Source organism: Streptomyces sp. T12 (genome assembly GCF_028736035.1).
GTDB lineage: Bacteria > Actinomycetota > Actinomycetes > Streptomycetales > Streptomycetaceae > Streptomyces.
This window is the reverse complement of sequence record NZ_CP117866.1, coordinates 7,915,001-8,145,686: the sequence shown is the minus strand read 5'-3', so window position 1 is coordinate 8,145,686 and position 230,686 is coordinate 7,915,001. Positions and strand designations below refer to the sequence as shown.

General features: G+C 69.4%; 191 protein-coding genes, 1 tRNA gene, 2 rRNA genes, 5 pseudogenes and 1 riboswitch (1 of these 200 only partly in view). Of the genes and pseudogenes, 72 read left to right on the top strand and 127 right to left on the bottom strand.

Annotated elements, in window-relative coordinates:
• On the bottom strand, window positions 1–950 hold the 5' portion of the coding sequence (locus PBV52_RS36635) for a carbohydrate kinase (RefSeq protein WP_274244475.1). It extends 13 nt beyond the left edge of the window; the window shows 950 of its 963 coding nt (coding positions 1–950); its start codon is at window positions 948–950; its stop codon lies beyond the left edge, outside the window.
• A gap of 225 nt (window positions 951–1,175) precedes the next feature.
• On the opposite strand from PBV52_RS36635, the gene PBV52_RS36630 reads away from it, so the two are divergent.
• The 4 genes from PBV52_RS36630 to PBV52_RS36615 all read left to right on the top strand — a co-directional run bounded on the left by PBV52_RS36630 (window position 1,176) and on the right by PBV52_RS36615 (window position 5,328).
• On the top strand, window positions 1,176–2,192 hold the full coding sequence (locus PBV52_RS36630) for a sugar ABC transporter substrate-binding protein (RefSeq protein ID WP_274244473.1): 1,017 nt from the start codon (window positions 1,176–1,178) through the stop codon (window positions 2,190–2,192).
• Between the two features lie 181 nt (window positions 2,193–2,373).
• Window positions 2,374–3,387 (top strand): ABC transporter permease, encoded by a 1,014-nt coding sequence (locus PBV52_RS36625; RefSeq protein ID WP_274244471.1) that lies wholly within the window; start codon window positions 2,374–2,376, stop codon window positions 3,385–3,387.
• A complete protein-coding gene (locus PBV52_RS36620) occupies window positions 3,384–4,220 on the top strand; it encodes an ATP-binding cassette domain-containing protein (protein WP_274244469.1) in 837 nt (278 codons plus the stop codon). The genes PBV52_RS36625 and PBV52_RS36620 overlap by 4 nt, the downstream gene beginning before the upstream one ends.
• A 76-nt stretch (window positions 4,221–4,296) precedes the next feature.
• On the top strand, window positions 4,297–5,328 hold the full coding sequence (locus PBV52_RS36615; RefSeq protein WP_274244467.1) for a LacI family DNA-binding transcriptional regulator: 1,032 nt from the start codon (window positions 4,297–4,299) through the stop codon (window positions 5,326–5,328).
• A 139-nt stretch (window positions 5,329–5,467) separates the two neighbouring features.
• Here PBV52_RS36615 and PBV52_RS36610 read toward each other — a convergent pair whose 3' ends face one another.
• Window positions 5,468–6,637, bottom strand: coding sequence for an acyl-CoA dehydrogenase family protein (locus PBV52_RS36610; RefSeq protein WP_274244465.1), 1,170 nt, complete (start codon window positions 6,635–6,637; stop codon window positions 5,468–5,470).
• A 43-nt stretch (window positions 6,638–6,680) separates the two neighbouring features.
• On the bottom strand, window positions 6,681–7,889 hold the full coding sequence (locus PBV52_RS36605) for a CaiB/BaiF CoA-transferase family protein (protein WP_274244463.1): 1,209 nt from the start codon (window positions 7,887–7,889) through the stop codon (window positions 6,681–6,683).
• Between the two features lie 131 nt (window positions 7,890–8,020).
• Between PBV52_RS36605 and PBV52_RS36600 the strand changes: the two genes are divergently transcribed.
• From PBV52_RS36600 to PBV52_RS36560, 9 genes and pseudogenes are all read left to right on the top strand, one after another.
• Entirely contained in the window at window positions 8,021–8,974 is a 954-nt protein-coding gene (locus PBV52_RS36600) for a LysR family transcriptional regulator (protein WP_274244462.1), read from the top strand.
• 78 nt (window positions 8,975–9,052) lie between these two features.
• A complete protein-coding gene (locus PBV52_RS36595) occupies window positions 9,053–9,493 on the top strand; it encodes an alpha/beta fold hydrolase (protein WP_373921951.1) in 441 nt (146 codons plus the stop codon).
• Between the two features lie 144 nt (window positions 9,494–9,637).
• Window positions 9,638–10,174, top strand: a complete 537-nt coding sequence (locus tag PBV52_RS36590) for a thiamine pyrophosphate-binding protein (RefSeq protein ID WP_274244460.1) — start codon at window positions 9,638–9,640, stop codon at window positions 10,172–10,174.
• Window positions 10,174–10,779 (top strand): thiamine pyrophosphate-dependent enzyme, encoded by a 606-nt coding sequence (locus PBV52_RS36585; protein ID WP_274244458.1) that lies wholly within the window; start codon window positions 10,174–10,176, stop codon window positions 10,777–10,779. Before PBV52_RS36590 ends, PBV52_RS36585 begins: the two co-directional genes overlap by 1 nt.
• 26 nt (window positions 10,780–10,805) lie before the next feature.
• A pseudogene (locus PBV52_RS36580) lies at window positions 10,806–10,964 on the top strand (aldehyde dehydrogenase); the annotation flags it as partial.
• 127 nt (window positions 10,965–11,091) lie between these two features.
• Window positions 11,092–12,204 carry an aldehyde dehydrogenase family protein gene (locus PBV52_RS36575; protein ID WP_274244456.1) on the top strand — a complete coding sequence of 371 codons (1,113 nt, stop codon included), beginning with the start codon at window positions 11,092–11,094 and terminating at the stop codon, window positions 12,202–12,204.
• A gap of 97 nt (window positions 12,205–12,301) precedes the next feature.
• Window positions 12,302–13,675, top strand: coding sequence for an MFS transporter (locus PBV52_RS36570; RefSeq protein WP_274244454.1), 1,374 nt, complete (start codon window positions 12,302–12,304; stop codon window positions 13,673–13,675).
• A gap of 83 nt (window positions 13,676–13,758) precedes the next feature.
• Window positions 13,759–14,628: a hypothetical protein gene (locus tag PBV52_RS36565; RefSeq protein WP_274244451.1), complete on the top strand. Its 870-nt coding sequence runs from the start codon at window positions 13,759–13,761 to the stop codon at window positions 14,626–14,628.
• The gene (locus PBV52_RS36560) at window positions 14,625–15,476 is read left to right on the top strand and encodes a CoA ester lyase (protein ID WP_274244450.1); all 852 of its coding nucleotides are present in this window, start codon (window positions 14,625–14,627) and stop codon (window positions 15,474–15,476) included. The genes PBV52_RS36565 and PBV52_RS36560 overlap by 4 nt, the downstream gene beginning before the upstream one ends.
• Before the next feature lie 27 nt (window positions 15,477–15,503).
• Here PBV52_RS36560 and PBV52_RS36555 read toward each other — a convergent pair whose 3' ends face one another.
• From PBV52_RS36555 to PBV52_RS36535, 5 genes are read right to left on the bottom strand one after another with little or no spacing between them, the layout of a single operon-like run.
• On the bottom strand, window positions 15,504–16,325 hold the full coding sequence (locus tag PBV52_RS36555; RefSeq protein WP_274244448.1) for an alpha/beta fold hydrolase: 822 nt from the start codon (window positions 16,323–16,325) through the stop codon (window positions 15,504–15,506).
• Window positions 16,322–17,503, bottom strand: a complete 1,182-nt coding sequence (locus PBV52_RS36550; protein WP_274244446.1) for an aminotransferase class I/II-fold pyridoxal phosphate-dependent enzyme — start codon at window positions 17,501–17,503, stop codon at window positions 16,322–16,324. Before PBV52_RS36550 ends, PBV52_RS36555 begins: the two co-directional genes overlap by 4 nt.
• Before the next feature lie 8 nt (window positions 17,504–17,511).
• Window positions 17,512–18,150: an RraA family protein gene (locus tag PBV52_RS36545; protein ID WP_274244444.1), complete on the bottom strand. Its 639-nt coding sequence runs from the start codon at window positions 18,148–18,150 to the stop codon at window positions 17,512–17,514.
• Entirely contained in the window at window positions 18,147–18,812 is a 666-nt protein-coding gene (locus tag PBV52_RS36540) for an RraA family protein (protein ID WP_274244442.1), read from the bottom strand. The genes PBV52_RS36545 and PBV52_RS36540 overlap by 4 nt, the downstream gene beginning before the upstream one ends.
• Window positions 18,809–19,474: an RraA family protein gene (locus PBV52_RS36535; protein WP_274244440.1), complete on the bottom strand. Its 666-nt coding sequence runs from the start codon at window positions 19,472–19,474 to the stop codon at window positions 18,809–18,811. Before PBV52_RS36535 ends, PBV52_RS36540 begins: the two co-directional genes overlap by 4 nt.
• A gap of 74 nt (window positions 19,475–19,548) precedes the next feature.
• Here PBV52_RS36535 and PBV52_RS36530 point away from each other — a divergent pair, with 74 nt between their 5' ends.
• The 4 genes from PBV52_RS36530 (at window position 19,549) to PBV52_RS36515 (ending at window position 23,616) form a co-directional block, all read left to right on the top strand.
• Window positions 19,549–20,463, top strand: a complete 915-nt coding sequence (locus tag PBV52_RS36530; RefSeq protein ID WP_274244438.1) for a LysR substrate-binding domain-containing protein — start codon at window positions 19,549–19,551, stop codon at window positions 20,461–20,463.
• A 514-nt stretch (window positions 20,464–20,977) separates the two neighbouring features.
• The gene (locus PBV52_RS36525) at window positions 20,978–21,370 is read left to right on the top strand and encodes a hypothetical protein (RefSeq protein ID WP_274244436.1); all 393 of its coding nucleotides are present in this window, start codon (window positions 20,978–20,980) and stop codon (window positions 21,368–21,370) included.
• 5 nt (window positions 21,371–21,375) lie between these two features.
• Complete coding sequence (locus PBV52_RS36520; RefSeq protein ID WP_274244434.1) at window positions 21,376–22,044, top strand: nucleotidyl transferase AbiEii/AbiGii toxin family protein; 669 nt, start codon at window positions 21,376–21,378, stop codon at window positions 22,042–22,044.
• 120 nt (window positions 22,045–22,164) lie between these two features.
• Complete coding sequence (locus tag PBV52_RS36515; RefSeq protein ID WP_274244432.1) at window positions 22,165–23,616, top strand: hypothetical protein; 1,452 nt, start codon at window positions 22,165–22,167, stop codon at window positions 23,614–23,616.
• A 48-nt stretch (window positions 23,617–23,664) separates the two neighbouring features.
• On the opposite strand, the gene PBV52_RS36510 is transcribed toward PBV52_RS36515, so the two are convergent.
• From PBV52_RS36510 to PBV52_RS36495, 4 genes are all read right to left on the bottom strand, one after another.
• Window positions 23,665–24,753, bottom strand: coding sequence for a site-specific integrase (locus PBV52_RS36510; RefSeq protein WP_274244430.1), 1,089 nt, complete (start codon window positions 24,751–24,753; stop codon window positions 23,665–23,667).
• A gap of 66 nt (window positions 24,754–24,819) precedes the next feature.
• Window positions 24,820–25,026: a helix-turn-helix domain-containing protein gene (locus tag PBV52_RS36505; RefSeq protein ID WP_274244428.1), complete on the bottom strand. Its 207-nt coding sequence runs from the start codon at window positions 25,024–25,026 to the stop codon at window positions 24,820–24,822.
• Between the two features lie 222 nt (window positions 25,027–25,248).
• A complete protein-coding gene (locus PBV52_RS36500) occupies window positions 25,249–25,752 on the bottom strand; it encodes a tyrosine-type recombinase/integrase (RefSeq protein ID WP_274244426.1) in 504 nt (167 codons plus the stop codon).
• Window positions 25,753–26,611: 859 nt separating this feature from the next.
• Window positions 26,612–27,001 carry a hypothetical protein gene (locus PBV52_RS36495; protein ID WP_274244423.1) on the bottom strand — a complete coding sequence of 130 codons (390 nt, stop codon included), beginning with the start codon at window positions 26,999–27,001 and terminating at the stop codon, window positions 26,612–26,614.
• A 277-nt stretch (window positions 27,002–27,278) separates the two neighbouring features.
• Between PBV52_RS36495 and PBV52_RS36490 the strand changes: the two are divergent.
• Window positions 27,279–27,576: pseudogene (locus PBV52_RS36490) on the top strand (type 1 glutamine amidotransferase domain-containing protein); the annotation flags it as partial.
• Window positions 27,577–27,599: 23 nt separating this feature from the next.
• On the opposite strand, the gene PBV52_RS36485 reads toward PBV52_RS36490, so the two are convergent.
• The 11 genes from PBV52_RS36485 to PBV52_RS36435 form a co-directional block, all read right to left on the bottom strand.
• Entirely contained in the window at window positions 27,600–28,409 is an 810-nt protein-coding gene (locus PBV52_RS36485; RefSeq protein WP_274244421.1) for a D-isomer specific 2-hydroxyacid dehydrogenase family protein, read from the bottom strand.
• A 136-nt stretch (window positions 28,410–28,545) separates the two neighbouring features.
• Window positions 28,546–30,000: a Gfo/Idh/MocA family protein gene (locus tag PBV52_RS36480; RefSeq protein ID WP_274244418.1), complete on the bottom strand. Its 1,455-nt coding sequence runs from the start codon at window positions 29,998–30,000 to the stop codon at window positions 28,546–28,548.
• Between the two features lie 51 nt (window positions 30,001–30,051).
• Window positions 30,052–30,825: an alpha/beta fold hydrolase gene (locus PBV52_RS36475; protein WP_274244416.1), complete on the bottom strand. Its 774-nt coding sequence runs from the start codon at window positions 30,823–30,825 to the stop codon at window positions 30,052–30,054.
• Between the two features lie 43 nt (window positions 30,826–30,868).
• Window positions 30,869–31,654 carry a class I SAM-dependent methyltransferase gene (locus tag PBV52_RS36470; RefSeq protein WP_274244414.1) on the bottom strand — a complete coding sequence of 262 codons (786 nt, stop codon included), beginning with the start codon at window positions 31,652–31,654 and terminating at the stop codon, window positions 30,869–30,871.
• Between the two features lie 6 nt (window positions 31,655–31,660).
• Window positions 31,661–32,095, bottom strand: coding sequence for an NUDIX domain-containing protein (locus PBV52_RS36465; protein WP_274244412.1), 435 nt, complete (start codon window positions 32,093–32,095; stop codon window positions 31,661–31,663).
• A complete protein-coding gene (locus tag PBV52_RS36460; RefSeq protein WP_274244410.1) occupies window positions 32,092–33,336 on the bottom strand; it encodes a hypothetical protein in 1,245 nt (414 codons plus the stop codon). The genes PBV52_RS36465 and PBV52_RS36460 overlap by 4 nt, the downstream gene beginning before the upstream one ends.
• A 4-nt stretch (window positions 33,337–33,340) precedes the next feature.
• Entirely contained in the window at window positions 33,341–34,192 is an 852-nt protein-coding gene (locus PBV52_RS36455) for an AAA family ATPase (RefSeq protein ID WP_274244409.1), read from the bottom strand.
• Window positions 34,185–35,348: a nucleotidyltransferase family protein gene (locus PBV52_RS36450; protein WP_274244408.1), complete on the bottom strand. Its 1,164-nt coding sequence runs from the start codon at window positions 35,346–35,348 to the stop codon at window positions 34,185–34,187. Before PBV52_RS36450 ends, PBV52_RS36455 begins: the two co-directional genes overlap by 8 nt.
• Window positions 35,345–36,406 (bottom strand): Ldh family oxidoreductase, encoded by a 1,062-nt coding sequence (locus PBV52_RS36445; protein WP_274244407.1) that lies wholly within the window; start codon window positions 36,404–36,406, stop codon window positions 35,345–35,347. The genes PBV52_RS36450 and PBV52_RS36445 overlap by 4 nt, the downstream gene beginning before the upstream one ends.
• The gene (locus PBV52_RS36440; RefSeq protein WP_274244405.1) at window positions 36,400–37,275 is read right to left on the bottom strand and encodes an isocitrate lyase/phosphoenolpyruvate mutase family protein; all 876 of its coding nucleotides are present in this window, start codon (window positions 37,273–37,275) and stop codon (window positions 36,400–36,402) included. Before PBV52_RS36440 ends, PBV52_RS36445 begins: the two co-directional genes overlap by 7 nt.
• Before the next feature lie 27 nt (window positions 37,276–37,302).
• Window positions 37,303–38,334, bottom strand: a complete 1,032-nt coding sequence (locus PBV52_RS36435; protein WP_274244404.1) for a radical SAM protein — start codon at window positions 38,332–38,334, stop codon at window positions 37,303–37,305.
• A gap of 646 nt (window positions 38,335–38,980) precedes the next feature.
• Between PBV52_RS36435 and PBV52_RS36430 the strand changes: the two genes are divergently transcribed.
• From PBV52_RS36430 to PBV52_RS36405, 6 genes are read left to right on the top strand one after another with little or no spacing between them, the layout of a single operon-like run.
• Entirely contained in the window at window positions 38,981–39,625 is a 645-nt protein-coding gene (locus tag PBV52_RS36430; protein ID WP_274244403.1) for a response regulator transcription factor, read from the top strand.
• Between the two features lie 10 nt (window positions 39,626–39,635).
• Window positions 39,636–41,120: a class I adenylate-forming enzyme family protein gene (locus tag PBV52_RS36425; RefSeq protein ID WP_274244400.1), complete on the top strand. Its 1,485-nt coding sequence runs from the start codon at window positions 39,636–39,638 to the stop codon at window positions 41,118–41,120.
• Window positions 41,105–42,352 carry a type III PLP-dependent enzyme gene (locus tag PBV52_RS36420; RefSeq protein WP_274244398.1) on the top strand — a complete coding sequence of 416 codons (1,248 nt, stop codon included), beginning with the start codon at window positions 41,105–41,107 and terminating at the stop codon, window positions 42,350–42,352. The genes PBV52_RS36425 and PBV52_RS36420 overlap by 16 nt, the downstream gene beginning before the upstream one ends.
• Complete coding sequence (locus PBV52_RS36415; protein ID WP_274244396.1) at window positions 42,349–42,618, top strand: phosphopantetheine-binding protein; 270 nt, start codon at window positions 42,349–42,351, stop codon at window positions 42,616–42,618. Before PBV52_RS36420 ends, PBV52_RS36415 begins: the two co-directional genes overlap by 4 nt.
• The gene (locus PBV52_RS36410; protein ID WP_274244395.1) at window positions 42,615–43,790 is read left to right on the top strand and encodes an acyl-CoA dehydrogenase family protein; all 1,176 of its coding nucleotides are present in this window, start codon (window positions 42,615–42,617) and stop codon (window positions 43,788–43,790) included. The genes PBV52_RS36415 and PBV52_RS36410 overlap by 4 nt, the downstream gene beginning before the upstream one ends.
• A gap of 42 nt (window positions 43,791–43,832) precedes the next feature.
• Complete coding sequence (locus tag PBV52_RS36405) at window positions 43,833–45,569, top strand: carbamoyltransferase C-terminal domain-containing protein (RefSeq protein ID WP_274244393.1); 1,737 nt, start codon at window positions 43,833–43,835, stop codon at window positions 45,567–45,569.
• 4 nt (window positions 45,570–45,573) lie between these two features.
• Here PBV52_RS36405 and PBV52_RS36400 read toward each other — a convergent pair whose 3' ends face one another.
• From PBV52_RS36400 to PBV52_RS36350, 11 genes are all read right to left on the bottom strand, one after another.
• Window positions 45,574–46,542, bottom strand: coding sequence for a UDP-glucuronic acid decarboxylase family protein (locus PBV52_RS36400; protein WP_274244390.1), 969 nt, complete (start codon window positions 46,540–46,542; stop codon window positions 45,574–45,576).
• A gap of 41 nt (window positions 46,543–46,583) precedes the next feature.
• Window positions 46,584–47,687, bottom strand: coding sequence for a leucine-rich repeat domain-containing protein (locus tag PBV52_RS36395; RefSeq protein WP_274244388.1), 1,104 nt, complete (start codon window positions 47,685–47,687; stop codon window positions 46,584–46,586).
• Complete coding sequence (locus PBV52_RS36390) at window positions 47,660–48,529, bottom strand: glycosyltransferase family 2 protein (RefSeq protein ID WP_274244386.1); 870 nt, start codon at window positions 48,527–48,529, stop codon at window positions 47,660–47,662. The genes PBV52_RS36395 and PBV52_RS36390 overlap by 28 nt, the downstream gene beginning before the upstream one ends.
• A gap of 22 nt (window positions 48,530–48,551) precedes the next feature.
• Complete coding sequence (locus tag PBV52_RS36385) at window positions 48,552–49,919, bottom strand: condensation domain-containing protein (RefSeq protein ID WP_274244385.1); 1,368 nt, start codon at window positions 49,917–49,919, stop codon at window positions 48,552–48,554.
• Window positions 49,916–51,745, bottom strand: a complete 1,830-nt coding sequence (locus PBV52_RS36380; RefSeq protein WP_274244383.1) for an ABC transporter ATP-binding protein — start codon at window positions 51,743–51,745, stop codon at window positions 49,916–49,918. Before PBV52_RS36380 ends, PBV52_RS36385 begins: the two co-directional genes overlap by 4 nt.
• Window positions 51,742–53,580, bottom strand: a complete 1,839-nt coding sequence (locus PBV52_RS36375; RefSeq protein ID WP_274244382.1) for an ABC transporter ATP-binding protein — start codon at window positions 53,578–53,580, stop codon at window positions 51,742–51,744. The genes PBV52_RS36380 and PBV52_RS36375 overlap by 4 nt, the downstream gene beginning before the upstream one ends.
• Before the next feature lie 23 nt (window positions 53,581–53,603).
• Complete coding sequence (locus tag PBV52_RS36370; RefSeq protein ID WP_274244380.1) at window positions 53,604–55,220, bottom strand: AMP-binding protein; 1,617 nt, start codon at window positions 55,218–55,220, stop codon at window positions 53,604–53,606.
• Window positions 55,221–55,314: 94 nt separating this feature from the next.
• Entirely contained in the window at window positions 55,315–55,521 is a 207-nt protein-coding gene (locus PBV52_RS36365) for a hypothetical protein (protein ID WP_274244378.1), read from the bottom strand.
• Window positions 55,518–55,988 (bottom strand): transposase, encoded by a 471-nt coding sequence (locus PBV52_RS36360; RefSeq protein WP_274244375.1) that lies wholly within the window; start codon window positions 55,986–55,988, stop codon window positions 55,518–55,520. The genes PBV52_RS36365 and PBV52_RS36360 overlap by 4 nt, the downstream gene beginning before the upstream one ends.
• A 353-nt stretch (window positions 55,989–56,341) precedes the next feature.
• Complete coding sequence (locus PBV52_RS36355) at window positions 56,342–57,670, bottom strand: class I SAM-dependent RNA methyltransferase (protein WP_274244373.1); 1,329 nt, start codon at window positions 57,668–57,670, stop codon at window positions 56,342–56,344.
• 144 nt (window positions 57,671–57,814) lie between these two features.
• Window positions 57,815–59,863, bottom strand: coding sequence for an APC family permease (locus tag PBV52_RS36350; RefSeq protein WP_274244371.1), 2,049 nt, complete (start codon window positions 59,861–59,863; stop codon window positions 57,815–57,817).
• A 620-nt stretch (window positions 59,864–60,483) separates the two neighbouring features.
• Here PBV52_RS36350 and PBV52_RS36345 point away from each other — a divergent pair.
• Window positions 60,484–61,155, top strand: coding sequence for a TrkA family potassium uptake protein (locus tag PBV52_RS36345; protein WP_274244370.1), 672 nt, complete (start codon window positions 60,484–60,486; stop codon window positions 61,153–61,155).
• Window positions 61,155–61,832, top strand: coding sequence for a TrkA family potassium uptake protein (locus PBV52_RS36340; protein ID WP_128430915.1), 678 nt, complete (start codon window positions 61,155–61,157; stop codon window positions 61,830–61,832). Before PBV52_RS36345 ends, PBV52_RS36340 begins: the two co-directional genes overlap by 1 nt.
• A 111-nt stretch (window positions 61,833–61,943) precedes the next feature.
• Here the strand turns inward: PBV52_RS36340 and PBV52_RS36335 are convergent, their stop codons facing one another.
• The 8 genes from PBV52_RS36335 to PBV52_RS36300 all read right to left on the bottom strand — a co-directional run bounded on the left by PBV52_RS36335 (window position 61,944) and on the right by PBV52_RS36300 (window position 69,863).
• Window positions 61,944–62,720 carry a DUF3159 domain-containing protein gene (locus PBV52_RS36335; protein ID WP_274244367.1) on the bottom strand — a complete coding sequence of 259 codons (777 nt, stop codon included), beginning with the start codon at window positions 62,718–62,720 and terminating at the stop codon, window positions 61,944–61,946.
• A gap of 3 nt (window positions 62,721–62,723) precedes the next feature.
• Window positions 62,724–63,122: an OB-fold nucleic acid binding domain-containing protein gene (locus PBV52_RS36330; RefSeq protein WP_062703790.1), complete on the bottom strand. Its 399-nt coding sequence runs from the start codon at window positions 63,120–63,122 to the stop codon at window positions 62,724–62,726.
• Between the two features lie 77 nt (window positions 63,123–63,199).
• Entirely contained in the window at window positions 63,200–63,916 is a 717-nt protein-coding gene (locus tag PBV52_RS36325; protein ID WP_274244361.1) for a response regulator, read from the bottom strand.
• Window positions 63,910–66,486, bottom strand: a complete 2,577-nt coding sequence (locus PBV52_RS36320) for a sensor histidine kinase KdpD (protein WP_274244359.1) — start codon at window positions 66,484–66,486, stop codon at window positions 63,910–63,912. Before PBV52_RS36320 ends, PBV52_RS36325 begins: the two co-directional genes overlap by 7 nt.
• Window positions 66,487–66,626: 140 nt before the next feature.
• Window positions 66,627–67,793, bottom strand: a complete 1,167-nt coding sequence (locus PBV52_RS36315; RefSeq protein WP_274244357.1) for an alginate lyase family protein — start codon at window positions 67,791–67,793, stop codon at window positions 66,627–66,629.
• 168 nt (window positions 67,794–67,961) lie between these two features.
• The gene (locus tag PBV52_RS36310; protein ID WP_274244355.1) at window positions 67,962–68,720 is read right to left on the bottom strand and encodes a DUF3710 domain-containing protein; all 759 of its coding nucleotides are present in this window, start codon (window positions 68,718–68,720) and stop codon (window positions 67,962–67,964) included.
• 1 nt (window position 68,721) lies between these two features.
• The gene (dut, locus tag PBV52_RS36305; protein WP_274244353.1) at window positions 68,722–69,282 is read right to left on the bottom strand and encodes a dUTP diphosphatase; all 561 of its coding nucleotides are present in this window, start codon (window positions 69,280–69,282) and stop codon (window positions 68,722–68,724) included.
• Window positions 69,279–69,863 (bottom strand): PaaI family thioesterase, encoded by a 585-nt coding sequence (locus PBV52_RS36300; protein ID WP_274244352.1) that lies wholly within the window; start codon window positions 69,861–69,863, stop codon window positions 69,279–69,281. Before PBV52_RS36300 ends, dut begins: the two co-directional genes overlap by 4 nt.
• A gap of 58 nt (window positions 69,864–69,921) precedes the next feature.
• Here PBV52_RS36300 and PBV52_RS36295 point away from each other — a divergent pair, with 58 nt between their 5' ends.
• Window positions 69,922–70,383, top strand: coding sequence for a DUF3093 domain-containing protein (locus PBV52_RS36295; RefSeq protein ID WP_274244350.1), 462 nt, complete (start codon window positions 69,922–69,924; stop codon window positions 70,381–70,383).
• A gap of 78 nt (window positions 70,384–70,461) precedes the next feature.
• Here the strand turns inward: PBV52_RS36295 and PBV52_RS36290 are convergent, their stop codons facing one another.
• The 4 genes from PBV52_RS36290 to PBV52_RS36275 form a co-directional block, all read right to left on the bottom strand.
• On the bottom strand, window positions 70,462–71,385 hold the full coding sequence (locus PBV52_RS36290; RefSeq protein WP_274244348.1) for a hypothetical protein: 924 nt from the start codon (window positions 71,383–71,385) through the stop codon (window positions 70,462–70,464).
• A 13-nt stretch (window positions 71,386–71,398) separates the two neighbouring features.
• Window positions 71,399–71,695 carry a DUF4193 domain-containing protein gene (locus PBV52_RS36285; protein WP_003997302.1) on the bottom strand — a complete coding sequence of 99 codons (297 nt, stop codon included), beginning with the start codon at window positions 71,693–71,695 and terminating at the stop codon, window positions 71,399–71,401.
• 406 nt (window positions 71,696–72,101) lie between these two features.
• Window positions 72,102–73,349, bottom strand: coding sequence for a HAMP domain-containing sensor histidine kinase (locus PBV52_RS36280; RefSeq protein ID WP_274244320.1), 1,248 nt, complete (start codon window positions 73,347–73,349; stop codon window positions 72,102–72,104).
• Between the two features lie 6 nt (window positions 73,350–73,355).
• Window positions 73,356–74,009 carry a response regulator transcription factor gene (locus tag PBV52_RS36275; protein WP_007385219.1) on the bottom strand — a complete coding sequence of 218 codons (654 nt, stop codon included), beginning with the start codon at window positions 74,007–74,009 and terminating at the stop codon, window positions 73,356–73,358.
• A 417-nt stretch (window positions 74,010–74,426) separates the two neighbouring features.
• Between PBV52_RS36275 and PBV52_RS36270 the strand changes: the two genes are divergently transcribed.
• Window positions 74,427–74,600 (top strand): hypothetical protein, encoded by a 174-nt coding sequence (locus PBV52_RS36270; RefSeq protein ID WP_164904867.1) that lies wholly within the window; start codon window positions 74,427–74,429, stop codon window positions 74,598–74,600.
• A 55-nt stretch (window positions 74,601–74,655) separates the two neighbouring features.
• On the opposite strand, the gene PBV52_RS36265 is transcribed toward PBV52_RS36270, so the two are convergent.
• Window positions 74,656–75,471 (bottom strand): inositol monophosphatase family protein, encoded by an 816-nt coding sequence (locus tag PBV52_RS36265; protein ID WP_274244302.1) that lies wholly within the window; start codon window positions 75,469–75,471, stop codon window positions 74,656–74,658.
• 8 nt (window positions 75,472–75,479) lie between these two features.
• Complete coding sequence (locus PBV52_RS36260) at window positions 75,480–76,607, bottom strand: ferrochelatase (protein WP_274244300.1); 1,128 nt, start codon at window positions 76,605–76,607, stop codon at window positions 75,480–75,482.
• Window positions 76,608–76,829: 222 nt separating this feature from the next.
• Between PBV52_RS36260 and PBV52_RS36255 the strand changes: the two genes are divergently transcribed.
• The 3 genes from PBV52_RS36255 to sepH all read left to right on the top strand — a co-directional run bounded on the left by PBV52_RS36255 (window position 76,830) and on the right by sepH (window position 80,848).
• Complete coding sequence (locus tag PBV52_RS36255) at window positions 76,830–78,068, top strand: MFS transporter (protein WP_274244298.1); 1,239 nt, start codon at window positions 76,830–76,832, stop codon at window positions 78,066–78,068.
• On the top strand, window positions 78,028–79,347 hold the full coding sequence (locus PBV52_RS36250; protein WP_274244295.1) for a D-arabinono-1,4-lactone oxidase: 1,320 nt from the start codon (window positions 78,028–78,030) through the stop codon (window positions 79,345–79,347). Before PBV52_RS36255 ends, PBV52_RS36250 begins: the two co-directional genes overlap by 41 nt.
• 463 nt (window positions 79,348–79,810) lie before the next feature.
• Window positions 79,811–80,848 carry a septation protein SepH gene (sepH, locus tag PBV52_RS36245; RefSeq protein ID WP_274244273.1) on the top strand — a complete coding sequence of 346 codons (1,038 nt, stop codon included), beginning with the start codon at window positions 79,811–79,813 and terminating at the stop codon, window positions 80,846–80,848.
• A 101-nt stretch (window positions 80,849–80,949) separates the two neighbouring features.
• Here sepH and PBV52_RS36240 read toward each other — a convergent pair whose 3' ends face one another.
• A complete protein-coding gene (locus tag PBV52_RS36240) occupies window positions 80,950–81,801 on the bottom strand; it encodes a sulfurtransferase (RefSeq protein WP_274244270.1) in 852 nt (283 codons plus the stop codon).
• Between the two features lie 296 nt (window positions 81,802–82,097).
• Between PBV52_RS36240 and PBV52_RS36235 the strand changes: the two genes are divergently transcribed.
• A complete protein-coding gene (locus tag PBV52_RS36235) occupies window positions 82,098–82,901 on the top strand; it encodes a VOC family protein (protein WP_274244268.1) in 804 nt (267 codons plus the stop codon).
• A 59-nt stretch (window positions 82,902–82,960) separates the two neighbouring features.
• Here PBV52_RS36235 and PBV52_RS36230 read toward each other — a convergent pair whose 3' ends face one another.
• From PBV52_RS36230 to PBV52_RS36215, 4 genes are all read right to left on the bottom strand, one after another.
• Window positions 82,961–83,608 carry a thymidine kinase gene (locus PBV52_RS36230; RefSeq protein WP_274244266.1) on the bottom strand — a complete coding sequence of 216 codons (648 nt, stop codon included), beginning with the start codon at window positions 83,606–83,608 and terminating at the stop codon, window positions 82,961–82,963.
• Between the two features lie 71 nt (window positions 83,609–83,679).
• The gene (locus PBV52_RS36225) at window positions 83,680–84,873 is read right to left on the bottom strand and encodes an alkaline phosphatase family protein (protein WP_274244264.1); all 1,194 of its coding nucleotides are present in this window, start codon (window positions 84,871–84,873) and stop codon (window positions 83,680–83,682) included.
• A 1-nt stretch (window position 84,874) separates the two neighbouring features.
• Window positions 84,875–85,462, bottom strand: a complete 588-nt coding sequence (locus PBV52_RS36220) for a DUF5998 family protein (RefSeq protein ID WP_274244262.1) — start codon at window positions 85,460–85,462, stop codon at window positions 84,875–84,877.
• 52 nt (window positions 85,463–85,514) lie between these two features.
• Entirely contained in the window at window positions 85,515–88,364 is a 2,850-nt protein-coding gene (locus PBV52_RS36215) for a bifunctional GNAT family N-acetyltransferase/acetate--CoA ligase family protein (protein WP_274244260.1), read from the bottom strand.
• Window positions 88,365–88,542: 178 nt separating this feature from the next.
• Here PBV52_RS36215 and PBV52_RS36210 point away from each other — a divergent pair, with 178 nt between their 5' ends.
• Entirely contained in the window at window positions 88,543–88,824 is a 282-nt protein-coding gene (locus PBV52_RS36210; protein ID WP_016432192.1) for an HPr family phosphocarrier protein, read from the top strand.
• A gap of 168 nt (window positions 88,825–88,992) precedes the next feature.
• Here the strand turns inward: PBV52_RS36210 and PBV52_RS36205 are convergent, their stop codons facing one another.
• The 4 genes from PBV52_RS36205 to PBV52_RS36190 form a co-directional block, all read right to left on the bottom strand.
• Window positions 88,993–89,688, bottom strand: a complete 696-nt coding sequence (locus tag PBV52_RS36205; RefSeq protein WP_274244256.1) for a GntR family transcriptional regulator — start codon at window positions 89,686–89,688, stop codon at window positions 88,993–88,995.
• 192 nt (window positions 89,689–89,880) lie between these two features.
• Window positions 89,881–90,666, bottom strand: coding sequence for a M23 family metallopeptidase (locus tag PBV52_RS36200; RefSeq protein WP_274244254.1), 786 nt, complete (start codon window positions 90,664–90,666; stop codon window positions 89,881–89,883).
• 13 nt (window positions 90,667–90,679) lie between these two features.
• Window positions 90,680–90,842, bottom strand: a riboswitch (cyclic di-AMP (ydaO/yuaA leader).
• Between the two features lie 233 nt (window positions 90,843–91,075).
• The gene (locus tag PBV52_RS36195; protein ID WP_274244252.1) at window positions 91,076–92,464 is read right to left on the bottom strand and encodes a pitrilysin family protein; all 1,389 of its coding nucleotides are present in this window, start codon (window positions 92,462–92,464) and stop codon (window positions 91,076–91,078) included.
• Window positions 92,461–93,819, bottom strand: a complete 1,359-nt coding sequence (locus PBV52_RS36190) for a pitrilysin family protein (protein WP_274244250.1) — start codon at window positions 93,817–93,819, stop codon at window positions 92,461–92,463. Before PBV52_RS36190 ends, PBV52_RS36195 begins: the two co-directional genes overlap by 4 nt.
• A gap of 478 nt (window positions 93,820–94,297) precedes the next feature.
• On the opposite strand from PBV52_RS36190, the gene PBV52_RS36185 reads away from it, so the two are divergent.
• Entirely contained in the window at window positions 94,298–96,754 is a 2,457-nt protein-coding gene (locus PBV52_RS36185) for a DNA topoisomerase (ATP-hydrolyzing) subunit A (protein WP_274244248.1), read from the top strand.
• Here PBV52_RS36185 and PBV52_RS36180 read toward each other — a convergent pair.
• A complete protein-coding gene (locus PBV52_RS36180) occupies window positions 96,751–97,839 on the bottom strand; it encodes a GTP-binding protein (RefSeq protein WP_274244246.1) in 1,089 nt (362 codons plus the stop codon). The genes PBV52_RS36185 and PBV52_RS36180 overlap by 4 nt on opposite strands.
• Before the next feature lie 400 nt (window positions 97,840–98,239).
• Between PBV52_RS36180 and PBV52_RS36175 the strand changes: the two genes are divergently transcribed.
• Window positions 98,240–98,713 (top strand): DUF6082 family protein, encoded by a 474-nt coding sequence (locus tag PBV52_RS36175; protein ID WP_274244244.1) that lies wholly within the window; start codon window positions 98,240–98,242, stop codon window positions 98,711–98,713.
• A gap of 101 nt (window positions 98,714–98,814) precedes the next feature.
• On the top strand, window positions 98,815–99,051 hold the full coding sequence (locus PBV52_RS36170) for a hypothetical protein (RefSeq protein WP_107119957.1): 237 nt from the start codon (window positions 98,815–98,817) through the stop codon (window positions 99,049–99,051).
• A gap of 183 nt (window positions 99,052–99,234) precedes the next feature.
• On the opposite strand, the gene PBV52_RS36165 is transcribed toward PBV52_RS36170, so the two are convergent.
• Complete coding sequence (locus PBV52_RS36165) at window positions 99,235–100,401, bottom strand: citrate synthase/methylcitrate synthase (RefSeq protein ID WP_274244241.1); 1,167 nt, start codon at window positions 100,399–100,401, stop codon at window positions 99,235–99,237.
• 109 nt (window positions 100,402–100,510) lie between these two features.
• On the opposite strand from PBV52_RS36165, the gene PBV52_RS36160 reads away from it, so the two are divergent.
• The 4 genes from PBV52_RS36160 to PBV52_RS36145 all read left to right on the top strand — a co-directional run bounded on the left by PBV52_RS36160 (window position 100,511) and on the right by PBV52_RS36145 (window position 105,374).
• Entirely contained in the window at window positions 100,511–101,767 is a 1,257-nt protein-coding gene (locus PBV52_RS36160) for a citrate synthase (RefSeq protein ID WP_274244239.1), read from the top strand.
• An 81-nt stretch (window positions 101,768–101,848) separates the two neighbouring features.
• On the top strand, window positions 101,849–102,793 hold the full coding sequence (locus PBV52_RS36155; protein WP_274244238.1) for a sucrase ferredoxin: 945 nt from the start codon (window positions 101,849–101,851) through the stop codon (window positions 102,791–102,793).
• A 224-nt stretch (window positions 102,794–103,017) separates the two neighbouring features.
• The gene (locus tag PBV52_RS36150; RefSeq protein WP_274244236.1) at window positions 103,018–104,697 is read left to right on the top strand and encodes a sensor histidine kinase; all 1,680 of its coding nucleotides are present in this window, start codon (window positions 103,018–103,020) and stop codon (window positions 104,695–104,697) included.
• Window positions 104,694–105,374 carry a response regulator gene (locus PBV52_RS36145; protein ID WP_274244235.1) on the top strand — a complete coding sequence of 227 codons (681 nt, stop codon included), beginning with the start codon at window positions 104,694–104,696 and terminating at the stop codon, window positions 105,372–105,374. The genes PBV52_RS36150 and PBV52_RS36145 overlap by 4 nt, the downstream gene beginning before the upstream one ends.
• A gap of 207 nt (window positions 105,375–105,581) precedes the next feature.
• On the opposite strand, the gene PBV52_RS36140 is transcribed toward PBV52_RS36145, so the two are convergent.
• From PBV52_RS36140 to PBV52_RS36130, 3 genes are all read right to left on the bottom strand, one after another.
• Window positions 105,582–107,174 carry a cation acetate symporter gene (locus tag PBV52_RS36140; RefSeq protein WP_274244233.1) on the bottom strand — a complete coding sequence of 531 codons (1,593 nt, stop codon included), beginning with the start codon at window positions 107,172–107,174 and terminating at the stop codon, window positions 105,582–105,584.
• Window positions 107,171–107,629 carry a DUF485 domain-containing protein gene (locus PBV52_RS36135; protein WP_274244231.1) on the bottom strand — a complete coding sequence of 153 codons (459 nt, stop codon included), beginning with the start codon at window positions 107,627–107,629 and terminating at the stop codon, window positions 107,171–107,173. The genes PBV52_RS36140 and PBV52_RS36135 overlap by 4 nt, the downstream gene beginning before the upstream one ends.
• Before the next feature lie 253 nt (window positions 107,630–107,882).
• Window positions 107,883–110,006 (bottom strand): type IIA DNA topoisomerase subunit B, encoded by a 2,124-nt coding sequence (locus PBV52_RS36130; RefSeq protein ID WP_274244229.1) that lies wholly within the window; start codon window positions 110,004–110,006, stop codon window positions 107,883–107,885.
• Between the two features lie 445 nt (window positions 110,007–110,451).
• On the opposite strand from PBV52_RS36130, the gene PBV52_RS36125 reads away from it, so the two are divergent.
• Window positions 110,452–110,682, top strand: a complete 231-nt coding sequence (locus tag PBV52_RS36125; RefSeq protein ID WP_266961483.1) for a hypothetical protein — start codon at window positions 110,452–110,454, stop codon at window positions 110,680–110,682.
• A gap of 132 nt (window positions 110,683–110,814) precedes the next feature.
• Here PBV52_RS36125 and PBV52_RS36120 read toward each other — a convergent pair whose 3' ends face one another.
• From PBV52_RS36120 to PBV52_RS36090, 7 genes are all read right to left on the bottom strand, one after another.
• Window positions 110,815–111,675: a serine protease gene (locus PBV52_RS36120; RefSeq protein WP_274244224.1), complete on the bottom strand. Its 861-nt coding sequence runs from the start codon at window positions 111,673–111,675 to the stop codon at window positions 110,815–110,817.
• A gap of 131 nt (window positions 111,676–111,806) precedes the next feature.
• A complete protein-coding gene (locus PBV52_RS36115; RefSeq protein ID WP_274244223.1) occupies window positions 111,807–113,336 on the bottom strand; it encodes an RNA polymerase sigma factor in 1,530 nt (509 codons plus the stop codon).
• 428 nt (window positions 113,337–113,764) lie between these two features.
• Complete coding sequence (locus tag PBV52_RS36110; RefSeq protein ID WP_274244222.1) at window positions 113,765–114,652, bottom strand: FadR/GntR family transcriptional regulator; 888 nt, start codon at window positions 114,650–114,652, stop codon at window positions 113,765–113,767.
• A gap of 166 nt (window positions 114,653–114,818) precedes the next feature.
• Window positions 114,819–116,831 carry an ATP-binding cassette domain-containing protein gene (locus PBV52_RS36105; RefSeq protein ID WP_274244221.1) on the bottom strand — a complete coding sequence of 671 codons (2,013 nt, stop codon included), beginning with the start codon at window positions 116,829–116,831 and terminating at the stop codon, window positions 114,819–114,821.
• A gap of 184 nt (window positions 116,832–117,015) precedes the next feature.
• Window positions 117,016–117,774, bottom strand: a complete 759-nt coding sequence (locus tag PBV52_RS36100; protein ID WP_274244220.1) for an NUDIX hydrolase — start codon at window positions 117,772–117,774, stop codon at window positions 117,016–117,018.
• Between the two features lie 130 nt (window positions 117,775–117,904).
• Window positions 117,905–119,821 (bottom strand): glycogen debranching N-terminal domain-containing protein, encoded by a 1,917-nt coding sequence (locus PBV52_RS36095; RefSeq protein ID WP_274249800.1) that lies wholly within the window; start codon window positions 119,819–119,821, stop codon window positions 117,905–117,907.
• 995 nt (window positions 119,822–120,816) lie between these two features.
• A complete protein-coding gene (locus tag PBV52_RS36090) occupies window positions 120,817–122,577 on the bottom strand; it encodes a DUF4192 domain-containing protein (protein WP_274244218.1) in 1,761 nt (586 codons plus the stop codon).
• A 274-nt stretch (window positions 122,578–122,851) separates the two neighbouring features.
• Here PBV52_RS36090 and PBV52_RS36085 point away from each other — a divergent pair, with 274 nt between their 5' ends.
• Together PBV52_RS36085 and PBV52_RS36080 are read left to right on the top strand one after the other, a co-directional pair.
• Window positions 122,852–125,017 (top strand): RecQ family ATP-dependent DNA helicase, encoded by a 2,166-nt coding sequence (locus PBV52_RS36085; protein ID WP_274244216.1) that lies wholly within the window; start codon window positions 122,852–122,854, stop codon window positions 125,015–125,017.
• 379 nt (window positions 125,018–125,396) lie between these two features.
• The gene (locus tag PBV52_RS36080; protein WP_274244214.1) at window positions 125,397–126,032 is read left to right on the top strand and encodes a hypothetical protein; all 636 of its coding nucleotides are present in this window, start codon (window positions 125,397–125,399) and stop codon (window positions 126,030–126,032) included.
• 434 nt (window positions 126,033–126,466) lie between these two features.
• Here the strand turns inward: PBV52_RS36080 and PBV52_RS36075 are convergent, their stop codons facing one another.
• The 3 genes from PBV52_RS36075 to PBV52_RS36065 form a co-directional block, all read right to left on the bottom strand.
• Window positions 126,467–127,108, bottom strand: coding sequence for a hypothetical protein (locus PBV52_RS36075; protein ID WP_274244213.1), 642 nt, complete (start codon window positions 127,106–127,108; stop codon window positions 126,467–126,469).
• Window positions 127,109–127,176: 68 nt separating this feature from the next.
• A complete protein-coding gene (locus tag PBV52_RS36070) occupies window positions 127,177–127,878 on the bottom strand; it encodes a ribonuclease HII (protein WP_274244211.1) in 702 nt (233 codons plus the stop codon).
• Between the two features lie 82 nt (window positions 127,879–127,960).
• Window positions 127,961–128,584 (bottom strand): TetR/AcrR family transcriptional regulator, encoded by a 624-nt coding sequence (locus PBV52_RS36065; RefSeq protein WP_274244210.1) that lies wholly within the window; start codon window positions 128,582–128,584, stop codon window positions 127,961–127,963.
• Window positions 128,585–128,770: 186 nt separating this feature from the next.
• On the opposite strand from PBV52_RS36065, the gene PBV52_RS36060 reads away from it, so the two are divergent.
• The gene (locus tag PBV52_RS36060; RefSeq protein WP_274244208.1) at window positions 128,771–130,318 is read left to right on the top strand and encodes an MFS transporter; all 1,548 of its coding nucleotides are present in this window, start codon (window positions 128,771–128,773) and stop codon (window positions 130,316–130,318) included.
• Window positions 130,319–130,683: 365 nt separating this feature from the next.
• Here the strand turns inward: PBV52_RS36060 and PBV52_RS36055 are convergent, their stop codons facing one another.
• The 3 genes from PBV52_RS36055 to PBV52_RS36045 form a co-directional block, all read right to left on the bottom strand.
• The gene (locus tag PBV52_RS36055; RefSeq protein ID WP_274244207.1) at window positions 130,684–131,589 is read right to left on the bottom strand and encodes an ADP-ribosylglycohydrolase family protein; all 906 of its coding nucleotides are present in this window, start codon (window positions 131,587–131,589) and stop codon (window positions 130,684–130,686) included.
• A 12-nt stretch (window positions 131,590–131,601) separates the two neighbouring features.
• The gene (locus PBV52_RS36050; protein WP_274244205.1) at window positions 131,602–132,261 is read right to left on the bottom strand and encodes a histidine phosphatase family protein; all 660 of its coding nucleotides are present in this window, start codon (window positions 132,259–132,261) and stop codon (window positions 131,602–131,604) included.
• Between the two features lie 119 nt (window positions 132,262–132,380).
• The gene (locus PBV52_RS36045; RefSeq protein ID WP_274244203.1) at window positions 132,381–132,986 is read right to left on the bottom strand and encodes a YdbC family protein; all 606 of its coding nucleotides are present in this window, start codon (window positions 132,984–132,986) and stop codon (window positions 132,381–132,383) included.
• A 156-nt stretch (window positions 132,987–133,142) separates the two neighbouring features.
• On the opposite strand from PBV52_RS36045, the gene PBV52_RS36040 reads away from it, so the two are divergent.
• Window positions 133,143–133,676, top strand: coding sequence for a TerD family protein (locus PBV52_RS36040; RefSeq protein ID WP_274244201.1), 534 nt, complete (start codon window positions 133,143–133,145; stop codon window positions 133,674–133,676).
• 125 nt (window positions 133,677–133,801) lie between these two features.
• On the opposite strand, the gene PBV52_RS36035 is transcribed toward PBV52_RS36040, so the two are convergent.
• Together PBV52_RS36035 and nrdR are read right to left on the bottom strand one after the other, a co-directional pair.
• A complete protein-coding gene (locus tag PBV52_RS36035; protein WP_274244198.1) occupies window positions 133,802–136,702 on the bottom strand; it encodes a vitamin B12-dependent ribonucleotide reductase in 2,901 nt (966 codons plus the stop codon).
• Window positions 136,703–136,864: 162 nt separating this feature from the next.
• Window positions 136,865–137,434 carry a transcriptional regulator NrdR gene (gene nrdR / locus PBV52_RS36030; protein ID WP_274244197.1) on the bottom strand — a complete coding sequence of 190 codons (570 nt, stop codon included), beginning with the start codon at window positions 137,432–137,434 and terminating at the stop codon, window positions 136,865–136,867.
• Between the two features lie 564 nt (window positions 137,435–137,998).
• Here nrdR and lexA point away from each other — a divergent pair.
• Complete coding sequence (gene lexA / locus PBV52_RS36025) at window positions 137,999–138,775, top strand: transcriptional repressor LexA (RefSeq protein WP_128430851.1); 777 nt, start codon at window positions 137,999–138,001, stop codon at window positions 138,773–138,775.
• A 172-nt stretch (window positions 138,776–138,947) separates the two neighbouring features.
• Here lexA and PBV52_RS36020 read toward each other — a convergent pair whose 3' ends face one another.
• The 9 genes and pseudogenes from PBV52_RS36020 to PBV52_RS35985 all read right to left on the bottom strand — a co-directional run bounded on the left by PBV52_RS36020 (window position 138,948) and on the right by PBV52_RS35985 (window position 151,025).
• On the bottom strand, window positions 138,948–140,933 hold the full coding sequence (locus PBV52_RS36020) for an ATP-dependent DNA helicase (protein ID WP_274244195.1): 1,986 nt from the start codon (window positions 140,931–140,933) through the stop codon (window positions 138,948–138,950).
• 536 nt (window positions 140,934–141,469) lie between these two features.
• Window positions 141,470–142,294: a GNAT family N-acetyltransferase gene (locus tag PBV52_RS36015; RefSeq protein ID WP_274244193.1), complete on the bottom strand. Its 825-nt coding sequence runs from the start codon at window positions 142,292–142,294 to the stop codon at window positions 141,470–141,472.
• A gap of 158 nt (window positions 142,295–142,452) precedes the next feature.
• On the bottom strand, window positions 142,453–144,351 hold the full coding sequence (locus PBV52_RS36010; RefSeq protein WP_373921948.1) for an IucA/IucC family siderophore biosynthesis protein: 1,899 nt from the start codon (window positions 144,349–144,351) through the stop codon (window positions 142,453–142,455).
• 925 nt (window positions 144,352–145,276) lie between these two features.
• A complete protein-coding gene (locus PBV52_RS36005) occupies window positions 145,277–146,920 on the bottom strand; it encodes a diaminobutyrate--2-oxoglutarate transaminase family protein (protein WP_274244192.1) in 1,644 nt (547 codons plus the stop codon).
• Between the two features lie 579 nt (window positions 146,921–147,499).
• Window positions 147,500–147,730, bottom strand: a complete 231-nt coding sequence (locus tag PBV52_RS36000; protein WP_274244191.1) for a hypothetical protein — start codon at window positions 147,728–147,730, stop codon at window positions 147,500–147,502.
• Between the two features lie 471 nt (window positions 147,731–148,201).
• Window positions 148,202–148,711 carry an AMP-binding protein gene (locus tag PBV52_RS35995; protein WP_274244188.1) on the bottom strand — a complete coding sequence of 170 codons (510 nt, stop codon included), beginning with the start codon at window positions 148,709–148,711 and terminating at the stop codon, window positions 148,202–148,204.
• A 37-nt stretch (window positions 148,712–148,748) separates the two neighbouring features.
• Window positions 148,749–149,311: pseudogene (locus PBV52_RS51890) on the bottom strand (AMP-binding protein); the annotation flags it as partial.
• A 60-nt stretch (window positions 149,312–149,371) separates the two neighbouring features.
• Window positions 149,372–149,664, bottom strand: a pseudogene (locus PBV52_RS51885) (AMP-binding protein); the annotation flags it as partial.
• A 203-nt stretch (window positions 149,665–149,867) separates the two neighbouring features.
• Window positions 149,868–151,025, bottom strand: coding sequence for a serine hydrolase (locus PBV52_RS35985; protein WP_274244185.1), 1,158 nt, complete (start codon window positions 151,023–151,025; stop codon window positions 149,868–149,870).
• A gap of 121 nt (window positions 151,026–151,146) precedes the next feature.
• Between PBV52_RS35985 and PBV52_RS35980 the strand changes: the two genes are divergently transcribed.
• Window positions 151,147–151,746 (top strand): TetR/AcrR family transcriptional regulator, encoded by a 600-nt coding sequence (locus PBV52_RS35980; RefSeq protein ID WP_274244183.1) that lies wholly within the window; start codon window positions 151,147–151,149, stop codon window positions 151,744–151,746.
• 129 nt (window positions 151,747–151,875) lie between these two features.
• Here the strand turns inward: PBV52_RS35980 and PBV52_RS35975 are convergent, their stop codons facing one another.
• Complete coding sequence (locus PBV52_RS35975; RefSeq protein ID WP_274244180.1) at window positions 151,876–152,748, bottom strand: SDR family NAD(P)-dependent oxidoreductase; 873 nt, start codon at window positions 152,746–152,748, stop codon at window positions 151,876–151,878.
• Window positions 152,749–152,929: 181 nt separating this feature from the next.
• On the opposite strand from PBV52_RS35975, the gene PBV52_RS35970 reads away from it, so the two are divergent.
• From PBV52_RS35970 to PBV52_RS35960, 3 genes are all read left to right on the top strand, one after another.
• On the top strand, window positions 152,930–153,616 hold the full coding sequence (locus PBV52_RS35970) for a response regulator transcription factor (protein WP_274244178.1): 687 nt from the start codon (window positions 152,930–152,932) through the stop codon (window positions 153,614–153,616).
• 267 nt (window positions 153,617–153,883) lie between these two features.
• A complete protein-coding gene (locus PBV52_RS35965) occupies window positions 153,884–155,104 on the top strand; it encodes a serine protease (RefSeq protein ID WP_274244161.1) in 1,221 nt (406 codons plus the stop codon).
• A gap of 304 nt (window positions 155,105–155,408) precedes the next feature.
• On the top strand, window positions 155,409–156,617 hold the full coding sequence (locus PBV52_RS35960) for a serine protease (protein WP_274244159.1): 1,209 nt from the start codon (window positions 155,409–155,411) through the stop codon (window positions 156,615–156,617).
• A 157-nt stretch (window positions 156,618–156,774) separates the two neighbouring features.
• Here PBV52_RS35960 and hflX read toward each other — a convergent pair whose 3' ends face one another.
• The 6 genes from hflX to miaA all read right to left on the bottom strand — a co-directional run bounded on the left by hflX (window position 156,775) and on the right by miaA (window position 165,382).
• Entirely contained in the window at window positions 156,775–158,268 is a 1,494-nt protein-coding gene (gene hflX / locus PBV52_RS35955; RefSeq protein WP_274244157.1) for a GTPase HflX, read from the bottom strand.
• A 169-nt stretch (window positions 158,269–158,437) separates the two neighbouring features.
• Window positions 158,438–160,078 carry a M1 family metallopeptidase gene (locus tag PBV52_RS35950; protein ID WP_274244155.1) on the bottom strand — a complete coding sequence of 547 codons (1,641 nt, stop codon included), beginning with the start codon at window positions 160,076–160,078 and terminating at the stop codon, window positions 158,438–158,440.
• Between the two features lie 261 nt (window positions 160,079–160,339).
• Window positions 160,340–162,532 (bottom strand): bifunctional (p)ppGpp synthetase/guanosine-3',5'-bis(diphosphate) 3'-pyrophosphohydrolase, encoded by a 2,193-nt coding sequence (locus PBV52_RS35945; RefSeq protein ID WP_274244153.1) that lies wholly within the window; start codon window positions 162,530–162,532, stop codon window positions 160,340–160,342.
• Between the two features lie 299 nt (window positions 162,533–162,831).
• Window positions 162,832–163,701, bottom strand: a complete 870-nt coding sequence (gene dapF / locus PBV52_RS35940; protein WP_274244152.1) for a diaminopimelate epimerase — start codon at window positions 163,699–163,701, stop codon at window positions 162,832–162,834.
• A 130-nt stretch (window positions 163,702–163,831) separates the two neighbouring features.
• Complete coding sequence (locus PBV52_RS35935) at window positions 163,832–164,335, bottom strand: hypothetical protein (protein WP_274249796.1); 504 nt, start codon at window positions 164,333–164,335, stop codon at window positions 163,832–163,834.
• Between the two features lie 108 nt (window positions 164,336–164,443).
• A complete protein-coding gene (gene miaA / locus PBV52_RS35930; RefSeq protein WP_274244150.1) occupies window positions 164,444–165,382 on the bottom strand; it encodes a tRNA (adenosine(37)-N6)-dimethylallyltransferase MiaA in 939 nt (312 codons plus the stop codon).
• Window positions 165,383–165,564: 182 nt separating this feature from the next.
• Between miaA and PBV52_RS35925 the strand changes: the two genes are divergently transcribed.
• Both PBV52_RS35925 and PBV52_RS35920 read left to right on the top strand, forming a co-directional pair.
• Window positions 165,565–165,846: a hypothetical protein gene (locus PBV52_RS35925; RefSeq protein ID WP_274244148.1), complete on the top strand. Its 282-nt coding sequence runs from the start codon at window positions 165,565–165,567 to the stop codon at window positions 165,844–165,846.
• 24 nt (window positions 165,847–165,870) lie between these two features.
• Complete coding sequence (locus tag PBV52_RS35920) at window positions 165,871–166,140, top strand: antitoxin (protein ID WP_274244146.1); 270 nt, start codon at window positions 165,871–165,873, stop codon at window positions 166,138–166,140.
• A 75-nt stretch (window positions 166,141–166,215) separates the two neighbouring features.
• Here the strand turns inward: PBV52_RS35920 and PBV52_RS35915 are convergent, their stop codons facing one another.
• The 3 genes from PBV52_RS35915 to PBV52_RS35905 form a co-directional block, all read right to left on the bottom strand.
• Complete coding sequence (locus PBV52_RS35915; RefSeq protein ID WP_274244144.1) at window positions 166,216–166,944, bottom strand: class III extradiol dioxygenase subunit B-like domain-containing protein; 729 nt, start codon at window positions 166,942–166,944, stop codon at window positions 166,216–166,218.
• A gap of 218 nt (window positions 166,945–167,162) precedes the next feature.
• On the bottom strand, window positions 167,163–168,677 hold the full coding sequence (gene miaB / locus PBV52_RS35910) for a tRNA (N6-isopentenyl adenosine(37)-C2)-methylthiotransferase MiaB (protein WP_274244143.1): 1,515 nt from the start codon (window positions 168,675–168,677) through the stop codon (window positions 167,163–167,165).
• Window positions 168,678–168,745: 68 nt separating this feature from the next.
• The gene (locus PBV52_RS35905) at window positions 168,746–169,222 is read right to left on the bottom strand and encodes a MarR family winged helix-turn-helix transcriptional regulator (protein ID WP_274244141.1); all 477 of its coding nucleotides are present in this window, start codon (window positions 169,220–169,222) and stop codon (window positions 168,746–168,748) included.
• 192 nt (window positions 169,223–169,414) lie between these two features.
• Between PBV52_RS35905 and ribA the strand changes: the two genes are divergently transcribed.
• The 3 genes from ribA to PBV52_RS35890 are packed head-to-tail and all read left to right on the top strand — an operon-like array spanning window position 169,415 to window position 171,368.
• Window positions 169,415–170,047, top strand: coding sequence for a GTP cyclohydrolase II (ribA, locus tag PBV52_RS35900; RefSeq protein WP_274244139.1), 633 nt, complete (start codon window positions 169,415–169,417; stop codon window positions 170,045–170,047).
• A 26-nt stretch (window positions 170,048–170,073) separates the two neighbouring features.
• A complete protein-coding gene (locus tag PBV52_RS35895; RefSeq protein WP_274244137.1) occupies window positions 170,074–170,370 on the top strand; it encodes a DUF2218 domain-containing protein in 297 nt (98 codons plus the stop codon).
• A 50-nt stretch (window positions 170,371–170,420) separates the two neighbouring features.
• Complete coding sequence (locus tag PBV52_RS35890) at window positions 170,421–171,368, top strand: NADP-dependent oxidoreductase (protein ID WP_274244135.1); 948 nt, start codon at window positions 170,421–170,423, stop codon at window positions 171,366–171,368.
• A 60-nt stretch (window positions 171,369–171,428) separates the two neighbouring features.
• Here PBV52_RS35890 and PBV52_RS35885 read toward each other — a convergent pair whose 3' ends face one another.
• Entirely contained in the window at window positions 171,429–171,833 is a 405-nt protein-coding gene (locus PBV52_RS35885) for a MazG nucleotide pyrophosphohydrolase domain-containing protein (protein WP_274244134.1), read from the bottom strand.
• Window positions 171,834–171,996: 163 nt separating this feature from the next.
• Between PBV52_RS35885 and PBV52_RS35880 the strand changes: the two genes are divergently transcribed.
• The gene (locus tag PBV52_RS35880) at window positions 171,997–172,992 is read left to right on the top strand and encodes a TAXI family TRAP transporter solute-binding subunit (RefSeq protein WP_274244132.1); all 996 of its coding nucleotides are present in this window, start codon (window positions 171,997–171,999) and stop codon (window positions 172,990–172,992) included.
• 69 nt (window positions 172,993–173,061) lie between these two features.
• On the opposite strand, the gene PBV52_RS35875 is transcribed toward PBV52_RS35880, so the two are convergent.
• The gene (locus PBV52_RS35875; RefSeq protein ID WP_274244130.1) at window positions 173,062–174,453 is read right to left on the bottom strand and encodes a HAMP domain-containing sensor histidine kinase; all 1,392 of its coding nucleotides are present in this window, start codon (window positions 174,451–174,453) and stop codon (window positions 173,062–173,064) included.
• Between the two features lie 9 nt (window positions 174,454–174,462).
• Window positions 174,463–175,149: a response regulator transcription factor gene (locus PBV52_RS35870; protein WP_274244128.1), complete on the bottom strand. Its 687-nt coding sequence runs from the start codon at window positions 175,147–175,149 to the stop codon at window positions 174,463–174,465.
• Window positions 175,150–175,437: 288 nt separating this feature from the next.
• On the opposite strand from PBV52_RS35870, the gene PBV52_RS35865 reads away from it, so the two are divergent.
• From PBV52_RS35865 to PBV52_RS35845, 5 genes are all read left to right on the top strand, one after another.
• The gene (locus PBV52_RS35865) at window positions 175,438–176,214 is read left to right on the top strand and encodes an amino acid ABC transporter ATP-binding protein (protein ID WP_128430829.1); all 777 of its coding nucleotides are present in this window, start codon (window positions 175,438–175,440) and stop codon (window positions 176,212–176,214) included.
• A 108-nt stretch (window positions 176,215–176,322) separates the two neighbouring features.
• The gene (locus tag PBV52_RS35860) at window positions 176,323–177,168 is read left to right on the top strand and encodes a glutamate ABC transporter substrate-binding protein (RefSeq protein ID WP_274244125.1); all 846 of its coding nucleotides are present in this window, start codon (window positions 176,323–176,325) and stop codon (window positions 177,166–177,168) included.
• Between the two features lie 96 nt (window positions 177,169–177,264).
• Window positions 177,265–177,939: an amino acid ABC transporter permease gene (locus tag PBV52_RS35855; RefSeq protein WP_274244123.1), complete on the top strand. Its 675-nt coding sequence runs from the start codon at window positions 177,265–177,267 to the stop codon at window positions 177,937–177,939.
• Window positions 177,936–178,844 carry an amino acid ABC transporter permease gene (locus PBV52_RS35850; RefSeq protein WP_274244121.1) on the top strand — a complete coding sequence of 303 codons (909 nt, stop codon included), beginning with the start codon at window positions 177,936–177,938 and terminating at the stop codon, window positions 178,842–178,844. Before PBV52_RS35855 ends, PBV52_RS35850 begins: the two co-directional genes overlap by 4 nt.
• Before the next feature lie 203 nt (window positions 178,845–179,047).
• On the top strand, window positions 179,048–180,745 hold the full coding sequence (locus PBV52_RS35845; RefSeq protein WP_274244118.1) for an FAD-dependent monooxygenase: 1,698 nt from the start codon (window positions 179,048–179,050) through the stop codon (window positions 180,743–180,745).
• Between the two features lie 133 nt (window positions 180,746–180,878).
• Here the strand turns inward: PBV52_RS35845 and PBV52_RS35840 are convergent, their stop codons facing one another.
• Window positions 180,879–182,099 carry a transposase gene (locus PBV52_RS35840; protein ID WP_274244117.1) on the bottom strand — a complete coding sequence of 407 codons (1,221 nt, stop codon included), beginning with the start codon at window positions 182,097–182,099 and terminating at the stop codon, window positions 180,879–180,881.
• A 17-nt stretch (window positions 182,100–182,116) separates the two neighbouring features.
• On the opposite strand from PBV52_RS35840, the gene PBV52_RS51460 reads away from it, so the two are divergent.
• The 4 genes from PBV52_RS51460 to PBV52_RS35825 all read left to right on the top strand — a co-directional run bounded on the left by PBV52_RS51460 (window position 182,117) and on the right by PBV52_RS35825 (window position 183,695).
• On the top strand, window positions 182,117–182,320 hold the full coding sequence (locus tag PBV52_RS51460; protein ID WP_306801457.1) for an Arc family DNA-binding protein: 204 nt from the start codon (window positions 182,117–182,119) through the stop codon (window positions 182,318–182,320).
• Between the two features lie 96 nt (window positions 182,321–182,416).
• Entirely contained in the window at window positions 182,417–182,503 is an 87-nt protein-coding gene (locus PBV52_RS51880; protein ID WP_313960178.1) for a putative leader peptide, read from the top strand.
• A 107-nt stretch (window positions 182,504–182,610) separates the two neighbouring features.
• Window positions 182,611–183,183, top strand: coding sequence for a cysteine dioxygenase (locus tag PBV52_RS35830; protein WP_274244115.1), 573 nt, complete (start codon window positions 182,611–182,613; stop codon window positions 183,181–183,183).
• A 68-nt stretch (window positions 183,184–183,251) separates the two neighbouring features.
• Window positions 183,252–183,695 carry a rhodanese-like domain-containing protein gene (locus PBV52_RS35825; protein ID WP_274249794.1) on the top strand — a complete coding sequence of 148 codons (444 nt, stop codon included), beginning with the start codon at window positions 183,252–183,254 and terminating at the stop codon, window positions 183,693–183,695.
• Window positions 183,696–183,999: 304 nt separating this feature from the next.
• Here PBV52_RS35825 and recX read toward each other — a convergent pair whose 3' ends face one another.
• The 4 genes from recX to PBV52_RS35805 all read right to left on the bottom strand — a co-directional run bounded on the left by recX (window position 184,000) and on the right by PBV52_RS35805 (window position 188,320).
• On the bottom strand, window positions 184,000–184,980 hold the full coding sequence (gene recX, locus PBV52_RS35820) for a recombination regulator RecX (protein WP_274244113.1): 981 nt from the start codon (window positions 184,978–184,980) through the stop codon (window positions 184,000–184,002).
• A 3-nt stretch (window positions 184,981–184,983) separates the two neighbouring features.
• A complete protein-coding gene (gene recA, locus PBV52_RS35815; protein WP_274244111.1) occupies window positions 184,984–186,111 on the bottom strand; it encodes a recombinase RecA in 1,128 nt (375 codons plus the stop codon).
• Window positions 186,112–186,793: 682 nt separating this feature from the next.
• Window positions 186,794–188,065 carry an AI-2E family transporter gene (locus PBV52_RS35810; protein ID WP_274244109.1) on the bottom strand — a complete coding sequence of 424 codons (1,272 nt, stop codon included), beginning with the start codon at window positions 188,063–188,065 and terminating at the stop codon, window positions 186,794–186,796.
• Window positions 188,066–188,125: 60 nt separating this feature from the next.
• Complete coding sequence (locus PBV52_RS35805; RefSeq protein WP_128430821.1) at window positions 188,126–188,320, bottom strand: DUF3046 domain-containing protein; 195 nt, start codon at window positions 188,318–188,320, stop codon at window positions 188,126–188,128.
• Between the two features lie 826 nt (window positions 188,321–189,146).
• Here PBV52_RS35805 and PBV52_RS35800 point away from each other — a divergent pair.
• Window positions 189,147–190,079, top strand: coding sequence for a helix-turn-helix transcriptional regulator (locus tag PBV52_RS35800; RefSeq protein WP_274244107.1), 933 nt, complete (start codon window positions 189,147–189,149; stop codon window positions 190,077–190,079).
• Between the two features lie 21 nt (window positions 190,080–190,100).
• Here the strand turns inward: PBV52_RS35800 and PBV52_RS35795 are convergent, their stop codons facing one another.
• The 7 genes from PBV52_RS35795 to PBV52_RS35765 form a co-directional block, all read right to left on the bottom strand.
• Window positions 190,101–192,053 carry an ABC transporter ATP-binding protein gene (locus tag PBV52_RS35795; protein ID WP_274244106.1) on the bottom strand — a complete coding sequence of 651 codons (1,953 nt, stop codon included), beginning with the start codon at window positions 192,051–192,053 and terminating at the stop codon, window positions 190,101–190,103.
• Between the two features lie 3 nt (window positions 192,054–192,056).
• Window positions 192,057–194,315, bottom strand: coding sequence for a S9 family peptidase (locus PBV52_RS35790; RefSeq protein WP_274244105.1), 2,259 nt, complete (start codon window positions 194,313–194,315; stop codon window positions 192,057–192,059).
• Window positions 194,305–195,096, bottom strand: a complete 792-nt coding sequence (locus tag PBV52_RS35785) for a hypothetical protein (protein WP_274244104.1) — start codon at window positions 195,094–195,096, stop codon at window positions 194,305–194,307. Before PBV52_RS35785 ends, PBV52_RS35790 begins: the two co-directional genes overlap by 11 nt.
• Before the next feature lie 6 nt (window positions 195,097–195,102).
• Complete coding sequence (adfB, locus tag PBV52_RS35780) at window positions 195,103–195,360, bottom strand: actinodefensin-associated protein B (protein WP_128430743.1); 258 nt, start codon at window positions 195,358–195,360, stop codon at window positions 195,103–195,105.
• 5 nt (window positions 195,361–195,365) lie between these two features.
• Window positions 195,366–196,820 (bottom strand): hypothetical protein, encoded by a 1,455-nt coding sequence (locus PBV52_RS35775; protein ID WP_274244102.1) that lies wholly within the window; start codon window positions 196,818–196,820, stop codon window positions 195,366–195,368.
• On the bottom strand, window positions 196,814–197,038 hold the full coding sequence (locus tag PBV52_RS51455; RefSeq protein WP_306801456.1) for a hypothetical protein: 225 nt from the start codon (window positions 197,036–197,038) through the stop codon (window positions 196,814–196,816). The genes PBV52_RS35775 and PBV52_RS51455 overlap by 7 nt, the downstream gene beginning before the upstream one ends.
• Window positions 197,039–197,340: 302 nt before the next feature.
• Window positions 197,341–197,517 (bottom strand): hypothetical protein, encoded by a 177-nt coding sequence (locus tag PBV52_RS35765; protein WP_274244098.1) that lies wholly within the window; start codon window positions 197,515–197,517, stop codon window positions 197,341–197,343.
• A gap of 385 nt (window positions 197,518–197,902) precedes the next feature.
• Between PBV52_RS35765 and PBV52_RS35760 the strand changes: the two genes are divergently transcribed.
• Together PBV52_RS35760 and PBV52_RS35755 are read left to right on the top strand one after the other, a co-directional pair.
• On the top strand, window positions 197,903–198,331 hold the full coding sequence (locus PBV52_RS35760; protein WP_274244096.1) for a hypothetical protein: 429 nt from the start codon (window positions 197,903–197,905) through the stop codon (window positions 198,329–198,331).
• A gap of 305 nt (window positions 198,332–198,636) precedes the next feature.
• Entirely contained in the window at window positions 198,637–199,581 is a 945-nt protein-coding gene (locus tag PBV52_RS35755; RefSeq protein WP_274244094.1) for a hypothetical protein, read from the top strand.
• 6 nt (window positions 199,582–199,587) lie between these two features.
• Here the strand turns inward: PBV52_RS35755 and PBV52_RS35750 are convergent, their stop codons facing one another.
• The 3 genes and pseudogenes from PBV52_RS35750 to PBV52_RS35740 form a co-directional block, all read right to left on the bottom strand.
• On the bottom strand, window positions 199,588–199,896 hold the full coding sequence (locus PBV52_RS35750) for an AzlD domain-containing protein (RefSeq protein WP_274244092.1): 309 nt from the start codon (window positions 199,894–199,896) through the stop codon (window positions 199,588–199,590).
• Complete coding sequence (locus PBV52_RS35745) at window positions 199,893–200,624, bottom strand: AzlC family ABC transporter permease (protein ID WP_373921947.1); 732 nt, start codon at window positions 200,622–200,624, stop codon at window positions 199,893–199,895. The genes PBV52_RS35750 and PBV52_RS35745 overlap by 4 nt, the downstream gene beginning before the upstream one ends.
• A pseudogene (locus PBV52_RS35740) lies at window positions 200,531–201,486 on the bottom strand (AraC family transcriptional regulator); the annotation flags it as partial. The pseudogene PBV52_RS35740 and the gene PBV52_RS35745, both read right to left, overlap by 94 nt.
• A 259-nt stretch (window positions 201,487–201,745) precedes the next feature.
• On the opposite strand from PBV52_RS35740, the gene PBV52_RS35735 reads away from it, so the two are divergent.
• From PBV52_RS35735 to PBV52_RS35725, 3 genes are all read left to right on the top strand, one after another.
• Window positions 201,746–206,746 (top strand): ATP-dependent helicase, encoded by a 5,001-nt coding sequence (locus PBV52_RS35735; RefSeq protein WP_274244091.1) that lies wholly within the window; start codon window positions 201,746–201,748, stop codon window positions 206,744–206,746.
• A 262-nt stretch (window positions 206,747–207,008) separates the two neighbouring features.
• A complete protein-coding gene (locus tag PBV52_RS35730) occupies window positions 207,009–207,914 on the top strand; it encodes an Fpg/Nei family DNA glycosylase (protein WP_274244089.1) in 906 nt (301 codons plus the stop codon).
• A gap of 32 nt (window positions 207,915–207,946) precedes the next feature.
• Entirely contained in the window at window positions 207,947–208,711 is a 765-nt protein-coding gene (locus tag PBV52_RS35725; protein ID WP_274244087.1) for an SDR family NAD(P)-dependent oxidoreductase, read from the top strand.
• Here the strand turns inward: PBV52_RS35725 and PBV52_RS35720 are convergent.
• The 9 genes from PBV52_RS35720 to PBV52_RS35680 form a co-directional block, all read right to left on the bottom strand.
• Window positions 208,659–208,937, bottom strand: a complete 279-nt coding sequence (locus tag PBV52_RS35720) for a hypothetical protein (protein WP_274244086.1) — start codon at window positions 208,935–208,937, stop codon at window positions 208,659–208,661. The two genes, PBV52_RS35725 and PBV52_RS35720, sit on opposite strands and share 53 nt — an antisense overlap.
• Window positions 208,938–209,213: 276 nt before the next feature.
• Window positions 209,214–209,594 carry a helix-turn-helix domain-containing protein gene (locus PBV52_RS35715; RefSeq protein WP_019756312.1) on the bottom strand — a complete coding sequence of 127 codons (381 nt, stop codon included), beginning with the start codon at window positions 209,592–209,594 and terminating at the stop codon, window positions 209,214–209,216.
• 109 nt (window positions 209,595–209,703) lie between these two features.
• Window positions 209,704–210,249 (bottom strand): CinA family protein, encoded by a 546-nt coding sequence (locus PBV52_RS35710; protein ID WP_274244082.1) that lies wholly within the window; start codon window positions 210,247–210,249, stop codon window positions 209,704–209,706.
• Window positions 210,246–211,028, bottom strand: a complete 783-nt coding sequence (pgsA, locus tag PBV52_RS35705) for a CDP-diacylglycerol--glycerol-3-phosphate 3-phosphatidyltransferase (protein WP_274244080.1) — start codon at window positions 211,026–211,028, stop codon at window positions 210,246–210,248. Before pgsA ends, PBV52_RS35710 begins: the two co-directional genes overlap by 4 nt.
• Window positions 211,025–212,506: a 30S ribosomal protein S12 methylthiotransferase RimO gene (gene rimO, locus PBV52_RS35700; protein WP_274244078.1), complete on the bottom strand. Its 1,482-nt coding sequence runs from the start codon at window positions 212,504–212,506 to the stop codon at window positions 211,025–211,027. Before rimO ends, pgsA begins: the two co-directional genes overlap by 4 nt.
• Window positions 212,507–212,599: 93 nt before the next feature.
• The gene (locus tag PBV52_RS35695; RefSeq protein ID WP_274244077.1) at window positions 212,600–213,430 is read right to left on the bottom strand and encodes a RodZ domain-containing protein; all 831 of its coding nucleotides are present in this window, start codon (window positions 213,428–213,430) and stop codon (window positions 212,600–212,602) included.
• 281 nt (window positions 213,431–213,711) lie between these two features.
• Window positions 213,712–216,453, bottom strand: coding sequence for a DNA translocase FtsK (locus PBV52_RS35690; protein ID WP_274244076.1), 2,742 nt, complete (start codon window positions 216,451–216,453; stop codon window positions 213,712–213,714).
• 161 nt (window positions 216,454–216,614) lie between these two features.
• The gene (locus tag PBV52_RS35685) at window positions 216,615–217,295 is read right to left on the bottom strand and encodes a two-component system response regulator (RefSeq protein WP_274244075.1); all 681 of its coding nucleotides are present in this window, start codon (window positions 217,293–217,295) and stop codon (window positions 216,615–216,617) included.
• Window positions 217,296–217,539: 244 nt separating this feature from the next.
• Window positions 217,540–223,014: a HAMP domain-containing protein gene (locus tag PBV52_RS35680; protein WP_274244072.1), complete on the bottom strand. Its 5,475-nt coding sequence runs from the start codon at window positions 223,012–223,014 to the stop codon at window positions 217,540–217,542.
• Window positions 223,015–223,391: 377 nt separating this feature from the next.
• On the opposite strand from PBV52_RS35680, the gene PBV52_RS35675 reads away from it, so the two are divergent.
• Complete coding sequence (locus PBV52_RS35675; protein WP_274244070.1) at window positions 223,392–226,142, top strand: SpoIIE family protein phosphatase; 2,751 nt, start codon at window positions 223,392–223,394, stop codon at window positions 226,140–226,142.
• 61 nt (window positions 226,143–226,203) lie between these two features.
• On the opposite strand, the gene PBV52_RS35670 is transcribed toward PBV52_RS35675, so the two are convergent.
• The 4 genes from PBV52_RS35670 to PBV52_RS35655 all read right to left on the bottom strand — a co-directional run bounded on the left by PBV52_RS35670 (window position 226,204) and on the right by PBV52_RS35655 (window position 230,455).
• Window positions 226,204–226,276, bottom strand: a tRNA-Thr gene (locus tag PBV52_RS35670).
• 77 nt (window positions 226,277–226,353) lie between these two features.
• Window positions 226,354–227,016, bottom strand: coding sequence for a DegT/DnrJ/EryC1/StrS family aminotransferase (locus PBV52_RS35665; RefSeq protein ID WP_274244068.1), 663 nt, complete (start codon window positions 227,014–227,016; stop codon window positions 226,354–226,356).
• Between the two features lie 114 nt (window positions 227,017–227,130).
• Window positions 227,131–227,247, bottom strand: a 5S ribosomal RNA gene (gene rrf / locus PBV52_RS35660).
• A gap of 88 nt (window positions 227,248–227,335) precedes the next feature.
• Window positions 227,336–230,455, bottom strand: a 23S ribosomal RNA gene (locus tag PBV52_RS35655).
• Window positions 230,456–230,686: the final 231 nt, after the last annotated feature.

The window sequence follows — 230,686 nt, the reverse complement described above, 5'->3', positions numbered from 1 at the left end:
GCCGTGGCCAGCTGCTCCAACTGGCTCTGCCACGGGGGGTTGGGGCCGGCAACCGAGCAGGTCAGGGCCGCGACCCGGGCGGCGAACCGGCAGGCTTCCGCGACGTCGTCGAGACGGATTTCCGTCAGCCGGCCACCGAGCAGTCCGCGGACGCCGAGGTGGTGCAGCAGCCCCGCCGTGAAGGAGTCCCCCGCTCCGACCGTGTCGACGACGTTCGTCGGCACGGCAGGCACCTCGACCCGTTCGCCGTCGAGCGAGGCCAGGGCGCCGTCGGCGCCACGTGTGATCACCACGAGCCGCGCTCCGGCCGCGTGCCAGAGGTCGCACGCCTCCTCGGGCGACGTGCCCGGCAGCAGCAGTTCCAGGTCGTCCTCGCTCAGCCGGAGCACGTCCGCGAGGGCGCACCAGTGCGCCAGCCGGGCGCGGTAGACGTCGGGGTGCACCAGCAGCGGCCGGACATTGGGGTCGATGCTGATGGTCGCGTGCGGGGCGGCCGCCGCCAGGAAGTCCTCCACCACCGCGGCCCCCGGTTCCTGCACCAGGGCCAGGGATCCGGTGTGCACGCAGGCGGTTTCGGACAGGTCCACCCGCGCCAGTTCCTGTGCCGTCCACTGCCAGTCCGCCGTGTTCTGCGCATGGAAGGAGAACGCGGCCTGCCCCTGGGCGTCCAGCTCCGCCACGGCCAGCGTGCTGGGCTCCGCGGCCGGGACGGCGCTCGACAGGTCCACCCCGGATGTCTCCAGGTGGGCACGGAACAGGCGGCCGAACACATCGCCCGACAACCGCGCGAGGAAGCGGGCCGGGGTGCCGAGGCGGGCCAGTGACACCGCCGTATTCGCAGGTCCGCCGCCGGGCAGCACACGCAGGGCGAGTTCGTTCGAGGTGCTGGCGGGATCGACGAACGCGTCCGCGACGCACTCTCCCAGGACGGTGATCTGGCGCGGGCTCATGGGCTGCTCTTCTCTGCGAACGTACGGGCAAAAAAGCGGGCACGAAACGGGCGGCCGCAGGGGACGTTGCGGACTTGTGACGCGTGCAAGGCATTGACGTTTCCGGGAGCCGGAGTCCATCATCCTCGCCATGCAGTGTCAACGATGACATAAGTCAACGATGACACCCGGGCGGCATGCTCTGACACCCACCCCGTGCCGCTCGCCACACCTCAGGAGTCGAACATGCCTCGCACCACTCGTCTGTCCTCCTCCCTCCTCAGAGCGGCCGCCGTCACGGGCGTCGCGGCCCTCACCCTGACGGCCTGCGGATCCGGCTCCGGTTCGGACTCCACGGGCTCCGGTTCGGGCAGCGTCAAGGTCGGTCTGATCACCAAGACCGACACCAACCCGTTCTTCGTGAAGATGAAGGAGGGCGCGGAGAAGGCCGCCAAGGAGAACGGCGCCGAACTGTCCACCGCCGCAGGCAAGTTCGACGGGGACAACGCCGGGCAGGTCACCGCCCTCGAGAACATGGTCGCCGCCGGCGTGAAGGGCATCCTGATCACCCCGAGCGACTCCAAGGCCATCGTGCCCGCGATCGAGAAGGCCAAGGCCAAGGGTGTTCTGGTCATCGCCCTGGACACCCCGACCGACCCGGAGAGCGCGGTCGACGCCCTCTTCGCCACCGACAACCTCAAGGCGGGCGAGCTGATCGGCGAGTACGCCAAGGCCGCCATGAAGGGCAAGACGGCGAAGATAGCCGCCCTCGACCTCGCGCCGGGCGTCTCCGTCGGCGTCCAGCGGCACGACGGCTTCCTGAAGGGCTTCGGCGCCACCGAGAAGGATGTCGCCTGCGCCCAGGACACCGGCGGCGACCAGGCCAAGGGCCAGACCGCCATGGAGAACTGCCTCCAGAAGGAACCCGGCATCAACGTCGTCTACACGATCAACGAACCGGCCGCCCTGGGCGCGTACACCGCGCTGAAGGCCAAGGGCCGGGAGAAGGACGTGCTGATCGTCTCCGTCGACGGCGGCTGCACCGGCACCCAGGCGGTCAAGGACGGCAAGATCGCCGCGACGTCCCAGCAGTACCCGCTGAAGATGGCCGCCGAGGGTGTCAAGGCCGTCGTGGCGTACGCCAAGGACGGCAAGAAGGCGTCCGGTTACACGGACACGGGCGTCACCCTGATCACCGACAAGGCGCAGGACGGGGTCACGTCCAAGGACACCGCCTACGGCCTGGAGAACTGCTGGGGCTGAGCCGCCCCCGACGACCGTACGTTCGCCGCCTCCCCCTTAAGCGGGGCGGCCGCCCCCTCCTCCCCGACCGTGGGGACGGCCGCCTCGTGCCCTTGTCCTCCGACTTCTTCGATTCCTCCGGTTCCTCCCACGAGGACGGACGGGGACGGACAAGGACTCTGTCTTCCGACAAGGACTCCGCATGACCGCCACGTCCACGCCTCCGAGCACGTCCTCGCCGTATGCCGAGCTCAAAGCGCCGACCACGGCCCGCAGACTGCTCACGGCACCCACCACCGGCCCGCTGGCCGCCCTCCTCCTGGCCTGCGCCTTCTTCTCCTTCTCGACCGACCAGTTCCTCACGGGCGGCAACTTCTCGCTGATCGTGCAGCAGGTCATGGTCGTCGGCACCCTCGCCATCGGCCAGACCCTGATCATCCTCACGGCGGGCATCGACCTGTCGTGCGGTGCCGTCATGGCCTTCGGCAGCATCATGATCGCCAAGATGGCCGCCGAGGGCTCCATGCCCCCGCTCGTCGCCATCGCCGTGGGCATCGCCGTCTGCGGCGGATTCGGTCTGCTCAACGGGCTGTTGGTGCAGAAGATCCCGCTGCCGCCGTTCATCGTCACCCTCGGCATGCTCAACGTGGCGTTCGCGCTGACCCACATCTACTCCGAGGAGCAGACGGTCACCAACCTGCCGGGCCCGCTGACGGCGCTCGGGGAGACGTTCCCGCTCGGCCACACCGACATCACCTACGGCTCCCTGGTCACCATCGGCCTGTTCCTCCTCCTCGCCTACGCGCTGAGCAGCACCGGTTGGGGCCGGCACGTCTACGCGCTGGGCAACAGCCAGGAAGCGGCGCGGCTGAACGGCATCCGCACCTCCCGCCTGACCATCGGCGTCTACACCGTGGCGGGTCTCCTCTACGGCCTCGCCGCCCTGCTGCTCATCTCCCGCACCGGAGTCGGCGACCCGCAGGCCGGCCAGACCGACAACCTCGACAGCATCACCGCCGTGGTCCTCGGCGGCACCAGCCTCTTCGGCGGACGCGGTTCGGTGCTTGGCACCTTCATCGGCGTCCTCATCGTCGGTGTCTTCCGCAACGGCCTGCAGCTGATGGGCGTCGCCTCCATCTACCAGACCCTGATCACCGGCGTCCTGGTGATCCTCGCGGTGACCGTCGACCAGATCTCCCGGAAGAAGGCCCGATGAGCGCCACGACCTCCCCCACCCCTGTCCTTCAGGCCCGCGGTCTGGTCAAGCGCTACGGCCACGTCACCGCCATCGACGGCGCCGACTTCGACCTGATGCCCGGCGAGGTCCTCGCCGTCATCGGAGACAACGGAGCGGGCAAGACCAGCCTGATCAAGGCCCTCACCGGTGCGGTGGTCCCGGACGAGGGCGAGATACGCCTCAACGGCAAGCCGATCCAGTTCTCCGGGCCGCAGAGTGCCCGTGCCCACGGCATCGAGACGGTCTATCAGGACCTCGCCGTGGCCGCGTCCATGGACATCGCCTCGAACATGTTCCTCGGGCGCGAGCTGCGCCGCCCCGGTGTCCTCGGCAGTGTCTTCCGCATGCTCGACAAGAAGCGCATGCGTCAGGAGGCCGCCGAGCACATGGCGGACCTGAAGATCGGTCTGCGCTCGCTGACGCAGGCGGTCGAGACGCTCTCCGGCGGACAGCGGCAGGCCGTCGCGGTGGCCCGTTCCGTCGCCTGGGCGCGCAGTGTCGTCGTCATGGACGAGCCCACCGCCGCGCTCGGCGTCAAGGAGTCGGGGCAGGTTCTGGACCTCATCCGCCGAGTCCGGGACAAGGGCATGCCGGTGGTCCTGATCAGCCACAACATGCCGCACGTCTTCGAGATCGCCGACCGGATCCACGTCCACCGGCTGGGCCGGCGCGCCGCCGTGATCAAGCCGTCCGACTACTCCATGGCGGAGGTCGTGGCCATCATGACCGGCGCACTCACCGTCGATGCGGCCGGAGGTACTGTCGTGGCGGATTCCGAGGCGGCGAAGGCCGCGGGAGTCCAGGCCAACTGACGACAGGACCGCAGCACTCACAGGTTCCGGCCGAGGCCGCGGCCGGGACCGACGAGCACAGGAGACCGTTTCCTCCATGGCAGCGAACCGCCGCCCGACCATGGCAGACGTCGCCCGAGAAGTGGGCGTCAGCGCCAAGACCGTCTCCCGGGTTCTCAACGAGGACGGATACGCCTCGGAACAGACCAGGGAGCAGGTTCTCGCCGCCGTTGCCAAGCTCGGCTTCCAGCCGAACCTCATGGCCCGCAACATCCGGGTCGGAGGACCCGACACCACGATCGGACTGGTCATCCCCGACCTGGCCAACCCGTTCTTCGGAGCCGTGGCCAGGAGCATCGAGGACACGGTCCGCGACCGTGGCCTGACCTTGCTCGTGGGCTCCTCCGCGGACGATCCCGACCGCGAGCGCTCGTTGACGGACAAGTTCCTCGCCCGCCGCGTCAGCATCCTCATGGTCGTGCCGTCCGTCGGCGCCGACCACTGCCACCTCAAGGCCCACCGCACCGCGGGACTGCCCGTGGTCTTCATCGACCGCCCCGGCGCGGGCCTGGCCACGGACAGCGTCGTCAGCTCCAACCGGGACGGCTCCCACGAGGGCGTCGCCCACCTGATCGCCCACGGACACCGGCGCATCGGCTTCATCGGCGACCTGCCCACCAAGCTCTACACCCGCCGCGAACGCCTCGCCGGCTACCGCGCCGCCCTGCAGGAAGCCGACATTCCCTACGATCGCTCACTGGTCGTCAGCGCACACGACCAACAGGGGGCCGAGGCCGCGACCTCGAAGCTGCTCGACCTGGCCGATGCCCCCACGGCCCTGTACGCCGGCAACAACATCATGGCCCTGGGAATAGTCGCCCAACTCGCCCGCAGCAAGCGCAAGGACGTCGCCGTCGTCGCCTTCGACGACGTCTCGCTCGCCGAGGCCCTCGAACCGGCCCTGACCGTCGTCGCCCAGGACCCCGGGGAAATCGGCAGAACAGCAGCGACGGCCGCCCTCGCCCGCTTGGACGGCGACCGATCTCGGGCACGGACCATCACGGTCCCCACCCGCCTGATCGTCCGAGGCTCGGGCGAGCAGCCTGTGCTCGGCGCGCGGGAGGCATGAGCGGGTCGCCTCCGTACCATTCGAGACGAGGGTGGGTAGTGGTGGATCCAACACGCAGTGGCCGGGTGGGTGTCCGCTGCTTCTCCCTCCGCCCTGACCCGGCTCTGGAGCGGCCACTGCTCAGGACGGGCACCGCTCCTCATGCGTCCAGACCACCGCGCTTGACGAGCTGGCTCGCGATGACGTTCCGCTGGATCTCGTTCGTGCCCTCGCCGACGATCATCAGCGGGGCGTCACGGAAGTAGCGTTCGACGTCGAACTCGGTGGAGTAGCCGTAACCGCCGTGGACGCGCACAGCGTTGAGGGCGATCTGCATGGCGGTCTCGGAGGCGAACAGCTTCGCCATCCCCGCCTCCATGTCCACCCGACGGCCGGCATCCGCCTCCCGGGCCGCGTACAGGGTGAGCTGACGGGCCGCAGTCAGTGAAGTGGCCATGTCCGCCAGGTAGTTGCCGACCGACTGGTGCTTCCAGATCGGCTTGCCGAACGACTCCCGCTCCTGGGCGTAGGCGAGGGAGTCCTCGAACGCCGCCCGGCCGACGCCGAGCGCGCGGGCGGCGACCTGGAGGCGTCCGGTCTCCAGGCCCTTCATCATCTGCGCGAAGCCCTTCCCCTCCCCACCGCCGAGTACGGCGTCGGCCGGGGCCCGGTAGTCCTCGAAGGACAGCTCGCAGCTCTCCACTCCCTTGTAGCCGAGCTTGGGCAGGTCGCGGGAGACGGTGAGACCGGGACCGTGTTCGACCAGCAGGATCGAGATGCCCCGGTGGGCGGGGACGGCGTCCGGATCCGTCTTGCACAGCAGGGCGATCAGGCCGGACCGGCGGGAGTTGGTGATCCAGGTCTTCGCCCCGTCGACCACGTATCCGCGATCGCCGTCCTTGCGGGCGACCGTGCGCATGGCCTGCAGGTCCGAGCCGCCGCCCGGCTCGGTCAGGGCCATGGTCGCGCGGATCTCGCCGGTGGCCATCTTCGGCAGGTACCGGCGCTTCTGCTCCTCCGTGCCGAAGTGCAGCAGCAGCTTGGCGACCACGGTGTGGCCGCCCATCGCGCCGGCCAGGCTCATCCAGCCGCGGGCCAGTTCCTCGGTGATCAGGACATAGCACGGGGTGGAGACCGGGGTGCCGCCGTATTCCTCGGGGACGGCGAGGCCGAAGACGCCGAGCCGCTTCATCTGCTCGATCAGAGCCTCGGGGTAGGTGTTCGCGTGCTCCAGTTCCCGGACGACCGGTTTCACCTCCTTGTCGACGAAGTCGCGCACCGTATGGACGATGAACTGCTCGTCCTCGGACAGGATGTCGAGGGTGCTCATGGGGCGAGGCTCCTTGCTGAACTAGCGGGTGGCGAAGGGCTGTTCAGATGACGCGTTCGGCCCTCAGGCTGTCGATGTCGGCCGTGCTGTACCCCAGCTCGGCCAGGATCGTCTCGGTGTGCTCGCCGACCGCGGGGACGGGATCCATGCGCGGAGCGAGGCCGGCCAGGTCCGCCGGCGGCAGCAGCGCCTCCACCGTGGCTCCGCCGGCGATCCGTACGTCCCGTCGGCGGTTCCGGCTGCTGAGCACCGGGTGGTCAAGGAACGCCGCCACGTCGTTCACCCCCGCGTTGGCGATGCCCGCCTCATCCAGCAGTTTCATCACCTCATCACTGTTCAGCTCGTCGAAGCGCTCGGCCACGATCGCGTTCAGCTCCTCACGATGGGCCACTCGGGCGGATCCGGTGGCGAAGCGTGGATCTGCGACGAGCCTCGGCAGGCCGAGGAACCGACCGCACAGGGCGGCCCATTCGCGCTCGTTCTGGATGGAGAACAGCACGTCCTTGCCGTCGGCGGCGGTGTAGGCGCCGTACGGGGCGATGGTGGCGTGCTGGGTGCCGAGGCGCGGGGGCTGGGTGCCGCCGAAGCGGGTGTAGTAGGCGGGCTGGCTGACCCACTCGGCCAGTGCCTCGAACAGCGAGACCTCCACGGCACGGGCGACGCCGGTGGTGGCGCGGGTGAACAGGGCGGTGAGGATGCCGGAGTAGGCATACATGCCTGCGGCGATGTCGGCGATCGATACGCCGACACGGGCGGAGCCGTGCTCGTTGCCGGTGAGCGAGACGAGGCCGGTCTGGCACTGCACCAGCAGGTCGTATGCCTTGCGGTCGGCCCACGGGCCGCTGGAGCCGTAGCCCGAGAGGGAACACGGAATGAGAGAGGGAAAGCGTTCGGCGAGCGCATCGGCGCCCAGGCCCATTCGTGCGGCCGCACCGGGGGCAAGGTTCTGCACGAACACGTCCGCGTCTGCGAGGAGTTGTTCCAGGACGGCCCTTCCCGCCTCCGACTTCAGGTCGAGCGTGACGGACTCCTTGGACCGGTTGAGCCACACGAAGTAACTGGACTCGCCGTGCACCGTGGTGTCGTAGCGTCGGGCGAAGTCACCTCCGCCCGGCCGCTCCACCTTGATGACCCGGGCGCCGAGGTCGGCCAGCTGGCGGGTGGCGAAGGGGGCGGCCACCGCCTGCTCGACGCTGACGACGGTGACGCCGGCCAGCGGCAGCGCTTCGGACGCTTCGGGGAGCTCGGTCATGGGCGACCTCCAGGAGGATGCGGGTCCCGTGCCGGGGCTACCATCATGGATGGTCATGGTGATGTCAGTGAAATAGCAATGCGTGATACCCCCATGCTCGCTCCGGATGGCGGTGGAAGGAAGGCCCCCTTTTGGACATCAAGCAGCTCAAGGCGATCGTCACGGTCGCCGAGGTGGGCAGCGTCACGCGTGCCGCGGAGCTGCTGCATCTGGTGCAGCCCGCGGTGACCCGGCAGATCCGCACCCTGGAACAGGAACTCGGCGTCGACCTCTTCGAGCGGACCGGGACGGGCATGCGGCCCACCGAGGCGGGCGCGATCATGGTCGACCGTGCCCGGCGGGCCCTGAACGAGCTGGAGCGGGCCCGTGCCGAGGTGCAACCGGCCCCGGGCGAGGTGTCCGGCATCGTCACCGTCGGCCTGTTGGAAAGCACCAGCGACCTGCTCTCCGAGCCGCTGGTGACCGCCGTCGCCCGCAGCCATCCCGGCGTCGAACTTCGCCTGATGACCGCCTACTCGGGGCACCTCCAGCAGTGGCTCGACGACGGCGACCTGGATCTGACCCTGCTCTACAACCTGGACAGCACGCCCTCGCTCAACGCCCACCCGCTGGTGCGCGAGCGTCTGTGGGCGGTCGCTCCGCCGTCGGCCGGCCTGCGCGCCGACCGTCCGGTGCCGTTCGCGGAGGCGGCGGGGCATCCGCTCGTCATGCCCGCCTCGGGGCATGCGCTGCGCCGGCTGATCGACGCGGCGGCGGTGCGCGCCGGCTCCGCCCTGGACGTCGTCGTGCAGACCAACTCCATGCGGGTGCAGAAGCAGCTCGTCCGGGCGGGGCACGGCTGGACGGTGCTGCCCGGCGTCGGCATCGCCGAGGATGTCGCGCACGGCGACCTGAGTGCCGCACCGCTGAGCGAGCCCGACGTGTGGCGCTCGGTCGTCCTCGGCACTCCGCGGTCCGGGCGCACCCCGCCCGCCGTGGAGGTCGTCGCGCGTGAGCTGGTCCGCAGGGTCAACTCGGCGGTGGCCCAGGGCAGATGGCCGTCCGCCCGGATCCAGGGCACCGACGTTGCCGCCGAGGACGAGTGACGCGCAGTACCCCGAGGACACCATCGCCGGAGCCCCCGTGAACGACACCGGCCCTCAGCTCACCGCCATCGCCCGCGGATGTCGAGCGGGCCGACGTGTACGGCACCTCCATGGGCGGCCGGGTCGCTGGGGGTACCTACTCTGGGGGAGGATCGCCGCCCACCATCCGGACCGCGTGCGGCGACTCGTCCTGGGCTACCCTCCCCCGGCGGCCCGCACGCCGTCGAGCGCGACAGGTCCGTACGACGGGCCCTGGCCCAGCCGGACCCGGAGGCCGCCCGGCTGGCGCTGACCGACCTCACGTACTCCCCCGGCCTGGCCCCCCTCATCACCGCGCCCACCTTGATCCCGCACGGTGACCAGGACCGGCTCACTCCGCTGGACAACCTCCCCCTGCTCGCCACCCGTATCCCCGACGCCCGGACGCATCTGTTCCCGGGCGCCCGCCACGCCTGCTTCGAGGAGTGCCGCGCGGAGGCCGGTCCGCTCGTCGAGACGTTCCTCAACGAACGGTCGTAGCCGAACCACAGGTCATCGGGGCCTGCGGCTCCCTGCTATGCGAGCGAGGCATGCGGGTATCACGTCTTTCTATTGTCCAACCTCATCCATCAGCACCCATGATGTGTGGCACCTTGAGCCGACCGATCAGCGGAGTCGCTACGGATGAGCCAGACACATGCCCCGGCACCCTCCTGGCAGGAGGACGTGTTCACCGCGCTCAAGAAGCGCGGAGTCCAGCAGATCGCCTACGTCCCGGACTCCGGGCACGCCCACACCATCCGTGAGGCCCGACGCGACCCCGCCATCCATGACGTGGTGCTGACCACCGAGGAGGAGGGTGTCGCCGTGGTCAGCGGGGCATGGCTGGGCGGTCAGCGGGCGGTGCTGCTGATGCAGAGCAGTGGCGTCGGCAACTGCGTCAACATGTTCTCCCTGCTGCAGATGGCCTGGTTCCCCTTCCTCACGCTGGTGACGATGCGCGGCGAGTACGCCGAGTTCAATCCGTGGCAGGGCCCCATGGGCCGCACCACCCAGCAGGCCCTGGAACTCATGGGCATCACCGTCCTGCGGGCCGACGACCCCGAGGACGTCGAGGAGACCGTCGAGGCGGCGTTGGACTCGGTGTTCGAGGCCGGTGAGCGCGTCGCCGTGCTCCTCGGACAGAAGCTGATCGGCCGCAAGAAGTGGGAGCGCGACTGATGACCGCACTGATGACCACCCCTCTCCCCCGCCTCGACCGGCGCCGCTTCGTCGCCGACCTGATCGGCCGCCTTCCCGAGGACGCCCTGATCGTCACCGGCCTCGGCTCGCCCAGCTACGACGTCTTCGCCGCCGGTGACCGGCCCGGCACCTTCTACCTCTGGGGCGCGATGGGCGCCGCCGCCCCGCTCGCCCTCGGCCTGGCCCTGGCCCAGCCGGACCGCCCGGTCGTCGCCATCACCGGGGACGGAGAACACCTCATGGGCATCGGCACCTTGGCCACGATCGGCGCCCAGCTCCCGCCCAACCTCACGGTCGTGGTGCTGGACAACGCCCACTTCGGCGAAACCGGCATGCAGCCCAGCCACACCGGCCTGGGCACCGACCTCGTCGCCGTCGCCCAGGGCTTCGGCATCCGCGACACCCTGCGGATCACCGACCTCGACCAGACGGACGACCTCGCCACACGTATCAAGGCGCGCGCGGCGACGACGTACGCACAGGTGCTGATCACCACCGACGAGCCGCCGCGCGCCCTGCCGCCCCGCGACGGCGTCGCCAACAAGAACTCCTTCCGCGCCGCACTCGGCCTGAGCACCTTCTAGCCGACCTAGCCGACGGGACTCCCCCCATGCAGCGCTACGAGATGTTCATCGACGGGGAGAGCCGCAAGCCCGGCGCGGGCGAATGGTTCCCCACCGACAACCCCTACCTGGGCACCCCATGGGCCGAGATCGCCAAGGGCACCGCGGAAGACGTCGACGACGCCGTCCGAGCCGCCCACCGCGCCCTGCACAGCGGACCCTGGGCCGAACTCACCGCCGGCGCCCGCGGCTCGCTGCTCCGACTGCTACGTCCCCCAGTGGTTCCACTACTACGGCGGGCTCGCCGACAAGGTCGAGGGCACCGTCCCCCCGTTGGACAAGAAGGGCTACTTCGCCTACACGAAGAAGGAGCCCGTCGGGGTCGTCGCGGTCATCACGCCCTGGCTGCATTCAATGTGCGGCTACCGCCGCGTGGCCCCGCTGTTGCTGCTGGCCTGGAAGATCGCCCCGGCGCTCGCGGCCGGCTGCACGGTGGTGATCAAACCGTCGGAGTTCACCTTCGCCTCCACCGTCGAACTGGTCCGGCTCCTCCACGAGGCGGGGCTGCCGCCCAGTGTGGTCAACGTCGTCACCGGCTTCGGCCAGGACGTCGGATCCGCCCTCGTCGAGCACCCCCTCGTCCGCAAGATCACGTTCACCGGCTCGGACGCCACCGGCCGCCGCATCAACCAGGCCGCCGCGCGCGACTTCAAGCACGTCAGCCTCGAACTCGGCGGCAAGTCACCCAACATCGTCTTCGCCGACGCCGACCTGGACGCCGCCGTCAACGGCGCCGTCTCCGGCATCTTCGCCGCCACCGGACAGACCTGCATCGCCGGCTCCCGGCTCCTGGTGCAGCAGAGCGTGCACGACGAGGTCGTGGGCCGCCTGGTCGACCTCGCGCGCACCGCCCGGATGGGCGACCCCATGGACGAGGCCACCCAGGTGGGACCCATCACCACCGCGGCCCAGTACGCCAAGGTCCTCGACTACATCGACATCGCGCAGCGGGAAGGCGCCCGGCTCGCCCTCGGCGGCAAGGCCGCGGACGTCGGAGGCCGGTTCGTCGAACCGACCGTCTTCACCGGCGTGCGCAACAGCATGCGCATCGCCCAGGAGGAGGTCTTCGGTCCCGTCCTCGCGGTCATCCCCTTCCACGACGAGGAGGAGGCCGTCGCGCTCGCCAACGACAGCCGCTACGGCCTCGGCGCCGGCGTCTGGACCGGCGACATCGGCCGCGCCTTCCGCATGGCCGACCGCATCCGCTCCGGCACCGTCTGGGTCAACACCTACCGCGCGGTCAGCTACCTGACGCCCTTCGGCGGCTTCAAGGACTCCGGCATCGGCCGCGAGAACGGCATCGGCGCCATCACGGCGTACCTGGAGGACAAGAGCGTCTGGATCAACACCGGCGCGGCCACCGGCAATCCGTTCGTCCTGCGCTGAAAGGCCCCCCAAGGCCCCCAAGGACCCCGCAAGGCTCCACAAGGACCACAGGACCCCACAAGGACATCTCCCGGCGACACGAGCAACGGAGCTTCCCATGTCGCAGTCCGGCACCCCCGTCCCCGCACCGACCCGGGTCACCGCCAACGTCGTACGCGGCTGTCTGGGCAACCTCGTCGAGTGGTACGACTGGTTCGTCTACGCCACCTTCAGCGTCTACTTCGCGTCCGTGTTCTTCCCCAAGGGCAACCAGACGGCCCAACTCCTGTCCACAGCAGTCGTCTTCGCCGTCGGCTTCCTGATGCGCCCGCTCGGCGGCTGGCTGCTCGGCGCGTACGCCGACCGCTTCGGCCGCCGCCGGGCACTGACCCTGTCGGTCACGCTCATGAGCATCGGCTCACTGACCATCGCGTTCACCCCCTCCCACGACACCATCGGTCTCTGGGCACCGGCCCTCCTGGTGCTGGCGAGGCTCACCCAAGGGCTGTCCGTCGGCGGCGAGTTCGGCTCCAGCGCCTCCTACCTCGCCGAGATCGCCCCGCCCGGCCGACGGGGCTTCTACTCCAGCTTCCAGTACGTGTCCATCGTGCTCGGCCAGCTCGCCGCGCTGCTCGTGATGATCGTGCTGCAGAACCTGCTGACCGAGGACCAGCTGCAGAGCTGGGGCTGGCGTATCCCCTTCGCGATCGGCGCTGTCGCCGGCCTAATCGTGATGTACCTGCGCCGGACCATGGAGGAGTCGCGGCACTTCCAGGAGGAGCAGGCGAGAGCCGCCGTACAGGATCCGGTCGTCAAGGAGCGCAAGGGGCTGCGGGCCCTGTTCGCCGAGTACCCGCGCCAGTTGATCGCCGTCTTCGGGCTGGCCATCGGCGGCACCGTCGCCTTCTACACGTACACCACATACCTGCAGAAGTACCTGGTGAACACCGCGGGCATCCCCAAGTCGACGGTCTCCGTCATCGGCTTCGCCGCGCTGTTCGTCTACATGTTGCTCCAGCCGGTGACCGGCCATCTGTCCGACCGCGTCGGACGACGCCCGGTGATGTTCGTCTTCTCCGTCGGCGGCATGCTGCTCACCGTCCCGATCATGACCTTCCTCGGCCATACCGCCAATCCGTGGATCGCCTTCCTGCTGATGACGATCGCCCTCACCTTCGTGAGCGGCTACTCGGCCCTGGCCGCCATCATCAAGGCGGAGATGTTCCCCACCAAGGTCCGGGCCCTGGGCGTCGGCCTCCCGCACGCCCTGGTCACCGCAACCTTCGGCGGGATGACGGAACCCATCGCGCTGGGCCTCAAGAACAGCGGCCACGAAAGGGGCTTCTTCTGGTACGTCACCGGGTGCATCGCACTGACCTTCCTGGCCACCCTCCTCGTACCCGAGCCGTCCCGCACGTCGCTCCTGGAGGCCGCCGAGGCTCCCGAGACCCCTGCTTCCCGTACCCGACCGAAGGCAGCACCGCTCACCTGACCACGGCCCAGCCGCACGCAGGACCACCAGGACAGAAGGCCAGACGGCCAGAAGGCCAGACGCACAAGAAGGACAGACGGACGATGCACCCTACCCCACCCCCGCTCAGCACCTACGTGGAGTCGTGGACTCCCGGGCCGGTCAAGGACGAGGACCCGCTGGGCGTCGGCCCGGCGGCGGCCCTGTCGGCAGTCCTGAACCTGCCCGACCCCAGCCCGAAGGCCGGCGAGCCGCTCCCCCCGCTGTGGCAGTGGCTCTACTTCCTGAACTGGCCCGCCGGGCGGGAACTCGGCGCCGACGGCCACCCGTCGAACGGCCACTTCCTGCCGCCGCTCCCCCACCGGCAGCGCATGTGGGCCGGCGGCCGCTGCGAGATCACCGAGCCGCTCCGCCTCGGCGAACCCGCCGAACGAGTCAGCTCCCTCGGTTCCGTGACCGCCAAGCGGGGGCGCACCGGGGAGATGCTGTTCGTCACCGAGCGCCGCGAGTTCCGCCAGCACGGCCGGACGTGCCTCGTCGAGGAGCAGGACATCGTCTACCGGTCCGGACGCAGTGCCGGACAACACCCGGCCGCCGTCGACGAGTCCGCCCACCCCCACCCCGACGAGCCGTGGCAGCTTCCCCTACGCCCCGACCCTGCGCTGCTCTTCCGCTTCAGCGCCCTCACCGCGAACGCCCACCGCATCCACTACGACGCCCTGTACTGCCGGGAGGAGGAGGGCTATCCCGGAGTCGTAGTCCACGGCCCCCTGCTGGCTCTGCTCATGCTGGAACTCGCCCGCCGCCACGCCCCCGACCGACGGGTGCGCTCCCTGTCGTACCGGCTGCGTCGGCCGGTGTTCGCCGGCGAACACCTCGTGGCCTGCGGTACGCCCCGCGGCGACCGCGCCGAACTGCGCATCGCCACCCATCGGGAGGAACGGCACGCCGCGGCGGAGGTGACCTTCGCGTGACCCCGACCCCTTCCGCTCGCAGCCTCCTCTTCGTGCCGGGACACCGACCCGACCGCTTCGACAAGGCCGCCTCCTCCGGCGCCGACGTGGTGATCATCGACCTTGAGGACGCAGTCGCCGCCGAGGACAAGGACCGCGCCCGCGACAACGCCGCGGCCTGGCTCGCCCTGGGCAACCGCGCGATCGTACGGATCAACGCGCCCGGGACCCCGTGGTCCGAGGCCGACCTGCGCGTGGCGGCCGACCACGGCTGCCCGGTCATGGTGCCCAAGGCAGAGGACTCCGCCGTACTGGCCGACCTGGCCGCCCGGACGGCCGGCCGATGCGACCTCGTCCCACTCGTCGAGACCGCACTCGGCGTGGAACGGGCGCGCGAGGTGTGCGCCGCACCGGGCGTCACCCGTGCCGCCTTCGGCAACGTCGACCTCGCCGCCCAGCTCGGCGTCGCCCACGACGACCACACGGCGCTTGCCCACGCCCGCTCCAGACTGGTCGTCGCCTCGGCCGCAGCGGGCATCTGCCCGCCCATCGACGGCGTCACCACCGCCGTACGGGACATGGACACGCTCTCCGCCGACATCGCCCAAGCCCGACGGCTGGGCTTCACCGGCAAACTCTGCATCCACCCGCGCCAACTCCCCCGAGTGGCCGAGGGGTTCGCGCCCTCGGCCGAGGAAGTGCGGTGGGCGCGCGCGGTCCTCGACGCCGGGGACTCGGTCACCACGGTCGCCGGGCACATGGTCGACAAGCCGGTGCTGGAACGCGCACGACGCGTCCTGGCACTGGCCCACGGTCCGTGCGGGTCGCACGGACCGCACGGACCGCACGGACCGCACACCGCAACCTGACAGCGGCCGGCCGACAGGCTCGTGTCGTCAGGTTCCGGCGTCGGCGCGTGAGACGAGGTCAGCGATGCGGGCCCACATCTCCGGCGCGTTGGAGTACATCGGGAAATGCGCACAGTGGCTGATCTCGGCGAGCTCGACACCGCCTTCGGCCAGCGCCGGGAGATAGGACAGCGAGTTGTTCTGCTCCCCGTACATGAACATCTTCGGCGCGGGGAGGCCGAGGAAACGGTCGAGCAGCTTGCCGTGGTCGGAGAGGTCGACCATGGACTCGAAGATCGCCCTGACCGCTCCGGCCCGGACCTTGTGGGGGAGGCTCGACGCGTACAGGGCGCCGCCGTAGAAGCGTGACCCGCCGACGCGTTCGGCGAACCGGGCGAGGAACTCGTCGGGATCGTCGTGGGCGTGGGTGACGATCTGGCGGCTGAGGAAGCAGTCCTCGGGTGCGACGTTGCCTTCGATGTTGGTGAAGCTCGCGACCCTGCCGGGGTCACCGTCGGCGAGCAGGAGTGCGGTCAGGCCGCCCATCGAGTGCCCGACGATGTGGAACCGGTCGATCTGCCGCGCCTTGAGGACCTGTTCGGCGACGGAGACGAGGAAGGGGATGGAGACGGCGCCGAGGTCGGAGCAGGTGCTGGCGCCGCAGCCGGGTGCGTCGTAGGCCAGTACGGGGCGGTCGGCGAGCTGTGCCTGCTGGACGACGTCCGCGTAGTCCTCCTTCGTCGAGCCGAAGCCGTGGAGGAACACCAGGGGCGTGCCGGTGCCACCGCGGTGGAGGCCGGACACCTCGACGCGGGTACCGCCGACGGTGAGCGGGAGCGTGAAGCGTTCGAGTTTCCTGACGGCGCTCATCGGGCCTCCTCCAACTGGTGTACGACCGGCTCGTGCTCCGTGGGCCCGAGGGCGGTCCGCAGTCGTTCGATCGCGGTGATCAGTGTGTCGTCGTCGACGGCGAAGCACACCCGGATGCGTCCGGGGGCGTTGAACGCCTCGCCGGGTACGACCGCGAGATGGGCGGTGTCGAGGAGCCACGCGGCGAGGTCGGCGCTGGTGGTCCAGCCGCGGTCGCTCAGGAGCCGGCTGACGTCGGGGAAGGCGAACATGCCGCCGTCGGGCAACGGGCAGTCGATGCCGTCGATGTCGTTCAGCGCGTCCACGAGCAGCGCGCGCCGGCGCCGGTAGTCGCGGGCGGCCTCGACGGGCGTGCCGGTGTCGCCCAGGGCGGCGAGGGCGGCCCGCTGGTTGACCGTCGGGACGTGGGTGATGGTGCGGGACACGTGCAGCCGCGCCGAGGCGATGACCTCCGGCGGCGCCGCGAGCCAGCCGACGCGCCAGCCGGTCATGGCGTGTTCCTTGGACACTCCGCCCACGACGACGGTACGGGGGCGCAGTTGTGGAGACACGCTGAGGATCGACCGGTAGGTGCCGGTGTAGTCGAACGCCCGGTAGATGTCGTCGCTGACGACCCAGATGCCGTGCCGCTCGGCCCAGTCGGCGATCTGCCGCAAGTGGGACTCGGGATGGACGGCGCCGGTGGGGTTGCCGGGGCTGGAGAGGATCACCGCCCGGGTGCGCGGGGTACGGCAGCGGTCGAGGGCCTCGGCCTGGACACGGAACTCGTCGTCGGTGGCGACCTGGGCGGGGACGCCGCCGGCCGCGGTGACGACCTCGGCGTGCCCGGGCCAGCCGGGCGCGGCGACCAGGACCTCGTCGCCGGTGTCGATCAGGGCCTGGGTGGCGAGGAAGAGGGCGTGCTTCGCTCCGAGGGCGATCTGAACGTCGTCCTCGCTCCAGGGGAGTTGGGTGTCGCCTGCGAGGGCGGTGGCGACGAGCGCGCGCAGGGCGGGGTCGCCCTGGGCCGTTCCGTAGTGGTGGGTGGCGGGGTCACGGACGGCGGCCACGGCGGCCTCCACGACCGCGGCGCTGGTGGCCGCCTGGGGTTCGCCGGCGGCGAGGGTGATGATGTCCGCGCCCTGGGCCCGTAGCGCTTCGGCCTTGGCGGCCACGGCGAAGATCGGGTTGTCCGTCATAGGGGTCGTCACCGCCCGGCGGCTTCGAAGTTGTTGTACAGGTCGAGTGTGCTGTGGCCTTCCCGCAGTCTCTGCATGAGTTCGTTCTCGTGGGCGACGCGCGCGTCGGCGCGGTCCAGGATCCGGTCGGTGTCGGACGCGGGAAGCGCCACGACTCCGTCGATGTCCCCGACGACGAGGTCACCGGTGTGGACCGTGACCCCACCGACGTCGACGGGGCGCCCGAGAACGCCGCGGAAGTCCTTGCGGGTGCCGAGGATGGCGTTGTTGCGCGAGAAGACCGGGAAGCCGAGCGCCTTGATCTCGTCGGCGTCGCGGACGCCGCCGTCGATGAGCAGGCCCGCGATGTCCCGGTGCTGGGCGGCCACCGTGAGGATCTCGCCCCAGTGACCGAAGGGGGCGCCGCCGAGGTCGGCGACCAGGACGGACCCGGGCGGGGCCTGCAGTACGGCGTGGTGCAGGGCGAGGTTGTCGCCGCCTGCGCCCTGCACGGTGAACGCCGGGCCGCACAGCCGGGCACCGGCCCACAGCGGTCGGATCTCCGGGGACAGCGCCACGGGGAGTCCGGACGCCTCGGACAGGGTCGCGCTGGAGTGGCCGCGGGCGAGGTCGCTCGCGACGCGGTCGTTGGTGACGCAGTCGTTCACGAGGGGTCCTTCCGAGTCTGGAGCGAGTGGTAGCCGTGCCGCGCTCGCGCCTCGGCGAGCGTGGCGCCGCCGCGGACGGCCTCGACGATGGCCTCCTCGACGCGGTCGATACGGCGGGCGACGTCCGCGACCTCGTCCCAGCGGGCGGCCGGGACCACGACGGCGCCGTCGTCATCCGCGACGAGGATGTCGCCGGGGTGGATGAGCACGCCGTCGATGGTGAGGGGCGTCTGGATCGCGGCCACGCGGACGCGGTCCTTGCCGGTGCGCATGAACCGGGAGACCGACCAGATCGGGTAACCGGCGGCGCAGGCGACGGCGACGTCGCGGCAGGTGCCGTTGATGACCGTGCCCGCGATGCCGCGCGCGTGGGCGGTCTGGCTCATGATGCCGCCCCACACCGTGCAGTCGGTGCGGCCGGCGTTGTCGATCAGGATCACCGCGCCGGCGGGGACGTCGTCGAGGAAGTCGCCCACCGTGCCGCCGGTCTCGTCGACCGGCTCGTAGGTCACGGTGAAGACCGGCCCGATGGTCCGCTGGCCCTGACGCAGAGCGCCGATGCCGTGGAGGGATCCGGGGAGTCCGAGCGAGTCGAGGGCGTCGGAGACCGACGCGGTGGACGGATCGGTGGCGAGGTTCGCGGTGGCGGTGGGGTCACTCATCGAGCCGACTCCTTCTCTCCGGCGAGGCGGGCGTCGTGCATGGCGTGCGACAGCGGCACGCCCGCGCGGACCTCGTCCGCGACGGCCCGCTCCCGGGCGACGATCGCTGTGGCGATCTCGGCCACTTCCTCGGCCCGGTCCCGCGGGACGACGACGAGACCGGTCTCGTCGGCGAGGACGACGTCGCCCTGCTCGACCGTGAGCCCGGCGACGCCGACCGGCTCGCCGGTGGAGCGCTGCTGCAACCTGCCCCGCGCCGTGGCCGGGATCGACCCCCGCGAGAACACCGGGAAACCCAGCTCGCGAGCCTCCGCCACGTCGCGGCACACGCCGTCGGCGACGACACCGCGAACCCCGCGCCGGGACGCGCCCAGGCTCAGGATGCCGCCCCAGCACGACACGTCGGTGCGGCCCTGGTTGTCGACGACGATCACGCTCTGGTCGTCCGCGCTCTCGACGGCCGTAGTGGCGATGTGGGCTCCGGCCGGCCCTTCGGTTCGCGCTTCGAGCCCCACCGTGACAGCGAATCCCACGACGGCTGCGGGACCCCACACCGGGCTGATGCCGCCGACTCCGCAGGGAAGCCCGAGCTGGTCGAGCGCGTCGCTGACAGCGGCGGAGTCGAGCGCCGCGAAACGATCCAGGAGAGAGGAGTTGCTCATGGCTTCCACTTCAACAGCCCGCAGATATATTCGGAAGGTCTGATTTCCTCTCTCAGTAAGAGGCTGCGCGAATCATGGTCGAGATCCGACAGGCCCGGTACTTCGTCGCCGTCGCCGAAGAACTCCACTTCGGCCGTGCGGCCAGGCGGCTGCAGATGTCCCAGCCGCCGCTCTCCCAGGCGATCAAGCAGCTGGAACAGCAGCTCGGCTGTGAACTCCTGCACCGCACCCAGCGGTCGGTCGCCCTCAGCCCCGCCGGAACCGTGTTCCTGGACCACTGCCGCGCCCTGATCCGGCACGCCGAGGAAGCCGAAACCGCCGCCCGCCAGGCCGCCACCGGGCGCGGCGGACGACTGAGCCTGGGCGCCGTCGCCTCGGCCTTCTCCTGGCCCCTGCCGCGGGTGCTGGAGCGGTTCCACGCGGCCCTGCCGGACGTCGAGATCCGCACCCAGGAGATCGACACCCACGAGGCCGCGGCAGGGCTCCTCGACCGCTCGCTCGACTGGGCGATCGTGCGCCAGACCGCCCCCGTACGCGGCACCACGGCGACCTCGCTCTTCGCCGACCGGTTCGTCGCCGCCCTGCCGCTCCGACACCCCACCGCCGCAGCCACCGGACCGCTGGACCTGGCGGACCTCGCGGGCGCTCCGTGGGTATGGCTGCACCGCCACATCTCGCCCGACTACCACGACGCCATGGCGACCCTGTGCCGAGCCGCCGGTTTCAGCCCCGTCCCGACCCACTGGGCACGGTCGGTGACCTCACAGATCGCCATGGTCGAATGCGGCCTCGGCGTCACCGTCGTTCCCGCCGCGGCGGCGTCCGCGACACACCCCGCCGTCCGCTTCAGACCCCTCCGTCACGCGACGGCGACCATCGAACTCACCGCCATGACGAGATCCACCCCCGGTGCGCTGGCCGAACGCCTCACCGCCATAGCGACCCAACTGACCACGACCACAGCGCAGGCACCGCCACCGCACAGCTGACTGCGAACGAGTCGAGGACGAGAATTCCACCGGGCATGACCAACGGGTCAATACGCCTGACAGCCCGTCAGAATCAGCGTCGGGTGAGCGTCGAAATGACTTCTCACCGCCCCCGCGAAGACTGAGGCAGCGGATCCCCCATCCCACACGCCGTCCACAGAACCGCAGGTCAGAGGCGTTCGTCAGAAGCCGCGTACGCCAGAGAAAACCCAGGTCAAAGGCTCTTCGCAGCGGGTTCGAGGATCGCCACGCACTCCACATGATGAGTCATCGGAAAGATGTCGGCCTGAGTGAGTCGTGGAAAAGGCCAGGTCAGAGGCGCTTTCTCGGCTCGCTGCGCAGCGTGAGGGCGCCCAGAGCGTCAAACGAGCGTCACGGCCGACAGCCCGTCCCGCCTACTAGGGCAGACCGAGCTGCCACGACCAGCTCCCCCAGCAGGCTCCGTCCCGCTCACTCCAGACGCCAGCTCGCTCATCATGACCCACGCCACCTCTCCGGCCGCCATAATGGACTCATGCCCTCCAGCCCACAGCACCCCGCACCCACGCCGAGCGATTTCCCGGGCGCGGTCGCCGAGGACCTCGCGCTCTACCGGGAGAAGTTCCGGCGGCGTCTGCCGGAGTCGCTGGACGAGTTGCACGGCCCGACCCAGGGGATCGTGGATCTGCCGCTGCACATGGCCTGGTCCGGGATGACCTCGTACGACCTGGGCAAGCCGCGCCAGCGCATGGGCCTGTACCGCACCGTCCTGCACGAGGGCCTGCGTGATGACCTGCCCCGGTACCTCAACCGGGACCTGCTCCTCCAGCTGTGGCCGGTACTGCGCACCCTCGTCGGCCGCACCGTGCGCACCGTCTGGGAAGACGCCTTCCCCCAGCTCGCCTCCCGCACCCGGGCAGCCGCGTGACAGACATGCCGGAGCTGCACACGCGGCTCCTGGCGGATGTGATCGCGCTCGGCTCCTCGTATCCGCTGGTTCTCACCGGCGGGTATGCCGTGCGGGCGCACCACCTCGTGAACCGTCCGAGTCAGGACCTCGATGTCGCCACCGAGAACCCGGCACCCATGGCCGACATCGCGGCCACACTCCGCAGCGGCCTCGAAGCCCGTGGCTGGAAGGTACGGGCGCTGGAGACCGCCCCGCTGTCCGCCCGCTTCACCGTGACTGACCCAGCCACTGGGCAAGAGTGCGAGGTCGACATCCTCAAGGAGATCTTCTGGCGGCCGGTCGCCCAGAGCCCGTACGGGCCCGTCCTCGCGGAGGAGGATGTGATCGGGACCAAGGTCCGCGCCCTCGCCGACCGCGGAGCGCCCCGTGATCTGATCGACGTGTTCGCGGCCTCCCGCCGCTGGTCCAATGCCGAGCTGGAGGAGTTCGGCCGCCGCCACGCCCGTGGCCGCTTCGAGCACGAGGATCTGCAGGCGAATCTCTCGGGCGCCGAGTGGATCGACGACGAAGCCTTCGCCGCCTATGGCCTCGATGACGCCACCATCACCGCGCTCCGCGTTTGGGCTGTGGAGTGGGCCGACGGCCTCGCGACCCGGCTCCTGGAAGAGGCCGATGATCCGGACATCGACTGATCATGTCCGGACCCTCACACGGCTCTAGCCACCCAAACGGGCTATGAAACCCGCAGCACCCTGCCGCTGCCGCCTATCGTGATGCTCCTCCCTGCAGTGAGCCGAGCGGAGTCCTGGGCCGTGAAGTACGCATTGTCGGAGAGGCAAGCCGCGATGCTGCGAGAGATCGCGTCTGCTTCTGAGGCCGTGGTTCTCCCGCCCAAGGCCATCCATACCGCTGCGGCGCTTGAGAAGCGCGGATTGATCAAGAGAACGTGGCGCAGCAGCGGGCTACCCGTCGCGGTCGTCACGGCGGACGGCCGCTACTACCTCAAGTACGGCAAGCACCCTCGCGAGGTACAGGCAGCAAAGGAACGGCTGGCAGAGGACGCCGACGAAGCTGCTCGTGCCCCTGCCGACGGAGTCGAGCTGATCTCCCAGCTGCGCTCCGCCTCGGGGAAGATCACAGTCCCGGATCCTGCTCCTCAGACGAGGGGGCGGTGGCGGGCTGCCTACTACGACGCGCTGCACCACGGTCACGTGCCGGAGGGGCACAAGCTGCGCTGGTCCGGTCGGCGGCGAGGCGACTGCGTCTTCGCGCTGGTCGACGAGGAAGCCGAAAAGGCGGCCCAGTCTCCACCGGTGCCGATTGTCGGCGTACCCGAGAGCGTGGTCCGCCCTCATCGTCTGGTCCGCGCGACACGCAAGGCTCTCGGCAGGTCCCGGACCGTAGTCGACACCCGGGGCAAGCCCGAGGTCATCCCCCTGTACCTGTCACGTCCGCTGGTCGACCGCGCTCTGCGCATCATGCACGCGCTCCTGACCGAAGCCGAGAACCGCGGCCATGCCGTGGAAACCCGGACCGATATCGACCATGAGAAGGCTGTACATACGCTGGCCATCGTCGTCCACGGCCGGGCCTTCCCCCTCGTCCTCACCGAGCGGACGGCCAAGGTCCCGCACGAACCAACTCCCCAGGAGATCCGCCGGCAGCCACGCAGCCCCTGGACGCAGCCACCCACGTACGACGAGAAGTTCGACGGGCGTCTGGCGATCGGCGCACCGGTCGGAAGCCGGTATGAGCATGCGTACTCGTACAGCGATGGCGCCCGATGGACCTTGGAGTCGCGGCTGGGGCGCCTGCTGCAGAAGCTCGAGCACCTGGCGGCAGAGGCCGAGCGCCAACAGCGAGAGAAGGAGCTCCGCGAGGCCGAGCAGCGGCACCGCTGGTACGCAGCCGTTGCGCAGGCACGCGAGCAGCAGGTCGAGCGGCACCGGGCGAAGGTCCTGACCGAGCAAGTGAGGGCGTGGCAGCAGGCTCTGGAGATCCGCTCCTTCTGCCACGCTGCCCGGGCACGAGTCGGCGACGCACCGATTCCGGCGGACGAGGTGGAATGGCTGGAGTGGGCCGAAGGCTACGCGGCGCGAACTAACCCGCTTGGCTCGACACTGCGTACACCGCCAAATCCCCCAGCCAGTCGTGAGGCGCTGCACGAACTGCTGAAGGACAACCTGCGCACGTACCCTTGGCCGTTCGACGCCCAGGATCGCTGGATCCTTCCTACGGAAGATCCAGCCGACCAGCGCCTGTGACCCGCAAACGACTCCGCCCTGTCCGTTGAGGACAGGGCGGAGGAACGTTCATGCGGCGATGGTCAACGGAACGTCGAGACGTTCCCAGGCTCCGAGGACGGCCTTGTGCGCGTCCGGTTGCAAGTGCGCGTAGCGCTGGGTGGTCTGGAAGCTCTCGTGGCCGAGGAGGTGCTGGACCTCGTAGAGCGAGACTCCCTTCTGGACCAGCCACGAGGCGCAGGTGTGGCGCATGGAGTGCGGTGGATAGTGCGGGACGAGCTGCTGCTCGCCGTCGGAGTCGAAGTAGTGGGCACCTTCGACGGTGGGCCACCAGGTCTGGCGGCGCCAGTTGCTGTCGGCGAGGAGGCGTCCGGCACGGCCCTTGGTGATGGTGGTGAACACCACGGCGTCCCGGTCGAGCCGGTGGATATGGCGTTCGAGTGCCTCCATGACGTGGGGCGGGAGGGGGACCTCCCGGCGGCTCTTGGAGCTCTTCGGGTACTCCTTGATACCGCTCTTGGTGTTGACCTCCACCACGAACAGGCGCGAGCGACGTGTGTCGATGCGGTGGCGATGCAGGCCAGAGAGTTCTCCCCAGCGCAGTCCGGTGTAGAAGCCGAGCAGGCACATCGTCCGCCACGCGGCGGGGAGTTCGTCCAGGATGCTCTGCGCCTGGTCGAGCGTGAACCACTGCGGCGGCTTGACCGCGATCTGGGGCAGGTCGATGCTGCGGCACGGGGTCACCGCCAAGACGTCGTCGTCGACGGCCGCGCGCATTATAGAGGACGTCAGGTTGTAGGCCCGCTTGATCGCCGCGGCCCCCGCACCCTTCTCGACCAGGGTCCGGATCCAGCTCTGGACGTCCATACGAGTGATGGCCCGCATCTCCCAGTCCGCCCAGCAGGGCATGACATGGTTCTTGATGCTGGAGGCGTCGCCTCGCAGCGTGTGGGGCTCAACGATGCGGGCGTTCCACCACCGGTCGTGCCACTCGCGGAACGACATTTCACCGGCCCGCGGATCGCGCATACCTCCACGGGCGAACTGGGTCTCCATCTCGGTGCCCCAGGCGCGCGCCTGCGACTTGAGGGGGAAGGATTCACTGAACCGGTCTCCTGCCCGGTTGCGTACGGTCGCCTGCCACTTGCCGGACTTCAACTTGCGCAGGTACGCGGTACTACTCCTTTGTTCGGGAACGTGGAGGGCTGAGCTGACGGCGAGGGGTCAGCGGCGGGTCTGCGGGGCAGCGACCGACCTGCTGGTGATGAACTCCTCCAGCCCAGCAGCGGGGACACGGACACGAGAGCGGCCCGCTCCGGTGCGCAGGTCGACCACCGGCAGTTCCCCGGCGGCGATGAACCGATAGACGGTGCGCCGGTCCACGTCCAAAGCGGCGGCGACGGCAGGAATGGACAGCAAACGGGCAGGCATGAGTGAGTCCTTGAGATGAGGGTGAGAAGGTCAATCGGCAAATCGGTTCAGCCGGGACATCAGGCGGGCCAGGACGAAGGTCAACCAGCCCCGTCAGGGCAGTGGGACCACATCACGGAGAATCATCACGTGACAACGTCCTTGATGTGCAGACCGCTGAAGTTCAAGAGTCGATGGCGGAAGCCCGCGCTCTGATCGTCGACCAGAGCGCGGGGCGCGAAATCACCGCTTGAGCGAGTCCGGAAGCGCCATGACCTCGGCCAGGTGACCCCAGTCGAGGTCGACGTCCTCCAGGCGGAACCGATGCGGGTAGCGCAGCGCAAGCCAGCTCGCGCTCACGCCGGCCCACTCGGCGACGCCCCACGCAGGAACACCCGCCTTGAGCCATGCATCCAGGCAGGAATCCCGCAGACTGGTGACGCGTTCCCCCAAACCTGCTGTCACCTCGTCCGGGGTCAGCACCGCCTCACGGGCCTGCTTCCACACCCGCCGGTACAGCGACGACGACAACTCCCCGCCGTGCTCACCGGGGAACAGCAAATCGCCGGGCTTCAGGCTGGCCTCGTCGATCCACTCCTGAAGCACACCGGCGAGTTCCGGAGTGACAGGGACCTTCCGCTCTTCGTCGGCGCGGACGAGCAACTCACCGAACTCCCCTTCCGGGAGCGTGGCGTCGTCCACTCGAAGCGCGGCTGCCTCGCTGGGGAGCAGGGCCGCACCTGCCATCGAGGCGAGGAAAGGAAACACCGCCCCCGACGCCTCGGGGGATTGCTGAACCCATCCCAGCAGGGAACGGATGTGCTCCACGGAGAGCAGGGAATGTTCATCTATTGCAGTATGCGACAAGGTACTTGGCTCCTCACACAAGGCGGCGGGACGCGGCGACGTCCCCGTGGTGATTCAATAGTCCAGAGAAGCGCCGGTTTCGCTAACCGGCGATCGTCGTATATATTCCGCCCACCCCTTCACCAGAAGCACCCACATGGATGGGCAGAGAGGGCGCCATATCACGGCTCTCCCCGAGGACCGCTCTAGGTTGACTTCCTTCGCCGCTGTATTCCAGTCCGTGTCGGCCTCAATGTGTCTGCCGTCGGCGAAGCAACTCACCCCCCCCCGGAATCACAGGGGCGCGCGCCCTTCCAACCACCGGGCACTCGCCTGCGGCTCGGCCTGGACGTCCGAAAGCGGTAGAACAGAGCAGGCGCCTTCTAAACGCCTGCTCTCATCGGCGTCGGCCAGCTGGAACCGATAATTTGTCCCGCCACACTCCGCCGTTGGATTCCTACACTGCCAGCGAACTGCAAATGGCTCTCAATTATCGGCCATCAGTTGCTCCACCATCACTTCCTTGAGATGCGGGAACAGCCTCTCGACCAGGCCCTCACACGTCCACCAGCATCCCGCAGCGTGACCGTGTGTCACCGGCGCACGGAAGCATGATCACCTTCACGGAATTCACGCCAGGACCCGCTGAGCGACGTCACAGCCACCTCGATCCGCACGACTTCGACGAAGAGTTGACAGTCATCCAGGGAGCACGCCAGTTCGTGCGGAGACCGGATGAATGCATGCACCCGGCAATTCCCTATGCCGTCGACCAGGCTGTAGGGGGGTATCGCTCGTGAAGAGCCCGTGTGCGTGCGTCCTGCACGAGGCGGTCAGGTGAGGAGCGGCCGTCGAAGAAGAAGACCAGCGAAGTCGTGTTGTAGTAGTTCTGGGGGACGTCGATCATCGGATCGTGCGACTTTCCTTCCCCCGCCGGCCACCAGTCGTTGAGGCCGAGGCGTCTAAGACTGTCGCCGATGAGGAGGAAGATCATGTCGCGGTTTTCCTGGGAGCGGGAGTAGTCCCACCACTGTCCGCGTGTGGCCGCAGGTGGGCTGTCGTACGGGGGCGCCGTTGGGGTCCGGCGGGAGCACGCGGCCAAGGTCGCCCGCACGGACTTCGCCGATCCACTGGTCGTGCTGGTACTCATGGTTGATGAGCGCGGATAGCAAGTGGGTCGCCACGATGGTGCGTTGTACGGGGGAGGCCGACCCGGCCGACGGCGATGTCACCCATGCGGGCAGCACGCGTTCGGCGATGCTGGCACGAAAGTCGGTGAGCCGTCGAAACGGGGGGCAGGGCGCCGCGGAACCGCTCGGGGCTCGCCGAGTCCATCGGGGCGTCCAACTCCGGGTCCGGGCTGGGCTGGGCTGGGCTGGGCTGGGCCACGGTGAGGTTGCGGACCATGAAGTGCGCGCCGCTGGACGCTGGCGGACGGCACCAAGCACCCGACCGGTTTCTGGGCCGAAGAGGCAGTCGCCCCGTACCAGGTGTTCACGGCCGCCGGCCACCAGCACCGTAGCCACCCCCGGCGGGGTCGTCCCGACCATGGACAAGTCCAGCCTCGCTCCCGAGTTCAACGGCGGCCAGGAAGGCGCCGAGGAGATGGCCGCCAGCCTCGATGTCATCGGCGAACTGCGGCACCCGATCGCGCTTGAGGACGTGAAGCTGGACGACTACGACGCCGTCTTCTTTCAGCAACGCCGAGGAGACCCAGCAGGCCACGTCTTCGGGTGGGTAAGCCGCACCTACGTGGCCGAGTACAGAACGCCGATCACGGCCTCGCACGCCTCCTTCCACAACCGTTGTGCCGCTCCGCGTGTCTTGCCTGCTATGTGGGGCGTGAGCAGCAGGTTGGGCGCCGAGCGCAGCGGTGAGTCGGCGGGCAGTGGCTCACGCTCGAAGACATCGAGTCCGGCCGCCCGAAGTCGCCCACGCTCCAGATGGGCGCACAGGGCCGTCTCGTCGACCAGACGGCCCTGTGCCGTGTTAATGAGAATCGCGTCGCGTCTCATCGCGGCCAGTTGTTCCTCACCCAAGCGCCAGGTGCCTTCCCGGTCTCTCAGGTGGAGGGAGACAATCGTGGATCGTGCCAGCAGTTCACTCAACGGCACGTGGTCGCCGTAGCGCCCGGCCGCTCCAGCGCAACAGTCCTGCGGGGAGCGTCTAGCGGCGTGGAGGATCAGCGGACCGTAGGGGGTCAGGAGGTTGGTCACCGCCTTGCCGACGCGGCCGAGACCAACGAGGCCAACGGTCTCGTCGCCCAGCGTGCCGGTCGCGTGGTTGAGAGATTCGATGGCCTTAACGTCTCCACCTCGCAGTGCCTGTTCCACGTCGATCGCTCTGCGGACCAGCATGAGCATCATCAGAACGGAGAACTCCGCCGTCTCAGCGATAGAGCGGCCCGGCGTGCCCCCTCGGACCGCCACGCCCCTTAGCTGAAGGGCGGCGTACTCCGACGCGTAGCTGCACGGCGTTCGGGTGACCCGTACCCATGCCTTCAGCCTTGCGAGGCTGTGGACGAAATCTCCGTCAGCTCCTGGGCCGTCGATGATCACGCCTGTCGCCAGGCGCCTGATGTCTCGGGGCACGGAAGCCGGGTCGGGCCAGAAGGACACCGTCATCTGATGGGGCCACAGGGCTTCTCTCACCACTTCGCGAGCTGTGTCGCTCGGGGCGCCGATCACGAGCAGTTCAGACATTGGCGTTGCCCCACCGCACTGATTCCGGTTCCTGGGTCAGCGTAGGTGTCCGCATCGGAAACGTGGCCATGGGCGCGAGGCCGCGACGGCGGCGGAACATGCTCTCGTGCGCAGCTGTCAGCAGCCGTATGGACAGTCCGTGAGTGTCCAGCGCGCTGGCGTGACCAGTTCCGGCTATCCACTGGTGGAAGGCCTGGCGGCGACTGCGTTCGGTGAGGGATTCGTCGCGGTGGCCGGCCGGGTTCGGCGGACGCGTCAGCACGTGTTCGGAGTAGGGCTCCCCACCGATCAGCTTGCTGTTGCGCAGTACCCGGATGACGAATCGTGCAGGCGCGAGGCCATCCGGATCCGCGTCGCCGGACCAGGAACGGTAGTCCTCGGTGTGCAGAGTCAGGAGGTGTCCCATGTGAATGGTGAGCCGTTCCTGAGAGTGGCGGCCGTTGCTCTTGTACGTGTCCTCCGGGAGGTCTCGCCAGGCTCGGGTGCTAAGCGCCGTCTCCATCACCTGGATATTGCCCATGGTGATCACGCGGTCGTTCCGTCTGGCCGAGAAAGCGATGTTCACATCCGTCTCACCGCACGACCGCGCGAAACGACGACCGGCAGAGCTGAAGGGCGCCTGCATGGATTGCCCCAGACCTAACCTGCTGTACACGGCTTCGGGTACCTGCTCCAGGAAGTCGTCGGGCGTGGTGTGCTGGGTGAGTACCTCTACGCTGTCCGCCCAGTCGTCGCGGAGAGCGTTCTCGTTGACGGACAGCAGCCAGGCAGCCAGGTCGACCACGTGGTAGCCCCCGTGCAGAAGGGCGCCGAAACCGTACTTGTACGGGTGGTTCTCACGACTGCGGAACTCATCGGGGAAGTTCCAATAGCCGTTGGCGTGGTAGGCGTTGATGAAGGTGATGGGTATGCCGAATTCCGCGGCCACCTCATGCAGGACGCGGCGTGCGATGAGGTATCCATCGTGGGAGCGACGGGTCACCATGACAGTGGCGGTGGCAGCAGATTTCGCGAAGAGGTCCCTGACTGATTCGAATGCGTTGGTCAGCGCTCGGGCGGACTCTGGGGAGAAGTCCATGTCGGTGGCGGTCAGTGGTTTGTCCACCAGGACATCGACCCCTTCCACCGCGCCCCATTCCAGATAGGGGAGGTGGTTGCGGGGGTCGGTGGAGATGATCAGTCCGTCGCAGCCGTGCTGGGCCTTGACTCTGCTCAGGTTCGCCAGTGCTTCGGCTTGCGCGAGCGCATCGGTCGCACGTACACCCACGAAGTGGGCGGCGGGGATGCCGGCGTCGCTCAGAACTTGTGCGGTGTGTGCTCGTCGTTTTTCGAGTTCCACCACGGCGACCAGTCGCACCTCCTGCCGACGTACGAGGTCTGCCAGCAGATGTAGGTAATGGTGCCGTGCGTGGAAGCCCAGCCCTACGAGGACGATCTTTCGCGGCATGTCAGGCGGCCACCTTTCCTGTCCGGGAGTGGAAGTACGTGTGCACGCGTGTCAGGCGCTGCTGATCGCCCGATGCACGGACTCGGCGAACGTCTGCGGAGCGTCATGCATCATCATGTGACCGGCTCCCCGCACGATGAGAACGGCCACTCCCGAAGCACGTAGTGTCTCAGCCGCTAGATCGGGCAGGCTGTGTTCGCCGACGAGGTAGGCACGCGGCAGGGGAAGTTCCTGGAGAACATGGCGCAGGTCCTCACGCGTGCCGCGCACGAGTCCAACGGCGGACCGGTGAACGGCGAGGGGTGAGGCTGCCTGGAAGGCAGGTAACGCCTCAAGATCCGTGACATTACGGCTGTTTCCGAGTCGCGCCGCGATCATGGCGTGCCCGCGGCGCACGTAGTCGTGTTCCGAGAGTGTGGCGATCCGTCCACTCAGTTTGCCGCCACCTGTGAGGCAGGGCTCGGCGAGGACCAGGCGGGACACCAGGTCAGGCCGCTTCCGAGCCAGTGCCACCGTGACGGCGCCCCCCATGCTGTGAGCTACCACCTCGCAATCGGAAAGGTGCAGTTCGTCCAGTACTCGCTCGACTACTTCCGCGTGGTCGTCGACCGTGTATCCGAAGCTTTCCGGTCGGTCGCTGAAACCGAAACCGAGGAGATCGACCAGAATGGTTCGATGGCCAGCGAGGAGAGGATGAGCCGCGAGGGAGAAGAAGTCCACCGCCGCGGAGCCCAGGCCGTGCACGTACACGCGAGCGGGACGCACACCAGGCACATCGACCCAACGGACCCGGGCTTGGTGCTCGGCCAGCAACAGATAGTGCATGGAGCGCCCTCCTCACTGTCAACGTGCAGCGGTCTCCGGAACGCTAGGAGCAGACGAACAGCCCTCCTCGGCAGGTGATGCGGAAGCTGCCGGCGCGCGCGACCTCGGCCCGCACGCGGTCGGTCAGCGCGGCGATGACGCGTCGCGTCGTCCTCTCGTCATGCCCTGGCAGCGGGAGATAGGAGTGGAAGTACTCCATCACGGGTCGGGAGCTGGGAACGGTGATGGTGGAGTCCAGGCGCAGAAGTTCGGTGTGCGAGAAGTACCGTGGCAGCGTTTCCTGTGCGTCCTCCAGAGTGAACCGTGCGCTGAACGAGAGGCTGCGGCTGGTGAGGGGCACGTCGGCGTCCTGGTGCGCCTGCTGCCAGAGCGCTTGGAGTTCGCTTTTGTCGGTGGCGGAGTTGGTCGCGATGACCGCCTTGCCACCGGGGCGGAGAATTCTCTTCAACTCAGCGATCCCAGCACCGATGTCGGGCAGGTGGTACAGCATGTGCAGGGCCAGCGTGGCGTCGGCGGACGCGTGCGGCAGCGGCAGGCGGCGGCCGTCAGCCACCACCACCGGCGGAGCGATGCTCTTGAGCATCCCCAGGGACAGATCGACACCGAGGACGTCCAGGTCGGGCCGGGCGGACCGGAGCCGATGCACATACGTCCCGTTGCCGCAGCCCACGTCGACGACCAGTCCGGTGAGGTCAGAGATTGCTTCGATGACGAGGGCGGGCAGGTCGTGGTGGGGGCTCTGCCAACGGTAGAGCCCCTGGCGCGCAGCGAACCGCCGGGGGTCCGCATAGGCGGCGGAGGTGAGGAACACGGCGTCGGTGAGCTCCATGCGCACTCATTTCGACTCGGCATATCGGATGAGCACCTCCGGTAGGCCCGGCGGATAGATCAACAGACCACCGTCCTGGAGGTCACTCACCGCGAGCCACTGGAGCGGGTGGGTCTCGCCATTGGACTCGTGGGCGCAAGCGGCGATCCTCGCCCCGGAGGGAAGATCGGCGGCGAAGATGTGCACGGTTTCGCGGTACTCCTCGCCCCGGAAGGTGAACTCGTCCACCGTGATCCCCAGGTCGTCCCAGGCCGTGATTTCGCAGCCGAGTTCCTCATGCGCCTCCCGGGTCGCCGCCTCCCTGGGTGTCTCCCCATCCTCGATCCCTCCTCCAGGCGGGATGAGAAACGTGGTCGCGGGTGGCTGTCCGTCGTACCGGACAGTGAAGAGGAAGGAGTCAGCGACTCGAAGGCAACACAACGCCTTATCACGCAGTTTCACCAGGTGGAAGGTCCCATCATCTGTGTTGATCGGGCACGGATGTCGAGCAGTGATCCATCTGAAGTCATGGTTACTTCCTTCGCTCCGCTGGGCCATTGGCCGGGTGTCACCTGTGCTACGAATGGGGCTGACCGCTGCGTCATGAGGGCGTGGGCCAGGTGATTGCGGAAGCCCGGGTCCCGTCCAACGATTCCACGGTCTTCCAGTACCACAGCGGCTGGCGGGCTGGGGAGAGCGTAGAGCCGTGAGATCCATGCCAGGGCGAAGGCGTCGAACCAGTGCGGGTCGTTTCTCCGCAACACCAGAATGGAGTGGGGTCCCACGTGGGACAGGGCCTCATGGACCGCCCCCGGTTCCCGGGGCAGATTCCGCAGATCGCATACCTGACCGGTGACCTCACCAATGGAATGGAAGGCCCCCGCCCTGTCACCAGGTAGCTGCCGGGTTTGGACGATGAACAGCTCGTCCTCAGCACCGAAGCCGAACTCCACCTCGACCAAACCACTCCCCGTGTCTCTGGTCTCCCAGATGTCGTGACAGGCTCTCAGCAGCCGGTCGCGACGCCTGCGGCCGAGCACACCGTGGTCGTCCTCCGGCGCTCGCCGGTCGAGGACTAGTTGGTGCCGTTCGGGCGGCCTTTTTGCGTCCACTTCGACGGTCACCCGGCCGACCTCCACATAGGCGGCGCCTAGGCAGGTGAAGGGTACGGCGTCCATGAAAACAATGCCCGCCTCCCGCGCGGTCCATGGGTGCCGGTCCCAGCTGTCCCAGGTCGTATACGCCTTGTAGAGCCCCGCCAGCAGGTCCGGCAGTACACGCGTGCGGTGGATGGCCATGGCCTGGTCCCGGTCGAGAAGTACCGTCGAGTTGATCCCGTACCCGGTTCCGTTGTCCCTCGTCGACTGTACGAGACTGGTGCGCAGCATGGCCGGTCGCTCGAGTCGGCGCGTGCATTCGCTGATGATCGCGTCGGCGAAGGACGGGAACGGGAGCAGCTTCCGGAGCACGCCCTCGGGCACGCTCCGCGTTCCGGGCAGCATTTCGTACTGAAGTGGCACGTCCCAGTCCACTTGGCGGTAGAACTCCCCCAGCACCGAAGCGGGTAGGACGCAGAACTGGGGGACGCGGAAGCCGCCGTGCGATGACAGGTTGTAGAGACTCAGCAGTTCTGCTGCCTTCTCGCCCACCAGGGAAGCGTCGGCTGGGCCGTTCCAGTCACAATCGATGACAAGATCGGTCAAGAGTTCACTCCGCAATCGGGGCCCCCGCTAGGGAGGATTCCAGCAACGCCTCCATGTCGACGTTCTCGTGCAGACGCGCGGCCCATCCGTCGATGGCGGAGTCGGTGTACAGGTCGCTGTACGCGAGCTCGTCGTTGGCCGGGATGATCCCGAGCGGCCGTATGCCCGACGTACGCGTCACGAGGGTCATCGTCCGGTGGAGGGCGCTCGATTCATGTGTGTTCGCCACGACGTATCCACGGACCATGGTTTGGACGTCGGCCGGCAGGCACTGGAAGGTCCCTATCAACGCGGCGGCGGCGCCTCCACCGGAGAACTCACTCACGAGAACAATGGCGGGCCGCAGTCGGCGAGCGACGGCTATGTTCGGCAAGTCCTGGTCCGCGGAGAGGACGATCGCACTGCCCGCGCCCTCGACCACGACATGGCGATGAGTGCTCACTAGGTGCTCCGCCGCGGAGTGGGCCGCCGCGACGATGTTGTCCCGCGTCCCGGGAGGCAACGACGCCAGGTCCACTGTGTCCTTGCACGGCACAGCCACGTTCGCCAGCCTCTCGCCGCGCAGGTGCAGGTCGCCCTGGCACGGGCCTGTCTGGCGTACGACGACTGGGCACTGCCGCGGGTCGGCGCCGACACGCGCGGCGAGGATGTGGTGCGGGAGGCCAAGGTCCATGGCGGGTGACTGTCTGATGTCACGATCGCGCAGCACGGTCACGGCCTTGTACGGCACGGCGTCGACGCCGTGGTTCGACAGGTACCGCAGCAGCGCGACGGACAGCAGGGTCTTCGACGAGAAGGCCCCGGTCCCCAGGAACATGGTGACGGCGGCGGGGTGCCTGAGCCTGTTCTCAGACATGGGGAATCACCGACGTGCCGCGTACCAGCCCGCCCCGATCGGTTCGGAACAGCCGTTCCAGGAAGGGAAGCTGCCATCGCTCAGTGTCGCCGTCCAGCGCTCCGTACTCGTCCAGCAGGTCGGTGCTGTCCGGGCGAAGCTCGGCGAGTCGGTCCTTGGGTACGGCGGTGGGATACAGCCACGCCACGTGTTGCAGGGCGAAGTAGACGACGGACGACGCCTGGTACTCGTATGCCTTCCGCACGACGTCCTCCCAGCCGCTAGCACGGCTCACCCGGTCGCCCATCAGGGCGATGTCGAGGAATTTGAGCAGGTGGAGGTCGGCGCCGGCCTCGATGTAGTAACGGGCCGTCGCCTCCTTGTGGAAGTGCGCGCAGAGGTCGAGCATCTGGTCGGACAGCGACAAGGTGAAGGTCTGCCTTCCGAAGAGCCGCGCTGACCGGCGCCGGGCGAGCAGGTCACCGACCGCCGAGCCGGACGTAGGGCGGTGCTGGAACACATCGAGGCAGAGATCGATGGCGAAGACGTCCACGCCCAGGCGGTTCCCCGGCTTGTGGAAGGGGAGCTCGTTGTTCACGTGCAGGCGCCAGAAGGCGCGCGTCCGGCGGTCGAACGGCTCGACGACGGTACCGGTCGCCGTGGGGTGTCCCTGAGCGTAGCCATGAGCGCGGAGTACCTGTCCCACGCCGTCGACGTCGTCGCGTCTCAGCAGGAGGTCCAGATCGTTCATGCGGCGCAGTCCCGGGTCTTTGTAGAGTCCCTCCGCAAGAGCTGGCCCCTTGCGGACTGCGTAGGGGATGCCCGAGGCGGTCAGGTCGTCAAGAACCGGCCCGAACTCCTCCCCGAGTGCTTCGTTGCGTAGCCGGTTTCCCTGGTACACGGCGGCGTAGGTGTCGAAGTGGGGGATCAGCGGCTTGCCGTCCCCGCTGTGGTGCAGGCGGTGACGGGCTATGTGATGTCCGATCAGCGGCAACACCTTGTGACGGCCCGCCTGGTCGATGAAGAAGCCCCAGTCGAAGCGTTCCCGGTGGTCGCGCAGGTGCTGTCGGCACGCTTCCACCTGTTCGGGGAGCAGCCGGAGCCAGGTCAGGGCGAGCAGCAGATCACTCTCCGGACGGGCAGTCCGTCTCTCCAGGGCGGAGACCGGGGCTCTCATGGACGTTCCCCTTCTGCCCAGAGCAGTCGAGCGGTGCCGCTGCTCAGGTACAACCCTTCCTGCCTCGCCTTTGCGATGCGCGCCTTGGCGCCGGTTCCCGGCAGGGTGAAATCCCCCGCGCCCGGGGAGTCGAGGACTTGCCTCAGGGTCTCGCCTCGCACGTAGAAGTCGCTCAGAGCCGTGGTGGCCCTCAGGTTGATCGTGAGGAAGAAGTCGGCCTTGTTGGGGAACGCGTCAGCCTTGCGTGTCCCGACCACCTGGTGAGGAGCGGGGCCGTCGACGACCGGCCCGGCGAGCATCGCGGCCAGGAGGGAGAGAAGGGCGCCCTTGTGATCGTCGCGCAGAGGCAACAGGCCACCGTCGAGGGCGGCTCGCGCATCGCGCGTGGGGAGGCCGTCGGTGTCGACCGCGGTGCCGGACGGCAGCGGTTCCCCGGCCTCCGCTCTGCGCAGCAGCTCGCTGCGTGTCATCGCGGCGGTGGAGAAATCCGCGACCACCGGACCTTGGGCGCTCGGCCAGGCGTACGCGATGGGGTTGGTGCCGAAGATCGCTTTGGTCCCTGCCATGGTGATCACCCCGGGTTCGGAGGCGCTCACCACCAGTCCGAAGGAGTCATCTCCGGCGCATCCCTCTGCCAAGGGTCCCAGGGTTCCCTGGTGTCCGCTCGCGCACAGTCCGACCACCCCGACACCGCAGGAGGCCGCCATGCTGCGGGCCTGGGCCACGGCTTCTGCGGCGGCGGGCGGCCCGAGGCCGTTGTCGCCGTTGAGGATGGCGACGGCCGACGACTTCCGTACGATGGTCCGCTTGGGTGCGGGGTTGAGCGTACCTCGGCGCAGCATCGCGATCATCTGCGGCAGCCGCTCCACCCCATGAGCGAAGTGACCTCGTAGACTTCCGTCGACCAAGTGCCGTGCGGTCAGGGCCGCGTCGTCCACTGGGACGTGGTGGGAGACCAGGACCCGGGTGGCGGCCCCCTCCACCTCCTCAGCGCTGGCGCGGACGTTCTGCTCGCCGACTCCTTCCCACCATTTGTCGTCGCACACCGCTGTCAACACGACTCCAGACGCAGCGACAACGCGTTGCCCGGGGTGGCTTCCAGCCCTTGCACATAGGCCAGCAGCCCGTCGAGTGAGGCCATGTCCGTGGGGCAGTCGGTCATCCGGTCCGCCGAGATGAGGTCCGTCAGGAATGTCCGCATCGCATGCATGGAGACCCGCATCAGCTGGTTGGCGCAGATCACGCCGGCCACACCATGTTCGCCCGCGTCACGGAACGACAGCGTGGGATAGGTCGTCGGAATCACGATGAGCGGAATACGCCGCGCCCACGCCTTGGCGAAGGCCAGCACCTCCTGCCCGTCCGTGGACTTGGAGTGCACGACGAGCGCGTCTGCCCCGGCCTCCTCATAGACGTGCGCCCGGCCCAGGACCTCGTCCATCGACTCACCCGCGATGAACCCCTCCGTGCGGGCCACGACCAGGAACTCACGGTTGCGGCGCGCACTCGTCGCGGCCTCCAGCTTCTCCGCTAAGACTTCGGGCGCTTCCAGGGGGTAAGGCTGGCCGTCGGCGAAGCTGTTCCGGCGGGGGAATGACTTGTCCTCCAGACAGATGCCGTCGACGCCCCGGCTCTCCAGCAGGCGTACCACGTGCCGGACGACGGTGACGTCCCCGAAGCCGGTGTTGCCGTCCACCAGGATGGGGAGGCAGGTTCCACGCCGTATGTCTTCAGCGCGCCGGAGCAGCGTCTCGTAAGTGACGGCCTCTCCGTCGGGGAGCGCCTTGGACGCCGATATGCAAAGACCACTCGCCCACAGGGCCACCGCGCCCGACCGCTCGGCGAGGTGTCCGGACAAGCCGTCGTAGACACCGATGAACCGGATGGGCTCATCGGCGGAGTGAAGGTGATGGCGTAGCGATGTCATGCTGCCTCCGAAGCCGGTCCCCTGCACTCAGCCACAAGCGCATTCGGACTGGGAACCGCCGCACGAGCAGCCTTTCGTGGCACTGGTCTCCACGCCCATGCCCGCGCTGACGATGTTCTGGGCAGTGCAGTTCTGGTCCTTCGCCGCGGACCTGAACTCGCTGTAGGCGAGGGGATCGCTCCACATCTCCACGAAGTCGGCGTCGCGGATGTTGCCCAGGACGTGCTGGCGGTCGTCCGGCGCGCCCACCAGGTAACTGCACGGATAGATGTCGCCGTTCGTGGACAGGTAGCCGGCCGCGTCGCCGCAGGCGCACTTGATGACGTACGCCGAGTGACCCGCTGGGAAGTCCTCCTCCAGCACATAGACCGGCTCGGGCAGGCCCAACCGCGTGGTGTTGCCGATGCTGCGGTCCAGCAGTGCCAGTTGCACGTCCCTGACCTGGTTCTTCTTCCGCAGTAGCAGTGCCTCGTTGTCCCGTGCCACTCCGGCCGCGAACATGGGCTTGGCCAGGAATGATCGTGCGTTGTACTCGCTGACCAGTTGGTACGTAGGAACCGTGTCCTGCTGGTTCTCCTCGGTGATGGTGTAGCGGGCTTCGACGGCCATACCGATGTCTCGCGCATCGCGCAGGGAGCGCAGCGCGTCCCGCATCGCGCCTTTGCGGCCCCGGAAGGCGTCCACCCGCTCCTCGTCGACACCGTCGAGGCTCAGGTGGAGGATGAGTTGATCCAGATCGGCACCGCAGACTTCCGCGATCTGGGCCATGCGCACCTGCCCCGAACCGCTGGTGTTCAGTTGCACGGTCAGACCGCGGTCGAGTGCATGGCGCAGCACGACCTTGGTGCGCGGCCACACGGGATGCAGGAGGGCCTCACCGCCGGTGATGGTGACCTTCTGTAGTTCCATCTCGTCAACGAGCCGGTCGATGAAAGAGGTGATCTCCTCCAGGGTGAGCTGACTCGACTCCAGCAGCGTGCGGTACTTGGTGCGGTTCAACTCGGGGACGTAGCAGTGCTGGCAGCGGAGATTGCAGTAATAGGAGACGGCAATGCGCATGTGGTCGATGCGTCGCTTCGTCGCGACACGAGTCGCTAACGGGCTCGCTTCTTGAGACATGGCTATGCTCCCTTCGATGGCCTTTACTGACGCCGCAGAGCCCGCGCACAGGAGAAATTAACCGCCCTGCGCGGATGCATGGAGCAGGAGAGCAGGGCGCCGAACATACAACCGCGCCCACACGGTTCCACAACAAGGAACGCTCACCACGCTAGGCGCGGAAATTCTCAAATGTCAACCATGCAAGCGCTGCCGATCCAGCCGCGACAAAGGCGTATACCAATGGAGAGCGACCAGAAATCGAAGCGCATCGACTAGCAAACCACCCATAAGCGACATCAAGCGCACCCCGTCACAGCCCCTTGCCCTGCGTCCGCATCGCCCTTAGCGTGAAGGGCGGAAGCGCTTCGACTGAGCTGAAACGCGAAGCAGCTTCCTGCCGGCCTCACCGCCGAAAAGGTTTCGATAGAACGCAGCCAGACGACCTGCAGCCGATCCATCTCTTCAGGTCATCCGGTTGCTCGCGCGATTTACTTCACCAACAGCGCGTGAGTGGAGGGAGAGGGCGACGTTCGAAGGGGAATCACACGCGCGGAAAGTATCCACCAGTACGCCTCGACCATGTGCGAGCAGCCCACTCCGCGCCGTGCTCTTTGTGGAGAACGAGCTGCTGAGGCTGGGACTGGAAGGGATGCTCCAGACATTACCAGCGGTAAATCTGCGTGATTCATGCACGTCCGTGGATGAGCTGAACCTCAGGCTGACGCACGCTCCAGTCGATGTGCTAGTCGTCTCGAGTTCCAACCGCGTCCCGCTGTCGGCAGAGATGACCAAAAGTGCCCTGTCTCCACCACGCACCCTGATGATCCTGGATGTGCGGTCCGATATGTGGCTGGATGTGACTCATTCTCCAGCGGACGGCTACCTGCTCCACGAGAATCTGACCGCCGAGTCTCTGCACCAGGCCCTGTCCCAACTGGCATCCGACCAGATGCCCATGCCACGGGGGCTCGGCAGACAGCTGTTGGACCGGGTCCGGGATAATCCGCCCGCCATCGCAGCCTCGGTGACGGTGCGCGAGCGGGACGTACTCCAGCATGTGGCCGACGGGCTGAGCAACCGGCAGATCGCCCAGAAGCTCGGCATCTCGCACCACAGCGTGAAGCGCCTGGTCAGCAGTCTGCTGTTGAAGCTGGGAGCCGCCAACCGCGCGGGTGCCGTTATGGCGGCACTTGAATTGGGCCTTCTCTCCGCCAGCGTTCCTCGATCAGCCCAGTCGTTGGACAGGTGACCACGGCCGTATGAGCAGGGCACCTCTGATCCACGAGACCATGGCCCAAGCGGCCCGCAGACGGCCCTCAGCGACCGCGGTCAGAGATGAGACCGGGGCCTGGACCTACCGACAGCTTGACCGCTTCAGCCGCTCGGTCTGCGCCTGGCTGAGCGCTCAGGGCATCCGCAGGGGAGAGCGCGTCCTGGTCCGCATTCCCAACTCACGAGCTGCGGTCGGGTTGTTATACGGGGTCATCCGGTACGGAGCCATCTGCGTCCCGGTGAACCCGGACGTGCGGCCGTACCACCTCAAATCGATACTGACGGACTGTGAACCAGCCCTGGTAATCAAAGCCAGCGACGCCGACGAGGCATCCGTTGGTGCCGACGTCCCCGCGACGGACATCGACCAACTCTCACGACACCTTCCGGAACCGCTTCCCGAGCGCGAGTCGGACAGGGCGAGGGCAACGGACATCGCCCTGCTCATGTACACCTCCGGGTCCACGTCCTCTCCCAAGGCGGTCGTCTGCCGACACGCCCAGATCGCCTTCGCTGCCTCCGTCGTCGCGGAGCGGCTGGCCTACCAGGAGGACGATGTCGTCTACTGCCGGCTTCCGTTCTCCTTCGACTACGGCCTATACCAGGTATTCCTGTGCGCGCTGGCCTCTGCGGAGCTAGCTGTGACGGGCCGTCAGCCGGAGGCGGCGGTTCTGGGGTACGCCAGCAAGTACCGCGCGACCGTGCTGCCGCTGGTGCCCACCCTGGCTCATGTCCTGGTCAGACTCGCGCGCCGAAGCTCGGTCCGGCCACCGGTTCGCCTACTGACCAACACGGGTGCCGAGTTGTCGCCCTCCACCGCGGCACAGCTCCGCGCGTTGTTCTCAGGCTCGTCTCTGGTCCTTATGTACGGCATGACAGAGTGCAAGCGAGTGACGATCGCCGAGACCGATGACGATGTGCGCCATCCGGGCAGCGTCGGTACCGCCCTGCCCGGCACCTACGTCGATGTCGTAAGCGACACTGGGGCCATACTCCCGCCCGGACAGCCCGGCCAGATCGTCGTAAGGGGACCGCACCTGATGGACGGTTACTGGCGTGCCCCCGAGGAGACGGCCCGGCGTTACGGACTGCATCCCGCCACAGGCGAGCGGTGCCTGTTCACTGGCGATGTCGGCGTGCTCGATACGGAGGGCAGACTGACCTTCCTGGGGAGGCGGGACGAGATATTCAAGCGGCACGGCGTGCGGACGAGCACCGCCGAACTGGAAGGCGCGGCACTCGACATACCCGGGGTGTCCGAGGCGGCGGTCCTCCCCCCTGGCGCCGACGGCCTAGTCCACTTGTGGGTGAGTACTACGGACTCCCCCACTGACATCCTCCGAGCCCTTGGCGAACGTCTGGAACCCGCGAAGCTTCCCGACCACTGCTGGGTCTGCGACCGACTGCCGCACACGGTGCATGGCAAGGTCGACAAACAGCGGCTTCGGAGGGGTGAGTGGACGATCGCCTGAAGGAGTACGCGAGCCGCTACGGAACGCCGCTGTACGTCTACCAGTTGCAGGACGTCAGGAAGGCGGCAGCGGCTCTGCTGCGCATCCTGCCCGCTCCTTCCGCCCTCTACTACTCGGTGAAGGCCAACCCCCACCCTCTTATCCTCCATGAGCTGACACGACTCGGGCTGAGATCTGAGGTCAGCTCCACCGGCGAGATGCGGGCCGCCTTGGCCGCGGGCCAGGGCCCGTCGAACATCCTGTACACGGGGCCGGGCAAGAGGGTAGGCGACATCCGGGCGGCGGTTAGGGCCGGGCTGCGCCATTTCTCCGTGGAGTCGGACACCGAGCGCCGGCGCTTGGCCGACGCCGCCGCCAGGGAGGGCCGGGATGTCGAGTACCTGATCAGGATCAATGCGCTCGTGGGCGCGACGGGCGCCTCAGGGTTGCGCATGTCAGGGGTGCCTTCTCAGTTCGGCATCGACTACCGCCTCGCTCACTCCAGGCCCGAGGCGTTCCAGCCCTTGGGCCCGGCCCGGCCCGTGGGCGTTCACCTCTTCCCGGCTACGAACATGGCGGACCCCGCCTCTCTCATCGACGAGTTCACCCTCAGCATCGAAACGGCGGCTGTCCTGGTAGAGAAGGTGGGGCTGGACGCGTCACTGATCGACCTCGGCGGCGGATTCGCAGCGCCGTTTGCCCAGCCAGGAGACCGTCCCGACTACCCGGGGCTGCGGACCGCCCTCGAACAACAACTGAGCCGGCGCTTCGCCGGTTGGCGTGACGGTGAGCCGACTGTGGCTTTCGAGTCGGGGCGCTATCTGGTCGCGGCCTGCGGAACTCTGCTGACCACGGTCCTGGATGTCAAGACGAGCGGCGACAGGACGTTTGTGGTCCTGGACGCGGGAACGCACGTGCTCGGCGGGATGTCAGGGCTGGGTAGGATCATGCCCCCGTCCGTGCTGCCCTGGTCACCGCCGAGTGCCGGGGAGCAGGGCGACGCGCGGTCCGTGAGCCTGGTGGGACCGTTGTGCACACCACTCGACGTGCTCAACCGGTCGGCCGTCGTGAGAGTGCCGGCGCCCGGAGATCTGCTGTGCGTTCCCAATGTGGGCGCCTATGGGCTTACCGCCAGCCTGCTGGCCTTCCTCGGACATCCGCTCGCGGCGGAAATCGTTGTCGACGGGAACACGGTGGTGGACGCCCGCAGATTGGAACTGTGTGAGACACGCTTAGGAGGTCGCGGCACATGACGGATTCAGCGCCCTGGGACTCGACGTTCGAGCGTCTGCTGCGTCCCTTCCTACGCTCGTTCCCGGAGGAGGCATCCCTACAGCCGGACCAGAACTTGACAACCGCGGGCTTGGACTCCATGGGCAGCGTGGAGCTGCTGCTGACCCTCGAGGACCATTACGCCATCCAGATCCCGGACGAGTTGTTACAGGCGAGCACCTTCGCCACTGCGGGCGCCCTCTGGAAAGTGGTCAGTGAACTGAGTGCCGGGGGGTGGCGGGGATGACAGCTGTGGATCGCTTGCCCAGCGACGTCATGACCGCTGTGCTGGCTGAGGTGCGTGCGTACGCCGCGCAGGCTGACGCGGAGGCCTCGTTTCCCGCCCGCAGCCTAAAGGTGTTGCGCGACTCGGGCCTGCTGGGGTTCCTCGTGCCCACCTCGTACGGCGGTTGGGAGCAGGATGTCCGGGCCATGGTGGTGGCAGCCCAGCAACTGGCCGGGGCCTGTCTCAGCACGGCCTCCGTGTGGGTGATGCACTGCCAGCAGGTCGACGCCCTGGTCCGGTACGCCACACCGGCGCTCAAGGAGCGGGTGCTTCCCTCCGTCGCGCGCGGCGACATCTACTTGGCGTCGGTGACCACCGAGGCCGTAAAGGGATGGAGCTTCCTCACCGCCCGCTCGCCGCTGGTCCCCCGACCGGACGGCTACCACCTGGACAGACAGGCTCCCGTGGTCAGCGGCGGGGCACACGCCGATGGTTTCCTGCTGACGATGCGGGCCTCACCACATGCCCCGGACCACGCCGTCTCACTGGTGTACGTGGGCCGCGACCAGGTGACCGTTGAACACACCCGTAACTGGAACACGCTCGGAATGCGCGGCATGGAGAACGTCGCTCTCCGACTCACCGGCACCGTGCCTGGGCACCAGGTAGTGGGAGACGCTGCGGGGTTCCACGTGGTGGCGGCCGAAAGCAGCATCCCGCTTGCTCACCTCGGTCTCTCCGCCTGCTGGCTGGGTGCCGCCCGGGAGGCGTTCGGTGCTCTCCTCCGACACCTGCGCAGCCCGCAGCGCGGCGGAGGCCCTGACATCTCGTCCGACCTGGTCCGGGAGCGGCTCGCCCGCATCCGCCTCGACCTGGAGCTGGTCCACGCGTATTTGCTGCGGGTGGCCGACGAGATCGTCGAACTGCGTGACACCGCTCGCTCCCTCAGCACAGGGGTGACGCAGATTCATGTGAATTCCCTGAAGCTGGCCGCGTCGGACCTGTGTTTCCGCGCGGTGGACCGCATGGTGGATCTCGCCGGGCTGTCCGTCGGTTACTCCACCGACTCCCCCGTGCCTCTCGAGCGACACCTGCGGGACCTGCGCTCGGCCAGCCTGAACTATGCGAACGACCGTCTGTGGACCGTCAACGGTGCACTCAGCCTCGTGGACACCGCAGTGTCCCTGGCATGACGGAAGTCGACGCTGGAAGGCCAACCCGATGGAGACCGTTACATGTACACACTCGGTGTCAATCTGAGCCACGACCGTGCCGCCTGCCTGCTAAAGGACGCACGGATCGTGGCCGCGGTGGAGGAAGAGCGGCTGGACCGGTCAAAGCACTCCGAGGGCTACCTCGTCCACGGCCACTTCGAGAGGCTGTCGAGGGCCCTGCCGATGAAGGCGATCACTTACTGCCTGGACGCGGCCCGCATCGGCATCGACGACCTCGATATGGTCGTGGGCAACCGGCCGCTGGAGGATGGCGCCCGGGAGCACCTCCGGCAAGAGCTGCCGATACGCGACAAGAGCAAGATTCACAGCCTGCCGATGCCGTCACATCACCTCGCGCACGCCTACGCCGGGTACCTCGCCTCGCCGTTCGACGAAGCCGCGGTCCTGGTCGTCGACGGCCTGGGCAGCACAGTACCGGGCGCGGGGCGCACCGAGAAGCACACCATCTTCGACGGCGAGGGGACCTCGCTGCGACGGGTGCACGCTGAGACCCTGCCGGAGGGCTGGAAGGACGTGGGGCTCGGGCTCTTCTACAGCTTCTTCTCCGCGAAGCTCGGTTTCGTCACGCCCTGGGGACACCCCGAATACGGTGACTTCGGCTGCGGCGGCTACACCGAGCCCGGCAAGACCATGGGCCTGGCACCGTACGGCCGCCCCCGTCCCGAGTGGCAGCGGCTGGTCACGGTCAAGGCCGGTGATGTGGTGGTGCGAACCGAGGACATGGAGCAGGCATGGGAGGCCTGGTCCGCCTCTCAGGGAGACGGCTACGACGCCAGGCGGAAGGGCTCCTGGCGACACCAGTTCACCAAGGACATCGCCTTCAAGGTCCAGGCCGAGACCGAGGAAGCGCTGCTGGAGCTCGCCCGGTACGCCTATGAGGTGACCGGTCGCAGCAAGCTCTGCCTCACCGGCGGGGTCGCCCTAAACTCCGTGGCCAACCAGCGCATCGTCGCCGAGGGCCCTTTCGCCGAGGTCTACCTTCTGCCACCGGGCGGTGACGCAGGCACTGCCATCGGAGCCGCTTACTACGGTTACTACGCGATCGCGGGCGGCACCGAACGACACCCTGTGCGCTCGGCTTCGACCGGCCGTGTCTACCCAGAGCAGGAGATCGAGCAGGCCGTGCAGGCGGTCGGCGGGCGGGTCGAGTCGCGCCGGGCCACGGTCGCCGAGGTCGCCGGCCTCCTGGCTCAGCACCGTGTCGTCGGTTGGTTCCAAGGCGGCTCGGAGATCGGGCCGCGGGCCCTCGGCCACCGGAGCATACTCGCCGATCCGCGTCATCCCGAGATGCGCGACTACCTGAACGAGGTCGTTAAACACCGCGAACCTTTCCGGCCGTTCGCGCCCTCGGTCCTTAGAGAGGATGCGGACGACTGGTTCGACATGCGGGGTGACAGCCCGTTCATGCTGCTCGTCCCCGATGTCCTGGAGCATCGCCGGAGGCAGGTCCCGGCCATCACCCACGTCGACGGTACGGCCCGGGTCCAGACTGTCGAGTCAGACGTCAACCCCCGCTATCACGAGCTGATTTCGCGCTTCGCCGAGCTCACTGAGGTGCCACTGGTGCTGAACACCTCGTACAACGACGCAGGTGAGCCCATCGTGGAGACCCCTGCGGACGCCGTCAGGACGTTCCTGAACACCGAACTCGATCACCTCTACATCGGCGATCTGCTGCTCACAAAGCCGGGTAGGCGGCTCCCGGACCGGCATCCGAGCCGACGGCCCTTGGCGTGAAGGGTCACAGTACGGCGGCCTTGAACCACTCGATCGTCCGCCGCAGTCCTTCCTCAAGCGACACCGTCGGTGACCAGCCGAGCAGTTCACGTGCGTAGGAGATATCAGGCTTACGGCGCACCGGATCGTCTTGCATCGCCGGGCCGTAGCTGATCTCGGTTTCCGCCTCCGAGATGTCGGCCACCAGCCGCGCCAGCTCAAGGATGGTCACCTCGGTCGGATTACCCAGGTTGATCGGGCCCGCGTGATCCGATTCGAGGGCGTGAACGAGACCGGTGACCAAGTCGTCCACATAGCAGAAGGACCGTGTCTGTGTGCCCGTGCCGTAGACCGTCAGACGCTCACCCCTGAGCGCCTGGGTGACGAAGGCCGGAACGGCACGGCCATCGTTCGTGCGCATCCGTGGACCGTACGTGTTGAAAATGCGTACGATGCCGGCGGACAGGCCGTGGTAGCGCAGGTAGGTCATAGTGGCCGACTCGCCGAAGCGCTTTCCTTCGTCGTATACGGAGCGCGGGCCCACGGGATTCACACGACCCCAGTAATTCTCCGGCTGCGGATGCACTTCCGGGTCGCCATACGTCTCACTTGTGGACGCGTACAGGAATCGCGCGCCCTTCTCCTGTGCAAAGGTGAGTGCGTTGAGCGTGCCGAGTGAGCAGGCTCTGAGCGTCTCCAGCGGAAGTCTCAGATAGTCCTGGGGGCTTGCCGGACAGGCGAGATGAGCCACTGCGGTCACAGGAGCGTGACACCAGACTTTTTCCGTGACGTCCATTTCGAGCAACGTAAAATGCGGGTCCTCAAGGCAGCGGGATAGGTTCTCCATGGAGCCGGTACTGAAATTATCCATGCACGTCACCTCGTATCCGCGTTCGAGGAGTCGCTCGCACAGATGGGAGCCGAGGAATCCCGCCCCACCGGTGACCACGATGTGACGCCTCTCCCTTCCAGGTTCGTGCTGCGCCCAGGACATGGGATCAACCTCCAGATTCTCAAATGGCGCGAGCCGTTGACTCACATAACAGGGGCGAGATCCTCCAACCGCTGACCCGCCACGTATTCAGGCACGGAATCGAAGGGGTTACCATCGACCTCCAGCTCGACCAGATTCGTGAATTCATCCAGCCAGTCAGGCAGTGTGGTCAGAGACGCGTGGGAGATCTTCAGCCACACAAGGTCGGTCAGATCAGAAAGGCGCTCGGGCAACCGTTTCAAGGGGTTGAAGCTGAGGCCGAGCCAGGTAAGACCGACGAGTCGGGAGAAACCCTCCGGGAGATCGGTGAGCTGGTTCCCGCGCAGGTCGAGCCTCGTGAGAGACGAGAGGCCCAGCAGGCATTCAGGGACTTCCGTGAGAGTGTTTTCACTGACGTCCAGACAGGTTAGCGAGTTCAGCGCACTGAAGCTCCTGGGAAGGTCTGATATCTGGTTGCCCCCGAAATCCAGGCGCCGTAGCCCACTGAGCCTGGACAACTCTTCGGGAAGCCTTCGAATCTCATTTCCGTTCACGACGAGACGCGTCAGTTCAGTCAGCTCACCGAGCCACGCGGGAAGTTCTTTCAAGTGGTTGCAACCTAGTTGGATGACCGATAGATGCGAAAGCTTTCGCAGCGCGTGAGGGGCCTCGGTCAGGCGATTGCCGTCCAAGCGGACCACCGCTAGCTCTTCGCATTCTTCGAGCCAGTCAGGGATCGCAGCCAGGCGATTTCCCTGAAGGTCGAGCGTGGTCAGGAACGGAAGACAGAAGCGGGCGGCAGTCGGGATCTCGTCTATCTGATTCGTCGCGAGATTCAGACTGACCAGATCGCGCAGTTCGATGAGCTGCCGCGGGAACTCATGGAAGTCGTTTCCGCTGAGATCGACCAGGGTCACCCGTTCCAGTTCACGGGTTGATTCCGGAAGTTGAGTCAACTGGTTCCCGCCGGCCTCTAGCCAGGTCAGCGAACTCAGCTCACCGAGCCATTCGGGTAGCGCAGTTAGAGAATTTTCACTGATATCCAGCCAGGAGAGGCCGCGTAGGCTGCGGACCGCTTCCGGAAGATGGGTCAGTCCAAGGCCGGACAGGTCAAGGACCGACGATTCCGCCGCACGCTCTATCCGCTCGCGTAGGTAAGCGTCCATGCCCACCCCTCCGATTCATCGATGATCTGGTCCCATTGGGGATGATCGGCGTAGTCACGACCGCAGTGCGCGAGGCGCAGTCCGCGATCATTGACATCGATCCTGCCCTGGTGGGCGTCGAGGTGCGCGAGGGCCGCCCGTGCTTCCCTGATCAAGGCGTAGTGCTCCACCTGCCAGCGTCCGCTGCTCAGACTTTCCACGCGTTGACGCATACGCCGCACCACCGATTCGGTCCATTTGAAGTGGTGGACCTGGATGAAACCCTGCGAGCGCGGTAATCCGCGCCCGGCCACCGTTCCGTGGTGCCCCACGAGCAGTTCAACCCGGCCACGCGCGATCCCGGTCTTCAGGGGGAGCGCCTTCGAGATTCCCGTGCTGACCGAACCGGCCAGCGGGTAGCGTGCCCACAGCGGGGTCGCGTCTATTTCCACGAGGCGTCCGCCATCTCCGACACGGTCCAAGAAGCACCCGTTCACATGGTCGGCCCCTTGGTGCTCGCACTTCTCAAGAATCTCGTGAACCGGGTGGCTGTAGACGTGGAACTCGTCGACGTCGGCGACGATGTACCAGTCGTCCGGGCGGCGACTCATGGCGTATGCCTTGAGCCGCTGGTTGAGCTTGTCACGCCATGGCCCAAAATGCGAGTGAAAGGGCTTCACGTCGTTTTCTCGACAAATATCAAGGAGACGTGTGTACTGATCGCTCAGCGGCGATTCAGCATGGCACATTATACGGAAGGACTGCACCCCCAGACTCCGGTAATGTTCGATGAAGTGAGGCAGTAGGGGAGCGTCGCGCGCTCCGACCACGCTGACCACGTGCACAGGTGACGTTCTCGCCATGAGAATGCTCCTCCTGGACCATTTACTGGATATCATCGCCGCGTGCCCCAAGAGCAGCCTCAGCCGCTTGCTCAGGGGTAATGGAGCCCTCGACGGCAGAGAGGAGAACCACCTGCACCCCTGCAAGGAGGGCTTCTATGAAGTCCGGTCTAAAGATTCGCGTATCGCCGAAGAATTTCAGTTTGTTACTGGGGCCTGACTGCATATAGGCGCCGATGCGTTCTTCCTCGTTGCCACCGTCCCATTGGAACTCGCTGGACCCAGCTCGTCGATGGAGTTCGTCCAGGGTGGCAGGTGGTACGGACCTGTCGTCCGGGCCCAGGAGAGGGTTCATGATGCAAGGTGGTGGGCCCACCGCGCTCGTCTCCATACCTACGCGCCCAACGTCGTCTGGGGAGCGCATGGCGTGTCGGTACGCCCGTACGGTTCGCGCATGAACCTCTTTGAGTAGGGAGTCGAAGGACTCGTGTCGGACGTCCATGACAACAGGGACCTGGAGGGAGAACTGACCGACCGACTGCTTCGTATCGCTTCTGAAGCGATTTGCGCTCACCAGGTGGAGTGCACAGGCTCCCTTGCCCCCGTACGTACCCAGCAGCAAGGAGAACGCGGCCGTGACAGCAGTGTCCGGGGTCACCCCGTGCCTGCGGGCGAGCAGCCGAGCGGCATCCCGTAGGACCACGCACCTGTAGACAGCCAGCCTGAACCTCGGCGTGGACGTGGTGTCGTCGACCGGGGGAAAGGAGAGGTCGGGGAAGCGCTCAAGTTGAGCGCGCCGGTAGGACCAGGCCCGTTCGTTGAGTCGACGTCCGGCGTCGGACTGTTCGAACGCGGCTTGCTCCAGTGGCTGTATCCCCCGGTCCTCCGGAAGCTCGGGTGACCGGGGGGACGCCAGGATCTGGCGTAGTTCGGCCCGCAGAATACCGATGGAATGGGCGTCGCACAGGAGATGGGACAGACACATCATCAATGTCTTCGGCTGCCCACACCGGAGCAGGACGGCTGCTCTCAGCATCAGCCCGTCGGAGCTGTCGAAGTGCTGGGCGATCAGCGCGTCACGGATGCGGACAGCAGCTTCGTCACCCTCGTCGTCGATGTGCCGTACCGCCACAGGGAGTTCTCCCTTGCGCAGGAGCTGTTGCCGAGGGAGGCCGGAGGAGTCCGTCACGAAGGTGGTTCGCAGTGATTCATGGCGTTCGAGGATGAGGCGCACGGCCAGCATCACCTCGTCCACGGTCCGGCCTTCCGGCACATCGATAACGACGTCCCGGTTCATACGCCAGTCCTGTTCACCGAGGTACCGCAAAGCATCCCAGATGTCCCGCTGCCCCCAGGTGAGCTCGGCCTCTCCGGAACGGTCTGCCGAGAAGGCAACCGACAGGTCGGTCATGCCGATCGCCTCCTCGCACAGTCCGGCATGGGGGATTGGACGGCGTACGCCTGCTCTTGAATGCCGTAAAGCCGGGCGTAGAGACCGCCAAGCCTCATCAAGTCGGTGTGTGTCCCCGACTCCGCCAACCTTCCCTGGTGCATCACGAGAATCAGGTCGGCGCCCGCCACAGTGGAGAACCGATGAGACACGATCACGGTGATTGCTCCGCGCGACTTGGCGAGTGAGCGGGCCCGATCTGTGTACCGACCGAAGATGTCCCGTTCACTGGGGGCGTCGAGCGAGGCCGTGGGCTCGTCAAGCACGAACAGCAACGGTTCCGGGCGCACGCACGCTCGGGCCAGGGCGACCTTCTGCCACTGTCCCTCCGACAGTTCGAGGCCACCGAACCGTCTGCCGAGTTGCGTGCCGAGGCCCTGCGGAAGCCTGCTCAGCAGGGTGTCGGCACCAGCGGCGGATACGGCGGTGGTGATGGCCTCCGCGTCGTCGATACGTTCCGGATCGCCCAGGCCGACAGCGTGCGCGAACGTCGTCTCGTAGCGGCCGAAGTCCTGGAACGCCGCGCTCATCACCGAACGCCACCCCGTGGTGTCCAGCTCCCTGAGGTCGATTCCGTCGATATGGATCGTCCCAGAGTCCGGTTGGTAGAGCTTGGTGAGCAGTTTGACCAGAGTCGTCTTGCCCGAGCCGTACTCGCCCACGACAGCAACCACTGCGCCGGCCGGAAGCCGGACCGACACCTCGTCCAGAGCGGGGCGTTCTGTGCCCGGGTAGCGGAATGTCACCTGGTCGAGACTGATGCCCTGACGCAGTACGGCCGGTGGCGGGACGTCTCCCGTCTGCCGGGCCAGCCGCTCGGCCGCGAAAGCGCGCAGCCAAGCGTAGGTCTCTACCACGCCCGCGGTGCTGCCCGCCGTCACGGAGGTGGACACGGCCTGTGCGACCACTGTCCGCAGCTGTGAGGCCAGGGCCACCGTCATCACCACATCGCCCACGCTGCCCTCCCCTGACGCTGTCCGGTTGGCGACGGCGAGCAGCGCCCCAACGAAGCCCAGGGTGAAAACGGCCCAGCCAACGGCGTTGTACGAGGCAGCCCGGATCCCCACGCTGAATCTGCGCTCCTGGACCCGCTGCCGTGCTTTCTCTTGGCGGTCAACAAGCTCCGGGCCAACTCCCGCAACCCGTATCTCCTTGCCGCTGGTCGCGCTGGTGCAGACCTCGAAGAGGTGGCGCTGGAGTCGTAGGTCCTCCGCCACGGACAACTCGGCTCGCTTCAGTTGCCGCTGTCCGTACCGGTCGACGTACAGCTGGATCGCGACGCACGGCAGCAGAAGCAGGAGCCAGGGGGAGACGCTGCCGAGCAGTGCGAGCGCCAGGGCGACGCGTAACACGAGCAGCACAGCCCGCACCGCCGACCAGGCGGAGTCGACAATGGCCCAGGACTTGCCGCGCACCGCGGTGATCCGGTCCAGGAACTCGGTCCGCTCCAGATGCTCGATCCGCTCCAACCCCACGCAGGCGCGCATGACGCGGGGTTCGATCTCTGTGAGGGCGATGCGCTCCGCCAGGGAGATGCGGGTGGTGAAACCGATCCGGCCGACGACGCCGTCAGCCGCGTAGGCGAAAGCCGCACCGCAGGCACCCACCGTCGCCGCTGTCACGCCACCGCTGGTGGCTCCGTCGACGGCAGCCTTCAGTGCCAGCCCGATGCCCGCGAACGCAAGCGCTTGGATGATGTCGCATGCCAGCAGGCACGCGGTCAGTCTCGGCTCGCGCCGTGCGCAGAGCCTCAGCAACTCCCACCATAGGCGGAGGTAGACCCTCATACGGCGCCCTCTTCCAGCCGATCCGCGTAGCCTCGTCGGAACCTCTCCGCCTGGATGCCGTAGACCCTGGCGTATTCCCCGCCGAGCGCCACCAGCTCCTCGTGGGTGCCGGATTCCGTGACCCGTCCGCCGTCGAGCAGGACAATGCGGTCCGCACTGCGGACGGTCGACAATCGGTGGGTGATCAGGACGGTGCTCATATCGCGCGTGAGGCCGTGCAGCCGCTGGAACAGCTCATGCTCACTACGCACATCCAGGTGCGAGGTCGGCTCGTCCATCACCAGGACACGTGCACCGAGGCGGGCCGCGTACAGCGCGCGGGCCAGGGCAACCTGCTGCCACTGACCGCCGGAGAGATCCACACCCCCGGCCCGGGAGCGTGAGAGCGGCGTCGCCCAGGAGTCGGGAAGACGGTCTTCGACCATGGCGGTGAGTCCGACGTCGTGTGCGGCGGCCTCGATCTCCGCTGGTTCCGTTCGCGTGCGCGCTCTGCCCAGCGCGATGTTGTCGGCGAGGGGCAGCTCGTACTTCACGAAGTCCTGGAAGATGATGGCGAGATGTCGGCGCCATACGGCGACGTCGAGGTCCCTCAGATCCTTTCCGTCAACCGTGATCCGTCCCTCGCTCGGTTCGTGGAGCCCCGCCAGCAGTTTGGTCAGCGTGGACTTTCCGGCACCGTTCAGTCCGACCACGGCCAGCAACTCTCCCGGTCGTATCTCCAGGTCCAGACCGTCCAGTACCCGCCGGTTCGTGCCGGGATAGCGGAAGACGACGGAGTGGAAGCGCACGGTCGGAGCGCTTTCCCGGACGAGACCTGGCCCTCCAGCGTCCGGGGCAGGCTGCGGGGGCGACTGCTCGGGCAGGACCGAATCCAGCTTCCGGAGTGCGCGTACGGCGGGCAGGGCCCCCTCGATGCTCACCAGTTCCCCGATGCTCGTGATCGACTGGAAGATCCCCCAGCCCGCGGCTAGTACGGCCGCCGCGAGAGCCACGGAACCTTGCCCGTCGGCGGCTCCCCACAACACGATGAGGTACACGACCGCCAGCGGCACCACTGTGGCGGCCAGCTCGCGCCATTTGGCGGCGATCATGCGGCGGTCGTCCGCCCATACGGGGGAGAGGTGGGCGCGCATGTGATGCTGGTGGCGATCAACGAGCAGTTCCCCGAAGCCGAAGACGCGCGCTTCCTTTCCTTCCGCTGGGCTGCTGGTCAGTGCACCCCAGTACTGACAGCGGCGGTGGTGCTCGATACCGGCACACCAGATGTGGAAATGCTGAATCCACTCCGCGCGGTTCATCGCGCGGACGCCCAGTGCGGAAAGGACGAGCAAGGGAACCAGCCACCATGCCCACGCGGCCACTACCGCCGAGGAGGAGAGCAGTCCTGCGTACCTAACGATGGTGGTCGCCTGGCCGATGGCCCCTTCTCCGGGCGTTTTCTCCACCCACTCGACCGGGTCCGCTGCCGCCTGCCTGATGAGGTTCTGCACCTCTGGTCGCGCTACCGGGTCGATCGTGACCGTGAGGGCGGCACGTCTCGCGACTCGGGCGCGGTTAACGCCGTCGATCTGGCTCACGACCAGTGCGGTGAGCGGCTGGATCAGAGCGCGCAGGACGTTGTCGGCGAGGAGTGCCAGGCCCAGCGTGACCACGGCGGCTGTGTACGAGGTGTCGAGGGAGCCGATGAGGGCGGCCACTGCCAGGGCGGCTGCCGCGGGCAACAGCGCCTGCGCCAGCATCGCGAAGAGGAGCATCGACACCAGTCCGTGAGGGGCCAAGCGCAGAAGTCCCAGCAGACCGAGCCGTTCGGCGCAGCGGTCGCGAACTGTGGACAAGGGTCCTCCGATCGACGGATGGTTCAACGGCCGGGCGCCGGCAGGCCTGGTGATAGGCCGAGAACCTCATGACTTCTGGTCAGTACGGCCGCGAGGGCACTCCGATCCGTCTTGCCGCGGTCGGTCACAGGCAGCCGGTCCAGCGTCACGTAGCGGCGCGGGATCATATGAGGGGGCAGGAACTCGCGGAGCCGCCTGTCGAGTTGTGCGGTGTCCACTGCAGGGCCGGAGCAAAAGGCGACCAACTCCCGATCCTCCGGGCCGCCGTCGGCCAGTACAGCCGCGGCTTCGACACCCGGGATCGTCCGCAGCCAGTATTCGATCTCCCCCGGATCGATCCGGTGACCACGAATCTTCACTTGATGGTCGACCCGGCCGAGGTACAGGAGGCCGGCGGTCTCGCTACGACGGACCAGGTCGCCGGTGCGATACCAGAGGCGGTCGTCGATCCGGACGAAGCGGCCCTCGTCGTCTTCCTCGCGCAGATAGCCGGAGAACATCTGGGGCCCCGTGACGCACAGCTCGCCTTGGCTGACGTCGATGCGCCCGGCCTCGTCGAGCAGTACCGCGTCGTGGCCGGGGAAGAGGTGCCCGACAGGCACGACGCCGTGCAGCCCCGCGCCCCGGCTCTCAGGTGACCATCGGTACGCCGAGCAGGCGATGGTCACTTCGGTCGGCCCGTAGAGGTTCTCCACCACTGAATTAGCCGCCGCTCGCTGCCAGGCGGCGGCGTCCTCGGTGAGCAACGCCTCACCGCAGAAGAGGCTCCACCGCAGTGAGGACAGGGAGTTGGACGGCAGGCCACTGGTCCGTCGAGCGAAACCGATCGCGCTGGGGACGGAGAACCAGACGGTGAGACTCTCCCTCCGCACGAATTCCTCCAGGCGGCCGAGCGCCGCCGGGTGGGTGTGCACCAGCGTTCCACCGCAGGTCCAGGCCACGAAGAGATCGAAGTAAGCAAGGTCGAACGTCAACCCGAAGGTCTGGCTGAAGACGTCGCTAGCGGTGAAGTCGTAGCGATCCCTCACGGTTGTTAGGAAGGAGAGGACGTTGGCGTGGGTGATGGGCACCGCCTTGGGGCGTCCTGTGGAGCCCGAGGTGAACATGACGTAAGCGGTCTCGCTGGGACGGTCCCGTGCGCCCTGAGCTGTGGTGCTGTCCCGGTCAACGAGCACCCGCGCCTGAGTGCCGACCCAGAAGGCGGAGTCGTTGTCGGGAGCGAGTATCGGTGGCAGGGCGTACCGGTCGGCCAAGGACTTGAGCTGACCGGCACAGACGTGGTCCGTGATCAATGCGTCGAGGGGGTGGTCGCGGAGCAACGCCACGAGCCGGTCGGACGGCAGGTCCGGGCCGAGCGGACAGACCCTGGCACCCGCGCAGAGGGTCGCGAGCACACCTGTGTAGCCGGTCAACGTCCGGTCGCTGAGTAGGCCTATGGAGCGGGGCTCACCGTGGGGATGTGCTGTCCGCAGGACACGGGCCCAGCGATCCGCCGTGCCCATCAGTTCGGCGTAGCTCACCCGACGCGCACCGATCCGCAGCGCCTCCTTCGCCTGGTGGCGTTCCGCGCTGCGCCGCACCCAGTCCTCGACGCGTGGGGCACCGGCGAGGTCCCCCGCGACTGTCAGAGTGCTGGCCACTGCGACTCCTGCTCTTCCTTCCCACCCGTCATTGGGGACGCGACCCCATCCTCGGCTGGGCGGGAGAGTGTGCACAGGCCAGGATGGGCCGCTCCTATGGCCCGGCCCACATGGGTACCCCTAACGGAGCCCGCCGTCGGTCCTCCCGTACGGCGGGGAACACCGTGTCGACCAGGTGGAGCACGTGGAGCTTGCGGGCGATGGCGGTGGTGGCGATCTTCCGGCCGCGGCGGTGGGCGATCTGCTCGAAGCAGGCAGCGTAGGGCGCGGTGCGCTTGGCGGTCTGCGCCGCCTCGTTCATGATCCAGCGCCGCCAGGGTCGCCCTGCCTAGAGATGCGCCTGCAGCGCACCCTTGGGTCCGAGCCGCGGATGGTGGGGGTGAGTCCGGCCCAGGAGGCGAGCTTGCGGACCGACGAGAACCGGCGAATGTCACCGATCTCCGCCACCATGACCAGGGCGGTGATCCGGCCGATGCCGGGCAGCGCGGTGAGCGCCTTGACCCGCGGGTCCGCGTTCGTGGTCTGCGCAAGCACAGCGTCGCGCCGGTCGATGACGGCCGGCAGTGCATCGATGACCTCCAGCCGGTCGGCCGCCGTCCGGCGCGCGCTGTCCGGCAGCGGCAGTTCGCCGAGCCATGCGCGGCCCGGGGCACTCCAGCAGGTGCGGGCGCTGCCCATGCGGTCGCAGCCGTGTTCGGCGAGGACCACGTGGATGCGGCTGCGCAGCAGTGTGCGCAACCGGACGAGCTGGGCACGGTGGCGCAGCACCGCTCGCTGCTCGCGGATGGGCTGCAGGGCGATCCGCGCCTCCGGCAGCAGATTCGTGCGCAGCAGGTGGGCCAGAGTGGCCGCGTCGACCTTGCCGGTCGCCGCAGGTCATGGCCTCGCTGGTCTCTTCCGGGACATCTGACCAGCAGGACTCAGTAGGTCTGCGCTCAGCGTCGCCTACCCTCGGCGCCCCTATCGATGTTCGCCATCTTGACAGGGTCTGACCTGTCCGACAAGGCGCCTGACATCTCATCAGAACGAGCGTCAAATGAGCGTCACGAGCGTCATTTCAGCGTCAAGATATCGCCCGTAACGCCCACACCGCACATAATGCGCAGAGATAAAACCGCAGGTCAGGAGCCCTTTGCGGCGGGCTCAAGGATCGCCATGCACTCCACATGATGCGTCATCGGAAACAAATCGAACGCCCGCAACATCCGCACCCGATACCCCCCATCCCGGAAGTACCCCAGATCCCGCGCCAACGCCGCCGGATCGCACGCCACATACGCGATCCGCCGCGCCCCCAGCGACGCGAGATGCGCGACCGTATTCCGTCCCGCCCCGGCCCTCGGCGGGTCCAGCACGATCAGGTCCACCTCGGTGATACCCGTGCGCGGCAGGACCGTCTCGACCTTGCCCTGCTCGATCCGCACCCGCTCGAAGTCGGCCAGGTTGTGCCGGGCGTCCTCCACCGCGCGCTTGCCGGACTCGATACCGAGGACCGCGCCCTTGTCGCCGAGCCGGTCGGCGAGCGCGCCCGCGAACAGGCCGACGCCGCAGTACAGGTCGAGCGCCATCTCGCCCTTGCGGGGCAGCAGGCCCTGCATGACCGCCGTCACCAGGGTGTCCGCGGCCTTCGGGTGAACCTGCCAGAAGCCGCCGCTGCCGACCCGGTGCGTACGGCCGTCCGCGCGTTCGCGGACGAAGGGTCGGCCGTGGACCCGGTGCGTCCCGCCGTCCTTGTCGCCGACCCGCATCACGGAGACCGGCTTGTCCAACTCCACGATCGGCAGCCGCGCCCCCGGCTTCGGGGTGAGGATCACCTGACGGTCCTGCGACCCCGTCGCCGCGATCGCCTCGACCCCCGCCATGCCGGTCCAGTCGCGCTTCTCGATGCCCAGCTCGCTGACGCCCTCGGCGGCGATCATGCAGTGGTCGATCCGTTCCACCTCGTGCGAGCGGTGCCGACGCAGTCCGGCGTGCCCGTCGGCGTCCACCGCGTACTGCACCCGCGTCCGCCACTGCGGCACCTGCCCCGCCGGCAGCTTGTCGCCCTCGGCCGGCACCACCGTGCCGTCCCAGCCGACGTCCTCCGGCGTCAGTCCCGCGAGCCGCTGCAGCTGTTCGGCGATGACCTCGCCCTTCAGCCGGCGCTGTGCCCCCGGCTTGGCGTGCTGCCAGTCGCAGCCGCCGCAGCGGCCGGGGCCGGCGAAGGGGCAGGGCGCCTCGATGCGGTCCTTGGATGCCGACAGGACCTCGACCGCGTCCGCGCGCAGGTAGCGGTCGCCCTCCTCGCCCTCGGTCACACGGGCCACGACCCGCTCGCCGGGCAGCGTGTGGCGGACGAACAGCACTTGGCCGGCGTCGGTGCGGGCGATGCAGTGCCCGCCGTGGGCGACGGGGCCGATCTCGACCTCGTACTCCTCCCCCACCAGCGACTTCTTCGGTTCTGCCTGCATGGTGGGGTGACTCCAGATCGAGAAGGGGTACGGCCCTGAACGGCGGGGGACGGGTGGGCAAGAGCGCGGTCCGACCGGCGGTCCATCAGGGCCCGACAACAGCCCACCAGTCTACGTGCTCCCCGCCGCGCCCCGGGCCTTCCGTCAGCGCTGGGCGTCCGACTCCTTCGCCCGCTCCTGGGCAGGCCCACGCCGCACCGAACCCGGCGCGTTCCACTCCTGCCGCTTGCGGGCCCGAAGCTTGGCCGCCTCGGAGGACTGGAGCTGGTACGGCACCGAGGTCACCATGATGCCCGGCGTGAACAGCAGCCGGCCCTTCAGCCGCAGCGCGCTCTGGTTGTGCAGCAGATGCTCGTACCAGTGGCCGACCACGTACTCGGGGATGATGACCGAGACGGCGTCGCGCGGGGACTCCTTGCGCAGGCTCTTGACGTACTCGATGATCGGCCGCGTGATCTCGCGGTACGGCGAGTCGAGCACCTTCAGCGGTACGTCGATGCCGCGCCGCTCCCACTCCTCGCGCAGCGCCTTGGTCTCGACCGGGTCCACGTTGACGCTGAGCGCCTCGAGGGTGTCCGAGCGCAGCAGCTTGGCGTAGGCCAGGGCGCGCAGGGCCGGGCGGTGGATCTTGGAGATCAGGACGACGGAGTGCACGCGGGACGGCCGTACGCTGTCGTCGCTCGGGCCCTCGGGGGCGGCGAGTTCCTCGGAGACATGGTCGTAGTGGCGGCGGATCGCCGTCATCGTGCCGTAGAAGATCACCATGCCCAGCAGGGCCACCCAGGCGCCGTGCGTGAACTTCGTGACGAGCACGACGATCAGGACGAGGCCGGTGAAGAAGGCGCCGAAGGTGTTGATCGCGCGGGAGCGGATCATGTGGCGGCGCTTGGCCTGGTCGGTCTCCGTCGCCAGGAGGCGGTTCCAGTGGCGGACCATGCCGGTCTGGCTGAGCGTGAAGGACACGAACACGCCGACGATGTACAGCTGGATCAGCCGGGTGGAGTCGGCGCCGTAGATCCACACCAGCAGGATGGCCGCGCCCGCCAGGAGCACGATGCCGTTGGAGAAGGCGAGCCGGTCGCCGCGGGTGTGCAGCTGGCGCGGCAGATAGCGGTCCTGGGCGAGGATCGAGCCGAGCACCGGGAAGCCGTTGTAGGCGGTGTTGGCCGCCAGGAACAGCACCAGGGCGGTGGCCGCGGCGAGCACGATGAAGAAGAAGCTGCCCTTGCCGAAGACGGCCTCGGCGACCTGGGTGATCACCGGGTTCTGGACGTAGCCGGCGCCGACCGCGGCACCGTCCTTCAGCAGGTCGACGGCCGGGTTCTCGGCCATACGGACCTTGGTCACCATGGCGAGCCCGATGATGCCGCAGAACATGGTGACGGCCAGCAGACCCATCGCCGCGAGCGTGGTGGCGGCGTTCTTCGACTTGGGCTTGCGGAAGGCCGGTACACCGTTGGAGATCGCCTCGACGCCGGTGAGCGCGGCACAGCCGGAGGAGAAGGCGCGCAGCAGCAGGAAGACCAGCGCGAAGCCCGCGAGTCCCTCGTGCTCCGGCTTGATCTCGTACGACGCCGTGGGCGCCCGCATGGTGTCGTCGAGGACCAGCCCGCGGAACGCGCCCCACGCGATCATGATGAAGACGCCCGCGACGAACACGTACGTCGGGATCGCGAAGAGGCTGCCGGATTCCTTGACGCCGCGCAGGTTCATCAGCGTCAGCAGCACGATCACGGCGACCGCGCACTCGACCTTGTGCTCGACGACGAACGGGACCGCTGAGCCCAGGTTCTCGATGCCGGAGGAGATCGAGACGGCGACGGTCAGAACGTAGTCGACGAGCAGGGCGCTCGCGACCGTCAGACCGGCCTTGGGGCCGAGGTTGGTGGTGGCCACCTCGTAGTCGCCGCCACCGCTGGGGTAGGCGTGCACGTTCTGCCGGTAGGAGGCGACCACGGTGAACATCAGCACCACGACCGCGACCGCGATCCAGGGGCTGAAGTGGTACGCCGACACGCCCGCGATGGAGAGGACCAGCAGTACTTCTCCGGGGGCGTACGCCACGGAGGACAGCGGGTCGGAGGCGAAGACGGGCAGCGCGATGCGCTTCGGCAGGAGCGTTTCCGCGAGCCGGTCACTGCGCAGTGCGCGCCCGATCAGAATCCGCTTGGGCACGTCGGTCAGTTTGGACACAACAGAGAATCGTAGGCCCACGGCCTGGGACGGAGCACATCCGGGTGAAATCGCGCGCGGCGCCGGGGTGAATTCCGTGCCGCGCACGCGCCGGGCGAAGGCCTCGCAGGCGTCCCCATGCCTCCATGACCTGCGTCGGTACGCTCATCACATCCGGGAGACCCCATGTCGCAGACGACCGCTCAGCTCGTCGGTGCCCTCGTGTCGCTCGCCGGACTCGCCGCCCTGGCACTGGCCAGCCTCCGCAGCTTCAACCGCCGCTGAGGGATCGGCCGTCGGAGGACCGGCAGTCGGAGGACCGGCCGCGCGGAACCCACCGCTGCCGCACCCACCGCTGCCACACCGACCGCACCGACCGCACCGACCGCACCGCCGACTTTCGCCACCCACCGGACGCAATGGTCGGTGTGTCCGACCCGGACGTTACGGTGGACGAAGGCGCACGCGAGCCTGCGATCCGTCCCGCCATCCCGCGAGGGATCATCGACGGGATTCCCCGGCATGATGGTGCCCAGCGGTCCGCGACCGGCCCGCGCCTGTTGCCCGGCGAACCGAGAGAAGGATATGAGCGCCACGTTCACGCAATTCAGACGCCTAACGAGGAGTGCGGGGTAAGCGCCGTGCACATCGTCATCATGGGCTGCGGAAGGGTGGGCTCCGCTCTGGCCCAGACCCTGGAGCAACAAGGGCACACGGTCGCCGTGATCGACCAGGACCCCACCGCCTTCCGACGGCTGGGCCCCGGGTTCGGAGGACGCCGGGTCACCGGTGTCGGCTTCGACCAGGACACCCTGCGCGAGGCGGGCATCGAGGAGGCCGGCGCCTTCGCCGCCGTCTCCAGCGGAGACAACTCGAACATCATCTCCGCGCGCGTGGCCCGCGAGATGTTCGGCGTGGAGAACGTCGCGGCCCGTATCTACGACCCCCGCCGCGCCGAGGTCTACCAGCGCCTGGGCATCCCCACCGTGGCCACGGTCCGCTGGACGGCCGACCAGATGCTGCGCCGTCTGCTGCCCTCGGGCGCCGAGCCGCTGTGGCGGGACCCCACCGGCGGTGTCCAGCTCGCCGAGGTGCACGCCTCCGCGGCCTGGGTCGGGCACAAGATCAGCAAGCTGCAGGAGGAGACCGGCGTCCGCGTCGCGTTCCTCACCCGGCTCGGCGAGGCGATCCTGCCCACGTCGCAGACGGTGCTGCAGGAGGGCGACCTGGTGCACGTGATGATGCGCACCGACGAGGTCGACAAGGTCGAGGCGGCGTTCGCCAAGGGTCCCGAAGAGGAGGGCGGTCACTGATGAGGGTCGCCATTGCCGGTGCCGGCGCGGTGGGTCGCTCCATCGCGGGCGAACTGCTGGAGAACGGCCACGAGGTCCTGCTCGTCGACAAGGCGCCGACCGCTATCTCGGTCGAGCGCGTCCCGCAGGCGGAGTGGCTGCTCGCCGACGCCTGCGAGATCACGTCCCTGGACGAGGCGGCCCTGCAGCGCTGCAACGTGGTGATCGCCGCGACGGGCGACGACAAGGTCAACCTGGTCGTGTCCCTGCTGGCGAAGACGGAGTACGGCGTCCCGCGCGTCGTGGCCCGCGTGAACAACCCCAAGAACGAGTGGCTGTTCAACGAGTCGTGGGGCGTGGACGTGGCGGTCTCCACCCCCCGCCTGATGTCGGCCCTGGTCGAGGAAGCGGTCTCGGTCGGCGACCTGGTCCGTCTCCTGCGCTTCAGCCACGGCGACGCCAACCTCGTCGAGCTGACCCTCCCGGAGGAGTCGGCCCTGGCCGGCACCCAGGTCGGCGACGTCGAGTGGCCCCAGGACACGTCCCTGGTCACCATCATCCGCGGCAACCGGGTCCTGACCCCGTCCCGCGAGGACTCCCTGGAGGCAGGCGACGAACTCCTCTTCGTGGCCGCCCAGGCCCGCGAGGAGCAGTTGGAGGACCTGCTGTCGGTCCGCCGCGAGGACACGGCGGGCTGAGCCCCTCAGGCTCACGACGACGGAGGGCGCCCTGAGTATTCAGGGCGCCCTCCGTCGTCGTACGGGAATCCTCATACCGGAATCCTCATACCGGAATCGTCGTACGGGAATCTAGGTCTCCCGGCGGTGCCGCGCGCCCGCGGCCTCCTCGCGCTCCGCGGCCGACGCCGCCTTGCGCTCCTCCTCCGCCTTCTCCGCCGCTTCCATCTCCGCGAACACATCGATCGGCGCCGGCGCCTTCGCCAGGAACACCCACGTCAGCCACACGGCCAGCAGGAACGGCGGAATCTTCAGCGCGACCAGCACCCAGCCCAACTGCGTCGTGTCCGCCCACCAGTACAGCGGGAAGAGAATCGCGCACTTGGCGAGCAGGATCAGGCCCCACGCCCAACTGGCCTTCGCGTACGCCTTCTTGCGCCCGGGATTGCGTTTGCGCCAGGAGAGGTTCTCCTTGAACACCGGCCCGAGGATCAGCCCGATCAACGGCACGCCGCACAAGGTCGTGATGATGTACGCGAGTCCCAGCCCCAGCGTGTAGAGCATGCCGGGCAGATAGAAGTCCTTCGCGTTGCCGGTCATCATCGCGAACACGACACCGAAGGCGACGCCGAAGACGCCGCTGAACGCGTGTTTGACGGTGTCCCGCATCACCAGGCGCACCACCACGAGCAACAGGGACACCCCGAGCGCGGCGATGGCCGACAGGTGGAGGTCCTTGTTGATCGTGTAGATGGTGACGAAGAGCAGACCGGGCAGCACCGTCTCGATCATGCCGCGCATGCCGCCGAAGGCCTCGAACAGCGCGGCCTCGGTCACCGCCCGGGCGTCGTGCTCGGCGTCTGCGGTGGTGTCGGTGGTGTCTTCAGTCGGCTTGTCGAGCGACGTCACCGGCTACTCCCGTCCGAGGGGTCTCAGTTCGTATTTCGGGTTGAACAGCACCCGGCGGCCTCGGCTCATGGAGATCCGGCCCGATGCGATCAGCCGGCGCCCCGGCTCTATCCCGACTATGGAGCGCCTGCCGAGCCACACCACGTCGAGGGCGGCGGAGCCGTCGAACAGCTCGGCCTCCAGGGCCGGGACTCCCGCACGCGGCCGCAGGGTGACCGTGCGCAAGGTACCAGTAACCGTCACTATCTGTCGGTCATGGCAGTCACCGATCCTGATGCATCCGGCCGTCTCGGCATCCTCCCGCAGCTCCTCGGACTCCAGGTCCTCCTGCGACGAGGAGAGCCGGTCGAGCATGCGCCGGAACCGGCCCACCGACTTTTCGGAACGAGGAACAGCACTCATGTCTTGAAGCCTACCGGGGTGCACCGACACTCTCGTACCCCTGGTGCCGCCCCCCGAACCAGCCCCCTGTGACCAGCTCATTTCTCGAATCGGTACCCCATCCCCGGCTCCGTGATGAAGTGCCGGGGATGCGAAGGATCCGCCTCCAGCTTCCTGCGCAGTTGGGCCATGTACACCCGCAGATAGTTCGTCTCCGTCCCGTACGACGGCCCCCAGACCTCCTGCAGCAGCTGCTTCTGGCTGACGAGCCGCCCGGTGTTGCGGACCAGCACCTCCAGCAGATGCCACTCCGTGGGGGTCAGCCGTACGTCCTTCCCGCCCCGGTTGACCTTCTTCGCGGCCAGGTCGACGGTGAACTCCTCGGTCTCCACCATCACGTCGTCCTCGCCGCCCCCGGTCGGTTCGGCGCGGCGGACGGCGGCCCGCAGCCGGGCCAGCAGCTCGTCCATGCCGAAGGGCTTGGTGACGTAGTCGTCGGCGCCCGCGTCCAGCGCCTCGACCTTCTCGTCAGAGGAGTGCCGGGCGGACAGCACCAGGATCGGCACCCGGGTCCAGCCGCGCAGCCCCCGGATCACCTCGACGCCGTCCATGTCGGGCAGACCGAGGTCGAGGACGACCACGTCGGGGTGGCGCGTGGCGGCGAGTTCGAGGGCGGTGGCCCCGTCGTGGGCCGCGTCGACCTCGTACTTGCGGGCCTTGAGATTGATCACGAGGGCGCGCACGATCTGCGGCTCGTCGTCGATCACCAGCACCCTCGTGGGGGCCTGGGGGGTCCCCCCGGTCGGGCTCAGCATGTGGCCTGCCTTTCAGGTTCCGCGGGGCGCTCCACAGACGCGGCCCCCTCTTCGACAAGCTCCGCGCGCGCTCCCGCCGCCCGGAGGGTGAGCACCATGGTGAGGCCGCCGCCGGGGGTGTCCTCGGCGTTGAGGGTGCCGTTCATGGCCTCGGCGAAGCCGCGCGCGACCGCGAGCCCGAGGCCCACTCCGGCACCGCGCGGGGCGTCGCCGTAGCGCTGGAACGGCGCGAAGATGCGCTCCTTGGCCTCGTCGGGGACGCCGGGGCCGCGGTCGACGACGCGCACCTCGACCCGTTCGGCGATGGCGCTCGCGGCGACCAGCACCGGCTCGTCCTGCCGGCTGTACTTGACGGCGTTCTCGACGAGGTTGGCCACCGACCGCTCCAGCAGCCCGGGGTCCACGGCGACCATGGGCAGCGTCTCCGGAATGTCCAGCTCCACGCTGTCCTCCGGCACCCCGCCGAGCGCCATCGGCACCACCTCGTCGAGGTCGATCTCCCGGATCAAGGGCGTCACCGTGCCGGTCTGCAACCGCGACATGTCCAGCAGATTCCCCACCAGATGATCGAGCCGGTCCGCACCTTCCTCGATCCCCTCCAGCAATTCGGCCTCGTCCTCCTCCGACCACGCCACGTCATCGGAGCGCAGCGAGGACACCGCCGCCTTGATACCCGCAAGAGGCGTACGCAGGTCATGGCTCACGGCGGCCAGCAGCGCCGTACGGATCCGGTTGCCCTCCGCCAGCTCCTTGGCCTGGTCGGCCTCGCGCTGCAGACGCTGACGGTCCAGGACCACCGCGGCCTGCGCGGCGAAGGCGGCCAGCACCCGGCGGTCCTCGGCGGGCAGCACCCGGCCGGCCAGCGCGAGCGCCATGTGATCGCCGACCGGTACGTCCACGTCCGCCTCCTCCGGCCGATCCGGCGCCCGCCCCGAGCCCACCCGGCCCGCACACGTCCACGGATCGACGTCGCTCTGCCGCTCCAGCAGGGCCGCCGACTCCATGCCGAACGTCTCGCGGACGCGCTCCAGCAACTCCTCCAGGCCGGTCTCACCCCGCAGCACGTTCCCGGCGAGGAAGGACAGGATCTCCGACTCGGCCCGCAGACGAGCCGCCTGCTGGGTGCGGCGGGCGGCGAGGTCCACCACGGAGGCCACCGCCACCGCCACGAAGACGAAGATCACGAGCGCGAGCAGGTTCTTCGGGTCGGCGATCGAGATGCGGTGCAGCGGTGGTGTGAAGAACCAGTTGAGCAGCAGCGATCCGACCGCGGCCGAGGCCAGTGCGGGGGAGAGCCCGCCGAGCAGGGCCGCTGCCACCGTCAGGGTCAGGAACAACAGCATGTCGTTGGCGAGACCGAGGTCGGCGTTGACGTGGGTCAGCAGCAGGGTGAGCAGCGCCGGACCGCCGACACCGGTGAGCCAGCCCCACACGATCCGGGACCGGCCAAGACTCGCTCCCCGGGCCACGGGCAGTCCGCGTCCCTTGGCGGCCTCCTCGTGCGTGACGATGTGGACGTCGAGGTCGGGGCCCGAGTCCCGGGCGACCGTGGCGCCGACGCCCGGTCCGAGGACGTACTGCCAGCTCCTGCGGCGCGAGGAGCCGAGGACGATCTGAGTGGCGTTCACCCCGCGCGCGAAGTCCAGCAGCGCCGCCGGGATGTCGTCGCCGACGACGTGGTGGAAGGTGCCGCCCAGGTCCTCGACGAGGGTGCGCTGGACGGCCAGTTCCTTGGGCGAGGCGGAGGTCAGGCCGTCGCTGCGGGCGATGTAGACGGCCAGCACCTCACCGCCGGCCCCCTTCTCCGCGAGCCGCGCGGCCCGGCGGATCAGCGTCCGGCCCTCCGGACCGCCGGTCAGCCCGACCACGATCCGCTCCCGCGAGCCCCAGATCGTCGACACCCGGTGATCACTGCGGTACTGCTTCAGGTACGCGTCGACCCGGTCCGCCACCCACAGCAACGCCAGCTCCCGCAGCGCGGTCAGGTTCCCGGGCCGGAAGTAGTTCGACAGGGCCGCGTCGACCTTGTCCGGCCGGTAGATGTTCCCGTGCGCCATCCGCCGCCGCAGCGCCTGCGGCGACATGTCGACCAGCTCGACCTGGTCGGCCCGGCGCACCACCTCGTCAGGGACGGTCTCCTGCTGCCGTACGCCGGTGATCGACTCCACCACATCACCCAGCGACTCCAGGTGCTGGATGTTGACGGTCGATATCACGTCGATCCCGGCCGCCAGCAGCTCCTCCACGTCCTGCCAGCGCTTGGCGTTGCGCGCGCCGGGGATGTTGGTGTGGGCCAGCTCGTCGACGAGCGCCACCTGCGGACGCCGCGCCAGTACGGCGTCGACGTCCATCTCCGTGAAGAGGGCCCCTCGGTATCCCAGCTCGTTACGGGTGATCTGCTCCAGCCCGTGCAGCATCACCTCGGTGCGGGCCCGCTCATGGTGCTCCACGAACGCGACCACGCAGTCGGTGCCGCGTTCGATCCGCCGGTGCGCCTCGGACAGCATCGCGTACGTCTTGCCGACGCCCGGTGCCGCACCGAGGTAGATCCGAAGCTTGCCGCGTCCCATGGCCCTATTGTCTTCCGGTCCCACTGCCAACTGCGCAGCGTCGACCTTACGGCCAACAATCGCGACAAATGGGGCCGGGTGCGGCGGCGGGGGCGTCTTTGACGCAACTCTGACGCCCCCGCCGCCGCGCCGCCCCCGCCTCACCCGGGGTTGTCGCCGTGAGTGAGGGTCTCCCAGGCCACGAAGAGGTTGTTGCTGCCGGCCGGGCGGTTGCGCTCGGTCAGCGTCTCGGTGTTGGTCATGGCATGCCCGAGGCGATTGGCCAGGGCGTTGTGCCCGACCTCGGTGACCGGCCCGAGCCCGAGCTTCAGCGAGCCGCCGCACAGCCAGCCGGGCACGGCCGTACCGAGCTCGTACCTGGCCTGGAACCCGAGCGCCTGCCGCAGCCGCTCACCGACGTCGGTGCCGTACAGGTCCTGCCCCTGGATCCGGCTGGTCTCCGCGACGTGCGAGATGGCCGAGATGCCGTACCCGGTGTGGGTGAGGTCGCGGCAGGTCTCCTGGGTGAGGCCGGTGACGAAGGTGGTCTGGCCCTGCCAGTACTTGACGATCTTGTCCCGGGTGTCGAGGTGCTGGCTCGGCACGGTCTTCGGCAGGTCGCCGTCGGAGGACAGGTAGACGTAGGCGGCGGTGCGGGTGCGGAACTTCGCCATGGCCTTGTCGTACGACGCCTTGTCCTCCAGGAAGACGGAGATGCCGACGGCGGCCTCCATCATCGACAGCTCCCAGTTGCCGTTGGAGTTCGAGCCGTTGATGATCTCGGGCAGATAGACGTCGCGGAGCATGGTGGCGAACCGGCCGGAGTTCGCCCAGTTCCCGGTGTACGTGTACTTGATGATCTCGGCGGCCTTGGGCCACGAGGAGCCGGCCCAGCCCGTCTGCAAAGGCGCGTTGCTGTTGGTGTGGTCCCTGATCACCGCGGACCAGGCGTCCATCAGCTCGATGGCCTTCTTCGCGTGCCGCTCGTCGCGGGTGATGTACCAGGCGAGGGCCTGGGTGTACGCGGCTATCGCGTCCTCGCGCTCGTCGGTGCAGCCGTAGTTGGGGTTCGAGTACGAGCCGCACTCGACGACCGCGCGGGGCTTGGGGGTGCGGTTCAGATCGGCGTACTTGCTCGCCATCATCCGGTCGAAGGCACCCTTCCAGGGCTGGGCGCCGGCGTTCACCTTGGAGCGGGTGAAGTCCAACTGCCCCTGGGAGACGGTGACTCCGGGGTGGGCGAAGGTACTGGGAGCTGCGTCGGCGGGCCAGGCGAGGACACCGGCGACGAGGGCGGCCGCGGCCGCGAAGAGTGCGGTTCTGCGCATGCGTGGGGGGCCTTCCGTTCTCGTATGTGAACGCGAAGCGCCTTTATGAACAGACGCGTTGGCCGGAGACGGTAGGTACAGACCAATGCGCCGTCAAGAGTTCACGCACGAGAACACGAGAAAGGGCCGCACCCCGTGTGGGGTACGGCCCTGATGTTTCTACGTTGCTCAGCGCACCTCGGTGATCTCCGGCCCGCGCTGGAGCTGGCCCATGCCGCCGGAGAAGCGCGAACCCGCCTCCTCCTGCTGGACGCCCTCGGGGACCATCTGGGCGTCGTTCGGCAGCTTCAGGACGATCGGGTCACGGGGGGCCATCGGGCCCTCGCCGCGGACCACGACCGTGTCCCGGAAGATCTGCTCGAGCAGACCGGCCGCCTGCGGCTGCACCGCGCCCTGCCCCGAGATCACACCGCGCAGGAACCAGCGCGGACCGTCCACGCCGACGAACCGCACGACCTGGAAACCGCCCGTGCCGTCCGGCAGCTGCACCGGCACCTGGGCCCGCAGCTCCCAGCCCAGGGGGCCCTCGACCTCGTCGATGATGCCACCCTGCTGGGTGATGCCGGAGCCGATCTCCTCGCGCACCTCGCCCCAGATGCCCTCGCGCTTGGGCGCGGCGAAGGCCTGCAGCTGGATGGCGCTGTCGCGCAGCACGACGGTCGCCGCGACGATCGCGTCACCCGCGACCTCGACGCGCAGCTCCATGCCGTCGACGCCCGGCACCAACAGGCCGCCCAGGTCCACCCGGCCCTCACCGGGCTCGCGGACCTCGGTGCTGTCCCAGGGCCCGTCGGGCCGCGGTTCCGGCTCGAGCCTCACGCGCTCGCGCGTGCCGTCGTCGTCCGCCTCAGTGTCGATGTCGACGACCTGCTCGGGCTCGCCGGCCGCGTCCTCGGCGGCACCCTTCTTCTTGCGACGTCCGAACACGTCACTGTCCTTCCCGGTCGGATACGACCGAAGCGTATCGATTCCCACCCGTTGCGCCGCCATCGGCGGCCTGATCGCTTGTATCGCTTGTGCCGCCCACCGCGGCATGGCCGCCGGTGGACCCGAAGCCCCCTGCGGCCCGCGCCGAATCGGGAAGCTCCGCAACCTCCTGGAAGCGAACCCTCTCGACCTGCTGGACGACCAGTTGGGCAATCCGGTCGAAGCGCTCGAACCGCACGGTCTCATGCGGGTCGAGATTCACCACGATCACCTTGATCTCCCCACGGTACCCGGCATCAACCGTCCCCGGGGCATTCACCAGGGCGACACCGAGGCGGGCGGCGAGACCGGAACGGGGGTGCACGAAGGCCGCGTACCCCTCCGGCAGCGCGACAGACACCCCGGTGGGCAGTACGGCCCGCTCCCCCGGCTTCAGTTCGCGGCTCTCGGTGGTGCGCAGATCGGCTCCCGCGTCACCGGGGTGCGCGTACGTCGGAAGCGGTACGTCGGGGTCGACGCGCCGGATCAGCACGTCGAGTTCTCGACGGGGCTCACGGCTCACGGGTTCACCTCGAAGGCACGGGCACGGCGGACCTGGTCCGGGTCGCTCATGGCGGCCCGGATCTCCTCCGGGCGGCCGTTGTCGATGAAGTGGTCGACCTTCACCTCGATGAAGAGGGCGTCGGCACGGACGGCGACGGGCCCGTCGGGACCGCCGATCCGTCCGGTGGCGGTCGAGTAGATCTTGCGGCCCGCCACCGCCGTCACCTCGGCCTCCAGGTACAGCACCGTGCCCACCGGAACGGGCCGCACGAAGTCGGTCTCCAGCCGCCCGGTCACAGCGATCGTGCGCAGCAGCCAGTTGAGCGAGCCGAGGGTCTCGTCGAGCGCGGTCGCGAGCACACCGCCGTGCGCGAGCCCGGGCGCCCCCTGGTGGGCGCTCTGCACGGTGAACTCGGCGGTGAGGGACACCCCTTCGCCGGCCCGCGCCTCCAGATGCAATCCGTGGGCCTGCTCGCCGCCACAGCCGAAACACTGGCCGTAATGGGCACCAAGAAGCTCACCGGGCGCGGGAGCCTCAGCATGCCGCACCGGTTTCACGGCGCCGGCCGGGGGCTTGAGGGACGGGGAAATACCACTCACAGCCGCAGACCTTACCCGCGCGTCGGCACGATCCGGACACCGTGCCAAGCTTGGCTCCATGCAGCTCTCCGCCGCCCCGTACGAAGAACGCCTGACCGCCCCCCGCACCTGGTGGCTGATCTCGTTCCTGGTCGGGGTCTCCCTGGCCCTGATCCTCCTGCCCTTCGGCACGCTTCCCATGCTCGCGGGGCTCGTCGGCGGCACCGCCGCGGCAGCGGTCATGGCGAGCTCGTACGGCTCGGTCCGCATCCGTCTGGTGGGCGACTCGCTGATCGCGGGCGAGGCGAAGATCCCGGTGCGGGCCCTGGGCGAGGCGCACGTCCTGGACCCCGAGGAGGCCCGCGCCTGGCGCACCCACAAGGCCGACACCCGGGCCTTCCTCCTGCTGCGCGCCTACATCCCGACGGCTCTGCGCGTGGAGGTCACGGACCCCGAGGACCCGACCCCGTACCTGTACCTGTCGACCCGCGAGCCGGAACGCCTGGCGGAGGCGATCAAGGCAGCGAAGGCCTCGGTCTAGCACACCCGAGCGGGCCTTCACCGGCCTGGTCAAGATTTGTGCCCGCCGTGGCAAAAACTTCGTCGCGGCACCGAGATCTCAGCCGCCCCCGAGCTTCTTGAACCTGTGCACCCGGCCGACGTCGCCCATCTCCAGCGGCTTCGCCGGGCGCTCCAGCGGGGGCAGTTCCGGCAGTTCGTCCCACGGCACCTGGATCTTCCGCAGGTCCGCCCGAATCCGTGCCGCGAGCCTCTTGGTGTCCCGGCGGTTCATGACCGCGCCCACCGCGGCTCCCACCATGAAAGGCATGAGGTTCGGCAGATTCCGGACCATCCGCTTCATGATCTGCTGACGCAGCTCCCGCTTCATCTGCCCGCCAAGAGCGGCGTTGATCGTCGCCGGCTTCATCGGGTCGATGCCGCGCTCCTCGGACCACGAGGACAGATACGCGGTACTGCGGTCCTTCAGATTGCCGGGCGGGCGTACGCCGTACACCTCGTGCAGCTCGGCGATCAGTTTCAGTTCGATCGCCGCCACGCCGGTGATCTCGGCCGCCAGTTCCGTCGGCATCGCGGGCGGCACCGGCAGCATCGCCGCCGCACCGACTCCCGCACCGACCGTCGAGCTCGCGTTCGCCGCGCCCGTGACGAGCTTGTCCGCGATCTGCTCGGGCCCCAGGCCCGGGAAGTGCCGGCGAAGGGTTGCGAGGTCCCGTACGGGGATCCGCGGGGCGTTCTCGATGATCCGGTCGGCGAGGTACCCGAGGCCCGCTCTGGCGCGGCTGCCGCCCCTACGGACGCCTTCCCGGGCCTTCTCCCGGATCACCGTGCCCCTCCGCTTGGCGGCGGCCGGGGGAACCTCCCCCCGCGCCGGGAGGTCAGCCCCGGACACGGGTTCGAGCGAGGCCCCCGTACTGGATGAGCCCCGCTCGTCGTCACGCGCGCCGTACGGGCCGTCGGACGGCCCTTCGTCCGCTCCCGACCGTCGGGAGCGGCGCTTCCAAGGTGGGGTCGAGCCAGTCATGCCCGACCCGACCTCAGTCGCAGTCGCGGCAGATCGGCTGACCGTTCTTCTCCCGGGCCAGCTGGCTGCGGTGGTGCACCAGGAAGCAGCTCATGCATGTGAACTCGTCCTGCTGCTTCGGCAGCACCCGGACGGCCAACTCCTCATTGGAGAGGTCGGCACCGGGCAGCTCAAGGCCTTCTGCGGCCTCGAACTCGTCGACGTCCACAGAGGAAGTCGACTTGTCGTTCCGCCGGGCCTTGAGCTCTTCAAGGCTGTCCGAGTCGACGTCGTCGTCGGTCTTGCGTGGGGTGTCGTAATCCGTTGCCATGTCGCTCTCCCCCTCTGGGTGTCTGCGGTGTCTCCAGCGCACGTAACGCGTGAGAGGCCGGACTTGTGCCCGACCCGAGGCGGAGATTTTGCCTCACATCAAGGTCTGTTACTCAATCGACACCCAACCGGACTCCTCAAGAGTGATCGGCTTGGATGGCGAACGGGACCGTACACGGTCCTAATGCCGCAGTTCAAAGGCGTCTCACCGTGTACTTCCCGTGATCAAGACCCCCGAAAACCCGGATTTTCCCGGCTTTCCGACGGGTCGCATGATCACTGAGAGTAGATGGCCGGAAATTCGCCCTTGTGATCGATCACACATGGGGCTGCTCGACGAGTGCCCAGAAAATTCCGCGCAAAGCGAACATCCCCGTTGTGTCGGTCAGGTGTCGGCGCACATGGTCTCAGATCGGCAGGGTGACCCGCATCATGAGTCCTCCGCCCTCGCGTGGCTGCGCCGAGATGTGCCCGCCATGCGCCCGGGCCACGGACCGCACAATGGACAGCCCCAGGCCGACGCCCTTGTCGCTGCCCGTGCGCTCCGTGCGCAGCCGTCTGAACGGCTCGAAGAGATTGTCGATCTCGTACGCCGGCACCACCGGCCCGGTGTTCGACACGACCAGAACCGCCTGCCCGTGCTGGACCTCGGTGGTGACCTCGACCCAGCCGCCCTCCGGGATGTTGTACCGGACGGCGTTCTGCACCAGGTTCAGCGCGATCCGCTCCAGCAGCACGCCGTTGCCCTGCACGACCGCGGCCTTCTGCTCGCCGCGGATCACCACGCCCTTGGCCTCGGCCTCCGCGTGCACCTGGTCGACGGCCTGCTCGGCCACCTCCGCGAGGTCCACCGGTTTGCGCTCGACGATCTGGTTGTCACTGCGGGCGAGCAGCAGCAGTCCCTCGACGAGTTGTTCGCTGCGCTCGTTGGTGGCCAGCAGCGTCTTGCCGAGCTGCTGGAGTTCCATCGGCGCGTTCGGGTCCGACAGGTGCACCTCGAGGAGCGTGCGGTTGATCGCGAGCGGGGTGCGCAGCTCGTGCGAGGCGTTGCCGACGAAGCGCTGCTGGGCGGTGAACGCCCGCTGCAGCCGCTCCAGCATCTCGTCGAAGGTGTCGGCGAGCTCCTTCAGCTCGTCGTCCGGGCCGTCCAGCTCGATGCGGCGGGACAGGTCCGAGCCCGCCACCGCGCGCGCGGTCCGGGTGATCCGGCCCAGCGGCGACAGGACGCGGCCGGCCATGGCGTAGCCGAAGGCGAAGGCGATGACGGCGAGGCCGAGGAGGGCCAGCAGGGAGCGGCTGAGCAGATCGTCCAGCGCGACATGGCGCTGGTCGTCGATGCAGGCGCTGATCGCCTCGTTGAACTGGGAGAACGTGAGGTTGTCGGACTTGATCGCGGGGCAGTTGTCGCTCGTGACCTGGAGCTGGGTGGCGTCCACGATCTTGAACAGGGGTTCATTGCCCGTGTTGATCGCCTGTGCGGCCAGCAGGTAGATGATCGACAGCAGCAGGATGCCGGCGATCAGGAACATGCCGCCGTACAGCAGCGTGAGCCTTATCCGGATGGTGGGGCGCAGCCACGGGAAGGGGGGCTCCACCCTCCGGGGGTCCCAGGTGGGCTTGGGGGGCGCCTGGGGAGGCGCGGGAGTCGCGGCCATGGTCGATCAGATCCGGTAGCCGGAGCCGGGCACGGTGACGATCACCGGTGGCTCCCCCAGCTTGCGGCGCAGTGTCATGACGGTCACTCGCACCACGTTCGTGAACGGGTCGGTGTTCTCGTCCCAGGCCTTCTCCAGGAGCTGCTCGGCGGAGACCACCGCGCCCTCGCTGCGCATCAGCACTTCCAGGACGGCGAACTCCTTCGGCGCGAGCTGCACCTCCTTGCCGTCGCGGAAGACCTCGCGGCGATTGGGGTCGAGCTTGATGCCGGCGCGCTCCAGGACGGGCGGCAGCGGCACGCTCGTACGGCGGCCGAGGGCACGCACGCGTGCCGTCAGCTCGCTGAAGGCGAAGGGCTTGGGGAGATAGTCGTCGGCGCCGATCTCCAGCCCCTCGACACGGTCGCTGACGTCGCCGGAGGCCGTGAGCATCAGCACGCGCGTGGGCATGCCGAGTTCGACGATCTTGCGGCAGACGTCGTCGCCGTGCACCAGCGGGAGGTCGCGGTCGAGGACGACCACGTCGTAGTCGTTGACGCCGATGCGCTCCAGGGCGGCCGCACCGTCGTACACGACGTCGACGGCCATGGCCTCCCGGCGCAGTCCGGTGGCCACCGCATCGGCGAGCAGTTGCTCGTCCTCGACGACGAGTACGCGCACGTCGCTTGTCCTTCCTGTGTCCACCCGCGTAGCGCTTGGCTCGCACACGGGCAGGGGTCTTGGTCTGGTGTCCTGGCCTCCATCCTGCCCTTTTCCGCCATAAGTCGGCGGTAAGACGGGTGGGCGGACCATGCAGGACGGGTGTGAAGCCCGGGAATGCGAGATTTTCTCTTCCGGTTGAGGTTTCCGCGGAAGGGAGCGGGGGGAGGACGGCTTTACACCCCGCGATCACGCTCTGCTCGTGCCGCACCACCATGCGGTACGACTCGATCCGCTTCCCGCAGAGCGGGCGTGGGTGTCCGGCACCGTCGCCGCCCAGCAAGGGCAGCGCTGGGCACCTACCGGAGACGTGATCGCCCCTTCCGAACGGCACACCCCCGTGCCACCGACCCACGACCCAGGACGAGGGGGCGCAGCATGGACGCATTCACCGCAGGACTTCTGCAGCGCATAAGGGCGACCGAGTCCGACCTGACGCGGGCTCGTGACGAGGGCGACGACTTCCTCGTCGAGGTGGAGCAGGGCGAGCTCGACGACCTGCGCCGCCTCGCCGCCGAGCACGGTGTGGAAGTCGGCGCGTCACGCGTCTGACGAGCACGACGACGGGGCCCCGGCGAATCCAGCGCCGGGGCCCCGTCGCGTGCCGTCAGTCGTGCCAGGCGCCGAAGTCCTCCAGGAGCCGCTGGAGGGGCTCGAAGACTCCCGGGGTGGCCGCCACCGCGAGGTCACGTGACGGGCGCTCTCCGGGGCGTCCGCCGGTCAGGGCGCCCGCTTCTCGTGCGATCAGGTCGCCCGCGGCCACGTCCCAGGCGTTGAGGCCGCGCTCGTAGTAGCCGTCGAGGCGGCCCGCGGCCAGGTCGCACAGGTCGATCGCGGCCGAGCCGCCGCGGCGGATGTCACGCAGGAGGGGGATCAGCCGCTGCGCGACGTCGGCCTGGTGGGTGCGCACCTCGGTGACGTAGTTGAAGCCGGTCGAGACCAGGGCCTGGTCCAGGGGCGCTGTGCGCCGGCAGCCGAGCCTGCGCTCGCCGTCCCAGGATCCCGTGGCCCAAGCACCGGCGCCGCGCACCGCGTGATACGTCTCGCCGCGCATTGGGGCCGCCACGACCCCGACAACCGCTTCGCCGTCCTGCTCGGCGGCGATGGAGACGGACCAAGTCGGCAGCCCGTACAGGTAGTTGACCGTGCCGTCGAGCGGGTCGATCACCCAGCGGATGCCGCTCGTGCCCTCGGTGGAGGCGCCCTCCTCGCCGAGGAAACCGTCGTCGGGGCGGTGCTCGGAGATCACGTCGGTGATCAGCTTCTCCGCCGCGATGTCCATCTCCGTGACCACGTCGATCGGGCTCGACTTGGTCGCGGCGACCGCGAGGTCGGCCGGACGGCCGTCGCGCAGCAGCTCGCCCGCGCGGCGGGCGGCCTCCCGGGCCAGCCGGAGCAGTTCCGAGTGCAGGGGGTCGGTCACGGGGCTCCTCACGCGTACGGGCTGTCGGCGCCCGCGGCGGCGGGCTTGGGGGCGCGGGCCGGGCAGCAGCCGATCGGGCACAGGTTGTGGTCGGCGCCGAGCGCGCCCAGGGCGCAGGGCGTGACGTCCTGGCCGCGCTCCACGGCGGCGCGCTCCAGGACGAGGTCGCGGATCGCCGCGGCGAACCGCGGGTCGTCTCCGACGGTGGCCGAGCGGCGCATCGGCAGACCCAGCTCCTCGGCCTTGGCCTTGGCCTCCGTGTCGAGGTCGTAGAGGACCTCCATGTGGTCGGAGACGAAGCCGATGGGGGCGATCACGACCGCCGGCACCCCGGCCTCGTGCCGCTCCTCGAGGTGGTCGCAGATGTCCGGCTCCAGCCACGGGATGTGCGGGGCGCCGGAGCGGGACTGGTAGACGAGCTGCCAGGGATGGTCGACGCCGGTGCGCTCGCGTACTGCGTCGGCGATCAGCTGCGCGACGTCCAGGTGCTGCTCGACGTACGCGCCGCCGTCGCCCTGCTCCTCGACCGGGCCGGAGCTGTCCGCGGCCGCGGTCGGGATCGAGTGGGTCGAGAAGGCGATGTGCGCGCCGTCCCGGACGTCCTCGGGAAGGTCTGCGAGGGACTCGACGACACCGTCGATCATCGGTTCCAGGAAGCCCGGGTGGTTGAAGTAGTGCCGCAGCTTGTCGACCTTCGGCAGCTCCAGGCCCTCGGCTTCAAGGGCGGCGAGCGAGTCGGCGAGGTTCTCGCGGTACTGGCGGCAGCCCGAATAGGAGGCGTAGGCGCTGGTGGCGAGGACGATGATGCGGCGGCGGCCGTCCGCGACCATCTCGCGCAGGGTGTCGGTCAGATACGGCGCCCAGTTGCGGTTGCCCCAGTAGATCGGCAGGTCCAGGCCGTGCTCGGCGAAGTCCTTGCGCAGGGCGTCGAGCAGGGCGCGGTTCTGGTCGTTGATGGGGCTGACGCCGCCGAAGAGGAAGTAGTGTTCGCCGACTTCCTTCAGGCGTTCGGTGGGGATGCCCCGCCCGCGGGTGACGTTCTCCAGGAACGGGATCACGTCGTCCGGGCCCTCGGGGCCGCCGAAGGAGAGCAGGAGCAGGGCGTCGTAGGGGGTGGCATCGCGCGCGTCTGGCATGGATCGATCCTGTCATCCGGTACTGACAGCCGGGAAACGGCGGGGTGACCACCCGGGTTCCCGGTTCGTCCGGCCAGGTGCGTTAGGGTCACCTAACTCGTAAGCTGTATCGGCTGTCCACGCGCCTTACCGAGTCGCCCTGAGTCGCCCTGAGTTGCCCCGAGCCACCCTGAGTTGCCCCGAGCCGCTCAGTCCTGCCCTTCCGCCTGACCGGAGACCCCCGTGCCGAGCCCCTACCGCGCCCTGTTCGCCGCCCCTGGCACCAAGGGCTTCACCGCCGCGGGCTTCCTCGGCCGGATGCCGCTGTCGATGATGGGCATCGGCGTGGTCACGATGGTCTCCCAGCTGACCGGGCGCTACGGCCTCGCCGGCGCCCTGTCGGCCACCATCGCGCTCTCTGCGGCGGTGGCGGGCCCGCAGGTCTCACGGCTGGTCGACCAGTACGGGCAGCGGCGGGTGCTGCGTCCGGCGACGCTGATCTCGCTCGTGGCGGGTGCCGGGCTGCTGTTCGCCGCCCACTACGGGTGGCCGGACTGGGTGCTGTTCGTGGCCTGCGTCGGCATCGGCTGCGTGCCCAGCGTCGGGGCGATGACCCGGGCCCGCTGGGCCGCGCTGTACCGGGAGACGCCGCAGCTGCACACCGCGTACTCCTTCGAGTCCGTGATCGACGAAGTGTGCTTCATCTTCGGGCCGATCATCTCCATCGGCCTGTCCACGGCGTGGTTCCCGGAGGCCGGGCCGCTGCTCGCCGGCTGCTTCCTGGCCGCCGGTGTCTTCTGGCTGACCGCGCAGCGGGCCACCGAGCCCGTGCCGCATCCGCGCGAGCGCCGAGGTACCGATTCGGCTCTGCGCTCCCCCGGGCTGCAGGTCCTGGTGGCCACCTTCGTGGCGACCGGAGCGATCTTCGGGTCCGTGGACGTGGTCACGGTGGCCTTCGCGGACGAGCAGGGGCACAAGGGCGCCGCGAGCGTGGTCCTCGCGCTGTACGCGGCGGGCTCCTGCGCGGCGGGGCTCGTCTTCGGGCTGTTGCGCTTCAAGGGGGCACCCGAACCTCGCTGGCTGCTGGGCATATGCGCGATGGCCGTGAGTATGATCCCCCTCCTACTGGTCGGAAACTTGCCGCTTCTGGCCGTGGCGCTGTTCGTCTCGGGCATGGCGGTCGCTCCCACGATGATCACCACCATGTCCCTGATCGAAGAGCACGTACCACGCGCGCAACTGACCGAGGGCATGACCTGGGTGAGCACCGGGCTCGCGGTCGGTGTCGCGCTCGGCTCCTCCGCGGCCGGCTGGGCGATCGACGCCGCCGGTGCGGACGCCGGGTACGGGGTTCCGGCGGTGGCCGGGGCCGTCGCGGTCGTGGTGGGTTTCCTGGGGTATCGCCGGCTCAGCAGGCCGGCTCCGCGTCGGGGAGGCACCGTTGAGCAGCACAGCGAGCGGCAGGAACGGCACGTGGCGTAACTGGAGCGGCAATGTCGCCGCCCGCCCCGTGCGGGAGGTCGCTCCGGCCTCCGTCGAGGAGCTGTCCGCGGCGATACGCCGGGCCGCCGAGGGCGGCCTGAAGGTGAAGGCGGTCGGCAGTGGCCACTCCTTCACGTCCATAGCCGCCACCGATGGCGTGCTGATCCGCCCTCAACTCTTGACCGGCATCCGCAACATTGACCGGGATGCCATGACGGTCACGGTCGAGGCGGGTACCCCGCTCAAGAGGCTCAACATGGCCCTGGCGCGCGAGGGCCTGTCGCTCACGAACATGGGCGACATCATGGAGCAGACGGTCTCGGGCGCCACCAGCACCGGCACACACGGCACGGGCCGTGAGTCGGCCTCGATCGCCGCCCAGATCAAGGGCCTGGAACTGGTCACGGCCGAGGGCTCAGTGCTCACCTGCTCCGAGAAGGAGAATCCGGAGGTCTTCGCGGCGGCCCGCATCGGCCTCGGCGCACTGGGCATCGTCACCGCGATCACCTTCGCCGTGGAGCCGATCTTCCTGCTCTCCGCGCGCGAGGAGCCGATGCCGTTCGACAAGGTCCTGGCGGACTTCGACGAACTGTGGACCGAGAACGAGCACTTCGAGTTCTACTGGTTCCCGCACACCGGCAACACCAACACCAAGCGCAACAACCGCAGCGCGGGCCCGGAGAAGCCGGTGGGGCAGGTCGCCGGCTGGCTCGAGGACGAGTTCCTCTCCAACGGCGTCTTCCAGGCGGCTCAGTGGGTCGGCCGCGCGGCACCCGCCACGATCCCGGCGATCGCCCGGATCTCCAGCAAGGCCCTGTCCGCGCGGACCTACACGGACATCCCCTACAAGGTCTTCACATCACCGCGCCGGGTGCGCTTCGTGGAGATGGAGTACGCCGTCCCGCGCGAGGCCGTCGTCGAGACGCTGCGCGAACTGAAGGCCATGATCGAGCGCTCCGGCCTCAGGGTCAGCTTCCCGGTCGAGGTGCGCACCGCCCCGGCCGACGACATCACGCTGTCCACCGCCTCGGGCCGCGACAGCGCGTACGTCGCCGTCCACATGGTCAAGGGCACGCCGTACCAGCGGTACTTCACCGCCGCCGAGCGGATCTTCACCGCGCACGAGGGACGTCCGCACTGGGGCAAGGTGCACACGCGGGACGCCGAGTACTTCGCCCAGGTGTACCCGCGCTTCGGCGAGTTCACGGCGCTGCGGGACCGGCTCGACCCGGACCGCCGGTTCCAGAACGACTACCTGCGAAGGGTGTTGGGGGCGTAGCACGCGATCGGCTCGATCCACCCGGTCGGCCAACTGCGCAGCCAGGAGAGGTACGGGCGAAAGCATTAGTTCCATTTCCGGCGTTTGCGTGAAGTACGCCACGCTCAAGATCGGAGAACCGCTCAACGGACGGCCGAGTCCCACCCCTTGCCAGAAGTTGAGCGGCGCGCCAATCCACGCACGTGGCCCAAATGGAGTACTGTTGCGAGCCCTGGGTCCGGTCTCCCGCCAGGGCGTCCGTGGCCTTCAAGGACCGCCGGGAGGGGGCTAGTTGCACAGGGTGACGGAGTTGGTCACTTAGCGTTGCGAACAGGTAACCGTGCCATAACGGCGATCCAGGGCCCGTGCCCGACACGCCGGGCAACTCGGCAAGGTTGTGGCAGGCTGCACCCGGGCAGGCCACACTCGACTAGCGGAAGCAGCGACGCACGTGACGTCGGCAGGCACCACCCGGGAGGTCCCCATGCCCGAACTGCGTGTCGTGGCCGTCTCAAATGACGGCACACGGCTGGTGCTGAAGGCTGCCGACGCAACGGAGTACACGCTTCCGATCGACGAACGCCTGCGCGCCGCCGTGCGCGGCGACCGTCCCCGCCTCGGCCAGATCGAGATCGAGGTGGAGAGCCATCTCCGCCCCCGCGACATCCAGGCGCGTATACGCGCTGGTGCGACCGCGGAAGAGGTCGCCCAACTCGCCGGCATCCCCGTCGACCGCGTACGGCGCTTCGAGGGCCCCGTGCTCGCCGAGCGCGCCTTCATGGCCGAACGGGCCCGCAAGACTCCCGTCCGCCGCCCCGGTGAGAACGCCGCCGGGCCGCAGCTCGGCGAGGCCGTCCAGGAGCGGCTGCTGCTGCGCGGCGCCGACAAGGACACCGTGCAGTGGGACTCGTGGCGCCGTGACGACGGCACCTGGGAAGTGCTGCTGGTCTACATGGTGGCGGGCGAACCGCACTCGGCGAGCTGGACGTACGACCCGCCCCGGCGGCTCGTGCAGGCCGTCGACGAGGAGGCGCGCTCGCTGATCGGTGAGTCCGAGGACCTCGCCGCGCCGGAGCCCAGCTTCCCGTTCGTACCGCGTATCGCCCGGCTTCCGCGCGAGCGTGGGATGGACCGTGCCCTCGAAGGTGCACGGCCGAGCCTGCCGGCCCAGGCCTCCGAGCCTGTCGAGGAGACCACGGAGGAACGGGACTCGCTGACCAGCCTGCTGGAGGCGGTGCCCAGCTTCCGGGGCGACCTGGTGGTCCCGGAGCGCCCGCCGGAGCCGGACGCGGAGGAACCTCCCGCCGAACCGGCCACGGAGGAGCCTCCGGCCCCCGCCGCCTCGGCTGGTTCCGCCTACGCGGACGTCCTCATGCCCCGCTCCGTCGGCAGTCACCGTGACCGCCTCATCGGCGCCACGGACCGTCAGGCCGAAGCGGACGGCGTCCGCCCCGGCCGCCGGGCCGCCGTCCCGAGCTGGGACGAGATCGTGTTCGGGACGCGCAGGAAGAAGCAGGAGTAGGCAAGCAGGAGTAGCAGGAGAATCGGTCGTACGGCTGTGGATGCGGCCGTACGAGGACGAGGGCCGCGTTGGTCGCAACGCGGCCCTCGTGCTGCGCCCGCCTACTGCGGATCCGGCCCCACAGCCACCGGCCGCGACGAATCCGACGACCACTGCGACCACGAACCGACGTAGAGCGCCGCCGGAATGCCCGCCACCGCCAGCGCCAGCACCTGGTGTGCGGCGGAGACGCCCGAGCCGCAGTACACGCCGACCTCCGTGCCCTCGGACGCGCCCAGCGCCTTGAAGCGCGCGCCGAGTTCCTCGGCGGGCAGGAAGCGGCCGTCCGCGCCGACGTTCTCGTTCGTGGGGGCGGACACGGCGCCCGGGATGTGGCCGCCGACCGGATCGATCGGCTCGACCTCTCCGCGGTAGCGCTCCCCCGCTCGCGCGTCCAGCAGCACGCCCGATCGAGCGAGCGCCGCGGCGCCGTCGGCGTCGAGAAGGCCCGTCGCCCCCGGCGCCGGCTCGAAGTCGCCCTCCACCGGAGTCGGCTCGGACGTCTCCAGCGGCCCCTGCCAGGTCGGCAACCCGCCGTCGAGGACCCGCACATCCGGGTGACCCGTCCAGCGCAGCAGCCACCACGCCCGGGCCGCTGCCCAGCCCTGCCCGCCGTCGTACACAACCACCGGCGCCGACGACGACACGCCCGCCCGGCGCATCGCCGCGCCGAATTCGGCCAGGTCCGGCAAGGGGTGACGGCCGCGCGAACCGGGCGCGGAGGCCAGTTCCCGGTCCAGGTCGACGTAGACCGCGCCGGGGATGTGCCCGGCCCGGTACGCCGTCCGGCCGTCGAACGGCGGCTCACCGGCCGCCTTGGCCACGGTCAACTGCCAGCGGACGTCGAGCAGCACCGGCGGGTTCTCGCCCGACAGTTCACTCGCGAGTTCGGATGCGGAGATGATGGCGTTCATGGCCACCATCCTTGCGCACGGGGTGGCCGCATCGCCCGGCTCCGGTTACTCTGCCCGCCGGACAGGCTCGATCACGAGGCGTACGGGATCGGGCACATGCTGTACAGCCGATCGACATCCATCGGCAATCGCACGGAAACGGGCGGTAAATCGCACACCGGGCATCCTCCGGGCACCGGCCGTCGTGCGGCGGCGTGCCCGCAGCGCGCGCGGCCACGGGTGGTGCGAGCATCGGCTCGGGGGTCCGGACCACGGACGCGACACGGCCACCACGAGAGGCCGAGGAGAGAGTGACGATGACCGAGGCACGGGGGTCGGCCGGCCCGCACGGCGCGACGCACGCCCGGCACGCGCCCGGCACGCCCTGCTGGGTGAGCCTGATGGTGCACGGACTGGCCGCGACCCAGGAGTTCTACGGGGCGCTGTTCGGCTGGGAGTTCCAGCCCGGCCCCCAGCAACTCGGCCCCTATGTGCGGGCCCTGCTCGACGGCCGTGAGGTGGCCGGCATCGGTCAGCTGCCGCCCGACCGCCACCTCCCCATCGCCTGGACGCCCTATCTCGCCTCGAACGACGTGGACCTGACCGCCGAGACGGTACGGCTGTGCGGCGGCACCGTCGGGGTGGGGCCGCTGGACGCCGCCGAGGCCGGCCGGATGGCGATCTGCTCCGACCCCGCCGGCGCCGTCTTCGGCATCTGGCAGACGGCGGCCCACCTCGGCACCGCCGTCACGGGCGTGCCCGGTACCCCCGCCTGGAACGAGCTGCTGACCTTCGAGTCCGTCAATGTCGCCAAGTTCTACGAGAGCGTGTTCGCCTACGAGGAGGAGCCGGTGGTCTCCGCCGACTTCGACTACGTCACCCTGCACATCGACGGCCGCCCGGTCGCCGGCATCCACGGCGTCGGCAACGCCCTGCCGCGCGACCGGGGCCCGCACTGGATGACGTACTTCGAAGTCGCCGACACGGACGAGGCACTGGAGCGGATCGATGAGCTCGGCGGCCATGTCCTGAATGCGGCCCACGACAGCGCGCACGGGCGCGTGGCGACGGTGGCGGACCCGGAGGGGGCCCGGTTCTCCCTGATCCAGAATCCGCGCTGACGGCGCTCAGGGGTGGTGCGGGGCGGCTTGGGGGCCGGGATGGCCGAGTGGGCCGCGGCTCAGGCCGGCTGCACCGGCAGGACGTCCGGGGACAGCGCCGCCGCCCGTGCGCTGGCCGCCGTCATGCGGCGGCGGTGATGGCGGCGGCACAGGACCTCGTAGCCGACGGCGTCCGCCTGGTTGACATCGCCGACGACCACCTGGGCGCCCTCGACGACCATCTCGCCGCCTATCGTGCGGGCGTTGTGCGTGGCGCGGGCGCCGCACCAGCACAGGGCCTCGACCTGGAGCACCTCGACCCGGTCGGCGAGTTCCACCAGGCGCTGGGAGCCCGGGAACAGCTTGGAGCGGAAGTCGGTCGTGATGCCGAAGGCGTAGACGTCGAGGCCCAGGTCGTCGACCACCCGCGCGAGTTGGTCGATCTGGTTCGGTGCGAGGAACTGGGCCTCGTCGGCAATGACGTAGTCCGCGCGGCGTCCCCGGGAGAGGTGGTCGACGAGGTAGGCGTACAGGTCCATGCCGTCCTCGACCTCCACCGCGTCCGTGACCAGGCCGAGCCGCGAGGACAGCTTGCCCTCGCCCGCACGGTCGTCGCGCGTGAAGATCATGCCCGCGAGGCCACGCGCCGAACGGTTGTGCTCGATCTGGAGGGCCAGCGTCGACTTCCCGCAGTCCATCGTTCCGGAGAAGAACACCAGCTCGGGCATGTTGAGTTGAGCACCTTTCGGTGAGGAGATCGGTCGGGAGGTGACGACGTCCGGGGATGACGTGCAGGGTGTCAGGTGCGTACTTCGAGGAGGGGGACCAACTGCTCGGCGGGGGTCATCGAGCCGTGGTTGCCGACCATGGCCGACTCCTTCGGCTCCCGCTCGGACGCGATGATCAGGACGTCGTCCCGCGCGGCCGCGACCACGTCACCGATACGGTCGTACACACGCTCGTCGATCTGTGGCCCGAACCATCCCGCCGCGATCGCCTCGTCCCGGGAGGCCACCCAGAACTGCTCGCCGAGCACCTCGCGCCAGCAGGTCAGCACGTCGTTCGCGGCGCCGGGCACCGCGTAGACGTGCCGCGCCCGGCCCTCGCCGCCCAGCAGGGCGACACCGGCACGCAGCTCCCAGTCCTCGTCGAAGTCGATGCGGTGCTGCTCGTCGAAGGGCACGTCGATCATGCCGTGGTCGGCGGTGACGTAGAGCGCGCTGCGCGGCGGCAGCTGCTCGGCGAGACGCTGGACGAGCCGGTCGACGTACATGAGCTGACCGCGCCAGGTGTCCGAGTCGACGCCGAAGCGGTGGCCGGCGCCGTCCAGCTCGGCGTAGTACGTGTAGACCAGGGAACGGTCGCCCGCGGCCAGTTGCTCGGCCGCGAGGTCCATACGGTCCTCGCCGGTCAGCCGGCCGTGGAACGAGCCGCCGCTGAGGGCGACCTTGGTCAGCGGGGTGCTCTCGAAGGTGGGCGACGACACCTGGGCCGCGTGGACGCCCGCCTGGTGCGCCAGCTGGAAGACCGTGGGGTACGGCTGCCAGACGCGCGGTGACGTCCACGGGTTCCAGCGCAGCTGGTTCATCAGCTCGCCGGTCTCCGGGTTGCGCACGGTGTACCCGGGCAGGCCGTGCGCGCCCGGCGGCAGGCCGGTGCCGACGGAGGCGAGGGAGGTCGCGGTGGTCGCCGGGTACCCGGCGGTGATGGGGCGTCCGGTGCCGCCGCGCGAGCTGCTCAGGAGCGAGGTCATGAACGGCGCGTCCTCGGGGTGCGCCTTGAGCTGCTCCCAGCCGAGGCCGTCGACCAGGAACACGCAGTTCCGGTCGGTCGCGGTCAGCTCGGGGATGGCGGCGGTCATCTCCGGTACGGCCATGCCGGCGGCCAGCGTGGGCAGCAGATCGGCGAGCGAGCCGCTGCCGTACTCGGGGGCGGGCGCGGAGTCGACGGAGAGAGGTTCCGGGTGGGCGTCCCAGGCGGTGGGCTGGATCATCTCAGTGAGCGACGTCCGCCGTCGCCTCGGAGAGCGACTGCGCGAAGACGAGCGCCTGGCGCACCGTCTCCGGGCCGTCACCGGCCTCGCTGACCCGCAGGCTGAGGTCGTCCGCCGTCGAGTTGCCCGTGTAGCCGTGGTCGGCCTCGCAGTTGGGGTCGCCGCAGGCGGCGGGCTCCAGGTCGATACGGGAGACGGCGCCCCAGCCGATGGTCAGCACCACCTCGCGGGGCAGCGTGCCCGGCTGGTACTGCTCCGGGTTGGCGACCACACGGCTGACCACCACCGACGAGATCCGGCCGAGCTTCACGGACTCCGTGGACGTCGTGGCGTACGGCGTCGGGGAGGTGCTGTCGGCGGCCTGCTCGTCGGTGTGGCTGACGATGAAGCGGTTGCCGGTGAGGACGAGCACGGTCACGTGCCGCCGCACCTCGTTCTGGTCGAACGTCGTCTCCTGATGGACCAGGTACGACCGGATGGGCTCGCCGCCCACAGCGGCCTCCACCGCGTCGGCCACGAGGGCCGGGTAGTAGCCGCTGCGCTCGATCGCCGCACGCAGCCCCTGGGTCGTCGTACTGGTCTTGGCCATGACGCCCATCCTACGGGGGCCCACTGACTGCGAGGCACCGCTCGCGGCGGTCTCAGTACGTCGGCAGGGTCCTTGGCCCGAGGTCGTCGCGGGCAGGCGGTGGCGCGAGGCGTACCGAGGCGCCGAGCACGCTCAGGCCGTGCGTGGCGACGACGACCGGCTCCAGGGTGACCGCGACGACCTCCGGGTGGTCGTCGACCAGCCGCGACACCCTCAGCAGCAGCTCCTCCAGGGCAGGTGTGTCGACGGGCGTGGAGCCGCGCCAGCCGAAGAGGAGCGGTGCGGTCCGGATCGAGCGGACGATCGAGGTCGCGTCGCGGTCGGTGACGGGGATCAGCCGGTGCGCCGTGTCACCGAGCAGCTGCGAGGCGGCCCCGGCGAGGCCGAAGGACAGCACGGCGCCGGCCGCCGGGTCGATCACGGCCCGTACGACGGTGTCGACGCCGCGTGGCGCCATGCTCTGCACCACCGGCCGCAGCTCCTCCGGTCTGCCGAACAGCTCGGCCAACTCGGCGTACGCCCGCCGCAGTTGCTCCTCGTCCGCGAGATCGAGCCGTACGCCGCCGAGGTCGGCGCGGTGGCGCAGATGCGGGGCGGTGGCCTTGAGGGCGACGGGGTAGCCGAGGGTGTGGGCGGCGTCGGCGGCGGCGTCGGGGGTGGGCGCGTGCAGGGCGCGGTGCACGTGGATGCCGTACTTGCCGAGCAGGTCGCACGTCTCGTCCGTGCCGAGTGTGAGCCCTTGCCCGCGCGCGAGCAGGCCGCCGATCAGCTGGGCGGCCCCCTTCTCGTCGATGTCCTCGTACTCCGGCACCTTCCCGGGGTCGGCCGCCTCGCGCCGCCACTGGGAGTACTTGACGGCTTCGGCGAGGGCGCGCACGGCACGTTCGGCCGCGGGGTAGGCGGGGATGAGCCGGGGCGCGTTCTCCGAGGTGTCCGACTGCTCGGGCGGTGTCTCGGCCGGGAAGTCCAGGGGGCGGAACGGGTGCGTGGCACGGAGCCCGGTGCCGAGCGCCGTCCTGCCCGCCTGTGGTGCGGTGCTCGCTGCGGCCGACAGGGCCTGCGCCAGACCGCCCAGCTCCACGTGCACCACCAGCACCGGCTTCCCCGGCACCCCTTCGGCCGCCGACCGCAGTGCCTCCGCCAGTTCCGCATCCCCCGGCGACACCTCCCCGATCGCCGGAATCGCCGTCACCACCACCGCATCGCAGGTGTCGTCGGCCAACGCGCGCGACAGTGCCGCCCTGAAGTCCGCGGCCGACGCCCCCGTCGTCAGATCCAGCGGCGGCAACGGCCGCAGCCCCTCGGACAGGCACGCGTCGTACGTCAGCAGCCCCAGCGACTCGGAGTTCCCGAGGATCGCCACGCGCGGCCCGGCCGGCAGCGGCTGGCGCGCGAGCAGCAGTCCCGCGTCCACCAGCTCGGTGATCGTGTCCACCCGGATCACCCCGGCCTGCCGCAGCAGCGCGGACACCGTGGTGTGCGGCAACCGCGTGGCCCGGACCGCATGCCCCTGCGGTGCCGCGCCGCCGTGCCGCGCCCCCTGCACCACGACCAACGGCTTCGCCGCCGCCGTACGTCGCGCGAGGCGGGTGAACTTGCGCGGGTTGCCGATGGACTCCAGGTACATCAGTACGACATCGGTGTCCGGGTCGTCGTACCAGTACTGAAGGACGTCGTTGCCGGACACGTCTGCCCGGTTGCCGGACGAGACGAGGGTCGACACGCCCGTGACCCCGGTGACCCCGCCGCCGCGCCGGTGCAGCCGGGACAGCAGCGCGATCCCGATGGCACCGGACTGGGCGAACAACCCGATCCGGCCGGGGCGGGGCATCTCGGGCGCCAGGGAGGCGTTCAGTCGTACGTCGGCGGAGGTGTTGATGATCCCGAAGGCGTTCGGCCCGATGATGCGCATGCCGTACGCGCGCGCGTGCCGGACGAGTTCGCGCTGCCGCTCGCGCCCGTCGGGCCCGCTCTCGGCGTACCCGGCGGAGACCACGACCAGCCCCTGCACGCCGTGCTCGCCGCACTCGGTGACCACCTCGGGGACGTACTCGGCCGGTACGGCGACCACCGCGAGGTCCACGGGCCCGTCGATGTCCCGTACGGACCGGTGCGCGGGCACGCCGTCGAGCTCCTTGAGGTCCTCCGGGAACGCCTTGTTCACGGCGTACAGCCGCCCCGTGAACCCGGCGTCCCTGATATTGCCCAGGACGCTGCGGCCCACCCCGCCGGGCGTGCGGCCGGTGCCGATGACGGCGACGGAGCCGGGCACCAGCAGCCGCCGCACGGACCGCGCCTCGGCGCGCTGCTCGCGCGCGTACTGCACGGCGAGCGAGCGGTCCGTCGGCTCCAGGTCGAACTCCAGGCGTACGACGCCGTCCTCGAAGCTGCGCTTCTGGGTGTACCCGGCGTCCGTGAACACCTTGATCATCTTGGAGTTGGCGGGCAGCACCTCGGCGGCGAAGCGGCGGATACCGCGCTCGCGGGCGACCGCGCCGACGTGTTCGAGGAGGGCGGAGGCGACGCCGCGTCCCTGGTGGGCGTCCTGGACGAGGAAGGCGACCTCGGCCTCGTCGGCGGGGGCCGACGCGGGCATTCCGTCGGCGCCGATCCGGTCGTAGCGTACGGTGGCGATGAACTCGCCGCCCACTGTGGCCGCGAGTCCCACCCGGTCCACAAAGTCGTGGTGCGTGAAGCGGTGGACGTCCTTTGCGGACAGTCGCGGGTAGGGCGCGAAGAAGCGGTAGTACTTCGACTCGTCCGACACCTGCTCGTAGAAGCTGACCAGGCGCTCGGCGTCATCAACGGTGATGGGGCGGATGCGTGCGGTGCCGCCGTCGCGCAGCACCACGTCGGCTTCCCAGTGGGCGGGGTACTCGTGCCGGTCCGAGGCGCTCTGCATGGGGCCCAGAGTACGGCTCGCGTACGACAACGGCGCGAGGCAGTCTGTGGAGGACGTATGACGGGTCGAGGCCGCGACCCGACGGTCACCTCAGGAGGGGCGTTTTGTCCCTCCCGGCATGCTTCACGGGTGTGGGAAACTGGTCTAGACAACCCTGAACACCGAAGGGCAGCATCACATGGCTGAGCGCCGCGTCAACGTCGGCTGGGCCGAGGGCCTTCACGCCCGCCCCGCTTCCATCTTCGTCCGGGCCGCCACGGCCGCAGGCATCCCCGTGACGATCGCCAAGGCCGACGGCAACCCCGTCAACGCGGCCTCCATGCTGGCCGTTCTGGGCCTGGGCGCCCAGGGCGGTGAGGAGATCGTCCTCGCCTCCGACGCCGAGGGCGCGGACGCCGCCCTCGACCGTCTGGCGAAGCTGGTCTCCGAGGGCCTCGAGGAGCTTCCCGAGACGGTCTGAATGACCTGAGCGGGCCTCCGCTGCACACGGTGAAGCCGCGTCTGCCTTTCCGGCCGACGCGGCTTCGCTGTTTTACGGCAGGCGGCCATGGAATTCACGGGCAACCTGAAAAAGGGCAGCGGAAATTACCCGCCGCCAAATATCTCCTCTTTGTATACGGCGCCCGTGTTAATGCCGCAGACTCGGCATGTTTACGGGATGTTGCGAATTCCTCACACGCTCCGCGCCGTCACCGCCGGAGCCGAACCGCAGTCGGTGCGCGGAGATCGCGCGCTCGGTGTGCAGCGCCGTGATCGCGCGGGCGCGATCACCGTCGCCGCGCGCCACCGCGTCCACGATCGCGCCGTGCTCGGTCCAGGACTCCACGGGGTCGACCGGCGACTCCACCGCGTACATCCAGGCGATCTTGTGGCGCAGTTGGGTCAGCATCGAGGTCAGGGCGGGGCTGCCGCAGGCCTGCGCGAGCGTCTCGTGGAACCAGCCGCCCAGGGAGCGCAGATCCTCGCTGTTGCCCCGCCTGGCCCGCTCCTGTCCCAGCCTGACGAGGCCGCGCAGGACCTTCAGATGGGCCTCGGTGCGCCGCTGGGCGGCCCGGGAGGCGCCGAGCGGCTCCAGGAGGGTGCGCATCTCCAGCAGGTCGGCGGCCTCCTGCTCGGTCGGTTCGGCGACGCACGCGCCCGCGTGTCTCCGGGTCACCACGAAGCCCTCCGCCTCCAGGGTGCGCAGGGCCTCCCGCACGGGGACGCGGGAGACGCCGTAGCGGCGTGCGAGGAGTTCCTCGGTGAGCCGGCTGCCGCGCTCGTAGACACCGGCGACGATGTCGTCCCGGATCGCGGTGCATACCGAGTGCGCCGGAATACGCATGACCGACCTCCGCTTTAATCCCCGTGAAACGTCGACGAATGACGTGTGTTCAGTGACTCTATTGCACCCGGCTGGAATTTCCGATGGCGGGTCGGAATCCATGGATATTTTTTGGACAGCCGGTCGTCCGAAACGCCGAAAGCCCCGGCTCGGGAGCCGGGGCTTTCGGGGAGGGGAGGCGCAGTGGAGCCGTCAGAGGTTCACGCCGTGCGAGCGGAGGTAGGCGACGGGGTCGATGTCGGATCCGTACTCCGCCGTCGTGCGGGCCTCGAAGTGCAGGTGCGGTCCGGTGACGTTGCCGGTGGCGCCGGACAGGCCGATCTGCTGGCCGGGCGTGACGGCCTGGCCCACCGAGACGCCTATGGACGACAGGTGGCCGTACTGGGTGTACGTACCGTCGTTCATCTTGATCACGATGTTGTTGCCGTACGACCCGCCCCAACCGGCCTCCACGACGGTGCCGGAGCCGACCGCGTGGACGGAGGTGCCGCTGGCGGCGTGGAAGTCGACGCCCGTGTGGCTGCCGGAGGACCAGACGGCGCCGCCGGCCTTGTAGCCGGTGGAGATGTACGAGCCGGAGATCGGCGCCACGTAGGACAGCAGGCGCTTGCGCTCGGCCTCGCGGGCGGCGCGCTCCTTGGCCTCGCGCTCCTGCTTGGCCTTCTCGGCCGCCTTCTTGCGCGCGGCCTCCTCGGCGGCCTTCTTACGGGCCGCGGCCTCCTCGGCGGCCTGCTCCTGGGCGGCGGCCTGGGCGTCGATCTGGTCGGCGATCGAGTTCTCGATGGTGACGACGGGGATGAGGCCGGTCTGCTCGACAGCGGGTTCGGCGGCGAGCGCCGGGGTGGCGAGGGTGCCTATGACGCCGGTGGCAGTGAGAGCGGCGACGCCCGCAGCGCGGGCGGTGGTGCGCTCGAACCGGCTGGGGCGACGGTGCTTCCCGGTGGGACGGTTCTTCCCGGTGGCGCAGGTGAACGCCATGTAGTGGCTGGTCCTTTCCTTCCTTCTCGCCTACCGGGTTAGCTGACGGGTTCGGAGCAGGAAGGTCTCCTACGGACCCCCTCGCGGCTGCGCGGGCGTCCGATTCACCCCAGGGACTTCGATGGGTCCCCGGCTCCCCTGGCTCGCGCCGTACGGGGACTCGGCGATGGCTGTCCGGTGCCGCGGGCGCGGCGCACTGCCTGACGGACAGCCCGCAAGACGCTAAGCGGGACAACTTTCAATCCCCAAACGGATCACGGCTTTTGTAGCGCATCCCACAGGCCAGACAGGCAACCTCTCCCTCAATTCGGGCATAAAGGGGCCCCGGTGACTCTTTCGTCACCAGGGCCCCTGCACGCGCGTGCCGCTGGCCGGCGCTGTGCCTGCCTCTACTCGGCTGCCGCTGTTGCTACTCGGCTGCCACGACGGTGACTTCGCCGATGCCGAGGGCCTCGACGGGCTCCCGGATCTCGGCCGCGTCGCCGACGAGGATCGTCACCAGCCGGTCCACCGGGAAGGCGCTCACGGCCGCCGCGGTGGCCTCGACGGTGCCGGTCGCGGCGAGCCGCTGGTACAGCGTCGCCTGGTAGTCGTCGGGCAGGTGCTGCTCGACCTGGTCGGCCAGGGTGTTCGCCACGGAGGCGGCGGTCTCGTACTTCAGCGGCGCCACCCCGACCAGGTTCTGCACGGCGAAGTCCCGCTCGGCGTCGGTGAGCCCTTCGCCGGCGACCCCGCGCAGGACCTTCCAGAGGTCGTCCAGAGCCGGACCGGTGTTCGGGGTGTCGACGGAGCCGCTGATGGCGAGCATGGCCGCGCCCGTGCCGTCCGGGGCGGAGCGCAGGACCTGCCCGAACGCGCGCACACCGTAGGTGTAGCCCTTCTCCTCGCGCAGGACCTTGTCCAGGCGGGAGGTGAGGGTGCCGCCGAGGCAGTAGGTGCCGAGCACCTGCGCGGGCCACACGCGGTCGTGCCGGTCGGGGCCGATGCGGCCGATCAGCAGCTGCGTCTGGACGGCGCCGGGGCGGTCCACGATGACGACGCGCCCGGTGTCGTCCGCGGTCACCGGCGGGACCGGCCGGGGCTGGGCCGGGGAGCCGGTCCAGGCGCCGAGGCTGTCGCCGAGCAGGTCGTCGAGGTCGACGCCGGTGAGGTCGCCGACCACCACGACGGTGGAGGTGGCGGGGCGCACATGCCGCTCGTAGAAGGCGCGTACGCCCGCGGAGTCGATGCCCGCGACCGTGTCCTCGGTGCCCTGGCGCGGGCGGGACATGCGCGAGGTCGCCGGGAACAGCTGCTTGGAGAGCTCCTTGGCGGCGCGGCGCGAGGGGTTGGCCATCTCGTGCGGGATCTCGTCGAGCCGGTTGCGCACCAGACGCTCGACCTCGGCGTCCTCGAACCCGGGCGCCCTGAGGGCGTCGGCGAGCAGACCGAGGGCCTTCGGCAGGCGGGAGACAGGCACCTCGAGGCTGACGCGGATGCCGGGGTGGTCGGCGTACGCGTCGAGCGTGGCGCCGCAGCGCTCCAGCTCGGCGGCGAACTCCTCGGCGGTGTGCTTGTCGGTGCCCTCGGACAGAGCCCGCGCCATGATCGTGGCGATGCCGTCCAGGCCCTTCGGCTCGGCCTCCAGGGGTGTGTCCAGGAGCACCTCGACGGCGATGACCTGCTGGCCGGGGCGGTGGCAGCGCAGGACCGTCAGGCCGTTGTCCAGCTTGCCCCGCTCGGGCGCCGGGAACGCCCAGGGCCGGGCCTCGCCGGCCTGGGGCTGCGGGTGGAACTCCATGCTGGCGAGCTCGGTCACTGCGCCGACTCCTCGTTCTCGTCGGTGGTCTCGGCGGCCTCGAGGTCGTCGGCCTCGGCTGCGGTCGGCTCGTACACGAGCACCGCGCGGTTGTCGGGGCGCAGGCGGGCCTTGGCGACCGCCTGGACCTCCTCTGCGGTGATGTCGAGGACGCGCTGTACGGCGGTGAAGGCGAGCTGCGGGTCGCCGAACAGGACGGCGTACCGGCACAGTTCGTCGGCGCGGCCCGCGACGGTGCCGAGCCGGTCCAGCCACTCGCGCTCCAGCTGGGCCTGCGCGCGCTCCATCTCCTCGGCGGTGGGGCCCTCCGCCGCGAAGCGGGCGAGCTCCTCGTCCACGGCCGCCTCGATGACCGGCACCTCGACGTCGCCGGAGGTCTTCACGTCCAGCCAGCCCAGGGAGGGCGCCCCGGCCAGGCGCAGCAGGCCGAACCCGGCCGCCACGGCCGTACGGTCGCGGCGGACCAGCCGGTTGTAGAGGCGGGAGGACTCGCCGCCGCCGAGGACGGTCAGCGCCAGGTCGGCCGCATCGCACTCGCGCGTGCCGTCCGTCGGGAGCCGGTAGGCGGCCATCATCGCGCGCGCGGGGACGTTCTCCTCGACGACCTCGCGCAGCTGCTCGCCGATGATCTCGGGCAGCGAGCCGTCGCGCGGCTCGGGCTTGCCGTCGTGGGCCTGGATGGTGCCGAAGTACTTCTCGACCCAGGCGAGCGTCTGCTCCGGGTCGATGTCGCCGACGATGGACAGGACGGCGTTGTTGGGCGCGTAGTAGGTGCGGAAGAACGCGCGGGCGTCCTCCAGGCTGGCCGCGTCCAGGTCGGCCATCGAGCCGATCGGCGTGTGGTGGTAGGGGTGACCGTCCGGGTACGACAGGGCGGTGAGCTTCTCGAAAGCCGTGCCGTACGGGACGTTGTCGTAGCGCTGGCGGCGCTCGTTCTTGACGACGTCGCGCTGGTTCTCCAGGCCCTCCTCGTCGAGCGCCACCAGGAGGCTGCCCATGCGGTCGGCCTCCAGCCACAGCGCGAGCTCCAGCTGGTGGGCGGGCATGGTCTCGAAGTAGTTGGTGCGCTCGAAGCTGGTGGTGCCGTTCGGCGAGCCGCCCGCGCCCTGGACGAGCTCGAAGTGGCCCGTGCCCTTCACGCTGCTCGAGCCCTGGAACATCAGGTGCTCGAAGAGGTGGGCGAGTCCGGTACGGCCCTTGACCTCGTGGCGGGAGCCGACGTCGTACCAGAGACAGACCGCGGCGACCGGCGTGAGGTGGTCCTCGGAGAGCACCACACGCAGGCCGTTGGCCAGGCGGTGCTCCGTCGCGGTGAGGCCGCCGGATTGTGCCTCCGGTGTGGCCGTGTGACCCATGGGCAAGGTGTCCTTCCGGTCGCGTGCACTGCGTTGTGCCGAGCAGTTCGTATTCAGCTCCTGCCACTGTATGCAGCGTCCGAAGGGTCGGCGAAGTTCCCGGTCAGAACGCCGTGTCCGTACGGCGGTGAACGCGAGCCGGGGGCGCCGAGGAGGACAGCGCTCGGGCACGGCTCGCCGTCCCCTCTGACCTGCCTGCCGCCGCACGACCTCGGACGGTGCTCGCCGATCACTCCGGCGAGTGAACGGTCTCGCGGCGCGCGCTTGCCCTCCCGCAAGCGCTGCCTCGGCCAGGGCGGTTGGTGGTCCGTCCCGACCCTCGGTCGCAGGCAGAGCCGGGCGTCGGCGACACTTCTCGGACGCCGGGCGGGAGCCCAACATCGGATCCTGGTCGGTGGTTGTCAGTGGCGCGGTCCACAATGGTCCGCGTCAGATCCCGCAAACGCTCGAGCGACCAGAACCAGAGGAGCCGGCAGCGATGGCCCGCCGCAGCACGAAGACCCCGCCGCCCGACGACTCGTACGAGGAGAAGATCCTCGACATCGACGTCGTCGACGAGATGCAGGGCTCCTTCCTCGAGTACGCGTACTCGGTCATCTACTCGCGCGCCCTGCCGGACGCCCGCGATGGCCTCAAGCCGGTGCACCGCCGCATCGTCTACCAGATGAACGAGATGGGCCTGCGCCCCGACCGCGGCTATGTGAAGTGCGCCCGCGTCGTCGGCGAGGTCATGGGTAAGTTGCACCCGCACGGCGACGCGTCGATCTACGACGCCCTGGTGCGCATGGCCCAGCCCTTCTCGATGCGCGTCCCGCTGGTCGACGGCCACGGCAACTTCGGCTCGCTGGGCAACGACGACCCGCCGGCCGCCATGCGGTACACCGAGTGCCGCGCCGCCGAGCCCGCGAGCCTGATGACGGAGTCCATCGACGAGGACACCGTCGACTTCAACCCCAACTACGACGGCCAGGAGCAGGAGCCGGTGGCGCTGCCCGCCGCCTTCCCGAACCTCCTGGTGAACGGCTCGTCGGGCATCGCGGTCGGCATGGCCACCAACATGCCGCCGCACAACCTCGCCGAGGTCATCGCGGCCGCCCGCCACCTGATCCGCTACCCGAGCGCGGATCTGGACGCCCTGATGAAGTACGTCCCGGGCCCCGACCTGCCCACCGGCGGCCGTATCGTCGGCCTCTCCGGCATCCGGGACGCCTACGAGACGGGCCGCGGCACGTTCAAGATCCGTGCCACGGTGTCGGTGGAGACCGTGACGGCGCGCCGCAAGGGCCTCGTCATCACCGAGCTGCCCTTCGCGGTCGGCCCGGAGAAGGTGATCGCCAAGATCAAGGACCTGGTCGGCTCGAAGAAGATCCAGGGCATCGCCGACGTCAAGGACCTCACCGACCGCGAGCACGGCCTGCGCCTGGTCATCGAGATCAAGAACGGCTTCGTGCCCGAGGCGGTCCTGGAGCAGCTCTACAAGCTGACGCCGATGGAGGAGTCCTTCGGCATCAACAATGTCGCGCTGGTCGACGGCCAGCCCCTCACCCTGGGCCTCAAGGAGCTCCTGGAGGTCTACCTCGACCACCGCTTCGAGGTCGTGCGGCGCCGCAGCGAGTTCCGCCGCGGCAAGAAGCGCGATCGACTGCACCTGGTCGAAGGCCTGCTCACGGCGCTGCTGGACATCGACGAGGTCATCCGGCTGATCCGGTCCAGCGACAACTCCGCACAGGCCAAGGAGCGCCTGATGGAGCGCTTCTCGCTGAGCGAGGTCCAGACGCAGTACATCCTGGACACCCCGCTGCGCCGTCTCACCAGGTTCGACCGTATCGAGCTGGAGGCGGAGAAGGACAAGCTGAACACGGAGATCGCGGAGCTGACCCGGATCCTCGACTCGGACGCCGAGCTGCGCAAGCTGGTCTCCTCCGAACTGGCCGCGGTGGCCAAGAAGTTCGGCACCGAGCGGCGTACGGTCCTGCTGGAGTCGGCGGGCAGCCAGGTCTCGGCGGTACCGCTCCAGGTGGCGGACGACCCGTGCCGGGTGCTGCTGTCCTCGACGGGGCTGCTGGCCCGTACGGCGAACGGCGACCCCTTCGCGGAGGACGGCGACGCGAAGCGCTCCAAGCACGACGTGATCATCTCGGCGGTGTCGGCCACGGCCCGCGGCGAGGTGGGCGCGGTGACGTCCACGGGCCGTCTGCTGCGCATCAACGTCATCGACCTGCCCCAGCTGCCGGAGACGGCGTCGCGGCCGAACCTCGCGGGCGGCGCGCCGCTGTCGGAGTTCGTCTCGCTGGAAGGCAACGAGACCCTGGTCTGCCTGACCACGCTCGACGAGTCCTCCCCCGGCCTGGCGATCGGCACGGAACAGGGCGTCGTCAAGCGCGTGGTGCCCGACTACCCGACCAACAAGGACGAGTTGGAGGTCATCACTCTCAAGGAGGGCGACCGGATCGTCGGCGCGGTCGAGCTACGCACCGGGGAGGAGGACCTGGTCTTCATCACGGACGACGCACAGCTGCTGCGCTACCAGGCCTCGCAGGTCCGCCCGCAGGGCCGCGCCGCCGGCGGCATGGCCGGCATCAAGCTTGCGGAGGGCGCGAAGGTCATCTCCTTCACGGCGGTGGACCCGGCGGCCGACGCGGTCGTCTTCACGGTCGCGGGCTCGCGCGGCACGCTGGACGACTCGGTCCAGACGACGGCCAAGCTGACCCCGTTCGACCAGTACCCCCGCAAGGGCCGCGCCACCGGCGGCGTCCGCTGCCAGCGGTTCCTCAAGGGCGAGGACTGCCTGTCCGTGGCCTGGGCGGGCGCCGCCCCGGCGCGGGCCGCGCAGAAGAACGGCACTCCGGCCGACCTCCCGGACATGGACCCGCGCCGCGACGGCTCGGGCGTGTCGCTGCCGAAGACGGTGGCGGTGGTGGCGGGGCCGGTCTAGGCCTCCTGGAAGTCCTCTTCCCCCGGGTCCTGCACATAGCGCAGAACGCCCCACATGCCGTGCTCGTCGGCGTGTGGGGCGTCGCTCTTGCACGCCTCCAACTCCTTGCCGAGAGCGGACGCGTCGATACCGGAGCCGATGAGCACGAGATGGGTGAGGCGTGCGTCGGAGGAATCCCAGGGCTCCGGGTAGAAGCGCAGGAACCGCCCCACGGCATGGACGCCGTACCGGTTACGGGCGTCGTACGGCCCGAAGTCGACATATCCCTTGATCCGGTAGAGCCCCTGCGGCCGGCTGTCCAGGAACGCCATCAACCGGCGCGGGTCGAGAGCGGCTTCGGAGACGAAGGACAGGCTGTCGTAGGCGTCGTGCAGGTGACCGTGATGGTCGCCGTCGATGTGGTGGCAACCGTCGCTGTCGTCACCGGTGCCCTCGTGCAGGTCGTCGAAGGACAGCTGCCCGATGCGCTCCTCGCTGGGCCTGCAGTCGAAGAGGAACTCGGGGTCGATACGGCCGTAGGTGGCGGGGACGACGGCGGCGCGGTCGGTGAGGTCGCGGACCAGCCCGAGGATGCGCTCACCGTCCGCCGCCCGGTCGAGCTTGTTGACCACGACGAGATCGGCGAGGGCGAGGTGCCGGTCGATCTCGGGGTGCTTCGCGCGCGTCTCGTCGAACTCGGCGGCGTCGACGACCTCGACGAGCCCGCCGTACACGATGCCCGGATGTTCACTGGCGAGCACCATGCGCACGAGCTCCTGGGGCTCGGCGAGCCCGCTGGCCTCGATGACGATGACGTCGATCCCGGTGGACGGCCGGGCGAGCCGCTCCAGGTAGACGTCCAGCTCACTGGCGTCGACCGCGCAGCACAGGCAGCCGTTGCCGAGGGAGACGGTGGAGTCGCCGAGCGCGCCGGCGACGGCCATGGCATCGATCTCGATGGCGCCGAAGTCGTTGACGAGGGCGCCGATGCGGGTGCCTCCGCTGCGGTGGAGGAGGTGGTTGAGCAGAGTCGTCTTGCCGGAACCGAGGAATCCGGCGAGTACGACGACCGGAATCTGCTGCGGACCGGGGCTCGGCTGACTCAACGTGCGACCTCTCTCACGCCGACGGGTGCGCCGGCTCGCGGAGCGGCGCACGTACGAGGATTGAATGCCGACCCAGGATACGAGCCGGAAGAAACACCGCGAAGTGAACGATTGTTAGCAGCACTTGCCGGGCAGACGTTGGGCATGGCGCCGGAGTGTGCGACCCTCGCTTCCCTCCGTGCGCCTCCTCTCCGCCTCCCCGCCGATCAGAGCCGCTCGGCACTCTGGGAGACGGCAAGCGCCGCCCACCGCTCGCCGGTCCCCTCCAGTCGACCCGCACCCCGACGACCGGCGGACGGCCGCCTGATCGGGGGTAATTGACATGGCCACACGGAAATACTCTGCGGGGAGGCTGGCCTCCGCCGCCCTGACTCTCCTCGCTGCCACCGCGAGCGCAGCGATGGCAGCGCGACAACGGCGGTCGGAGGAAGCACGTCTGCAAGAGAGGCAGCTGGAACTCGAGGAGTTGGCGATCCGCCGCAAGGCCTTGGCACATCAGCAGCGCATGCAGTGGGAGCTGCTGGCCCGGGCGATCGACGATCCCTCCCTCGCGGCGGTGATCGACACCTACGACAAGAGCATCCCAGCGGAGCGCCGCCGCCAGTTCTTCTACGCCAACGCCTGGTACGTCCACCTGTTCCACCTCTACCGGGCGGGGATCCTGGACCGGGAGGAGCTGTACCGGCATCTGCGGGAGTTCTTCCAGAGCCCGATCTTCCGTGAGTACTGGGAGGCGTCGCAGCACATGCGCGCCTCCCTGAACGAAGCATCCGAAGAAGCCCAGCTCGGGCACATGGTCGACGGTCTCGTCAGGGACCTCGACGAAGCCGACACGGACGAGTGGTGGGTCGTCGGTGATCCGCCGACCGACTGACTGGGTGACATTTTCGCCATCCAGCCACAGGGGAATCAGAAACACCAGTAACGTGCTCCCCCGTACAATGCCCAGCCCCTTGTTCGTAAGGACCCGTACCTTTGAAGATCGTGCGCCGCATCGGTGTGCCTCCAAGCGCCCGTGGCAGTAACTCAGGAGCTACCTGCCCGGACGTGTTCGAACTCAGCGACGGCAACTTCGCCGTCATCGGCACCGAGGCCACCGAGGCGCTTGACCCGGAACTGCCGGCCGATGCCGCCCGCGCCGACTACGAGCGCATCGTCATCGTCAGCCGGGAGACTCTCATCCGCGCCAAGGCAGACATTCCCGACGCCTGAGACCACCGCACGAGCACGCGTCCACCCCAGACTCGTACCGTCACGCTCCCCGGCCGCGCGCAACCGTTGAGCGAGCCGGGCAACCGACCCGGCGAGCAGCCGGCACCCCGGCACTGCTCGATCTCCACCCGATGAGGCCTGGCGCCAGAACGGCACCAGGCCACACGTATGTCCGGGCCCGCGTCAGGCAGCCGTCGGCACCTTCACCGGCGCCCCCGGCCCCACATACCGCGCCGCCGGCCTGATGATCTTCGAGTCCTGCGCCTGTTCCAGGATGTTGGCGCTCCAGCCCACCACCCGCGCAGCGGCGAACGTCGGCGTGAACATCTCCCGCGGCAGACCGCAGAGTTCCATGACCACCCCCGCGTAGAACTCGACGTTCGTGTGCAGCTCGCGCCCCGGCTTCAGCTCGGCGAGGATCGCCTCGACGCGGCGCTCGACCTCCACGGCGAACTCGACGCGCGGACCGCCGAAGCGCTGGGCGAGTTCGCGGAGCATCCGGGAGCGCGGGTCCTCGGTGCGGTAGACCGGGTGGCCGAAGCCCATGATGCGGTCGCCGGCGAGGACGCGTTCGCGGATCCAGGAGTCGATGCGGTCCGGGGTGCCGATCGCATCCAAGGTGTCCAGCGCACGGCTGGGCGCACCGCCGTGCAGCGGCCCGGACAGCGCACCCACGGCTCCTACGAGGCAGGCCGCGACGTCCGCGCCGGTGGAGGTGATGACGCGAGCCGTGAAGGTTGACGCATTGAATCCGTGATCAATGGTTGAGATCAAGTATTGCTCGATCGCTCGCGTGCGTCCCGGATCGGGCTCCGCTCCCGTCAACATGTACAGGTAGTTCGCCGCGTACGACAGATCCTCACGCGGCTCAACAGGATCAAGCCCTCTGTCCAGTCGATGCAGCGCGGTGAGCAGGGTCGGTACGACCGCGGCCGCGACGAGGCCGTCCTGGCGGCGCTGGTCGGCATCGGTGTCGTACACCGGCCGGAAGCCCTTCGCCGCGCCGAGCAGGGACAGCGCGGTGCGCAGGCCGGCCAGCGGGCCGGACCGTCCGCTCGCCGCCGCGATCGCGGGCAGGGCCGCCCGCACCTCGTCGGGCAGCCGCCGTAGCGCGGCGGTTTCCGCGGCGAAGGCGGCGGCGCGTTCGGCACCCGGCAGTGCACCGTGGACCAGGAGATGCCAGACGTCCTCGAAGGGGCGGGTCCGCGCGAGTTCGACGGCCGAGTACTGGCGGTAGTGGTAGAAGCCCTCGAGCCCACGCACGTCACCGATCTCGGTGTCGGTGACGACGACGCCCGCGAGTCCACGTGGCACATCGACGAGCGCGGCTGCTGACCTGTTGACGGACATGATTCCTCCCTGGACTTGATTCGACTGTCCATGCTTGACTGATTCTCTGTCAATATTGATTTCATCAACGTCACGATCAATGTGCAGCGTCCCTGGATACGGTGACCCCATGCGCGATCAAGAACCCGGCCCCGACCCCACGGTGCGGCGGCTGACCACCCAGGAGGCCGCCGAGCTGCTCGGCGTGAAGCCCGAGACCGTGTACGCGTACGTGAGTCGCGGTCACCTCAGCAGCCGCCGCGTGCCCGGCGGCCGGGGCAGCACCTTCGACGCGCAGGAGGTGGAGACGCTCGCCCGGCGCAACAAGCGGGAGAGTGCGGGCAGTTCGGGATCGGGCGGCGAGCTGTCGGTGCGGACCCGCCTGACGTTCATCGACACCGACCGCTACTACTTCCGGGGCGTGGACGCGACCGAACTGGCCGCCCGGCACTCCTACGAAGAGGTCGCCGAGTGGCTGTGGACCGGCCGGTTGCGCCGCGGCGTCTCCTTCACCGCGCCCGAGGCCTCCGTCACCGCCGCGCGCGGCGCCGCAGACGCCCTGCCCGAGCACGCCGGCCCCACCGACCGGTTGCGGGTCGCGGCGATCGCCGCAGCGGCCGCGGACCCCCTGCGCTTCGACCTGTCCGAGGAAGCCGTACTCGGCACCGCGCGCACCCTCATCCCGACGCTCGTCGCCGCCCTCACGCCCGCGCGCTACGTCTACCGCGACGAGGGCTCACTGGCTCGCCGTCTGTGGGGGCAGCTGAGCGGACGGTCCGCCGACGAGGCCGCGCTGCGGGTCCTGGACACGGCACTCGCCCTGCTCGTCGACCACGACCTGGCCGCCTCGACTCTCGCCGTGCGGGTCGCCGCGTCGGCCCGCGCCCACGCCTACGCGGCCGTCTCCGCCGGGCTCGGTGTGATCGAGGGCCCGCTGCACGGGGCGGCCAGTGGCCTCGCCCACAAGCTGATCATGGAGGTGCTCGACCGCGGCGACGCGGGACCCGTCATCGCCGAGGAGCTGCGGGCCGGTCGGCGCATTCCGGGACTCGGTCACCGGCTCTACCCCGGCGAGGACCCACGCGCGCGTGTCCTGTTCGAGCTCCTGGAGGAGATCCCTCACTCCGCTCCCGCCCTCGCCGCGGCCCGCGACATCGTCGCCACGGCCGCCCGCCACACCCCGCTGCACGCCAACGTCGACCTGGCCCTGGCCGTGTTCACGGCGTCCTCCGCCATGCCCGCCACGGCAGGCGAGACGATCTTCGCCGTGGCCCGCACGGCGGGCTGGATCGCCCATGCCCTGGAGGAGTACGGGGAGCGACCGCTGCGCATGCGGCCCAGCGGGCACTACACAGGCCCCAGGCCGCCTCAGCCCTTGCCCGAGTAGAACCCTCGGCCGGCTCTCGCCGGAGCAGGACGAGGCCCCTCGGGAAGTCGCCCCGAACCAAGTCAGGTTAGGCTCACCTCTGTGAGTACGTGCTCAACTGTCTCGCAGGACCTCGCCGAGCCCATCGCGGGGACCGCGGCGACCGCGACGACCTGGCTGTTGCTGGAGCAGCCCGGTCCGTGGGGTGCCAAGGCGCTCACGCAGAGCCACCTGGATCCCCAGCTGGGCCGCGCCCTGGAGGCGGCCGCGAAGGGCACGGGCGTACGCGTGGCGCTGATTCGCCGCCCCGGCCGTCACGCCGACTGCGGGCCCCTCGCCGAGCGCCAGGTCTACGCGGCCCACACCGTGCCCGGAAAGGTCTGGCTGCACGCCGCCACGACTCACGACCCGGAGCAGTTGCTCGACCTGGACTTCGCCGCCCTCGGCATGGGCGACCACCACACCTTCGACTCGGCCCTCCAGGGGCGGCCCCACACCGGCGACCCGCTCGCCCTCGTCTGCACCAACGGCAAGCGGGACCGCTGCTGCGCACTGCTCGGCCGCCCTCTCGCATCCGAGCTCGCCGCCTCCGGCGTGGAGGGTGTCTGGGAGGTCACCCATCTGGGTGGACATCGGTTCTCACCGACGTTGCTGGTGCTGCCGTACGGCTACGCCTACGGCCGGGCGCGGGCCCACGCCGTCAAGGAGGTCCTGCACAGCGTCCAGGAGGGACAGATCGTCGTCGAGGGGTGCCGCGGGAACTCCGCCTGGGAGCGGCCCGGCCAGGCGGCCGAGCTCGCCGTGCGCTCGGCCGCGGGCGAGTACGCGCCAGAAGCACTGAGCGTCGTACGGACGGACGGCGAGGCCCCGCGGTGGGAAGTGACGGTCGCCCACGTGGACGGGCGCCACTGGCGGGTCGTCGTGGCGCAGGGCGCGTCCCTGCCGCCTCGCCCGGAGAGCTGTGGGGCGTCGGTGCTCGGCTCGCCCGCGCGGATGGACGTGGTGGCGGTGCGCGAGCTCAGGGTGGCGACGGCACTCGCGGGTTGATCAGGTGCATGGCGTGGCTCTTGTCTTGATCAGGGGCACGGAGCAGCTCTCATCTTGATCAGGTACACCGCGTAGCTCGCAGGTTGATCAGGTGCACGGAGTGCCTCGCGACTTGATCACATACACCGACCCACCCCACATGGACCGGCTGTCCGACATTGATCAAGAGATCCACCTCACACCCCTCTACGGGACTTCCCGCCCGTCCACGTACCGTCATGGGTATGAGCCCCGCTCCCCCCGCACGTCGCCTGCGCCTCGGTCTGCCCCGCCGGATGTTCGCGCAGATGCTGCTGATGCAGGTGGCGATCGCCGCGGGAGTCGCGGTGCTCGCGACCGGGCTGTTCCTCGCTCCGCTCAGCGACCAGCTGGACGATCAGGCGATGCGCCGTGCGCTGTCGATCGCGCAGACCACCGCGGCCCAGCCGCAGATCGCCGAGGACCTGGTGAGCACGCGCGCGACGGCCGGAGGGCCGGTCCAGCTCGAGGCGGAGAGGATCCGCAAGGCCACCAAGGCCGAGTACGTCGTCGTGATGAACCGGCGTGGGGTGCGCTGGTCCCACCCCACGCCGAGCGAGATCGGCAGGATCGTCTCGACCGACCCGGGCCAGGCCCTCGCCGGCCACGAGGTCATGCAGATCGACGACGGCACCCTGGGCCGCACCGCCCGCGGCAAGGTGCCGCTGCGCGACGGCGACGGCAGGATCGTCGGGGCGGTCTCGGTCGGTATCGCGTACGACAGCGTGCGGGCCCGGCTGCTGCACGCGATCCCCGGGCTGCTCGCATACGCGGGCGGGGCCCTGGCGGTCGGTGCGCTGGCCGCCTGGCTCATCTCCCGCCGGGTCCAGCGGCAGACCCGGGACCTCGCCTTCTCCGACATCTCGGCGCTGCTCGCGGAGCGCGAGGCGATGCTGCACGGCATCCGGGAGGGCGTCGTCGCCCTGGACCGCGGCGGCCGTATCCGTCTGCTCAACGACGAGGCGCAGCGCCTGCTGGGCATCGGTGACGAGGCCGTCGGCCGGTCTCTCGACGAGGCGCTCGGCGAGGGCCGTACGACCGACGTGCTGGCCGGCCGGGTGACGGGCACCGACCTGCTCACGGTCCGCGGCCAGCGCGTCCTGGTCGCCAACCGCATGCCCACCGACGACGGCGCCGTCGCGACCCTGCGCGACCGCACCGAGCTGGAGCAGCTGGGCAGGGAGCTCGACTCCACGCGCGGCCTGATCGACGCCCTGCGCGCCCAGGACCACGAGCACGCCAACCGTATGCACACGCTCCTCGGGCTGCTTGAGCTGGAGATGTACGACGACGCCGTGGAGTTCGTCGGCGAGGTGGTCGGCGAGCATCGGGCCACCGCGGAGCAGGTCGCCGAGAAGATCCAGGACCCGCTGCTCGCCGCGCTCCTGGTCGGCAAGGCGACCGTGGCGGCCGAGCGCGGCGTCGCGCTGCACCTGTCGGACCGTGCCCGGCTGCCGGACCGGCTGGTCGACCCCCGAGGGCTCGTCACGATCGTCGGCAACCTGGTCGACAATGCGCTGGACGCCGTCGCGGGCACGCCACACGCGCGCGTGGAGGTGGAGGTCGAATCGCGCGCCGAGGGGCGCACCGCGATCCTCAGGGTGCGCGACACCGGGCCGGGAATCCCCGAGGAGCATCGCGAGTTGATCTTCACCGAGGGGTGGTCCACCAAGAAGCCGCCGGCCCACCGCGAACGCGGCATCGGGCTCTCCCTGGTGCGCAGGCTCGCCGAACGGCAGGGCGGCACCGCGACCGTGGGCGAGGCGGCGGGCGGCGGAGCGGAGTTCACCGTGGTCCTGCCCGAGGCGCTGGCCGAACCCGACCTGCAACCGGCCCTCAGCCTGCCGGCAGCCGCGCAGAGCACCGCCGAGGAGGAGTCGCGATGATCGAGGTCCTGGTCGTGGACGACGACACGCGCGTCGCGCGGGTCAATGCCGCCTACGTCGAGAAGGTGCTGGGCTTCCATGTCGCCGGCGAGGCACACAGCGCGGCCGAGGCACTTCGCCAGGTGGAGGAGCTGCCCCACCTGGACCTGGTCCTCATGGATCACTATCTGCCCGACGGCACGGGCCTTTCGGTCGTCCAGGAGATGCGCCGACGCGGCCTCCAGACCGACGTGATCATGGTGACGGCGGCCCGGGACGTGTCGACGGTGCAGGCCGCGATGCGGCACGGGGCGCTGCAGTACCTGGTCAAGCCGTTCGCCTTCGCGGGCCTGCGCGCCAAGCTGGAGGCGTACGCCGAGCTGCGCCGCACCCTCGACGGCGGCGGCGAGGCGGAACAGGCCGAGGTGGACCGCATCTTCGGCGCCCTGTCCGCGTCGTCGGAGCCCGACCTGCCCAAGGGCCACTCCCCCACCACCGCGGAACTCGTACGCCAGTCCCTGATGAACGCCGAAGGCCCTCTGTCGGCCCAGGAGATCGCCGAGCGGACCGGGGTGAGCCGCCAGACCGCCCAGCGCTATCTCAAGCTCCTGGAACGCACGGGACGGGCCCGCCTCACCCTCAAGTACGGCGACGCGGGCCGCCCGGAACACCGTTACGTGTGGGCGACCCGCGCCTGAGGCACGGCCCGTGGGGGCGGGGGAAGGAACCGTGCCACTCCTTCATACGGATGCCGGCCGCGCAAATATCAGCCGACCGCCCGGCACCTTGCGGGGGCCGCCTCCGTCATGCGGTGGCGAGGAAGCTCGTACGGAAGGTCGTACCAGCGAAGTCGTACCGGGAAAGTCGCACCGGGAAAGTCGTACGGCGGTGAAGGCGCCGCCGTCCTAAGCCGCCCCCGCCCCCGTCAGCGACCGCACCTCGGTCTCCGCGTGTTTGGCCTCGTCCGGCATCTCGGCCGAGGCGACCGTGCCGAGCCAGCCCGTGACGAAGCCCAATGGGATGGAGACGAGGCCGGGGTTCTGCAGCGGGAAGTACTGGAAGTCGACGCCGGGGAACAGCGATTCGGGGCTGCCCGACACCACCGGCGACAGCAGCACGAGCACCACGGCCGGGATCAGGCCGCCGTACACGGCCCATACGGCGCCGCGCGTGGTGAAGTCCCGCCAGAACAGCGAGTAGAGCAGCACCGGCAGATTGGCGGACGCGGCGACGGCGAAGGCGAGGCCGACCAGGAAGGCGACGTTGAGGTCGCGGGCCAGTAACCCGAGGGCGATCGCGACCACGCCGATACCGACCGCGGCGACGCGTGCCACGGCCACCTCGCTGCGGGGCGTGGTGTGCCGGTGGCGCAGTGAGGCATACAGGTCGTGGGCCACGGAGGCCGAGGAGGACAGCGTGATGCCGGCGACCACCGCGAGGATCGTGGCGAAGGCGATGGCGGCGACCACGGCGAAGAGAACCGTTCCTCCCGTGGAATTCGCGCCGCCGCCGAGATCGAGCGCGAGCAGCGGAACCGCAGTGTTCCCAGCCGCGTTCGACCCGCGCACGGCCTCCGGCCCGACGATAGCGGCGGCGCCGAAACCCAGGACGATCGTCATCAGGTAGAAGCCGCCGATGAGACCGATCGCCCAGACCACCGAGCGCCGGGCCGCGCGAGCGGTCGGCACGGTGTAGAAGCGGGACAGGATGTGCGGCAGCCCGGCGGTCCCCAGCACCAGCGCGAGTCCGAGGCTGATGAAGTCGAACCGGGCCGTCCAGTCCCCGCCGTACTTCAGCCCCGGCGCCAGGAACGCGTCGCCGTGACCACTGCGCTCGGCCGCCGTGAGCAGCAGCCGGTCGAAGTCGCCGTGGAAGCGCACCAGGACGAGCGCGGTCAACGCGACGGTGCCGCCGAGCAGCAGGACCGACTTGACGATCTGGATCCAGGTGGTGGCCCGCATCCCTCCCAACGACACATAGATCACCATGAGCGCGCCGACGCCGATGACGGCCCAGGACTGCGCCGCCTCGCCCTTGCCCCCGAGCAGCAGCGCGACCAGGGTGCCCGCGCCCACCATCTGCGCCACCAGATACAGAACGGACACGGTGACCGAGGAAGTTCCCAGTGCGATCCGCACAGGGCGCTCACTCGTCCGCGCGGCAACCACGTCGGCGAGCGTGAACCGCCCGCAGTTGCGCACCAGTTCGGCGACGAGGAACAGCACCACCAACCAGGCCACGAGGAAGCCCACCGAGTACAGCATCCCGTCGTAGCCGAAGAGGGCGATGAGCCCCGAGATACCGAGGAAGGAGGCGGCCGACATGTAGTCACCGGCGATGGCAAAACCATTCTCCATGGGCGAGAAGAGCCGACCACCCGCGTAGAACTCCTCCGGCGAACCACGCCGGTTGCGGCTCACCCACGTCGTGATCGCCAGTGTGATCGCGACGAACACGCTGAACAGGCACAGCGCCAGAGCCTGATGGTCACCCGTCACGAGGCACCGTCCCTTGCGACGCGGGTCAACTCCTGGGTGTCCCAGCGCAGTTCGAGCGCCGCCCGGTCCCGGCGCAGCCGCGCATGACGGGCGTAGGCCCAGGTGAGCAGGAAAGTGGTGAGGAACTGTCCGAGCCCGGCGAGCATCGCCACGTTCACCGCGCCCGCCACAGGCCGCGCCATCAGCCCCGGCGCGGTCGTGGCGGCCACGACATAGGCCACGTACCAGGAGAGGAACGCGGCGACCGCCGGCACCACGAACCTCCGGTAGCGGCTGCGGACTTCCTGGAAGGCCGCGCTGCGCTGTACCTCGAGGTACACGTCGGCAGCTGCCGGCGGAGCGGCGTCGGGTGCGTCCGGGACGTCCGACTCGCCCCACCCGGAGGCGAGCGCGTCGTACCAGGGATCGCCGGCCGGGCCCTGGCCTTCGCCGGGGCAACCGCTGCTTGAGTGCATGCCCAAGCATGGACAGAACGGAAAGATCCCCGGCTCTTCTTCTTTGTGCGCTTCACCCCATCAGGTGACGCACCCCACAAAGCCCTGATCCCGGAACCCGCCCCGCGCCGCCGACGGCGAGAACCTCCACTGGGGCCACCCGCACCCGACGACGAATGCCGCACGGGCGGTGCGGGTGGGAGCCCAACTCAGCCGAAGCCGAAGCTGAGGCTGAGGCTGAGGCCGAAAAGACGGCCCAAGCCCAGCGCAGCGGCTACGCGTCGATACGAGACCGGTCCAACGTCGCCGCCGAGCTGGAGATGAACTCCTTGCGCGGCGCCACGTCATTACCCATCAGCAGATCGAAGACCCGCTCAGCGGCTTCCAGGTCGGTGAGGCTGATCCGGCGCAGGGTCCGGTGCCGCGGATCCATCGTCGTCTCGGCCAGCTGGTCCGCGTCCATCTCACCGAGACCCTTGTACCGCTGGATGGAGTCCTTGTACCGGATGCCCTTGCTCTGGAACTCCATGAGCTTGTCGCGCAGCTCGCGGTCCGAGTAGGTATAGACGTACTTGTCCTGGCCCTTCTTGGGCTGGATGAGCTCGATGCGGTGCAGTGGCGGCACCGCGGCGAAGACCCGGCCCGCCTCGATCATCGGCCGCATGTAGCGCTGGAACAGCGTCAGCAGCAGCGTGCGGATGTGGGAGCCGTCCACATCGGCGTCGGTCATCATGATGATCTTGCCGTAGCGCGCCGCGTCGATGTCGAAGGTCCGGCCGGACCCTGCCCCTATGACCTGGATGATCGCCCCGCACTCGGCGTTCTTGAGCATGTCGGTCACGGACGACTTCTGGACGTTGAGGATCTTGCCGCGGATCGGCAGCAGGGCCTGGAACTCGGAGTTCCGGGCGAGCTTGGCGGTGCCGAGCGCTGAGTCTCCCTCGACGATGAACAGCTCGCTACGGTCTACGTCGTCGCTGCGGCAGTCGGCGAGCTTGGCGGGCAGCGACGAGGACTCCAACGCCGTCTTACGGCGCTGCGCGTCCTTGTGCTGGCGGGCCGCGATGCGCGTACGGGCGGCGGCGACGGCCTTTTCCATGACGACCCGGGCCTGGGCCGCGGCGTCCCGCTTCGTGGACGTCAGGAACGCCTTGAGCTCCTTGGCGATCACGGTGTTCACGATGCGACGGGCCGCCGAGGTGCCCAGGACCTCCTTGGTCTGGCCCTCGAACTGCGGCTCGGCGAGACGGACGGTGACGACCGCGGTGAGGCCCTCCAGGGCGTCGTCCTTGACGACGTCGTCCTCGGCGACGCGCAGCAGCTTCTTGGCGCGCAGCACCTCGTTCATGGTGCTGGTCACGGCGGTCTCGAAGCCCGCGACGTGGGTGCCGCCCTTGGGGGTGGCGATGATGTTCACGAACGACTTCAGGGTCGTGTCGTACCCGGTGCCCCAGCGCATGGCGACGTCGACGTCGAGCTCGCGGGTGACCTGGGTGGGGGTCATCTGCCCGTGCTCGTCCAGGACCGGCACCGTCTCCTTGAAGGTGCCCTGGCCGCTGAAGCGGAGGACGTCGCAGACCGGCTTGTCGGTCGCGAGGTACTCGCAGAACTCGCTGATCCCGCCGTCGAAGCGGAAGGACTCCTCGCCCTTGCTGCCGCCCTCACCGAGGCCCAACTCGTCACGGACGACGATGGTCAGGCCGGGCACCAGGAACGCGGTCTGGCGGGCGCGCTGGTGCAGGTTCTCCAGGGAGAGCTTGGCGTCCTTGAGGAAGATCTGGCGATCGGCCCAGTACCGCACGCGCGTGCCGTTGCGGGTCTTGGGGATCTTCTTGGTCTTGCGCAGGCCGCCCGTGGCCTCGAACTTGGCGTTCGCGCCGTCGGCGGCGAAGGCTCCTGGCACGCCACGCCGGAAGCTGATGGCGTGGGTGTGACCGCTGCGGTCCACCTCGACGTCCAGCCGCGCAGACAGGGCGTTCACCACGGAGGCGCCCACGCCGTGCAGACCGCCGGATGCGGCGTACGAACCGCCACCGAACTTTCCGCCGGCGTGCAGCTTGGTCATGACGACCTCGACGCCGGACAGGCCGGTCTTGGGCTCGACGTCGACCGGGATGCCCCGGCCGTTGTCCCGGACCTCAACGGACCCGTCGTCGTGGAGGATCACCTCGATGTGGTCGCAGTACCCGCCGAGGGCCTCGTCGACGGAGTTGTCGATGATCTCCCACAGGCAGTGCATCAGACCGCGGCTGTCGGTCGACCCGATGTACATACCCGGGCGCTTGCGCACGGCCTCGAGCCCCTCGAGGACGAGCAGGTGCCGCGCGGTGTAGTTGGACCCGTCCCGGTCTGCTCCTGCCAGCAGCGCTGTGGACGGCACGGACGTCTCGGCGGTCACGCGGTTCGCTCCTCGCTGAATTTCATATGGGGCCCCAGTGGGTAAGGGCGCGGCTTGGGTTGCCGTCAAGAGGGTACCGAGGCCTGGTAGAGCCGTTGTAACGCCACCCTCGTGTGAAACACAGACTAGTCCAGGGTCGCATGCGTGTTCGATCCCTCGATGGGGTGAAGTACATATCACGTTCCCTTCCAGGCATGAACCATTTAGGCTCCGGGCACGTCCTCATGAACAAACCGGCAAGCCAGCCGGGAGGACCGACCTTGACCGACAGCGCGAAACCGTAAGCCGACAGACACGCGATACGGCACATTCGCCGCCAAACCGGCAGCAGCCAGCCGCCCCGGAAAAAAATTTCTCTCTGGGAGAAGCCGCGAGCGGGAACGTTTTGGGGCTGGTTGGATGTTGACCCTGGTACGACAGCTCGTCGAGCTAGAGAAGAGGCGACGTGACTACTGTTCTGACCCCCGCGAGCCCGCTGACGGCCGCTGACCGCTGCGACCGCTGCGGCGCACAGGCGTACGTGCGCGTTGTCCTGCTCAGCGGCGGAGAACTGCTCTTCTGCGCCCACCACGGCCGCAAGTTCGAGCCGGAACTCAAGAAGATCGCCGCTGAGATACAGGACGAGACGGAGCGGCTGACGTCCGCTCCCGCATCGGCGTCCGAAGAAGAGCGCTGACACCTCGCATTAACGACGAGCCAGCTTCCGGCACAGGCCGGTCGACGGGCGGCCGCCCCTGACAGCAGGGGCGGCCGCCCGCGCTCGTATCCTGCGGGCCCTCCTCATGCGCCGCAGGCTCCAAGGTCCCTGTCAGCGGCCCGCACGGTGGTCGCGGACCCCGGCCGCGCGCCACCCCAGGGACCGCACGACGTCGGACACACGCGTGTAGACGCCAGGAGTGCCCGCACGACCGCAGCCGCTCCCCCAGGAAACGAGCCCGATCAGCTTCCCCTGAGCGACCAGCGGCCCTCCACTGTCTCCCTGACAGGCGTCCCGGCCTCCCTCCTGTTCCCCGGCGCAGACCATGCTGTCGGCCAGATACCTTCCGTTGCCCCCGCCCGGATAGGCCGCCCTGCACAGGGCATCGGGCAGTACATGCACGCGCGCCGCCCGCAGACTGCGCGCGTAGTCACCCGCGCCCGTGATGTCGCCCCACCCATAGACCAGGGCCGACGTGCCCGGCACATAGGCGGGATCGCCGATGCGCGCCATCCTGATGACCGAGCTCGAGGGAAGGGGCTGGGCGAGGGTGACCACGGCGTAGTCCCCCGCGTTGGTCACACCGTCGTAAGCCGGGTTCACCCAGGTGTCGCGGACACGGATCTCCCGTCCCCGGTTCGACAGCAGATCCGTACGGCCGGCGATGACACTGAGGTCGCGCACCGCGTCCGGCGACGAGCCCAGGACCTCCTCGCGCATACAGTGAGCGGCGGTGAGGACGGTGGAGCGGCTGACCGCCACACCGACGCAGAACTGACCCGCCCGCGTACCCCCGAACCGGTCACGACTGGACAGCGCCACGGTCCACGGACTCTGGGACACATCGACCGGAAACCCGCCGACGACGACACTGTCGGCGGCCACGGGGGCAGCGGACACCAACGGTATGGCGGCCGCCACAGCCGCCAGAGCAAGCGGCCGGGTCAGCGCCCGGGTAAAGGGACGACGCATGACGCTCCTCACTCTCGGGTGGTCATGGGAAACCCAGAGTGATCCAGCCCGCCGCACCCCGCACCCGCGCGACAGCGCGAAGGCCCGGTCTCCACTCGGGAGACCGGGCCTTTCGTGTCGTACGAAGGCGACTAGTCGAGGTAGTCGCGCAGCACCTGGGACCGCGACGGGTGGCGCAGCTTCGACATCGTCTTCGACTCGATCTGGCGGATGCGCTCGCGCGTCACGCCGTACACCTTGCCGATCTCGTCGAGGGTCTTCGGCTGACCGTCGGTGAGACCGAAGCGCATCGAGACGACGCCCGCCTCGCGCTCGGACAGGGTGTCGAGGACGGAGTGCAGCTGCTCCTGCAGGAGCGTGAAGCTGACCGCGTCGGCCGGGACGACGGCCTCGGAGTCCTCGATGAGGTCACCGAACTCGCTGTCGCCGTCCTCGCCCAGCGGGGTGTGCAGCGAGATGGGCTCGCGGCCGTACTTCTGGACCTCGATGACCTTCTCGGGGGTCATGTCGAGCTCCTTGGCCAGCTCCTCCGGGGTGGGCTCGCGGCCCAGGTCCTGGAGCATCTGGCGCTGCACGCGCGCGAGCTTGTTGATGACCTCGACCATGTGCACCGGGATACGGATGGTGCGGGCCTGGTCGGCCATGGCGCGGGTGATCGCCTGACGGATCCACCAGGTGGCGTACGTGGAGAACTTGTAGCCCTTGGTGTAGTCGAACTTCTCGACCGCGCGGATCAGACCGAGGTTGCCCTCCTGGATGAGGTCCAGGAAGAGCATGCCGCGGCCGGTGTAGCGCTTGGCCAGGGAGACCACCAGACGGAGGTTGGCCTCCAGGAGGTGGTTCTTGGCGCGGCGGCCGTCCTCGGCGATGATCTCCAGCTCGCGCTTGAGCTTCGGGGCGAGCTTGTCAGCGTTGGACAGCTTGTCCTCGGCGAAGAGGCCCGCCTCGATGCGCTTGGCGAGTTCGACCTCCTGCTCGGCGTTGAGCAGGGGGACCTTGCCGATCTGCTTCAGGTAGTCCTTGACCGGGTCGGCGGTGGCACCGGCCGCGGCGACCTGCTGCGCGGGCGCGTCGTCCTCGTCCTCGTCAGAGAGAACGAAACCGGCGCTCTCAGCGCCCTCGGGCTCGTCGCCGGGCTTGGTGTCCTCGAGGACCTCGTCCTCGACCAGCTCGGCGTCGTCCTTCTTGGCGGTGGTCTTCTTGGCCGCCGTCTTCTTGGCGACGGTCTTCTTCGCGGCCGCCTTCTTCGCGGTCGCCTTCTTGGCGGCGGCCTTCTTCGCGGGGGCCTCGTCCTCGACGGCGGAGTCGGCGGCGGGCGCCGTCGGCGTGGCGGTGGCGGTGGCCTTCTTGGCGGTCACCGTCTTCGCCGCGACCGTCTTGGTGGCGGTGCGCTTGGCCGGGCTCTTCGCTGCGACGCTCTTTCGGGTGCGCTTGGGCTCCGCGGCACTGACCATCAGCGTCACACCCTCTTCCTCGAGGATCTGGTTGAGGCTGCGCAGTACGTTCTTCCACTGAGTGGCCGGGATCTGGTCAGCTTCGAAGGCCCGACGCACATCGTCGCCGGCGATCTGCCCCTCAGCCTTTCCCCGCTCAATGAGAGCCATGACAGAGACGGACTCGGCGATCTCCGGCGGGAGCGTACGGGATGTGCTGGCCGACACGAACAACCTCTCGGAACGTTGGAAAACGGCTTCCGGCCCCGTCCACGGCGGACAGGAGCCGACCACCGACCTTGGGGATTGGGCCGACGGTGCGGGCGGGGGCCGGGAAGATGCACAGCGCCTTGAGCGGCGTCCGTATTCCCTCCTCGGCTGTCACCTCTTAGGTCATCGCGCTGCTTCGCCGAGCGTTACGCCCAATCTGCGTGGCCCGAGTCACATCCCATAACCGATCAAAAGCGGGCAGATGGTGACATAAGAGGTCGCCCACGGCTTGGATGACGCACTGTACGGCGATTCGGCCGCCCCATTGCACCGTCGGACCCGCAGGATCCGTACTGGATCCTGCGGGTCCGACGGGAGGGGGCGCGCAGACCGAGAGATGCCACAGGAGGGGGAGGCATCCTCAGCCGCGCGACCCGGGTGCGCGGTCAGTGCTCGCGGGGTGCGGGCACCACGCGCTCCACCTCGGGGTGGACGGTGAGCAGGTGACGCATGGCGGTTTCGGCGGCCGCGCCGTCGCCGGCGGCGAGGGCGTCGACGATCCTGCTGTGCTGTGCCAGCGACGTCTCGTTCGGCCGGTCACAGCCCGTGACGGGGCCACCCGAGACCTGGAGGGCGGCCGAGACGATCCCCGACAGGTGCTCCAGCATGCGGTTGCCCGCGACCTGGATGAGCAACGTGTGGAACTCGGTGTCGGCGCGGGAGAAGGTGAGGACGTCACCCTGCCCCATCGCGTGGCTCATGATCTCCACCATGTCGGCGAGCCGCTGCTGGACGTCGTCGCGCCCGTGCCCGGCGGCGAGGCGGGCGGCGAGCGGCTCGATCGTCCAGCGCAGCTCGCTCAGCTCCCGGCGCTGGTCATCGCGCTGCGGCCCGAAGGCCCGCCACTCGATGATGTCCGGGTCGAGGAGGTTCCAGTCGCTGACGGGGCGCACGCGCGTGCCGACGTTCGGGCGGGCACTGACCAGGCCCTTGGCCTCCAGGACGCGGAGCGACTCGCGGACGACGGTGCGGGAGACCTCGAAGCGCTGGCCGATCTCCTCGGGCACGAGCGGACGGTCGGCGCCCAGGTCGCCGGAGACGATCATCTGGCCGAGCTGTTGGACGAGTTGGCCGTGCAGCCCGCGTCCGCGGCTGCCCGCGGCGCGCCGGCCGACACGGCCCAGCTCCGGGTCCGCGCCGTCCCAGGCAGAGGCTCCGAGGCGGTCGGCGACGGGGGCCTCGGCGTAGGGGTAGCGGTCGAGTTCGCCCGGGCCGACGAGACCGGAGTCGGTGGCGCGGGCGGCGGTCATCATGGTGTGCGCAAGGGTACTCACGGATCCTTTGTCGGCGCCGTCCCCAACTCCCTTGAGGTCTTTGGTGAAAAGCACACGAAAGGGTGATCGCTCACCCCGTCGCAATTGACGCCTTATCGGAAAGAAATGGGCTCTCCCCGGGGAGTTGTGCACATGACGGGGCCGGGAAGCTCATGGACGGTCGTCATCAGACCCTGCTCCGCAGGGTCGTGAGCAGATAGGCGCAGAGCAGCGCTGTCAGCGACAATGTCAGTGCGCCGCCGACGGGTTGGGCGATCACGCGCGCGACGGCGACCACATAGCGCTCTCCCCCGAACGGCCACTGCGACAGGAGCACCTCACGCAGCCGCAGGGGAAAACCGGCCGCCGTCCGCACAGACGGCCCCTCCAGGGCTTTTTGTACGAGGGGTACGACGACGATGGGTACGGCGACCACCGCCGCGAGCCCTGCCGTGGTCGACCGGAAGAGGCCGGCGGCCAGCACGCCGGCCCAGGCACACCCGACCACGAGCCCGGTCCAACTCGCGCTCAGCGAAAGCCAGTCGGCGGGAACTTCCGCGAGCTCCCGTCCGTAGACGAGATAGAGCACTTCGGCATTGCAGCCCACGGTGAGGAAGGCCAACACCAGCGCGGTGGCGGAGGCGACGAGGAGTTTCGCGACCAGCAGCCCCAGCCGGCGGGGGACGGTGCCGCGATCCGCAGCCAGGGCGGGGTGGCGGAACTCGTCGCCGAACGCGATCGCGCCGAGCAGCCCGGCACCGAGCGCCGCGGGCGGCAGCGGGAGCTCCTGCGGCCACGCGACCAGCAGGCGCGGCTGCGGAGTGTGTCCGACACGGGCCAGCAGTACGGCGGCGAGGGCGGACACCACCAGCACGGCAGCGCCGGTGAGGAACCCCGTGCCGACGCCGGCGGCGCGACGGAGTTCGTAGCGGAGGGGGCGGAGGGGGCTGGGGGCGGGGCGGACGGAGATGGGGGGCGGGAGATCGGGGAGGGCGTCGACAGAGGAGGCCGCCGCGCGCGAACCGTCGGCCTGGGACGCAGGCCGATCGTCTGCCAGTACGTCGGCGGACCGCGGCTCGCCCATGAGCGCCTGTGGAGCCTCTGCGGATGCCTCCTCCTCTGCGGCCGTGACCGGCTCTCCGTCCGGCGTCAACGGTGCCTCGGGGGCCGCTGCGCGATCGCCGGCCAGGGCCGGCCCGCTGTCCGCCTCCGACGGCGTCGCGCCTGCATGCCCACGACCACCAGGGGCTGCGACCAACTCCCCGTCTGCCGTCGGCCGCACGTGGTCGGATCGCAGCTCCGTTGCGAGGTCCGTCTCGGCACCGGGCCCCATGTCGCCGATCTCGTCGGCGAGTTGGTGCACGAGGATGCCATGGCGGTACGCGGTCTCGCCGACGTCGGCACATGTACTGCCGTACACCGAGAGGCGGTTGCCGTTCTCGCGTACGACCTCGATGGAGCGCTGTGCCGTGCGTGCCTCCTTGGTGAGCAGGGCGGCGAGGCGGGAGGCGTGCGGAGTGCGGACGGCGACCCGGGGGCGCAGCCGGGTGCGGGAGAAGTCGGCGGCTTCCAGGTCGGCGACGAGTCTGCCCTGCTCCAGGGTGACGACCCGGTCGGCGGTGCGCGCGGCCTCCTTGGGATCAGCCGTGGTCAGCAGGACCGTGCCGCCCTGGGCCGCGTGCGCGCGCAGCATGCCGTAGAGCCAACGGCACTCGCGGGTCGAGAGCCCGTCCGCGGGATCGTCGAGCACGAGTGTGTGCGGGTCGGCCAGCAGCACGCAGGCCAGACCGAGGCGGCGGTCCATGCCGCGGGAGAGGGTGTCGAGGCGTTCGTCGCGCAGGCTGACGAGGCCGACCACCTCCAGGACCTCGTCTGCCCGCCGCGCCGGAACGCCTGCGGCAGCGCACAGCATGCGCAGATGACCGCGGACGGTGCGGGCCGGGTGCCCGGGAACATCGCCGAGGAGCACACCGACCTCGCGCGACGGATGGGCGATGCGGTGCAGGGGGCGGCCTCTGAAGTAGGTGATCCCACGACCCTGTTGGAGTTCGAGCATGAGTCTGAGCGCCGTGGTCTTGCCTGCTCCCGGCGCCCCGAGCAGCGCGGTGACACGTCCTGCGCGCGCCTCGAAGGAAACGTCGTCGACGGCGGGAGGAAGCTCCTTGCGAGGGTTGCTGGTCAGTCCGATGGCCTGGATCACTCAAAGCAAGATAGCGCGCTATGTCCGTTTTTTCGGGCAGCGCACGGCCCTCTCCCGGCACAGATCGGCCCGCTCGGACCCCTGTTCGCCCTTCGTCCCTGTTCGCCCTTCGTCCCTGATCGCGGTCGGTGCCGTCCGGTCGTGCCCGGCATCTCGGCTCGGCATCCCGGTGGGGACTCTCGCGTCAGACTTCCGGGCGCAGCATCGGGGGGTTGAGCAGCGTGGCTCCGCCGGCCCGGAAGAGCTGGGCGGGGCGGCCGCCCTGGCGGGTGGTGGTGCCTCCGGTGGGGACGAGGAAGCCCGGTGTGCCCGTCACCTTGCGGTGGAAGTTGCGGGGGTCCAGCGCCACCCCCCACACCGCCTCATAGACACGGCGCAGCTCGCCGACGGTGAACTCGGTGGGGCAGAACGCCGTGGCCAGCGACGAGTACTCGATCTTGGAGCGGGCGCGCTCCACCCCGTCGGCCAGGATCTGCGCGTGATCGAAGGCGAGCGGTGCGACCGGTTCGCCGTCGCGACCGTAACCGCCCTGCTGCAGCAACTCGTCGACCGGCGCCCAGCGCGCGTTACTGGCATCGCCTCCCGCGCGGGGTGCGGGCAGATCGGGGGCCAGCGCGAGGTGAGCGACGCTGACCACGCGCATCCGGGGGTCGCGCTTGGGGTCGCCGTATGTCGCGAGCTGCTCCAGGTGTGCGCCGTTGTCCTGCGCGGGAACGGCGGGGTCGTGGGCACGCAGCCCGGTCTCCTCGGCCAGCTCACGCGCGGCGGCCTGCGACAGGTCCTCGTCGGCCCGTACGAACCCGCCGGGCAGCGCCCAGCGCCCCTGGAACGGGGGCTCGCCCCTGCGCACCGCCAGCGCACACAGGGCGTGGCGGCGCACGGTCAGCACGACCAGGTCCACGGTGACGGCAAAGGGCGGAAAGGCTGACGGGTCGTAGGGCATGCGGCGATCATAGTCGTCTGCTTGACGATAAACACTCCCTTCGCCAGCTCCACCGATGGCTGATCCAATTCGGCCCAATATGAGCTCCACCACCCCGCACACCGGTCGTGCCGTGTGGTGTCGTGCGAGGTCACGCTCGCAATTGCAAGCCGTCGGCCGCCTCCTCGACCATGGCGAGACCCAGTCGGCTGACGCGTACGGAGAAGGGGGCGCCGGCGACCCGAAGGCCCGTCATGACGATCTCGCCGAGCGGCGCACTACGCACGGGCCGCAGCGTGACCGTCCCCGTGGGGGCGTCCGGGCGGATGCCCGCGAGCGTGGTCAGCATCAGCACCCCGGCTGCCGCTGCCGTGGCCGCGGGGCGGCAGGCCGCCGGATGCGGGAGGGGGGCGCTTCCGTCGGTGCGCCGCTCCCCCGCGTACATCTCGGGCAGCCGGTGGCCGAACGCCTCTGCCGCCCCCAGGAGGCCCCGCAGCAGCACGCTTGCTTCCTTCTCGTAGTCGGCCGCGGCCAGGCCCGCGACGGCGAGCGCCGTCTCGTGGACCCTCACGGCACCGCTGCGGTGGCCGAAGGGGTTGTGTCCCGCCTCCTTCGCGCTCAGCCCGCGAAGGCCCCATCCCGAGTCCATCGCCGGCCCTCCGAGCAGCCGGGCGAGCTGTTCGGTCTGCACCTTGTCGAGCAGACCTGGGGCCCGCTCTCCCCCACCCAGCAGGCCGGTGTCGAGGAGATGGACGGCGGCGGCGCCCAGATGTGGCACGTGACGTCCGTCCGGGGCTCGGGCAGCCGCGGGCCGGCCGCCGCCCACGTCGTCGATCCAGAAGTCCGCCCGGAACGTCGTCCGCAGCGCCTGGGCCCATTGCCGCAGTTCGCCGCCGCCCGGTCTGCCGCAGGCGTCGAGGAGATCGGCGCCGAGCAGTGCCGCACGATGGGCATGAGCCTGGGTCTCGCAGCGGACGGGCCCGCCGGGCTGCGGGTCGCGCAGATACGTACCGTCGCCCGCAGTCATCCGCAGCCAGGTCAGACACCGCTCGGCCGCCGGGAGGAGTTCCTCGGTCTCGGGTCCGGGCAGCCCCCAGAGTCGGGCCTCCGCGAGCAGCGCGGGGAAGAGCAGCGTGGCTTCCGTGCCTGTGCAACCCGGCGGCAGATGCGGGCCCGCGTCCCGTATCGGCCCGGGGATCATGCCGGACTGCGGTCCCTGGCCCCGGAGTTGGGTGCGGGCGAGGGTGCGCAGCGTGCCCACGGCGAGCCGGGTGCCCAGGGGCAGGGTCATCCGGGCCGCGGCGAGGGCCTCGGCCGGGGCCAGGCCGCAGCGCCAGGGCACCCCGGCGGCCAGGTGTGTGTCGGCGGGGTGCGCGGGGTCCCGCAGCAGAAGGGCCTGGAGGTCCTCGACGCTCGTCCGCAGCAGCGCCTCCACTCTGGGATCGTCACCTGCCGCCCGCGCCGGAGCCAGCGGGCTCGTCGCCGCTCGGCCCACGGCCCGCACGGGTCCCGCCCCGTCCGGACGCACCCGCAGCTCGATGCTCGCGCTGCCGCCCGGGGGCAGTGCGAACTCCCAGCGCAGCAGCCCCGCGGAGGCCAGCGCGTCGGTGGGCGACGGGTCGGCCGTCACTGTCGAGTTCCCATGGGCGGACGACCAGCGCAGGCCCGCATCGTGGACCGTGGCGGACACTTCCGGCCCCGAGTTGCCGCACGCGATCGCACCGAGGTCGGCCAAGTCCGTACCCAGCGCGACCTCGACCGGCACACGCAGCGGGCGGACGGCCGCACTGTGCAGCGTGATCCGCTCGGTACCGTCCGCGTGACGGGTTCGCACGACGACGACGTCCGGGTCCGGGCCCGCCTGCGGTGAGGTACGCAGCGTGCCCACGAAGCGAGCACAGTCGGCCGCCGTCATACGGGCTTGGATCGGAAGCGGTTCACGTCCGGCGACACGGACCTGGCAGCGCGAGAGCACGCGCCGGCCCGCGCGGTAGAACCCCTCGAGGCCCCGGCCCGTCAACTGCCCCTGGTTCGTGGAGATGGCGAGGCCCGGGAGGGCCACGCAGATCAGGGCGTCGTGAGTGGGGGGCAGGGCGGCCGACCGGCGAGCGGTCGACGGCTGAGCCGACGGGGTGTCTTTGGGCGGGTTGGAGCGTCGTGCGTGGTCGGCGGGTGACGACGTCGGGCCCGGCCTCGCGGGCAACAAGGGCGAGGAACTCTGCCTTGTCGGTCTCGTCGGCTGAACGGGAAGCCCGGCCTGCCCTTCCCACCGGTAGGGGCGGGTGTCCTGGCCCGCCGTCGACCGCCAGACAGGAGAAGGGCTCTGGTCCGCCGATCGGGCAGAGGCCCGCCCCTGGTCCGCCGAGGGCGGCAGGGGCCAGCCGTCGCCGACCTGCGGGGAACTGCCGGCGGCATCGCTCGGAATCCCGGACGTGTGCCGCCCTGCACCGGCCCCGACGGGAGACAGCTCCGTGTCCAGCCTGGGGGACGGCACCGGCCCACCGGTTGTCGAGCGATCGTCGGCGGCCGGGGAGGCGGGGGGCAGCTGTGGCATGGGGCGGCTTCCTCTGCGCTCGTTGCGCCTCGGGCGTGTGCGGCGCCGGCTGGGGGACCCGGGGTGACAGGGGCGGTGCGGCGGCACAGCCAGTCCAGGCGTTCCGCCACTCAGGTGAACGGGGAGGGACTCCTCGGGGTCACGCCCGTGATGGGGTAACCGCGCTGAATGGTCACCGCGTTCACCGAGTTCGCCAGGCCGGCCGAGGGTCTCCGGGGCACGGAGGCGGCCACGAGGTCGGTGCCGTCCTGGGCACAAGCCTTCGGCCGGCCTCTGCTGTTTGTGGCGACTCGGATCATGGGGCTGATCGCGTAGACCTGGCTCACAGGGCTGATCGTGGACACCCGGATCACGGAACTGATCGTGGAGACCCGGTTCACTGACGCCGTTCCCTGGTTGGCGCCCGCGCCTCGTGCCGCGACCACCGTCACCTCCACGGCATCGATCAGTGCGCCGCCCGCGACGGCCGCTGCCTCGGCACCATCGGTCAGTGTTCTGCCCGTAACGGCTCACGCGTCCCCCTCGGCGCCGGCGTTTCCGGGACGCGCACCGTCCGGACGGGGCCCGCTCCGACGCGCAGTTCCCTTCTTTGAGGTGCGCGGCGCCGTGCTGCTCGAGGTGGACGGAGCCGTGCGCTTCAGCGTGCGAGCAGCCGTGCGCTTCGAGGTACGCGCAGCCGTGCTACCCGGCCGCGGGGCACCGGGATGTGTCCCGGCTGGGGGACTCGGGCGCGAGACGCTCGTGGCCCGCTCTCGCCTAGCGCCCCGTGCGGAGCGCCGGGAACCGTCGGCCGAACCCGCATCGTGCCGAGACCGGCGGCGATCACCCGCGTCAGACGTCGGCTTGGACTCAACTGCCGCGCCCCGCACCGGCTCTTCGGCATCCTCCGGCCTGCCGAGCCGCCCGGCGTCCGTCCGCTCGCGACCCACGCGTTCGGCACGCAGGCAACGGCGGATCGACTCGGGGTCCAGACCCTCGTTGCAAGCCTGGTGCAGGAGGCGCGCGAAGAGGTAGTCGGTGTCGGCGCCGAGTGCCATGGCAAGGGCTTCTCGGGCCTCCAGATCGTCACCGGTGGACCAGGCGACCCAGCCGGCGAGAGTGAGGGGCGGGGCGGCGTGCTCGCGGTACGGTCCGACGCAGCGGCGGGCCAGTGCTCGCCAGAGCCGGAGGGCGGGACCGGCCTCGTCGCCCTCCATCCACTCGGCCGCGCGGTCGCGGGTCGAGCGGTCCTGCAGGCCCAGAATCAGCCTCGCGGCTTCGTCGTGTCCGAGCAGTTCGTCGTCACGGAGATCCGCAGTCAGCGTTCCGGACACGGGCGGCGCCGCGGCGAAGCGGCTCAGGAGCCGCGCGGCGAGCTCCAGCGTCTCCTCCGCCACGCCGGCGCGTGTCGCGTCGTCGAGAATCCTGGGGACGAGCGCCATGCCGACGGTGTCCAGGGCGATTTCCTGTTCCAAGGCTGCGGCGGTCTCCCAGGGCAACAGCCTGGCCTGCAACTCGCGCAGCGTGCCGCGCACCTGCAGTCCGGCGTACGTGGCCGCGGCGGCCAACACGGACGTACCGGGCAGACCCATCGGCCGGCCCTCGGGCGGACAGCACTCCCCCTTGTCGCAGCAGTACGACCAGAAGCGACCGTCGGAGATGCACAGGGCCTCGATCACCGGGACGTCCAGGCCGCCGCAGGCGAGACGCATCTTCTGGGCCAGTGGTCGCAGCCGTTCCATGACCTGTTGGCCGGTCTCGCCCTTTGCCGGTTCCTGGCAGAGGAAGGCGACCATCTGCTCGGCTCGGGCTCCCCTGCGCTCGCTGCCCCTCACCAGTCCGTGGGCCAGCTGCCTGGCCGCGGAGTCCCAGTCGTCCGTACTCGCGGGAATGCCGAGCCGTGCCCGGCCACCGAACCGGCCGCGGCCACCCCTGTCGTGCAGGGCGACGAGCACGATGCTGTCCTCGGGGCGGTATCCGAGGAGATACGGCAACGCGTCGGCCAGTTCGGCCGGGGTGCGCAGGGTGACCTGGTGCTCGGCCAGCTGCCCTTCGTATGCGGTGCAGTCGGGTTGGTCCGCTTGTTGCGCAAGCCCTGGGTGTTTGTCATGCCCGGCCTGCACCTCATGCCCACGCTGCACGTCGCGTACCTCATGCACATCGTGCATGTCATGCACGCCGGACACGTCAGGCACGTCGTTCGGGCCGGTGGCCCACGGGGCGAGGTGCTGTTCGCTGCCCGTGGTGCCGTCGTTTTCGGGAGATCCAGTCGCTTCGCTGTGGTTCGTCATGCGCAGACGATCTCGCGGATCGCGAGGCTCCGCTTTGCCCTGTGGATAACTCCGACCAGGGACACGACAACACTGCGTACGTCGAGGGCCGCCCCCTTTCCAGCCCCGGCCCAGCAGGAGTCAGCTGCAAGGCCGTGATGGCCGGCCCGGCGCCCCGCACACCTGCACCCCGGCCCGGCGACCTCGGGTCCGCCCCACACCGCCCGGCCCCAAAAATCGGCATCCCTCCCCTCCCGGCCCCCCTCTGTCAGTGCCGTCCTGTTGTATGGGACGCATGGAGCACACGAGCAACGCGGATCTCCGGGCGGCCGCCGACGCGGTCCTCGCACGCCTCGTCGGAGACGCCACCGGCGCGGCCCGGCTGCGTGAGGACCAGTGGCGGGCGATCGAGGCACTGGTCGCCGACAGACGCCGGGCCCTGGTCGTGCAGCGCACGGGGTGGGGCAAGTCCGCGGTCTACTTCGTGGCCACCTCGCTGCTGCGGGCCCAGGGCAGCGGACCGACAGTGATCGTCTCCCCGTTGCTCGCGTTGATGCGCAACCAAGTCGACGCCGCGGCCCGCGCCGGGATCCACGCGCGGACCATCAACTCCTCCAACACCGAGGAATGGGACACCATTCAGCACGAGATCGCCGCGGGCGACGTCGATGTGCTGCTGGTCTCCCCGGAACGGCTCAACAACCCGGACTTCCGCGATCAGGTCCTGCCCAAGCTGGCCGCGGCGACCGGACTTCTCGTGGTCGACGAGGCGCACTGCATCTCGGACTGGGGCCACGACTTCCGGCCGGACTACCGGCGACTGCGCACCATGCTCTCCGATCTCCCGCCCGGAGTGCCCGTGCTCGCGACGACCGCCACCGCCAACGCGCGCGTGACCGCCGATGTCGCCGAACAACTCGGTACCGGGGGCACTTCGGACGCCCTGGTGCTGCGCGGGCCACTGGACCGGGACAGCCTGAGCCTGAGTGTCCTTCGCCTGCCGGACGCCGCGCACCGGATGGCGTGGCTCGCCGACCACCTCGATGACCTGCCGGGTTCGGGAATCATCTACACGCTCACGGTGGCCGCCGCCGAGGAGGTCACGGCCTTCCTACGGCAGCGCGGTCACACGGTCGCCTCCTACACCGGCAAGACGGAAAACGCCGACCGTCAGCAGGCTGAGGACGACCTGCTCGGCAACAAGGTCAAGGCCCTGGTCGCCACCTCCGCGCTCGGCATGGGCTTCGACAAGCCCGACCTCGGCTTCGTGGTGCACCTCGGCTCGCCCTCCTCCCCCATCGCCTACTACCAGCAGGTCGGTCGTGCCGGCCGCGGCGTGGAGCACGCTGAGGTGCTCCTCCTTCCAGGCCAGGAGGACGAGGCGATCTGGCAGTACTTCGCCTCGCTCGCCTTCCCCTCGGAGGAGCTGGTGCGCCGCACTCTCGACGTCCTCGCGCGGGCGGACAGGCCACTGTCGCTGCCTGCCCTGGAGCCCTTGGTGGAGCTTCGCCGCTCCCGCCTGGAGACCATGCTCAAGGTCCTCGACGTGGACGGGGCGGTCCGGCGGGTCAAGGGCGGCTGGATCGCGACCGGACAGCCATGGACGTACGAGTCCGAGCGCTACGACTGGGTCGCCAAGCAGCGCAAGGCCGAGCAGCAGGCGATGCGCGAGTACGCCTCGACGACGGGCTGCCGGATGGAGTTCCTGCAGCGTCAGCTCGACGACGAGGGGGCCAAGTCCTGCGGTCGCTGCGACAACTGCGCGGGGGCGCGCTTCACTGCCGATACGTCCACGGTCGCGTTGGACGCCGCACGCGTCGACCTCGGTCGGGCGGGAGTCGAGGTCGAGCCGCGCCGCATGTGGCCGACCGGTCTGCCGGCCATCGGCGTCGACCTCAAGGGACGCATCCCAGCCGGTGAACAGGCTGCCCCGGGGCGGGCTTTGGGACGACTGTCGGACATCGGCTGGGGCAACCGGCTGCGACCGATGCTCGCACCCCACGCCCCGGACGAGCCCGTGCCCGACGACGTGGCCAAGGCGGTCGTGGGTGTACTGGTCGACTGGGCCAAGGGGCCGGGCGGTTGGGCCTCCGGGGCTCAGGACGCCCCACCGCGCCCGGTCGGCGTCGTCACGGTCGCCTCACGCACGCGTCCGCAACTGATCAACTCACTGGGCGCGCGCATCGCGGAGGTCGGCAGACTCCCGCTACTTGGTTCCCTGCAGTACACCGGAGAGGCACCCCAGGTGTCGCGGAGCAACAGCGCCCAGCGCCTCAAGGCACTCGACGGCGCACTGATCGTGCCGCCCACCCTGGCTTCGGCTCTCGCCGCGACCCCGGGCCCAGTGCTGCTGGTGGACGACTTCACCGAGACCGGTTGGACCCTGGCGGTCGCGGCGCGGATTCTCCAACGCGCCGGTGCACAGGGGGTGATGCCGCTGGTTCTGGCCATGCAGGGTTGACGGGGCCTGGCCGTGCCGGCTTGATCGCATGCCCGTCGCGCGCGTGCCGCACCAGACGCCCGTCCGCGACATCCGCGCTGCACGAATCCCAGCCCAGACCGGTCCGTGCTCGGGTCCCCTGCATCGACACCGTGCGACCTGGTTGTGCACGGTCGTCGCACGCGTCGCTCAGTGACGCAGTGGGTAGGGATATAACCCGCGCACCACCAGATATCGGTCGGTGGCCCCAATTGCTCGTTGCCGCATCCAGGTTCGACAGGAAGAATTGAAGTCCGCTCCCCGCACGGCTCGTCCGTGATCCGGTAGGGCTCTGCTGCGGTGTGCGCTCCCCCGAATCCGACCTCGCCCGCAGTGTGGGCGCGTAGCCGAAGGGAGGACCGTGACCTTCGGATTCGCTCCGTCCTCCGCGGCATCCATGTCGACGTCTGCCGACCTGTCCGCCGCATCCGCCAACCCCCTGGCCCGCATGCTCGAACCCGCGGAGTGGGCTGCCGCGGGAATCCCGCTGCTGCGCAACCCCCGCGAGGTCGTCAGCGGTCTGCACTCACGGCACCGCCCAGGGCCGGCGACCGCGATCGTGGCCGTGCTCGACGCGGAGGAGCGGCTGCGGGCGAGCGCCTCCTTCACCCGCCGCCCGGCTCCGGCCGACGGCTGGATGTTCCGTAACGCGCTGCTCGCCCAGTTGCGCCGCGTCATCCCGCACGACCTCCGGCGCCGTACTCCGGTACGCACCGCGGTACTGCTCTACTGCCGCGAGGGCGACGCCCGTTGGACGGAGGAGGACGGCGCGTGGATGTGGGGCCTGCGTGACGCCTGCACCCTGCACGGCCTGCGCTGCGGGGCGTACATCACGCTGACCCGTGACGGCTGGCAGGTCCTCGGCGAGGGTCGCGGCGGCCGCCGGCCCAACGCCGACTCGACGCCGGAGCCCTTCGCCACGTCCGAGTCACCGCTCCCGCTGCCCCGCACCGGCGGCGCGGCCTCGGAGGTCCTGCGGCGCGCGGCGGCTCGCTGAGGGCACCGGCAGGAATTCCCGGCCGACGGCACGGCGGCGCCGTACTGCGTACGCGATACGACAGCCCGAGTACGACGACCAAGTCCGCGAGCCCAGGGCCACCCCGAGCACCGCTGAGCCGCCGCCAGCGGGGACGGGGAGCCAGCGGGGACGGGGAGGGGGACGGATCAGCTCACTCGATGAACTGGTCCGGGTGTTCCCTCACGGCACCTTGCAGCGTCGTGCGCCGTGCAAATCGCGCTACCCGCGCGCCTGGACGCCCCCACGACGACGCATCCGCAGGACGTGGACCTGCACCCCGAACCAACGAGGCCTGCGCACGGCGAGCACTCCACGCGTCCGCACGCCGAAAGCCCCGCCGTGCGGACGCCACCTCAGCGGCGCCCTGCCCCCGATGTCCTGCGGAGTGTCCCCCCGGACGAGCCGGAATCGGCTCAGACGCCCGCGCCCAGCACCGAGTTGATCCGCTGCGGGTCGCCGCAGACGATCAGCAGGGCATCTGCCTGGCCGAGGGCCAGAGGGAGGGCGGTGGCGGCAACGGTGTCGGGACCGCCGTTGACGGCGACCACGACCACGGGACGCGCCGCGGCACGGCCCGCAACGGAGGCATCGGCATAGAAGACGTCGTCACCCGCGTCGTGCTGCGCCCAGTAGGAGCCTTCGCCGAAGGACAGCTCATGGGCGGCCCACGGGTGCTGCTCACCTGTGGTGATCACCAGCACGTCGCCGGGGGCACGGCCCGACTCCAGGAGCAGGTCGACGGCTTCCTCGGCAGCGTCGAGCGCTCCCTCGGGCGAGGCCGGGATCAGCTGGATCTGCGGGGTCGCCGCAGCCTGGGCGGAGGCGGCAGGGGCAGGCGGGCCCGACGGTCCGGGCTTGGCCACGGCCACGTCACGTGGCGCACGTTGCACCGGCGGCGCGGGCCGCGGGGGCCCGGGTCGGCCGGGACGCGACGGAGCCGCGGGGCGGGGGCCGGGTACGGGGCGGGGGGTCGGCGCGGTGCGGCCGCTGGCCGGAGTGGCGCTGGGACCCTGGGCACTCTCGTAAATCTGAGGCTCCTCGGGAATGAGAGGCATGAGCTGATGTTTATCAAACGCTGGTACGGCTCGCATCGGCGGGTGGCACACAAGTGCGAGCGGAATCGTCAGAAATCGAAGCCGAGCTGCCCTTCGACCTCCGGAACGCTTCCTTCCACCCAGGTGCGGACCTTCTTGAGGTGCCGCCACTGGGGCAGCGCATCAAGATACGCCCACGACAACCGGTGGTACGGGGTGGGTCCCCGCTCCGCCAGTGCGGCCTTGTGCACGGGCGACGGATACCCGGCGTTGTCCGCAAAACCGAAGTCTGCATGGTCGATACCCAGTTCGGCCATCATTTTGTCGCGCTGAACCTTGGCGATCACCGAGGCCGCCGCGACCGCCACGCACGACCGGTCGCCCTTGATCACCGTACGGACCCTCCAGGGAGCCCCGAGATAGTCGTGCTTCCCGTCGAGGATCACGGCGTCCGGGCGGACCGGCAGGGCCTCCAGGGCGCGCCCCGCCGCGAGCCGCAGCGCGGCCGTCATCCCCAGGTCGTCGATCTCCTCCGGAGAGGCGTGCCCGAGGGCGTACGACGTCACCCACGTCCGCAGCTCCTCAGCGAGCTCGGTGCGCCGTTTGACGGTGAGCAGCTTGGAGTCGGTGAGACCTGTGGGGGGCCGGCGCAGTCCGGTGACCGCCGCGCAGACGGTGACGGGTCCGGCCCAGGCACCGCGCCCCACCTCGTCGACACCGGCAATGATCTTCGCTCCGGTCGTGGCCCGAAGGGAGCGCTCGACGGTGTGAGTAGGAGGTTCGTACGGCATGGCGCCCTTAGCGTACGCCGCCCGGAACCCGCTTCGACACCCTGGTTCACCGAAGCAGCCTCCAGGCCGGTGAAGCGATGGCTCAGAGACCTGTCGGACGGAGCAGGGGAACCATCAACTGGTCGATCATCTCCTCCAGGTCCCGGTCGCTCCATTCGCTCGCGCACATCTTTGATCGGTACATCATCATCGCCGGAATGGCATCGAAGACATAGCCGTTCGCCGCGTCGGCCCGCACCTCACCCCGCTCAATCCCACGGGTGATGACCTCACGGAGCAACCTGATGGTCGGCTCCACGACACCTTCGAAGATCACTCCATGGAAGCGCTCAGCTTGGAGGCTGTCGCATTCGTGAATCACTGATCGCAAGGCGAAACCGGGGCGCGAGAACATCGCCTCTCGCGCCTGTCGGCACAGCTCGAGCAGATCCTCGCGCACGCTCCCCAGGTCGGGAGCCGACTCGAAGCGCGGCAGTCCGGCACGCAGCGCATCGGCGACGAGATCCTCTTTGGACGGCCAGCGTCGGTAGACGGCGGCCTTGCCGGTCTGGGCGCCGGCGGCGACGCCCTCCATGGTGAGGCCGTTCCAGCCGACCGTACTGAGCTGCTCCAGCGCGGCATCGAGAATCGCGCGATCGAGCACGGCGCCGCGCCGGCGGAGGGAGGCCGTCCGAGCGGGGGCGGCCGTCCAGCGCGAGGTAACCATCTGAGCGTCTCCAACGAACAAGGGAAGCAGGGATTCCGGGGACACGGGGGCATCGCGCGGCAACTGCGGGGGATACGCCGCGCGATGACGACATCAGTGAACGCTTGCGTTCACTACTGGGGACTCACTACGGTTGACGCGACAGTGAACGCGAGCGTTCACTAAGGCACTTGTGGGGGCCCCATAGTGACAACCTCTCAGTTGATCAAGGACCAGAAACCAGGTGCGGCCCGCCGGGAGGGGCATCCCGGCATCGCACTCACCGTCATCGCGGCCTGCCAACTCATGGTGGTACTCGACGCGACGATTGTGAACATTGCGCTCCCGCACATTCAAGACGCGCTCAAGTTCAGCACCACCGACCTCACCTGGGTCGTCAGCGCCTACACACTCACCTTCGGCGGTCTGCTGCTGCTCGGCGGCCGCGCCGGTGACATCCTGGGCCGCCGCCGGGTGTTCATGGCCGGCATTCTGCTGTTCACTCTCGCCTCGCTGCTCGGCGGACTCGCCCAGGAACCCTGGCAGTTGCTGGCCGCGCGCGTGCTCCAGGGCGTCGGTGGCGCGATCGCCTCGCCCACTTCGCTGGCGCTCATCACCACCACGTTCCCCGAAGGACCGGAACGCAACCGCGCGTTCGGCGTCTTCGCTGCCGTCTCCGCAGGGGGTGGCGCCATCGGTCTGCTCGCGGGCGGCATGCTCACCGAGTGGCTCGACTGGCGGTGGGTGCTCTTCGTCAACGTACCGATCGGCATCGTGATCGCCGTGCTCGCGCCGCTGTACATCAGCGAGTCCGAACGGCACAGCGGCCGATTCGACATCGCCGGCGCACTGACCTCGACGGCAGGCATGGCGTCCCTGGTCTACGGCTTCATCCGCGCGGCGGACGAAGGCTGGCGGGACAACCTGACCATCGGGTCCTTCGGCGCCGCAGTCATCCTGCTGCTGGCCTTCGCGTTCATCGAGTCGCGGGCCAAGGAACCCATAACCCCACTCAGGATGTTCGCCGACCGCAACCGCTCGGGCACGTATGTGATCATGCTGAGCCTCGCTGCGGCGATGTTCGGGATGTTCTTCTACATCGTGCTCTTCGTGCAGAACGTGCTGCAGTACAGCCCGATCGAGGCCGGTCTCGCCTTCCTGCCGGTGACGGTCGTGATCGCACTGGGCGCGGGCCTGTCGCAGCGCTTCCTGCCGGTGCTCGGCCCCAAGCCGTTCATGCTCGCGGGCTCGGCACTCACGGCGATCGGGCTGGCCTGGCAGACCCTGATCAGTGCCGACAGCTCGTACGTCGGCGGAGTGCTCGGGCCGATGCTGGTATTCGGCTTCGGCATGGGCCTGAACTTCGTGACGTTGACGGTCACCGCGGTCTCCGGCGTATCCCAGCACGAGGCCGGTGCCGCGTCCGGGCTGCTCAACGCCACGCAGCAGGTGGGTGGTTCGCTCGGCCTGTCCATCCTGACGACGGTGTTCGGCTCGGCCAGCAAGGACGAGGCGGAGAAGCAGCTCCCGAAGTTCATGGCGGAGGGATCTGCCGAGCAGAAGGCGGAGTTCGCCAAAACCCAGCAGCTGCCCGGTCCGTGGGGGCATGAGGTGCTCACGCAGGGCATCTCGACGGGCTTTGTGGCGGCCGCCGCGATGGCCGTACTCGCCCTGGCCACTGCTTGGTTGGTGATCCGGGTCCGCAAGAGCGATCTGGATGCCCTCGCCGGGACGTCGGGTCCGATGGCCGGCTGAACCGGCCGGGCCCGCGAAGGGCCGCGGGTGGCCGGATCGCGTCCGGGGGACCGATGGCGAGGGCGACGAGCCGGCCACCCGCACCACCCTCACGGAGACCGGCGTCGGGCAGGCTCCGGCGGCGCAGGAAAGCCGAAGCCTGCCCGACGCCGCAGCGGCCGCCACGAACAGCAGGCCCAGCACCGACATGAGCTCCATGGCTCCACCCCCTGCGCCCCTCGTGTGTCACCTGCGTGTGCGGCCCCAGCGGTCGCACACCAACTGCCACGACAACGGACCTGCGGTCACGCAGAGTTCCCGGCATACACAGAAAGTTATTTGAGATTCCGACAAGGTGCGGAATCCGTCAGGGCAGAGGAATTGCGCTACGCCGACGTCGGCACCCACTCCGGCAGGGCCTCGGTCCGCGCCACCCACTCGGTCGGCACCGACCCTGCCTTCCCGGAGCCGATCACTCCGCCCACGATGGCGCACGTGGTATCCACGTCACCGCCGACCTGCGCGGTCGTCCAGAAGGCCCGCTCGTAGTCACCGAGAGCACGCGCGGCCGACCAGAGTGCGAAGGGCACCGTGTCATGGGCCGTCGTTCGTCGCCCGCAGCCCAGAACGGCCGCGACGGTGGCCGCGTCGCCGTAGTCGAGCATGTCCCGGGCGCGCCGTAGTCCCGCGCCGACCGCACTCTTCGGGACGAGAGCGACGACATCGTCGAGGAGCGATTCAGGACTCGGCGGGCCACCGGGAGCGGCGGCCAGCGCGGCAGCCGCGGCGACGGCCATGGCGCCGACGACGGCCTCGCGGTGCTGATGCGTGGGGTAGGCCGAGATCTCGGCCTGGTGGGTCGCCTGCTCCGGGTCGTCCGCGTACCAGGCTCCCAGGGGAGCGATCCGCATTGCGGCGCCGTTGCCCCAGGACCCCTGTCCGTTGAAGAGCGCGGCCGAGAGCTCGCGCCAGTCCCCACCCTCCCGGACCAAGCGCAGCAGCCGGTTGACCGCAGGGCCGTAGCCCCGGTCGAAGTCGTGATGCTCGGCGAAAGAGCGAGCCAGAACGTCCTGGTCGATGCGGTGGTCGACGGCCAGGACCGCGACCACGGAACAGGCCATCTCCGTGTCGTCCGTCCACTGCCAGGGGCCAGCGGGCAGCTCGCGACGCTTCAGCAGCGGATAGTTCGCGGGCACGAAGAACTGCGAGCCCAGCGCGTCCCCCACCGCGAGTCCGCGCAGGCTGGCCAGGGCGCGGTCCAGGCGCCCTTCGGGAGAGGAGTCAGCGGTCATCGCCCTGCCACTCTATCCGGTGATCCCGTACGGTTCCGGATCTCGCCAACGTTCGAAAGGCCGGTCAAGCGTGTACTTGCCGTCGTCCCCGAGAACGAGCATGCGCATCTCGGCGTTCCCCGGGTTCGACAGCGACTCGAATTCCGCGACCGTCCAGTGGAACCAGCGCATGCAGAACAGCCGCATCGCCAGGCCATGCGTCACCAGCAGCACGTTCGGCGGGTGATCGGGCGCCTCGAAACTGCGGAACAGGCTCTCCAGGAAGCCACCGACCCGGTCGTACACGTCGGCGCCGGACTCGCCCTGGGCGAAGCGGTAGAAGAAGTGGCCGTAGGCGTCCCGGTAGGACTTCTGGAGGCGTACGTCGTCGCAGTCCTGCCAGTTCCCCCAGTCCTGCTCACGCAGCCGGGGCTCCTCACGCACCCGTATGAGCTCGGGATCCAGGTGGAAGGCGCGCAGCGTTTCGTGCGTACGACGGTAGGGCGAGACGTACACGCTGACGCGCTCGCGTCCGAACACCTCCCGCAGCCGTTTACCCGTCTCCTCGGCCTGCCGCCAGCCCTGCTCGGTCAGGGCCAGTGCGTGGTCGGGTTCACGCTCGTACACAGTGTCATCAACATTGCCCGTTGACTCGCCGTGCCGGACAAGGACGATGCGCCGTGGTCGTGCCATGCCGAAACCCTAGATCGAGTGACGACTCATCGAGCACTCGTACGGGCCCCATACGGCGTAGGTCACACATTTCCTGCACCACGAGCCACATCAAGGCGCACGACTAACGGGTCCGGAATTCAAACCGTCCAGGTCGGTTCGAGCTCCACGATGTCACCCGTCAGGGCCGCGACGTCCGCCTCCGTCTGGGCTCGCAGCGCCAGTCGCTCCACGCGCTCGGTGCGGTACTTGCCGTGCTCCGCGGCCGACCGCCACATCGACAGCACCAGGAACTCATGGCCCGGCGCCTCACCGAACAGTCCGCGGATCATGCCCGGGGAGCCGGCCATCGCGGGGTTCCAGACCTTCTCCTGCATGAGCGTGAAGTGTTCGGCGCGCTCCTCGTGGACACGGCAGTGTGCCACTCGGACGAGGTCCGCGTCGGTGAAGCGCGGCTCGAAGCCGGTCTTCACATCGAAGCGGTAGTCGAAGAGTTTGACCTGTATGTCCTTGTAGGTGCCCGACTGGGCCGCCGCCAGTCTGTCGTGGGAGCGGGCCATGAATGAGTCGTAGAAGGAGCGGCTCTCCCAGAACGAGAAGACGTGCACCACCCCCTGCCGCCCCCGGCTCCAGCCACCCCCCTGCCCCCGAAACCCCGGCTCCCCCAGAAGCCCCGCCCATTTTCGCTGCCCCCGCTCGAAGCCGCGGCGGTCCACCACGGTGCAGCGAATCCACTTGACCAGCACCGCGCCATGGTAAGGCCACGGAGCGTGGCGTCGGTCACGCTCGGCAGGAGAGCTCCCCGGCGCACGCTCCCGCGCGCGTGGCAGGATAGACAACCGGCCTTGTCTGCTGGGCAGTTCGGGCAGAGGGCATACGCGGAACGGGGAAGGGGAAGCCTGGTGAACGCCATCAACAAGGGGATCCGGAAAGTCGAAATCTCTGTCAAGTGGGACCCGAGTCCGGCTGGGCAGCCGCCCACCGACCTGGACCTGGTCGCCGCGACGTACCTGGCGAGCGATCCGTACGGCGATCCCGCCTATGTGGTGCACTTCGACAGCCGCTCTCCCGACGGCACCATCTATCTCAACCGGGACAGCAAGGACGGCAAGGGCTTCGGCTGGGACGAGGTCATGACCCTGGAGCTCGACCGGCTCGACAGCCGGTACGCGCGCGTGATGGTCGGAGTCGTGATCCAGCAGCGCCCCGCGACACGCACCTTCGTCAGCGTTATCAAGCCGGCCCTGCGCATCCGCGAGGGCTACACCGTCATGGCCGAGGGCGACTTCGGCGGCGTCCTCGGCTCGACGGCGGCCACGGTCGCGGAGTTCGTACGCCAAGGGTCGAGCTCGTGGGACTTCCACGCCGGCATCCACGGTTTCGAGGACGACCCGGAGACGTTCACGGCGACCATGGGCAGGACCCGCCAACCCTGACAGTCGCTTCGCGGGCTCGCGGGGACATACGACGAAGAGGGGCGCCGACACATGGTCGGCGCCCCTCTCGCGTTCGTCAGGGCCCCTCAAGGCCTACCCGACGTTTGTGGCCAGGCCCCGCGGCGTCAGCTGCAGCCGCTGGTCGAGCCGCAGCCCTCGCAGATGTAGCAGGAACCGGCCCGCTGCATCTTCGTACCGCAGGAGAAGCACAGCGGAGCGTCGGCCTGGATGCCCAGCTGCATCTCCACCAGCTCGGCACTGGTGTGGGCCTGCTGCGGAGCGGGCTTGGCCGCCTCGACCTCGGCCTTCGGCGTGGCGACTGCCTTCAGCTCCTGGGCGCGCGGCGCCGACTGGGCCAGGCCCTCGACGTCGACCTCGTCCTCGGACGGCTCGTACGAACCCGTCTCCAGATGCCGCTGACGCTCCTCGGCGGAGTGGATGCCGAGCGCGGAACGCGTCTCGAAGGGCAGGAAGTCGAGCGCCAGGCGGCGGAAGATGTAGTCGACGATCGACTGCGCCATCCGCACGTCCGGGTCGTCCGTCATGCCGGCCGGCTCGAAGCGCATGTTCGTGAACTTCGAGACGTACGTCTCGAGCGGTACGCCGTACTGCAGACCCACCGAGACGGCGATCGAGAAGGCGTCCATCATGCCCGCGAGAGTCGAGCCCTGCTTGGACATCTTCAGGAAGACCTCGCCGAGACCGTCGTCCGGGTAGGAGTTGGCGGTCATGTAACCCTCGGCGCCACCGACGGTGAAGGACGTGGTGATGCCGGGACGGCCCTTCGGCAGGCGCTTGCGGACCGGGCGGTACTCGACGACCTTCTCGACCGTCTCACGGATGGTGGCCTCGGCCTTCTCCGTGATCTCGGTCTTCTCCTTCTCCTTCTCCTTGGTCTTGGCGGAGAGGGGCTGGCCGACCTTGCAGTTGTCGCGGTAGATGGCGAGCGCCTTGACGCCCAGCTTCCAGGCCTCGAAGTAGATCTCCTCGACCTCCTCGACGGTCGCCGACTCCGGCATGTTGACCGTCTTGGACAGGGCGCCGGAGATCCACGGCTGGATCGCGGCCATCATGCGGACGTGGCCCATCGCGGAGATGGAGCGCTCGCCCATGGCGCAGTCGAACACCTCGTAGTGCTCGGGCTTGAGGCCCGGGGCGTCGACGACATTGCCGTGGTCGGCGATGTGGGCGACGATCGCCTCGATCTGCTCCTCCTGGTAGCCCAGGCGGCGCAGGGCCTGCGGAACGGTGCCGTTGACGATCTGCATCGAGCCGCCGCCGACCAGCTTCTTGAACTTGACCAGCGCGAGGTCGGGCTCGAGGCCGGTGGTGTCGCAGGACATCGCGAGACCGATGGTGCCGGTCGGGGCGATGACGGACGCCTGGGAGTTACGGAAACCGTTCTTCTCACCGAGACGCAGTACGTCCTGCCAGGCCTCCGTGGCGGCGGCCCAGATCGGCGTGTCCAGGTCGTCCATGCGGACGGCCACGCCGTTGGCGTCGGCGTGCTGCTTCATGACGCGCAGGTGCGGCTGGGCGTTGCGTGCGTAGCCGTCGTACGCCCCGACGACCGCGGCGAGTTCGGCGGAGCGCTTGTACGACGTGCCGGTCATCAGGGAGGTGATGGCACCGGCGAGGGCACGGCCGCCGTCCGAGTCGTACGCGTGACCCGTGGCCATCAGCAGGGCGCCGAGGTTGGCGTAGCCGATGCCGAGCTGGCGGAACGCGCGCGTGTTCTCACCGATCTTCTGCGTCGGGAAGTCCGCGAAGCAGATGGAGATGTCCATCGCGGTGATGACGAGCTCGACGACCTTCGCGAAGCGCTCGACCTCGAAGGACTGGTTGCCCTTGCCGTCGTCCTTCAGGAACTTCATCAGGTTCAGCGAGGCGAGGTTGCAGGACGTGTTGTCCAGGTGCATGTACTCGCTGCAGGGGTTCGAGCCGTTGATACGGCCGGACTCCGGGCAGGTGTGCCAGTGGTTGATGGTGTCGTCGTACTGGATGCCCGGGTCGGCGCAGGCCCAGGCGGCCTCGGCCATCTTGCGGAACAGGGTCTTGGCGTCGACCTCTTCGATGACCTCGCCGGTCATGCGGGACGTCAGGCCGAACTTGCCGCCCGACTCGACGGCCTTCATGAAGGTGTCGTTCACCCGGACCGAGTTGTTGGCGTTCTGGTACTGGACGGACGTGATGTCGTCGCCGCCCAGGTCCATGTCGAAGCCCGCGTCACGCAGCGCGCGGATCTTCTCCTCTTCCTTCACCTTGGTCTCGATGAAGTCCTCGATGTCGGGGTGGTCGACGTCGAGGATGACCATCTTGGCGGCGCGGCGGGTGGCACCACCCGACTTGATCGTTCCTGCGGAGGCGTCGGCACCGCGCATGAAGGAGACCGGACCGGAGGCGTTGCCGCCGGAGGACAGCAGCTCCTTGGAGGAGCGGATGCGGGAGAGGTTCAGGCCGGCGCCGGAGCCGCCCTTGAAGATCATGCCCTCTTCCTTGTACCAGTCGAGGATCGACTCCATGGAGTCGTCGACGGACAGGATGAAGCAGGCGGAGACCTGCTGCGGCTGGGGCGTGCCGACGTTGAACCAAACCGGGCTGTTGAAGCTGAAGATCTGGTGCAGGAGGGCGTAGGCCAGCTCGTGCTCGAAGATCTCGGCGTCGGCGGGCGAGGCGAAGTACTTGAAGTCCTCGCCGGCCTTCCGATACGTCTTCACGATGCGGTCGATGAGCTGCTTCAGGCTCACCTCGCGCTGCGGGGTGCCGACGGCGCCCCGGAAGTACTTGCTGGTGACGATGTTGACCGCGTTCACCGACCAGAAGTCGGGGAACTCGACGCCGCGCTGCTCGAAGTTGACCGAGCCGTCGCGCCAGTTGGTCATGACGACGTCACGGCGCTCCCAGGCCACCTCGTCGTACGGGTGCACGCCAGGGGTGGTGTGGATGCGCTCGATACGCAGTCCCTTGGTCGCCTTGGTGCCCTTGGCGCGGGAACTCCGTGCCGGACCGCTCGCCGTCTCTGTCATGCCGCCTCCCTGTACGGGCTAAAACGCCCTGAAGTGCCCCGATGTTCCCCGTGGCACGGTGTTCTGTCTGGTGCTGCGGGCGCCCTCTGGCTGCCGCCCGCAACAGGTCTTTGTCGCCGCCTGTCGACCGGATCCGGAGTCCGAACCGGATCCGGCCCGCCCTCAGTCGGCGGCGGTGGCGGGCACGGGGACCTGTGCAGTCCCTCCGGACCCGCGGTCGTCTTCCTGGCTCCCCGCGACAGTGCCGGCGCCGTCTTCGCGGTCGTCGTCGTCCGCGGCGGGGCGTCCCGTCGCCTCCCTGAGCTCCGCGATCGCGGCCTCGAAGTCCTCGAGCGAGTCGAACGCCCGGTAGACGGAGGCGAATCGCAGATAGGCGACGAGGTCGAGCTCCTGCAACGGGCCGAGTATGGCCAGTCCCACGTCGTGGGTGGTCAGCTCGGCGCTTCCGGTGGCCCGCACCGCCTCCTCGACCCGTTGGCCGAGCTGCGCGAGCGCGTCCTCGGTGACAGGTCGTCCCTGGCATGCCTTGCGCACGCCGTTGATGACCTTGGTACGGCTGAATGGCTCGGTGACTCCGGACCGCTTGATCACCATCAGCGAGCATGTCTCCACGGTCGTGAAACGACGGGAGCAATCAGGACACTGGCGGCGCCTGCGGATCGACGTGCCGTCGTCGGTCGTACGGCTGTCGACGACGCGACTGTCGGGGTGCCTGCAGAAGGGGCAGTGCATACTTCCAACCCTCCTCACAGCAGACTCAATAGCCTCGCTGGGCCTCATGGGCCCCTCGAAGCAGCCCCAAGCATAGGCGATCTCCGAGCGTCCGAAGACCGGGGGGACCACAACTTCTGGGCTGCTGCCGCAATCCAACCACTACATGTGGGGATTGGCTCATACACGCACGCCGTACGCGCGTGTCGCGCCTGCAGGAAACACCTGCCGTACGGCCACGCCGGCGCACCGCGCACCGGAACGCACAGCCGTATCGCTGCGGCACATACGGAGATACCGTGAGCGCCACACGGAGGGGACGTGGGACTCCCGCACAGATGGGGGTCGGTCACGGCTTGAACTGATGCCGGATGGCAGACTGGGGCGACAACCCACGAGGTCGTCGCCCTGGCGGTGAAGAGTACAACAATGGGCCCTTTTGCCCGCCGGGCAGCGCGTTAGCCATACACCCAGACACATGATCACGTCTGGGTATTCGCGATTTTTCACTCGAACGTGTGTTTGGCGCAACCTTTCGAAAGCAACTACCGTTGTGCAGCAGGGAGACCATCGAGAGGGGCCGACGTGACCACCACCGCAGACAGTGCCACCATCACTGCCCAGGACCGCTCCCAGGGCCGACTCGAGCCGGTGCATGCGATGAACGAAGCCATGAATCCCGAGGGACACAAGCGATCCCTCCCGGGCCGACCTCCGGGCATCCGGGCGGACAGCTCGGGGCTCACCGATCGGCAGCGCCGCGTGATCGAGGTCATCAGGGATTCCGTGCAGCGGCGCGGCTATCCGCCGTCGATGCGGGAGATCGGCCAGGCGGTCGGCCTGTCCAGCACGTCCTCGGTCGCACACCAGCTGATGGCACTGGAGCGCAAGGGCTTCCTCCGCCGCGACCCGCACCGACCGCGCGCATACGAGGTGCGCGGCTCCGACCAGGCAGCCGTGCAGCCCACGGACACCACCGGCAAGCCCGCCGCGTCGTACGTCCCGCTGGTCGGCCGCATCGCTGCCGGTGGCCCGATCCTTGCGGAGGAGTCGGTCGAGGACGTCTTCCCGCTCCCCCGGCAGCTGGTCGGCGACGGCGAACTGTTCGTGCTGAAGGTCGTCGGTGACTCGATGATCGAGGCCGCGATCTGCGACGGCGACTGGGTCACGGTCCGGCGCCAGCCGGTCGCCGAGAACGGCGACATCGTGGCCGCGATGCTGGACGGCGAGGCCACGGTCAAGCGTTTCAAGCGCGAGGACGGCCACGTCTGGCTGCTCCCGCACAACTCCGCGTACGAGCCGATCCCCGGCGACGACGCGACCATCCTGGGCAAGGTGGTGGCAGTGCTGCGGCGCGTGTGACGGCCGCGGCGGGCGAAGCCGATGGCGTCGCCCCCTGACCGGGCCCCGGGACCCCTGCGCCGGTTCCGGGGCCCTGTGCTGTTCCAGGCGCCGGGCTGCGCGGGGCCGGGCCCCACAGGATCTTCTGATCGGGGCTTGGCCTGTCGCAGCGCTGCGACAGGCCAAGCCCCGATCACTGTGGCTGTTCCGCCTCCGCCTTCTGTGCCGCCGCATCGATCGCGGCCAGGGACTTCCGGACCTGATTACGGTCCGTCGTGTACCAGAAGTCGGGCAGTGACGCCTTCAGATAGCTCCCGTACCGGGCAGTGGCCAGCCGCTGGTCCAGGATGGCGACCACGCCGCGGTCCCCCGACGCCCGCACGAGGCGGCCGGCGCCCTGGGCCATGAGCAGCGCCGCGTGCGTGGCGGCGACCGCCATGAAGCCGTTTCCTCCGGAGTCCTCGACCGCCTTCTGGCGGGCGCTCATCAAGGGGTCGTCCGGGCGCGGGAAGGGGATCTTGTCCATGACGACCAGCTGACAGCTGGGACCGGGTACATCGACGCCCTGCCACAGGGACAGCGTGCCGAAGAGGCAGGTCTTCGGGTCGGCCGCGAAGTTCTTGATCAGCTCGCCGAGCGTCTCCTCGCCCTGAAGGAGGATCGGGAACTCGGGGATGCGGGAGCGCAGTTCCTCGGCAGCCAGCTGGGCGGCCCGCATCGAGGAGAACAGGCCGAGCGTGCGGCCGCCGGACGCCTGGATCAGTTCGGTCAGCTCGTCGAGCATGTCCACGCGGTCGCCGTCACGCGCGGGGCGGGACAGGTGCTTGGCGACATACAGGATGCCCTGCTTGCGGTATTCGAAGGGCGAACCTACATCCACCCCCTTCCACTGGGGGAGGTCGTCACCCTCCGTGCCCTCGGGGGCAAGGCCCAGGGATGCGCCGACGCCGTTGAAGTCGCCGCCCAGCTTCAAGGTCGCGGAGGTCAGGACTACTGAGCGGTCCGCGAAGAGCTTCTCCCTCAGGAGGCCTGACACGGACATGGGGGCCACGCGCAGGGATGCTCCGAAGCGATCGTGACGCTCGTACCAGACGACGTCCCACTCAGAGCCGTTGGTGATCCGCTCCGCCACGTCGTGCACGGTCTCGACCGAGGCCAGCGCCTGTTTGCGGACCGCGTCCTCGTCCTGCACGGACTTGTCGCGGGTGGCGCCAATCCCTGAGATGACGGTGCGGCAGGCGTCACGCAGCGCCATGAGGGCGTAGGCGAGGTCCTCGGGAATCTCCTCCAGGCGTCCCGGCAGGGCCAGCTCCATCAGCCGTTCAAAGCCCTCGGCGGCGGTCTGGAGCTGGTCGGCGGCCTTCTCGTTGACGAGTTTCGCGGCGCGGCGCACCGCTCGGTTGACCTGGCCGGGAGTGAGTTCGCCGGTGGCGACACCGGTGACCCGGGAGACCAGTTCGTGCGCCTCGTCGACGATCAGGACCTCGTGCTGTGGGAGGACCGGGGCGCCTTCGATGGCGTCGATCGCGAGCAGCGCGTGGTTGGTGACGACGACCTCCGAGAGCTTGGCGCGCTCACGGGCCATCTCGGCGAAGCATTCGGCACCGTAAGCGCACTTCGATGCGCCCAGGCACTCCCGGGACGACACCGACACCTGCGCCCAGGCCCGGTCGGACACGCCGGGGGTCAGGTTGTCACGATCGCCCGTCTCCGTCTCGTCCGCCCAGTCACGCAGCCGCAGCAGGTCCTGCCCCAACTTGCTGGTGGGTGCGGCCGCCTCGAACTGGTCGAAGAGGCCCTCCTCCTCGTCCTGCGGGACGCCCTCGTGCAGGCGGTGCAGGCACAGGTAGTTCGACCTGCCCTTGAGCATCGCGAACTCGGGCCGACGCCGCAGCAGTGGGTGCAATGCCTCGACCGTGCGCGGCAGGTCCCGCTCCACGAGCTGGCGCTGCAGGGCCAGGGTGGCCGTCGCGACGACGACGCGCTCCCCGTGCGCGAGCGCGGGCACGAGGTAGCCCAGCGACTTTCCGGTGCCGGTGCCGGCCTGGACCAGCAGATGGGAGCCGCCGTCGATCGCCTCCGCGACGGATTCGGCCATGGTCACCTGGCCGGGGCGCTCCGTGCCGCCGACGGCAGTGACGGCAGCATGCAGGAGTTCGGGGAGTGAGGGCTTTGTCATAGCGCGACCACCCTACGGCCAGGCACTGACAAACGGGCGATCACGGTGGGGGCAGGGGGCGGGATCAAGACCGGGGGTTCCTCAGGTGGGGATCGGATTGGTTCGGGTGTGGCCGGGTTCGGCTCCGGTGTAGCTGGGATCGGTTCGGGTGTGTGGGATCGGTTCGATCGAGGTCAGGGGTGGTTCGTGTGTGGTCGAGGTCGGTTCGGATGTGGCTGGGGCAATTCGTGAGTGGTCGGGATCGGCTGGCCCTGGTGACGCGCCAGCCGCCTCGTGGGGTTGATCGGCTTGTTCGACTGCAGTGGTGGTTCGGCCTGCGAGCGGGATCGGGATCGGTTACGAGGGGGAGCCGGGACAGGTGCTGGCGGGATCCGGGTCGACTGTCGTGGGACGGCGGGGCCGGCCCTGTGCACCGTGCACCGCGGGGAATGGAGGCGGTCCGGGGGAAAGCGGCTCGGCCTGAATTCGGTTCGTTGGGAGTGGGAACCGGATCGGCGCGAGCGGTGTACCAAATGTGATGACGTCGCGACACGGCGTCACAGCAGACGGCGCAGGCTCCGGTCTCTGACCATGAGGGCGGCCCGCTTGGCGGGCAGGTCGACCTCGGCGGAGTACCGGAATCCGGCGCTCAGGAAAGCAGCGACGGAAGAGGTGTTGCGAATGTCGGGTTCGGCGACGATGCGAGCGCAGGCGGGCCGCTTGTCGAGCAAGAGGTCGGCGACGGCTCGGAGCAGAGTTCCGCCGAGTCCTCGGCCGCGATCACCGACGGCACCGATGAGGAGATGAACGCCGGTGTCATGGGGCCGAGCCGCGTAGTACCGGGCCAGCGGGTCGAGGTCGGCTCGGTAGATCTCCCAGTAGCTCATCGGCGTGCCGTCCAGCATGCCCAGGCACGGGACGCTGCGTCCATCACCGGAAAGCTGGGACCGCAGATGCTCTTCAATCGCGTTCCGGGGTCCCGCGAGCCCCCAGAACGCTGCGACGGCGGGGTCGTTCATCCACCGGCTGATGATCAAAAGATCCCGCTCGATCCGCACGGGGACAAGGTGAAGGGCTCCTGCAGGTGTACTGACCGGCCCCCAGTCGGCAACGCGGTCGAGTAGATCGTCGCCGATCGCGAGGAAGGAGGGAGGTGTGGCCATGCCTGCTGGGCCCGGTCTCCGCTCCCCATCGGCTCCGGCATCCTCCGCGAAGAGCACGACGAGTTCGTCGGGCAGGTGCAGGTCCAGCGTGTCCTCACTGTCTGCGCCCGCACCGACAGCCGGGTCGATACGACACTCACCGGCGCCAGGGCTCGTGGCGGTGCCGATATCGGTGACGGGGGCGATGCCGGCATTGGCACTCGCATCGGTGGGAGGCACGGCGACGCTCCTCTCAAGAGGCGGGGTGGGTCATGTTCCTCAGGGATGAAGGGAATTGGTGAGAGCCGGAGGCGATGGTCAGGAGCGCAGGAGGCGATCGGTGGTGGTCGACCGTGGGCAGAGGGGCAGGGCGACCTGACGAGGGCGGACCGTGATGGTCAGGAATGCAGGGGGTTGGCGATGGTGACGTACACGGACTGGGTGTCGACCGGGCCGACGAGTTCGTCGAGGCCGTGCAGCCGGGTCAGCAGGTTGGCCTTACAGCGCAGGACAGGTGAGTCGAGCAGATGGGCAGGCAGTGATGTGCGCAGCCGAGCTGCACCGGAGGCCACCTCGCCGAGGAAGCGGCGGAAGGCTGCGAGCAGTAGCTGTTCGTCCGCGAGACGCTGCGAGCCGAACGCTCCGATGAGACCGAGCACGTTGTTGATCGCGAGGTAGTAGGCGAAGCGTTCGTCGGCGACCTCGTCCGAGACGAAGGTGTCGCTGTGCTCACCGATGCCGGGCAGCCGCGCATCGAGTGCAGCGCGCCGGGACTCACGGAAGTAGTAGCCCTGGTTGTCTCGGTAACGGCCGCCCGAAGGCCAGCCGTCACCGTCCAGCAGGACCAGCGTGTTCTGCTGGTGTGCTTCCAGAGCGATTCCCGCCTCGGCATCGAGCCACAGCACGGGGCGGACGACCTGTTCGAGGTAGCGCAGGAACCACTCGGCGACAACGGCCCCAAGGGGGCGGCCTGTTCGATCAGCGAGACGCGTGACGAGCTCGGCCAGCCGGGACCGCGAGGGCGCCATGTCCCACGGGTGATGGCCCGCGGCGGTACCGGACAGTGCGTGAGGTCGGTGTGAAACGAGTCCGGCAACGCAGGACACATCGTCGGAAGACCTGAACGGGTTGTGCCGGATCATCACGTCGCAGCCGGTTACGGGGACGCCGTCCGGCCCGTCCACGGCGAGCCATGCCGGATCGCGAACGATGTCGAATCCCGGGTGCGCGGCGTGCCACCGCGTCGAGAGGCCGCTGCGCAGGAGTCGGTGGACCTCGACGCCACGGTGCAGTTCCTTCCGGAGGTTCTCACGGCGGGAGTTGGTGATGCGCAGGCCCAGCGAGAGTTTGAGCATGGCGGTGGCATCAGATCTGTGGACGGTTCTTACGGAGGAGGTGGGATGCCAAGGGGCGCCGTGGGCGCCGAGGACACGGAGCAGTCCGGCATCGAGCAGGACCTCGGTCTCGGGGCGGTGCTGGATCTCGCGCAGTTGCCAGGGGTGCATAGGCAGGGCCACGTACCCGTCCGGCAACGACAACTCAGGCCCGGCCAGGCGGACCATGAGCTGGGCCGCGGAGATGATACGGCCGCGCTCGGTCCATGCCGAGTCAGTGGCGAGCAGGGAAGGGGCGACAGCCAACCAGTGCAACGCGAAGGATCCGCGCAACTCGGGCGAATACAGCGGCGCTTCGGCCTCGGTGAGACCCTCGCGGCTCTTCGGCGTCGGGTGGAGTGGGTGTCCGAGAGTGAGCGCCTGCTCGGCCGCGAGGAAGATGTCAGGGCCGTCGGCGGGGTGAGCACGGCGCTCGCTGATAAAGGTGACGGTTCGTCGGACGGAGTCGGCGACGCGGGCGACGAGGTCAGTGTCCGCGGAGATTACGGGGATGGTCGGGGCTGCGGGCCTCGGAGCGGCGGGGGTTGGGGATACGGCGGCAGGAGCGGAGACGGAGGGTCCAGGGACGCAGGAGGAGGCCGGGCCAGAGGTGGAGGAGGCGGCGGCAGCGGAGTCAGGCACCGTGGAGGAGACGGGGCCACAACCAGTGGAGGAAGGGTCGGCGCCGGTCAGAGGGTCGGAGCAGGAAGCCTCGGAGACAGAGAAGACTGCGGGCACGGAGCCTGGGGGCGCCTCTGGGCGAGGAGCAGTCGCGGCTCGGAAAGGTCGCGTCGCGTCAGTCGAGGCAGTCGACGTATCGGACGCCGGCGAAGGGTGAACCCCCGCGGGAATCGGGCGAGCCGCTACACGCCCAGTGGTCGTCGAGGTGCTGCTCCCGGCCGTCGAGGCGGCGGCCGTAGCCATGGCGGCAGGGTTACTTCCCGCTAGCACCTCTCTGGTGAGTAGGGCAGCAAGGGTGACCGCGTCAGTCGGCGGGGACTGAGCTGGGACGTCGGCCAGGTGTGGGAGGCCGAAGCGGTGCCATCCCGTCGGGGACCAGTAGTGGACCGGGATCAGCAGGGCCGTACCTGTGGCGGGCAAGGGGATGCGGAGGATCCCGTTGGCTGGTGCCGGGACGTTGGTCTCGCGGACCCAGCAGCGGAGCAGGTTCTCGACGGCTGCGGCCTGGGCTGCGGTGTGTGGGTCGGGGTGCTCCAAGAGGTCTGAGGCGGCGGCACCGGGCAGCCGCTCAATGTCAGGGGCGCCTCCCTGCCTCGGCGCACGCGCCGACGCCGGTTCCTGCGGCGCGTCCCGTCCAGGTGCGTCGCCTTCCTGAGGTGCGTCGCCTCCCTGTCGCGTGCCTCCCTCCTGCCAGGAAGTGCCTGCCTGGGCGGGAACAAGCCCCTGCCCGCGAGGAGCCAACACCCTCCGAGGCGCAAGCGGCTCCTGCTGGGACAGGTCTGGGTCGGCGGAGCATCGCGCGCGAGTGTCGGGGCGGCCGTCGGGTGCGGGGGTCGTGGTCAAGGCTGGTCCTCTTGAGCTGGTTCTGACGCATGCGGCGACGGCCGCCGTGCTGCGGTGAGGGTGGGCGAGGGCTTGAGGGACCCGCGCTTCGAATGGGGGTGGGAGGAGGGCAGTTGGAAGCTGCTTCGGTTGGCGGTGGTTTCGGTGGGCGGTGGTTTCTAGGGGAGGCGAGGTTCCGATGGGGCGTGGTATGTCGTGCGAAGGTGAGCTGTTGCCCAGGAGTCGGTCGGTCGACGGACGCCGACGCGACGGCTCCGGGCGGAGTGCGTACTGGCGCACCCCATCGGTCGCAGCGCTACCCCGCCCGGTCGGTAAGGTCGCCGTGTCACCTGGGGCCCGGGGACGGCTGGTGCATCCGGTCCGCACCGAACGCGTCGTCATGGGTGTGGCTGTGGGACACCGCGGCCACCGCGTCGGAGAGTCGGTCCAGTACTGCGGCCGCCTGCTCGTCGCTGATGGTCAGGGGTGGAAGCAGGCGTACGACGCTGGCGTGGCGGCCGCCGAGTTCGACGATCAGGCCACGTCGCAGGCACTCCCGCTGGATGGCGGCCGCGAGTGGAGGGGCGGCGGGGCGAGGGGGGCGATCCGAGGTCTGCGCTGCCGCCGCGGCTGCTACTCGACCAGTGGGGTTGGCGCCCGCCGAGGAGCCACCTGCGCTCCGGGAAGGGTCGAGGCCCACCAGCACGCCCGCCCCACCACCTCCGGGCCAACCGATGTCGGGCGAAGCATCCGACTCGACCTGCCCAGGAACACACTCAACTCCGGCCCCGTCAATCGCCGCCAGGGGCGCCGACAGTCCCTCGCCGTGCTCGGAATCGGGCTCTGGCTCCACCACCTCGACCCCGATCATCAAGCCCCTCCCCCGCACGTCTCCTATGCACGCGAACTCCCCGGCGAGTCGCTGGAGTTGGTGCAACATGCGCGAGCCCAGTTCGGCCGCCCGCTCGGCGAGGCCGTTCTCGCGGACGTAGGCGAGCGTCGCCGTGCCGGCGGCCATGGCGAGCTGGTTGCCGCGGAACGTGCCGGCGTGGGCGCCGGGTTGCCAGGCGTCGAGGTCGTCGCGATAGACGATGACCGCAAGGGGCAGGCTGCCCCCGATGGCCTTGGAGAGGACCATCACGTCGGGGGTGACGCCACTGTGCTCCACCGCCCAGAAGGAGCCGGTGCGGCCGACCCCCGTCTGGACCTCGTCAGCGATCAGTGGGATGGCACGGTCGGCCGTGATCTGCCGCATGCGCCGCATCCACCCTTCCGGCGCGGGGATCACTCCGCCCTCGCCCTGGACGGGTTCGAGGATCATCCCGGCGGGGTGCGGCACGCCCGACTTGGGGTCGTCGAGGACGGATTCGGTCCAGCGGGCGGCGAGTTCGGCGCCGCGTTCGCCGCCGATACCGAAGGGGCAGCGGTAGTCCTGCGGGTAGGGCAGGCGGGCGACCCGTACGTCGAAGGCGCCCCCGGATGCTTCGAGCGCTCCGGCGGTCATCCCGTGGTAGGCGCCGCTGAAAGCGAGGATTCCTGTGCGTCCGGTCGCGGCACGGACGAGCTTGAAGGCGGCCTCCACCGCGTCGGTGCCGGCCGGTCCGCAGAACTGCACGCGCGCGCGGTCAGCGAGACCGGGCGGCAGAGTGTGGAACAGCTCGGTGATGAAGGCGTCCTTGACGGGGGTCGCCAGGTCGAGGACGTGCAAGGGTGCGCCCGAGTCGAGAACCTTGCGGATGGCCTCCAGGACCACGGGGTGATTGTGTCCGAGCGCCAGCGTCCCGGCGCCGGAGAGGCAGTCCAGGTAGCGGCGGCCGTCCGCCCCCTCGATGGTCAGGCCACGTGCCCGTACGGGCACGATCGGCAGGGCACGCGCGTAGGTGCGCGCGGCCGACTCGCGCGCCGACTGCCGCCGCAGGATGCCCTCGTGCACGGCACGCGCCTCCGTCGACTCGGATGTCCCCCCGCGCAAAGATTCGGTCACGGCCATGGCTCCCTGTCCTCCCGCTGTCCAGGGGCGAGCAGGTCTCTCGCATCCTCGCCCCACCCGACATACGAAGCCCCGCGAGCGTCGACTCGAAGCTCCGGGGAACTGGGCACTGGGGACCGCACACGGGCAGCTGGCCCCCCACCGCTACCAACCCCGGACCGTTCACCGGGTTACGGGTTGCTTCAAGATCCTTGCGGTGGGGGAAGCGTCGCCGGTGGACGTCTGTCGTGGTGCAAGCACACTGTGCGCAGGGCGGGCCGAACCGACAGGCTGACGCCCGTAGTTGAAACGGCCCCGTTCGATCCAGCGGGGGACGCTGCACACCGCCGCCCACTCGCGCGGGGCCTCCCGCTGCCGACGCAGACCGACGTAGAGCCGGGCCCATCGGCCTCGGGAAGGGTGACGGGCTGTGCTGCCTACGCCCTGGTGGCCCTCGTCCGCCGGCAGGTGAGCGAGGTGGGCAAGAGCCGATCCAGGGCCGGACACCGAGGGCAATGGACTGGTCGGGGCGATGGTGCGGAGCCGGTCCGGTGTCGGGATCCGCTGGGCGGAGCGAATCCCGGACACCTTGGAGCGGCCTCAGAGCCTGACTGTCGTCCAGCCCTTCAGGTCGTGGTCGTAGTAGTCGTTGGGGCGGGTGTACTTCCCGCTGGGGAGGTGCCTGAATTCCGTCGAGTACGTCTTGAAGGCTCCCACCGAACTGGTCAGGCAGTTGTCCGTCGTCGTCAGCGAATAGGCGCGGTAGGGGCTGAGGTTGAAAACCTTGAACGCGTTCTTCGCATCGCCGTGCCGAGAGTGCCGGCAGCGCATCTTCTCGTAGCCGCCCCGCTTGGTTGTTGGACTTGAAGGTGTTGATGATGGCGCGGTAGGTGCCCCGGGCGGACCAGCTGCCACCCGCCGCACGGTCGGGGGTTGCCCCGGGCTGTGCCCCGCGGCCGTCTTCGGTGGCGCCGCCCATCCAGCGGTTGCGAACACTTGGGCCACGGCAAGGCACGGTCACACGCCGTGCCCGGGTCCTGAGGATTCGCCGCGTGGCCCCGGTACCGGGAGATGCCCCCGGTACCGGGGGATGTCCGGGGCCACGCTGATCCGGGGCAGGCGGAGCAGGGCGTTCCTGCAAGCGCAGATGCCGGAACTGGTGGACGGCGAGCGCAGCCTTCCGCTCTCCCCACGCGGGCCGGGCGCGCTCCGGCTCGGTGGAAAAGGTGCAGAGGGTGCAGAGGGTGCCCGTAGGGCGCATGGTCCGCGCGCGGCAGGTGTGCGGCGGAGAGAGCCACAGCGTCAGCGGGGGACGTCGATCTCCCGCTTGAGGATCTTGCCGCTGGGAACCTTGAGCAGGGCGTCGAGGTGGTGGATGTGGCGCGGGTACTTGTACGGCGCCACGCGGTCCTTGACGAACCGGCGGAGTTCGTCAGGTCGTTGCTCGGCGCCGGGCCGGAGCACGACGGCGACGGCGACGGCGACGGCGACGGCGACGGCGACGGCGACGGCGACATCCTGGCCGAGGGTGTCGTGCGGGATGCCCAGGTCTGCGGCCTCCAGCACGTCGGGGTGTTTGTAGAGGACTTCTTCGATCTCTCGGGGGCAGATGTTGTAGCCGCCCCGGATGATCATGTCCTTCTTGCGGTCGACGACAAAGAGATAGCCGTCCTCGTCCTCCGGGGCGAAGTCGCCGGTGCGCAGCCAGCGGTCCTGGACGGTCTCCGTAGTGGCGTCGGGACGGATCCAGTAGATCCAGTAGCCCTTCATCACGTTGCGGCCGCGTACGGGCGAGTTCGCCGGTCTCGCCACGGGGCACCGGTGTGCCGTCGGGGGCGAGGACGCGGACCTCGACGCCTTCGATGGGTGTGCCGATCGAGCCGGGCTTGCGGGGCCGGTCGGGGTGGTTGAAGGAGACGACCGGGGAGCACCCGGACAGGCCGAAGCCTTCCAGGACCGCGCAGTCGAACCGCTTCTCGAAGCCGTGCAGTACCGGAACGGGCAGCGAGGCGCCGCCGAAGACGCACAGCCGCAGGGAGGAGGTGTCCGTGTCCTCGGGGTGCGCCAGCAGGGCGGCGTACATGGTGGGGACGCCTTCGAAGACCGTCACCCGGTACCGGGCGACGGCGTGCAGCACCTCGCCCGGGTCGAAGCGGGTATCAGTACGAGGCAGGCGCCCTGCTTGAGGGCGGTGTTCATCGCGCAGCCCTGGCCGAAGGTGGAGATGTGGAAGAGGGGCAGACAGCCCAGCACCACATCCCGTTCCGTGAGGTCGAAGAGGCGGGTGACGACGTCGACGTTGCGGATGAGGTTGTGGTGGGTGAACTCGGCGCACTTGGGGCGGCCGGGGGTGCCCGAGGTGTAGAAGATGGCGGCGGTCGCGTCGTCCTCCCGGTCGCAGACCGTTGCCATGGGTTCGTGTGCTTCCGCCACCGTGCTGAGGTCGGTCGGATCGACGCGGACGAGGCGGGTGCCGGCGGCGCGCGCGCCGCGGGCTCGGCCGCCTCCATGGCCTGGTCCACCGCGAACAGGCGGTCGGCGCCGGATTCGGAGTCGGCGAGGTAGTACTCCACTTCGCAGGCCTTGAACAGCGGGTTGATCGGCACGACGATGCCGCCGGCGCGCAGGATGCCGTAGGAGAGGACGACGAAGGCGGGCACGTTCGGCAGCATCAGCCCCGCCCGGTCGCCGGGGCGCAGCCCGTCGGCGGTGAGTGCCGCCGCGACCCGCGCGGACAGGACGTCCACCTCGCGGTACGTCCAGATCCGCTCGCCCAGCCGCAGGGCCGGGCGGTGGGGTGCCGGGCTGCGGCGAGCACGACGTTGTGCGCCAGGTTCGGCATCACACGTCCTGGTGAGGGCGGCCCGGCTTTCGCGGGCCGCGGTTCGATGGGCCGGCTCTCGCGTGCGGTGTCGTGCCCGCGCCCGGCCCGGGTCCTGCTCGTGCCCGCGGTCGGCCGGTGCCGGGGTCAGTGGTCGTGCCGGGCGATCGCGCGCAGGAAGGCGATGGTCTCCATCTCGCGGTTGGTGGACTCCTCGCTGGAGGTCCCGTACCGGCGGTTGGCGGACAGCTTCACGATGGTGGTGCGGGCGGCCTGGTCGACGTATACGAACTGGTTGTACACGCCGATCGCGGTGAACTCCCCGCAGTCTCCGTCGGGGAGCCACCACTGGTAGCCGTAGCCCAGGCCGAGGTGGTGCCCGCCGACCACGGGCCGTCCGGGCTTCAGGTGCGGCGCGGTCACGGTGACCGAGTCGCGCACCCACTCGGCCGGCACGATCTGCCGCCCCTGCCACCTGCCGCCGCCCCGGTACAGCTCGCCGATCCTGGCGTAGTCGCGGGCGGTCAGATTGAGCCCGCCGAAGGCGAACTCCGTCCCGGCGGGGTCGAGCAGCCAGTAGCCCGCGGACGTCATGCCGAGCGGCTCACACAGCTTCTCCCGCATGTACTCGGCGACCGAGCGGCCGGTTGCCCGGGCCACCAGGGCACCCAGCACCTGGGTCTCGCCGGAGTTGTAACGGCAGACGGTGGCGGGCTCGCTCTCGCGCACCATGCGGGCGACGAAGTCGTCGAGGGTGCCGCCGATGCCCATCGTGGCGGCGCTGAGCTGGAAGATGTCGGAGGACATGTCGCTGTAGTCCTCGTTCCAGCGGGCGCCGGAGGACATCTGGAGTACGTCCTTGATGGAGACGCCGTCGTACGCGGAGCCCGGCTGCACCGGCACGTAGGAGCTGATCGGCTCGTCGATGCCGGCGATGTGTCCCTCGGCGACCGCGATGCCGACGAGCGCGGAGACGAAGCTCTTGGCCACCGACATGGACAGCCACTGCACGTCCGGTCCGCCGGTCAGGAAGTAGCTCTCGTGCCGCACGACTCCGTCGACGAGCACGAGCAGGGCCGCGGTGTCCGTGTCGGCCAGGAACTCCTTGCTCGACCGTGGGGCGCCGTCGAAGACGTATGTCTCCGGCAGGTCGATCGCCTCCCCCTCCGGCCAGACGTACGGCTGCGCGGCCGGGGCCATCTCGCGGGCGCTGAGGAGGTCCTTCATCCGGCAGAAGTGGTCGTGCTGCGGCGCGCCGGTGAAGAGGCCGAGGTCAGCCATGGTCAAGCTCTGCTGATCAGTCATGGTCGTCCTTCAGTCGATGAAGGCCCGAGGCGGGGTAGAGGAAAAGTAGCAGTACCAGTCGGTTAGGACAACCAAGTGGTACGCTCAACTTTCCGTTCGCGCCGAGCGAGAGAAGGTCGCGATGAGTTCTCCCCGTGTCGACGGACGCAGCCTGCGTTTCCAGCACCGGCGCCCGGAGCTGCTGGCCGCGGCGACCGAGTACGTCCTCGATCACGGCGTCACCGACCTGTCCTTGCGGCCGGTGGCCCAGGCGCTCGGGGTCACGCATGCGACGCTGCTGCGACACTTCTCCTCGAAGGACGAGCTGATCATGGCCGTCCTGGAGAACATCCGAACGGACCTGGCCACGCGGCTGGCCTCGGACACGGAGTTCAGCGAAGCACGCTCGACGGCCGACCTCGTCAAAGCCGTGTGGAAGCGGCTGTGCGAACCGAAGCAGCAGCGGCAGTTCCTGCTGCTCTTCGAACTTGTCGGTCACCACGGCTGGAAGCCCGACAGGGACCGGGACCTCGCACAGTCGATCGTCGAGGACTGGATCGCCATCCTGACCGACCGCCTCGCTCGGGACGGCTGGCCTCCCGAGGACAGCGCCGCCCTGGCCACCCTCCTGCTCGCCCAGGTGCGGGGCCTCCAGCTCGACCTCCTCGTCTCCGGGGACCGGAAGCGGGCCGACCGCGCGATCGACTTCGCCGTCCGCCTCCTTGACCGCCCCTCCGCCTGACCGCTGAGCCGCTGCGCCGCCGAACGGCCGAACGGCTGGACGGAAGCGCCGCCTGATGCCATTGCGGGTCAGCGGAGACGAGACGGGGTTCAGGTGCTCGTGACCCGGCCGGAGTTTGAGCATGTTCGGTCATGGCCGAGCCGCCCGCACCGACGATCTCGTCGGGTTCGCCCCAGCGGCCCTCGGGATCTGCCGGACGATTCCCTCCGAGATGCCTCGGTCGCCGAGGAACTTGCTGGTCAGCTCCGTGGCGTGCCAGCCCGGCGTGAGGGCGTTGACGCGTACGCCCGAGCGGGCCCACTCGGCGGCCAGCGACCGGGGGACAGAGATCATGGCCGCCTTGGTCGCCCCGTGGACGGACAGGAACGGGAAGCCCAAGGTCCCGGCGATGGAGGCGACGTTGATCACTGAACCGGTGCCTTGCCGGATCAATTGGGGGCCCTGCGCGTAGCAGACGCGCAGCATGGATTCGAGTGCCTCGACCAGGGCCGGGCATGGCGGTGCACACGCGTTACGGCCGCTTCGCGGGCGGCGTGGATGCGGGCCGCGTCGGCGGCGGTGAGCGTGCCGGACTCCAGGCGCCAAGCCAGGTCCCGCACTAGCACGTCGAGGCCGTACAGGGTCTGGAGCGCGCGCAGCGGCCCGGCCATCCCGCTGTCCTGCTATCCCGCTATCCCCCTGTCCCGGGCCCTGCGCACGGCCTGCCTCGTCGAACGCGTCGAGCACGAGGCTCGACAGATGGGCGTCGGCAAGACTCGCGGCCTGGTCGAACAGCGGGTGCCACACGCCCAGCGGGGTCGCGGCCACGGTGTCACGTTCGGCCAGCCGTCGGCGCAGCGCGGTCAGCAGACCGGCCTCCCGCGCGGCTGCCAACGCCCGCACCGTCACGGCGTCCTCGGGGTCCTCGGGGTCCTCGGGGTCCTCGGGGTCCACGCGCGAGCCCCCGCGCCCTGCCTCCGGCCGGTGATCGGCATCCTGGACCAGGGACTTGCCGGCGTCCATGCGGATGAGCAGGTTGTCCTGACGCGACGGCGAACCCGCGCGCTACCAGGACCCCCCTTGACGGTGAACTAGTTCATCAGCGTGACTGCCATCGTGCACGCGCGCGCACGCACATGCGGAGACGAGACGAGACGGGGTTCGTGGGCACCCAGGGCCCGCGGCCGATGAACCGGAGGCTGGTTTGAACCTGCTGCTCGTCGAGGACGACAGCCGCCAAGTCGCCACTCTCGCCGCGGTCCTTGCACGGCACGGCTTCAGCGTCACGTACGCCCGAAGTGGCGGGGAGGCCCTGAATGCGCTCGCTTCGAAAGATGCCGGCTTCGACCTCGTCCTCCTCGACCTGGGGTTGCCCGACATGGACGGCTACGAGGTCTGCGGCGAGATCCGCAAGCGCACCACCACCCCGATCATCATGGTCACCGCACGCGGAGATGTACGTTCCCGCATCCACGGCCTCAACCTCGGTGCCGCCGACTACGTGGTGAAGCCGTACGACACAGGAGAGCTGCTCGCACGCATCCACGCCGTCATCCGACGCACCGCCTCCGAGGACGCAGTGGAACGGGTCAAGACGGTGCTGTATCTCGGCTCGGTGATCATCGATGTGCCCACGCGTCAGGTCAGCGTGGACAACTCGTTCATCCAGCTGACTCCCAAGGAATTCGATCTCCTCGCCCTGCTGGCGCGGCGCCCCGGCGTGGTCGTCACCCGAGAACAGATCATGGGCGAAGTGTGGCGCACCGGCGGGGAGGGGACCGGGAACACCCTGGGAACACACATCGCGTCCCTGCGCGCCAAGCTCCGCATACCCGCGCTCATCGAGACCGTGCGCGGGGTCGGCTACCGAGCGGTCGCTCCTGCCGAGTAGTTCGGAACCAGTGCACACACGTCGTCGCTACGCACCACCCCCCGAATCTGGATGAATTGCCAGGTCAGACAGCCCGTAGCGAAACCGTTGCCGTTCCGTCGGCACTCCCCCACAGCGACCGCATAGTGTGTGATGCCGTACCAACGCGCCGTGACATCACGCCCGATCAGCAAGCGATCTGCAAGCGACAAGGAAGCGATCAGCAAGCGATCAGCGGGAGTTCACGGCCACGGCACCAAGCACCGTCACCCCAGGGGGAGTCAGATCATGCGATCGATACGGCCGTCGTCCACCGCTCGCCGGGGAGGGAGCGCGCGCCGCAGAACCTCCCCACTGGCCGTGGTCGCGCTTGCCGCGGCGCTGGCCCTTACCGCCACGGCCTGCGAGTCGGGCGACGCCGAGGCCGGCGCGGAGGCCACCGCGTCCGCGGCGGCCGGAGGCGAAGGCAAGATCACGATCCCGGACGACATCAAGGACAAGCTCAAAGAGCACGGGATCGACATCGACAAGTGGAAGGGCGGCGCCTGGAAGAACTGGGACAAGGACGACTGGCTCCGCGAGGCCAAGGACTACATCAACCCGATCATCGAGGGCCTGTGGGACCCGGACCGGATGCGGGAGGCCGAGGACCCGGACCGGGGTGTCGACGACAGCGACCTCTCCGGTGACCAGGGTGTGACCGACCCGACGCCGGAGCCGGTGGACGCGCAGGCCGTGGCGCCTGCGTACCACGCCAACGCCCCCGAGGCGGGCAAGGTGCTCTTCGACTCCCCCGAAGGCACGATGGTCTGTTCGGCGACCGTCGTGCAGGACCCGGCCAACCCCGGCAAGTCCAACATGGTGTGGACGGCGGGCCACTGTGTGCACGCGGGCAAGAGCGGCGGCTGGTACCGCAACATCGCGTTCGTGCCGTCGTACAACGACAAGGCCATGGGATCGGACGAGTTGGAGAGCGCGACCAGGGAGCAGGTCGCTCCGTACGGCGTGTGGTGGGCCGACTGGGCGCAGACCTCGGACCAGTGGATCGCGCAGGGCGGCCCGACGGGCGGGGACGGTGCCCCGTACGACTTCGCCGTGCTGCATGTGAAGCCGGAGAAGGGCAGCAACGGCAAGTCCCTGGAGGAGACGGTCGGTTCGGCGCTCCCCGTGGACTTCAACGCCCCCGCGGTCCCCGAGGTGGACAGCCTCAAGGCGACCGGCTACCCGGCCGCCGCGCCGTTCGACGGACAGAAGCTGTTCCAGTGCCAGGACAAGCCGGGCCGGCTGTCGATCAACACCGCGGCCCCGACGATGTACCGCATCGGCTGCACCATGACCGGCGGTTCGTCCGGTGGTGGCTGGGTCGCGACGGGCTCGGACGGCAAGCCGGCACTGGTGTCCAACACCTCGATCGGCCCGGTGGATTCGGGCTGGCTGGCGGGTCCGCGGCTGGGTGAGGAGGCCAAGGACGTGTTCGACGGGGTGAGCGAGAAGTTCGCCGGTCAGTGACGTTCACCGGACGCCGGTCAGTGACGCTTACCGGCGCCGGTGAGTGACGTTCACCGGACGCCGGTCGGTGACGGCACCGTAGGCACCGGCTGCGGTGGGTGGTGGGGCGGTGGGGAGAAACCTTCACCGCCCCACCCCCGTTCGGCCTCAACTCCCCGGGCATAGTGGGGTGTCGCGTCCGAGGGACACGCGCCCATCAGCGCACGGCCCCTCCGCGACACGTACCTGCACCTGCACCTGCACCTGCACCTGCCATCAAGGCGCCACAGCCGCAGCAGCACGCTTCAACGGGGGTCATCGCACCATGCGTTCCACACCTATGCCCGCAGCTCCACGCCGCCGGCGTCGCTCCGTCCTCGCCGCCACCGGGCTCGTAGCCGCGCTGGCGCTCACCGCGACCGCCTGTGGCGGCTCGACCGGAGGCTCGGCGAGCGACCGGGCCGAGGCCGCCGCCTCGCAGGCCGCCGGCGCCGCCGGTGACGGCAAGATCCAGATCCCGGCCGAGCTCGCGGACAAGCTCAAGGAACACGGGATCGACATCGACAAGTGGAAGGACGGGGCCTGGAAGGACTGGGACAAGGACAAGTGGCTCAGCGAGGCCAAGGACTTCGTCAATCCGGTGATCGAGGGCCTGTGGAAGCCTGACCGGATGCAGTCCGCGAAGGAGGCCAACAAGACGGTCACCACGCAGGACGCCTCGGCCGACCAGGGCGTGAGCGACCCGGAGCCGGCGCCCGTGCAGGCCACGCCCGAGAAGACGCCGTACCACGACAACGCGGCGCCCGTCGGCAAGGTCTTCTTCGACACCCCCGACGGCCCGGCCGTCTGCTCCGGCACGGTCGTCAAGGACGTCAACCACCCCGGCAAGTCCAACCTCGTCTGGACGGCCGGCCACTGCGTGCACGCCGGCCGGAGCGGCGGCTGGTACCGCAACATCGTCTTCGTCCCGGCCTACAACGACCTCGGCAAGTCCGAGGCGCAGCTGGGCAACGCGACGGCCACCGAGATCGCTCCCTACGGCAACTGGTGGGCCGACTGGGTCTCGACGTCGAACGAGTGGATCCAGGGCGGCTCGGACACGGGCGGCGCGGGTGCCGCGTACGACTACGCCGTGCTGCATGTGAAGCCGGAGGCCGGCGCGAAGTCCCTGGAGGAGACCGCCGGCGCCCTGGACGTCGACTTCTCCGCTCCCTCCGCGAGCGAGGTCGCCACGATGGGTGCCTGGGGCTACCCGGCGGCACCGCCCTACAACGGTCTGCAGATGTTCAAGTGCCTCGACCGTCCGGGCCGCTTGTCGCTGAGCCCGGCCCTCCCGACGATGTACCGCATCGGCTGCACCATGACCGGCGGTTCGTCGGGCGGCGGCTGGTTCCGGGTGGTGAACGGCGAGACCACGCTCGTGTCGAACACATCGATCGGCCCGGAGGACAACACCTGGCTCGCGGGCCCGCAGCTGGGCGCGGGCGCCGAGTCGGTGTACCAGTACATGAGCAGGACGTACGGCGGCCGATGAGCAGGACGGTACGGCGGCCGATGCGCCACGCAGACTGACCCGTCCCAAGCACACTGACCCATCAAGCACACTGACCCATACGGAAGGCCCGCCCCCTGCGACAGAGGGCGGGCCTTCGGCAGTTCTACGGCCACACGGGCCGCCGTTCCACGACGACTCAGGCGGTCGCCGCCGGAACGTACGGCGCGAGATCCGCCGCCAGTTCCTCGTGCACCCGCACCTTGAGCAGCGTGCCCTCCGGGGTGTGCTCCTCGGAGATCACCTCGCCCTCGGTGTGGGCGCGGGCGACCAGCTTGCCGTGCGTGTACGGCACGAGCGCCTCGACCTCGACGGACGGGCGGGGCAGCTCGTTGTCGATCAGCGCGAGCAGCTCGTCGATGCCCTGGCCGGTGCGGGCCGAGACGGCGATGGAACGCTTCTCGATCCGCATGAGCCGCTGCAGCGTCAGCGGGTCGGCCGCGTCCGCCTTGTTGATCACGACGATCTCCGGTACGTCGGTCGCGCCGACGTCCCTGATCACCTCGCGCACGGCGGCCAGCTGCTCCTCCGGGGCCGGGTGCGAACCGTCCACCACGTGCAGGATCAGGTCGGACTCGCCGACCTCCTCCATGGTGGAGCGGAACGCCTCGACCAGGTGGTGCGGCAGATGCCGTACGAAGCCGACCGTGTCGGCCAGCGTGTACAGCCGTCCGCCCGGGGTCTCGGCCCGGCGCACGGTCGGGTCGAGGGTCGCGAACAGGGCGTTCTCGACCAGCACGCCCGCGCCGGTGAGGCGGTTGAGCAGGGAGGACTTGCCGGCGTTGGTGTAGCCCGCGATGGCGACCGACGGCACCTTGTGGCGCTTGCGCTCCTGGCGCTTGATCTCGCGGCCGGTCTTCATGTCCGCGATCTCCCGGCGCATCTTCGCCATCTTCTCGCGGATCCGTCGCCGGTCCGTCTCGATCTTGGTCTCACCGGGACCACGGGTGGCGAGGCCGCCGCCCTTGCCGCCGCCCATCTGCCGGGACAGCGACTGACCCCAGCCGCGCAGCCTCGGCAGCATGTACTGCATCTGCGCGAGCGCGACCTGCGCCTTGCCCTCTCGGGACTTGGCGTGCTGGGCGAAGATGTCGAGGATCAGGGCCGTACGGTCGATGACCTTGACCTTGACGACGTCTTCGAGGTGGATGAGCTGGCCCGGGCTGAGCTCACCGTCGCAGATGACGGTGTCGGCGCCCGTCTCGAGCACGATGTCCCGCAGCTCCTCGGCCTTGCCGGAGCCGATGTAGGTGGCCGCGTCGGGCTTGTCGCGGCGCTGGATCACGCCGTCGAGCACGAGCGCGCCCGCGGTCTCCGCGAGGGCGGCGAGCTCGGCCAGGGAGTTGTCCGCGTCCTGCGCGGTCCCCGTGGTCCAGACGCCGACGAGCACGACCCGCTCCAGGCGGAGCTGGCGGTACTCGACCTCGGTGACGTCCTCGAGCTCGGTGGAGAGGCCCGCCACGCGGCGCAGAGCCGCGCGCTCGGAGCGGTCGAACTGGTCGCCGTCCCGCTCTCCGTCGATCTCGTGGCTCCAGGCGACGTCCTCTTCCATCAGGGCATCGGCCCGAAGACCTTCGGGATTGGTCTGCGCGAAGCGCTGCGTGTCCTGGGAAAAGGAAGAAGAGGAGGTCATTGGGTCCTTACGTCGATGGGGAATCCGTCTGCGGCGCCGTCACTGCTCACAACGCACGAGTGCCCCGGGAGATTCCCGCGACCCGTGCCGCGCCGACCCGAAAATGGTCGCACGGCACGGGCCGTCTCGTCACCGCCTTATTTCGCGATCGCCTTAGTTCGCGATCGCCTTAGTTCGCGATCGCCTTCTTCACGGCCGCCTTCTTCCCAGTGGCCTTCTTCGCGACGGCCTTCTTCGCGACGGCCTTCTTCTCAGTGGCCTTCCCGCCGGCCTTCTTCCCAGCGGCCTTCTTCGCGGGCGCCTTGTCGGGGTCCACGGACTTCCACTCCGGCTCACCGGGCATCGGCGGGGTCTTCTTCCCGTACAACCAGGCATGCAGGAACCCGTCGAGGTGGCGTCCGGAGATCTCCTCCGCGAGCGCGACGAAGTCCGCGGTCGTGGCGGCACCGTCCTGGTGGCGGCTCACCCAGGCGCGTTCCAGACGCTCGAAGGCCGGGGCGCCGATCTCCTGGCGCAGGGCGTACAGGACCAGTGCGGCGCCGTCATAGACGTTCGGCCGGAAGATGCTGTTCTTCTTGCCGGGGGCGCCCGCCTTGGGGGCGGCGGGCGGTCCGCCGGCCGCACGCCAGCGGTCGGAGGCGGCGTACGCGGCCTTCATCCGCGCCTCCATCGGCCGGCCCGCCTTCTCCGCCGCGTACAGGGCCTCGTACCAGGTGGCGTGCCCCTCGCTGAGCCACAGGTCGGACCAGGTGCGCGGGCTGACGCTGTCGCCGAACCACTGGTGCGCCAGCTCGTGCACCATGATCGACTCGATGTACCACTTCGGGAAGGCCGACTCGGTGAAGAGCTCTCTCTCGAAGAGAGAGAGCGTCTGGGTCTCGAGTTCGAAGCCGGTGGCGGCCTCCGCCATCAGCAGGCCGTACGTCTCGAAGGGATACCGCCCGACCTTCCGCTCCATCCAGGCGATCTGGCCGGGGGTCTTCTTCAGCCAAGGTTCGAGTTGCTCACGGTCCTTGGTGGGCACGACGTCCCGTACGGGCAGGTCGTGCGGGCCGGTGCGGTGCAGCACCGTGGAACGGCCGATGGACACCTGGGCGAGCTCGGTGGCCATGGGGTGCCGCGTGCGGTACGTCCAGGTCGTCGCCTTGCCCGCACGGTCCACGTCGGTCCGCAGGCCGTTGGCGACAACGGTGTAGCCGTTGGGCGCGGTGACCCGGATGGTGAACATCGCCTTGTCGGAGGGGTGGTCGTTGCACGGGAACACGACGTGGGCGGCGTCGGCCTGGTTGGCCATGGCGAGGCCGTCAGCCGTCCGCAGCCAGCCGCCGTCACGGCTCTCGCCGTACTTGGGGTCGCTGGTGTGCCGCACGGTCACCTGCATCCAGCTGCCCTCGGGCAACGACTCCTCGGGCGTGACCACCAGGTCCTCACCGGCACTCCTGAACGACGCGGGCTCCCCGTCGACCTCGACGGACTCGACCTTGCCGTGGGCGAAGTCCAGGTTGAAGCGTTCCAGGTCCGTGGTCGCCCAGGCGTTGATGGTGGTGACGGCCTTGAGGGGCTTGGCGTTGGTGCCGGAATAGGCGAAGGAGAGGTCGTACGACGCCACGTCGTAGCCGGGGTTGCCCAGGTACGGGAAGAGGCGATCGCCGACACCCAGGGGTGCGGCCGGGGCGCTCGCGGCGAGCAGGCAGGAAGAGAGGGCGACGGCGAACAGCGCGGGGGCCTTGAGACGCCGACGGGTTCGGGGACGGGGGCGAGGAGCGCCAGGGACTGGTCGCTGGGCCTCGGTGCGGGGGGTGAGCAGCATGCACCACGGCTATCAGCGCGCGCGTGCGCGGCGTCGACGACGCGCGACCGGCACACTCGAACGGGGGTGTCGGGTGGGTGCTGGGAGGGTGCGGTCGTTCGGGGGACGGCGTGGGTGTGCGGGCTGACACGGCGATACTCCCCCGGGGCGTGCACCCGTTCGCGTGCGCGCATCCGGCGCCCATCGCCCTCGCCCGTGCCGGGCCCGCCTGCGGGGCTCGTTTCCCGTACTGCGTGAAGCCGGCGTCGCGGCGACGCCGCCTCACGCCCCCTGCATCTGTGGCTGCGCCCTGCTCACGTCATACACGCCCGCCACGTTCCGCATCGCCCGCATCAGCCCCGGGAGCAACGCCGCGTCCGGGAGTTGGACCGTGTAGGTGTGGCGCACGCGCTGCTGGGTCGGGGGCTCGACCGTCGCCGAGACGATTTCGGCGCCCTCCAGGGCCATCGCTTCCGTGAGGTCGGCCAGCAGGTGCGGGCGGACGAACGATTCGGCGACCAGAGTGACCCGGCACTCAGTGGTGTCACCCCAGCGCACGCCGACCTCCGCGCGCCCCGCGCTCTTCATACGCGCCACCGCGGCGCACTCGGCGCGGTGGACGGTCACCACTCCCCCGCGCACGGAGAACCCGGTGACCTCGTCGGGCGGTACGGGGGTGCAGCAGCCGGCGAGGCGTACGGTCGCGCCCGGCCGGTCGACGAGGACGTCGGCTGTGGCGGGGCGGCCGGCCGGCCCCTCGACGACAGGGCGGGCACCCTGCCCGTCCGCGACAGCCTCCTGGCCCGCCGAACCGTCCGCTGTGGGCCGGAAGAGCACCCCGGTCTCCTCGGCCCCGGCCGCGTCGCCCTGCGCGGGATGGGCGGCCAGCCACCGCTGGATGGCGATCCGGGCGGCAGCCGTGTGGGCGTGCTCCAGCCACTCCCTGGAGGGCTCCGAGGCCGGGTCCTGGCCCATGAGGAGCTGGACGGTGTCCCCGTCCCGCAGAACCGTGCTGAGCGTCGCCAGGCGGCCGTTGACGCGGGCTCCGATGCACGCGTGCGCGTCCTCGCCGTACTGCGCATACGCCGCGTCCACACAGGTCGCGCCCTCGGGCAGGCCCAGGGTGCCGCCGTCGGGCCGGAAGACGGTGATCTCACGGTCCTGGGCGAGGTCCTCGCGCAGCGTGGACCAGAAGGTGTCCGGGTCGGGCGCGGCCTCCTGCCAGTCGAGGAGCCGGGACAGCCAGCCGGGGCGCGTGGGGTCGGCACGCTCGCCGTCACTCGAAGCGGCCTGCTCCTCCGAAGGAGGAGCGTAGGGATTGCCGAGCGCGACGACACCGGCCTCGGCGACCTTGTGCATCTGGTGGGTACGGATGAGGACTTCGGTGACCTGGCCGTCCGCGCGGGCGACAGCGGTGTGCAGCGACTGGTACAGGTTGAACTTGGGGACGGCGATGAAGTCCTTGAACTCCGAGACGACCGGCGTCATACAGGTGTGCAGTTCGCCCAGGACGCCGTAACAGTCCGCGTCCTCGTTCACCAGTACCAGCAGCCGTCCGAAGTCGGCGCCGCGCAGCCGTCCGCGCTTGCGGGACACCCGGTGCACGGAGACGAAGTGCCGTGGCCGGATGAGGACTTCGGCCTGGATGTCTGCTTCGCGCAGGATCTTGCGCATCGCGTCGGCCATCTCCGCGAGCGGATCATCGGTGCGGGAGGCGTTCTCGACGATCAACTCCCGTGTGTGCTCGTACTCGTCCGGATGCAGGATCGCGAAGACCAGGTCTTCCAGCTCGGTCTTGAGCGCCTGGACGCCGAGCCGTTCGGCGAGCGGGATGAGGACGTCGCGGGTCACCTTGGCGATGCGGGCCTGCTTCTCGGGGCGCATCACACCGAGGGTGCGCATGTTGTGCAGCCGGTCGGCGAGTTTGATCGACATCACACGGACGTCGTTCCCGGTGGCTACGAGCATCTTGCGGAAGGTCTCCGGCTCGGCGGCGGCGCCGTAGTCGACCTTCTCCAGCTTCGTCACGCCGTCGACGAGGAAGCGGACCTCCGCGCCGAACTGGTCACCGACCTGATCGAGCGTCACATCGGTGTCCTCGACCGTGTCGTGGAGCAGAGAGGCCGTCAAGGTCGTGGTCTCCGCACCGAGTTCGGCGAGGATCAGGGTCACCGCGAGCGGGTGCGTGATGTACGGCTCGCCGCTCTTGCGCATCTGGCCGCGGTGCGAGGACTCCGCCAGCACGTAGGCGCGGCGCAGCGGTTCGAGGTCGGCGTCCGGATGGTGGGCGCGGTGGGCGTCGACGACATGGCTGATGGCGTCGGGCAGCCGGCCGCGTGAGGCGGGGCCGAGCAGCGCGGCCCGCCCGAGGCGGCGCAGATCGATCCGGGCGCGGGCCTTCCTGCGGGACACCGCAGGCGTCACAGGGCCTGCTACCGGGCCTGGCGTCGCGGAATTCGTTGCCTCCGCACTCATGGGCACCTCCGGCTGCGTGGACCGGCGGACGAGGTGCCCCATGGCGGACACGGCTCAGGGGATGGCGACATCTCCCCCGTCCGGGCCGGTGCTTGATGCTACCGAGCCCATCACGTGCGGCTGACCGCCTCTCGCCGAGCGTGAAACGGATCACCCATTCGAGCGAGGGTTCACAGGTTTACGATTTTCCGCCACCTGACAGACGACCGGCCATGATTTCGAACGCGCCTGTCACCCCGGAAGGGGCCGGTGACAGGCACCGGAGCGGTCGAGGCTGGGATACCAAGCCGCCCCGTCCCTCAACGGACCGCGTTTTCCAGCCAGTCCGCGTCGATCTCGCCCTCGGCGACGATCACCGCGGGGCCGGTCATCTCGATCTCGCCGTCCGCCCGCTCGGTGATCACCAGGGTGCCGCCCGGCACATCGACGGTGTACGTCGCGGGGGCACCGGTGACCGTCGGATCGGCGCCGTCCCGCCGCGCGGCGGCCACGGCGACGGCGCACGCGCCCGTGCCGCACGAACGGGTCTCGCCGGCACCGCGCTCATGCACGCGCAGGGCGACATGCCGGGGCCCGCGGTCGACCACGAACTCGACGTTGACCCCGTCCGGGTAGGCGGAGGCAGGGCTGAACGGCGGCGGGGAGTACAGGTCACCGGCGTGCGCGAGGTCGTCCACGAAGGCGACGGCGTGCGGGTTGCCCATGTTCACGTTGCGCGCGGGCCAGCTGCGCGGGCCGACGCTGACCGTGACGTCCCCTTCGGGGAGCAGCGCCTTGCCCATGCCGACCGTGACATCCCCGTCCTTGGCGATGTGCACGGTCTTCACGCCCCCGCGCGTGGCGACCGCGAGGTCGCCCTCGACGGCGTGTCCGGCCCGCTGGAGGTAGCGCGCGAACACGCGCACACCGTTGCCGCACATCTCCGCGACCGAGCCGTCGCCGTTGCGGTAGTCCATGAACCACTCGGCCTCGGCCGCCATGTCCCTGGCCTCGGGGTGTGCCGCGGACCGCACCACATGCAGCAGTCCGTCACCGCCGATGCCCGCGCGGCGGTCGCACAGGGCGGCGACGGCGGCCGGGGGCAGGTCGATGGTGTTCTCGGGGTCCGGGACGATCACGAAGTCGTTCTCGGTGCCGTGCCCCTTGAGGAAGGCGATCCGCGTGCTCATTCCTCGATCGTAAGGGGTCGGTACGACAAGCCATGCCTGTGCGAGTCGTACGACAGCCCACGCGCCCGCGTGGTCGTACGCCGATCCACGCGCCCGCGTGGTCGTACGCCGATCCACGCGCGCGTGAAGGTCAGCGCAGCCGGGCCACGCGCCACACGGCGAGCACGACCACCGCGGCCACGAGCAGGGCGTAGGCCACCACGACCCGCCAGTCCGCCCTGCGCCCGGCACCCCGCGGCGGCAGGCCGGGCCAGGTGTAGCCCACCCGGCGGGCGGCCATCATGCCCCAGCCGGCCGCGCAGGAGCAGATCAGGAGCCCCAGCATGGCGATCACGGCTCCGCTGTCGCCGAAGTCGAAGGCCAGCGGGAACGCGAACATCAGGGAGCCGACCGCGGCGAGGGACACGATGGGCGCGAGCTGCCAGATACGCAGTCGGCGCTGCGGGCGCAGCTCGACCTCGACCTCCGGGCCGCTCGCGTACATCTCCTCGGGCTCGGGGCCGTCGTCGATGACGCCGCCTTCCGCTTCGTCGGGCCCGTCGGGGCTCAGACGGTCGCCGTCCTGCTCCCGTTCACCCCGGTCGGTGGTGGCGTTCTCGGTACCTTGTGCGGTGTCGCGAGGGCCGGCCTCCATCGCCACGCGCCCTCCCAACTCGGACTCCACTTGGTCGATCGAAGCTCGATGATGGCATGGTGTCGGAGGCCCGGACGGCGGCCGGAGCGTCCCGATGCCATCACGTGATCAGGCTGTAACCGGTCGTTCGACCAACGCCAGGGCGAGATGCGGAAGTTCTGTGAGATCCGCCGCAGCCCCGCTTAGCCAGTGCACCCGCGGGTCGCGCCTGAACCATGAATCCTGGCGGCGCGCGAAGCGCTTGGTGGCACGTACGGTCTCGGCGCGCGCCTCTGCGAGGGTGCACTCCCCGGCGAGCGCCCCGAGCACCTGCTGGTAGCCAAGCGCCCGCGAGGCCGTACGCCCCTCGCGCAGCCCTTGCGCCTCCAGCGCGCGGACCTCCTCCACGAGCCCGGCGTCCCACATCCGGTCGACCCGGCGCGCGATGCGCTCGTCCAGCTCGGGACGGGCCACGTCGACGCCGATCTGGACCGTGTCGTAGACCGAGTCGTGGCCGGGGAGGTTGGCGGTGAAGGGCTGGCCGGTGATCTCGATCACCTCGAGGGCCCGGACGATACGGCGCCCGTTGCTGGGCAGGATCGCCTGCGCGGCCTCGGGGTCGGCGGCGGCCAGGCGGGCGTGCAGCGCCCCGGAGCCGCGCAGCGCGAGCTCCTCCTCCAGCCGGGCCCTGACCTCGGGGTCGGTGCCGGGGAACTCCAGGTTGTCGACGGCCCCGCGGACGTACAGTCCCGAGCCGCCGACCAGGATCGGCCAGCGCCCTTCGGCCAGCAGCGCGTCGATCCGCTCCCGCGCGAGCCGCTGGTACTCGGCTACGGACGCCGTGACCGTCACGTCCCAGATGTCCAGCAGGTGGTGCGGGACACCGGCGCGCTCGTCGGGCGTCAGCTTGGCGGTGCCGATGTCCATCCCTCGGTAGAGCTGCATGGAGTCGGCGTTGACGACCTCGCCGCCGAGCCGCTGGGCCAGGAACACGCCCAGATCGGACTTTCCGGCCGCGGTCGGTCCGACGACGGCGATGACTCGGGGGGTGGAGGATGCGCTGCTCACCGACCCAGTCTCGCAAACCTCTTGGGGTGGCCTCGAACGAGTTACGTGACGGCACGCGCGCGGGGTCGTTGCCAGTTGCGAGGTTTTCGCCGCCGGTTTCGCGGAGGCGGCGACCGGGCGACGCAAACGGACGCACCGGACGACGCGGGATTTCGCCCGCACGAGTAACGTATGGAGTGGATATGGGCGTTTTCGCACGACTTCTCCGGAGGTCGAAGGCTACGGAGGAGGCGTCAACCGCCGAGGCGCAGGCCGACACACCAACGGCCGAACCCGCGGCGGAGGGGGCGGCAGAGGCGAAGGGGTCGGCCGAGGCCCAGGCTGAGGACGGGGCCGAGGACGGGGCCCAGTCGACGGCGGCGGAGCCCGGCGAGGCCGACACCGACGACGGCGTCGAGATCCCCAAGCAGCAGTCCGCCGACGAGGCGGCCGACCGTGAGGCCGACGAGGGCGCCCGCACGTAACTGCCCCGCGCGGGAAGGTGAAGCATGGGTCTGATGGACAATTTGAAAGCCAAACTCGCCCCGGCCAAGGACAAGGTCTCCCACTTCGCGCAGCGGCACGAGGAACAGGTTCAACACGGCCTCGACAAGGCTGCGAAGGTCGTCGACGAGAAGACCAAGGGCAAGTACAGCGGCAAGATCCACACGGGCACGGACAAGGCCAAGGGCGCCATGGACCGACTCGCGCACAAGGGCGACCACACGGCGACGGGCAGTAGCACGCCGCCACCGGACGCACCCCCGCCGACCACCTGAACGGCACATCGACGGACGGCCGCGGAGCTCGAGGGCTCCCGGCCGTCCGTCGTTTTCGGGCGGCCCCGACCCGCCCTACGACCAGGTCGCGACCAGGTACCCCACCCCGTACGGCGCGTCCTCGTACAGCAGGGCGCCCGAAAGGCCCGCCTCCTCGGCGGCTCCCGCGAGGACCTGCCACGGGGCCCGGCCCGAGGCCTTCAGCTCACGCGCGAGCTCGGTGTCCAGCGTCCTGAGCGCGGCCACGTCCGCCTTGCCCAGCGCACGCGCGACGGACGCGTCGAAAGGTGCCGCCCGCTCGTCGAGGTAGCCGGGAGCCTTGAGCGTGCGGCAGGCGCTGGCGTCGCCCATCACCAGCATCGCCACCCGCTCGGCCCGGGCGGCGATGTCCCTTCCGACTTCAATACACCGCTCGGCCTCCAGAGGTTCCCCCACACCGAGTCCCTCGATCGGGGCATCCGACCACCCGGTCCGCTCCAGCAGCCACGCGGCGACGGTCAACGAGGTGGGCAGACGGGGTTCCGACGGCACCGGGGCGGCCGCGCCGTCCTGGACCCCGCCCAGCCGTACGTCGATGTCCACGCCGAAGCCACGGAAGGAGCCCGGCGTACCTTCCGCATATGTCCCGTGCCCGCTCTCCTCGGCAGTGCCGACGACCACGAGAAGGTCCGGCCGGGCGGCCGCGAGCACGCCGAGCGCGTCCGTGCAGGCGGCTCGCGCGGCATCCAGCTCGGGCGCGGCACCCGCGGCGAGCTCGGGCACGAGGAGCGGGGGGCAAGGGCAGACTGCGGCGGCGACAAGCATGATCGGCAGCCTACTGCGCGGCCCAGGGGGCACCCGGGACGCGTCCTTTGGTCACGGGCGTCGACCGGCGTGGTCCAGTCGCTCGTGGTCCGATCTCTGGCCTCTCGCCGGTCCGGTCTGTCGCCGTCCGCTCTGTCGCGGTCCGCTCTGTCGCGGCCATGTGTGTCGTGGCCTGGTCAGTCGCGGTCCGTCGGCGCCCGGTCAGTCAGTCAGCCCGGTCAGTCGACGGCGCAGCCTCCGGTGACCGCCGGCAGCGGCTCCGGTACGCCCACCTTGGGCAGGCCGAGCAGCACACCGGCCGGCTTGGCCTGCGCGGCGGCGTTCCGCTTCTCCCAGGCGTCGCCCGCGCGCGTGCGGCGGACGTCGAGGACGGCGCCCTCGGCGAGGAGGTGGTGCGGGGCGGCGTACGTGATCTCGACCGTCACCACGTCGCCGGGGCGAACCTCCTGCTCCGGCTTGGTGAAGTGGACCAGGCGGTTGTCGGGGGCGCGGCCGGACAGGCGGTGGGTGGCGCCGTCCTTGCGACCCTCGCCCTCGGCGACCATCAGCTCGAACGTGCGGCCGACCTGCTTCTTGTTCTCTTCCCAGGAGATCTCCTCCTGGAGGGCAACGAGACGCTCGTAGCGCGCCTGGACGACCTGCTTGGGGATCTGGTTCTCCATGGTGGCCGCCGGGGTTCCGGGGCGCTTGGAGTACTGGAAGGTGAAGGCCTGCGCGAAGCGGGCGTCGCGGACCACGTGCAGCGTCTGCTCGAAGTCCTCGTCGGTCTCGCCGGGGAAGCCCACGATGATGTCGGTGGTGATCGCGGCGTGCGGGATGGCGGCGCGGACCTTCTCGATGATCCCCAGGTAGCGCTCCTGGCGGTAGGAGCGGCGCATCGCCTTCAGGACCGTGTCCGAGCCGGACTGGAGCGGCATGTGGAGCTGGGGCATCACGTTCGGCGTCTCGGCCATGGCGGCGATGACGTCGTCGGTGAAGTCGCGCGGGTGCGGGGAGGTGAAGCGGACGCGCTCCAGGCCCTCGATGGCCCCGCAGGCCCGCAGCAGCTTGCTGAACGCCTCGCGGTCGCCGATGTCGGAGCCGTACGCGTTGACGTTCTGGCCGAGCAGCGTGATCTCGCTGACGCCCTCGGCGACCAGGGCCTCGATCTCGGCGAGGATGTCGCCGGTGCGACGGTCCTTCTCCTTGCCGCGCAGGGCCGGGACGATGCAGAAGGTGCAGGTGTTGTTGCAGCCGACGGAGATCGACACCCAGGCCGCGTAGGCGCTCTCGCGCCGCGTCGGCAGCGTCGACGGGAACGCCTCCAGCGACTCGGCGATCTCGACCTGCGCCTCCTCCTGCACGCGCGCGCGTTCCAGCAGGACGGGCAGCTTGCCGATGTTGTGCGTGCCGAAGACGACGTCCACCCAGGGCGCCCGCTTCACGATGGTGTCGCGGTCCTTCTGCGCGAGACAGCCGCCGACCGCGATCTGCATGCCGGGGCGCTTGGTCTTCATCGGCGCGAGGTGGCCGAGGTTGCCGTACAGCTTGTTGTCGGCGTTCTCGCGGACCGCGCAGGTGTTGAAGACGACGACGTCCGCGTCGCCGTTCGAGCCCTCGGGGGCGCGTACGTAACCGGCGTCTTCGAGCAGCCCGGACAATCGCTCGGAATCGTGGACGTTCATCTGGCACCCGTAGGTGCGCACCTCGTATGTCTTCACGCCCACTGCCTGGCTCCGGTCGCTGCTGCTCATGGGACAAGGGTATGCGGTCGCCAGAGCCGCCCGCCCCGGCGTTCGACGGCGGCACCGGTGGGAGAGGACTACCGCGCGGGGCGGGCTTCGCTGTTCTGGATGCGGTGGGTTACCTCGGTCAGGCCGTCGGCGATGGTCGCGAGCTGCTGTGGTGTGAGGACGTCGATGAGCAGCTCGCGGACCTGTGCGACATGGCCCGGGGCCGCCCGCTCCAGCATGTGCCTGCCCGTGTCGGTGAGGACGGCGTAGACCGCGCGCGGGTCGCTGGGGGAGGAACGCCGGGTCACCAGCCCCGCCTTTTCCAGCTGGGTGATCTGGTACGTCAGGCCGCTCTTGGAGTTGAGGAGCGCGTCGGCGAGCGCGCTCATGCGCATCTCCCGGTCCGGGGCCGCGTTGAGGCGCACGAGGATCTCGTACTGAAGGTGCGTGATCCCCACGTCGTCCTTGAGCTGTTGATCCAGCCGGCGATTGATCAGCGCACCGGCGGCCACGAAGGCGTACCAGGCGCGCAGCTCGTCCTCGTTCAACCACTGCGGGGCGGTCATGCGTCCACGTTATCGCGATGGTTCAAATTCGAACCTGGGGCCGCGTGCGGCGCGCGGGGCGGCCCACATCCGCGCGATGTGACCGGCGCAACACGGAAGCAGTTGTTCAAAATTTGAAACTTCGCGCTATCGTCGATGCATCGAGGTTCAAATTTGAACCTGCCGGTTCGTCCAGCCCTCGAAGGAGTACTCATGGCTTCAGTACGGACCCGCGTGACCATCCCGCTGCGCTTCGGCGACGGCTACGAGGTCACCGCCGAGGCAGTCACGTTCCACGGCCTGGCCGACGGCAAGGAGCATGTCGCGCTCGTCCTCGGTGATCCCACGGCGACGCCGGCACCGCTGGTGCGGCTGCACTCCGAGTGCCTGACCGGGGACGTGTTCGGCTCGGCGCGCTGCGACTGCGGTCCGCAGCTGCGTGAGGCCGTGGAGCGCATCGCCACCACCGGCGGCGTCCTGCTCTACCTCCGCCAGGAGGGCCGCGGCATCGGCCTCTACAACAAGCTGGACGCCTACGCGCTGCAGGACACGGGCCTGGACACCTACGAGGCCAACACCGCGCTCGGCCTGCCCCAGGACGGCCGCGACTACACCGCCGCCGCCCAGATGCTGACCGCCCTCGGTGTCGACGAGCTGGACCTGCTCACCAACAACCCCGACAAGGCCGGGCAGCTCCGCGACCTGGGCATCCCCGTGCGCTTCGTCCGGCCCACCGGGGTCTTCGCCACCGACAGCAACGTCCGCTACCTGCACGCCAAGGCCCAGCACACCCACCACACCATCGCCCTGCCCGAACCGGTCGGCCTGGCCGCGCTGGCCGGCTGACGCACCCCGCCCCCTGGAGTTCTCTCGTGCCTTCCTCCCTCGCCCACGTCGCCACCGACGCCGCCCCGCGCTACGCCAAGCAGCTCGCCTCGCACTTCGGCCGGAAGATCCCCGTCGAGGAGACACCCGACGGCGGGCACCGCCTCACCTTCCAGCACACCGACGTCGTCCTCGAAGCCCTGGACGACCAGCTGCTGATTCGGGTCACCGCACCCGACACGACCACGCTCGCCGCCATCCAGGACGTCGTGGGCAGCCACCTCGAACGCTTCGGACGGCGCAACGAACTGACCGTCACATGGGACGAGCCCGCTCAGGACTGACGACAGACCCAACTGACGACAGACCCAGGAGACAGGAGAAAGGCATCGCCATGAAGGCCGTCATCATCACCGACTTCGGGGCCGAGCCGCTCGTCACCGACCTGCCCATGCCGGAACCGGGCCCGGGAGAGCTGCTGGTCCGCCTGCACGCCGCCTCGCTCAACCCCTTCGACTGGAAGGTCGCCGACGGAGCCCTCAAGGGCGTGGTCGAGCACGACTTTCCCCTCGTCATGGGCTCGGACGGCGCCGGCGTGGTCGAACGCATCGGCCCCGGCGTGAACCGCTTCCGGCCCGGCGACACCGTCTACGGCCAGCTCATGAACCTCCCGTACGGCCGGGGCTCCTACGCCGAGTACGTCCTGGCCGCCGAGGACGGCACGATCGCCCGCATGCCCGACGACCTGCCGTTCGCCGTCGCGGCCGCGCTGCCCACCGCCGGTGTCACCGCCTACCAGGCCATCGAGGCCGCCCGCCTCGACACCGGCCACGTGATCCTCATCAACGGGGCATCCGGCGGTGTGGGCCAGTCCGCGATCCAGTTCGCCGCCCTCCAGGGGGCCCACGTGCTGGCCACCGGCACTGGCGACATAGCGGGCCACCTCCGCGAGCTGGGCGCCGACCGGGTCATCGACTTCGCCGCCGCACCCACCGCCGAGCAGGTCCTCGCCGCCCACCCAGGCGGCATCGACGCCGTCCTCGACCTGGTCACCCAGCCCGGCGGTGACATCGACGCCCTGGCCGGCCTGCTCAAGCCCGGCGGCAGGCTCATCAGCACCAACCGGGCCGCCGACCCCGACGCGCTGGCCGCCCGCGAGATCCACGGCATCAACCTCGTCAACGACCCCAGCCGGGCAGAGCTGGAGTCCCTCGCCGCCCTCGCCGACGCCGGGAAGCTCCGTATCACGATCGACGCCGAGGTCCCCCTGGCCGACGCCCCCACCGCCGTGGCCCGCGCCCGCGCCGGCGGCTCCCGCGGCAAGACGGTCATCCTGCCCTGACCCGCACCGGCGAGGAGGACGACTGGTCCGCGAGTTCCTCGCGCCCCCTCTCCCCGTGGGTCACGCCCCGTCGGCCGCCCACCCCTGTCGGCGCAGCACGCCCGACACGTCCGGTGCCTCGTAATGCGCACCCTTGAGCACCTTGCCGTCGGCCCGTCGGGCGACCTGGCCGTCGGGGCCCAGCTTGGTCATGTTGGAGCGGTGGATCTCGGCCAGTACGGCGTCGAGGTCGATGCCGTGCACCAGGGCCGTGCCGTACGCGACGTAGACGACGTCCGCCAGCTCGTGCGCGAGTCTGTCGAGCGGGCCGGTGACGGAGACCTCGGCGACCTCCGCGGCCTCCTCGGCGAGCAGCTCTCCACGGTGTGCTGCGAGTTCAGGGGAGACCTCGGCCGGTGTACTGCGGGCGTCGAGCCCGAAGGCGAGGTGGAAGGCACGGACCAGGTCAGCGGGCGACGAACTCATACGGCGACTGTAGCGGCCGGGTCTGACAGTCCTTCCTTGCGGATGCAGCCGGCGCCGACAGGCCTCCTCGCCGATGCGTCCGGCTCCGGCAGCCGCCCTCCCCCGCTCTCCCTGTGACCCCTGCCCTGGTCAGGACCGCATGGCGGCTGGCAGGATCGCGGCCATGTCCAAGGCACTCTCCCGCATCAGCAGGCGCCGGGCCCTGGAGGGCGCGGCCGCCGGGTTCGTCGCCCTCGGGTTGCTGTTGTGGTGGCTGCTGCCCCTGGGCGAGGAGCCGCCGAGCGGGACGATCACGTTCAGTACGGGCACGCGCGCGGGGGTCTACCAGGAGTACGGCGAGCTCCTGCGCAACGAGCTGGCCAAGGACATGCCACAGCTGAAGGTGCGGCTGCTGACGAGCGACGGGTCGCAGGAGAACGTCGAGCGCGTGGCGACAGGGCAGGCCGACTTCACGATCGCCGCCGCCGACGCGGTGGACACGTTCAAGATCGACGACAAGCCCGTCACCGACCGGCTGCGCAGTGTCGCCCGCTTGTACGACGACTACGTACAGCTCGTCGTCCCGCCGGACTCGGACATCCGCTCCGTGGCGGACCTGAAAGGCAAGCGGGTGGCCATAGGGCTGCCCGACTCCGGTGTGCGGCTGATCGCCACGCGCGTACTCGAGGCCGCCGGCATCGACCCGGAGAAGGACATCACTCCCCGGTCGGACGGCATCGACACCGGACCCAAGCGGCTGGGGCACGAGCTCGACGCGTTCTTCTGGTCGAGCGGGGTGCCCACGGACGGGCTGGAGAAGATCGCCGAGACCTCCGGGTTCCGGTTCGTGCCGATCGGCGCCGCCCTCGTCGCCAAGGTGCACACGCAGGGCGACGCGGCCCACTTCTACCGCGCGACCAACATGCCGGAGTCGGCCTACCCCACCGTCCAGAACGGGGACACGGTGCCGACGATCGCCGTCTCCAACCTGCTGATCACCCGCAAGGACATGGACCCCCGCCTCACCGAATGGGTCACCCGTACAGTGATCAAGAGCCGCGACGGCATCGGCGCCCACGTCCACTCCGCGCAACTGGTCGACCTGCGCACGGCGATCTACACGGACCCCCTGGCCTTGCACGACGGCGCCCGGAACTACTACCGCTCGGTCAAACCGTAGGAACCCTGCCGCCGTGAGAACTCGACGGACCTGCGAACCCTGCCGGCGTAAGAACCTTGCCGACCCGCGCTAGGACGTCGGCCCCGACCTGGGCACCGTCACCGTCACCTGCAAGCCGTGCGGCTCATGACGGCCGTACGAGATGGAGCCCCCGCCCGCCGCGAGCAGCACGCGCGAGATCGACAGCCCCAGACCCGAGCCCTTGATGTTCTGGTGCCGGCCGCTGCGCCAGAAGCGGTCGCCGATGCGGGCGAGCTCCTCGTCGGTGAGGCCGGGGCCGTTGTCGGTCACGACGATCGTCGACGCACTGCCGTTGGAGGTGACGGTCACCTCGACCCGCTCGTCCTCCGGCGTGAACTTGACCGCGTTGTCGATCACCGCGTCCAGCGCGCTGGACAGCGCGATCGGGTCGGCCCACGCGGTGGTGGGCGGACAGTCCCCCACCAGCCGTACGCCCTTGGCCTCGGCCGTCGGCGACCAGGCCGCGACACGCTCGGCGGCCAGCGCGCCGACGTCGGTGAGCCGGAGATCGGCGTCGGTGTGCTCGGCCAGGGCCAGGTCGAGCAGGTCGTCCAGGACCTGCGCCAGGCGCTTGCCCTCGGCCTGCACCGAAGCGATCTCCTCATTGCCCTCGGGAAGTTCGAAGGCGAGCAGCTCGATGCGCAGCAGCAGCGCCGCGAGCGGGTTGCGCAGCTGGTGCGAGGCGTCGGCGACGAAGGCGCGCTGCTGCTCCAGCACGTCCTCGACGTTGTCCGCCATCTCGTTGAACGCCCGAGCCAGCCGCCGGAGTTCCGGCGGACCGCTGGCCACCGCGACCCGTGATTTCAGGCGCCCGCTGGCGATGGCGTGCGTGGTGGCGTCGAGCACCCGAACCGGCCTGAGCACCCAGCCGGTGAGCCGGAGCGCGGCGCCGACGGCCACCAGCATCGCGGCCGTCAGCCCCGCGCCGATGATCAGCCAGCCGTGCAGGATCCGCGAACGCATCTGCCCGGTGGGCGAGTCGGTGACGACGACCGCGACGACGTCGCCGTCCCGGATGACCGGCGAGGCGATGACGAGGCGGCCGCGCTGCCAGGGCCACACCTGCTTGGGGTCGTGGCTGCGCCGGCTGAGCAGCGACTCCTCGAAGGCGTCGCGCACCTCGCCGGTCTCGGGCAGGAACCAGGTCGTCGGCCCGTTGGCCAGGGGCGTGTCGTTGGGCAGGAAGACGCCGGCCCGGATGCCGTAGACGTCGTAGTAGCTCTCGAGTTCCCGGCTCAGGATGCGGAGCTCGTCGCGGGGCCCGGAGGTGGTGGCGGCGCCGGGCCGTGCGATGGCCGCGAAGTACGCCGTGTCGTCGATCCGGTCGACGACGACCTTCTGCTGCTGGGCCGCGGCCAGGCTGACGGCGAGCGGTACGCCGAGGGCGAGCAGCACGGCCGCCATCAGGACGATGAGCAGCGGGAGGAGACGAGTGCGCACCCTTACCCGCTACGAGGCCGGGGAGACGAGTCGGTAGCCGACGCCGCGTACGGTCTCGATCAGCGCCGGCATGCGCAGCTTGGCGCGCAGGGACGCCACATGCACCTCAAGGGTGCGCCCCGTCCCCTCCCAACTCGTGCGCCACACTTCGCTGATGATCTGCTCCCGGCGGAAGACCACCCCGGGGCGCTGGGCGAGCAGGGCGAGGAGATCGAACTCCTTGCGGGTCAGTTGGACAACCGAACCGTCGACGCTGACCTGGCGGGTGGGCAGTTCGATGTGTACGGCGCCCAGGCGCAGCACGCCGTCGCCACCCGTTTCGGCATCCTCCTGCACGGTGCGCCGGCTGACGGCGTGGATCCGGGCGAGCAGCTCTCCGGTGTCGTACGGCTTCACCACATAGTCGTCGGCCCCGAGGTTGAGGCCGTGGATGCGGGAGCGGACGTCGGAGCGCGCGGTGACCATGATCACCGGGGTGCTGGTGCGCTTGCGGATCTTGCCGCAGACCTCGTACCCGTCCTGGTCGGGCAGGCCGAGGTCGAGGAGGACGACGCCGAAGCCGTTGCCCTCGGGGACGAGTGCCTGGAGGGCCTCCTCGCCGCTACGCGCGTGCGTGACCTCGAAACCGTGCCGTGCCAGGACCGCGGACAGCGCGGCGGCGACGTGGTTGTCGTCCTCTACGAGGAGCAGTCTCATCCCGGCCTCCTTCGGTTCATCGGCCGTACGATTCAGGTAGCTAAACAGTGCGTGCACACGCGCGCGTGCATCATGGCAGTCACGCTGATGGACGACGACGCCGTCAAGTGGGTTCCGGTTGCTCACGGCTTCCGTTATGCAGCCGGTACGCGCCCAGGTCCCAAGTGCTACGACACGTGTCCGATTGCTATCGGATCGTGATGCTCAGATTCCCCTCAGAACTAATGACGCAGGTCGGATACGGTTATTACTGTCCTCCGAAACCGAGGAGGACGGAGCCTGAGAGCGATGACCGAAGTATCGGTGGCCAAGGAAGATGTGGCCGCGACCGGCGAGCTGGTCGTCCTGAAGAACGTGAACAAGCACTTCGGCGCGTTGCACGTGCTCCAGGACATCGACCTGACGATCGCCCGCGGCGAGGTCGTCGTGGTCATCGGACCCTCCGGGTCCGGGAAGTCCACCCTGTGCCGCACCATCAACCGCCTGGAGACGATCGACTCCGGCGCGATCGCGATCGACGGCAAGCCCCTGCCCGCCGAGGGCAAGGCGCTGGCCAAACTGCGTGCCGATGTCGGAATGGTCTTCCAGTCCTTCAACCTTTTCGCGCACAAGACCGTGCTCGAGAACGTGATGCTGGGCCAGATCAAGGTCCGCAAGACCGACAAGAAGAAGGCCGAGGAGAAGGCCCGCTCCCTGCTCGACCGGGTGGGCGTGGGCAGCCAGGCGGACAAGTACCCCGCACAGCTCTCCGGCGGCCAGCAGCAGCGTGTGGCCATCGCCCGTGCGCTGGCCATGGACCCCAAGGTCATGCTCTTCGACGAGCCGACGTCGGCTCTCGACCCGGAGATGATCAACGAGGTCCTGGAGGTCATGCAGCAGCTCGCCCGCGACGGCATGACCATGATCGTCGTCACCCACGAGATGGGCTTCGCCCGTTCGGCCGCCAACCGGGTGGTGTTCATGGCGGACGGCAAGATCGTCGAAGAAGCTGTGCCCGACCAGTTCTTCAGCAACCCGCGCAGCGACCGCGCGAAGGACTTCCTGTCCAAGATCCTGCACCACTGACGGGGTGCGATACCGCACCACTGACGGACTGCTTCACGCACCCGACGACCTGCGTCAACCGCCGTTCCTGACGGCACGCATCTCTTCTTCACGCAAAGGATGTTCACCATGAAGCTCCGCAAGGTCTCCGCCGCGGCGGCCGCTGCACTCGTGCTCTCCCTCACTGCCACCGCCTGTGGTGGCGGTGACGGTGACAACGAGGGCGGCTCGGGTTCCGGTGGTGGCGACAAGATCAAGATCGGCATCAAGTACGACCAGCCGGGTCTGGGCCTGAAGGAGCCGGGCGGCACCTTCTCCGGCTTCGACGTGGACGTGGCGACGTACGTGGCCAAGGAGCTTGGCTACGACGCCAACCAGATCGAGTGGGTCGAGACCAAGAGTGCCGACCGCGAGAACGCGCTCAAGCGCGGTGACGTGAAGTTCATCGCTGCCACGTACTCGATCAACGACGAGCGCAAGAAGTCCGTCGACTTCGCCGGCCCCTACCTGCTGGCCCACCAGGACCTGCTGGTCAAGACCGACTCCGACATCACCGAGGCCACCGACCTCAACGGCAAGAACCTGTGCTCGGTGACCGGCTCCACCTCGGCGCAGAACGTCCATGACGACTTCGCACCGAAGGCCAATCTGCAGGAGCGGAGCGGCTACTCGGAGTGCATCTCCTCGCTGCAGAGCGGTGCCGTGGACGCCCTGACCACGGACGACTCGATCCTCGCCGGCTTCGCCGCGCAGGAGCAGTACAAGGGTCAGTTCAAGCTCGCCGGCCTGAAGCTGAGCAACGAGAACTACGGCATCGGCGTCAAGAAGGGCGACACCGAGACCCTCAACAAGATCAACGCCGCCCTCGAGAAGATGGTCAGCTCGAAGGCCTGGGACAAGGCGGTCACCGACAACTTCGGTCCGGCCAACTACAAGAACGAGCCCGCGCCGAAGATCGGCGTCATCGTCAAGTAGCGCAAGGGTCCACCGGCGCGCCGCCGTCCACCGCGATCAGGGCGGCGGCGCGCCGCGCTATCCACGTACGCCACCCACCCGGAAGCGCGGGAGATCGTGTTCGACTTTCTTTCTGACTATGACAACCCAACCCTGTTGGGCGCCTTCTGGATGACGGTGAAACTCACCTTCTTCTCCGGCATCGGCTCCCTGATCTGGGGAACCCTTCTGGCCGCGATGCGGGTCAGCCCGGTCCCGCTCATGCGTGGGTTCGGCACGGCCTATGTCAACATCGTCCGGAACATCCCCCTGACGGTCATCATCATCTTCACTTCGCTCGGCCTCGCCGATGTCTTCGGCGTGACGATGGGCGCCTCCGACTTCCAGGTCCGGGGCTTCCGCCTGGCGATCCTCGGTTTCGTCGTCTACACCGCAGCCTTCGTCTGCGAGGCGATTCGTTCCGGCATCAACACCGTGCCGCTCGGCCAGGCCGAGGCGGCCCGTGCCATCGGGCTGACCTTCAGCCAGACCCTGCGGCTCATCATCCTGCCGCAGGCCTTCCGCTCGGTCATCGGCCCGCTGGCCAACGTGTTGATCGCCCTGACCAAGAACACCACGGTGGCCGCCGCGATCGGCGTCGCCGAAGCCGCCTACCTGATGAAGCAAATGATCGAGAACGAGGCTCAGACCCTGCTCATCGGCGCGGTCTTCGCCTTCGGTTTCGTGGTACTGACCCTGCCCACCGGCCTCTTCCTCGGCTGGCTGAGCAAGCGACTGGCGGTGAAGCGATGACCTCCGTTCTCTACGACGCCCCGGGCCCTCGCGCCAAGCGGCGCAATGTGCTCATCTCGGTGATCTTCTTCGCCCTGCTCGCCCTTCTCGCGTGGTTCATCTGGGACGCCATGGACGAGAAGAACCAGCTGGAGTGGGCCCTGTGGAAGCCGTTCACCCAGTCGGAGGCCTGGACTACCTATCTGCTGCCGGGCCTCGGCAACACGCTGAAGGCCGCGGCGCTGGCCATGGTGATCGCGCTTCCGCTGGGCGCCTTCTTCGGCATCTCGCGTCTGTCCGACCACCGGTGGGTACGGGGTCCGGCCGCCTCGGTGATCGAGTTCTTCCGGGCGATCCCGGTCCTCCTGCTGATCCTGTTCGCCAACGAGGCCTACGATCGCTGGGCGAACGTCACCACTGAACAGCGGCAGCTCTACGCAGTCGTCACCGGCCTGGTGCTCTACAACGCGTCTGTCCTCGCCGAGGTCGTCCGCGCGGGCATCCTCGCCCTGCCCAAGGGGCAGTCGGAGGCCGCCAAGGCGATCGGCCTGCGCAAGGGCCAGACGATGCGGACCATCCTGCTGCCGCAGGCCGTCACCGCCATGCTGCCGGCCATCGTCAGCCAGCTCGTGGTCATCGTGAAGGACACCGCGCTGGGCGGCGTGATGATCGGGTTCACCGAGCTGCTCAATTCACGCGGCACCCTGGCGGCCAATTACGCCAACCCCATCGCCAGCTTCATCGTGGTGTCGATCATCTACATCGTGCTCAACTTCATGCTCACCAGCTTCGCGAGCTGGCTGGAGCAGCGGCTCCGCCGCAGCAAGAAGAGCACGGGCGCGGTCCTCAGCGCCGAGGATATGGAGGAGCTCAACCCGGCAGCGACGGGCGGCACCTACGGGACAGGCGCCGGTGGCTCCATCTGATGAACGGTCCGAGGGCTGCCATCTGATGAGCAGTCAAGTGGCATGAACGGCACGGAGGGCAGTGGCATGATCGCCACTGCCCTCCGTCACTTGACGCAAGCACCGGCAATGGGTTGCATACGTTCTGTGATCGTGCACCCTGCTCCAACTCTCTGTTCACTTGCGTCTTTCGGGACACCGCTGCGGGCAGGGGGCGCCGCGCCGTGGACCCGGTGATCATCGTCGGAGCGGGGCCCGTCGGGCTCACGCTCGCCCTGGCGCTGGCCCGTCAGGAGGTGCCGTCCGTCGTCCTCGACGAGGGCCCCGGCAAGGACGAACCCCGCCTCGCGCGCACCGCCGTCCTGCGCGAGGACACCACCGCCCTCATAGAGCGCCTGACGGGCGTTCCGGTCGCCGAGGCCGGGGCACGCTGGGCCGGATGGCGGGCGATGCGGCGCAAGCAGGTGATGCGCGAGGTCACATTCGACGACGCCGCAGACGGGGGCGGCGGTGGCGTCATGAGCCCTGGAGGCGTCCCGAAGCCTGGGGGCGTAACGAACCAGGGGGGCGTCACGAACCCCGCCCCCCTGCACATCGCCCAGCACCTGCTGACCGACGCCCTGCGCGCGGCCCTCGCCGGCGAACGGCTCGTCAAGGTCGTCGTGGACAGCCGCCTGGACGCGATCGAGCAGGAGCCCTCGGGCGTCACCGCCCACACCCGCGGCCCCAAGGGCACCTGGTGGCGAGGCAGTTACCTGGTGGGCTGCGACGGTCAGCGCTCGACCGTACGAAAGCTGGAGGACATCCGCTTTCCGGGCCGTACGGCGGTGGAGCGACACGCCGTGGCCGCGCTGCGCGCGGAACTTCCCTGGGACGGTCAGGCGTTGCTCCATCGGATGCCGCCGTGGCGGACGTCCGGTCCTTCGGGCGGGGAGGTGACCGGACGGCCGCTCCCGGACGGGGTGTGGCGCCTGGACTGGCTGCTGCCGCCGGGCAAGGACCTGGTCACGCCCGAGATGCTGGTGGCCCGCGTCCGGGAGACGCTCGCCGGGTGGACCGGCGGGCCGACACCGCCGTACGAGCTCCTCGACACCGGGGTTCACACGGTCCACCACCGCCTGGCCCGGCGCTGGCGCGTGGGCCGCGTCTTTCTCGCCGGGGACGCGGCGCACTGCCTCGGCACGCTCGGCACGCACGGCCTGGACGAGGGGCTGCGGGACGCCGACAACCTCGCCTGGAAGCTGGCGTCGGCCTGGCACCACGGGCCGCACGAGGCTCTGCTCGACAGCTATCAGGCGGAGCGGCGCTCGGCCGTCGCCGCCCGGCTGCGCGCCGCCGACCAGGCGCTGCCGCTGCTGCGCGGCGGCGGAGGGTTGCGCGCGGTCGTCCCCGGCTCCGCGCGAGGCCATGACGCGCTGCTGATGGACGGCCACCTGGGGCACGGAGCGATCGGTGCGCCGGGGACGTACGCCGACTCCCCGCTCGCGCCCCGGTCCCTGGAGGGCGAGGTCCCCGTGGACACGCCGCGCGGTGCGCCGGTCATGGACGTGCGGGTCACCGCGGAGGACGGGTCCTTCGTGCAGCTGCGGGACCGGCTCGGGCGGGGCGCGCTGCTGGTCGTACTGATCGCGCCGGGCACGGGCGTGTGGGACCGCAAGCACTGGGCCACCGCCGGGATCATGCCCCGGCTGGCGGCCGCGGTGACGGCGCTGCCGTATCCGGCCGAGTTGCTGGTCGCGGAGAGCTATCCGGGGGCGGCCGCGCATTCGGTCCTGCTGGTGCGGCCTGACGGACACCTGGTGACGGCGTTGAGCGGGGTGCGGCCGGCCGATCTGTATGCGGCGGCCGAGACGGCGCTGGGTGGACCGGCCCAGTCTGCCAAGGCGGCCGAGGAGGCGGGGGCTACGGCCGGCTCGCGCTGAGCCGGCCGCGGGGAAGTGGCGCCCACCGGAGGTGTTACTCGTTCAAATCAAACTGTGCGGTCCGCATATTGACTGCTCCCCTTCCGGATGGGAGGGGGTTGCCTGCCATCCGGACTGAACGGGGATTCCTGGCTCAGGCTGCCTCTGGGAGCAGCGCCCCCGAAGGTCTTATGCCCTCAACACCAGCCGGGTTCAGACCTGCCCGGACGAGCATCACGCGGGCGGAGTTCTTGTCCCTGGGAGACACGGCTCCGCACGCGGTGCAGGTGTACGTGCGCGCGGACAGCGGCAGTGCGTGCTTGGTTCTCGCTCCGCACAATGCGCAGTCCATGGTGGTGTGCGCAGGATGCACGAGGCGGATGTCCCGCCCGTGCTTGCGGCCCATCTCCAGCAGGGCCCTCTTCACGGCGCCGATCGCTGCATCCGCCGCCTTGCGCGCCATTGAGGACTTGGCGAGGAACTTCGGCTTGAAGTCCTCGACAGCGACGGCGTCATGGTCGGTCACGACCTTCTTCGCCCACTTGCGGCCGGTGTCCTGCCGCTGCCGGGCGATCTTCGCGTAGGTCTTCGCCCGCCACTTCTGCGCCTCCCGATAACCCTTCGAAGCAGCCTGCCCCTTCCTCGGTCTGCGACGGGCCATCATCCGGTCATACCGCGTCAGCTTGGCCTGGCTCTTGCGGCCGTGCTGGGCGTGCGGGAGGTCGTGCGCGTCGGACGTAGTGGTCGCGGTCTCCTTCACGCCCCAGTCCACGCCGAGCACCTGGCCGGTCTCGGGTAACGGCTGCATCTGGGTCGGAACCACGAACGAGCAGTACCAGTGCCCAACGCTGTCCTGATACACGCCCACCGAGGAGGGTTCGGCGGGCAGGTCCCGCGACCACACCACCGTCAACACGATCCCGCCCGCCAAGTGCAAGCGATCGTCCTTCAGCCGGAACCCGCGCCGGGTGTAGTTCAGCGTCGGCAAGGCTTCGTGCTTCTTCTTCCACTTCGGCATCCCGGCCCGCTGCCACTGAGGCAGGCGTTCCCGGATGTCCTTGTGTGCCTTGGCGCGGGACTTGCCGAAGTCCCGGATCAGCTGCTGCTGCGGAACGCTGGAGCCCTCACGCAACCACGGCGTATGCTCCCGCGCCGCAGTCAGCATCTTGTCGAGCTGTGCCGGGCCGCAAGTCCGCTGCTCGCCTGTGGCCTTGTTGTACAGGTGGGTGGCCTTGGACTTGGCGACACATTCGTTCCAGATCCACCGGCATCGGTCCCACTCCGCCAGCAGTGCCGAACGGCTCGTCGACGACACACGCAGCCGGTAGGTGTACCGGGCGTGCCCAGTCCCCTGCATTTCCGGTGGCGTCGTCATGATGCCGAAATAGCGCCATGATCCGCTTCTCACTCCGCATGCCGGAAGACCTACACGAATGGGTGATCGCTCGCGCGGCCACGGACCGCCGGTCCCTCAACTCCGAGATCCTCCATCTCATCGAGATCGCCCTCAGTACCACTGGAGCGGACGCCGGATCACCGGACAGTGATGCAGCGACTCCTGGCCCACTCCACAGGAACCCGGGTTCTCCCCCGTGAGCGGGAGGCACCCCCGGCCCGAAGACTGGGGCATCCTCCGGTAATCCCGACGACTGTGAGTTGACCGGCCCGCAGCGGCATGCTGTACTCCCGACCATGACCGACACCTGTGTGCGCCTGTGGCGGAGGGTCCATATGGACCTCGTCCGCTATGCGGGCTGCGTGTGTCGCCCATCCTGCTGAATTCGCATCCCCATTTCTTCCCCGCGTTCTTCCCGCGCGTGCCACTCCTGTCGCTTGTTGCATGTGGCCTCGCGGGCTCTGTGCGAACTCTCCTCAGGACGGTGCCCGTGTCTGTCTCTTCTGCCGCCGTTGACGCTTCCCAGCCGGTTTCCGCGTCGGCTTCCACATCGGCCTCCGCGTCGGTTTCCCTGCCCACACAGGCAGACCTTCTCGACTTCGTACGGCGTACTGCCGCCGACTCCGACTTGATCGCCTCGCTTCCGCTCGACCCCGAGGGCCGTACCTGGGTACGCCTCGAAGGCCCCGGCGGCAGCGAAGCCTGGCTGATCGGCTGGCCGCCCGGAACCGGCACCGGCTGGCACGACCACGCCGAGTCGGTCGGGGCCTTCGTGACAGCGGCCGGTGAGCTCAGGGAGCACTCCCTCGCCGTCCGACTGCCCGCCGACGGCTGGAAGACGCTGGAACTGGCGGACGACGTGGATCGGTCACGCCCGCTGCCGGCCGGAAAGGGCCGCTCCTTCGGCCGCCACCATGTGCACGAGGTCCTCAACGAGTCCTCCGACCGGCATGCGATCTCCGTTCACGCCTACTACCCGCCCCTCCCGCAGATCCGCCGCTTCAGCCGCAGCGGACCGATCCTGCGTCTGGAGCAGGTGGAGCAGCCGGAGGACTGGCAGTGAGCGGGGGCGAGTCGACGTTGGGCGGTGTGGGCAAGCAGCGGGCCGTCGGCGGTGAGTCGCAGGGCAGCGTGAGCGACACGGGTGAACGGCCGGTCGGCATCGACGAGTTGCTGGAGCGCGTGCGCTCCGGCTACGAGCGGATCGAGCCTCGGGAGGCCTACGAGGCCGCTCAGCACGGCGAGGCTCTACTGGTCGACATCCGGTACGCGGCCCTGCGCGAGCGGGACGGCCTGATCCCCGGCGCCCTCGTCATCGAGCGCAACGAACTGGAGTGGCGGCTCGATCCACAGGGCAGCCATCGCACCCCCGAGGCCACGAGCCACGACCTGCGAGTCGTGGTGATCTGCAACGAGGGCTACGCGTCCAGCCTGGCCGTCGAGTCGCTACGACGACTGGGGCTGCACCGGGCCACCGATCTCGTCGGGGGGTTCCAGGGGTGGCGCGCGGAAGGGTTTCCGGTGACTTCGGGGGCGGGGTCTGTTGCCGGGGCGGAGGTCGAGGTGGAGGGCTAGCGGCTGGCCTAAGTTCATCTCTGACGGGGCCGTAGTCATCTCCGTCGTTGCCGTCATCGGCGCGTCATTGCCGACCTCGGCTCTGCCGGCGAGCGCGGCCACGTAGCGCGGCACACGCACGCCCACCGAGCCTCACCCCTACACCCCTACGACCGCCCCCTCACCCCGCCCGGCCCCGAACGCGATGAGCGCCCCCGCGCGTCCACCGTGTCCGGGGCCGGAATCCTGCGTTCGCGAACCCTCGCCCGCTTCCAGGCCCTCAGCTACCAGAGCCTCTGCTTCCGAGCCCGGCCCGCTACAGGAGTCAGAACCCCTCGTCCCCGAGGAACTCCGTGTCCTCGCCCTCTTCCTCCAAGGCCTGTCGGACCACCCGCAGGGCCATGCCCTCGGGGTAGCCCTTACGGGCGAGCATGCCCGCGAGGCGGCGCAGGCGTTTGTCGCGGTCGAGGCCGCGGGTGGAGCGCAGTTTGCGGGCGACGAGTTCGCGAGCGGTCGCCTCCTCCTGCTCGGAATCGAGCTGGGCGACGGCCGCGTCGATCAGCGTGGAGTCGACGCCCTTGGTGCGCAGTTCCTGGGCGAGCGCACGTCGGGCCAGCCCTCGGCCGTGGTGCCGGGACTCCACCCAGGCGTCCGCGAACGCACTGTCGTTGATGAGGCCGACCTCCTCGAACCGCGACAGCACCTCCTCGGCGGCGTCATCCGGGATCTCCCGCTTGCGCAGGGCGTCCGCGAGTTGCTTCCGCGTGCGCGGGGTCCCGGTGAGCAGGCGCAGACAGATCGCCCGCGCCTGCTCCACCGGGTCCCCTGGGGGCGCCCCCATCCCGGCCCTCGACGAAGCAGGGGCACCTCCGTCCTCACCGGACGGCTCCGTGCGGCCGCGCCGACGACGCCCGTGTGAGCCGCCCGAGCCATCCGATCCCCGAGCCCCACCACGGCCACGACCGCGACGCGAGCCGCCGCCGGGCGCACCGGCACCGAGCACCGAGCCGCCCTCCGACCCCGCCTCGCCGTCCACCGCGCCATGGCGCTGCTCGTCGCCGTACGCCAAGCCCGCACCGTCGCCGTACGCCAGGCCCGGCTCGTCGCCGTACCCGTCGTACACCCCACTCGTGCCGTACGGCGCCGTGCCGTCGTTCCCCCCGTCCATGCCATGGGCCGCATCGGTCGCGTCCCCTCCGTAGGCGTAGCCGCCCAGTCCGGAGGAGCCCGCGTCGCCGCCTCGCCCCCGCTTGCGCGGAGCGTCCGGGTAGGCGGCGTACTCGGCCCAGTCCGTGCGTCGTGTCACGGGTCAGCTCTTGGCTGCCGCGGCCTTGGTCTTGGCCGCCTTGGCCGCCGCCGGAGCCGGCACCGTCTTCGCGGTGTCGTCCGGGGTGGCGGAGACCGCGGCGTCCGCGCCCGGCTCGGCGGCCGGCTTCTCCGGACGCACGCCGACGCCCAGCTTCTCCTTGATCTTCTTCTCGATCTCGTTGGCCAGGTCGGGGTTGTCCTTCAGGAAGTTGCGCGCATTCTCCTTGCCCTGGCCGAGCTGGTCGCCCTCGTACGTGTACCAGGCGCCGGCCTTGCGGACGAAGCCGTGCTCCACGCCCATGTCGATCAGGCCGCCCTCGCGGCTGATGCCATGGCCGTAGAGGATGTCGAACTCGGCCTGCTTGAAGGGCGGCGCGACCTTGTTCTTGACGACCTTGCAGCGGGTGCGGTTACCGACCGCCTCCGTGCCGTCCTTCAGGGTCTCGATGCGGCGGATGTCGATACGCACCGACGCGTAGAACTTCAGCGCCCGGCCACCGGTCGTGGTCTCCGGGGAGCCGAACATCACGCCGATCTTCTCGCGGAGCTGGTTGATGAAGATCGCGGTGGTCTTGGACTGGTTGAGCGCGCTGGTGATCTTCCGCAGGGCCTGGCTCATCAGACGGGCCTGCAGACCGACGTGGCTGTCGCCCATCTCGCCCTCGATCTCCGCGCGCGGGACGAGCGCGGCGACGGAGTCGATGACGATGAGGTCGAGGGCTCCGGAGCGGACCAGCATGTCCACGATCTCCAGGGCCTGCTCGCCGTTGTCCGGCTGGGACAGGATCAGGTTGTCGATGTCGACGCCGAGCTTCTTCGCGTACTCGGGGTCGAGGGCGTGCTCCGCGTCCACAAAGGCGACTTGGCCGCCGGCCTTCTGGGCGTTCGCCACCGCGTGCAGGGTCAGGGTCGTCTTACCGGAGGACTCCGGGCCGTACACCTCCACCACCCGGCCACGCGGCAGGCCGCCGACGCCGAGGGCGACGTCGAGTGCGGTCGACCCGGTGGGGATGACCTCGATGGGCTCGTTCGGCCGCTCGCCCATGCGCATGACCGCGCCCTTGCCGAATTGCCGTTCAATCTGTGCGAGCGCGGCGTCGAGCGCCTTCTCGCGGTCGGTTCCTGCCATGGGTTCCACCCGGTTTGCTTGAGTCGATCGCTTCACGTCAAAGACGCTAACGCCTGCCACTGACAATGCGCCCCGACGCCCGTCCGGCCTGTGGATAACTGGGGCACTTCTCCATCGAAACCGTGGCGAACTGCCCGTCGAGCGCCCCGCCGGAGCCTCCATGAGAATGGATGTTCGATTTTTGTGTCAAGCACACCACGCGACACCCTCGAGACTACGTGTCCCGTGTCGGCGAAGGTGAAGGTTGAGCGCGGCGTTCACGCACGAGACGACGGCGCTGGCGGCGCCGGGCGGCCCAGCGCGCGCACTCGGTGCCGAGCCCCAGCAACAGAACGACTAGGAGCGCTGCGGCCACGACGAGCTGAGATACAGCGGCCACCACCAGATCCGCCCGGTAAAACCCGAAGCCGACCACGGTGGATCCGGCAGGCCCGACCGTCAGCACCAGGCAGAGGCTCATTGTCGGACCAGGGGTGTGTCTTTCAGACGCCCATTGCTTGGGCCTACCCAGAACCAGTACACCGCCAGCAGCAGCACATCGAGCGCTGTGATCCAGACCGCCACGAAGACGTCCACGACCCACGCGAGCATGGACTCATCTTCCGGCGTTGAGCCCATCCGGACTTGAGTACGGCTACTCAATCCTGGACGCTCCGGATTCCCGTCGCGCGCAGCTGGGGGCTCAGACGGAGCTCCCCCCGGAGCTCCCCGTCTCTGCCGGGGGCTGCTTCCCCGGCCGTCGTACCCACAACTCACGCGCGCGTGCAAACAGGTTGCCGCCTGTGCCCCGTCCCCGATGTCCATGGACGCGCGGGTCGTCCGTGACGTCGTACCGCTTCACGTAGGCCCCGAGGAACGCCTGCAGCGTGGCGACCGCCGGGATGGCGATCAGTGCGCCCACCGCGCCGAGAAGGGCGGTGCCCGCGATGACCGAACCGAAGGCGACCGCGGGGTGGATGTCTACGGTCTTCGCGGTCAGCTTGGGCTGCAGCACATAGTTCTCGAACTGCTGGTAGACCACGACGAAGGCCAGCACCCACAGCGCGTACCAAGGATCGACCGTGAAGGCGATCAGCATGGGCAGGGCGCCCGCGAGATACGTGCCGATGGTGGGGATGAACTGCGACACCAGGCCGACCCACACGGCGAGCACGGGCGCGTACGGCACGTCCAGGCTCGCCAGCAGGATGTAGTGGGCTATGCCGGAGATCAGCGCCATCAGGCCGCGCGAGTACAGGTAGCCACCCGTCTTGTTGACGGCGATCTCCCACGCGCGCAGCACCTCGGCCTGCCTGGCCGGCGGCAGTACGGAGCACAGTGCGCGGCGCAGTCGCGGGCCGTCAGCGGCGAAGTAGAACGAGAACAGCGTGATCGTCAGCAGCTGGAAGAGACCGCCGAGGACCTGGGCGGACACGTCCAGGACGCCAGTGGCGCTGTTCTGCACGTAGTTGCGTAGCCAGTCGGAGCGCAGCAGGCCCTCCTGGACGTCCACGCGGCGCAGCTCGGTGTGGAAGTGCGTGTTGATCCAGTTGATGACGGAGTCGAGGTAGTTCGGGAAATCCTCGACGATCTTGATGATCTGGCCCGCGAGCATCGACCCCATCAGCGTCACGAACCCGGCGGACACGATGATCACGGCGAGGAAGACGATGCCGGTGGCCAGCCCTCGACGCATGCCGCGCGCGGCCATCCAGCTCACCGCCGGCTCGATGGCCAGAGCCAGGAAGAATGCGATGAGGATATTGATCAGCAGCCCCGTGAGCTGGTGAAAGGCCCAGCTGCCCAGCTGGAACGCGCCGACGAGCGCCAGCGCCAGCACCATGGCCCGCGGCAGCCAGCGCGGCATGCGGCCGCTCGACCCGGCGGCGCCCTCGCCCGGGGGCCGGGTGGGCGGCGTCGTGCCGAACGGGGATCCGTGCCGGGCGAGCTGCCCGGTCTCGTCAGTGCGTGCCACGGAGCAAGTGTCGCCCACGCCACCGACAACCGGCTGCCGTCCTGCGATCTTCGTGACCGGTCAGCGCTTCTCCCCCGGAACGTTCATGACGGCGCACACCACACGCCACACATCCTTGGCCTCCCAGCCGGCGTCCAGCGCCTCGTGCACCGTGCGCCCGCCGAGCTCCGTCATCACGTGGTCGCGCGCGAAGGTGTCGGCGTATCCCGGACCGAAGTGATCCGCCATCCGCTCCCAGAAGACCGTCAACCGCATGAATTCCGCTCCATACACACCTTGACCTGCATGTTTCCCACCTCTTACACCGCCGCATGACCGTCAGGGAGTTTCCAGGGAGTTGGCCTCCCTGCTGAACCAAGCATCCATGGCGGCGCGACCTCGCCTGCCCGCGTCGGGCATAAAGGTGCGTGTATGTACGCAGAGTAAAGCCAGGGTCGGTGTGCCCGAGCCAGCGGGCGAGGGAGACGATCGGCTCGCCGGCTTCGAGCTGGACGCCGGCGTAGGTCCACTTTGCCGATGAGTTGAGTCCCGGGGTGCCCGGACCGGCGGTCGGCGGTCGGCGAGCCATCGGCCCAGAGCCCGATCCAGCGCTTCGCCGTCGACGCGGGTCAGGAGGCGGCACTCTGCCGATTCCGAGGGAGTCAGCTTCTTGGGCAGGAGCGGATCCGGACAGGCGCCGAGCTGTTCCAGCACATGCTCCGGGGCATCCGCGATCCACTCGGCGACCGCAAGGCATGAGCGACTCCATTCTGTCCGGACGTGGATAGGCGTTCGGCGGACTTGAAGTGCTGGTGGGGGGCAGGAGTTGGGGGTGGATCTGGTGCCTGCCTCGGCGCGGCGCGGTGACGCGTCCCTGGCGTGCAATTGTCAAGGTGAGGCTGCCGCTCACCCTCAGACCTCTCAGGTTCACGCCCGCGCACCGGTGTTCTTGACTGACTCCCGCAACAGCGAACAGACCACGGCTTCTCCGGCGGCGACCGGCTCGGACGAGGACCGGAGGGGCTGCTGCGAACAAACGGGGGAGCACGTGAGGAACGAGTCCATACTGCGCTTAGGGCCCGTGGCCCGTCTGAGGGTTTCCGTGTGCCGTCAGCCTCTGCCGACGGTGCTGTCACTGCTGGCCGATGCCCTCGGCGCGGCCGTCCAGGGGGTACCGCCCGAGTGGCGGTCCGCGGCTCGCCGCGCGTGTCCGCGCGCCGCGGCCCAGGCGCTGAGTCCCGCGTGCGGCAGCGACCGGTTGTGGCTGCCGGACTGTCTGTCCCCTTCTCCGCTCGACACGGACGATGTCCCCGCACAACTCGACCGGGCGGCCGCGGTCACCACGGAGCAACTCGGCGAGGAACTGGCCAAGAGGTTCCCGGCCGGCATCCCCGAGGCGTGGCAACGCGTACTCGAACGGCCGGCGCCGTTCATCGACGGCTACGTCCATGCGGCGGCGGGTATCTGGTCGGCGTTCGCGCCGGTATGGCATCGGTCGCGGCACCTTCTCGAACGTGAGGTGGAGCGCATCGGTATCGCCGCGGTCACCGGAACACTGGACACCGCCCTGACGGGGCTCGGTCCTCGCGTCCACCGGACCCCGGAGGGGCTGTGGCTGCCGGGGCGCGCCGCGGGCACGCTGGACCTGCCCGACCGCAGGCTCCTGCTCGTTCCCCTGGTGTCCGGTACCACCGCGGCCGTGCTCGGCCTCGGCGGCAAGGGCCCGTCCTGGATCGGCTACCCCGTGCCGGGGCTGCGGGAGCTGGCAGCCGGTTCGGCCACCACGAACCACCGTGCCCTCGACCCTCTGGAGGCGGTTCTCGGCGGTATGCGGGCCCGGGTCATGCGTCACGCACACCGGGGGCTGACCATGGGAGAGGTGAGCGCGCTGCTCCAGTGCGCGCCCGGAGCCGCGACGCACCACTGCAAGCTGCTGGAGGCGGCCGGACTCGTCCGGCGCAAGCGTCAGGGTCAGCAGGTGCGGCTGCTGCTGACCCGGCGCGGTGAACGGCTGCTGGGTGCCCTCGCCTCCTGAGCCGCCGCCGGCCGGGCGGTCTCAGGGCAGTGCGGCAACCGCGGCCGTTCCGTCGGCCGGCCCCTTGCGGCGCTGACCGCGCCGACCGTGCTGGTACGCCTCGGCCTGAAGCCTGAACAGCCGGGCGTAGGTGCCGTCGGCCGCGGTCAGTTCGTCGTGGGTGCCCTGCTCGATGACCCGGCCGGACTCCATGACGTAGATCCGGTCGGCGTCGCGGACGTTGGAGAACCGGTGGGAGATCACCAGAACCGTCCGGCCGGCGAACAGGGTGCGGATGCGGCCGAAGAGATCGGCCTCCGCCTGCGGATCGAGGGAGGCGGTCGGCTCGTCCAGGATGACGAAGGGCGAGTCTCGGTAGAAGGCGCGGGCCAAGGCCAGCCGCTGCCACTGGCCCAGCGACAGGTCGGCGCCGTTGCTGAACTCCTTGCTCAGGACCGTTTCGTAGCCCTGCGCAAGCCCCTCGATGACGCCTCGGGCCCCCGCTTCGGCCGCCGCACCGGTGACGGCGTCCACATCCGCGGGCTCCTCGGGACGGCCGAAGGCGATGTTGTCCCGAGCGGGAAGCTTGAAGCGGACGAAGTCCTGGAAGACCATCGCCGTCGCGGCCCGCCGCAGCTCGGGGCGGGACTCGCCGAGCCCGTTCCACAGCAAGCACCCGCCGTCAGGCTCGTACAGGCCGGCGAGGATCTTCGCCAGTGTCGTCTTGCCCGAGCCGTTCGCTCCCACGACGGCGATCAGTTCGCCGGCGCCCAGCTCCACCGACACGTCGTGCAGCGCGGCCCCGGCGGAGCCCGGATAGGTGAAGGAGATCCTGTCGGCGCGCAGGGAGGAGAAGGCCGGCCGCGTGGGCGGCGAGGCCGGAGAGCGGCTGTCGTCCGGCAGCGCGGCAGCGCGCCCGCGATCCGTGCCGTCGCCGTCCCGCGTGAAGGTGCGGATGTCCTTCACGTACGCGGCGGAGGCGCCGATGTTGTTGAAGAGGTAGCCGAGCATCTGCACGCGGGTGGCGAGCATCAGCAACGCCGCCAGCGCGGCCAGCGCCGTGGGAAGGGCGACGCCGCCACTGCGTACCGTCCACCACATACCGCCGATGACGGCGACGAAGAGGACATCACCTATCAGCCGCGCGAGCACCTTGCGCCGGGTGTGCCGACGCTGCATCGCGGCCGTACTGGCGATTTCCCGGGCGTAGCCGCTGTTCCAGCGGTCGCGCAGGGTGTCGCCCAGGTTCAGGGCGCGGATCTCCTTGGCCGCGTCGTGCCCGGCCAGGAGGTGCTCAAGGTACTCGCGCGCCCGGCGGCCCTCCGCCAGTTGCCCGTGCAGACGGTAGTCGGCGTCCCGTTCATCGCGGGCCGCCTTGAGCACGGGCAGCACGGCCAGCAGAGTGAACGGCAGCAGCCACCAGGTCATGACGGCGAACGCGGCTCCCACCGCGGCCATGCTCAACAGCGCCTGGAGCGCGCCGATCAGGGCCGTCACCACCATCACCGGCTGGGACCGCGACGCGAACACGGCCTGTTGCAGCCGGTCATGGAACGCCGGATCCTCGAAGCGGGCGAGGTCCGACCGTGCCGCACTCCGCAGCACCGCGGCCATGATGTGCCGGTCGGTCTTCACCGTCAGCATCCGCTGCCAGCCGCTCGCGACCGTACGCAGAATGCCGCCCGCGGAGGTGAGCACCACCAGCCCGCACAGCGCGAGGAGCAGTCCGTCCCCCGACGGGCCGCCCGCGCCGCCGGGCGAGAACGCCGTTCCCAGCATGTCCCGCAGCACCAGCACCAGCGCGGCCAGGCCCGCCGCCGTCAGCAACTGCACCGCGACAATGCCCGCCAGCCGCGAACGGTCCGCCCGCCATGCCATACGCACCATGTACGCGCTGGCCCGCATCAGGTCGGCGGTGCTGATCCGTGCCTCCTCACCGGTCTCGTCCGAGGTCGTGTCCAGGCCGTCAGGGTGCTCCGCGTCGACTCGTGCCATCGGTCAGGTCCTTTCCAGGCTCTCCGCCCGGTGATCGGAGAGTGCGACGCAGGCCGCCAGCCATGCGTCGTGCTCCCGTGCCACGGTCTCCAGGCTTTCGCGGTGGCGGAAGTTGTGTCCCTCGTACGGCAGGAGAACAAGCCGGCCCCGTCCACCGGTGGCCACGACGGCGCGGTACAGGGCCACCGCCTGGTCCGGCGGGGTGGCCGCGTTGGTGTCGTCGAGGCCGTGGACGAGCAGCACCGGGCGGGTCAGGCGGTCGGCGAAGTCGAGGGCGCTGAAGGCCCGGTAGAGCTCGGGGACCTGCCAGTAGCTACGCCGCTCGTACTGGAAACCCTCCGGCGTCAGCGTCCGGTTGTAGCACCCGCTGTGCGCTATCGCGCCCGCCAGTGACGGGCAGTGGGCAAGGGCGTGGAGGGCGACGGTGGCGGCGAAACTGTGGCCGCCGACAACGACGGGGCCGCCCCGCGGGGGCCGTTCCCGCAGGATCGCCACGGCTTGATCGACCGCATGGACGATCTGCTGCCGGACAGCGTCCGGCCGGACGTCGGCCGTCCACATGAGCGGGAGATCGAGCAGCCAGGTGCGCGACCGCAGGCCGGTGAGATGGACGGGGGCGCCCCCGTCCGCTGCTGCGCCACCCTCCACTGCTGTGCCACCCGTCGGTGTGCCGGTGCTCCGGCGTACCTGGATCCACAGCAGCTGCGCCGCCGCCCGCGCTCCTGGGGCCGGGCCGTCGACGTGGGTCAGCCGGGGGCTCTCCCCTCCCGGCGGCGGGGCCAGGACGTGCGCGGGTGGCGCGGCTCGACCCCGGGTGCGGGACGGCGCCGGACACACCGGCGGGGGGACGGTCCCGTGCGCCGGATCGAGGCGCAGGCCGCACAGCTCGTGGCGGGCGAAGCGTCCCGCACGACGCGTGATGAGGCGGGGGACACCGTCTTCGACCGTGGCCCAGCTGGCTTCGAGGGGGGCGTCGTCGCCTTCCCCCGGTGGCTCGACCGCGATGCAGGCGACCGGCTCGCCACGGTCCAGCCGGAGGAACCCCGCCCGGCCGTCCAGCACACAGGAGATGACGACCCCTGCCGCGTCGGGACCGGCCGCCGCCGGGCCGAGCCTACCGAGTGCCCGCGGCAGCGCCACGCGGAGGTCGTCCGCACCCGTGCGCAGGCGAAGCGAAGCGCGGTGGCGGCTCACGACGGCCGGCTCGCCGCCCACTGTCAGGCAGTGCCACCACACGGGTGGGTCGTCGACTTCGTGAGTGACCGTCAGTCCGGCGGTCGCGACCCGCTCCTCGGCCGCGGGGGGACCTTCGCCGTCGGGCAGCGTGTGCAACTCGATCGCCGTGCCCCCCGCGACGACCGTGCTCGCGGCCGTCGTGTCCCCGTCGTGCCCCGTGGCCCAGCGGGTGGTTGCCGGCACGGCCGCCCAAGAGCCACTGTCGGTCCGCAGCACGGCGCGAGACCAGACGAGCCCGTCGCCGGGCCCCGGCGGCCGCTGCGCCGGGCCGCTGTCGGCCGCGGTGCTGTGCTCGACGAGCAGTCGCCGTCCGCTCGGAGAGGATTCCAGGCCTCCCACGAGCAACGGCGGGGTCAGCGTGCGCAGGGCTCCGGTGACCGGGTCGACCACGGACACCGAGGCGCCGGCCAGGCGCAGGAGTTCGGCGTGACCGGGCACGAAGGCGACATGACCCGGTCCTGCGGCCTCGTACACCATCGGACTCCACGCCCGGTCCTGGCCGCCCTCGTCCGGCGGGCCGGTCGCCACGAGAGCAGGCAGCGCAAGAAGGGCCGACTGCCCGTCCGAGCACCATGCGAGGACCGATCGGCCCGGGCGGCGGCAGAGCAGGGACAGCGCGGCCCGCACGCGTTGGTGGACAGTCAGCCGACGGGTCGCGTAGTCGGCGCTCCATGGATGCAGGCCCTCGCCCTGCTGGACGAGGCCCGCGACGAGGGGGAGTCGGGGATGCCAGGCGAGCCCCGCGGACAGGACCGTCCGCAGCGGCAGCCGCCACGGAGGGGATCCTGGCACGCCGCCGATCACCACGTCGGCGTGCCGGGCACGTGCCGGCGCGACACCGGCCAGGCCGGGATCCACCGGCAGGTCCCGCCAGTGGACGGTCCGGGGGTTGTGGTCGGCCACGGAAGGCCGTTCGGCGGAGCCGAGTACGGCCCAGACGGACAGATCCGGCCGGAAGAGCACGGTGTCGTGTGCGGCTCCGCCGGGCCGGGCGAGGACGGCGGACCCCAGAGGTTCAGGCGGCATGCGGCGCGTCCGCCCCGGCGATGACGACGGTGTCGATCAGAGCCTTGACCGCCCCGATCCCGGAAACCGGCGAGCAGACGGGGTCGCCGGCCGCGTCGACCGGCAGGGCGCACGGCACCGACATGTCCGCCATCTCCGGCGGCAGTTCGCTGCCGCTGCCGACCACCGTCAGGGTGACGCGGTCCTGGCGCACCGGCTCCATCGCACCGAGCAGCTGCTTGAGCGCCCGGCACGCGGGGCAGTTGTCCGAGACGTACAGCCGTACGGCGGCCACCGCTTGCTCGCAGCGTTCCACCGCATCCGCCGCCCCCTGTGCCCTTTGCCGGTCGGCGAAGAGTACGGCGGCCGCCGTCACGGTGGCGGCCAGCGCGGCGGTCGCCCCGCGCAGCCGGGGCCGGGCAGGCAGCTCGCAGGCGAGCAGAGTGGCCGCCACGGCGCTGCCCAGGGCATTGGCACCGATGTGCGCTCGGCCCACGGTCGCCAGGCGGGCGGCTCCGAAGCACGCGCAGCGCTGTCCGTCCAGGGACTGTGCCACGGCGGTCAGCGTGCCGTAGGTGACCACGGCGGCGGCCGGAGCCGCGCGGCCGGGCAGCAGGACGAGCGAGGCCGCCGCGGCGAGTTCCGCACCGCCCGCCAGACGGGGCCCGAGCGGCGCGCGCAGGGGTCCTTTGCGGTACGGCCACGCCAGCCGGGCCGCGGGGGTGAGGAGTTTCGCGGCACCGCCGACGAGCAGCGGTCCGGCCAGTGCGGCCAGCGCCGCCTGCGGAAGTCGGGATGGCATGGGACCTCACTTCGCTTCGTCGGTGACGACGAGCCACTGGGATGTCAACAGGTCGCGGACCACTCGCCGTACGTCCGGGTCGCCGGGGTCGGGCCGTTCGCCCGCCAACAGGCGCTCCATCACCGCGGCGTCCTCCTCGACGCATTCGGCAAGGGCGAGGGTCTTTTCGTTCAGCAGGACCGCGCCCCCGAAGGGGAGCCACGTCAGTCGTACTCCGGGGCCGAGGACGAAGCGCCCGGAGGGGTGCCTTGCGGGAGCGGTCATGGCGGTCAGCCCTTCAGCCATCGGTCGATCCACAGCAGTCGGAGCAGCGGCAGGGCGTGGTCCGCGCGGCCGGGGCCGCTCCTCATCAGACCGGCCACCGCGCCCGGGTCGATCACCCCCATGTCCGCCAGGGCGCTCTCCCGCTCCAGCTCATCGATGATCTTGGCGCGTTCGCGATGCAGATAGGCGGCTGCCGCGAGCCTGAGGTCGAACGACGACGAGGCGCGTCGCAGCCCACGCACCCGATGCCGGGCGACCGCCGCGACCAGCGGCCCGTTGTTGCGGAACAGCCCCCGGGAGACGCGGCCGAGCCGTTCGGGGGGCAGGGCCTCCAGTGCCCCCAGCACCAACGGATCGAGGGCCGGAAGGACCAGGCTGTCCCGGGGCACCCGTTCGGTCACCCCGGCGTCGGCGCGGCCCAGCAGCGGGCCCAGGAAATCCAGATGGTCCTTCCAGACGGACAGGGATGCCTGCTGGGTCGTCTGCAGGGCGACGCGGCCCTGCGGCGTCATCACCGGCAGGTCGCGCCTGCCCAGCGGGGGAGGCGGAGGAGGCCCGTCGAGAGGCTGGGCGTCTTCAGGGACGCCCGCGTCGGGCCGATCGCTGCGCACCACGCCCTGCGCCAGCAGGTCGGCGGCCTCCCGCAGGGAGGGCAGCACACCGGAGAGGTGGAACGGTTCGCAGGTCAGGAGCCGCCAGTCGCGGTATCCCATGTCGAGGTCCGACAGTTTGGCGGCGGCCAGGTCCTCCAGGAGCGCGGCCGAAGCCAGCGGCCGTCCTGCCGCGGAGGACAGAGCGGCGGCCAGCCTGCGGGGGAACTCCACGTCGGGCAGGGTCGGCGTCAATCCGCCGAGGGGCGCCCGGTGATGGTCGAGCAGGTCGAACACGTCGATCGGTACCCGGCGGACGTCCAGCCCGCGAAGGGGAGCCGGGGCCGGGCGGAAGCCGGGCAGACCCAGGTCGGCGTGGACCAGTTGCGGTCGGTGGCCGACGGCCAGCGCGGCAACCGCGAGGAAGGCGGACGACAGTCCACCGCCGTAGGCGATGGCATAGTCGTCGGGCGCAGCGGCCAGGACGTCGGCGACTGCCCCCAGGAGACTGCCCGACTCGGCCGGCAGGGTCGGCCGTCGGCGGGAGACGGTGACCCCATCGGGGCCCACGTGCACCGCTGTGCCCAGCGCCAGACGGCGGACCCCCGGCAGCGGTGTGGCGTCCGGTGGCGGAGCCAGACCGTGGACCAGGGCAAGCAGGGTGCCCGGTGCGGGAAGGTGCCTGTCGGGCAGCTGCCCGTCCCTTCCACCGGCGAGGTCCGCGGGGTCCTCGCTCCACTCCAGCCGCCCGGGACCGACGCGGTAGTACACATCCCTCTCGCCGATCTCCCGCCGTTCCAGCGCCAGGCCCCGGGGACCCACGGGCGCGGTCACGGCATCGTGACGGTCTGTGGTCACGACCTTCAGCACGATGCTTCCTCCCCTGCGCGCAGCACCTCGGTGTACTCCTCCCGGACGGGCAGCGAGGTGCTCACCACGGCGCCGGCGCACTGCACCCAGGCGTAGAAGCCCCCCGGTGCCACGACCGGGGCCGTTTCCCGGCCGATATGAAAGGAGGCCGGATATCCGAGCGAAATCAGGCCCGCGGCCACGAACAATGCATCCTCGACCGGGTCGAGGAAACCCATGAGTATTCTTTCTGCTATTCGCAGCCGGGCCACTGCGGACGGCGCGCCGCGCGCTGCCGCACCGAATTTCCGCTGCACGTGCGGCCATTCCAGTTCGTATGTACCGCCGTCACGCCGGGCGGACAACACGAACTCCCGTGCCGTCCGCGCCGCTTTCCACAGTCTCAGCATTCCGCTGCCCCCAGGCTGCCGCGGTGGTGGAGTGGGGCCGTCGCGCCCCCTTCACGGTCGTCCCGACCCCGCCGGGGCGGTGGACCTGTTCCGGGTCCACCTCCCCGACGGGGGCATTCATCCGCCGGCTGTCAGCCCTGCAGGTAGCAGTGGAACCACTCGCAGATCAGGCCGTGGCAGCACTGAGAGTCCCAGGCGCACGACTCATAGCGCGGAATGCAACCCTCCTCCACAGCCGTCGCCTCCGCGTGCAGATGCTGCTGCAGTCCATTGCCGGCGAGTCGCTCGGACAGTGACGTCACAGACATGACATCCCCCAACTCGGGATTAACGGATGACCGGTCGGCCAACCTCTTGAATCAGACGGAATCACATTCATCAGTGGCCTTCAAGACTCTTTCGGAGATCCGCCGATACCGCATGAAGAATCTATTTACTCAAGCATTTCAAGGAATTTGGAACCGTGAAAGAACAGGCCCTGCATGACCTGCTGCCAGGGAGGCAGTTGCCTATCCGTTCGGGGGTGAGGCACGGTGTCCATGACTGCCTGTCCGGGATACGTCAGCATGGTGTGCCGACGTGGATGACTGAGCCTGTCCGGGATACGTCAGCATGGTGTGCCGACGTGGATGACTGAGCCTGTCCGGGACGCCGGCGGCGGGCCAGAGAGCGATCGAGTCGTATGGGGAGCGCGTGGACCGGAGTGAGGACCAGATCCTGGCTGATGAGCTTGCGGCTCTGGGTGCGGTGAGTGGGGGCAGCGGTCGCCTGGTCCGGTGGGTGGCCATGCTCATGAGGAAGAACGTCCATGAGATCGAACTCGTCATCCCCTTGCCGTTCAACGACGCCGTGGAGCACGTCTCCGGCATGCTCAATCAGGTAGGGCGAGCGGTCGAGAACATGCAGGTTGCCCCTGACAGGGACGAACAGACCATCCGTGTCGTTGCGCGCGGCGGTGCCGGCGGCATGAATCCTGTAGTGGTGACTGCGCTGGTGTCGAAGGGCGGGCAGAACGGCTCGGAGGTCCGGCTTCGCGCAGCTGCCAAGGAAGGTCTGATCAAGCAGCGAGCAGGCGAGAAAACCGCCACCCTCGTCGCGGCCCTGCTGCACAAGGCGAGATAGGCCTGCTGGATGAGCGGCGCGGCGCCCAGCTGCTCCGGTCCGCCAGATCGGCTGAGACGACGAGCGGTCATGTCATGGGGCACTGGCGGAAGTCGCAACCAGCGCGTACCTGGCGCAAGAGAAGATCGTTTCCGGCGATGAACCGATGGGCCGACCGCAGGCCTACCTCATCCCGAGCACACAGCCCCCCACCACGCCTGTCTTCCTGCTGACCGTCAACCGCACGCGTTCAGTATCCCGCCCCTGAGAGTGGGCCTACGCCGGGACCGCTTGCCGAGACCGCTTTCCGCCCTACGGTCTGACGCATGGCCGAAACAGGAGCTTCCCCACTCCCCCCGACGCCCCCGGCGCACTCCCCTCTCTTCCGCGCCGAGCAGTTCGTCTGGCTCACCGCGCGCGTGCTCGAACAGCGCCTCTTCGCGTATCACTTCCTGAACGGCGCCGCCGCCGCGGTGGAGACCGCGCTGGACGCCTACCGCAACGAGGACGGGGGGTACGGGCACGCGCTGGAGCCCGATCTGCGCGGCCCGGTCAGCCAGCCACTGCACACCGGCCACGCACTCCACGTCCTGGACGCCATCGAGCGCTGCGGCGGGCAGCGCGTGGATCGCGTATGCCGTTACCTCACCTCGGTCTCCACCACGGACGGCGCCCTCCCGGCGATCCATCCCAGCCAGCGCGGCTACCCCGCGGCCCCCTTCATCCCGATCGTGGACGACCCGCCCAGCTCACTCCTGGCCACCGGGCCGGTGGTCGGTCTGCTGCACCGCAACGAGGTGTGGCACGCCTGGCTGTTCCGGGCCACGGACTTCTGCTGGCAGGCGGTCGAATCCCTGGAGAAGTCCCATCCGTACGAGATCGAGGCCGCCGTGGCCTTCCTGGACTCCGCTCCCGATCGCACGCGCGCGGAGGCAGCCGCCGACCGCCTGGGCCGCCTGGTGCGCGAACAGCGCCTGGCGGCGCTGGAGCCGGACGACCTCGCCGCGTACCCGGTCCCACCCGGCTACGCCCCCGGCGAGCACCACTTCCCGCACGACTACGCGCGGACGCCGCGCTCCCACGCGCGCGCGTGGTTCACCGACGACGAGATGAGCCGCTCCCTCGACCACCTCGCCGGCGAACAGCAGGAAGACGGAGGCTGGCCGATCAGCTGGCGCCAGTGGGCGCCGGGCACCGCCCTGGAGGCACGACCCATGGTGACGATCAGGGCGCTGCGCACGCTCAGGGCATACGGCCGCCGCATCGGCTGACCCGCCTCAGCCGCCTATGGCCCGCACCCCAGCCGTCACCACCACGGCCGCCGCGACGACGAGCAGGAACGGGGCCCGCAGGAAGAGCGCCACCGCAGCGGCAGCGACTCCGGCCGCTCTCGCGTCCAGCGCCGGCGCGTGCCCGTCGCTGAACGTCTGCTGGGCGGTGAGGGCGGCCAGCAGGGCCACCGGCAACAGGGCGGCAAGACGCCGGACGACAGGGTCCTCAAGAGCGCCCGCGGGCACCAGAAGCCCGACGAGCTTGACGGCGTAACAGCCCAGAGCGGTGGCTCCGATGGCGACCCAGACGCTCACCGCTCCCCCTCCCGTACGTCTCCCCTGCGACGCCCTTCCGCCCACAGCACGACCGGCGCCGCGAGGGCGGCCACCAGAACAGGCACACCGGCGGGCAGCACAGGCAACAACCCCAGCCCCAGCAGCGCGGCAAGACCGGCGACAGCACGCTCGGTCGCGGATTTCAGCATCGGCGCGAGCAGCGCCAGGAACACCGCGGGGCCGGCCGCATCGAGCCCCCAGGCATCGGTGTCGCCGATCGCCTCTGCCCCGAGCGCACCGAGCAACGTGGTGAGGTTCCACAGCACGTACAGACTGAGCCCTGTCACCACGAACCCGATCCGCGCGCCGCGTCGCGTCGGCTGCGCCAGCGCGACAGCCGCCGTCTCATCGATCACCCATTGCGCGGCGAACGGCCGCACCGCGCGCGTGAGGCTCAGCAACTGCGACAGCCGCAGCCCGTAGAAGGCGTTGCGCACCCCCAGGAAGAAGGCACCCGCGGCCGCGGTCAGCGCACTGCCGCCGGCCGCGAGCGCCCCCACGAGCGCGAACTGCGACGCTCCCGTGAACACCAGCAGGCTGAGCGCACAGGTCTGCACGAGCGTGAGCCCACTGCCCGCCGACGTCACCCCGAAGGCAAACCCGGACAGCCCGACGGCGACTCCGACGCCCAGGGCATCGCGTACGACGACGGCATCGGGCTTGTCCCCGTCCGCGCGGAGGTCTGCGAGAGTTCTCTGTTCTGCCACGCCCGCGACGCTAGGACAGCTATTACCTGGCGTCTTGTACGTTCTTGCGCTCCCGCTGGTAGGCCCCCGGAGGAACGCCGATGATCCGGTTGAAGTGCCGGTTCAGATGCGGTTGATCGGTGAACCCCACGGCGAGGGCCGCCTCCGCCGGCGAGACACCTGCGTCCAGCAGCCGCCGAGCCCGCCGTATCCGCGCATCGGTCAGCCAGGCATGCGGCGGCATCCCATACAGATCCCGAAACGCCCGCAGCAAAGCAAACGGACCGGTACCGAGATCGGAGGCCAGCCTCTCCAGACTCGGCGGCTCGGCCATCCGCCCTTCCAGCACCTCACGCGCGCGTACCGCGATCCGGGCTCCCGCCGTCCGCACCTCCCGCTGCGGCAGAGCCCCACCGTTCAACCGCAGCAGCCGGGTCACGGCAACCCGAAGCAAGGTGTCGGCCGCCAGCGCGTTGCCCTCGTCAGCGGCACGCAGCACCTGATGAACCAGCCCCACGGTGTACGGATCATCCAGCACCGGCCTGACGAACCCCGGCGTCCCCCGGATCACGGTGGTCTCGGCCGCGATCTCCGCCACCACCTCCGGCGACGGGTACACAGCTCCGTACTGCCACCCCTCAGGAACCCCCGCCCGCCCCGTATGCGGCGTATCCGGATTGACCAGGGCGAGGGCACCGGCCCCCGCGTACTGATCGGCACCCCGGCAGTGAAAGACCTCCACACCATCGGCGATGGCAGCGATCACAAAGTCCTCATGGGTGTGCCGCACGAACGTCTTTCGGATGTACCGGGCCCGCAGCAGGTCGACTCCGGGCATCTCGGCGTACCGCCAGTGCCGCGCCCGCTCGCCTGAACCTGCCATACACCCATTCTCAGCGACGGCTCACACCCACTTCCGGGCGAGCTGCGAGCCACCGCAACCTCCGGCCGAGGCCCTTGGCACGGCCCCGACCCCGCCCCGACCCCGCCCCGACCCACAGCGCACCATCAGGCGCTACGCGCACCCCCACCACACCCGCCCAGGCCGCCGCAGGCATCCGCCACGCACCCCACCCGCCCCCGGGCCGACGACATTTCCCCAGCTCAGCCCCATTGTCAGTCCCCGGGTGCAGGATGGACGCATGGTCAGCTCAGCACACCGAGCCCTGCAAGGCTTCTCCCCCGCGACCCGCGGCTGGTTCACGGGGGCATTCTCCGCGCCCACCGCAGCCCAGGCAGGCGCGTGGCAGGCCATCCGCGAGGGCTCGGATGTGCTGGTGGTCGCCCCTACCGGCTCCGGCAAGACTTTGGCCGCCTTCCTCGCCGCCCTGGACCAGCTCGCCTCCACACCCCCACCCGCCGACCCCAAGAAGCGCTGCCGAGTCCTCTACGTCTCCCCCCTCAAGGCCCTGGCCGTCGACGTGGAGCGCAACCTCCGCAGCCCGCTGACCGGCATCCGCCAGGAATCCGTACGCCTGGGCCTGCCCGAGCCCGAGGTAAAGGTCGGCATCCGCTCGGGCGACACCCCCGCCGCGGAGCGCCGAGCCCTGTCGACCCGCCCGCCGGACATCCTGATCACCACCCCGGAATCCCTCTTCCTGATGCTGACGTCAGCGACACGCGATGCCCTGACCGGCATCGAGACGGTGATCCTGGACGAGGTCCACGCGGTGGCGGGCACCAAGCGCGGCGCCCACCTCGCGCTCTCCTTGGAGCGCCTGGACGAGCTCCTTGCGAAGCCGGCCCGCCGCATCGGCCTCTCCGCGACCGTCCGCCCGGTCGACGAGGTGGCCCGCTATCTCTCCCCCCGCCGCAAGGTGGAGATCGTCCAGCCGAAGTCGGGCAAGGAGTTCGACCTCTCGGTCGTGGTCCCCGTCGAGGATCTCGCCGAACTCGGCGGCTCCCCGGTCGCCGACGGATCCGAAGGCGCGGAGCGCCCCTCGATCTGGCCACACGTGGAGGAGCGGATCACCGACCTCGTCCAGGCCCACCGCTCCACGATCGTCTTCGCCAACTCCCGCCGTCTCGCGGAGCGCCTCTGCAACCGCCTCAACGAGATCGCCTACGAGCGGGCCACCGGCGAACCCCTGGACGAGCACCACGCCCCGGCCGAGCTCATGGGCGGCTCGGGCGCCGCCCAGGGCGCACCGCCTGTCATCGCCCGCGCCCACCACGGCTCGGTCTCCAAGGAACAGCGCGCCCTGGTCGAGGAGGACCTGAAGGCGGGCCGCCTGCCCGCGGTGGTGGCCACGTCCAGCCTCGAACTGGGCATCGACATGGGCGCGGTCGACCTCGTCGTCCAGGTCGAATCACCACCCTCCGTTGCCTCCGGCCTCCAACGCGTGGGCCGCGCAGGCCACCAGGTCGGCGCGGTCTCCACCGGCGTGGTCTTCCCGAAGTACCGCGGCGACCTCGTCCAGGCAGCTGTGGTCACCGAACGGATGCGCACCGGCTCCATCGAGTCCCTCAAGGTCCCGGCCAACCCCCTGGACGTCCTCGCCCAGCAGATCGTCGCCATGACGGCGTTGGACACCTGGCAGTTCGACGACCTCCTCGCCACCGTCCGCCGAGCCGCCCCCTTCGCGTCCCTCCCCGAATCCGCCTTCACCGCGGTCCTCGACATGCTGGCCGGCCGCTACCCGTCCGACGCCTTCGCGGAGCTTCGCCCGCGCGTGGTCTGGGACCGCGTCGCCGGCACGATCACCGGCCGCCCCGGTGCACAGCGACTGGCCGTCACCTCCGGGGGCACGATCCCCGACCGCGGCCTCTTCGGGGTCTTCCTCGCCGGAGCCGACCCCAAGAAGGGCGGCGGCAGGGTCGGCGAGCTCGACGAGGAGATGGTCTACGAGTCCCGCGTCGGCGACGTCTTCACGCTCGGCACCAGTTCCTGGCGCATCGAGGACATCACGCGCGACCGCGTCCTGGTCTCCCCCGCCCCGGGCGTACCGGGCAGGCTTCCCTTCTGGAAGGGCGACCAGCTGGGCCGCCCGCTCGAACTGGGCCGCGCCGTGGGCGCGTTCCTGCGCGAGGTCGGCTCGCTGTCCAAGGAGGACGCCCGCCTCCGCCTCCTCACCGCCGGCCTGGACGCCTGGGCGGCCGACAACGTCCTGTCCTACCTCGACGAGCAGCGCGAGGCCTGCGGCCACGTCCCGGACGACCGCACGATCGTCGTCGAGCGCTTCCGCGACGAGCTCGGTGACTGGCGGGTCGTCGTGCACTCCCCCTTCGGCGCCCAGGTCCACGCCCCCTGGGCACTCGCCCTCGGCGCGAAGCTCTCCGAGCGGTACGGCATGGACGCGCAGGTCATGCACGCCGACGACGGCATCGTGCTGCGCCTGCCCGACGCCGACCTCATGGGCCTGGACCTCCTTGACCAGGAACCGGCCAAGGCCGGCACGGAGTACGACGCCGACCAGGCGCCCGTCGGCGCGGCGGACGTCGTCTTCGACAAGGGCGACGTCGACCAGCTCGTCACCGACCAGGTGGGCAGCTCGGCCCTGTTCGCGTCCCGCTTCCGCGAGTGCGCCGCCCGCGCGTTGCTGCTGCCGCGCCGCAACCCCGGCAAGCGCACCCCACTGTGGCAGCAGCGCCAGCGCGCCGCCCAACTGCTGCAGGTGGCCAGCGAGTTCGGCTCCTTCCCGATCGTCCTGGAGGCGGTCCGCGAATGCCTGCAGGACGTCTTCGACGTCCCGGGGCTGACCGAGCTCATGGGTGACCTCGAGTCCCGCAAGGTGCGCCTGGTCGAGGTCACCACCCCCGAGCCGTCCCCCTTCGCACGCTCCCTCCTCTTCGGGTACGTCGCCCAGTTCCTGTACGAGGGGGACTCCCCGCTCGCCGAGCGCCGCGCCGCCGCCCTGTCCCTGGACTCGCGACTGCTGGCCGAGCTGCTCGGCCAGGCGGAACTGCGGGAGCTGCTCGACGCCGAGGTGCTGACCGAGCTGGAACAGGAGCTCCAGTGGCTCACCGAGGACCGCCGTGTCAAGGACATCGAAGGCGTCGCCGACGTCCTCCGTCTCCTCGGCCCGCTCACCGACGCCGAGCTGGCCGAGCGGGGCGCCGAGCCACACTGGGCCCAGGAGTTGGCCGCCGCCCGCCGCGCGATCAAGGTCCGCATCGCCGGCACCGACCACTGGGCGGCGATCGAGGACGCGGGCCGCCTGCGCGACGCCCTCGGCACGGCCCTGCCGGTCGGCGTCCCCGAGGCCTTCACCGAGCCGGTCAAGGACCCGCTCGGCGACCTCCTCGCGCGCTATGCCCGCACCCACGGCCCATTCACATCGGCCACGGCGGCGGCGCGCTTCGGCCTGGGCGCGGCGATCACGGACGGTGCCCTCCAGCGACTGGCGGCGAGCGGCCGTGTCGTCCAGGGCGAGTTCCATCCGGCGGGCATCGGCCAGGAGTGGTGCGACGCCACGGTCCTGCGTCGCCTCCGCCGCCGGTCCCTCGCCGCGCTACGTCATGAACTGGAGCCGGTGCCACCGGCCGCGCTCGCGCAGTTCCTGCCCCAGTGGCAGCACATCGGCAAGGGCCACGGGTTGCGCGGCATCGACGGACTGGTCCGCGCCATCGAGCAGTTGCAGGGCGCGTCCGTGCCCGCGTCCGCCCTGGAGAAGCTCGTCCTGCCGTCCCGCGTCGCGAACTACACCCCCGCGATGCTCGACGAACTCACCGCAGCCGGCGAGGTCGTCTGGGCCGGAGCCGGCTCGCTCCCCGGCAAGGACGGCTGGGTCTCCCTCTACATGGCGGACGCGTCCCCCCTGCTCCTGCCGCAGCCTCACCCCCTGGAACTGACGGCACTGCACCAGTCCGTCCTGGACGCGCTGTCCGGCGGCTACGGCCTGTTCTTCCGCCAGATCACCGACCAGGTCCGCGCCACCACCCACCCCGACGTCACCGACCCCCAACTCGCCGACGCCCTCTGGGACCTGGCCTGGTCGGGCCGCCTGACGAACGACACGCTCGCACCCATGCGTTCCCTGCTGGGCTCGGGCCGCACCGCCGGCTCCACCGCCCACCGCGCCAAGCGCACGGTCCCGCGCGGCCGCTACGGCTCCCTCACGGCCGCCGCACGCCCCGCCTCCCGCACCGGCCCGCCGACCGTCGCCGGCCGCTGGTCCCTGCTCCCGGCGCACGAACCCGACCCCACCGTGCGCGCCCACGCCCTGGCCCGCACGCTCCTCGACCGACACGGCGTGGTGACCCGGGGAGCGGTCGCCGCAGAGGGCGTCGAGGGCGGCTTCTCGGCGACGTACCGCATCCTGTCCGCCTTCGAGGAGAGCGGCCAGGCACGCCGCGGCTACGTGGTCGAAGGGCTCGGCGCCGCTCAGTTCGCGATGGACGGCGCAGTCGACCGCCTCCGCGCGGTGGCCAACGCCCGCGACCGAGGCGACGGCCTGCCCGGCCCGGGCACCCCCGCCACGAGCGGCGCCCCCGACGACTTCGGCGCACCTGACACGTACGGCGCCCTGGGCAGTTTCAGCAGCCCCGGCGCTGACGAGGGCAACACCCCCACGGCTGACCGCGGCAACATCTCTACGTACGACAGCCCGGACGGCACACCCGCCTACGACATCCCCGACCTCGACCACGACTTCCTGGACGCCCACCTCGGCCCCGGCGACTACGTCTCCCCCCGCGACGTGGCCCCCCAGCGCGGCCCACGCACCTCCCAAGGCCCCGCCTGGCACAACGGCGGCCCCCCGTACAGCCCCGGCCCCGGCTTCGCCACCCGCCACACCCGCCCCACCACCGAAACCCGAACCGTCGTCCTCGCGGCTGCCGACCCGGCGAACGCGTACGGCGCCGCCCTGGCCTGGCCGGAGCCCCCCACCGGCGCCGGCCACAAGCCGGGCCGCAAGGCGGGCTCCCTCGTAGTGCTCGTCGACGGCGAGCTGACCCTATACATGGAGCGCGGCGGCAAAACGCTGCTGGCCTGGCCCTCGGCCCCGGACACAGAACCCACCGACGACCCCCGCCTGCACACGGCAGCGGAGGCCCTCGCTGCAGCCGCCCGCGCGGGCTCCCTCGGCACAGTCACGGTGGAGCGCGTCAACGGCGCCTCGGCCCTGACCTCCCCCATAGGCACCCTCCTGGAAGGAGCAGGCTTCATCGCGACGCCCCGAGGCCTACGCCTACGCGCCTGATCCAACCCGCATCCCAGCCACCATGACGAGACCCGCAGCGCGCCTTGACCCAACCCGAGCCGCAGCCCAGCCGGACGCCCCACCCTGGCCCAACTCGCCCCACACCCGTCCGGGGCCCCGGCCTGCCCCGACCAGCCACAGCCAACCGGGACCCCAGCCCAACCCGCCCCGCCCCGCCCCAGGCCGCAGCCCACCCCAACCCGCATCCCACCCACCCCACTCACCACCCCCACCTCGCCCCACCCCATGCCACCCTTGACCCATGCCCGAAGGCGACACGGTCTGGCAGACCGCGAGACGGCTCCACACCGCGCTCGCGGGCAAGACGCTGACCCGCACCGACTTCCGGGTGCCGAAGTACGCCACGGTCGACCTCACGGGCCGCGCCGTCCTGGACGTCACACCACGCGGCAAGCACCTCCTCACCCGCATCGAGGGCGGCCTCACAGTGCACTCGCACCTCGGCATGGAAGGCTCCTGGAAGGTGTACGCCGACCAGCAGCGCTGGACAGGCGGCCCCGCCCACCAGATCCGCGTGATCCTCGCCGCCGCCCCCACCCCCGCGGCCACCCCCGCCGTCGACACCGACCCCGCAACCGACGCCCACCCCGCCCGCACGGCCGTCGGCTACCGCCTCCCCGTCCTGGACCTCCTGCGCACCACCGAAGAGCACCGCGCCGTCGGCCACCTCGGCCCCGACCTCCTGGGCCCGGACTGGGACCCCGACCGCGCCCTCGCCAACCTCCTCACGGACCCCGCCCGCCCCCTCGGTGAGGCCCTGCTGGACCAGCGCAACCTCGCCGGCATCGGCAATGTCTACAAGAGCGAGCTCTGCTTCCTGCTCCGCGTCACCCCCTGGCTCCCCGTAGCCGCACTCCCCGCCGAACACACCGCCCAACTGCCCGTACTCGCCAAGAAGCTCCTGGAAGCCAACCGCGACCGCCCGATCCGCAGTACGACGGGCCGCCGCGGCCAGGACCTCTTCGTGTACGGCCGCGCCGGCCACCCCTGCCTGCGCTGCAACTCCCCGATCCGCGTGGCCGACCAGGGCGACGGCTCCCGCGAGCGCCCCACCTACTGGTGCCCGAACTGCCAGGCCGGCCCGGCCCCAGGCCCAGTGCCCGGCGCGGCCTCGTCGCGCAGAACTCAGCACCGTCCCACCAATTGACGCCCCGTCAGAAACCCTCGTAACGTCCCTTCATGGCCGTCAAGGCGTACGACCTCACCGGACGCACCGCATTCGTCACCGGCGCCGCCAGCGGCATCGGCCGCGCCTCGGCCGTCCTGCTCGCCGAGGCAGGCGCCGCAGTGCACTGCGCCGACCGCGACGCACAGGGCCTGCACGACACGGCGACCCTGATCAAGGCGCGCGGCGGCACCGGCCGCACCCACCACCTGGACGTCACCGACCGGGAACAGCTCCGCCGAGCCGTCGCCTCCTGCGAGCGGCTCGACGTGATGGCCGCGGTCGCCGGGATCATGCACAGCAGCCCGGTCCTGGAGACCCGCGACGAGGACCTCGACCGGGTACTGAACGTCAACTTCAAGGGCGTGCTGTACGCCTGCCAGGAGGCCGCCCGCGCGATGCTCGCGCAGCACACGAAGGGCAGCATCATCACCATGGCCTCCGGCGCCGTCGACACCGGTGGCCCCGGCCTGCTCTGCTACGGCGCGGCCAAGGCGGCGGTCGTGCAGCTGACGAAGACGCTGGCGACGGAGATGGGCCCACACGGCATCCGCGTCAACGCGGTCGCCCCGGGCTGGATCCGCACCCCCATGACCGACCGCCACGACACCGCGGCGCAGACACAGACCGAGGCGTTCATGGCCCGGATGTCGCCGCTGGGCCGGGTCGGCGAACCGGAGGACATAGCCCACGCCGTGCTGCACCTGGCGTCCGACGCCTCGGCCTTCACGACGGGGCAGATCCTGCGTCCGAACGGCGGTGTGGCGATGCCGTGGTAGCCCGCCCCGCCCGCCAGGCTTCCGTCCACCGCCGCGGGTCGACGGCACCCGCGGCCCGCGCCTTCGGCACACAGTGCACCGGCAACAGGCTCAGCCCCCACCCTCCGGCGGCGACGGCCCCCTCCAGCACCCCTGCGTCCGGCGCCAGCGCGAGCCGCAGCACGGCCCACCACCACAGTGCCCCGAGCCCGAGGGCCACCCCCCAGCGCGCTATCGGCCGTGCCATCCACCCACCTCCAGCCCGAGGCTAGGCCGCCCGTTCACCCGCCGGGAGGGCGCACCAACGGCACACGGATGCAGCGCGGGCCAACGTCGTCACAGCGCGTCAGGCGCCGTCACACCCTCCACCATGACCGCCGGGTCACATACCGGCAAACGGACTCCGAAAGGGCCCGTACAGCACGAAACCCCGACCGCACTCCCCCAGGTCTCCCTGGAGAAGCCCTGGCCGGGGCCTCACACAACTCCTCAGCGCGTGGTCACACGCGCACCGGCGTCACCGTCACGCGGCGACCACGTCCACCGCCTCGGAAGGCGCCTTGATGGTCACCCGTTCCGGTGGCACACCGGTCACCGACACGGAACCCAGCATCGGTCGCACCGACGTGGGTACAGGCTCGCTGGGGGTGGCAGCTGCAGACTGGGCCAGCTCGGCGAGGGCGAGCTCGTCGCTCACTTCCCGCATGAGCTCGGACATCCGTACGTCCAGCGCGTCGCAGATCGCGGCAAGCAGCTCGGAGGAAGCCTCCTTCTGCCCCCGCTCCACCTCGGAGAGATAGCCGAGTGAGACTCGGGCGGACGAGGAGACTTCGCGCAGAGTACGGCCCTGGCGCTGGCGCTGCCGACGCAGCACGTCACCCAGCAGGCGACGGAGCAGAATCATCGGTGGCTCCCTCCTCGGACCGCGTAGCCGCATCCTTCACGCCCCACCGTACCGCCTTGCGCCGCGGCCGTGCGGGGAGCGATGTCGTGTTCACTAAGGGCTGCAAACATCAAAACCCCCCGTTCTGTTCCGTATCCTGTGTCCGCTCATTCCCAGTGTGTTCGCTCGCAAGCTCCGTCAGGAGCAGCGCGAGTACGCTCCGTACACTCTCCATACGAATTTCCGCGCGGTCGCCGTTCAACCGCAGGGCCTCCACTTTTCCGCCACCGGCAGAACCGGAACCAGGGCCGACGGGGCCGTCCACGGCCACGAAAACCGTCCCTACGGGCTGTCCGTCCTGCGTCTCGGGCCCCGCGACGCCGGTCGTCGCGATGCCCCAGTCGGCTCCCAGGGCCCTTCGTACGCCGGCCGCCATCTGTACCGCAACCTGCGGATTCACCGCCCCCTGCTGCTCCAGCAAGGTGGCGTCGACGTCGAGCAGCCGGTGCTTCAGCTCGGTGGCGTAGGCGGTCACCGAGCCCCGGAAGGCCTGGGAGGCGCCAGAGACGGCTGTAATCTCCGCCGCAACCAGTCCGCCCGTCAGTGACTCGGCGACAGCGAGCGTCTCACCCTTCACTGTGAGTAGTCGCACGACGTCGGCGGCCCGGGAACTCACGCTTCCGTCTCCTCCAACGCGGCTTCGCGCTCGGCGATTCCCTGCCTGCGCAGCACAATGGCTTGTCTCACATAGTCGAGTCCGGTCACCACGGTCAGGACGACCGCCGCAGCCATCACCCAGAACCTCAGAGTGGCCAGCCACCCCGTCAGCGCCAGGATGTACATCCCGACGGCCACGCCCTGCGTGAGGGTCTTGAGCTTGCCGCCGCGGCTCGCGGGGATGACGCCGTACCGGATGACGATGAAACGCAGCAGCGTGATTCCGAGTTCCCGGCCGAGGATGATGCCCGTCACCCACCACGGCAGATCACCCAGTGCGGACAGACAGATCAGCGCCGCGCCCATGATCGCTTTGTCGGCGATGGGATCGGCGATCTTCCCGAAGTCGGTGACGAGGTTGTACGTCCGGGCCAGATGGCCGTCGAACAGGTCGGTGATCATGGCGACGGCGAAGGCCGCCCAGGCGAGCGAGCGCCACGCCGGGTCGTATCCGCCGTCGGCCAGCATCAGGGCGACGAACGCGGGCACGAGGACCAGCCGGAGCATGGTCAGGAGGTTGGCGATGTTCCAGACGCTGGCCTGGTTGACGGCCGCGGCCGCGATCTTCCCACCGCGCGCGGGCTTCGCACCGCCCGGGACACCGGCTTCGGCGCCGCCGGTCTTCGAACCGGAGGCCTTGTTCGAGCCAGCGGCCTTGGACGAACCCACCGCGCTCGCCTTGCCCGCCGCGCCCGCCTGCGAGGAACCACCCGCGGCGGACGCCGGAACTCCGGTCATCTGCCCGCCTCCTCACTACACGCGAGCATGCCCTGCAGCGGCTCGGCCACCAGGTCGACACCTTCCGTGCCGACCACCTTCGCCTCGACCATACGACCGACGCTCAGCCCTTCGCCGCTCGTGAGCAGCACCTGGCCGTCCGTCTCCGGCGCCTGGTGCGCGCCACGGCCGTACGCGCCCTCCGCCGAGTCCTCGGAGCCGACCGACTCGACGAGCACGTGCACGGTCTCCCCGAGGCGCTCCTCGGCCCGCTGCGAGACGAGTTCCTCGGCGAGCCGGGAGACACGCGCCAGCCGTTCGGCGACGACGTCCTCGTCGAGCTTGTTGTCGTACGTCGCGGCTTCCGTGCCGTCCTCGTCGGAGTACCCGAAGACACCGATGGCATCCAGCCGCGCGCCGTTCAGGAACCGCTCCAGCTCGGCCAGGTCGGCCTCGGTCTCGCCGGGGAATCCCACGATGAAGTTGGAGCGCACGCCGGCCTGGGGAGCCTTGCCGCGGATGGTGTCGAGCAGCTCCAGGAAGCGGTCGGTGTCGCCGAAGCGGCGCATCGCGCGCAGCACGCCGGGCGCGGAGTGCTGGAAGGACAGGTCGAAGTACGGGGCGATCTTCGGCGTCGAGGTCAGCACGTCGATGAGGCCGGGCCGCATCTCGGCCGGCTGGAGGTAGCTGACGCGGACACGCTCGATGCCGTCGACCTCTGCCAGCTCCGGCAGGAGGGACTCCAGCAGGCGGATGTCGCCCAGGTCCTTGCCGTAGGACGTGTTGTTCTCGGAGACCAGCATGATCTCCTTGACGCCCTGCTCGGCGAGCCACCGCGTCTCGTTCAGCACGTCGCTGGGGCGGCGCGAGATGAAGGAGCCGCGGAAGGACGGGATGGCGCAGAAGGAGCACCGCCGGTCGCAGCCGGAGGCGAGCTTCACCGAGGCGACCGGGGCACCGTCGAGACGGCGGCGCAGCGGCGCACGGGGGCCGGAGGCCGGAGCGAGCCCCTCCGGAAGATCCACGGGCGCATGCCCGGGAAGCGCGACCGCGGCCGCGGACTCCTGCCGCTCGGCCGGACTGATCGGCAGCAGTTTGCGCCGGTCGCGCGGGGTGTGGGAGGCGTGGATGCCGCCGTTCAGGATGGTCTGCAGGCGGTCCGAGATGTTCGCGTAATCGTCGAAGCCGAGCACGCCGTCGGCCTCGGGGAGGGCCTTGGCGAGTTCCTTGCCGTACCGCTCGGCCATGCAGCCCACCGCCACGACGGCCTGGGTTCTCCCATGCCCCTTGAGGTCGTTGGCCTCCAGGAGGGCGTCGACGGAGTCCTTCTTGGCGGCGTCGACGAAGCCGCACGTGTTGACGACGGCGACATCCGCGTCCCCGGCGTCCTCCACAAGGTCCCAGCCGTCCGCCTCCAAGCGGCCTGCGAGCTCCTCCGAGTCCACCTCGTTACGGGCGCAGCCAAGAGTGACCAGTGCGACGGTACGGCGTTCAGACATGGGCTCAAGACTACTTTGTCTCACTGACAGCCCACGTCGACGGGGTTGGCCGATCTTGGCCAACCCCGTCCGTGCTCAACCCTTCAGCCCGACTTATCCGGCCTGCGGGTCGCCCTTCGTGTACGTGAGGCGCTCCACGGCGCCCGGCTGCCAGTCGTCCTCGATCTTCTTGCCGTTGACGTACAGGTCGATCGCACCCGCGTCACCGAGGACGAGGTTGATCTTCTCGCCGTCCTGGAAGGTCTTGGAGTCGCCCTGCTTGAGGAGTCCGTCGAAGAGCAGCTTGCCGTTGTGGTCCTTGACACCGACCCAGCTCCTGCCGTCGGCGGCGCTGACCTGGACGGTCACCTTGTCCTGCGGGACGGCGGCGATGGCGCTGTCCGACGGCTTCGGGTCCTTGGGCTTGTCGGTCTTCGGGGTGGGCGTGGTCTTGTCGGCCGTCGGCGTCGAGCCGCCCTCGGCGACCGACGACTTGCCGCCCCCGTCCTCGCCCTTGACCGCGGTGAACCCGACGAACCCGACCACGGCGACGATCGCGGCGACCATGGCCGCGGTCCAGTTGGGCCCGCGCCGCTCGGGCCGGATGCGCTCCGCCTCGAACAGGGGGGCAGCCGGGGTCGGCGCCGGTCGTCCGCCGTGCGAGGCGTCGTACTGGGCGAGAAGCGGGGCCGGATCGAGGTGGACGGCTTTGGCCAGGGTCCGGATGTGGCCTCGGGCGTACACGTCGCCACCGCAGGCAGCAAAGTTTTCCGCCTCGATGGCATGCACGATGGCGATGCGGACCCGGGTGGCGTTACTGACGTCGTCGACGGTCAGCCCTGCGTCGATGCGCGCCTGCTGGAGGGCACGGCCGATCGAGGGGCGGGCTTCCTCGGACACGTCTTCGAACGGACGCTCGTCTTCAGGGGAGTTGCCGATGGACACGGGGGCGCCTTTCGAGCGTTTAAGCCACCTGTGCTGGAGGTTCAGTCTATGGGGGGTACGAAAGGGTGGGGCAACCGGGCGGTGGGACTTTGTACGCCATCGGAATGGCCGGACACGCCGATGACGGAGTACGAGATTGTCGCGCTTCCCTCAACTTGACGTACGCCGAAGGGGAACGGTTGCTCAATGATCCCTTACGGGTGAGTCACAATCGAACATCGACTCATCACCCACCTGTTCACAAGGCGACCGCTGCGTCCCGTTTCCGCCCCGGACTCCCTTTAAGCCTCCCCGCGGATCACGGCCAGCACGCCGTCCAGCTCATCAGGTTTCACAAGAACGTCACGAGCCTTGGAACCCTCGCTCGGCCCCACGATGCCCCGCGACTCCATGAGGTCCATCAGCCGCCCGGCCTTGGCGAACCCGACACGCAGCTTGCGCTGCAGCATGGACGTCGACCCGAACTGCGTGGAGACCACCAGTTCGGCCGCCTGACACAGCAGATCGAGGTCGTCGCCGATCTCCTCGTCGATCTCCTTCTTCTGCTTGGTGCCCACGGTGACGTCGTCCCGGAAGACGGGCGCCATCTGGTCCTTGCAGTGCTGGACGACGGCCGCGACCTCCTCCTCGGTCACGAAGGCACCCTGCATACGGGTCGGCTTGTTCGCCCCCATCGGCAGGAACAGCCCGTCGCCCTTGCCGATCAGCTTCTCGGCACCGGGCTGGTCGAGGATGACGCGCGAGTCCGCGAGCGACGACGTGGCAAAGGCGAGCCGTGAGGGGACGTTCGCCTTGATGAGACCGGTGACGACGTCGACCGACGGCCGCTGCGTGGCGAGCACCAGGTGGATGCCGGCCGCGCGCGCGAGCTGCGTGATGCGCACGATCGCGTCCTCGACGTCGCGGGGGGCGACCATCATCAGGTCGGCGAGCTCGTCGACGATCACCAGCAGGTAGGGGTACGGCTGGAGCTCGCGCTCACTGCCTTCCGGCGCCTTCACCTTGCCGTTGCGCACGGCCTCGTTGAAGTCGTCGATGTGCCGGTAGCCGTACGCCGCGAGGTCGTCGTACCGCAGGTCCATCTCCCGTACGACCCACTGGAGCGCCTCGGCGGCCCGCTTCGGGTTGGTGATGATCGGCGTGATCAGGTGCGGGATGCCCTCGTACGCGGTGAGCTCGACGCGCTTGGGGTCGACCAGCACCATGCGGACGTCCTCCGGGGTCGCCCGCATCATGACCGAAGTGATCAAGCAGTTAATGCACGACGACTTACCGGAACCGGTCGCACCGGCAACGAGCATGTGCGGCATCTTCGCCAGCGAGTGCATGACGTAGCCGCCCTCGACGTCCTTACCGAAGGCGACCAGCATCGGGTGGTCGTCCTCCGCGGCGGCCGCGAGGCGCAGCACGTCGCCCAGGTTGACCATCTCGCGGTCGGTGTTGGGGATCTCGATGCCGACCGCGGACTTGCCGGGGATCGGGCTGATGATCCGCACGTCCGGGCTGGCGACCGCGTACGCGATGTTCTTCGTCAGCGCGGTGATCCGCTCGACCTTCACGGCGGGGCCGAGCTCGACCTCGTAGCGCGTGACCGTCGGCCCGCGCGTGAAGCCGGTGACGCGGGCGTCGACCTTGAACTCGGAGAAGACGGTGGTCAGCGACTCGACGATCGCGTCGTTGGCGGCGCTGCGCGACTTGCCGGGACCGCCGCGCTCAAGGAGGTCGAGCGACGGGAGCGAGTACGTGATGTCGCCGGACAGCTGGAGCTGTTCGGCACGCGGCGGCAGGTCCCGCATCTTGTCGGGCGCTGATTTGGTGAGATCCGGAACCTCGGACTTGGTGAGATCCGGAACCTCGGTCTTGGGGAGCTTCTCCTGCTTGGGCCGCGCGGCAGGGACGGGCGTCGGCACCGGGGTGGTCTCCGCGCGGTCGCCCACGCTCACGCCCTGAGTGAGGTCGGCGACGATCGGCGAGGGCGGCATCCCGTGCAGGACGGCGCCGTCGAGCGCGGCAGCGGCGGCCGCCGCGACGTCCACAGCGTCCATGGGACGGTCCATCTCGGGCTGTGGCACCGCGGAGCGCCTCGGGCGGCCGCGACGCCGCGAGAGGGCCTCCTGCTCGGCGCTGTCGGGGTCGTACGCCTCGGGGGCCGGAGTGCGCCTACGGCCGCGCGACGCGGGCAGGGCCTCGCGCCACTGGTCGTCGTAGCGCTGCTCGTCCTCGGTGTAGTCGTCGTCCTCGTCGGGGTCGGGCAGGATGCCGAGCTTCACACCCAACTGCCGCAGCCGCTGCGGGATGGCGTTGACCGGGGTGGCCGTGACGACCAGCAGCCCGAAGATCGTGAGCAGCGCGAGCAGCGGTACGGCGAGGACCTCGCCCATGGTGTGCGTCAGCGGGGTCGCCGCGCCCCAGCCGATGAGCCCGCCGGCGTCCCTTATGGCCTGCATGCCGTCGCTGCGGGCGGGCGAGCCGACGGCGATGTGGACCTGGCCGAGCACGCCGACGACGAGTGCGGACAGGCCGATGACGATTCGGCCGTTGGCCTCGGGCTTCTCGGGGTGCCGGATGAACCGTACGGCGATGACCGCGAGCAGTATCGGCACGAGCAGGTCGAGCCGGCCGAACGCGCCGGTCACGATGATCTCGACGAGATCGCCGACGGGACCACGCAGATTGGACCAGGTGCCGGCCGCGACGATCAGCCCGAGCCCGAGGAGCAAGAGCGCGATGCCGTCCTTGCGATGGGCGGGGTCGAGGTTCTTCGCACCCTGCCCTATGCCCCGGAACACCGCGCCGACCGCGTGCGCGAGCCCGAGCCAGACGGCGCGCACGAGCCGGTAGATGCCCCCGGTCGGATTCGGCGCCGGCTTGGGTGCGGGCGCGGCTTTCTTCGCCGCGGCCTTCTTGGCCGGCGCCTTCTTCGCGGGGGCTTTCTTGGCAGCGGCCTTCTTCGCCGGAGCCTTCGCGGAAGCGGCCGCCTTCTTCGCGGGCGGCTTCTTGGCTGCGGAGGGACGTGAGGCCATGGGTGTGAGGTTACCGGTGGAGGAAGCAGCGGACACGTGTGCCCACTGCTTCACCCGTTCGTGTCGCGCTTGTGGAGGCGGTGAACTGACGCCGATTCACGGGCCGGTCACGCCCAGGACGGCTCGGCGTCGCTCGCCGGCCAACGCGCGCCACCGCGATGTCAGTTCTGCGAGGGCACCGAGGAGGTGCTCCCCGTGCCCGGCTCCAGCGCGTCCAGTGCCCGCCGCAATCCCGTGAGTTTGCGTTCGAGATGAGCTGCCGTGGCCACCGCCGCCGCGTCCGCCGACTCGTCGTCAAGCTGCTTGGACAGCGCCTCGGCCTGCTCCTCGACCGCGGCGAGCCGCGCCGACAGCTCGGCGAGCAGGCCCGCCGGCTCTTTCGCGTCCCCGTCCGTGGCCTTGCCGCCGCCCTCCAACTGGAGCCGCAGCAGCGCCGCCTGCTCGCGCAGCTGGCAGTTCTTCATGTACAGCTCGACGAACACGGAGACCTTCGCCCGCAGCACCCACGGGTCGAACGGCTTGGAGATGTAGTCCACCGCCCCCGCCGCGTAGCCACGGAACGTGTGATGCGGGCCGTGGTTGATCGCGGTGAGGAAGATGATCGGGATGTCGCGGGTCCGTTCCCGCCGCTTGATGTGCGCCGCGGTTTCGAAACCGTCCATTCCCGGCATCTGGACGTCCAGCAGAATGACCGCGAAGTCGTCCGTCAGCAGTGCTTTGAGCGCTTCCTCCCCGGACGATGCCCGTACCAGCGTCTGATCGAGCGCAGAGAGGATCGCCTCCAGCGCCAGCAGATTCTCCGGCCGGTCATCGACCAGGAGGATCTTGGCCTTCTGCACCATGGCCCGCCCTCCTCGCCCCGGCAGTGCACCGGGCTCCGCCCCAGGGGACGACTCCCTTACGCCGCCCGCCCTCGTGCCGGTCATGGTAGCCGCACCCCGCCTGTCGCCACACCCTGTCACCGCGATGTCACTGTGCACGTAGCAGAAACGTAGCGGGAGACCAGAAGGTTCCCCCAATCCCGCACTTCTACACGGCTTCGAGCACACTGAGTCAGCAACTCCGTGTGAACACTGTTGGTTCCTGTCACTGCTCCCTCATCCACTGATCCATCACCGCCAGCAGATGATCGGGATCGACCGGCTTCGTGACGTAATCGGAAGCGCCCGACTCGATCGCCTTCTCCCGGTCGCCCTTCATCGCCTTGGCGGTCAGCGCGATGATCGGGAGCCCGGCGAACTGCGGCATCCTGCGGATCGCCGTGGTCGTCGCGTATCCGTCCATCTCGGGCATCATGATGTCCATCAGGACGACTGCCACGTCGTCGTGCTGCTCCAGGACCTCGATGCCCTCTCGGCCGTTCTCGGCGTACAGCACGGACAGGCCGTGCTGCTCCAGGACGCTGGTCAGTGCGAAGACGTTGCGGATGTCGTCGTCGACGATGAGCACCTTCTCACCACCGAACCGGATGCCCCGGTGCGCCTGCGGCGCCGCCTCCCGCTCCGCCGCCGGCCACTGCTCCTGCTGCGCCGGCCGCTGTTCGAGCTCGCTCGCGGCCCTGCGGCGGCGCCTGAAGAGCGCGGCGGCGCCGTTCTGCGTCTCCCGGTACGACCTCACCTCGGCCGGCGTCTCGATCTCCACGTCGGACAGCTCCGCCAGCTCGGCCGCCGATGCCACCAGGGCGCCGGCGTCGAGGGCCGGCAGCTGCTGCTGGTAGCCGTGCGGGGGCAGTTCGCTCGGGTGCAGCGGCAAATACAGCGTGAATGTCGAGCCGCGTCCCGGCTCGCTCTGCGCATGGATCTCCCCGCCGAGCAGCTGCGCGATCTCCCGCGAGATGGACAGCCCCAGCCCCGTACCGCCGTACTTACGGCTGGTCGTGCCGTCCGCCTGCTTGAACGCCTCGAAGATCACCCGCATCTTGCTGGCCGCGATCCCGATACCGGTGTCGGTCACGGAGAACGCGATCAGCGGCGCGTCCGCCTCGGTCAGCGAACCGGCCTCCAGCAGCTGCTCCCGGATCTTCATCGGCACGTCCGCGCTGGCCGGCCGGATGACCAGCTCGACCGATCCGGAGTCGGTGAACTTCACCGCGTTGGACAACAGGTTGCGCAGCACCTGCAGGAGCCGCTGCTCGTCGGTGTGCAGCGTGGCGGGCAGCTCCGGCGAGACCCGTACGGACAGGTCCAGGCCCTTCTCCGCGGTCAGCGGCCGGAAGGTGGCCTCCACGTAGTCGACGAGCTGGACGAGCGCGATACGCGTCGGGGAGACGTCCATCTTGCCCGCCTCGACCTTCGACAGGTCGAGAATGTCGTTGATCAGCTGGAGCAGGTCGGAACCGGCGCCGTGGATGGTCTCGGCGAACTCGACCTGCTTGGGCGAGAGGTTGCCCTCGGCGTTGTCGGCGAGCAGCTTGGCGAGGATCAGCAGCGAGTTCAGCGGCGTACGCAGCTCGTGCGACATGTTGGCGAGGAACTCGCTCTTGTAGCGCATGGAGACCGCGAGCTGCTCGGCACGCTCCTCCAGGACCTGCCGCGCCTCCTCGATCTCGGTGTTCTTCACCTCGATGTCGCGGTTCTGCTGAGCCAGCAGCTCGGCCTTCTCCTCCAGCTCGGCGTTGGACGCCTGGAGGGCCTTCTGCCGGTTCTCCAACTCGGCGGACCGCTCACGGAGTTGCTCGGTCAGCTCCTGCGACTGCTTCAGCAGCACCTCGGTCTTGGTGTTGACGGAGATGGTGTTGACGCTGGTCGCGATCATCTCGGCGATCTGGTTGAGGAAGTCCTTCTGGATCTGCGTGAACGGCGTGAAGGACGCCAGCTCGATCACGCCGAGCACCTTGCCCTCGAACAGCACCGGAAGGACGATCACCTGCGCGGGCGGCGCCTCGCCGAGCCCGGAGGAGATCTTCAGATAGCCGCTCGGCGCGTTCTCCACGAGGATCGTGCGCTTCTCCTCGGCGGCCGTCCCGATGAGCGCCTCACCCGGCCGGAAGGACGTCGGCATGGAACCCATCGAGTAGCCGTACGACCCGAGCATCCGCAGCTCGTAGTGGTCGTCGTTCTCGGCAGCCAGGTCCTTGCCGTCGAGGAGCGGCATGGCGACGAAGAACGCGCCGTGCTGCGCTGTCACCACCGGCGTCAGCTCGCTCATGATCAGCGAGGCCACGTCCTCCAGGTCACGGCGGCCCTGCATCAGGGCGGAGATCCGGGCGAGGTTGCCCTTGAGCCAGTCCTGTTCCTTGTTGGCGATCGTGGTGTCGCGCAGGTTGGCGATCATCTTGTTGATGTAGTCCTGGAGTTCCTGGATCTCGCCGGAGGCGTCGACGTCGATCTTCAGGTTCAGGTCACCGCGGGTCACCGCGGTCGCCACGCGCGCGATGGCACGCACCTGCCGAGTAAGGTTTCCTGCCATTTCGTTCACGGACTCGGTGAGGTCGCGCCAGGTCCCGTCGACGTCACGCACGCGTGCCTGGCCGCCGAGCTGCCCCTCGGTTCCCACCTCGCGGGCGACTCGGGTGACCTCCTCCGCGAAGGACGACAGCTGGTCGACCATCGTGTTGATCGTCGTCTTGAGTTCGAGGATCTCGCCACGAGCGTCAATGTCGATCTTCTTGGAGAGGTCGCCCTTGGCGATGGCGGTCGTGACCAGGGCGATGTTGCGCACCTGACCGGTCAGGTTGGACGCCATCTGGTTCACGGACTCGGTGAGGTCCTTCCAGGTGCCCGCCACGCCCGGCACATGCGCCTGACCACCGAGGATGCCGTCCGTGCCCACCTCGCGGGCCACCTTGGTGACCTGGTCGGCGAACGAACTGAGCGTCTTGACCATGGTGTTGAAGGTGTCGGCGAGCTGAGCGACCTCGCCGCGCGCCTCGATCGTCACCGTCCGCGTCAGGTCACCGTTGGCGACCGCCGCCGCGACCTGGGAGATGTTCCGCACCTGCATGGTCAGGTTCTTGGCCATCAGGTTGACGTTGCCGCTCAGGTCCTTCCAGATGCCCGTGACACCGGGAACGTGCGCCTGGCCGCCCAGGATGCCCTCGGTGCCCACCTCACGGGCCACCCGGGTCACCTGCTCGGCGAAGCTGGACAGCTGGTCGACCATGGTGTTGACGGTCGTGACGAGCTCGAGGATCTCGCCCTTCGCGTCAACGGTGATCTTCTTCGACAGGTCACCCTTGGCGACCGCGGTCGTGACTTCGGCGATCTGACGCACCTGGATGGTCAGGTTGTTCGCCATGAAGTTCACGGACTGGGTGAGGTCCTTCCAGGTGCCGGAGACGCCCTGCACCTCGGCCTGACCACCGAGCTGGCCCTCCGTACCCACCTCGCGGGCGACCCTGGTGACCTCCTCCGCGAACGACGACAGCTGGTCGACCATCGTGTTCAGCGTGTTCTTGAGCTCCAGGATCTCGCCGCGCGCGTCCACGGTGATCTTCTGCGACAGGTCACCCCGGGCGACCGCCGTGGCGACCTGCGCGATGTTCCGCACCTGGGCCGTTAGGTTTCCTGCCATTCCGTTCACGGAGTCGGTCAGGTCCCGCCACACACCCGCGACGCCGGGCACCTGCGCCTGACCACCCAGGCGGCCCTCGGTGCCCACCTCACGGGCGACCCGGGTCACCTGGTCGGCGAAGCCGGAGAGCTGGTCGACCATCGTGTTGATGGTGTTCTTCAGCTCCAGGATCTCGCCGCGCGCATCGACGTCGATCTTCTGCGACAGGTCACCGCGGGCCACCGCAGTGGTGACCTGCGCGATGTTCCGCACCTGGGCGGTGAGGTTCCCTGCCATTCCGTTGACGGAGTCGGTGAGCTCCTTCCACGTGCCGGCCACACCCGGTACGACCGCCTGACCGCCCAGCCGGCCCTCGGTACCCACGTCCCGGGCCATCCGCGTCACCTGGTCGGCGAACGACGACAGCTGATCCACCATCGTGTTCACGGTGTTCTTCAGCTGGAGCATCTCGCCGGAGACGTCCACGGTGACCTTCTGCGACAGGTCGCCGTTGGCCACCGCCGTCGTGACCTGGGCGATGTTCCTCACCTGTCCGGTGAGGTTCCGGAACGCGGTGTTGACGGAGTCCGTCAGGTCCTTCCACGTCCCCGCCGCACCCGGCACCTGCGCCTGCCCGCCCAGCTCACCCTCGACACCGACCTCACGCGCGACACGCGTGACCTCGGAACCGAAGGATGAGAGCTGATCGACCATGCCGTTGACGGTGTTCTTCAGCTCGAGCATCTCGCCGGCCACGTTGACCGTGACCTTCTGAGAGAGATCACCGTTGGCCACGGCCGTTGTGACCGCGGCGATGTCCCTCACCTGAATGGTGAGATTCCGGAACACCGTGTTGACGGAGTCCGTCAGGTCCTTCCAGGTACCGGCCGCACCCGGCACATTCGCCTGACCGCCCAGCTGTCCGGCCGCACCGACCTCGTTGGCCACGCGTGTGACCTCGTCCGCGAAGATCCGCAGCGTCTCGGTCATCTGGTTGATCGTGTCCGCGAGCTGCGCGACCTCGCCGCGCGCCGACACGGTCACCTTCTGCGACAGGTCACCGTTGGCGACCGCGGTGGTCACCTGGGCGATCCCTCGCACCTGCGCGGTCAGGTTGCCGGCCATGAGGTTCACCGAATCGGTGAGGTCCTTCCACACACCGGCCACACCCGGCACCTGCGCCTGCCCGCCCAGCTCGCCCTCGGTGCCCACCTCGCGCGCGACTCGCGTCACCTCGGACGAGAACGACGACAGCTGGTCCACCATCGTGTTGACGGTGTTCTTGAGCTCCAGCATCTCGCCGGCCACATGAACAGTGACCTTCCGGGACAGATCGCCCTTGGCGACCGCCGTGGTCACCAGCGCGATGTCCCTCACCTGGGCAGTCAGCCGGTACGCCATCGTGTTGACGGAGTCCGTGAGGTCCTTCCACGAACCCGACATGCCACGCACGCGTGCCTGCCCGCCGAGCTTGCCCTCGGTGCCCACCTCGCTGGCCACGCGCGTGACCTCGTCGGTGAACGTCGACAGCTGATCGACAAGGTTGTTTACAGTCCGCCCGACCTTGAGGAACTCACCCCGCAGCGGATGCCCGGTCCCGTCCGGCGCCTGCGTCCGCAGCTCCATACGCGGCGACAGATCACCCTCGGCCACCGCGGACAGCACCCGGCCGACCTCGGAGACGGGCCGTACGAGGTCGTCGACCAGGGCGTTGGAGTTGTCGACGGCGGCCGCCCAGGAACCCTCACAGGCGCCCGTCTCCAGCCGCTCCGTGAGCTTGCCCTCACGGCCCACCATGCGCCGCACCCGCGCCAACTCACCCGTCAAGTGGAGATTGCGGTCGGCCACCTCATTGAAAACCGCGGCAATCTCGGACATCACGCCGTCCCCGGACACCGTGAGCCGCTTCCGGAAGTTCCCGTCGCGCATCGACACCAAGGCCGCCATCAGCCGGTTCAGGGCAGCGGTGTCCACCGCAGTGGTCCCGTTGCGCGGCTTGCGCTCGTTCTTCAGGGACTGTCCGCCTTTCGCGCGCGTCTTAGTGCCCCGCGTCGCTGCGCCAGACTCCACTGTGTCCCTCCCGCAGGGGTCGACCGTTACTGCTGTGCTCGGGTTCTACTACTCGGCGTACCCGTTACTGCTGGGCATTCCTGCCGGATATACCAGGCCACACCACGTGCTGCTGCCCGCAGAACGCGAATGACACTCAGCCTGCCCGGACCTTCACAAGAAGCTTGCCCAGTGTTTCACCCTGGCTGAACCCGGCCATAACAGTTCGGCAGCTTCGCACATCGTCCGCACACCCTCCGGACGGAAACACTGCAGACCGGCATCCGCATGGCCGTCGAAGGTAAGTAACCTTGCATGCGGCTGTCCAGCCGCGCCGGTCCGTCCGGCCTGGGCGGTGGCAGGAGGAGCACGAGCGGGCATCGGAGGGGCAGCCGGACATGACCACCGGACTGATCCCGGGGGGACCATCCCCGGACCGGCCGACGGGCGCGCACATGCCGCACCAGCGGCGCGACCCGCTCGGCCACGGAGCCCTGCACGTCGACAACCGGACGAGGAGTTCTGTGATCACCGCGCGCGCGGCAGCCAGCTTCGATCCCGTCGGGCGATCAGTTGCGAGCGCCCGCTCCTTCGTCCGCGACACGCTCCAGGGCTGGGGCTTCGCCGACATCGTCGACGACGCGGTCGTCCTCACCAGCGAGCTGGTGACGAACGCCGTCGTACACGCGGGAACGTCCGCGGACGTTCTGTGCCTGCGCAGTGACGACGGCGTACGGATCGAGGTGGCCGACCGGTATCCGGAGCGGGAGATCCCTCTCCAGGGCTCGCCTGTCAACATGGGCAGCCCCGACCGCGAGGGCGGCCGCGGCCTCCAGCTGTGCGCGGCCCTGGCCGCCTGCTGGGGCGTCGAGTACACGCCCACCCACAAGCAGGTCTGGTTCCAACTCGACCTCCCCGAACGCCCGGTGGGCACCCGCGCGGCCGGCCCGGCGCTCCCTTCCGACCTCCTCCCGCTCGCCGACGGCCGCGTCCGCGTCGCGGTGGTCCAGATCGACCGTACGGGCGCCATCTCGTCCTGGAACGAGGACGCGGAGGATCTCTTCGGCTATGCGGCCGAGCAGGTCATCGGCAAGCCCCTGACCGACCTCGCGGCCTGGCCGCACACGCCGGGCACCAGTACCGGTATCGCCGAGGCGCTCCAACTCTCCCGCTGGGAGGGCAGCTACGGCATAAGGGGCGCCAACGGCCGCGTCACACCGGTGTACGCCTCCCACCTCCGCGTCCGCGACACGGGCGGCGAACCCTCCACGGTCTGCCTCCTGGTCCGGGACCACGAACGCGCCGTCCTGCAGACCCCGTTGCGCGTACCGGCCTCCGACACGTCCACCACCTCCGAGGGCCAGAGCACCGACCCCTTCGAGGTGTTCATCGGCTCCCCCGCCCCGGACGACCTCGACGGCCTCCTCCAGCGCACGGTGGAACGCGCCCGCGACATGCTCGACGGCGACTCCGCGTTCCTGCTTCTCGCGACCGACGACGAAACGGAGCTGGAGGTCCGCGCCTCGACCGGCCTGCCCTCCGCCCGCCAGCGCTTCGCGCGCGTGCCCGTCGAAGCGGGCCCAGGCCGCTACGGGTCGGCCCGTATGCCGGCGGTCCACGAGGACCTCACCATGGTCCCCGGCGCCGTACCACTGCTGAACGGCACCGGCATGCGCTCGGTCGTCACGGTGCCCCTGAAGGTCGAAGGCCGCCTCACCGGCTCGCTCGGCGTCGCCGCCGAGGCGCCGGCCAGATACTCCAACGAAGAGGCGCTGCGCCTGCAGTTCGCCGCCGACCGCATCGCGTTGGCGGTGGAGTCGGCCCGCCTGGGCGAACTGGAACGCCTGCGCCGAGGCTCACTCAGCTTCCTCGTCGAGGCCTCCGACCTGCTCGCCGGCACCCTGGACCGCGACCAGACCCTGGCCCTGATGGCCCAGATGACGGTCCCGACCCTGGCCACCTGGTGCGCTGTCTACACGATCGCCGACCAGGCCTCGGAGCCGTACCTGTCGTACGTCCTGCACGAGGACGAGGAACTCATCGACGGCATTAAGTCGTTGCTGTCGAAGATCGCCCCACCGGACCCGGTCCCCACCCCCGGCGCCCGCGTCTGGTCGGCTCCCGCCGAGTCGGCCCACCAGGCGGCCCTGCGCACCTCCATGCGCAGTCTGGGCCTGGGCGAGCCGATCGGCCGCATCAGCGCAGGCATCGGCCCCACCCTGGCCACGGCATCCGCGGTGGGCGGCGAGACGGTCGTACTGCCGTTGGTGGCCCGCAACCGAGTCATCGGCATGTTGACGCTGGGCAAGCCGACCGACGAGCACTTCCGCCAGGAAATCCTGGAATTGGCCGAGGACTTGAGCCGCCGAGCCGCCCTGGCCCTGGACAACGCCCGCCTCTACTCCGAGCGCACGGCCATCAGCCAGTCCCTCCAGCGCAGCCTCCTGCCGCCCGAGCTCCCCGAAATCGACGGCGTCGAGGTCGAGGTCATCTACCGCGCGGCCGGCGAGGGCAACGAGGTCGGCGGCGACTTCTACGACCTCTTCCCGATCAGCGACGGCGCCTACGGCTTCGCCATCGGCGACGTCTGCGGTACGGGCCCGAACGCCGCCGCGGTCACGGGCCTGGCCCGGCACGCGCTACGCCTCCTCGCACGCGAGGGCCTCAGCGGCCCGGCGGTCCTGGAGCGCCTGAACTCCGCGATCCTCGACGAGGGCGCCCGCAGCCGCTTCCTGACGCTCCTCTACGGCGAGTTGAGGCCGCAGGAGGACGGAAGCGCGGAGCTGAAGGTGGTCTGCGCCGGCCACCCGCTCCCGCTCCGCCTGCGCCAGGACGGCACGGTCGAGCCGGCCGCCGAGCCGCAGCCGCTTCTCGGCGTCATGGAGGACCTGGAGCTCTACGAGCAGACGGTCACCCTCGACCCGGGCGACGTGCTCCTGTGCGTCACGGACGGCGTCACCGAACGCCGCGAAGGCAGCCGCATGCTGGGCGACGACGGCCTCACCGACGTTCTCACCACCTGCACCGGCCTGACGGCGGGCGCGGTGGCAGCCCGCATCATGCGCGCGGTCGAACGCTTCGCCTCGGACGCCCCGTCCGACGACATGGCGATCCTGGCAATGCGCGTGCCGGGCATCCACAAGGACTGAGCGAAGACACTCGGAGGGCATGAGAAAGGCCCCGCCCGAATGGGCGGGGCCTTCTGTTCGGAGCCCCCAAACGGAATCGAACCGTTGACCTTCTCCTTACCATGGAGACGCTCTGCCGACTGAGCTATAGGGGCCTGTCACCTTTTGCGAAGTTTCCCTCGCGGCAACGGAATAGATCATACCCCGAACACACCCGTGCTCCCAAACTCGCTCAGAAGGCGGGTTGGAGCAGTCCTCCGAGCGCATTGCAGGCCGACACGATCCGCTGCATGTCCCGCTTCGTCAGAGAGGCGTCGACAGGCAGAGCCAACGTTTCATCAGCGGCCCGCTCAGTCTCCGGCAGAGACACACACCGCCGGTACTCAGGAAGTCGATGTACGGGCGTCTTCACCGGCACCCGGCACTCAACTCCCCGGGCCCGCACGGCCCGAGCGAAAGCGTCCCGGTCCGGCCGCCCGTTGCCCGGCACCCGCACGACGTACTGCTGGTAGGTGTGCCCGTCACCGCCGTCAGGCGTCTGAACACCCTTCAACTTCGCATCCAGATAGGAGGCCCGCTGCCTGCGCTGAGCAATCTCGTCGTACGGAGCCTCGGACTCACCCTGCTCCAACACCAACAGCCCATGCCGCTGCCCGAGCTCGTGCAACCGCGCGATATCGGCCGAACGACCAAATCGATGTACGGCGATGACAGCCGCCGTCCGCGGGGTGACGACCGCCTCGACAGCCACAGCTTCCAGGCAGTACGTCACCGGGTCTATGTCGGCGAAGACCGGCAGTGCGCCGGCCAGAACCACAGCTTCGGCTACTTCGATGTTCCCGAAGGCCGGTACGACAACCTCGTCACCGACGCCTACGCCGGCCGCCCTGAGCATTGCAGCAGTACCCATACGGGGGATGTTCGTTGCGGAACGTGAACTTCAGGTGACGCACAACAAAAAAGGGTTGGACCCGGAACCGAAGTTCCAGGTCCAACCCTATTAAAAGGAGTTCGGCGGCGTCCTACTCTCCCACAGGGTCCCCCCTGCAGTACCATCGGCGCTGTAAGGCTTAGCTTCCGGGTTCGGAATGTAACCGGGCGTTTCCCTCACGCTATAACCACCGAAACACTATGAAACTATCCAGCCGCACCACGCTCTGTGAAACGTGGGGCTGTTCGTGGTTTCAGAACCAACACAGTGGACGCGAGCAACTGAGGACAAGCCCTCGGCCTATTAGTACCGGTCACCTCCACACGTTACCGTGCTTCCAGATCCGGCCTATCAACCCAGTCGTCTACTGGGAGCCTTACCCCATCAAGTGGGTGGGAGTCCTCATCTCGAAGCAGGCTTCCCGCTTAGATGCTTTCAGCGGTTATCCCTCCCGAACGTAGCCAACCAGCCATGCCCTTGGCAGAACAACTGGCACACCAGAGGTTCGTCCGTCCCGGTCCTCTCGTACTAGGGACAGCCCTTCTCAAGACTCCTACGCGCACAGCGGATAGGGACCGAACTGTCTCACGACGTTCTAAACCCAGCTCGCGTACCGCTTTAATGGGCGAACAGCCCAACCCTTGGGACCGACTCCAGCCCCAGGATGCGACGAGCCGACATCGAGGTGCCAAACCATCCCGTCGATATGGACTCTTGGGGAAGATCAGCCTGTTATCCCCGGGGTACCTTTTATCCGTTGAGCGACGGCGCTTCCACAAGCCACCGCCGGATCACTAGTCCCGACTTTCGTCCCTGCTCGACCCGTCGGTCTCACAGTCAAGCTCCCTTGTGCACTTACACTCAACACCTGATTGCCAACCAGGCTGAGGGAACCTTTGGGCGCCTCCGTTACTCTTTAGGAGGCAACCGCCCCAGTTAAACTACCCATCAGACACTGTCCCTGATCCGGATCACGGACCCAGGTTAGACATCCAGCACGACCAGAGTGGTATTTCAACGACGACTCCACGAACACTGGCGTGCCCGCTTCAAAGTCTCCCACCTATCCTACACAAGCCGAACCGAACACCAATATCAAACTGTAGTAAAGGTCCCGGGGTCTTTCCGTCCTGCTGCGCGAAACGAGCATCTTTACTCGTAGTGCAATTTCACCGGGCCTATGGTTGAGACAGTCGAGAAGTCGTTACGCCATTCGTGCAGGTCGGAACTTACCCGACAAGGAATTTCGCTACCTTAGGATGGTTATAGTTACCACCGCCGTTTACTGGCGCTTAAGTTCTCAGCTTCGCACGCCCGAAAGCGCACTAACCGGTCCCCTTAACGTTCCAGCACCGGGCAGGCGTCAGTCCGTATACATCGCCTTACGGCTTCGCACGGACCTGTGTTTTTAGTAAACAGTCGCTTCTCGCTGGTCTCTGCGGCCACCCCCAGCTCGAGGAGCAAGTCCTCTCACCAAGCGTGGCCCCCCTTCTCCCGAAGTTACGGGGGCATTTTGCCGAGTTCCTTAACCATAGTTCACCCGAACGCCTCGGTATTCTCTACCTGACCACCTGAGTCGGTTTAGGGTACGGGCCGCCATGAAACTCGCTAGAGGCTTTTCTCGACAGCATAGGATCATCCACTTCACCACAATCGGCTCGGCATCAGGTCTCAGCCTTGATGAGCAGCGGATTTACCTACCACTCGGCCTACACCCTTACCCCGGGACAACCACCGCCCGGGATGGACTACCTTCCTGCGTCACCCCATCACTCACCTACTACAGGTCTGGTTCGTCGGCTCCACCACTCCCCTTTGCCCGAAGGCTCCGGGGCGGCTTCACGGACTTAGCATCGCCCGGTTCGATGTTTGACGCTTCACAGCGGGTACCGGAATATCAACCGGTTATCCATCGACTACGCCTGTCGGCCTCGCCTTAGGTCCCGACTTACCCTGGGCAGATCAGCTTGACCCAGGAACCCTTAGTCAATCGGCGCACACGTTTCTCACGTGTGAATCGCTACTCATGCCTGCATTCTCACTCGTGAACCGTCCACAACTACCTTCCGGTGCTGCTTCACCCGGCACACGACGCTCCCCTACCCATCACGATCCCCGTTGGGGGTACATATCGCAATGACACGACTTCGGCGGTACGCTTGAGCCCCGCTACATTGTCGGCGCGGAATCACTAGACCAGTGAGCTATTACGCACTCTTTCAAGGGTGGCTGCTTCTAAGCCAACCTCCTGGTTGTCTCTGCGACTCCACATCCTTTCCCACTTAGCGTACGCTTAGGGGCCTTAGTCGATGCTCTGGGCTGTTTCCCTCTCGACCATGGAGCTTATCCCCCACAGTCTCACTGCCGCGCTCTCACTTACCGGCATTCGGAGTTTGGCTAAGGTCAGTAACCCGGTAGGGCCCATCGCCTATCCAGTGCTCTACCTCCGGCAAGAAACACACGACGCTGCACCTAAATGCATTTCGGGGAGAACCAGCTATCACGGAGTTTGATTGGCCTTTCACCCCTAACCACAGGTCATCCCCCAGGTTTTCAACCCTGGTGGGTTCGGTCCTCCACGAAGTCTTACCTCCGCTTCAACCTGCCCATGGCTAGATCACTCCGCTTCGGGTCTTGAGCGCGCTACTATACCGCCCTATTCGGACTCGCTTTCGCTACGGCTTCCCCACACGGGTTAACCTCGCAACACACCGCAAACTCGCAGGCTCATTCTTCAAAAGGCACGCAGTCACGAGAATGTGCAAGCACATTCCGACGCTCCCACGGCTTGTAGGCACACGGTTTCAGGTACTATTTCACTCCCCTCCCGGGGTACTTTTCACCATTCCCTCACGGTACTATCCGCTATCGGTCACCAGGGAATATTTAGGCTTAGCGGGTGGTCCCGCCAGATTCACACGGGATTTCTCGGGCCCCGTGCTACTTGGGTGTCTCTCAAACGAGCCGCTGACGTTTCGACTACGGGGGTCTTACCCTCTACGCCGGACCTTTCGCATGTCCTTCGCCTACATCAACGGTTTCTGACTCGTCTCACGGCCGGCAGACCGTGAAAGAGAGATCCCACAACCCCGCATACGCAACCCCTGCCGGGTCTCACACGTATACGGTTTAGCCTCATCCAGTTTCGCTCGCCACTACTCCCGGAATCACGGTTGTTTTCTCTTCCTGCGGGTACTGAGATGTTTCACTTCCCCGCGTTCCCTCCACATACCCTATGTGTTCAGGTATGGGTGACAGCCCATGACGACTGCCGGGTTTCCCCATTCGGAAACCCCCGGATCAAAGCCTGGTTGACGACTCCCCGGGGACTATCGTGGCCTCCCACGTCCTTCATCGGTTCCTGGTGCCAAGGCATCCACCGTGCGCCCTTAAAAACTTGGCCACAGATGCTCGCGTCCACTGTGCAGTTCTCAAACAACGACCAACCACCCATCACCCTGCCCCTTGAGGCAAGTTCACTGGGGTCGGCATCACGAGGGGGTTCATTCCCTCAGATACCCAACAGCGTGCCCGACACCCTCGCCACTCGTGATCAGCGTTCCACACTCCGAAGAGCAGTACTAACAGCCCGAGATGACTGACGGTGCCGAATAATCAACGTTCCACCCATGAG

Bases quoted from the DNA above. Each gene is read 5' to 3' on its own strand.
- PBV52_RS36380 (WP_274244383.1), bottom strand. From the start codon at position 51,745: ATGAGGGTCTACCTCCGCCTATGGTGGGAGTTGCTGAGGCTCTGCGCA.
- PBV52_RS51460 (WP_306801457.1), top strand. From the start codon at position 182,117: ATGATCCGCTTCTCACTCCGCATGCCGGAAGACCTACACGAATGGGTG.
- PBV52_RS35685 (WP_274244075.1), bottom strand. From the start codon at position 217,295: ATGGTGCAGAAGGCCAAGATCCTCCTGGTCGATGACCGGCCGGAGAAT.
- PBV52_RS36050 (WP_274244205.1), bottom strand. From the start codon at position 132,261: ATGGCACGACCACGGCGCATCGTCCTTGTCCGGCACGGCGAGTCAACG.
- PBV52_RS35790 (WP_274244105.1), bottom strand. From the start codon at position 194,315: ATGCCGCCTGAACCTCTGGGGTCCGCCGTCCTCGCCCGGCCCGGCGGA.
- PBV52_RS36225 (WP_274244264.1), bottom strand. From the start codon at position 84,873: ATGATCCAGCCCACCGCCTGGGACGCCCACCCGGAACCTCTCTCCGTC.
- PBV52_RS36005 (WP_274244192.1), bottom strand. From the start codon at position 146,920: ATGGCCGTGACCGAATCTTTGCGCGGGGGGACATCCGAGTCGACGGAG.
- PBV52_RS35840 (WP_274244117.1), bottom strand. From the start codon at position 182,099: ATGACGACGCCACCGGAAATGCAGGGGACTGGGCACGCCCGGTACACC.
- PBV52_RS36090 (WP_274244218.1), bottom strand. From the start codon at position 122,577: ATGACGAACCACAGCGAAGCGACTGGATCTCCCGAAAACGACGGCACC.
- PBV52_RS35725 (WP_274244087.1), top strand. From the start codon at position 207,947: ATGGCCGTCAAGGCGTACGACCTCACCGGACGCACCGCATTCGTCACC.
- pgsA (WP_274244080.1), bottom strand. From the start codon at position 211,028: ATGACCGGAGTTCCGGCGTCCGCCGCGGGTGGTTCCTCGCAGGCGGGC.
- PBV52_RS36625 (WP_274244471.1), top strand. From the start codon at position 2,374: ATGACCGCCACGTCCACGCCTCCGAGCACGTCCTCGCCGTATGCCGAG.
- PBV52_RS36450 (WP_274244408.1), bottom strand. From the start codon at position 35,348: ATGAGAGCCCCGGTCTCCGCCCTGGAGAGACGGACTGCCCGTCCGGAG.
- PBV52_RS36495 (WP_274244423.1), bottom strand. From the start codon at position 27,001: ATGAGTACCAGCACGACCAGTGGATCGGCGAAGTCCGTGCGGGCGACC.
- PBV52_RS35920 (WP_274244146.1), top strand. From the start codon at position 165,871: ATGGGTCTGATGGACAATTTGAAAGCCAAACTCGCCCCGGCCAAGGAC.
- PBV52_RS35720 (WP_274244086.1), bottom strand. From the start codon at position 208,937: ATGGCACGGCCGATAGCGCGCTGGGGGGTGGCCCTCGGGCTCGGGGCA.
- PBV52_RS36585 (WP_274244458.1), top strand. From the start codon at position 10,174: ATGACCGCACTGATGACCACCCCTCTCCCCCGCCTCGACCGGCGCCGC.
- PBV52_RS36190 (WP_274244250.1), bottom strand. From the start codon at position 93,819: ATGGGTCACACGGCCACACCGGAGGCACAATCCGGCGGCCTCACCGCG.
- PBV52_RS35905 (WP_274244141.1), bottom strand. From the start codon at position 169,222: ATGACCGCCCCGCAGTGGTTGAACGAGGACGAGCTGCGCGCCTGGTAC.
- PBV52_RS36000 (WP_274244191.1), bottom strand. From the start codon at position 147,730: ATGCGCTGCCGGCACTCTCGGCACGGCGATGCGAAGAACGCGTTCAAG.
- PBV52_RS36415 (WP_274244396.1), top strand. From the start codon at position 42,349: ATGACGGATTCAGCGCCCTGGGACTCGACGTTCGAGCGTCTGCTGCGT.
- PBV52_RS35925 (WP_274244148.1), top strand. From the start codon at position 165,565: ATGGGCGTTTTCGCACGACTTCTCCGGAGGTCGAAGGCTACGGAGGAG.
- PBV52_RS36085 (WP_274244216.1), top strand. From the start codon at position 122,852: ATGGAGCACACGAGCAACGCGGATCTCCGGGCGGCCGCCGACGCGGTC.
- PBV52_RS35715 (WP_019756312.1), bottom strand. From the start codon at position 209,594: ATGATTCTGCTCCGTCGCCTGCTGGGTGACGTGCTGCGTCGGCAGCGC.
- PBV52_RS36055 (WP_274244207.1), bottom strand. From the start codon at position 131,589: ATGACCGCTGACTCCTCTCCCGAAGGGCGCCTGGACCGCGCCCTGGCC.
- rimO (WP_274244078.1), bottom strand. From the start codon at position 212,506: ATGTCTGAACGCCGTACCGTCGCACTGGTCACTCTTGGCTGCGCCCGT.
- PBV52_RS36395 (WP_274244388.1), bottom strand. From the start codon at position 47,687: ATGGACGCTTACCTACGCGAGCGGATAGAGCGTGCGGCGGAATCGTCG.
- PBV52_RS35850 (WP_274244121.1), top strand. From the start codon at position 177,936: ATGACCTCCGTTCTCTACGACGCCCCGGGCCCTCGCGCCAAGCGGCGC.
- PBV52_RS35805 (WP_128430821.1), bottom strand. From the start codon at position 188,320: ATGCGGTTGACGGTCTTCTGGGAGCGGATGGCGGATCACTTCGGTCCG.
- PBV52_RS36075 (WP_274244213.1), bottom strand. From the start codon at position 127,108: ATGCCTCTCATTCCCGAGGAGCCTCAGATTTACGAGAGTGCCCAGGGT.
- PBV52_RS36610 (WP_274244465.1), bottom strand. From the start codon at position 6,637: ATGAGCACCCTCGACATCCTGTCCGAGGACGAGCAGTTCATCGTCCAT.
- PBV52_RS36135 (WP_274244231.1), bottom strand. From the start codon at position 107,629: ATGCACTCAAGCAGCGGTTGCCCCGGCGAAGGCCAGGGCCCGGCCGGC.
- PBV52_RS36595 (WP_373921951.1), top strand. From the start codon at position 9,053: ATGTCGAGCGGGCCGACGTGTACGGCACCTCCATGGGCGGCCGGGTCG.
- PBV52_RS35890 (WP_274244135.1), top strand. From the start codon at position 170,421: ATGAAGGCCGTCATCATCACCGACTTCGGGGCCGAGCCGCTCGTCACC.
- PBV52_RS35880 (WP_274244132.1), top strand. From the start codon at position 171,997: ATGTCCAAGGCACTCTCCCGCATCAGCAGGCGCCGGGCCCTGGAGGGC.
- PBV52_RS36365 (WP_274244378.1), bottom strand. From the start codon at position 55,521: ATGAACGAGGCGGCGCAGACCGCCAAGCGCACCGCGCCCTACGCTGCC.
- PBV52_RS36615 (WP_274244467.1), top strand. From the start codon at position 4,297: ATGGCAGCGAACCGCCGCCCGACCATGGCAGACGTCGCCCGAGAAGTG.
- PBV52_RS36480 (WP_274244418.1), bottom strand. From the start codon at position 30,000: ATGCCGCGAAAGATCGTCCTCGTAGGGCTGGGCTTCCACGCACGGCAC.
- PBV52_RS36065 (WP_274244210.1), bottom strand. From the start codon at position 128,584: ATGGTTACCTCGCGCTGGACGGCCGCCCCCGCTCGGACGGCCTCCCTC.
- PBV52_RS35730 (WP_274244089.1), top strand. From the start codon at position 207,009: ATGCCCGAAGGCGACACGGTCTGGCAGACCGCGAGACGGCTCCACACC.
- PBV52_RS36290 (WP_274244348.1), bottom strand. From the start codon at position 71,385: ATGACTGGCTCGACCCCACCTTGGAAGCGCCGCTCCCGACGGTCGGGA.
- PBV52_RS35795 (WP_274244106.1), bottom strand. From the start codon at position 192,053: ATGGCACGAGTCGACGCGGAGCACCCTGACGGCCTGGACACGACCTCG.
- PBV52_RS35865 (WP_128430829.1), top strand. From the start codon at position 175,438: ATGACCGAAGTATCGGTGGCCAAGGAAGATGTGGCCGCGACCGGCGAG.
- PBV52_RS36590 (WP_274244460.1), top strand. From the start codon at position 9,638: ATGAGCCAGACACATGCCCCGGCACCCTCCTGGCAGGAGGACGTGTTC.
- PBV52_RS36175 (WP_274244244.1), top strand. From the start codon at position 98,240: ATGGCAGCGCGACAACGGCGGTCGGAGGAAGCACGTCTGCAAGAGAGG.
- PBV52_RS36565 (WP_274244451.1), top strand. From the start codon at position 13,759: ATGCACCCTACCCCACCCCCGCTCAGCACCTACGTGGAGTCGTGGACT.
- PBV52_RS35965 (WP_274244161.1), top strand. From the start codon at position 153,884: ATGCGATCGATACGGCCGTCGTCCACCGCTCGCCGGGGAGGGAGCGCG.
- PBV52_RS35735 (WP_274244091.1), top strand. From the start codon at position 201,746: ATGGTCAGCTCAGCACACCGAGCCCTGCAAGGCTTCTCCCCCGCGACC.
- PBV52_RS36160 (WP_274244239.1), top strand. From the start codon at position 100,511: ATGCGCGATCAAGAACCCGGCCCCGACCCCACGGTGCGGCGGCTGACC.
- PBV52_RS36240 (WP_274244270.1), bottom strand. From the start codon at position 81,801: ATGAACGCCATCATCTCCGCATCCGAACTCGCGAGTGAACTGTCGGGC.
- PBV52_RS36260 (WP_274244300.1), bottom strand. From the start codon at position 76,607: ATGCCAGACGCGCGCGATGCCACCCCCTACGACGCCCTGCTCCTGCTC.
- PBV52_RS36270 (WP_164904867.1), top strand. From the start codon at position 74,427: ATGGACGCATTCACCGCAGGACTTCTGCAGCGCATAAGGGCGACCGAG.
- PBV52_RS35975 (WP_274244180.1), bottom strand. From the start codon at position 152,748: ATGGACGCCGGCAAGTCCCTGGTCCAGGATGCCGATCACCGGCCGGAG.
- PBV52_RS36385 (WP_274244385.1), bottom strand. From the start codon at position 49,919: ATGACCGACCTGTCGGTTGCCTTCTCGGCAGACCGTTCCGGAGAGGCC.
- PBV52_RS36440 (WP_274244405.1), bottom strand. From the start codon at position 37,275: ATGACATCGCTACGCCATCACCTTCACTCCGCCGATGAGCCCATCCGG.
- PBV52_RS36500 (WP_274244426.1), bottom strand. From the start codon at position 25,752: ATGGCAGGTGCGGCCCTGCTCCCCAGCGAGGCAGCCGCGCTTCGAGTG.
- PBV52_RS36550 (WP_274244446.1), bottom strand. From the start codon at position 17,503: ATGACGGACAACCCGATCTTCGCCGTGGCCGCCAAGGCCGAAGCGCTA.
- PBV52_RS36410 (WP_274244395.1), top strand. From the start codon at position 42,615: ATGACAGCTGTGGATCGCTTGCCCAGCGACGTCATGACCGCTGTGCTG.
- PBV52_RS36525 (WP_274244436.1), top strand. From the start codon at position 20,978: ATGCCCTCCAGCCCACAGCACCCCGCACCCACGCCGAGCGATTTCCCG.
- PBV52_RS35690 (WP_274244076.1), bottom strand. From the start codon at position 216,453: ATGGCCTCACGTCCCTCCGCAGCCAAGAAGCCGCCCGCGAAGAAGGCG.
- PBV52_RS36470 (WP_274244414.1), bottom strand. From the start codon at position 31,654: ATGGAGCTCACCGACGCCGTGTTCCTCACCTCCGCCGCCTATGCGGAC.
- PBV52_RS36520 (WP_274244434.1), top strand. From the start codon at position 21,376: ATGCCGGAGCTGCACACGCGGCTCCTGGCGGATGTGATCGCGCTCGGC.
- PBV52_RS35755 (WP_274244094.1), top strand. From the start codon at position 198,637: ATGGCCGAAACAGGAGCTTCCCCACTCCCCCCGACGCCCCCGGCGCAC.
- PBV52_RS36505 (WP_274244428.1), bottom strand. From the start codon at position 25,026: ATGCCTGCCCGTTTGCTGTCCATTCCTGCCGTCGCCGCCGCTTTGGAC.
- PBV52_RS36405 (WP_274244393.1), top strand. From the start codon at position 43,833: ATGTACACACTCGGTGTCAATCTGAGCCACGACCGTGCCGCCTGCCTG.
- PBV52_RS36020 (WP_274244195.1), bottom strand. From the start codon at position 140,933: ATGACAAAGCCCTCACTCCCCGAACTCCTGCATGCTGCCGTCACTGCC.
- PBV52_RS35950 (WP_274244155.1), bottom strand. From the start codon at position 160,078: ATGCTGCTCACCCCCCGCACCGAGGCCCAGCGACCAGTCCCTGGCGCT.
- PBV52_RS36320 (WP_274244359.1), bottom strand. From the start codon at position 66,486: ATGGGACGCGGCAAGCTTCGGATCTACCTCGGTGCGGCACCGGGCGTC.
- PBV52_RS36145 (WP_274244235.1), top strand. From the start codon at position 104,694: ATGATCGAGGTCCTGGTCGTGGACGACGACACGCGCGTCGCGCGGGTC.
- PBV52_RS36220 (WP_274244262.1), bottom strand. From the start codon at position 85,462: ATGGCCAAGACCAGTACGACGACCCAGGGGCTGCGTGCGGCGATCGAG.
- PBV52_RS35935 (WP_274249796.1), bottom strand. From the start codon at position 164,335: ATGGAGGCCGGCCCTCGCGACACCGCACAAGGTACCGAGAACGCCACC.
- PBV52_RS35860 (WP_274244125.1), top strand. From the start codon at position 176,323: ATGAAGCTCCGCAAGGTCTCCGCCGCGGCGGCCGCTGCACTCGTGCTC.
- PBV52_RS35915 (WP_274244144.1), bottom strand. From the start codon at position 166,944: ATGCTTGTCGCCGCCGCAGTCTGCCCTTGCCCCCCGCTCCTCGTGCCC.
- PBV52_RS36205 (WP_274244256.1), bottom strand. From the start codon at position 89,688: ATGCGTATTCCGGCGCACTCGGTATGCACCGCGATCCGGGACGACATC.
- PBV52_RS36185 (WP_274244248.1), top strand. From the start codon at position 94,298: ATGGCCCGCCGCAGCACGAAGACCCCGCCGCCCGACGACTCGTACGAG.
- PBV52_RS36540 (WP_274244442.1), bottom strand. From the start codon at position 18,812: ATGAGTGACCCCACCGCCACCGCGAACCTCGCCACCGATCCGTCCACC.
- PBV52_RS36435 (WP_274244404.1), bottom strand. From the start codon at position 38,334: ATGCGCATTGCCGTCTCCTATTACTGCAATCTCCGCTGCCAGCACTGC.
- PBV52_RS36100 (WP_274244220.1), bottom strand. From the start codon at position 117,774: ATGCCCTACGACCCGTCAGCCTTTCCGCCCTTTGCCGTCACCGTGGAC.
- PBV52_RS36475 (WP_274244416.1), bottom strand. From the start codon at position 30,825: ATGCACTATCTGTTGCTGGCCGAGCACCAAGCCCGGGTCCGTTGGGTC.
- PBV52_RS35985 (WP_274244185.1), bottom strand. From the start codon at position 151,025: ATGACTGATCAGCAGAGCTTGACCATGGCTGACCTCGGCCTCTTCACC.
- PBV52_RS36455 (WP_274244409.1), bottom strand. From the start codon at position 34,192: ATGTCTGAGAACAGGCTCAGGCACCCCGCCGCCGTCACCATGTTCCTG.
- PBV52_RS35885 (WP_274244134.1), bottom strand. From the start codon at position 171,833: ATGAGTTCGTCGCCCGCTGACCTGGTCCGTGCCTTCCACCTCGCCTTC.
- PBV52_RS36215 (WP_274244260.1), bottom strand. From the start codon at position 88,364: ATGCAGAGCGCCTCGGACCGGCACGAGTACCCCGCCCACTGGGAAGCC.
- PBV52_RS36070 (WP_274244211.1), bottom strand. From the start codon at position 127,878: ATGCCGTACGAACCTCCTACTCACACCGTCGAGCGCTCCCTTCGGGCC.
- PBV52_RS35960 (WP_274244159.1), top strand. From the start codon at position 155,409: ATGCGTTCCACACCTATGCCCGCAGCTCCACGCCGCCGGCGTCGCTCC.
- PBV52_RS36325 (WP_274244361.1), bottom strand. From the start codon at position 63,916: ATGCTGAGCCCGACCGGGGGGACCCCCCAGGCCCCCACGAGGGTGCTG.
- PBV52_RS36535 (WP_274244440.1), bottom strand. From the start codon at position 19,474: ATGAGCAACTCCTCTCTCCTGGATCGTTTCGCGGCGCTCGACTCCGCC.
- recA (WP_274244111.1), bottom strand. From the start codon at position 186,111: ATGGCAGGAACCGACCGCGAGAAGGCGCTCGACGCCGCGCTCGCACAG.
- PBV52_RS36530 (WP_274244438.1), top strand. From the start codon at position 19,549: ATGGTCGAGATCCGACAGGCCCGGTACTTCGTCGCCGTCGCCGAAGAA.
- sepH (WP_274244273.1), top strand. From the start codon at position 79,811: ATGCCCGAACTGCGTGTCGTGGCCGTCTCAAATGACGGCACACGGCTG.
- PBV52_RS35665 (WP_274244068.1), bottom strand. From the start codon at position 227,016: ATGCTCAGGGCGGCCGGCGTAGGCGTCGGTGACGAGGTTGTCGTACCG.
- PBV52_RS35675 (WP_274244070.1), top strand. From the start codon at position 223,392: ATGACCACCGGACTGATCCCGGGGGGACCATCCCCGGACCGGCCGACG.
- PBV52_RS36120 (WP_274244224.1), bottom strand. From the start codon at position 111,675: ATGCGTCGTCCCTTTACCCGGGCGCTGACCCGGCCGCTTGCTCTGGCG.
- PBV52_RS36035 (WP_274244198.1), bottom strand. From the start codon at position 136,702: ATGACAGAGACGGCGAGCGGTCCGGCACGGAGTTCCCGCGCCAAGGGC.
- PBV52_RS36230 (WP_274244266.1), bottom strand. From the start codon at position 83,608: ATGCCCGAGCTGGTGTTCTTCTCCGGAACGATGGACTGCGGGAAGTCG.
- PBV52_RS36570 (WP_274244454.1), top strand. From the start codon at position 12,302: ATGTCGCAGTCCGGCACCCCCGTCCCCGCACCGACCCGGGTCACCGCC.
- PBV52_RS35870 (WP_274244128.1), bottom strand. From the start codon at position 175,149: ATGAGACTGCTCCTCGTAGAGGACGACAACCACGTCGCCGCCGCGCTG.
- PBV52_RS35765 (WP_274244098.1), bottom strand. From the start codon at position 197,517: ATGTCTGTGACGTCACTGTCCGAGCGACTCGCCGGCAATGGACTGCAG.
- PBV52_RS36315 (WP_274244357.1), bottom strand. From the start codon at position 67,793: ATGCGCAGAACCGCACTCTTCGCGGCCGCGGCCGCCCTCGTCGCCGGT.
- PBV52_RS36400 (WP_274244390.1), bottom strand. From the start codon at position 46,542: ATGTCCTGGGCGCAGCACGAACCTGGAAGGGAGAGGCGTCACATCGTG.
- ribA (WP_274244139.1), top strand. From the start codon at position 169,415: ATGGCTTCAGTACGGACCCGCGTGACCATCCCGCTGCGCTTCGGCGAC.
- PBV52_RS36555 (WP_274244448.1), bottom strand. From the start codon at position 16,325: ATGAGCGCCGTCAGGAAACTCGAACGCTTCACGCTCCCGCTCACCGTC.
- PBV52_RS36280 (WP_274244320.1), bottom strand. From the start codon at position 73,349: ATGGCCGCGACTCCCGCGCCTCCCCAGGCGCCCCCCAAGCCCACCTGG.
- PBV52_RS35785 (WP_274244104.1), bottom strand. From the start codon at position 195,096: ATGCCATCCCGACTTCCGCAGGCGGCGCTGGCCGCACTGGCCGGACCG.
- hflX (WP_274244157.1), bottom strand. From the start codon at position 158,268: ATGACCTCCTCTTCTTCCTTTTCCCAGGACACGCAGCGCTTCGCGCAG.
- PBV52_RS36165 (WP_274244241.1), bottom strand. From the start codon at position 100,401: ATGTCCGTCAACAGGTCAGCAGCCGCGCTCGTCGATGTGCCACGTGGA.
- PBV52_RS36355 (WP_274244373.1), bottom strand. From the start codon at position 57,670: ATGCAGGCAGAACCGAAGAAGTCGCTGGTGGGGGAGGAGTACGAGGTC.
- PBV52_RS36605 (WP_274244463.1), bottom strand. From the start codon at position 7,889: ATGACCGAGCTCCCCGAAGCGTCCGAAGCGCTGCCGCTGGCCGGCGTC.
- PBV52_RS36210 (WP_016432192.1), top strand. From the start codon at position 88,543: ATGGCTGAGCGCCGCGTCAACGTCGGCTGGGCCGAGGGCCTTCACGCC.
- PBV52_RS36010 (WP_373921948.1), bottom strand. From the start codon at position 144,351: ATGGCTACGGCCGCCGCCTCGACGGCCGGGAGCAGCACCTCGACGACC.
- adfB (WP_128430743.1), bottom strand. From the start codon at position 195,360: ATGACCGCTCCCGCAAGGCACCCCTCCGGGCGCTTCGTCCTCGGCCCC.
- PBV52_RS36340 (WP_128430915.1), top strand. From the start codon at position 61,155: ATGAGGGTCGCCATTGCCGGTGCCGGCGCGGTGGGTCGCTCCATCGCG.
- PBV52_RS51455 (WP_306801456.1), bottom strand. From the start codon at position 197,038: ATGGGTTTCCTCGACCCGGTCGAGGATGCATTGTTCGTGGCCGCGGGC.
- PBV52_RS36330 (WP_062703790.1), bottom strand. From the start codon at position 63,122: ATGAGTGCTGTTCCTCGTTCCGAAAAGTCGGTGGGCCGGTTCCGGCGC.
- PBV52_RS51880 (WP_313960178.1), top strand. From the start codon at position 182,417: ATGACCGACACCTGTGTGCGCCTGTGGCGGAGGGTCCATATGGACCTC.
- PBV52_RS35980 (WP_274244183.1), top strand. From the start codon at position 151,147: ATGAGTTCTCCCCGTGTCGACGGACGCAGCCTGCGTTTCCAGCACCGG.
- PBV52_RS36390 (WP_274244386.1), bottom strand. From the start codon at position 48,529: ATGGCGAGAACGTCACCTGTGCACGTGGTCAGCGTGGTCGGAGCGCGC.
- nrdR (WP_274244197.1), bottom strand. From the start codon at position 137,434: ATGCACTGCCCCTTCTGCAGGCACCCCGACAGTCGCGTCGTCGACAGC.
- PBV52_RS36200 (WP_274244254.1), bottom strand. From the start codon at position 90,666: ATGGCGTTCACCTGCGCCACCGGGAAGAACCGTCCCACCGGGAAGCAC.
- PBV52_RS36285 (WP_003997302.1), bottom strand. From the start codon at position 71,695: ATGGCAACGGATTACGACACCCCACGCAAGACCGACGACGACGTCGAC.
- dapF (WP_274244152.1), bottom strand. From the start codon at position 163,701: ATGAGCACGCGGATCGCCTTCCTCAAGGGGCACGGCACCGAGAACGAC.
- PBV52_RS36620 (WP_274244469.1), top strand. From the start codon at position 3,384: ATGAGCGCCACGACCTCCCCCACCCCTGTCCTTCAGGCCCGCGGTCTG.
- PBV52_RS36235 (WP_274244268.1), top strand. From the start codon at position 82,098: ATGACCGAGGCACGGGGGTCGGCCGGCCCGCACGGCGCGACGCACGCC.
- miaB (WP_274244143.1), bottom strand. From the start codon at position 168,677: ATGAGCAGCAGCGACCGGAGCCAGGCAGTGGGCGTGAAGACATACGAG.
- PBV52_RS36150 (WP_274244236.1), top strand. From the start codon at position 103,018: ATGAGCCCCGCTCCCCCCGCACGTCGCCTGCGCCTCGGTCTGCCCCGC.
- PBV52_RS36630 (WP_274244473.1), top strand. From the start codon at position 1,176: ATGCCTCGCACCACTCGTCTGTCCTCCTCCCTCCTCAGAGCGGCCGCC.
- PBV52_RS36295 (WP_274244350.1), top strand. From the start codon at position 69,922: ATGCAGCTCTCCGCCGCCCCGTACGAAGAACGCCTGACCGCCCCCCGC.
- PBV52_RS36425 (WP_274244400.1), top strand. From the start codon at position 39,636: ATGAGCAGGGCACCTCTGATCCACGAGACCATGGCCCAAGCGGCCCGC.
- PBV52_RS35945 (WP_274244153.1), bottom strand. From the start codon at position 162,532: ATGAGTGCGGAGGCAACGAATTCCGCGACGCCAGGCCCGGTAGCAGGC.